The sequence below is a fragment of the Pseudomonas azerbaijanorientalis genome (assembly GCF_019139795.1).
Taxonomy (GTDB): Bacteria; Pseudomonadota; Gammaproteobacteria; order Pseudomonadales; family Pseudomonadaceae; genus Aquipseudomonas; species Aquipseudomonas laurylsulfatiphila.
In genome coordinates this window covers 5,031,020-5,256,409 of the sequence record NZ_CP077078.1, presented here as the reverse complement: position 1 = coordinate 5,256,409, position 225,390 = coordinate 5,031,020, and the positions used below count along the sequence as shown (strand labels likewise).

The window sequence follows — 225,390 nt, the reverse complement described above, 5'->3', positions numbered from 1 at the left end:
TGTCTCTTGGTGTGGGTGGTTGGAAGGGGCGACATGCCATGGGTGAAACGACTAGGCTATTGTGCGGGCTCTAAAAATTCGAACAGCGAAAATTGGACTTGCCCATGAATAAAGTGCTGATCGTGGATGATCACCCCGTCATTCGTCTTGCGGTACGTATGCTAATGGAACGTCATGGCTACGAAGTTATTGCAGAAACCGATAATGGTGTGGATGCACTGCAACTAGCCCGTGAACTTACGCCGGATATTGTCATTCTGGATATCGGGATTCCGAAGCTGGACGGATTGGAAGTCATCGCGCGTTTGTCTTCGACCTCAATGCCGATGAAAGTGCTGATCCTGACTTCCCAGGCGCCGGGGCATTTTTCCATGCGTTGCATGCAATCCGGTGCGGCCGGTTATGTCTGCAAACAACAAGACCTGACGGAGTTGCTCAGTGCAATAAAGGCCGTATTGTCAGGCTACAGTTACTTTCCCAATCAAGCCTTGCATACCGTGCGTTGCAGTTTGGGGAACGCCAGTGAGGCCGACATGGTTGATCGGTTGTCGGGGCGGGAAATGATGGTCCTGCAGCAGTTGGCCAGAGGGAAGACCAATAAGGAAATTGCCGATGGGATGTTTCTCAGCAATAAAACAGTCAGTACTTACAAGACCCGCCTGTTGCTCAAGCTCAATGCAAGGTCCTTGGTCGATTTGATCGAGCTGGCACAACGCAACGGTCTGGTGTGATGGCGTATCTTTGCGACAAGGGGCGTTTGTTGAAGTATGGCACTTAAAAAAAAGCCTCCGTTTCGGGAGGCTTTCAGGTGTCATAAGTCAAAATCGTAGTCGGCCAATTGCTTTTGCAGTCGGCGCTCCTCCAGCAGATTGTCGATGGTGCGGCGTTTGCTCAGATTAGTTTTCGCTACTTCAACCACCGGCTCGGCGTCATCGGTTTCGGCGGTGGTGAAGTCGTCTTCTACGTCCAATTGCTCTTTGCCAGTACTCATTTAGTTGCTCCAGGCTAAGAAGGCCTTTGGCGCTCCTTATATCGACAATCTCCCGGCGGGTAAAAAAGATTTTTTCAATCGACAATTCAATAATCCCAATAGCGCCTCAATCGTCGGAGGTTTTGTGCTTGTATTCGCACAAGTCCTCGATCCGGCAGCTTCCGCATCGGGGCTTGCGGGCGAGGCAGACATAGCGGCCGTGAAGGATCAGCCAGTGATGGGAGTCGAGCAGGTACTCCCTGGGCACGAATTTCATCAGTTTTTTCTCGACTTCCACCACATTTTTGCCGGGCGCAATGCCGGTACGGTTGCTGACCCTGAAAATGTGCGTGTCGACAGCCATGGTCAGCTGACGGAATGCGGTATTGAGTACCACATTGGCGGTTTTGCGGCCGACGCCGGGCAGCGCTTCCAGCTCTTCGCGAGTTTGCGGTACTTCACCGGCATGACGCTCGACCAGCAAGCGGCAGGTTTCGATCACGTTTTTCGCTTTGCTGTTGTACAGGCCGATGGTCTTGATGTACTCCGACAGTCCCTCGACACCCAGGGCATGGATCGCCGCCGGGGTATTGGCCACCGGGAACAGTTTGGCGGTGGCCTTGTTGACGCCGACGTCGGTCGACTGCGCCGAGAGAATCACGGCAATCAGCAATTCGAACGGTGAGGAATAGGCCAGTTCGGTCTTGGGTTCCGGGTTGTCTTCGTGCAGTCTGCGGAAAATTTCCAGACGTTTTGCGGCATTCATGGGCAGTGCGTTTCCTCGTAGGCAATCAATGTGTGGGATTGGGGCGCCAGGCCTGCCAGGCAGCGATCAGCAGTCCGAGCAGAATGAACCCGCCAGGGACCAATGTGGCCAGGCGCAGACCACCATCGGCCACCAGCACCCAGCCTTGCCAGTCAGTTTGCGTTGCACCGGACAGCCACGATAGTCGGTTTCCAAGGGTTGCGTTGCCGATGAGTTCGCGCAACAGTCCCATAGCGATCATCAACGTGACAAACAAGCCACTGAGTCGCAGGCGCTGGCGCCAGCCGTTCTGAAAGAACCCGGTGTGCTCCAGTACGACGCATTGCAAGGCGATCATGGCGCCATAAAACCCCAGATGCTGCTGCCATTGCAGCGACCAGACTTGTGCCGTGAGCTCCGCGCAACTGGTGAGCGTGGCGGCCAACAGAACGCTGGCCGGCAAGCGGGCAGCCGGGACCAGTCGGGATCGCAGGGCGCCCATGGCCGGACTGAACAACCAGGTCACCACCATGAACATCAGGCACAGGCCAAGTGCGGCCATCAGCGAGTGGGTGGCACCGATCAGCGGCGTCAGCATCAGTGCGTTGCGCAGAGTGGATGAGTTATCCATGGGCAGGGTTCCCGAGCAGTTGTTGCCGGTGTTCATCAAAGTAGCGCAAGGCATCGTGCACGGCATTGATCACTGCTCTTGAGGTGATGGTCGCGCCTGCGATCTGATCGAACTGCCCCTGATCCTTTTTTAGCGCCCAACCGCTGTCACCGGGCTCTGTTCGGGATTTTCCGGAAAAAATCTGCAGCCAGCCATTGGGCCAGTCGGCGATCCGTGCCCCCAGCCCAGGTGTTTCCGCCTGTTTGAGGGTTTTGACGCCCAGCAACCTGCCATTGGCATCGACAGCGATCATTAGCTCGATGGCACCGGTGTAGCCGAGGGTTTGACTGCGCAGCAACACCGCGACGGGGCGGTCGCCCCGTGTCGCCAGGTAGCCACCCAGCAAGGTGCTGTCTGCCAGGGTGGTTGTATCGATCCTGATGGGGTGGTCGAGTGGTTGATTGTCGTAGCTGTCTGAAGGTATGAGGTCCAGCAGATTCTGGCTGTCGAGCAGACGCTGTTCGGCTGCAATGCGCGGCGCGCTGCCGAGTTGCACGAAGTACGTCACGCCCATGCCCAGTGCGGCCAAAAACACCAGAAGCGTGATGCTTGATGCCCGGCTCATGACACCTCCGGCTGTTGTCTGGCTGCCACGAACCGCTCCAGCGCCGGCACACACAGGTTCATCATCAACACTGCAAAGGCGATGCCGTCCGGATAGCCGCCCCAGGTACGAATCAGATAAGTCAGGAGCCCGACGCCGACGCCGAACAGCAGTTTTGCTCCAGGGCTTCTGGCGCCAGATACCGGTTCGGTGATGATAAAGAACGCCCCGAGCATGGTTGCACCGGTCAGCAGGTGGAACAGCGGCGAGCCATGGGAGTCGGAGCCCGACCCGTTCCAGCACAACAGGCTGATGACGAACAGGCTGGCCAGCATGCCGACCGGTGCATGCCAGCTGATCACCCTTCGTTGCAGGAGAAACATTCCGCCCGCCAGAAACGCCAGGTTGACCCACTCCACACCGCGTCCACCGTAGTGGCCGAATGCCGGATTGCCGGCAAACAGTTCATCCATGGTCAGGCTTTTGTTGACCCGCAGGCTGTCCAGTGCCGTGGCCTGCACCCACGCATCCGGTGCCTGGCCGACACCGAACACTTGCTGCAAGCCACTCAACAGGTCCATGCCATGGGGCGATGGCCAATGGGTCATGGGTTGGGGAAAGGCCACCAGCACCAAAGCAAACCCGAGCATCGCCGGGTTGAAGGGATTTGAGCCGACGCCGCCATACAGGTGCTTGCCAAAGATCATCGCAAAGGCTGTAGCACTAAGGGGCAGCCACCATGGGCAGTAAGGCGGCAGCGCCAGAGCCAGCAAGGTGGCACTGACCAGCGCGCTACCGTCACTCAGGGTTGGCCTCAGCGGTTGCTTGCGCCATTGCACGATGGCAGCTTCAATGGCCAGCGCAGCAGCGGCCGCCAGAACCAGGTTGATCAACACGCCCCAGCCGTATAGCCAGAACGCTGCGAGCACTCCCGGCAGCACGGCCAGCAGCACCAGCTTCATGGCCTGCTGCAGGCGCTCATCAACGGTTTCAAGGGCTGGCATGGGCGTTCACCTGGCGTTCGGCTTCGCCGAGTGCGCGCTCCAGGGCTTCGATTTGCTCCGCCGGTGCTTCGTTGGCCTGAGCCTTCTTGAGTTCGGCACGGCGCATGGCCAACTGGATCTTGGCCCGCTTCAGATCGGCATCATTTGACGACACCGTTGCGACCGTCGGCGCAGTGGCAGGTGGCGCGGCGCTTTCCAGTTGCACCAGGTTTTGTTCGGCGTCTTCGAACTGCTGTTGCAGGACAATCAACTGCGATTGCTGTTCGTAGGTCGGTGGATGTCCGAAGGCTTTCAGCGATTTGTGCAGCTGTGCCCGACTCATCGCCACATCGATCTTCGCCTTTTTCAGCGCGGCATCGGCAGTGGCGGCTTTCTGTGCGCGGACGCGCTCGAGGGCGGCCTGTACCGGGTCGACTGCCGCTTCGCTAGGTTGCGTGGCACGTTGCCGGGCTTGGCGTTCGGCGATTTTCTGTTGCTCTTCGCGCTGCAAGCGGGCATTGCGTTGTTCGAAGCGGCGCCGCGCGTGATCGCGCTTGAGGGCACGGGCCTGCTGCGCTTGCGGTGTGAGGGCCAGCCCCCCGACAACCGGCAATACAGTGTCCAGCGGCAGTGGACGCATTTCGATGCAGTCCACCGGGCACGGTGCTACGCAGAGGTCGCAACCGGTGCATTCATCAATGATCACCGTGTGCATCAGTTTGGCCGCCCCAACGATGGCATCGACCGGGCAGGCCTGAATGCACTTGGTGCAACCGATACACTCGGCTTCGCGGATATAGGCAATCTGCGCAGGTGCCGAGCCGCGAGTGATGTCCAGCTCCAGCACCGGTACCTTCAGCAACTCGGCCAGCGCCGCGATGGTTTCGTTGCCGCCGGGCGGGCACTTGTTGATCGGCTCGCCGCTGGCAATGCCTTCGGCGTACGGTTTGCACCCGGGGTGGCCGCATTTGCCGCATTGGGTTTGCGGCAAGAGTGCGTCGATGCTTTGAATCAGACTCATGTTTTGATCAATCCGCTGAATCCGAGAAAAACCACTGCGATCAGGCCGGCACCGATCAGGTCGATCGGCAGGCCACGAAAGGGCAGGGGCACATCGTTGTCGAGTGTGCGTTGTCGCAGGTCCTGGAACAGACTCAGCACCAGCCAGAATCCCAGGCCGGCACCCAGGCTCAGGGCCGTGGCGTGAAACAATCCTTTATCTTCCTGGGCATTGAGCAGCGCCACCCCGAGCACACCAGCGTTACCCAGCAGCAATGGCCAGAGTCCCTCGAATGTCAGCGTCGAAAATAACCGTGCCAGCACGGTCAGTAACGGAGCGATCAGCAATACACTCAATGGCAGGAACACGAACAGGCGCAGCGACGTCAGTTGCAATGGGACCAGCAGCCAGTGGTAGAGCGCATAGCCGAGGATGCCGACAATCAGCATCAGGCACGTGGTCGCAATGCCCAGCGCATGGATTTGCCGACGTTCGCTGCCCAATAGCGGATCGACGCCCAGCGGCCAGTGCAACACGAGGTTGTTGATCAGGGCTGCACTGATAAGCGTCAGAAGCGTTTCAGTCATGATCGTCCATATCCGATGCTGGATAACTCTGTGGGAGTCAGTATGGGCCAGACATGAAAATCCCACAGTCGCGTCAGGCGCGACTGTGGGATCGATTTGCCGCGGATCTTACTTGATGCGCTGACCCGGCTTGGCGCCGCTGTCAGGGCTGAGCAGGTAGATCTCTTCACCGCCAGGACCGGCTGCCATCACCATGCCTTCGGAGATGCCGAACTTCATTTTCCGTGGCTTGAGGTTGGCGATCATCATGGTCAGGCGGCCATCGAGCTTGGACGGATCCGGGTAGGCACTCTTGATCCCGGAGAACACGTTGCGTTGCTCGTCACCGATATCGAGGGTCAGGCGCAACAGCTTGTCGGCGCCTTCTACGTGTTCGGCCTTGACGATCAGCGCGACGCGCAAATCGACTGCCGCGAAGGTGTCGAACTCGATTTCCGGCGACAGAGGATCCTTGGCCAGTTCGCCATTGCCGGCAGGTGCGGCTTCGCCGGTGTCGGTCTGGCTGGCGGTCAGGTCTTCTTTCGAGGCGTCGGTCATGGCTTGTACCTTGACCGGGTCGATGCGGGTCATCAACGGCTTGAACTCGTTCAACTGATGGTTGGCGAGCAAGGTCGCGTGGTCGTTCCAGGTCAGCGGTGCGACGTTGAGGAACGCCTCGGCGTCGGCGGCCAGCAGCGGCAGCACAGGCTTGAGGAAGATCACCAACTGGCGGAACAGGTTGACGCCGGTGGCGCAGATCGCCTGGACTTCATCCTGCTTGCCTTCCTGCTTGTTCAGCGACCACGGAGCCTTGTCGGCGATCCAGGCGTTGGCGCGGTCGGCCAGGCCCATGATCTCACGCATGGCGCGGGCGAAGTCGCGGGCTTCGTAGGCATCGGCAATGCCTGGCGCGGCGGCCAGGAAGGCTTCGGTCAACTCAGGCGCGGCGTTGGTGTCGACCATCACGCCGGCATTGCCTTTGTGAATGAACCCGGCGCAACGGCTGGCGATGTTGACGACCTTGCCCACCAGGTCGGAGTTGACCTTCTGCACGAAATCCTCGAGGTTCAGGTCGAGGTCATCGACGCCACGGCCGAGCTTGGACGCGTAGTAATAGCGCAGGTATTCCGGCGACAGGTGATCCAGGTAGGTACGGGCCTTGATGAAGGTGCCGCGGGACTTGGACATCTTCTGGCCGTTGACGGTCAGGTAACCGTGCACATTGATCCCGGTCGGCTTGCGGTAGCCGGCGCCTTCGAGCATGGCTGGCCAGAACAGGGCGTGGAAGTTGACGATGTCCTTGCCGATGAAGTGGTACAGCTCGGCGGTGGAGTCCTTGCCCCAGAACGCGTCGAAGTCCAGTTCCGGCGTGCGGTTGCACAGGTTCTTGAAGCTGGCCATGTAGCCGATCGGCGCATCCAGCCACACGTAGAAGTACTTGCCCGGCTCGTCGGGGATCTCGAAACCGAAGTACGGCGCATCGCGGGAGATGTCCCACTGTTGCAGGCCGGCATCCAGCCATTCGGCGATCTTGTTGGCCACGGCATCCTGCAGGGTGCCGCTGCGGGTCCAGGTTTGCAGCATGGCCTGGAAGTCCGGGAGCTTGAAGAAGAAGTGCTGGGAATCCTTGAGCACCGGGGTGGCGCCGGAGATCGCCGACTTCGGATCCTTCAGGTCGGTTGGCGCGTAGGTCGCGCCGCATTTTTCGCAGTTGTCGCCGTACTGATCTTCGGTGCCGCATTTCGGGCAGGTGCCCTTGATGAAGCGGTCGGCCAGGAACATTTTCTTTTCCGGGTCGAAATACTGGGTGATCGAGCGCGTGGCGATGTGCCCGGCGTCACGCAGTTTCAGGTAGATCTGGCTCGACAGCTCACGGTTTTCTTCGGCGTGAGTGGAGTGGAAATTGTCGAAGTCGACCAGGAACTCGGCAAAGTCGGCGCTGTGTTCAGCCTGGACGTTGGCGATCAGTTGTTCCGGGGTGATGCCTTCCTTTTCCGCGCGCAGCATGATCGCCGAACCGTGGGCGTCGTCGGCGCAGACATAGATGCATTGATTGCCGCGGTGCTTCTGGAAGCGCACCCACATATCGGTCTGGATGTATTCCAGCATGTGGCCAAGATGGATCGAACCATTGGCATAGGGCAGGGCGCTGGTGACGAGGATCTTGCGTGGCTCGGACATGGGGCTCGGCTACTTGATGAAACGGAGGTCGGCCACTATAAAGCGCCGGCGCATATTTTTCATCCTGTGCACCTGTTTCATTGGATGAGTAACAGGAGAAAGATCAAAAGATCGCAGCCTTCGGCAGCTCCTGCAGGGGGCACTTGTAGGAGCTGCCGAAGGCTGCGATCTTTTGAGGTACGATACCCATCATCTTTTCCAGTCCCGTTTTCGGAGTTGCCCATGAGCGCCGTCAATCGCGCAGCGGTGGAAGCCGTCCTTCGCCAATACACCGACCCTTACCTGAACCAGGACCCGGTCAGCGCCGGGTGCGTGCGCAACATCGACATCCAGGGCGACCGCGTCAGCGTCCAGCTCGAATTGGGTTACGCCGCCGGTCTGTTCAAGAGCGGCTGGGCGCAGATGCTGGAAATGGCCATTCAAGGTCTGGATGGCGTGTCGAGTGCCAAAGTTGATATCACCAGCGTGATTGCCGCGCACAAGGCCCAGGCGCAGATCCCGGGGCTGGCCAACGTCAAGAACGTGGTTGCCGTGGCGTCCGGCAAGGGTGGCGTGGGCAAGTCCACCACCGCGGCCAACCTGGCCCTGGCCCTGGCCCGCGAAGGCGCCAAGGTCGGGATTCTCGATGCGGACATCTACGGTCCGAGCCAGGGCATCATGTTTGGTATCCCGGAGCGCACCCGACCTGAGGTCAAGGATCAGAAATGGTTCGTTCCGCTCAAGTCCCATGGCGTCGAAGTGATGTCCATGGCCTTCCTCACCGATGACAACACACCGATGGTCTGGCGTGGACCGATGGTCTCCGGCGCCTTGCTGCAACTGGTGACCCAAACTGCGTGGGGCGACCTGGATTACCTGGTCATCGACATGCCGCCGGGTACCGGTGACATCCAGCTGACCCTGGCGCAGAAAGTGCCGGTGGCCGGTGCAGTCATCGTGACTACTCCGCAGGACCTGGCCTTGCTGGACGCGCGCAAGGGCGTGGAAATGTTCCGCAAGGTCAACATTCCGGTGCTGGGCGTGGTGGAAAACATGGCCGTGCACATCTGCTCCAACTGCGGACATGCCGAGCATCTGTTCGGTGAGGGCGGTGGCGTGAAGCTGGCCAACCAGTATGGCGTCGAGCTGCTGGCCTCGTTGCCGCTGTCGATGGTCATCCGCGAACAGGCCGATGGCGGCAAGCCGACGGTGATCGCCGAGCCTGACAGCCAGATCGCCATGGTTTACCAGGAGCTGGCGCGTCATGTCGGTGCGCGGATCGTATTGCAGGAGGCTTTGACGCCGGCGATGCCGAATATCAGCATCAGCGACGATTGATGATCTGAAATGCTTTCCCCTGTGGGAGCGGCGGTGCGACGATTCGACTTGCTCGCGAATGCGGTATGTCATTCAACAAATGGTTGACTGATCTAACGCATTCGCGAGCAAGCCCGCTCCCACATTTGTTTTGTGGTGCCTTTAGATCCGCAACCCGCCATCCATCTCCAGAATCCGACCGGTGTAATAGTCGTTCTCGAAGATGTAAGCCGCCGAATGGGCGATCTCTTCCGGCTTGCCCATGCGCTTGAGCGGAATGCCGGCGGTCATTTTTTCCAGCGCATCAGGCTTCATGCCCAGGGTCATTTCGGTTTCGATGAAGCCCGGTGCAATGCCGGCCACGCGAATGCCGTAGCGCGCCAGTTCCTTGGCCCAGGTCACGGTCGCCGCAGCGACACCGGCCTTGGCCGCCGAGTAGTTGGTCTGGCCGACGTTGCCGGCACGGGAAATCGACGAGATATTGATGATCGCGCCGCTGTTGTTCAGCTCGACCATTTTCGCTGCGACTTCACGGGTGCACAGGAACACGCCGGTCAGGTTGACGTCGATGACTGCCTGCCACTGGGCCAGGCTCATCTTGGTCATTTCGCCATCCTTGACCTTGAGCAACAGGCCGTCACGCAGGATCCCGGCATTGTTGATCAGGCCGTGGATCGCGCCGAAATCTTCGGCAACCTGGGCAACCATGTGGGTCACTTGCTCTTCGTTGGCGACGTTACACAAGTAAGCGCGGGCTTCGACACCCTTGGCCTTGCAGGCCGCGACGGCAGCGTCGAGCTTTTCCTGGTTGAGGTCGACCAGGGCGAGTTTCGCGCCCTTGCCGGCGAAATACTCGGCCATGGAACGACCTAAACCCTGGCAACCGCCAGTGATAATGATTACTTTGTCAGTGAGTTGCATTCGCATGTCCCCCGGTAGCAGGTCTGAGTGGTTTCCTTGTAGAGAGCCTCTCGATCTGCGCCTGACGTGGCCCGGCTACACATGAGAACTGCCCCCGATGGCATGCTGGGACTTTCACCAGCAGCTTGTCCGTTTTTATGACGGATTCTATCTAAGGAGTCATAAATTGAGCGTTGAAGCGGCTAAGCATGCACGAGAATTGCTCCTCAAGGAATACCGTGGAGTGCTCTCGACGCACTCCAAGTCAATGCCCGGTTTTCCGTTCGGCTCTGTGGTTCCGTACTGCCTGGACGAGCAGGGCCGGCCGCTGATCCTGATCAGCCGCATCGCCCAGCACACCCATAACCTGCAGAAAGACCCGAAATGCTCGCTGTTCGTGGGCGAGCGTGGGGCTGAGGATGTCCAGGCCGTTGGTCGCCTGACCTATCTGGCGCAAGCGCAGCAACTCGAAGACGAAGCCGCCATCGAAGCCGCTTCCGAGCGTTACTACCGCTATTTCCCGGACTCGCAGGGTTATCACAAGGCCCACGATTTCGACTTCTGGGTACTCAAGCCGGTGCGCCACCGTTACATCGGCGGTTTTGGCGCGATTCATTGGGTCAACGACCTGACCCTGGCCAACCCGTTCGCCGGCAAGGCCGAACTGAGCATGGTCGAGCACATGAACGCGGATCACGCCAAGGCCATCGCCCATTACGTCGAGCTGGCCGGTCTGCCGAACAACGTGCCGGCGCAAATGGCCGGTATCGATACCGAAGGCATGCACCTGCGTATCGGCCAGAGCCTGTACTGGTTGCCGTTTCAAGCGCCTTGTAATACGCCGACACAAGTCCGCGAAGCCTTGGTTTCTCTGGCTCACGCTGATCATTGGCCGAAAAATGAAGTGGCCGACGCTTGAATTCACGAAACGGCGACGTCATCTAAGGTGAACTGGCAAGGCATTCTTGCGTTGAGGAACCATTTGATGCGCCCTTTTTTGTTGCTCTTTCTGCTGTTCCCGGTGTTGGAGCTGTTCGTATTCGTCAAGGTGGCAGGGTCCATCGGGTTTTTCCCGGCCCTGCTGCTGATCATTCTCGGTTCGATGTTCGGTGTGTTCGTGCTGCGCATCGCCGGCCTGGCCACGGCCCTGCGTGCCCGTGAAAGCCTGAACCGCGGCGAGTTGCCGGCCCAGACCATGCTCGAAGGCCTGATGCTGGCATTGGCCGGTGGACTGCTGATTCTTCCGGGTTTCATCAGCGATGTGATCGGCCTGTTCCTGCTGCTGCCGTTCAGTCGCCGTCTGCTGGCGGGCAAGATGCGCCAGCGCGCCGAAGAGCAGGCCATGCGTCAGCGAGCGTTCGCCGACGACCTGCAGGCACGCGGCGGTCCAGCCCCCCGCGAACCGTTGGGGCGTGAACCGAATGTGATCGAAGGCGAGTTCGAACACCGCGATACCAAGTAATACGCCCATCGACACGGCACCTTCGGGTGCCGTGTTCGTTTGCGGGGCATCGACCTGAAAAATTTTCGCTACCCGCCCTTGTAATAAGCTTATGCGCCCTTATGTAACGGTCACCGCAAGGTTTCTGGCGAACACGCCAGACAGACTTCCGCGGTTCGCTTGACGAACCGCAACCGGCACCGCCGGCCTTTGTTAAACCCGCCGGGACTACACCGGCCGATGAAAACCACAATTAGGAGAGATCGACAATGAAGCTTCGTCCTCTGCATGACCGCGTCGTCATCCGTCGCAGCGAAGAAGAAAAGAAAACCGCTGGCGGTATCGTCCTGCCAGGTTCGGCTGCTGAAAAAGCCAACAGCGGCGAAATCCTCGCTGTAGGCACCGGCCGCGTACTGGAAAACGGTGAAGTGCGTGCACTGTCCGTGAAAGTGGGCGACAAGGTTGTGTTCGGTCCTTACTCCGGCAGCAACACTGTGAAAGTCGACGGCGAAGACCTGCTGGTAATGAGCGAGAACGAAATCCTCGCTGTTATCGAAGGCTGATTCCCCGCTCATTTTCCCGCTACTTCAAAGTATTTAAGGAATATCGATCATGGCTGCTAAAGAAGTTAAATTCGGCGATTCCGCCCGCAAGAAAATGCTCACCGGTGTCAACGTCCTGGCTGACGCAGTAAAAGCGACCCTGGGCCCGAAAGGCCGTAACGTGATCATCGAGAAGAGCTTCGGCGCTCCGACCATCACCAAGGACGGCGTTTCCGTAGCAAAAGAAATCGAACTGGAAGACCGTTTCGAAAACATGGGCGCGCAGCTGGTCAAAGACGTTGCCTCCCGTGCCAACGATGACGCAGGCGACGGCACCACCACCGCTACCGTTCTGGCTCAGTCGATCGTCAACGAAGGCCTGAAAGCCGTCGCTGCCGGCATGAACCCGATGGACCTCAAGCGTGGTATCGACAAAGCGACCATCGCGATCGTCAAAGAACTGAAAGCCCTGTCCAAGCCATGCGCTGACACCAAGGCTATCGCTCAGGTAGGCACCATCTCCGCCAACTCCGACAACTCCATCGGCGACATCATTGCCGAAGCCATGGAAAAAGTCGGTAAAGAAGGCGTGATCACCGTTGAAGAAGGCTCGGGCCTGGAAAACGAACTGTCGGTTGTTGAAGGCATGCAGTTCGACCGTGGCTACCTGTCCCCGTACTTCGTCAACAAGCCAGAGACCATGGTCGCTGAGCTGGACGGCCCGCTGATCCTGCTGGTCGACAAGAAGATCTCGAACATCCGCGAAATGCTGCCAGTGCTGGAAGCCGTTGCCAAAGCCGGCCGTCCACTGCTGATCGTGGCCGAAGACGTTGAAGGCGAAGCCCTGGCGACTCTGGTTGTGAACAACATGCGTGGCATCGTCAAAGTCGCAGCCGTCAAGGCGCCAGGCTTCGGCGACCGACGCAAGGCCATGCTGCAGGACATCGCCGTTCTGACCGGCGGTACCGTGATCTCCGAAGAGATCGGCCTGAGCCTGGAAAGCGCAACCCTGGAAAACCTGGGCAGCGCCAAGCGCGTGACCCTGTCCAAGGAAAACACCATCATCGTTGACGGTGCTGGCGTACACGGCGACATCGAAGCACGCATCACTCAGATCCGTGCCCAGGTTGCCGAGACTTCCTCGGACTACGACCGTGAAAAACTGCAAGAGCGCCTGGCCAAGCTGTCCGGCGGCGTTGCAGTGATCAAGGTTGGCGCTGGTTCCGAAGTTGAAATGAAAGAGAAGAAAGCCCGCGTTGAAGACGCCCTGCACGCAACCCGTGCAGCCGTTGAAGAAGGCGTGGTACCTGGCGGTGGCGTGGCACTGATCCGTGCCCTGGAAGCTATCCTGAACCTGAAAGGCGACAACGCTGACCAGGACGTAGGTATCGCTGTACTGCGTCGTGCCATTGAAGCACCGCTGCGTCAGATCGCTGCCAACAGCGGTGACGAGCCAAGCGTTGTGGTCAACGAAGTCAAGAACGGCAAAGGTAACTTCGGTTACAACGCTGCGACTGGCGAATACGGCGACATGATCGAAATGGGTATCCTGGACCCAACCAAGGTAACCCGTTCCGCTCTGCAAGCTGCATCGTCGATCGGCGGTCTGATCCTGACCACCGAAGCCGCTGTTGCTGAAGCACCGAAGAAAGACGGCGGTGCTGGCGGCGGTATGCCAGACATGGGCGGTATGGGCGGCATGGGCGGCATGATGTAAGCCAGCCTTACCCCTGTACGAAAAACCCCGCCTGCGAAAGCAGACGGGGTTTTTTATTGCCGGGAATTTGAAAGGCGCCTCGGTCTAGTGTGGGAGCGGGCTTGCTCGCGAAAGCGATGTGTCAGACTACATGTTTGTTGAATGTTGAACCGCTTTCGCGAGCAAGCCCGCTCCCACATTTTTGATCTGTGTTTCAGGCACTCACCGGTTGTGCTTTGGCAACAGCGTCGGCTCGGGAAGCAGGCCGATACAGAATCCAGTAATACGACCCCAGGCAAATCAGCCAGCAGAACACCGCCGTCCACACGTTATGTGAGAAAAAGTGTGCGCCCTGCATCATCCGGCTGATGGAAAACACCGAACCCAAGGCAAATGCAAAGACAAATGCCGCACGGGCCATGCGCGGGCGACGGTCACGCAGCACGAAGAACAATGCAAACAGGGTGAAACCGGTCGCAGCATGGCCACCGGGCCAGCAACGTCCAGGCTTATCGGTATGCGGGCGAGGGCTCAACAGTTCGCTGTACGTCTCATGGCCGCCGAACTGCTCCAGGCTCCATGGGCATTGCACCGCCGTCACTGCTTTCATTGGCGTAACAAACGACGTCGCCAGCCCCAGCGAGAGCACCAGGCAACCCAGTTCCCGCTTGAACGGTTTGAGCCTGACCATGAAAAACGAGGCGATGAAGCCGAGGATGGCAAACACCGAGAAGGCGATGACTACTTGCTTGGCGCGATCGTGCAGGATGTCCTCGAGAAAGTAACTGTGGCGTCCGATGAATTCCCCGGCGACCGGGTCGAAAAACAGCCTGGCCAGGTCCATATCCAGACTGGTCAATTCGAGCAACACCAGAATGATCGCGACAACGGCAGGGACTCCAAGGCACACCCAGAAATTGAGCGGGCGAGGAGCGGGGCGGACTAGGGTCGAAACCATGCGAGTTCCTTGGTCGGTAGAGTGTTCTGAAAGGCGCAGCCGCGCAGAGTTTGAACTCGCTTATGTCGTCAACCTGTGAGTCGATAGTGAAAAAGTCGTTAATGCCGCAAACGTTTGATTTCAACGGTTACAGCAGCATGCAATCCTAGCCCTGAGCCACACTTGGCCTTAAGCTGCGCGGGCCATGACGGTCGTTACTGTGGACGGAGAGATGCCCATGCGAATTCTATTGGTTGAAGACAACCGCGATATCCTGGCCAACCTGGCCGATTACCTGGGACTCAAAGGCTATACCGTGGATTGCGCGCAGGATGGTCTGTCTGGCCTGCATCTGGCGGCCACCGAGCATTACGACTTGATCGTGCTCGATATCATGTTGCCCGGCATCGATGGCTATACCTTGTGCAAGCGCCTGCGCGAAGATGCCCGGCGCGAAACGCCGGTGATCATGCTCACGGCCCGCGATCAACTGGACGACCGTCTGCAGGGCTTCAAGTCCGGCGCCGATGATTACCTGATCAAGCCGTTTGCCCTGTCTGAACTGGCGGCGCGTATCGAAGCGGTCATGCGCCGGACCCAGGGCGGCGGGCGGCGGACTCTGCAGGTCGGCGACCTGAGCTATGACCTCGACACCCTGGAAGTCACCCGCGAAGGCCGATTGCTGAAACTCAACCCGGTCGGCCTGAAATTGCTGGCCGTGTTGATGCAGAAAAGCCCGCATGTGTTGCGTCGTGAAATTCTTGAAGAGGCGCTGTGGGGGGACGACTGTCCGGACAGCGACAGCCTGCGCAGTCATGTCCACCAACTGCGCCAGGTGATCGACAAGCCGTTCGCCAAACCGTTGCTGCAAACCGTTCACGGCGTGGGGTATCGCCTGGCCGAGGGGCGTGATGGAGTTTAAGCAGAGCCTTTCCCAACGAATCATCATTGCCTTTGCGCTGATGAGCGCACTGGTGGCGGGTGCCTTTGCCATGGGCATCGTCGCGACGGTGCACCTGGTGGAGGAAAAACTGATTTCGGCAGGCCTGGGCGGTGATTTGCAGCGCCTGTTGCTGATGGACAATGTCACGGACTGGAGCCATCGCCCCGAGCCGGACCAATTGTTCTACTTCAGCAACGGGCCAGGCGATTTCAGGTTGCCCAAGGATTTGCGCCATCTGGAGCCGGGTTTTCACGAAGTCTTCCGTGAAAACCTGTCGTACCACGCCATGGTCGAAATCGTCGACGGCCGACGTTACGTGCTGATGCAGGACCAGAGCGACTTCGAAGAGCGCGAGCGGGTGCTGTTTGCCGTGGTGCTGGTGGGGTTCGTACTGAGCCTGGCGCTGGCGGTGTTTCTCGGCTGGGTCCTGGCACGCAAGGTCATGGCGCCGGTGGTGCGGCTGGCCCGGCAGGTACGCCATCGCGATCAACTGCTCGGCCTGGCCCCACCTTTGGCCCCGGATTATGCCGCCGACGAAGTGGGCGAATTGGCCGTGGCCTTCGACGCTACCCTCGGGCGCTTGCGTCAGGCCCTGACCCGTGAGCGCTTGTTTACCAGCGACGTCAGCCACGAATTGCGTACGCCCCTGATGATATTGGCCAGTTCCTGCGAGTTGTTGCTGGAAAACCCCGGTCTCGATCAGCGTGGCCGCGCCCAGGTCGAGCGCATCGCCCGGGCCTGTGAAGAAATGCGTGAGCTGGTGCAAACCTTCCTGATGCTGGCCCGTGCCCAGCGCGAAGACGCCGGCATGTCGCCGCAACAGCCACTGGGCCAGGTGGCCGAGGGCCTGGTCGCTCTTTGGCGCGGACCCATTGAAAGCAAAGGGTTGAAGCTGATCTTCGAACCGGGCAGCCCTGAGGCCAGGAGTTACAACGCGACGCTCCTGCACGCGGTGATGGGTAACTTGCTGCGCAACGCCTTGCATTACACCGAACGGGGCTTTATTCGCCTGAGCCTGACGGGCACGGGATTTCTGGTCGAGGACAGCGGTGTGGGCATTCCCGAGGAAAAGCGCGAGGCGATGTTCGAACCCTTCGTTCGGGGCACTGAAAAACGCGGGGAAGGCTTGGGCCTGGGGCTTTCACTGGTGCAGCGGATCTGTGAAAACCAGGGCTGGAGCGTCAGCCTGACTACGATGGAGCCCAGTGGCTGCCGTTTTCAGGTGGAGCTCTCCCGAACTTGATCTGTTGAGTCCGTCGTCCAGAAAACCCTATCAATTCAGTAAAACCCTGTAATAATTCCGGGTTTCCCATAACGATATTTTCACAAATGGATGACCAGTCACCGACACCACAAAATCTAAGGTAGTTGCATCAGAAGTTCAGGAGACCTGATGATGGACGGCCCGATCAAACTCGAGTTTTCAGAGAAGTACGACGATCAACACGCGCAACGCTATTTGCGCAAACACCAGGAAGGTCTCGGCCGTCGATTGTCTCACTGGCGTGACGAGCAAGTGGCGCGCAAGGCGCTGGCCTTGGCTGGCGAGCCTGGTCTGGTCCTCGATTTGCCTTGTGGTGCAGGGCGTTTCTGGCCCTTGTTGGCGGAAAAATCCAACCGTGTGATCATCGGTGCCGATAACTCGAAGTCCATGCTGAAGGTCGCAACCCAGGCGCAACCGGCCGATGTGGTGAAGCGGGTACAACCCTTGCACACGTCTGCATTCGACATCGCCTTGCCGGACAACGCCGTCGACAGCATTTTTTGCATGCGCTTGCTCCACCACATCGGTGAAGCCGGGCATCGCATGGCTATTTTGCGTGAATTCGAGCGGGTTTCCCGCGACAGCGTGATCCTTTCGCTGTGGGTCGATGGCAATTTCAAGGCCTGGAAACGCAAGCGTTCGGAGAATTCCCGTGGGCAGGAAGGTTACCAAAACCGGTTTGTGTTACCGGCCGCTACCGTAGAGAAGGAATTTGAGCAGGCGGGTTTCCGAATCCAGGAACAACTGGACTTTTTGCCGCTCTATGCCATGTGGCGAGTTTACGTATTACGCAAGAGGTAACAGGATGGCAGTGCAGTGTGCAGCAGAAACGGAAGTCGTTCCCCAGGACCGCTTCGATTACTTCTGGAATCAGCGCGGTGAATGGGTAGAAGAGCCCAACGTCCGTCGCGGCGGGGAAAGCGGCGTTCAACGCCTGATGGGCAGTGATGGTCAACTGCTCTACGTCAAGCGCCAGACCGGTCATATTCATCGTAGCTTGCAGCACCCTTTCGGGCGGCCTACGGTCATGCGCGAGCATGCCGCGCTCACCGGTGTGACCGCGCTTGGCGTACGGGTTCCGGAAATCGTTTTCTGTGGGGCACAGCGCGATCCTGTGCACAAGTGGCGTGCCTTGCTGGTCACCAAGTCACTGGACGGCTTCGAGGAAATCGAGCACTGGTACGCCGGTGGCGGTCGCGAGCGCCATGGTGAAACCGTACACGAACGAGTGCTCAAGGACCTGGCTGAAAACCTGGCCCGTATGCACAAGGGCCGCTGGCAGCACGGTTGCCTTTACGACAAGCACGTATTCGTTCGCGTGACCGGTGAGGGCGAGACGGCCAAGGTCGAAGTGGCCCTGATCGATCTGGAGAAATGCCGACAGCGTTTGACGGCCCGCCGCGCAGCTGTCCATGACTTGAAGCAACTGCGTCGCCACTCGTCGTTCAGCGACGCAGACTGGAAAAAGCTCGTCTACTTTTATGAGGCGGCGTTTGGCAGCGCTATCAAGGGTTTATAGCGATGAAACTCGAAATTGCACGAGGTTTGTTTCTGGTAGGAGCCTTGGCAGTTGCATCGATCGCGATGGCAACCTGGGAGCAACCACGCCCCCAGGTTCTCAGCTCGATAAACGCAGAAGAACATTGTCCGTTGCCGCGGGTTGCGAAGGCATCCGTGGCCACTCGACCCGATCATGATCTATTGCTTTTCATGTTCGGACTTTCTCAGGGACTGAGGCCGCAAAGTTGAACCGATTGAAGCCAAAATGAAAGGCCTCGCACCTGCGAGGCCTTTTTTTGCCCGGATTTTCAACCTGCACGATTCAATGTGGGAGCGGGCTTGCTCGCGAAAGCGGCTCAACATTCAACAACGATTTTGTCTGACACACCGCTTTCGCGAGCAAGCCCGCTCCCACAGGTCTTTCTGCATCAGGGTTTATCCGGTTTGGCCAGCATCGTGTAGATGCAAGGCAACACAAACAGGGTGAACAACGTGCCGATCGACATGCCGGTCGCGATGACCGTGCCGATGTCGAATCGGCTGACCGCGCCAGCACCGGTGGCGATGATCAAGGGCACCATGCCGAACACCATCGCCGCGGTGGTCATCAACACCGGACGCAGGCGGATGGCCGCCGCTTCCTCCACGGCTTCCCGCGCCGTCAGGCCCTTGTCCTTGCGCAGCTGGTTGGCGAACTCGACGATCAGAATGCCATGCTTGCTGATCAACCCGATCAACGTCACCAGACCGACCTGGGTGTAGATGTTCATGCTCGACCAACCCAGGAACAGGGGAATCAACGCGCCGCAGATAGACAGGGGCACGGTGACCAGGATCACCAGCGGGTCGCGGAAACTCTCGAACTGGGCCGCCAGCACCAGGAAAATGATTGCCAGTGCCAGGGCAAAGGTGACCCACAGGGCGCTGCCTTCCTGTATGTACTGCCTCGACGCGCCGGCGTAGTCGAAGGAAAAACCGACCGGTGCCTCTTCGCGGGCGATCTGGCGCACGAGGTCGATGGCTTCCCCCATGCTCACCAGCGGCACGCCGGACAGGATGGCGGAGTTGAGTTGTTGGAACTGGTTCAGCTGTCTCGGTCGAGCGCGGTCGGTGACCGTGATCAGGGTCGACAATGCCAACAGCTCGCCCTGGGTATTTTTCACGTAGTAATTGTTCAGCCAGCCCGGATTGTCGCGGAACGTTCGCTCGACCTGGGCAATGACCTTGTAGCTGCGACCTTCGATGGTGAATCGGTTGATCTCGCCTTCACCCAGCAGAGTTGCCAGGGTTCCCCCCAGATCCTGCATGGAAACCCCCATCTGCGCTGCCTTGGCGCGGTCGATATCCACCACCACTTCCGGCTTGTCGAAGGCCAGGTCAACGTCGACAAACGCAAACTTGCCGGATTCCATCGCCCGTTTTTTTACCCGGTCGACCACTTGCAGCAGCAGTTCGTAATCGTTGGAGGAGTTGATGACGAACTGAAACGGCAAGCCTTCACCGGTGCCCGGCAGGGACGGCAGGTTGAAGCCGAAGATCTGCAGCCCCGGGATCTTTTCCAGTTTGGCCTGCACCTCGGGCAGGATCTCCATTTGCGTGCGACTGCGATCGTCCCATGGCTTGAGCAGGAAACCGCCGATGCCCGATTGCACGCCGTTGAAACCGTTGATCTGGAACGATGAGTAGTACTCGGGAAACGCCTTGAAGATCGAGATGAACTCGTCGGTGTAGGTGTTCAGGTAGTCGAGGTTGGTCGGTTGCGGGGCGTTGGCAATCATGAAAATGATGCCCTGGTCCTCATCCGGCGCCAGTTCCGATTTGGTGAACTTGAGAAGGACCGGAATCAGGCACAACACGATCACGGCGAACACCAGCACCACCGGTCGGGTGTTGAGGGTGCCGTGAAGCATACTCTGGTAGCGGCGCTTGAGGCGTTCGAAAATCATGTCCAGGCGATGGGCCAGGCCACTGGGGTTTTCGTCGTGGCGCAGCAGAAACGCACACATCATTGGCGACAGGGTCAGGGCGACTATGCCGGAAATCACCACCGCGCCGGCCAGGGTCAGGGCAAACTCCTTGAACAGCGCCCCGGTCAGGCCGGTCAGGAAACCGATCGGCGCATACACCGCCGCCAGGGTGATGGTCATCGAGATCACCGGCATGGCGATTTCCCGGGCGCCTTCAATGGCGGCGTCGAACGGCGTCTTGCCTTCCTCGATGTGGCGATGAATGTTTTCCACCACCACAATGGCGTCGTCCACCACCAGGCCGATGGCCAACACCATCGCCAGCAGGGTGAGCAGGTTGATGGAGTACCCCATCATCTGCATGAAGAACATGACGCCGATCATCGACAACGGGATGGTCACCACCGGGATCACCACCGAGCGCAGGGCGCCAAGGAACAGGAACACCACTACGATCACGATCAGTACCGCTTCGAACAGGGTCTTCACCACTTCGTCGATCGAGGCCTGGATGAACAGGGTGGCGTCGTAGGCGATTTCACCCTTGAGGTTCGGCGGTAGCTGGGCCTCAAGTTCCGGCATGATCTTGCGCACTTCCTTGATCACATCCAGCGGGTTGGCGGCAGGTGTCGCCTTGATGCCGATGTACACCGAAGGGGTGCCACCGAAGGAGCTGATGGAGTCGTAGTTTTCCGCACCCATTTCCACGCGCGCCACATCGCGCAGCAGCACACGGCTGTCGCCATCGACCTTGAGCGGAATCGCCCCGAAGGCTTCGGCGGACTTGAGTTCGGTATTGGCGTTGATGCTGGTGACCACGTATTCGCCTTTCACCTCGCCGGCGGCCGAGAGGAAGTTGTACTGGCGCACCGCGTTGGTCACATCGCTGGCACTGAGGCCGAAACCCGCGAGCTTCACCGGATCCAGCCACAGGCGCATGGCAAATACCTGGTTGCCGAGGATTTCGGCCTCGGCCATGCCGGGCAAGGTCGCCAGCTTGGGCTGGATCACCCGCGACAGGTAATCGGTAATCTGCGGGTTGCTCAATTCCTTGCTGAAGAAACTCATGTACATCAGCACTGACGCATTGGCAGATTCTTTGCTCAGCACCGGGTCTTCTGCGTCCTGGGGCAACTGGTTCTTGACCTCGTTGGCCTTGGCCAGCAGTTCGGTAAACAGGCGGTCGCTGTTGGAGCCGATGCGCGCGTAGATCGAGATCACCGAGAAATTCTGGCGACTGACCGAGGTCATGTAGTCGATGCCCTCGGCGCTGGCCAGGCTTTGCTGCATCGGTTGGGTGATGTAGCCCTGGATGGTCTCGGCGTTGGCCCCGGGGTAGGCGGTGGTCACCGTGATCAGGGCGTTTTCCATTTGCGGGTACTGGCGCAGCGGCAGCTTGCTCCAGGCCTGGAAGCCCAGCAGCACGATCAACAGGCTGACCACGGTAGCGAGAACCGGACGGCGGATGAACGGGTCGGTAAAAGCCATGGAAATTCCTTGATCAGTCCGCGCGTGGCGGGCTGTTCTGCCCGGCCTGGGTCTTGTCGTCGCTGATGGCAATGTGCGCGCCGTTATCCAGTTTGAGCTGGCCGGCGGTCACCACTGTCTCGCCGCTCTGCACACCTTTGATGATCATCACTTGCCCATCACGGCGTTCGCCGGTCTCGACAAACCGCCGTTCGGCGATCAGCACCGGTTGGCCCTTGTCGTCCTTTAGCAGGCTGCCATCCTCGGCCTTCTTCGGTACGGCCACATACACCGAGTTGCCGTAGAGCGTGTAGGTAATCGCGCTTTCCGGCACCACGATGCGCGGTTGCGGGTCGGGCAGGAGCACCTGGAGGTTGGCGAACATGCCTGGCATCAACTTGCCATCGGGGTTGGCCAGGGTGGCGCGGACCTGCACGTTACGGGTGCTGTTCTCGACTTTGGGGTTGATTGCACTGATGGTGCCCGGGTACTCCTGGTTCGGATACGCCGCGACAATGACCTGCACTGGCTGGCCGAGTGCAATCTTCGGCACCGACTGCTCGGGCACAAAAAAGTCCACATACAGGCTACTGAGGTCTTGCAGGGTGGCGATCATGGTGCCGCTGGCAAGATAGTCGCCAACGTCTACCTGCCGAATGCCGATGGTCCCGCTGAAGGGCGCGAGGATGCTTTTTTTGCCGAGCGCAGCCTTGAGTTGATTGACCGTGGCCCTGCTCTTCTTCAGCACCGCCGAAAGTCGGTCGAACTCGCCTTTGGAAATGGCCTGGCTGCCGACCAGTTGGCTACCGCGACCGTAATCGAGCTGTGCCAGCCCGAGGTCGGCCAGAGCCGTTTCCAGCAGGGCACTTTCAACAGCGCTGTCGAGGCGCAGGAGTGGTTGACCGGCCTTGACCTTTTGCCCTGACTCGAACTGCAAGTCGATGACGGTGCCATCGGTCTCCAGGCTCAGGTCCACGCCCTGCAATGCCTTGAGCGTGCCAACGGTAGGCAGGCGGGCTTGCCACGGGCGCTCGGTGGCGGTGGCCACGGCAACGCTGATGGCCGGTTTAGGCGCAGAGAAGCCTTGAACCATCGTGTAGATCGAGAAGGCTTTGTACGCGGCCAGGACCAGCACAATCAGTAGAACCACACCCAACATGATCAGCATGCGGCGACGCAGCATATTCCAGTTCCTTGGAGAAAATCAGGTGAGACAGCAGGGCACATTACCGGGAGTGTAGAGGTAATCCAACTGCCGTTTTTACAGGTTGCGAGGTATTAGAGGGGGGAAAGCCTGAAAAGATTCGCCGTCTCGGGTCGCACTGCGGGGTGTACGTCATCCCGATGCCGGCGCGGCCCAAGGCGGCGATCTTTTCAATGATTCAGGCCATCAGATGCAGATGGTTGTCCCAGAGCCCTGCGGGTAGCTCCAGCGGCTTGGCGACCAGGTTTGTCTGGCGGCAGTCGTAATAGCGGCAGCGTCCCTGGCCCGAGGTCACGACAAAACCATCGGCCACGGCCCCGACCCCGGCGCAATCGGGCAGTGGGGCATCCAGGCGTACTTCACCGCTGTCCAGGTCCCAGATGAAAAAACGATTGCCTCGCGGCGCAGTCAACGCCACCAGGCGCAAGTCGTTGTGCACCGCGACGCTGGCGGTGTAGTGCCCCATAGCCTGCAACTGGTGCTCGGGCACCGGGAACGCCACGAAAGGCTGACCGGGACGCTTGATCGCCAACAGCTCCGACGACTCGTGGGCTGGGCCCATGAACTGTTGGCTGGCGACGATGGTGCCATCGCTGGCGACGGCCAGATGGCGCACGCTGTTCATCTGCTGGGCGAGGGTTTCCTTGCTCAGCAGGGTGCCATCACGTTGCATCAGGACCAGGCTCGGTTCCATGGCGTTGAGGTTCATTTCCACCCGGCTTTCGGCCTCGGTGCGAATCCCGCCGTTGGCCACCACCAGGGTTTCGCCATCGGGCATCCACGACACCTGGTGCGGACCCAGGCCGTGGGTGGAAATCTCACCGCTGTGCACCAGCCTTTCGCCTTCGAACTTATACACACCGAGCAGGCCGCGGCCTGGGTCGGTGGTGTCATTTTCGGTGGCGTACAGCCAGTCGCCGCTGTGGTGAATGACCGCGTGTCCGTAGAAGTGCCGGTTTGGCTGCGACACCACGGTTTGCAGGAGCGCGCCGTCGCGCAGGTCGATCAGGTAGCTCTCGGTGCCCGGACGGCGGGCGACGAACAGCGCAATCGGCTGTGTCGGGTGGTTGATGATGTCGTGGCAACGCTGGCCGACCCGGGTGGCGAACACCTGGGTACCATCGAGCCGATAACCGACGGCGTAATGCTGGCCATCGGTATCGTCCCGTGCCGAAAGCAACAACGGACTCTTGTCCTTTTGCTTGAACAGCTTCCAGCCGCCCAGCGTCACCGCGCCCAGCAGCAAACTCCCTAATGTCAGAACCTGGCGTCGCAGCATGGAACTGGCCCTCATCAGTCACCGTCGTTGGCGTTGAAGCCCAGCTGGATGCCCAATGCCTTGGCCAGATCAGCCTCGTGCAGGCGATGGACGACGTTGAGGCTGTCATACAGCTCGTTGAGTTGCTGGCGGCCGGCCTCGTCATTGAGCATGTCGGTCAGCGAGCGCTGGTTGCCGGCAAACAGTTTCAGCGAGGCGGCATAGGCGGCATCGATCTTGTCGGCCAACGGCTTCTGCTCGCTTGGCAACAGTGCGCGCAGGCCTTTGTTGTCCACACCTTCCCAGACCGTTTTGGCGGCGGCGAGGCTGGCCTCCAGGCTGGTCAGGGAAGACTGGCTGCGCCAGGCATCGGCCTGGAACGGTTGCGGTACGCCCTTGCTCTGGCGACCCATCGGCGTGCCGAGTTTTTTCTTCAGGGTGTCGATGGCGGTGACTTGAACCCGCAGCAGATCGGCGATCGCTTCGTGGGAGTCGGCGTAACGCTGATTGGGGAATTTGCTCATCTGCGCGAGCATGCCGTCGGTGTTGTTCCAGGTTTGCAGAATCTCTTCGGCCAACTGTTTCTGGCGTTCGCCGATGGCGATCAGCAGTGGGCAGTATTTGCTCTTCTGCTCAGCGTTGGCCACGTCAGGCTTGCTGTCGAACAGAATGTATTCGTAGGCCGAGAGGCCCTGCACCACGACACTGGACTTGGCCAGCGCTGCAACATCGATCTGCGGCTGGGCGCTGACCAGTTGCTCGACCTGACGGCCGACCAGGTTTTTCTTGTCCGGCCAGAACTGCACTTGCCACGAGCGGTTGCCTTCGGACAACGGCCCGATCAGCAGCGGTTGCAGCTCGGCCCAGGCTTTTTGCGCGTGCAGGAAGTCGGCACGGGCGGTTTCCAGGGTTTCCTTGCCCTCGCAGTAGGCGAGGGCGCTGACTGCCAATTGACGGTCGGCTTCAACCCAGCGGGTGTAGGTCGGCAGGATCACCGACTTGGCGATGGCCGCCGACGTGACCGCTTGCGGATCCTGGGGCGAGCAGGCGCCCAGGGCGAGGGCGGCAAGGCTGGTGAACAACAGTTTGGGACGGAACATGTCGGGCTCCCGCGAGTGGAATGCGTGTTAAAGGGAATTCAGGAACGCCAGCAACGCGGCGCGCTGCTCGGCATTGAAAGACAAAACCTGTTGCTGCGCCGCTGTCGCCTCGCCGCCATGCCAGAGCACGGCTTCGAGCAGGTTGCGGGCGCGGCCGTCGTGCAGGAACTGGGTGTGGCCGCTGACCGCCTGTGTCAGGCCGATGCCCCACAACGGCGGGGTGCGCCATTCGCGGCCACTGGCCTGGAATTCGCTACGGTTGTCGGCCAGGCCGTCGCCCATGTCATGCAGCAGCAGATCGCTGTATGGCCGAATCACTTGATTGGCCAGTTCAGGTTCGGCGGCATTGGCGGCGGTGGTGTATTTCGGTGTGTGACATGACTGGCAGCCGGCCTGATAGAACAGGGTTTTACCGGCCAGCACTTCAGGTGCGTTGACGTCACGACGGGCCGGTACGGCGAGGTTACGGCTGTAGAACAGCACCAGGCGCAGGATGTTATCGCTGACTTCCGGCTCGCCATCGGGGCCGTTGCCACTCGGTGCTTGTTTGCAGGCGGTTTGCGCGTCCGTGCAGTCATCAAAGGGCCGCAGGCTGGTCGTGAGGCCCATATCGCCCGAAAACGCGTGAACATTTTGCTGATTGAGGTTCGGTTGTCCGGCTTTCCAGCCAAATCGTCCAAGCACAGTCTTTTGCCCTGCGTCATCCCAGACCCGGTTCGGTCGTCCGCTGATGCCGTTGTTCGCCTTAGCCTGTGCCTCGGCGTTGGCCAGGATCGCCTCGCCAGGGATCGCCTCGAGCAGGCCCAGGCCAATCATCGGCGGCGCTACGCGCGCCGAGAAACGGGTATCGGGATGCATCGGACCGTAGCCCAATTGGGTGATATTCAGGCTCGGTTTGCGCAGCTCGACTTCGGTGCCGTCCTTGAAACGAACCGGCACGGCGGTGTAATCGACCCGCACTTTGCCTTCGGGGGCCACACCGGGTACGGCCATGTCCTGGAACTGACCGCCGTAGACGGGCTCCGGCACCACGCCGATCTGCTCGATGACCTTGGCATACGCCGGGGCGTCGGGAATCGACAGGCGTACCAGCATCGACACGGCGTTCACATCGTCCGCAGTCGGTGGATGGCCGCGGCCGTCCTTGATGTGACAGCCCTGGCAGGCATTGGTATTGAACAGCGGACCGAGGCCATCGCGCGCAGTCGTCGTCGAAGGGGCGATCACCCAAGGGCTGCGGAAGAAGCTGTTGCCGACGCTGAAATCCACACGCCGGGACGGCGGCAGGTTCGCCGAGGGCATGGAAAACGCGTTCTGATCGCTCTTGCGCACCGTCGCACTGCCGCCGGAGCGGGCTTCGCCGGGTTCTGCCTGGGTGAATTTCGGGGCGTCATCGCAGGCACTCAGGCCCAGGGCCAGAAACAGTGCGGACAAGCGAAGAGGCAGCGAGGGCATCAGGGATCCTGCAAGACGAGCAAAACAAGGGCGCAAAGTCTAACAGGGGATAAGAATTTGAATAAGAGGAATTATCGTTTGCTTGATGTGGGGCAGGTAATTTGGCTTACCCATTACCCCCTGTGGGAGCGGGCTTGCTCGCGAAGGCAGTGTGTCAGTCCCCATGGAGATTGCCTGACACGACGCTTTCGCGAGCAAGCCCGCTCCCACAATGGGATGTGTGTAGCAGATATGAAAAAGGCGACCCGAAGGTCGCCTCTTTCATTCAGCCAGCGTTGATCAGAATTCGTGATCAGCGTTGTCCGGGTTCAGGTCGTTGATGCCCAGTTTGCCAGCGGCGGCTTCGATCGAACCGGTCTGCTTGACCAGCGCAGCGATGGCGTCACGGACGATCTGATTGCCTGCGGTGTTGCCGGCAGCGATCAACTGGTCGTAGTGCTCGCCCTTGTTGGCGTGGTCGACCATGACTTGAAGCTTGGCTTCGGTAGCGGCCAGGTCGTCTTTGAGCGCGGTGTCGGCAGCCGGGTCGGCCTTGGCCACCAGGGACGACAGGCTGGCGCCGGTCATTTTGGTGCCGTCGACACGGGTGTATTCGCCCAGGTACACGTTACGAATGCCCTTGGCATCGTAGAAGTGCGAGTTGTGGGTGTTGTCGCTGAAGCAATCCTGTTCGTCTTCAGGGGAATTGGCTTCCAGGGAAACCTTCATGCGCTCGCCCGCCAGTTCGCCCAGGGACAGACTGCCCATGCCGAACAGCATTTTGCGCAGGCCGGTTTCAGCCGGTTCCGCTTCCAGGGTGGCGCGGTAGTTGTCGGCCACGTTCGGCTTCCAGTTGCCGACCATTTCTTCCAGGTCGCTGACCAGCAGCTGAGTCACGGACTTCAGGTAGGCACGACGACGATCGTTGTGACCGCCGGTAGCGCCTTTGCCTTCCAGGTAGTCCGAAGCAGGACGGTTGCCGGCGCCAGGGCCGGTGCCGTTCAGGTCCTGGCCCCAGAGCAGGAATTCGATGGCGTGGTAACCGGTGGCGACGTTGGCCTCGGAGCCGCCCAGCTCGTTCAGGCTGGCGAGTTTTTCCGGGGTGATGTCTTTGACGTCGACCTTGTCTTCGCCGATCTGCACTTCAGTGTTGGCGATGATGTTGGCGGTGGCGCCCGGGTTGCCCAGGGCGTGCTCGTAGGACTTGTCGACGTAGTCGATCAGGCCTTCGTCCAGCGGCCAGGCGTTCAACTGACCTTCCCAGTCGTCAACGATGGTGTTGCCGAAGCGGAACACTTCGCTCTGCAGGTAAGGCACGCGAGCGGCAACCCAGGCAGCCTTGGCGGCTTTCAGGGTGTCGGCGTTCGGTTTGGCGAGGAAGGCGTCTACCGCGGTTTGCAGGGTCTTCGCGGTGGATTCGGCATCGCTGTAAACGGCGAAAACGATGTCGGCGTAGTGAGCGACAACGGCTTTGGCGGCGGCTTCGTCGACTTTAGCGGCAGCGGCAGGCGCAGCAGCCGGGGCGGCCGCGGTGCTGGCAACTGGCGCAGGCGCGGCAGCTTTTTCTTTGTCACCTTCGCCGCAACCGGCGAGGGAAATAGCGATGGCCAACAGACTGGCGGTAGCCAGAGGCATACGAATCATGGCGAACATCCTGCTTCGATAGGGGTGGAGTGGCGCTATGCGCACGCAAAACTGCGACATAATGCAAATCTTTCGCATTATGTGTAAAGGGTTGTAGGTGGAAATATTTCTTATTCACTGTAGGAGCGAGCTTGCTCGCGATGGACGTCAACGATAACGCTGGGAACCTGATACCCCGCGGTGTTCTCAAGTCCATCGCGAGCAAGCTCGCTCCTACAGGGGGGGTTACAAAATAGCGGCGTTGCTGCGCTGGGCCTGCTTGAGGTAAACGCCCAGTTCCCGCGCCGGCAATGGCTTGCTGTAGTGATAACCCTGACCTTCGTGGCAGCCTTCGGAAATGATGTAGGCCTCTTGTTCGGCGGTTTCCACACCTTCGGCAATCACCTGCATGCCCAGACTCTTGCCCAGCTGGATGATGGCGCGAACGATGGTCGCATCGTCGTCGTCATCGAGCAGGTCCTGAACGAAGCTCTTGTCGATCTTGATCTTGTCCAGTGGCAGGCTCTTGAGATAGCTCAAGGATGAATAGCCGGTTCCAAAGTCATCGATGGCGATCAGCGCACCGGAGCGGCGCAGGCTGAGCAGATGCTGGGCCGCGGTGCTGATGTCTTCCATCAGGCCGGTTTCGGTGACTTCCAGTTCCAGGCTGCGTGGCGGCAGGCGGTACATTTGCAGCAGGTTGTTGACCACCCGTGGCAGTTCGGCGTGGTGCAATTGAACCGTGGACAGGTTGACCGCCATGCGCAGCTCACTGAAGCCCTGGTCATGCCACTCGCGTAATTGTTTGCAGGCCTGGTCCAGCACCCATTCGCCGATGGCGATGATGGTGCCGTTCTGCTCGGCCAGCGGGATGAACAGGTCCGGCGGCACCATGCCGTGCTCGGGATGCTGCCAGCGAATCAGGGCTTCGACGCCCACTACGCGGTTATCGCGGTAACTGATCTGCGGCTGGTAGACGAGATAGAACTGATTGCGGACCAGTGCATCGCGCAGATCTTTTTCCAGCTCGCGGCGGCGGCGCATTTCGGTGTCGACGCTGGCGATATAGAACTGATAGCGGTTGCGCGAGCGGGTCTTGGCCAGCGTCATGGTCTGCTCGGCCTTTTGCAGCAATTTCTCGGTGCTGTCACCGTCCTCGGGGAACAGGGTGATGCCGATGGTGGCGCGCAGGCGAATCTCCTGATGGTCGAGGGCAAACGCCGCTTCCAGATCATCGAGAATGCTTTGTGCCAGCTCGGCGGCCTCGTAGGGTTGTTCGATATCGGCCTGGACCAGGGCGAACTGGTCGCCGCCGAGGCGGGCGAGGGCACCCAGGCGACCGCTATGGCCACGCAGGCGATCGGCCAGGGCCAGCAGCAGCTGGTCGCCGGTCTGGTAGCTGAACTGCTCGTTGATGCCCTTGAAATCGTCGAGACCGACACACAACACCGCGACCCGGCGCTGCAACCTGCCGGCGTCGATGAGGATCTTGTCCAGTTGCTGCTGCAATTGCTGCCGGTTCGGCAGTCCCGTCAGGAAATCGTACTGGGACATGCGCAACAGGCTGTTTTCCGCCTCGTGGCGCAGATGGGTGTTGCGTTCGATGGACTCGAGCAACTGGTTGGCGGTGTTGATCCAGATGCCCAGTTCGTTTTTCTCGTGGCCCTTGAGCAGCGGAATCTTGTGTTCGCTGGGACGATCCGGATTGATTTCCGTGAGGTGCTCGATGATCCGCGACAGTGGCTTGGTCAGCAGCCAATGGTAGACCAGATACAACACCAGCCCCATGGCGAGCGCGCGCAGTACGCCGGAAATGAAGATGATCACCGAGTTGACAATGAACCCTTGGCCGTAGGTGGCGGTATCGAGGGTGATGCTCAGGTCGCCGTAATACTCGCTGTAAGGCCCGCGACCGACCAGCTGGGTGGTGAAGGTGCGTTCCTTGCCGAGAATCAGGTCGGTCAGCCAGCGGCTGTGGGAGTGCTGCAGTTCGCGGGTTTTTTGCGCGAGCATGGCTTCGTTGGGATGGCCGATGGAGGCCTTGCGCACGGCGGCATCCTGAAACAGACCTTCGATCACCTGCATGCCCATTTCCCGGTCCAGGCTGTAGACGGCTTGGGTCGAGGGGTCGCGAAACATGTCGAGGATGCGTTCGGCATCGCTGGCGACGGCCTGGCGTGTTTTATAGGCATCGAACACGATCTGCGCGCAGCTCAAGACCACGCCTACGATCAATGCCGACAGGAGCACGACCCGGAGCAACTTCACCGACAAGCTGTTCTTGAGTTCCAGCTTCAAAGGGTTATTCCTTGTTCCGTGCGGGTAGCATCAAGTTGCCATGAGTATTGGCAATCCCGTGATGGCAGTCAAAGGGACAATCATCCTTGGGGGATTTTGCCTGCAGCTTGGCTGATTTGCAGTTGTCTTGACGAATTAGCCTATTAGCACTGTGTCGGTTGTCGAGTCCTTCAACTTGAGGGGCGGGGTGGAGATATTTTCCTTTTGTTTGATGTTAGCCGTCTGTGGCGGTGGGGCAAGGGGCTCGAGGCTTGTTTCATTGTTGGGTTTTTAACGGAGTACATATCCATTTCTTTGGTAACGGCGACTTACGGTTCCGCTCTTACAGCGGGTCACTTTTGGCAAACGCCCCAAAAGTAACCAAAAGGTCTCGCCCCTTACGTACGGCCCCTCGCCTAGGCTCGGGGTTCCTCCGCTCCGGTATTCATCCGGGGGCATTGCCCTCCGGTCGGCTTCGCTTCGACCTACATGCAATGAGTTCGACTGCGTCGAACGGCGCTGCGCGCCCATCCCCGGATGAACACCTCCGCTCAGCCTGCCGAGGGGGCGGGTGGATCAAGATCAAGAGCTGCAGGCGAGCTAACGCTCGGCCTGATGAGTGGTGAAGAGCCTCTGTGTACGCCGCTCTGCCTTTGCTCTTCTGTGGGAGCGGGCTTGCTCGCGAAGGCGGCCTGACAGCCGACCTGTATCTGGCGGATGTACTTTGACCCTGTGGGAGCTGGCTTGCCAGCGATGACGGCCTGTCAACCGACCAATCTCCCACGCCTCCAAGCTGATCAATCCCAGACGCCCGCGTGGGAGTGATGCCAGGGACGCTCCGCGTTACGTTTCTGCGAGATGGCGCGGTGTAGGAAAGCTCCAGAACTTTCCCACGCAGTTTTCAGGTTGTCCGTCGGAAGCGGGCTGAATAACCTTTGGTGATCGCTGAAATGCTTCAGCGATCGGGTGTGAGAACCCGCAAGAGAGTGTTAATCCAGCGCCAGTACCACCATAATTGCCGCCAGCTTATCCGCTGCCAGCAATGCTTTATGGCGGCTGTGTGCGGGCAGACCTCGGTCTGGCCGGATTGCTCTCTTGCCGGTTTCTCACTCCGCACATAGCTGCCACCTCTTCGCCCGCGTGAGAAACGGCGAGAGATGGCTCCAATCGATAAGGAGCATATTTTGGATAAGTTAATCCCCGATCCCCCCAGCAGCACCAAACCCTACAGCCCCCACACCATGTTCATGATCGTTCCCGACATGGACACTGAAACCCTTCTTGCCCACGCCTGTGAATCACTGGCTTCCGCCAATGTCCTGGCGAGTGATTTCGCCACCTACCTGAATGGCCCCCAGCGCAACACAGCGTTGGCCATTTCGCAGATTGTCATGTTGGCGGAGTTGGCGGTGAGTCGCGCGCTGGATAACCTCGATCCGCAGGGATAGGTATTCATTCAGGTTGACCGCGTCATCGTTCTTCGCGAGCAAGCCCGCTCCCACACTGGATCGTGTCGTCTATGGAGCAAATGTGGGAGCGGGCTTGCTCGCGAAGAGGGCCGGATAATCGACACATTTTTCATTGATGTGGCCACTTTCCCGAACGCATAAAAAAACCCGGCAAAAGCCGGGTTTCTTGACTGGCGTCGAGCTTAAGCGGTGAAGGTTTTGCCTTCGAACTGCTCAGCCACGAATTTCCAGTTGACCAGGTTCCAGAACGCTTCGACGTACTTCGGACGCAGGTTGCGGTAGTCGATGTAGTAAGCGTGTTCCCAGACGTCGCAGGTCAACAGCGGGGTGTCGCCGTTGGTCAGCGGGTTGCCGGCGCCGATGGTGCTGGCCAGGGCCAGGGAACCGTCAGCCTTCTTCACCAGCCAGCCCCAACCGGAACCGAAGGTGCCGATGGAAGTCTTGCTGAACTCTTCCTTGAACTTGTCGAACGAACCGAAAGCTGCGTTGATGGCCTCAGCCAGTGCGCCGGTTGGTTGACCGCCGGCGTTTGGCGCCAGGCAGTTCCAGTAGAAAGTGTGGTTCCAGACCTGTGCGGCGTTGTTGAAGATACCGCCCGAGGAAGTCTTGACGATTTCTTCCAGGGTCTTGCCTTCGAACTCGGTGCCTGGCACCAGGTTGTTCAGGTTCACGACGTAGGTGTTGTGGTGCTTGTCGTGGTGGAATTCCAGAGTTTCCTTGGAAATGTGCGGCTGCAGGGCATCGTGTGCGTACGGCAGCGGCGGCAATTCGAAAGCCATGATGATTCTCCTAATCAGGTCAGTTGCGGTGAGCGCAAGGCCGATCACGGGCGGCCAGACAAGCGCCGGGGAGTTTGTACTCTTTGCGGCGCAGGGAGACGGATCATAGCACCGGGGGGGCGGCATAACCACGCAACAACTGTGTGGAATAGAGGTTCCGCCAATCAGATGGCCGCGATCAACTGCAGCGCTACGGCAAACATCATCACCGCCACCAACAGATCGAGAATTCGCCAGGTACCGGGGCGGGCGAGCCAGGGTGCCAGCCATGCCGCACCCAGCGCCAGGGTGAAGAACCACAGCAGCGAGGCACTGGCCGCGCCGACCACATAAGCGCCGGGCTCGGTTTGTTGTGCGCCCAGGGAGCCGATCAGCAAAACGGTGTCCAGGTAGACGTGCGGGTTGAGCAAGGTCACCGCCAGCGCGCTGAGCATGACCGCCCGCAGCGAGCGTACTGTCTGACCCTCGCCCTGCTCAAGGCTCTGTTTCGAAAAGGCCCGGCGCAGTGCCTGGGTGCCATACCACAACAGAAACGCTGCACCGCCCCAGCGGGCGATGGCCAGCAATGTCGGGTTCTGTGCCAATACCGTCGCCAGGCCGAACACCCCGGCTGCCACCAGCAGGGCGTCGCAGGCCACGCAGAGTGCCGCGACCGGCAGGTGATGTTCACGCCGCAGGCTTTGCGCGAGGACAAACGCATTCTGGGTGCCGATCGCCATGATCAGGCCAAAGGCCACCAACAGGCCGTTCATATAACTTTGCCACATGATTTTTTACTCCGCGTTGGCTGCCAGATCCCGCAGCACCTGCAGGGCACGGTCGGCGTCGGCCTGGCCGACAAACAAATGGTCGTGGTAGTAGCCGGCAATCACGTTGCAACTGATGCCGGCCTTGCCCAATGCCGTGGCGAATGCGGCGGTCAGGCCAACCGCTTCGAGTGCCGAATGCACGTTCAAGGTGATCCAGGCGGCGATGTAGTCGAAGCGCAGCCCGGCTTTTTCGGCGTGGGAGCGTTCGAGAATCACGGTCAGGCCTTCCTGCTCGCGGAAGCTGCCGACAATCTCCAGGCCCGCAGGCAACTGGCCGTCGCGCAGGGTGCAGAACACGTATTCGCCGGCATTGAGTTGCGGGCTCATGCTGCGCAGCAACGTTGCCAATGAAGTTTCGCCAGCCATATGGGTGATCCTTGTTCAAGAGTTCTTGCTGGTCATTGTCCCTGTGAAGGATGTATAAGAAAAACCAATCTTGCTGATCACTCATTAGGAAAACTGATGTTCGACTATAAATTGCTTTCTGCCTTGGCCGCCGTGGTCGAACAGGCCGGTTTTGAACGGGCGGCCCAGGTGCTGGGCCTTTCGCAGTCGGCGATATCGCAACGCATCAAGCTGCTGGAAGCGCGGGTTGGCCAGCCGGTGCTGGTGCGGGCCACACCGCCAACGCCAACGGAAATCGGTCGGCGGTTGCTCAACCACGTGCAACAGGTGCGCTTGCTTGAACGGGATTTGCAAAGCCTGGTGCCGGCACTGGATGAAGAGGGCCTGCCGGAACGCCTGCGGATCGCCCTGAACGCCGACAGCCTGGCCACCTGGTGGGCGCAGGCGGTGGGGGAGTTTTGCGCGCAACAGCATCTGTTGATGGATCTGGTGGTCGAAGACCAGACCGTCGGCCTCAAGCGCATGCGTGCCGGCGAGGTGGCAGCCTGTGTCTGCGCCAGCGAGCGTCCGGTGGCAGGCGCGCGCAGCGTACTGCTGGGGGCCATGCGTTACCGTGCACTGGCCAGCCCGGCCTTTATTGCCCGGCATTTTCCGCAAGGCGTACGCGCCGATCAGTTGGCCCGCACCCCGGCGCTGGTGTTTGGGCCGGACGACTTCCTGCAGCATCGGTATCTGGCGTCCCTCGGCGTCGAGGGTGGTTTCGAACACCATTTATGCCCGTCGTCCGAAGGCTTCATTCGATTGACCGAAGCCGGTCTGGGCTGGGGCCTGGTTCCGGAACTGCAGGTACGCGAGCAACTTGAAAGGGGCGTATTGCGGGAGTTGTTGCCAGATAAGCCGATCGATGTGCCGCTGTACTGGCATCATTGGCGTAATGGCGGTCAGTTGCTGGGGTTGCTCACCGATCAATTGGTCAGCGCATCGAAGCAATGGCTGGTGCCCTTGGACTGACGCGCAGCGTCAAGACCTCACGTAATACGCAAAACGAAATATTCGGAGCAATTCATGAAGATTCTGGTTACCGGCGCAAGCGGCTTCATCGGCGGACGCTTTGCGCGTTTTGCCCTGGAGCAGGGCCTGGACGTGCGGGTCAACGGTCGCCGGGCCGAGAGTGTGGAGCATCTGGTACGCCGCGGAGCCGAGTTCATCCAGGGCGACTTGAGCGACCCGGAACTGGCGCGCGAATTGTGTTCGGACGTCGAGGCCGTGGTGCATTGCGCCGGTGCCGTCGGTTTATGGGGACGTTATCAGGATTTCCATCAGGGCAACGTCCAGGTCACCGAGAACGTGGTCGAAGCCTGCCTCAAGCAACGGGTTCGGCGGCTGGTGCATTTGTCGTCGCCGTCGATCTATTTCGATGGTCGAGATCACCTGGGCCTGACCGAAGAGCAGGTGCCCAAGCGCTTCAAACACCCTTACGCCGCCACCAAGTACCTGGCCGAGCAAAAAGTCTTCGGTGCCCAGGAGTTCGGCCTCGAAACCCTGGCCCTGCGCCCGCGTTTCGTGACCGGGGCCGGCGACATGAGCATCTTCCCGCGCCTGTTGAACATGCAGCGCAAGGGGCGCCTGGCAATCATCGGCAACGGTCTGAACAAAGTTGACTTCACCAGCGTGCAAAACCTCAACGAGGCGTTGCTCAGCAGTTTGCTGGCCAGCGGTTCCGCGCTGGGCAAGGCTTACAACATCAGCAACGGCACGCCGATTCCGTTGTGGGATGTGGTCAATTACGTCATGCGCAAAATGGACGTCCCACAGGTCACCCGCTACCGCTCCTACGGCCTGGGCTACGGCGTGGCGGCGCTCAACGAGGGCGTGTGCAAGATGTGGCCGGGGCGTCCCGAACCGACACTGTCGCGCCTGGGCATGCAAGTCATGAACAAAAATTTCACCCTGGACATCAGCCGTGCCCGGCATTATCTGGATTACGATCCCAAGGTCAGCCTCTGGACGGCGCTCGATGAATTCTGTGGCTGGTGGAAGGCGCAGGATATTCGCTGAGGCTCGAACAGCGCGCCATTTCTGAACCGGATACGGGCTTGGGGGTCAATGGTTGCGGCTGTGGGGTTTATACTGCGCGGCATAAAGCCATTATGTGATTCACTAAGGTTGATTCAATGTCCATGCGAAACGATGCCAACGACGACTTCGACGATGTACCGAGCCTGCGTGCAGACGTTCTCGATGACGATTTTCCGCCCACTGCTCGCACGGTCGTGCATTCGCGCACGGCGCCGGTGGTGAAGGTCAAGGCGGCGAGTACCGGTCCCCTGTGGGCGTTGGTCGGGGCGCTGTTCTTTGCGTTCGCGGGCCTGGCCTGGTGGAGCTTTCAGCAGATCTCCCTGATGGAACAGCAACTGGTGGCGACCCAGGAAAGTTTCGCGCGGATCAGCGAGGAAGCGGCAGGGCGCCTGCAGGATATTTCCGGAAAGGTTGTGGCCAGCCAGACCAGTGTCACAACCGACAGCGAGGCCTTGAAGCTGCAAATCCGCCAGCTGGAAGGCAAGCTCCAGGACCAGAGCACCCAACAGCAAGGTGTGGCCGGCCAGGCCTCGGACCTGGACAAGCGACTGGCGCAAATGTCGGCGCAAACCACTGAAGCGGACAAGCGCCTTGCACTGCTGACTGCCCAGAACACTGAGCATCAGGCGGTCAATACGCAGTTGCAGGCCGAGGTCAAAGCCCTGAGTGCTGAAGTGGCCGCCCTGAAAAGTGCTCCGTCCGACTCGGAAAAATTCGATGCACAGTTGAAAAGCCTGGGTGCCGATATCGTCGCCCTGAAGAAGCAAGGCAACCCGAGCGCTGCCATCGAGCGTCTCGAGCAAGATATCGTCGTGCTCAAGAGCGTGCAGGACAACCGTCCGGCCTCCGCACTGGGCGCGACCAATACCGCGGAGTTCGATGCCTTCCGCAGCCAGGTCACCCGCAACATCAATACCCTTCAGGCGCAGATCCAGAACCTGCAACAGCAGTTGCGCGCCCGGCAGTAATAGCAGCACTTGTGGCGAGGGGGCTTGTCGGAATGCCGCACCACCCCGTTCGGCTGCGCAGCAGTCGTAAAACCGGTAACCGCGGTGTGTCAGGCCATCACCGGTCGCAGGTTTTAGCGCCGCTTCGCAGCGCAACGGGGGCAAGCCCCCTCGCCACAAAAGCCCCCGCTGTGTGTTTTCCTGAATATCCATGCCTCCCCCCATTGCCGTCTACGCTCTTGAAACACCATCAGGAACGAGGGATACGCAATGGGGTTTCTGCATAAGTCCGCCTTGTTATGCGGCATGTTTTTACTGTGCCTGGGCCAGGCACAAGCCGCCGGGACGGAAAAGGACGACAGCAAGGCGGCCATCGCCCTGCTGGAAAAAGCCTTGGCCTACTACCACGAGAACGGTGACAAGGCCTTTGCGGCGTTCAGTCGCCAGGGCGAGTTTGTTGACAAGGACCGTTACGTCTTTGTGCTCGACACCAAGGGCGTGATGCTTGCCAGCGGCGGACCGTCGTCGGCGTTGATTGGCCGGGACGTGTCGCAGGTGCTGGGTCCGGACTTGCAGAAAACCTTCAAGGACGCCCTGAAGGTGCCGGAGGGCAATGGCATTCAGCAGGCGGAGTATCGCTGGCAGAACTGGAGCGACGGCAAGGTCGAGCGCAAACATGTCTACTACCAGCGCATCGGCCAGAGGATTCTGGCGGTCGGTTATTACCTGCCCCGAGCCTCCGCTGAACAGGCCATGGCCTTGCTGAATAAAGCGGCAACCGATCTGGCCAGGGACGAAAAGGGCACTCTGACGGCGATCAATTCCCTCAAGGGCGGCTACCTGCAGGATGACCTGTATGTGTTTGTCGTCGACCTGGACACCCGACGTTATGTGGCCCACGGCACCAACCTGCGGCTGATCAATACCGACTTCAGCAAGATCGAAGACCCGGAAGGCAAGCCTGTGGGCGAGCCGATTCTGGCGTTGATGGCCAAACAGGATTACGGCGAATACGAATACCGCTGGAAAAATCCGGTGACCGGCAAGGTCGAGAACAAGCATGCCTACCTGAAGAAGGTCGGGCATTTTCTGGTGGCTGTGGGGTATTACAGCCCTTGAATGGTAGTGACTGTCAGATCGCCTTCGTCGGAACGCCGCCCGGAGCAAGCCCGCTCCCACATTAGACCGAGTTCTTCATCAGCACGCGGTCAACTGTGGGAGCGGGCTTGCTCGCGAATACAGACAACGCGGTCCACCTATCGAACCTTGTCCTCGCGCCCGCGCAACAACATGTTCGGCATGGCAATCGCCGCCGCCAGCCCCAGTAACGACACCACCGCACTGACCGTCAGCAAGTGCCGGAACGTCAGCAGCAATTCAGCACGCAAGGCGTTCTGCGCCTCACCCGGTGCGGCGTTCAACCCGTCGAGCAACACATTGCCCGAACTGCCTTCGGCAATCAGCGACGAGCCGGCCAGGTGCGCAAAACTTGAACCCTGCAACAAGGCCAGCAGCAGCGCCGACATCAACGCCACACCCACGGCACCCCCCAGCGAACGGAACAGGTTGGTGGTGCTGGTGGCGACGCCTATGTCTCGCTGGTCCACCGAGTTCTGCGTGCCAACCAACGATGTCGGGAACTGCATGCCCGAGGCAATCCCACACAGCAGCATGAACAAGCTGCTCACGACGAACGCCTGCGGTGGGCTGAACGCCATGCCGGTAATCGCGATGGGCATCAGCGCGGCGCCGGTGAGGATCATCGGTTTGTAGCGTCCGGTCACGGAGGTGCGGCGGCCAGCGAAATACGCGCCAATCGGCAAGCCCATGGCCAGCGGCAGCAGATGCAGGGCGGCGCTGTCGGCCCCGGCGCCGGTGACGCTCTGGAAGCGCAGCGGCATCAACACGATCAGCGAGATGGCCTGGAAACTGGTGAAGAAAATCGTGCACCAGCACAGGATCGCAGGGCGGTTGGCGAACAGATGCATAGGCAGCAATGGCTCCCGTGCCCGCCGCTCGTGAACGACAAACAGCCCCAGCACCAGTACCGCACAAGCGAGCAGCGCCAGCACCTCGGCACTGCGCCAGGAATGACCCTGACCGACCTGCGTGATGCCCAGCAACAATGCCGTCAGCCCGATGATCATCAACACGGTGCCCAGGTAATCGATGACTGGTTTGCGTTGTGGAACCGGCAGACCCACCAGCGTGCGATGGGCCACCAGCCAGGCACCCAGGCCCAGCGGCAGGTTGATCAGGAACACCCAGCGCCAGGACAGGTATTCGGTCATGTAACCGCCGAGCACCGGGCCGGCCACGCTGGCCACCGCGTACATGCTGCTGAAATAACCCTGATAACGACCGCGCTCCCGTGGCGGCACGATGTCACCGATGATCGCCTGGCTCACCGAAATCATCCCGCCGGCCCCGATGCCCTGGAAGATCCGCGCCAGAACCAGTTGCTCCATGCTCTGGGCCATGCCGCAGAACACCGACGCCAGGGTGAACAGGCCCATGCCGAACAGCATCAACTTGCGCCGCCCGTACAGGTCGCCCAGTTTGCCGTAGATCGGCACCGCCACGGTCATGGCCACCATGTAGCCGGAAATCACCCAGGCCAGCAGGCTGACGTCCTTGAACTGTGCGGAGATGGCCGGCATCGACACGGCGACGATAGTCTGGTCCAGCGCCCCGAGAAAGATCGCCAGCATCAGCGCGATCAGCACGCTGCGAATGGCGGGTTTGGGCGTTTCAGGCTGATGGAGATTGGTCACGGGAAAACCTGCGGGCATTGATTGACCCGCACGAGGCAAGGCGAGCGGGGATGCTCGCCAGTGTAAGTCGATAGCAGGCTATTCGATAGCCTCATAAGGAAGCCCGACGTAGTTTTCCGCGATGGTTTTTCGACCCGCCTCGGAACCGATGAAATACTCCAGTTCCGATTCGGCAATGCGCTGGCTAAAGGCATCGTGGTCCTCGAAACGGTGCAGCATCGAGGTCATCCACCAGGAAAATCGCTCGGCCTTCCACACGCGGCGCAGGCAGATTTGCGAGTATTTCTCCAGCAGATCAACGCGGTTTTCACGGTAAACCTTGAGCAGGATATTGAACAGCGTACTCACATCGCTGGCTGCCAGGTTCAGGCCCTTGGCGCCGGTGGGCGGAACGATGTGCGCCGCATCGCCGACCAGGAACATCCGCCCGTATTGCATCGGTTCGACCACGAAGCTGCGCAGCGGCGCGATGCTTTTTTCGATGGACGGGCCGGTCACCAGTTTATCTGCCAACGCTTGTGGCAACCGCGTCTTGAGTTCATCCCAGAAGCGTTGATCCGACCAGTTATCGACATGATCGCTGGTGGGTACTTGAAGGTAGTAACGGGTGCGTGTCGGCGAGCGCATGCTGCACAGGGCAAAACCGCGCTCATGACGGGCGTAGACCAGTTCGTCGTGGACCGGTGGGGTATCGGCCAGGATCCCGAGCCAGCCGAAGGGGTAGATCCGTTCGAAGACTTTCAGGCTGTCGGCGGGAATCGATTGCCGCGCCACGCCATGGAAGCCGTCGCAACCGGCGATGTAGTCGCAATCGAGTCGCCAGGTCTCACCATCCTTCTCAAAAGTGACAAAGGCTTCATCGGTTTTCATTCCGTGGGGAACGACGTTGGCTGCCTGGTAAATCGTTTGCGCGCCGGCCTCCCGACGGGCGGCCATCAGGTCGCGGGTGACCTCGGTCTGGCCGTAGATCATCACGGTTTTGCCACCCGTGAGGGCGTGCAGATCGATGTGCACCTGGCGCCCGTCGAGGGCCAGTTCGAAGCCGCCATGCACCAGCCCCTCGGCGTCCATGCGCTGACTCACGCCGGCCTGGCGCAACAGCTCTACCATGCCTTGTTCAAGCACGCCGGCGCGGATTCGGCCCAGTACATAGTCCGGGGTCTGACGTTCGAGAATGAGGGTGTCGATACCGGCGTTGTGCAGCAATTGGCCGAGCAACAAGCCTGAAGGGCCGGCACCAATGATGGCGACCTGGGTTTTCAGCGTTTTCATTGTTTTTATGACTCGCAAGCTTCACGCGACCAGGGTCGGTGAATGATTTTTATGGATCGAGTGCTTGCATTTTTCCCTTGCGGGTCTGTCAATTGAAGGTGAAAACTGAGCCGATAGCTGTACATTCTGCCAATCGGTGCGATTATCGCCCGCCATCAAACTCCGAGGCCTGGATTGAAGTGATGAACAAGCCTGACCTGCCTTCGATTCCGGTGTTCAAGCTCTACGGTGAAAGCCTGGATTGGCCGACCCCGGACTTGCTGCACTGTGAAACCATTTCCAAACGCAGCCGCGAACATCATTGGGAAATCAAACCCCACCGCCACGCTGATTTATGCCAACTGCTCTTCGTATTCAAAGGTCAGGCAGAGCTTGAAATCGAAGGCCAGCGTACACAACTGCTGGAACCGGCGATCCAGATCCTGCCACCGCTGTCGGTGCATGGCTTTCGCTTTTCCGAGGGCGTGGAAGGGTTTGTCGTGACCCTGGCTGCGCCGCTGATCGCCCACCTGCAGATGCAGTTGGGACACTCGGTCAATGCCCTGGCCCAGGCCGAAAGTTACCCGGCAGGCAAGGACGCCGAGTACCTCAACAGCCTGTTCAGTGCCTTGCAGAGCGAATACAACAGTCATCAACCGGCCCGGGAAATGCTCATGCATTCGCTGGTCAGTGTGATCGTGGTGTGGGTCAGCCGTCAGGTGATCCAGCGTCGCACCGCCATGGCGCGACCGCAGCGGGCCCGGGAATACCTCAACGGCTTTATTCAACTGGTGGAAGAGACCTATCGCCAGCACGTCAAGGTCGAGGATCTGGCCCACCGGCTGGGGATTTCCGTGTCGCACCTCAACGGAACCTGTCGTGAGCTGGCGGGGCAACCAGCGTTGCAGATCATGCACGAACGGCAATTGCTGGAGGCCAAGCGCTTGCTGACCTACACCAGCATGACCATTTATGAAATGTCCGACGTGTTGGGGTTTTCCGATCCGACCAACTTCACTCGCCTGTTCCGGCGTCGTGTGGGGATTTCGCCCAAGGCCTTCCGCGACCGCTTGAAGGCCGATCAGGACAACGAAGCCTGACCCCCTTCGTTACCGGAGGGCGTTGAGGGTGGCGTTGTGGGGGATGCAGCGCTCGAAGTTGCAGCTCGCGGCTTCACGGGGCAGGTTGCGCAGTTGCTCGACGCGCCAGGCGGCAGCGCCATACAGCCCGAGCGTGACCGCGCAGGTGATGAAGATCGCGAGGTATCTTCTTGTTCTGATGTTCATGGCGTTGACCTCTGAACGAATACCTTTCGGTACTACTTTGAGCATAGGTCAGCGCTGGTGGGTTGCCAGCAGTAGCGCGGTATTCAGAATACTGATGCCCCCTGTGGGAGCGGGCTTGCCCGCGAAAGCGGTATTTCATGCGCAAAATTTGCGTCGGATGTACCGACCTCTTCGCGAGCAAGCCCGCTCCCACATTTTGATTGGGTTACAGGCCGATATCCCACGTCGGTTCTTCCGGAAACCTCACAACGAGAAAATCCAGCAGGCTGCGCAGCGCCACCGGCATGTGCTTGCGTGAGGCATACACCGCATACACGTTCATTTGCCGGGGTTCGGCCGCCGGCAGCAGGCGAATCAATTCGCCGCTGTGAATGTGCACGCCGGCCTGGTAGGTGGGCAGCATCGCCACCCCGGCGCCGGCGATCGTTGCGCGCAACAGCGTGCTGGCCTCGTTGGCGCTGATGTTGCCCTGCACCGGTACTGAAACCTGCTCGCCGTCCTGCTCGAAATGCCAGAGGCTTTTGCCGAAGTAGGAGTGGGTCAGGCAATTGTGCAGGCTCAGGTCCTCGACCCGTTGCGGCGCTGGATGTTCGCGCAAGTAAGCAGGGGAAGCGCAGATCACCGAGCGGCAAACCGTCAGGCGGCGGGCGATCAGGTTCGGGTCCAGATCGTTGCTGGTGCGGATCGCCAGGTCGATGCGCTCATCCACCAGGTTCACGGTGCGGTCGAGCATCTGCATGTCGACGCTGACGCCGGGGTAGCGCTTGACATACGCGGCTATGGCATCGGCCAGTTGCGCCTGGCCGAACGAGGTGCTGACGCTGATCCGCAGCAGGCCGCGCGGTGCGTCGTCCGGTTCGCTGACGGCGGCTTGCATGTCGCTGGACAACTCGAGCATCTGCCGGCAGCGGGGCAGGATCTCGTTGCCGGCGGCGGTGAGGCTCAACTTGCGTGTGGTGCGGTGCATCAGGCGCGCGCCGACCCAATCTTCCAGTTCCGCCAGATACCGCGACACCACCGGCCGTGACAGCTCCAGGTGATCGGCGGCGGCCGACTGGCTGCCGAGGTCGACCACCGTGACGAACACACGCATTGCTTGAAGACGATCCATGATTTGCCCGCTTTCAGAAACAAACTATGTTCAAGCATCGCATTTTTTGTACCGAGTCAGGCAACTAAGCTCTGGGTTCATGTAGGAGCGAGCCTGCTCGCGATGGACTCGCAGACAACGCGAATATCCGATAAGTACGCGTCATCGTTTACGTCCATCGCGAGCAGGCTCGCTCCTACAAAAGGCATCGCCAAATATGGCATCGGGATCACGGAGCAACAGATGATCGGTTTCACCTCACTTAAGCGAGTTTTGCTGGCCACCACCTTCGGTTTTGCCGCCCACGCCAGCGCCTCGCCCCTGACGCTGGATGTCTACAACCCTGGCGAAAAAGCCATTTTCCCGGTGACCTCGGTGCTGGTCAGCGGCGAAAAGGAAGCGATTCTGGTGGATGCCCAATTCGGCAAATCCCAGGCCGAGCAGGTGGTGGAAAAAATCCGCGCCAGCGGCAAGCAATTGACCACCATCTACATCAGTCACGGCGACCCGGACTACTACTTCGGTCTCGACACCCTGACGGCCGCGTTTCCCAAGGCCAAGGTCCTGGCCTCGCAGCCGACTGTTGATCACATCAAGCAAACCGTCGACGGCAAACTGGCCTTCTGGGGGCCGAAAATGGGCGCCGATGTGCCGGCCAAAACCATCGTGCCGGACGTGCTCAAGGGCGACAGCCTGATCCTCGAAGGGCAGAAGTTGCAGGTGCTTGGACTTGAGGGGGCGCAGCCGGATCGCAGCTTTGTGTGGATTCCGTCGATCAAGGCGGTCGTCGGTGGTGTTGTGGTGGCGCAAAACATCCACGTGTGGATGGCCGACACGCAAACGCCGCAGTCCTATGCCGATTGGCTGGCTACGCTGCATTCCATTGAAACCCTGAAACCGCAGGTCGTGGTGCCGGGTCATTACCTCGGCGAGAGCGATCGCTCACTGGCAGCCGTACAGTTCACCGCCGCTTACATCAAGGCCTTCGACGAAGAAACTGCCAAGGCCAGGGATTCTGCTGAACTGATTGCGGCAATGAAAAAACGCTTTCCGGCACTGGGCGATGAAAGCTCCCTGGAGCTGAGCGCCAAAGTCGCCAAGGGCGAGATGAGGTGGGGGGAGTGAGTCTTTGACATGAGCGGGGGCTTTTGTGGCGAGGGGGCTTGCCCCCGTTGGAGTGCGAAGCACTCCCCTGCATTCCTTCAGGCACCCCATAGACACAGGTTTACGACTGCTGCGCAGCCGAACGGGGGCAGCCCCCTCGCCACAAAAGTCAGCGCTAATTGATACCGATACTTTCAAGCCAACTGGAGTACGTCATGAGCAACATCGCAATCATCGGTGCCACCGGTCGTGCCGGTAGCCAACTGCTGGAAGAAGCCCTGCGTCGCGGTCACAGCGTTACCGCCATTGCCCGCGACACATCGAAAATCGGCCAGCGTGCGGGTGTGGTCACACGCAACGTCGACGCTCTGGATGCCAGTGCATTGCAAGCAGCCATCGAGGGGCATGACGCAGTCATCAGCGCGGCACATTTCGCAACGCTGCCTGCCAGTGCCGTCATCGGGCCGGTGAAGAAAGCCGGGGTCAAATGCTTGCTGGTAGTCGGCGGTGCGGGTTCGCTCTTGTTGCCCGATGGCACTCGAGTGATCGACAGCGATGGTTTCCCTGAGGCTTACAAGGCAGAGGCCAGCGCCGGTGCCGAATTCCTCGCAAACTTGCGTGAAGAGCGGGATCTGGACTGGACTTTCCTGTCGCCCTCGGCCGAATTTGTCGAGGGCGAGCGCACCGGGAGATTCCGTCTCGGCCAGGATGATTTGCTGGTGAGCAGCGAAGGGCGTAGCTGGATCACGTTCGCCGACTATGCGATTGCAATGCTCGACGAACTCGAGGCGCCAAAGCATTCGCGGCAACGGTTTACAGTTGGGTACTGACACCGCAATCCATGTAGGAGCTGCCGCAGGCTGCGATCTTTTGATTTTGCTTTTTAAAAACAAGATCAAAAGATCGCAGCCTGCGGCAGCTCCTACAGGTGGCGGTTCAGCGAGACTGCGCCTGCTCCACCAGCCATCCCATCAATTCACGTAACTTCGGCGAAGGTCCGGGTTTTTCGGGGAATACAAGGTAATACGCCAGTCCTGTTGTGACCTTCAAATCGAATGGCATGACCAGCCGCCCGGCATTCAGGTCATCGCCGATCAGCGACCAGTCGCCAATCGCCACCCCCGTTCCCTGGGACGCCATCGACATCGCCAGGTCCAGTGTTTCGAAATGCTGCCCCTTGCCGACATTGGTCAAATTCACCTCCGCGGCCTTCAGCCAGGCTTTCCAGTCCCGTTCATCGCGGGTCGGGTGCAGCAGCAGGTGTTGTTGCAGATCGGCGGGTGTCTGCAGGGGCATGGGGCCTTCGAGCATCGGTCTGGAACACACCGGCGTGAGTTGTTCATCGAAGAGTTTTTGCGACATCAGTGAATTGTCCGGCGGTGCGCCGTACATCACCGCCGCATCGAACTGCTCGAGATGAAAATCCACGCCGTGCTTGACCGTGGTGGTCAGTTCCACCGGCACGTCCGGGCGTTCCCTTTGCCATTGCAGCAGGCGCGGCAGCAACCAGCGCATGACGCAGGTCGGTGCCTTGAGTTGCAGGGTTTCGCGCTTCTCGCCGATCTGTTCCACGGCCTCATCGATCAGGCCGAAAATCTGCTGCACCCGGGGCAACCACTCCCGTCCTTCGGCAGTCAGGTCCAGACCTCGGGCCTGGCGAATGAACAGCTCATAACCCAGGTGATCTTCCAGCCCTGCGATCTGCCGGCTGACTGCGCCCTGGGTAATGTGCAGTTGTTCGGCGGCCCGGGTGAAATTGCAGCACTGCGCGGTAATCAGAAAAGTGTGCAGCGCCGGCAGGGGAGGCAGTCGTTTCATTGGGATCCAAGGTATGACGTGAGGACATGGCTAGTATGACTTTTTATCCATTGTTGCGGCTACGTGTCGCCCGTTCCAATGAGGCCATTCCCGGGCCTGCCAATCCATCATAAACACAGCGCATGCCCGGCGTCTCAAACGAACAAAAAGGGCAAAGACATGGCGACGTGTGGCGAAGTATTGGTCAAGTTACTCGAAAACTACGGAGTCGAGCAGGTGTTCGGCATTCCGGGGGTTCATACCGTGGAGCTGTATCGCGGGCTGGCCCGTTCGAGCATCAACCACGTGACGCCGCGCCATGAACAGGGCGCCGGCTTCATGGCCGACGGCTACGCCCGCACCAGCGGCAAACCGGGTGTGTGCTTCATCATCACCGGCCCTGGCATGACCAACATCACCACCGCCATGGGCCAGGCCTACGCCGATTCGATCCCGATGCTGGTGATCTCCAGCGTGCAATCGCGCAGCCAGTTGGGCGGCGGTCGCGGCAAGCTGCATGAACTGCCGAACCAGGGCGCACTGTGTGCCGGTGTCGCGGCGTTCTCCCACACCCTGATGTCGGCGGCGGAATTGCCGGGTGTGCTGGCTCGCGCCTTTGCGCTGTTCCAGGCGGGCCGTCCGCGTCCGGTGCACATTGAAATTCCATTGGATGTGTTGGTCGAAGACGCTGACGAGCTGCTCAGCAGCCTGCCGGTCAACATCGACCGCGCCGGTGCTTCGCCGAGTGCCGTGTCGCGCATGACCGAATTGCTGGCCAACGCCAAACGTCCGCTGATTCTCGCCGGTGGCGGTGCCATCGACGCGGCGGCCGAGCTGACGGCGCTGGCCGAGTTGCTGGACGCGCCGGTCGCCCTGACCATCAATGCCAAGGGCATGCTCGCCTCCGGCCACCCGTTGCTGATCGGCTCGACCCAGAGTCTGGTCGCCACCCGGACGCTGGTCGCCGAGGCCGACGTGGTCCTGGCCATCGGCACCGAACTGGCCGAGACCGACTACGACGTGACCTTCGCCGGTGGCTTCGAGATTCCTGGCAAGTTGCTGCGCGTGGACATCGACCCGGACCAGACCGTGCGCAACTACCCGCCGCACGTGGCGCTGGTGGCCGACTCGCGCAACGCTGCCCAGGCCTTGCTCAGTGCCTTGTCGCACAAGTCCCTGGCCGAACGCCGCAACGATTGGGGCCAGGTACGGGCCGCTCGTCTGCGTGAAGACCTGGCCACCACCTGGGACGCACCGACCCTGGCCCAGACCCGTTTCCTTGAAACCGTCCTGTATGAACTGCCGGACGCGGTGTTCGTCGGTGATTCGACCCAACCGGTATACACCGGCAACCTGACGTTCAATCCGGAGCGCCCACGTCGCTGGTTCAACTCGTCCACCGGTTACGGCACCCTCGGTTACGCCTTGCCGGCGGCGATTGGCGCCTGGCTCGGCGGCAGCGCTAAAGACGGTGCTCGCCCGCCCGTGGTGTGCCTGATCGGTGACGGCGGCCTGCAGTTCACCCTGCCGGAACTGGCCAGCGCCGTTGAAGCGCGCACTCCGGTCATCGTGCTGCTGTGGAATAACCAGGGCTACGAAGAGATCAAGAAATACATGGTCAACCGTGCCATCGAGCCGGTCGGTGTGGACATCTACACCCCGGACTTCATTGGGGTGGCCAAGGCCTTGGGCTGCGCGGCCGAAGCCGTCAGCAGTGTCGAGCAATTGCGCGGCGCATTGCGTGTGGCCCACGATCGCCAGGGCCCGACCCTGATTGAAATCGACCAGGCCGAGTGGATGAAGGCGGTGTCGAAATGACTTTCCCGACTACCCTGGATGGCCTGTACATCAACGGCCAATGGTCGGCCGGCAATGAACACCTGCGCGTTATCAATCCGGCGACCGAAGCCCTGTTGACCACGGTCAATGGCGGCGATGAGCGTGCGGTTGATCAAGCGGTGAGCGCGGCGACCCGGGCGTTCGCCGGCTGGTCGAAAACTACCGGTGCCGAACGCGCTGCCATCCTGCGCAAAATCGCCGCGGGAGTGCAGGCCAACCGTGAAAAACTGATGCACTTGCAGTCGAGCAACAACGGCAAGCCGCAATTCGAAGCCGCCATCGACGTCGATGACGTGATCGCCACGTTCGAGTATTACGCCGGTCTGGCCGAAGGGCTGGACGCGAAACAGGACAGCGCCATCGAACTGCCGAGCGACGATTTCAGCGCTCGCCTGCGCCGCGAACCTTGCGGTGTAGTCGGCCTGATCGTGCCGTGGAATTTCCCGATGGTGACCACCGCCTGGAAACTCGCCCCGGCCCTGGCCGCCGGTTGCTGCGTGGTGCTCAAGCCTTCGGAAGTCACGCCGCTGCCAGAGCTGGAACTGGCAACGATCATCGCCCAAGCCGGCTTGCCGGCGGGCGTGTTCAACCTGGTGTGTGGCACCGGCCTGGCCGTTGGCGCGCCGTTGTCGGCGGATCCGCGTATCGCGAAAATTTCCTTCACCGGTAGCAATGCCGTTGGCGTGCAGGTCATGCAGCGGGCGGCGGAAACCGTCAAAGGCGTGAGCCTGGAGCTGGGCGGCAAATCATCGCTGCTGGTGCTGGCCGATGCAGATCTCGACCTGGCGGTGGAAGTGGCTTGCGGCGGTGGTTTCTTCAACGCCGGGCAGATGTGCTCCGCCACCAGTCGCGTGCTGGTGGCCGATGAACTGGCCGATGAATTCCTCAGCCGAGTGAAGGCCCGTGCCGAAGCGATTCGCGTGGCCGACCCGTTCGACCCGAACGTGGAAATGGGCGCGCTGGTCAATCAGGCGCAATACCAGCGTGTCCTGGGCCACATCGATCGTGGTTTGAGCGCCGGTGCCAAACTGGTTTGCGGTGGCAATCGCCCGGCGGACCTGCCACGCGGATATTTTTTGCAGCCGACGGTTTTCACCGACGTGCCCCTCGACAGTGCACTGTGGTGTGAAGAGATTTTCGGCCCGGTGATCTGCGTGCGCAGTTTTGCCTCTGAAGCCGAAGCGATTGCCCTGGCCAACGACAGCCAGTTCGGCCTGGTCGCCAGTGTGGTCACGCGCAATGCCGAGACCGCCGACCGCGTCGCCAACGCTTTGCAGGCGGGGCTTGTATGGATCAATGCTCCGCAGGTGATCTTCCCGCAGACCGCCTGGGGCGGCTACAAGCAGAGCAGCATCGGCCGTGAATTGGGGCCTTGGGGCTTGCAGGCTTTCCAGGAAATCAAACACGTGATCCGGGCCGTCTGACGCCGATCCCTGTAGGAGCGAGCCTGCTCGCGATGGACGTCAACGATAACGCGGGGTACCTGAATGAGCGCGGTGCCCTTGCGTCCATCGCGAGCAGGCTCGTTCCTACAGAAAAGCCATCCGCGTGCCCCGAAAGCAGGCATGCGCTGGCGTCATGGCTTCAATGAATTTTTATCGATAGTCAGGTGTTTTACGCGACCTCAGGATGAACTCACTGGTTCAGCCAAACCCCCGAAAACAGAGGGGTTAACGCTACCCAGTCGCGCGGATGCAACAGTTTCGACCTGCCTTATACCTACAAAAACAAAGGGAGTCCGTAATGGGCGAGCATGATCTGAACAGACGTCAATTCATCAAGACCGTGGGCGTAGCCTCGGTTGCAGCGGCAGCCATGAGCATGCCGTTCATCAAGGCCAATGCCAGCGACACACGTTTTGCCGGCAAGACCCTGCGTTTGCTGACCTGGTCCGATGACACCGGCCTGGCTGCACTGCGCAACATCGCCGCGACGTTCGAAGACAAGTACGGCTGCAAGGTCATCGCTGACCGCACCGGCAGTACCTCGGAAATGGTCGCCAAACTCAAGGCCGGCGGTGATCGTCCGCAGTACGACATCATCACCCTGGCAGGCGTTGGCGCCGAAGGTCTGGCCGCCGCCAACCTGCTGGAAAAACCCGACCTCAACCGCATTCCCAACCTGGTCGATGTACCGGAGAAATACCGCACCGGCGCCAATGGCCACGGTATCGGTTACCTGCTGTGGTGCAACAGTCTGGTCTACAGCACCCGCACCCAGAAAGAAGCCCCGACCAGCTACGCCTCCCTGTGGGATGCCGACGCGGCGCCGAACATCTTCCTGCCGCCGCCAAACTGGACCGAGGCCATGGACCTGATCATCATCGCCGCCAAACTGGCCGGTGGTGACGAGCACAACATCGAACCTGGCTTCAAGAAACTCGCCGAGCTGAAAGATCGTGTGGTGACCCTGGGTGAAAACCCGAACCAGATCGCCGAGCTGTTCCGCACCGGTTCCCTGGACATGGGTGGCCTGTACGCACCGGCGTTCTTCCCGAAACAGATCCGCGATCCGAACTACGGTCTGGGCGCAACCTTTGGCATGAAGGAAGGTTTCTACACCGACCTGATGCTCTCGGTGATGCCGAAGAACCGTCCGGGCGATACCGACATGGCCTATGCCTTCATCAACCACTCCCTGGACCCACTGGTGCAGGGCAAGATGGCTGAAGACATCTACAACGGCCCGGTCAACGCCAAGGCGATCATCTCCGCCGAAGCGCGCAAGAGCCCGTACATCCTCACGCCGGAGCAGATTGCCGAGAAGGCGATCATGCACGACAACGCCTTCCTGGCGACTGTGCATGACCAATGGATTCGTCGTTACACGGAAATCTTTTCTTCCTGATCGAGTGCCGCTCGCAAGCCCTTGAAGCGCCACAAATCAAATGTGGGAGCGGGCTTGCTCGCGAATGCGGTGTGACATTCAACATTGATGTCGGTTGACACGGCCCCTTCGCGAGCAAGCCCGCTCCCACATTAGTAACGCTGTGCTTTCAGGTCTTGTGTCTGTCAGCCGCTTTCCATTGACGAGACCCTTTGCTATGGAACACCAACCTCTGACCCATCCGGTGAGTGCCGCTCCCGTGCGCGCCGCTCGGGGTGTTTCGCCAACGACGCGCGCCTGGCTTTTCCTCTCGCCGTCGATGCTGTTTCTTGGCGTACTGATTGCCGCCAGCCTCTTGGTACTGCGCATGAGCGTGGGGACCAAAGGCGCGGAATGGTCCGGGTTCAGCCTGGCCAGCTACGCCCAGTTGCTGGAACCCTATTACCTCAAATCCCTGATGCTGACCCTGCGCCTGGCGCTGATCAGCGCGGTGATCGCAGTGATCCTGGCGATCCCGGTGGCCTACACCATGTCGCGCCTGACCTCGCCGTTCGTGCGACGGATCTTCCTGGCGGCGGTGTTGCTGCCGTTGCTGGTCAACCTGCTGCTGCAAAGCTACGGCTGGCTGGTGATCCTCGGTCCAGGCGGCATGCTTAACCAGGCCTTGATGGGCCTGGACCTGATCAAGCGCCCGATCATGCTGTTGTATAACCAGAACGGCGTGTTGATGGGCCTGGTGCAAACCGCCTTCCCGCTGGCCGTGTTGCCGATCGCCAGCGCCATGCGCGGCGTCGCCCGCAGCTACGAAGAAGCCGCTGCCACCCTCGGCGCCAGTCGCTTCCAGGTGTTTCGCCAGGTGGTGTTGCCGATGAGCCTGCCGGGGATCATTACCGGTGCGACCCTGGTGTTCGCCTACAACGCCAGCAGTTTCGTGGTGCCCTTGCTGCTCGGTGGCCGGCGCGTGCCGATGCTGGCGGTGATGGTGCATGACCAGATCGCCCCGTTGATGAACTGGCCCGCCGCGTCCGCCGCCGGCGTGGTGCTGATCGTCACCACCCTCGCGATCATGACCTTGTCCGAATACATCACTGGCCGTCGTCGGCGCATGCTGGAGGCTTCCCAATGAGCACCCTGACCAAGAAACGTTATGGGCTGTTGCCCGGCGAGACCGGCAAGTTCGCCGGCATCCTCTCGGGCTTCATCCTGCTGCTGGCGGTGCTGCCGATCCTGACCATGATCGTGATGTCGTTCAGCGGCGCGTCGAACCTCGACTTCCCGCCGAGCAGCTACAGCCTGCAATGGTACAAGGCCGCCTGGCACACCTTCGTGTCGCCGGACGCCAGCGATGTGCTGAGCCTCGGCCAGGCCATGAGCACCAGCCTGCTGGTGTCGTGCCTGACCATGATTTTCGCCACGATCATCGCAGTGCCTGCGGCCTACGCGCTGACCCGTTGCGAGTTCCGCGGCAAGGCCGTGGCCCTGCAACTGATGTCGTTGCCGCTGGTGTTCCCGATGGTGGTGTTGGGGCTGGCATTGCTGCTGGTGTTCGACAGCCTGCCGTTCCACATGACCACCTCGCGCCTGGTGATTGCCCACGTGATCCTGGCACTGCCGTTCGTGGTGAAGAACTGCACGGCGGCGATGCTTTCCATCGGCAGCGAAGTCGAGGAGGCCGCGCAGATGCTCGGTGCTTCACCGCTGCGGGCGATTGTCGATGTGGTGGTGCCGTTGATGAAGTCGGGGATCCTGGCGGGCATGCTGCTGGCGTTCATCGTCTCGTTCAACGAATTCACCGTGACTTACTTCCTCTACACCATCGATGTGATGACCGTGCCGATCTGGATGTACAGCCGCACCGTGTCTTCGCTCGACCCGACCGTATTTTCGTTTGCCGTGCTGATCGTGCTGATCGACTTCGTCCTGATCTGGGCGCTGGAGAAGCTGGTTGGTGAAGGTGGCGTTTCGTTCTGATTTCTTGAGGTACTTCAAATGTCTGGTCTGATTCTGGAAAACGTCGAGAAACATTACGGCTCGGCCTGCGCGGTAACCGATGTGAACCTGCATTTGCCCGAGGGCAAACTGGTGTGTTTCCTCGGCCCTTCGGGCTGTGGCAAAACCACGCTGCTGCGCATGATTGCCGGCCTTGAAACCCTGACCGGCGGCGAGATCCGCCTGGACGGTGAAGACATCGGCCACACCCCGGCGCACCTGCGCAACTTCGGCATGGTGTTCCAGTCCCTGGCGCTGTTCCCGCACATGACCGTGGGCGAGAACATCGCCTATCCGCTGAAACTGCGCGGGGTCAGCAAGGCTGACCAGCAGGCGCGGGTGGTGGAGTTGCTGGAGCTGATCCAGTTGCAGCAAATGATTGATCGTCCGGTGGCCAAGCTCTCCGGCGGACAACGCCAGCGCGTGGCGATTGCCCGGGCGATTGCCAATCACCCGAAAATCCTCCTGCTCGACGAACCGTTGTCGGCGCTGGACGCCAAGCTGCGTGAATCGATGCAGGTGGAAATCCGTCAACTGCAACAGCGCCTGAACATCACCACCATCATGGTGACCCACGACCAGCGCGAAGCCATGACCATGGCCGATATCGTGGTCGTGCTGGGTGAACACCGGGTGCAGCAAGTGGGTACGCCGATTGAAATCTACCGGCACCCGGCCAACGAGTTCGTCGCGGACTTCATCGGTTCGGGCAACATCTTCCCGGCCACGGCGCTGGGCAACGGCAAGGTCAGCCTGCCGGGTGGCGATGCGCTGCAAGTGCCGATCTGCACGAGCATTGCGGCAGGGGAAAAGGTGAAGATGCTGATTCGTCCGGAAGACCTGCAACTGTCGGCGCCGCAGGCGACGGCGGGCAACCGCTTGCTGGGCAAGGTGACCTTCGTGCGCGATATCGGCGCGACCATCGAGACCACGGTTGAGTGTTCCGGGGTGTCGTTTACCGCGCTGAGCACGCCGTGCCAGGGCTTTGGCCTGAGCGTCGGTCACCCGGTGTCGGTGACCTTGCCGGCGGAGGCTTGCCGGGTACTTGGGGCCTGATCCAGAACTTGTAGTGCCTGAGCTGGCCTCTTCGCGGGCAAGCCCGCTCCCACAGGAGATTTTTAGTGTTCACCAAATTGTGTGAACACCGACGATCCCTGTGGGAGCGGGCTTGCCCGCGAAGGCGTCGGTAGTCGCACCGAAAACTCCGGATCAGATGCTCAACCGCAACCGCGCCAGATCCCTTAACGGCGGCGCCCCGAACAACCGGCTGTATTCCCGGCTGAACTGCGAAGGGCTTTCATACCCGACGCGATACCCCGCCGCCGAAGCTTCCAGCCCTTCGGCCAGCATCAACCGCCGCGCTTCCTGAAGGCGCAACTGCTTCTGATACTGCAATGGACTCATCGCCGTCATCGCCTTGAAACGGTGATGCAGGGTCGACACGCTCAGGTTCACTTCCTTCGCCAGATCATCGATGCGCAACGGCTGTTCAAAGTTGCCATTGAGCCATTTGATCGCCTGGCTGACGCGATGGCTCTGACTGTTGGCGATGGCGATTTCGTACAGCCGATGTCCCTGTTTGCTACGCAGCAGTCGATAGAGGATCTCCCGGCGAATCAGCGGCGCGAGCATGGCGATGTCTTTCGGCGTGTCCAGTAGCCTTGCCAGGCGCAGTACGGCATCCAGCATGGCCGTGTCGAGCCGCTCGACATACAGCCCGCGCCCGGTCGGCCGGGTGGGCACGCCGAGGGGGCCGGCGTCGGCGATCAGCGCGGTGATTTCCGCCGGATCGATGTCCAGGCGCAGGGCCAGGATCGGCTCCTCGGCCGAGACATCCACCACCCGTCCACTGAGCGGCATCGAGACCGAGACCACCAGGTAGTTCAACGGGTCGTAGTTGAAGTACTCGTTGGCCAACTGAACTTCCTTGCGCCCCTGGGCCATGATGCACAGTGCCGGTTGCGCGAGCACCGGGGCAAACTCATGGGACTGGCTGTGGCGGGACATGAACAGCGAGCCGATGGCCGTGGCATAACTGCCATCTTCGGCGGTGTTGCGGCGGATGATCGCCGCCAGTTCCGCGCGCTGCTTTTCCATGTCGGTGTCCAGCGGGGCTTGAAAGTGATCGAGCGACGTCATGCGCGGCATCCTCGGCAGGCATGGAGGGAATGGAGCAGAGCATAAGTTTGTGCAAGTGGCAGCGGTAGACACATCCTGCCGGATGCTTGCCTGATTCTGCATGGGGGGACTTCTATGCCGGCGCATGACAGGCAGTGCCTGCCACCCACCAACCCCAGTAGGAGCTGCCGAAGGCTGCGATCTTTTGATCTTAAAAACAAGATCAAAAGATCGCAGCCTTCGGCAGCTCCTACAGGGCAAACCTGTGACAGGGTTTTACAGCTACTTAGTGAAGTTTCGCAGGATCGTGCAATGCACCGGCAGGAATCGACTAACGGCACCCGGGCAGAGCCCCTTAACCTTTGATCCTGTCGCAGCCCGTCCCCCGGCTGCCACGCGACTCCCCGGGAGGGTTGAACATGTCCACGCAAATCCCCGTCAGTCATATGGCCTTCGTTCGAGCGCGCGCCGGGCGCTCTGCGGAACTCGGTGTGCGTCTCAGCGCCCTGATCGAACCGTCCCGCGCAGCGCCAGGCTGCCTGAGCTTTAGCTTGCAACATTCGCAATGCGATCCGGAGTTGTGGCTGGTGTCCGGTTTCTGGAGTGATCAACAGGCCATGACCGCCTACTTCAACACGCCGGCGATGGAGATTTTTGCCGAGCTGGTGCAGGAACTGGTGGTCAACAGTCTGGATTTCCACACCTTCAAGGATGTCTCGGCGGCGCAGGCCCTCGGTCAGTCCGCACTGGAGGTACACAAACTGGCCGGTTGAGGGTTTAATGACGGCATTCTCAATCAGCCAGGATGCGCGACATGGCACGTAAAGCCTTTGATCACTTCGAAGCTGTTTCCGCTGTAGTACCGGGCGAGGGTGGTTACCACGCCGCTATCGCCGTCAAGGCGCTGGGTGGTTCCGGCGCTCCGCGTTTTCACAAAGTGCTGGAAGGCCAGATCTTCAAGACCGCCCATGACGCCGACCTGGCAGCGGCCAAAGAGCTGACCCACCTCAAGGACGTCAAAGAAGACGCCGACCTGCTCTGGTGATCACTTCACCGCCCCCGGGCGGTACATCTTGAACAACGCCTCAGGCCCCAGCTGGAAATAATCCGCCGGCCCGCCGCCGCGCAGAATCGGTTCTGCCGCGGCGGTGTCGTATACCCCATCCTTCAACAGCCATTTGGCGATATGCACGGCGACCACTTCGCCGAGGATCAGCCAGCTCGGCACCACATTGCCGTCCGCTCGCTGCAACTGAATGATCTGCGTGACCCTGCACTCGAAGGACACCGGGCTTTCGGCCACCCGTGGCACCTGAATGACTTTCGAGGCAACGGTCGTCAGGCCGGCCAGTTCGAACTCGTTGACCTCAGGCCCGACCATCGCGCAGCTCTGGTTCATCTGCTCGGCCAGCGGCCGTGTGGCCAGGTTCCAGGCGAACTCGCCGGTTTGCTCGATGTTGTTCAGGCTGTCTTTGCGTCCGACACTGGAAAAACCAATGATCGGCGGAATGTAGTTGAAGGCGTTGAAGAAGCTGTAGGGCGCCAGGTTCAAGCGGCCCTCGGCATCCTGTGAGGAGATCCAGCCTATGGGACGCGGGCCGACGATGGCGTTGAACGGATCGTGGGGCAGGCCGTGACCGTTGGCGGGTTCGTAGAAGTGGATGTCGTCGGGCATTGGGGAGAGTTTCCAGAGCTTGCGGGGAGACGTGCATGGTGCAAGCACGCGCCGCGGATTTCCAGTCCGACCTTCCCCCTGTAGGAGCAAGCTCGCTCCCACATTGGACCGCATTCCTCCAAGGGTACGCGGTCAACCTGTGGGAGCGAGCCTGCTCGCGAAGGGGCTTGGCAGTCACCCTTGCGGTAACTGCCTGACGTCTGTCAGTCAGTGACGATCCGCGAATGTTTGCGGGTGTCTTTCATGGTGATGTACACCAGCAACGACACGGCAATACAGGCGGTCACGTACCAGTAGTAACCCGTCTCCATGCCGATGCTCTTGAACCACAGTGCGATGTATTCAGCGGTGCCGCCGAAGATCGAAACGGTCAGTGCATACGGCAGGCCCACGCCCAGGGCTCGGATTTCGGTCGGGAACAGTTCGGCTTTTACCACGGCGTTGATCGAGGTGTAGCCGCTGACGATGATCAGCGCCGCCATGATCAGGAAGAACGCGCCCCACCAGGTCGTGATGGTGTGCAGGGTGGTGAGGATCGGCACGGTGAACAGGGTGCCCAGGATGCCGAAGGCAATCAGGATCGGCCGGCGACCGATTTTATCCGACAGCCCGCCGACGATCGGTTGCAGGCACATGAACAGGAACAGCGTGGCGGCGGAAATGGTGGTGGAGTCGGAAATGCTCATGCCGACGGTGTTCACCAGGTATTTCTGCATGTACGTGGTGTAGGTGTAGAACGCCAGGGTACCGCCCATGGTCAGGCCGACCACGGTCATCAGTTCCTTGGGGTGACGCATCAAGGTGCGCATCGCGCTTTCCTTGGCTTTTTCCTTCTTGGTGAAGGACTCGGTCTCTTCCATGCCGCGACGCAGGTACAACGCCACCACGGCACACAGCGCGCCGATGGCGAACGGGATGCGCCAGCCCCAGGCGTACAGCTCTTCGGTGGTCAGCAGTTGTTGCAGCACGATCAACACCGCCAGGGCGATGAGTTGGCCGGAGATCAGGGTCACGTACTGGAAGCTGGAGTAGAAGCCGCGACGTTCCTTGGTGGCCATTTCGCTGAGGTAAGTGGCGGAGGTGCCGTATTCGCCACCCACCGACAGGCCTTGCAGCAAGCGCGCGAACACCAGCAGGATCGGCGCACCGATGCCGATGACTTCATAACTCGGGCTCAGGGCGATCAGCAGCGAACCGAAGCACATCAGGTACACCGAGGCCATCAGGGCCTTTTTGCGCCCGACCTTGTCGGCATACAGCCCCATCAGCCAGCCACCGATCGGACGCATCAGGAAGCCCACGGCGAAGATCGCGGCGGTGTTGAGCAGTTGGGCGGTGGTGTCACCCTTGGGGAAGAAGGTCTTGGCGAAGTACAGGGAGAAGGCGGCGTAGACGTACCAGTCATACCACTCGACCATGTTGCCGACGGAACCGCTGAAGATCGATTTGATGCGGCTGGACGTGGTTCTTGCTTTGGCCGGCACGGCAGCCGACCCAAGCGGCAGGGAGTTGGAGTTATCCATTGAAGGATCCTTCGTTTAATTGTTTTTGTGGAGCGCGTTTAAACGCAGCCTGCAGGGGCTATAGCAGGAGCTGTGCCAAGGGGGAGAGGGCCGGTCTAGAGGGGGGAAGAAGGTTTGGTGAGCGGAAATCCGCTTATTTGTGGCGGGTGATGAGCGGAAATTTGCTTACTCGGAGGGGTATTTGTATTGCCTTTGCCGGCCTCTTCGCGAGCAAGCCCGCTCCCACAATGTTCGGCGTACACAGACCCACTGTGGGAGCGGGCTTGCCCGCGAAGAGGCCAGTTCAGACGCTACAGGAACATCTCCCTGCTCAACCCATGCCGCTGCATCTTTTCATTGAAGGTCCGCCGCGGCAGTTGCAGTTCTTCAAGCACCGCCTTGACATCACCCTTGTGCCGGGTCAACGCCGCGCGCAGGCACTGTGCTTCAAAGGCTTCCTGCTGCGCCGCCAGTGACTGACCGGGCTCGATCCCCGCCGGTACAGGCTCACCGAGCCCCAACACCTGACGCTCGGCGACATTCGCCAGTTCGCGCACATTGCCCGGCCAGTCGTGGCTCAGCAGGTGACTCAGCTGCGCACCGTTCAACGGTGGAAATTTACGTCCCAGCCGTTCGGCGGCGTTTTGGGCGAAGGATTCGAACAGCAGCGGGATGTCTTCACGGCGTTCGCGCAAGGGCGGCAGTCGTAGTTCTGCGACGTTCAAGCGATAGGCCAGGTCTTCGCGAAAACGTCCGGCCCGCGCTTCGTCGAGCAGGTCCGGTTTGGTCGCGGCAATGATGCGCAAATCCACGCGAATGCTCTGGTTCGAACCCAGTCGCTCAAGCTTCTGCTCTTGCAGCACCCGCAGCAATTTCACCTGCTGGGCCAGCGGCATGCTTTCGATTTCATCGAGAAACAGCGTGCCACCGTCGGCGTATTCGAGTTTGCCGATGCGCTTGCCAGACGCCCCGGTGAACGCACCGCTCTCGTGACCGAACAGTTCGGCCTCGAACAGTTGCTCCGGGATGGCCGCGCAATTGAGTGCGACAAAGGGCTTGTCGGCTCGCGACCCGAAGTCATGCAGGCAGCGTGCGACCAGCTCCTTGCCGCTACCGGTTTCCCCGCGAATCAGCACGTTCACCGGCAGGGCTGCCAGGTCCAGCACCTGCCGGCGCAGGGTCTGCAAGCCACGGGACACGCCGAGCAGCGTGGCATCGAGTTTGGCGCGGTTGTCCGCCTGCTCGTGCAGTGCGCGGTTTTCCAGCACCAGCCGGCGCTTGTCGAGGGCGCGGCGCAGGCTGCCGAGCAGGGTTTCCGGGCTGAAAGGCTTTTCGAGGAAATCGTAGGCGCCGTCGCGCATGGCCTCGACGGCCATCGGTACGTCGCCATGGCCGGTCAACAGGATCACCGGCAAGTCGGCATCCCGGCGTTGCACCTCGGCCAGCAGTTCCAGGCCGGTCATGCCGGGCATGCGCACATCGCTGAGAATCACCCCGGCAAAATGCTTCGGTAGCTGCGCCAGACACTCGTCGGCGCGGCTGAACAGCTGCACCTCGAAACCCGACAGGCTCAACCATTGCTCGACGGCACTGCGGATGCTGCTTTCGTCGTCCACCACCATCACTGAGTTCAGCATGGTTCATGCACCTCCTGGTCGATGGGCAAGGTCAGGGTAAACACGGCACCTTTGTCATGATTGTCGGCAGTCAGGCGCCCGCCGGATTCGTGAACGATGGCAAACGATACGGCCAAACCGATGCCCAGGCCATCGCCCACCGGTTTGGTGGTGAAGAACGGATCGAACACCTTGGACAGGTTCTCTTCGGCGATACCGCCACCGTTGTCGATCACGCTCAGGCGCCACAATTGTTCGTCGGCTTCGAGGCGGATTTCCAGGCGTTTGCAGGGTTTGTCCTGCATCGCATCGAGGGCGTTGCGCAGCAGGTTGATCAGCACCTGTTCCAGGCGAATCGCATCGCCGCGCACCCAGGCCGGACGGGTCAGGTGCAACACGGTGCTGACCTGTTCGTCGCGCAGCCGGGTGTCGAGCAGTTGCAACGACTGGTCCACCACCGTCGCCAGGTCCAGGCGTTCGCGCAAACCGCTGGGGCTTTTGCGGGCGAAGGTTTTCAGGTGGCCGGTGAGGGCGGCCATGCGCGTGAGCATTTCATCCACCGGTTTGAGCGCCTTGTAGGCGTCGTCGACCCGGCCGTGGTCGAGCAGCAGGCGCAAGGTCGCCAACTGCATGCGCTGGGCGGTGAGTGGCTGGTTGATCTCGTGGGCCAGGGCGGCGGACATCTGCCCCAGCGCCGCGAGTTTGGCCGACTGCACCAGGCCTTCCTGGGCGGTGCGCAGGTCGCGGGTACGCTCTTGCACCAGTTGTTCGAGTTCTTCTCGGCTGCGCTGGCGCAGCTTGGCCATGCGCCAGCGCTGATTGAGAAACAGCAGCAGAAACACCAGGGTCAACCACAAGCCGGCCGCAGCGAGGGCTGCATTGCGGCTGTCTTCGAAGGCGACTTGCGGGCGCCGCAGCAGATGCAGGGTCCAGCCCTCGGCTGTCAGCGGCAGGGACTCCCACAGGTAGTCCGCCTTGCCGTCCGGGCCATTGACCCGGAGGAGGTCACTGTTGTCGTCGAAGCGCCGCAATGATTGAAACTCCAGCGGCGTCAGGGGCTGCTTGTCGTATTGGCGGGTGGCCTTGAGTTCGGCGTGATCGCTGTCGCCGAGCGGCTTGAGCAGGCGATAGCGCCAGCCCGGCTGGTTGGCGATGAAGATGATCCCGCGCGCGTCGCTGACCAACAGCGTGTCGCTGCCCTGGCGCCACTCGCGTTCCAGTTCGGGAAATTCCAGTTTCACCACCATGGCGCCGAGGAACTGCCCGTCGTCATCGCTGACCGCGCTGGAGAGGAAGTAGCCGGGAATCCCGCTGGTCACGCCTACCGCGTAAAAACGCCCGGTGCCCTGGGTGCGGGTCTGGTTGAAATAGGGACGGAAACCGTAGTTATGGCCGACATAACTGCTAGGCAAACGCCAGTTGCTCGCCGCCACGGCCAGACCGGTGCGATCGAGCAATTCCAGGGTCGAGGACTCGGCGGCGCCGTTGATCTTTTCCAGTTTGCGGTTCAACGCATCCTGCTGCCCGGGGCTCACCGTCCCCTTGAGTGCCGAGCGCAACTCCGGGTCCAGCGCCAGCACGGCGGGCAGGGCGCGGTAACGTTCGATCAGGGTATGCAGCGACGTGGCATAGAGCGCCAGTTGCTGATTGGCTCGGGCGGCGTCTTCGACCATTGACTGGCGCACGGCGTGGCGCATGGCCAGGGTCGCGGCGATGGCGGCGCCGGCGATGATTAGCAAGGTGTAGAGCGCCAGGCGCAGGGATCTAGAAGTCGGGAGCATCGAACGTAAATCGGACAAAAGATAGGAGGCGCAAGATAGCATGCGGACTATCTTGCGCCAGATCTCATCTCACTGCGCCCCAGTGGATACCTTGAGCTTTCAACGATTTATGTTTCGTCTCATCTGTTCCAGTTCATCTGTCAGTTTCCCCAACGAAACTACCGAGTTCCCGGAGTTGCTCAGATCATCATTGTTCAAGTGTGCTTCATGCATTCTGTTGGCTAGCCCGGTCTGTTCAGACAGGTTGTCACCAGTATCCTGATTGGCTCCACGTGTTCGGTAGAGGGTGAGCCGGTGAAAACGCAGGAGTGTTTCACGGAGAAACGTTTCCCATGCTCAGGGGGAAACTCGACGGGCAAATGGCCGCTTATGAGTCGCCTTGTACGGCGTTATCCCGAGAATATTCCCAAGCGTTTCACTGCGAAACGCTTCGAATGACCAGCACTCACACATGGCTCCGCCCTCGAGAATGGCGCGTATCAAAACAACCCCGCTTGGATTTTCTGCTGCAGCAGCGCAGCTAGTTCACGGCAGGGGTATTGGGCTTGCAGCCCCCAGGCTTTACAGCCGAGTGCATGCCGAAAAGCTCCGGCGTCCATGAGGTCCTGAGCGCTCCCACACAACCGACAGCGCACCAGCGGGCCGTCGAGCGTCCAATGCTTATTCCAGGCTTCCAGCGGCAGGTAGGTCACGGACATTCAAACTAGGCCTTTGGCGAGGTACGACAAGGGTGTGCGTGCGCGTAAAACCATTTACTGCAAGTGATGGTAGGCCAGTCCCCGGGGGTTGGTAATCAGAAGGTACAAAAAAGCCGCGCTGTCATACAAACAGCGCGGCTTTTTTAATCAGCGGTTAAGTGCTTACTGCACTTCCACCGCCAGGCTCTCACTGATCTTTTTCTGCCAGATGGCAGGACCTGTGATGTGTACGGACTCGCCCTTGCTGTCGACGGCAACAGTCACCGGCATGTCCTTGACCTCGAACTCGTAGATCGCTTCCATGCCCAGTTCGGCAAACGCCAGCACCTTGGACTTCTTGATCGCCTGGGCGACCAGGTAAGCGGCGCCGCCGACGGCCATCAGGTACACGGCCTTGCTGTCCTTGATCGCGTCGATCGCGGTCGGGCCGCGCTCGGATTTGCCGATCATGCCCAGCAGGCCAGTCTGCTCGAGGATCTGACGGGTGAACTTGTCCATCCGCGTCGCGGTGGTAGGGCCTGCCGGGCCAACCACTTCGTCACCGACCGGATCGACCGGGCCGACGTAGTAGATGAAGCGACCTTTCAGGTCCACCGGCAGGGTTTCGCCCTTGTTCAGCATCTCGACCATGCGTTTGTGCGCAGCGTCGCGACCGGTGAGCATCTTGCCGTTGAGCAGGACGGTTTCGCCCGGCTTCCAGCTCTGCACGTCTTCCGGGGTCAGGGTGTCGAGGTTGACGCGACGGGCTGACGGGCCGGCTTCCCAGACGATTTCCGGGTAGGCGTCCAGCGGTGGCGCTTCCAGCGAGGCCGGGCCGGAACCGTCGAGCACGAAGTGCGCGTGTCGGGTGGCGGCGCAGTTCGGGATCATGCACACCGGTAGCGAAGCGGCGTGGGTCGGGTAGTCCATGATCTTCACGTCGAGCACGGTGGTCAGGCCACCGAGGCCCTGGGCACCGATGCCCAACTGGTTGACCTTCTCGAACAGCTCCAGGCGCATTTCTTCTATGCGGTTCTGTGGGCCGCGGGCTTTGAGCTCGTGGATGTCGATGGATTCCATCAACACTTCTTTGGCCATGACGGCGGCTTTCTCGGCGGTACCGCCGATGCCGATGCCGAGCATGCCCGGTGGGCACCAGCCGGCGCCCATTTCCGGGACGGTTTTCAGCACCCAGTCGACGATCGAGTCGGACGGGTTGAGCATGGCCATTTTCGACTTGTTCTCGGAACCGCCGCCCTTGGCCGCCACGTCCACTTCCACGGTGTTACCCGGAACGATGGAGTAGTGGATGACTGCCGGGGTGTTGTCCTTGGTGTTCTTGCGAGCGCCCGCCGGGTCGGCGAGGATCGAAGCGCGCAGGACGTTTTCCGGCAGGTTGTAGGCACGACGCACGCCTTCGTTGATCATGTCGTCCAGGCCCATGGTGGCGCCATCCCAGCGCACGTCCATGCCGACACGGACAAACACGGTGACGATGCCGGTGTCCTGGCAGATCGGGCGGTGGCCGGTGGCGCACATGCGCGAGTTGATCAGGATCTGCGCCATGGAGTCACGGGCCGCTGGCGATTCTTCGCGCAGGTAGGCTTCGTGCATCGCCTGGATGAAATCCACGGGGTGGTAGTAGGAAATGAACTGCAGGGCGTCGGCAACGCTCTGAATCAGGTCGTCTTGCTTGATCACGGTCATGAGTCGCGCTCCTCTAAAAGACGGGAACATTCAATAAGGTGCTTGCAGCTTGGGTGCATCGGTCGGTTGCAAGCACCTTTCAAGGCACGCCGGGCATGCTGGCGCGACGCTAAAAAGGCGCGGCAGTATACCGCGCCTCGTTGAGCGGCACACGCGCCAGTGGTCAAACCTTGGTCTCATTGTCGTACCCGGCCCCTGTAGGAGCTGCCGCAGGCTGCGATCTTTTAAGGTCAAGATCAAAAGATCGCAGCCTGCGGCAGCTCCTGCAGGGGAATCGGGTCATCCCGAAAATTGAATGGTCATTTATCGGCCACGCCACTAAAGTGACATGCGGTCTGTAGAGTAGGACGCTCTGTCAGTCTCCTTTCATTTGGTGAGTCAACGATTGACCCATAACGCCATCCAGCGCCTGTTGCTCAAACGTTTCGCCCTCGCGGCCGGCACCTATGCCCTGGTATTGCTGTTGCTGTGGCTGGCGTTTTTTACCGGTCACTACGACGCGCCGCTGGCCAGTGTCGCCATCGGCAGCGCACTGGTCGTGACCAGCCAGGCCATCCTGTTCGCGGTGTTCTACAGCGGCTGCAACCTGCGTTTCGCCGACCCCAGCCTGACCGAGGCGCAAGTGTTGTTGGGGCTTGGCTGGCAAACCTGGCTGATCGCCCATCTGGACGAAGCCCGGGGTGCGTTCCTGGTGTTTTACGTTCTTATCCTGCTGTTCGGCCTGTTCCATCTGTCACGCCGATCCTTTGTGCGATGCGCATTGCTGGTGTTCTTCAGCTTTAGCGCGATCACTCTGTGGGAGGGCTACCACTTCCAGTTGCCCGACCCGGCCATGGCGGTGTTGCAGGTGTGCGTGCTGTTCATCGTGCTGGTGTGGCTGGTGTTGTATGCCCGCTACGTCCAGGCTTCACGACAACGCATGCGTCAGCGGCGTTTTGCCTTGCAGGCGCACCAGGACACCTTGCGCGGGATGATGCGCCAGCTCGAAGATCTGGTGGCCACCGACGAACTCACAGGCCTGTTCAATCGCCGGCATTTCCTGCGCCTGGCTTCCCGCGAGTTGAACGCCATGGAAGCCGGAGTCGTGCATGGCCTGGCGCTGATCGACCTCGACCATTTCAAACGCATCAACGATCTGCACGGGCATGCCGCCGGCGATCAGGTGCTGCAAGCCTTTGCCGGCGTTGCCACCGCGTGCCTGCGTGACAGCGATGTTCTGGCTCGCTACGGCGGCGAAGAATTCGTGGTGCTGCTGCCCGATTGCGATGCCGACAGTCTGACTTCGTGCTGCGAACGGCTGCGCATCGCCTTCACCGATGTCGAGTTGATCGGTCTGAATGTGCGCAACCTCAGCCTGTCCGCCGGCATGACCCTGCTGGAGCTGGGCGACGACCTCGATGACGCGCTGCAACGGGCCGATCAGGCGCTCTATCGGGCCAAGCGTGACGGTCGTAACCGATGCGCGGCGGCGTGGGAGAACGTCGATGCCTGAATTGCGGGTTGGCGAGCGCCACTGGTCGGTAGCGGCGGGCAGCAATCTGCTCGACGCGCTGAATCAGAACGGCGTGCCGGTGCCTTACAGTTGCCGCGCCGGCAGTTGCCATGCGTGCCTGGTGCAGTGTGTACGGGGCCTGCCGAGCGACAGCCGCCCCGATGCCCTGAGTGCGCAGCAGCGAGAACAGGGTTGGCGCCTGGCGTGCCAGTGCCAGGTGGTCGAGGACTTGCAGGTGCATGCTTTCGACCCGCAGGTCGATGGCCAACCGGCCGAGGTCGCCGCGGTCGATTGGCTGAGCACCACGGTGCTGCGCTTGCGGGTGATCGCGCAGCGACCGCTGCGCTACAGCGCCGGCCAGCACCTGGTGTTGTGGGCGGGCAACGTGGCGCGGCCGTATTCCCTTGCCAGCCTGCCGCAGGAAGACCGTTTTCTGGAGTTTCATCTCGATTGCCGCAAGCCCGGGGAATTCAGCGATGCCGCCCGGCAATTGCGCATCGGCGATCCGATCCGTCTCGGTGAATTGCGCGGCGGTGCCTTGCATTACGATCCGGACTGGCATACCCGGCCATTGTGGCTGCTGGCGGCCGGCACCGGGTTGGGGCCATTGTTTGGTGTGTTGCGCGAAGCGCTGCGCCAGGATCACCAAGGCGCCATCCGTGTCATCCACCTGGCCCATGATGTCGATGAGCACTACCTGGCCAAGCCTCTACAGGCCATGGTCGCCAGCCGTCCGAACCTGAGTGTCGAACTCTGGACCCCGGCCGAGTTGCCAGCGGCTTTGGCGCAACTGCGGCTTGTTTCCCGGCAAACCCTGGCCTTACTCTGCGGAGCCCCCGACAGTGTCGATGCCTTTGCCCGGCGCCTGTACCTGGCGGGACTGCCGCGCAATCAACTGCTGGCCGATGTGTTCCTGCCCCGTGGTTGAGCGCTGACTTTTCAGACGTGAGACCTGCCATGACCGAAGCCATCCAAGTTGAACGCGAACGCGGCCTGTTGACCCTGCGCCTGAATCGCCTGGACAAGAAAAACGCCCTGACTCGCGCCATGTACAGCCAACTGGCCGAGGCGCTGAAACAGGCCGACAACGACCCGGGGATCAGTGCCGTACTGATCAGCGGCTCAGCCGAATGCTTCACCGCCGGCAACGACATCGCCGATTTCATCCAGCAACCGCCGACCAGCCTCGACAGCCCGGTGTTCCAGTTCATGCTCAACCTGCTCGAATGCCGCAAACCGGTGATCGCCGCCGTGGCCGGGGCGGCGGTGGGCATTGGCACGACGATGTTGCTGCATTGCGATCTGGTCTACGTCAGCCGCGATGCGCGCCTGCGCATGCCGTTCGTCAATCTCGGGTTATGCCCTGAGTTCGGTTCCAGCCTGATCCTGCCGCGCTTGCTCGGGCAGGCCAAAGCGGCGGAGTTGTTGCTGCTGGGTGAAGGTTTCAGCGGTGAACAGGCGGCTGCCTGGGGCATTGCCAATGAAGCCTTGGGCAGTGGCGAGGAGGCCTTGGCCAAGGGGCGGGAGATGGGCTTGCGCTTTGAGTCGCTGCCGCCGGAAGCGGTGCGGATCAGCAAGCAACTGATGAAAGCGCCGGATCGGGAGCTGTTGCGCAAGGTGATAGAAGAGGAGGGGGCGTTGTTCACCCAGCGGTTGCGGTCACCGGAGGCGTTGGCGGCGTTGACCGGGTTCATCAAGCGGCATTGAATCTTTCGCTGACTGGGCCGGCCCCATCGCGAGCAAGCTCGCTCCCACAGGGATTGGGATTCACCGCAAAAAATGTGGGAGCGAGCTTGCTCGCGATGGGGCCGGATCAGGCAACAAAAAAAATGGATCAGGCAGCAAAAAGCCCCGCCATTCACATGGCGGGGCTTTTGTTTTTCAGCAACCGGTCACTCAGACCATCGGATCGCCAACGTGCAGGATCTTCATGCCGTTGGTGCCGCCGGTGGTGTGGAAGCTGTCACCTTTGGTCAGGATGACCCAGTCGCCTTTCTGTACTACGCCGCGCTTGACCAGCTCGTCGATCGCCTTCTGGCTGACTTCGTTCGGCGCCAGCGAAGCCGGGTCGAACGGGATGGTGTACACGCCACGGAACATCGCCGCGCGAGCCTGGGCTTCGCGGTGCGGGGTGAACGCGTAGATCGGCACCGAGGAACGGATGCGCGACATGATCAGCGGGGTGTAGCCACTTTCGGTCAGGGCGATGATCGCCTTCACGCCCGGGAAGTGGTTGGCGGTGTACATGGTCGCCAGCGCAATGCTCTCGTCGCAGCGCTGGAACTCCTTGCCGATGCGGTGGCTGGAGGTCTTGCTGGTCGGGTGCTTTTCGGCACCGACACAGATACGCGCCATGGCCTGAACGGCTTCCAGCGGGTACAGGCCTGCGGCACTTTCGGCCGAGAGCATCACGGCGTCGGTGTAGTCGAGCACGGCGTTGGCAACGTCGGACACTTCGGCGCGGGTCGGCATCGGGTTCTGGATCATCGACTCCATCATCTGGGTCGCGACGATCACCGCCTTGTTGTGACGACGTGCGTGCAGAATGATCTTCTTCTGGATGCCCACCAGTTCGGCGTCGCCGATTTCCACACCCAGGTCACCACGGGCAACCATCACCGCGTCGGACGCCTTGATCAGGCCGTCGAGGGTTTCGTCATCGGCCACGGCTTCGGCGCGTTCGATCTTCGCCACCAGCCAGGCAGTGCCGCCGGCTTCGTCGCGCAGTTGACGGGCGTATTCCATGTCGGCCGCGTCACGCGGGAAGGACACGGCGAGGTAGTCGACTTCCATTTCCGCAGCGAGCTTGATGTCGGCCTTGTCTTTTTCAGTCAGGGCCGGAGCGGTCAGGCCGCCACCGCGACGGTTGATGCCTTTGTGGTCGGACAGCGGGCCGCCGATGGTCACGGTGCAGTTCAGTTCGGTGGCCGTGGCGGTATCGACGCGCATCACCACGCGACCGTCGTCGAGCAGCAGCTCGTCGCCCACACCGCAGTCCTTGACCAGGTCCGGATAATCGATGCCGACCACTTGCTGGTTGCCTTCGGTCAGAGGATGGCTAGTGGAGAAGGTGAATTGATCACCGATCTTCAGCTCGATCTTCTTGTTGGCGAATTTGGCGATACGGATTTTCGGGCCTTGCAGGTCACCCAGCAGGGCGACGAAGCGGCCGTGCTTGGCAGCGAGGTCACGCACCAGCTTCGCGCGAGCCTTGTGCTCGTCGGGGGTGCCGTGGGAGAAGTTCAGGCGGGCGACGTCCAGGCCAGCCAGAATCAGCTGTTCGAGAACTTCCGGCGAGTTACTGGCCGGGCCAAGGGTGGCGACGATTTTGGTACGACGGACGGACATGCAAAGACTCCTGAGTTCAAGCGCTGAGTGAGGCTACTATGCTCCGAAGGTGTAGTCATTGTTCGTATGCACTACTTTTTTCTTTCTTTATTGAACCTGACAACTTTGCGCCAGGCAGCCTGAAGATTTTCGCCCACGGGTCGATACAACGTTCAAGACAGGAGATCCCCATGCGATTCGTACTCATTGCTGCCCTTGCCGTCGGCGCCCTCAGTGCCACCGGCTGCACCCGTTGGGCAATGAACCATCACTTGAACAATGCCTACAGCGCCTATGACCGGGGCAATTGCGAGCAGGTGATGCTCGAACTGTCCAAGGTCGAACGCGACAGCCGCGCGCGGCCTTACGTATGGCCGGAAGTGTCGATGATGCGCGGCCAGTGCCTGGAGCGGCAGAAGATGTTTATCGACGCGGCCCAGACCTACCAGTTCATTATTGCCGCCTATCCGCAAAGCGAGTACGCCTACCGCGCCCGCGCCCGCCTGGAAACCTTGCAGAGCCTGGGCCACTACCCGCTGCGCAGTGCCGCGGCGGTAAAACCGACGCAGTTCTGATGGCAGGCGAGCATTCCATCGCTGGCTCCCCGGCGGCGCTGAGCTATAGTCCAAGAAACCGGTTTTAGAGCCTTGCCTCTGAATCGGGGCAACACCTGTGACCGGCATAAGCAGGACTCAGCGCCGTAAGGACTGGCGCACCGGGAGCGGGGAGAGCGGGCCAAGACTCAATGAGTACCCGTTCCGAAGCAGTAGTGCGGCTCTGCTTAAGAGCCTTGCATAGCGAAAACGCACATGTTCACCGACCGCCGAATCGAGCGGCATCAACTGCCGTATTTCCTGAAAGTATTCAACGGTATCACCGGCAAACCCATCGGCTACCTGGGCAATGTCTCCGAAGACGGGCTGATGCTGATCAGCCAGCTGCCAATGATGATCGGCGCGGACTTCAACCTGCGCCTGAAAATCCCGGCGACCGAAGGCGGCCAGCGGATCATCGACCTGCAGGCCTGTTGCCTGTGGTGCCACGAAGACGCGACCCCCCAACATTACGACGCCGGTTTCAGCCTGCAACGGGCACCGCCGGAGTATGGGCAATTGGTGAGGGCGTTGAAGCAGTACTTCAGCTTTCAGTCATTGCCGGCCTCGGCTTGAGATCACTCAGGCTCAAGCTCTTTTCCAGCCCAGATACCGCGTCACCAACGCCGCCCCCAACTCGCCGGGTAACGCATCCATCACCAGCACTCCATGAGCGTTCAAGCGCTCATGGAGTTCGGCGCGTGCATTGAGGTAGTCCACGGTCCCGCAATAGGCCAGCGCCTCGGACAAGGTCTGTACCGGTGACTGGCGCAAGGTGTCGAGCACGTCCTCGCGCAGGCTCGCGACCAGCACCTGGTGCTGCTGGCTCAGGCGCTTGACCGCCGGGAGCAACTCGTCGTCCTCTTCGCGCAGGTTGGTCACCAGTACCACCAGTGCCCGGCGTTTTTGCCGTGCCAGCAGTTGCGTAACGGCGGCTTGGTAGTCGGCGCTGCGTTGGCTGCTGTGCAAGTCATAGACGCGATTGAGCAGTGTGTTGAGATGGCTGCTGCCTTTTACCGGCGCAAGATAGCGCGGCTGCTCGCTGGCAAAGGTACTCAGGCCCACCGCGTCGCCCTGGCGTAGCGCGACGTAGCTGAGCAGCAAACAGGCATTAAGCGCATGGTCGAAGTGCGATAGCTCGCCGTCCTGGCTGCGCATGTGCCGGCCGCAGTCGAGCATGAAGATGATCTGCTGGTCGCGTTCGTCCTGATACTCCCGGGCAATGGGCGAGCGCTGGCGGGCGGTGGCTTTCCAGTCGATCTGACGCAGGCTGTCGCCTTCGCGAAATTCCCGTAGCTGATGAAACTCCAGTCCCAGGCCTCGACGCTGGCGTTGACGTACGCCGAGCTGGCTGAGCCAGTTATCCACAGCCAGTAACTGGCCGCCATAGATTCGGGCGAAGTCGGGATAGACGCGGATGTTGTCCGCGACATCGAGAATGCGTTTGTCGGACCACAAACCCAATGGGCTCGGCAGGTTGATTTCGCAGTGCTCAAAACTGAAGTGCCCGCGTTTGAGCGGACGTAGCCGATAGTCGATTCGGCTGTGCTGGCCCGGTTGCAACTCGACAGTCAGCGGCAGGTGTTCGAAGTCCAGGCCCGAGGGTACATGGTCGAAGATCTGTACGCTCAGCGGTTGTGAAAAGTCGTGTTCAAGGATCAGTTGCACATCGCTCCAGCGACCGAGGGCCAGACTGCCGGGTATCTCACGGCTCAGCCGGGGCGAGGGTAGTCGCTTCAGCCGAAAGGCATCGAGCAGGGCCAGGACCAGCAATGCCAGGAGCAGTCCCCAATTGATCTGCGTGACGCTCGCCGGCACCGCCAGCTCCAACGCCCGCAGACTGCCGAGCACGATGCCGATGGCCAGTAGTGACGTTAACCAGATCAATAGCAGGCGCGAGGGTTTCACTGCCGCGGTGCCGGTACTTGGTCGAGCATCTGTCGGAGCACCTGATCGACATCCAGCCCTTCGATGTCCAGCTCCGGCGCGATGCGCACACGATGACGCAGCACGGCCAAGGCGCAACCCTTGATGTCGTCCGGAATCACGAACTCCCCGCCGCGCAGCAGCGCACGGGCACGGGCACACCGCACCAGCGCGATGGACGCGCGCGGGCCGGCGCCGAGGGTCAGGCCGGGCCAGCTGCGGGTGGAGCGGGCCAGGCGCACGGCGTAATCGAGCACCTGATCGTCCAGCGCCAGGTCGCTGGCGATGCGTTGCAGGGCCAGCACATCCCTGGCCTGCAACAAGGTGCGCATCGGCTGGACATCGAGCATGTCGGCCCGGGTCGAGCGGCTGACCTGACGCACCATGTCCAACTCTTGCTCGGCGTCCGGGTAATCCATGCGCACCTTGAGCATGAAGCGATCCAGTTCGGCTTCCGGCAGCGGGTAAGTGCCTTCCTGTTCGATCGGGTTTTGCGTGGCGAGCACCATGAAGGGTTGCGGGATCGGCAATGGCTGGCCTTCGAGGGTGACTTGCCGTTCCTGCATGGCTTCGAGCAGCGCCGCCTGGGTTTTCGCCGGGGCGCGGTTGATCTCGTCGGCCAGTAGCAGGTTGGTGAACAACGGCCCTTTGCGCAGTTTGAATTGCTCGGTCTGCATGTCATACACCGCGTGCCCGGTGACGTCGCTGGGCATCAGGTCCGGGGTGAACTGGATGCGTGCGAACTCACCGCCGAAGCAACGGGCGAGGGCGCGTACCAACAGGGTCTTGCCCAACCCCGGTACGCCTTCGAGCAATACGTGGCCGCCAGCGATCAGCGCGGTCAGCACGTCGTCGATCACACTGTCCTGGCCAATCACGGCTTTTTGCAATTCTTTGCGTACGGCCTGGGCCAGATGGCCGGCACGCTGACGCTGTTGAGCGGCATGGCTCGTTGCGTCGGACTCGATCGGCTCATTCATTGGTTCCGGAGCCTTGCTAACTGCTACATTGGTTTTATCTTCCATAAATCAGTCACTTACCTAATCTAACTTTTTTCACGTGTTTTTTTACGCGTGGAAGGAGTGAGTGACTGCCAATCTGCTTCATTGCAATTCCATGGCAACCCCACATTTGAGCATTCGTCAGAGGTGGAGGTTAGTCTATCTCAGCCGTCACTCGCCCACCCTGAAGTGCAACTGCCGACATTGCCTGCCTCCATCAAGGGCTACTACCGACCTGGAGCAGTCGGCGAACAGAATAATGGCAAATTAGTAGCTAAGCTTGGTCTGCACGCTCGCCATAGGTGCAGAACGAGGTTGAGGAAATTGAAAGGAACAGAACATCTGGCAAAAGTGATTGCCGACGTTCAGTTCTACAATGGAGAGCGAGGAGAATCGTTACCTGGAACGATGATGTCAAAGACAACAAATGAAAATGATTTCGCTTTATCGCCGAAATGTTAAGAGGCTGATTCCGAGAGTAAAAAAATTCCACCATGAAATTAGCATCGCCAAATGCATTGCTTAGTGTCGGCACAAAAGGTTGATTGGTTTCCGAATACCGCTTCTATTGGTTGATTTAGAAGGATTATGTTTGGAGATTGTGAAATGGATTCTTTCAGGGATAAAAACGCCGCAAAGCAAGCCATACCCACCAGTACAAATAAGCCGCGTTCGACCAAGTGGCACCGCATGTACTTTTTTCTTGCGGGATTCGACGTGCTGGTTGTTGTGCTGAGCGTGCTATTGAATCACCTGATCGTCGATACCTATCACCGCTCCATCAAGGCAAACCAGTCGTGGGTCCAGCAGCTGTCGAGCTATTCAACGCTGGGCAGCCTGGCTTCCACAGTCAATGCGCCGGGCAATAATGTGTTCGATACACATAATGTTGAAGCCGAATCGGGGAACATGAATGAAGCCTTGCGCGTCTTCAACGAGCATTTGGCAATGGCCAAAAAACAGTTGGAAGTACGGATCGCCAATGAGGCTGAACACAGTGCAGATATACAAGCCTTTACCCTTGCATTGAAGGATGAGGTGGGTGCAGTTGATGCCGCGATGGTCGAAATGGTGAACGAGGCCTTGCTGATCTTTTCCTACTTCAGGGAGGGGCAGTCGGATAATGCCGGCAAACGCATGGCAACGATGGACAGGAAGTTTGCCCTGTTGCTCGCCTCACTCAGTACCGTGCGCGATCGCGTTGGCCTGATTCAAAGCAAGCTCCTGGAAGAGGAGCTTGAGTCGGTCGAAGAACTGCGCCGGGTCGAATACGCGATCATGGTGTTCGTGCTGTTGATGGTCAGTGCGGCCATGATCTACGGGGGCAAGATCAGGCGCGAAATGGAGTCGCAAGCAGCTGAAAGGGAGGGTTATCTGGCAGTGCTGCGCGAAAGCGAGAAGCAGGCCCGCCAGCAAGCATCGCTGCTGGACAAGGCCCAGGACGCCATTGTCGTTCACGGGATGGATAACCGCATCCTGTACTGGAACAAAAGTGCCGAGCGTCTCTACGGTCTGTCAAAGGAAGAGGCACTCGGCAAATCGGCACAGGAGTTGATCTACCAGGGTAGCGCCGCTTTCAATGCGGCCACCAACAGCCTGATCGAAACGGGTGACTGGGCGGACGAAGTGACACTTCGACGCCGGGATGGCTGCACCATCACGCTCGAAAGTCATCGAACCCTGGTGCGAGACGATGATGGCCAGCCGCAATCCGTTCTGTCGATCAATACTGACATCACCCACCGCAAGACCGCTGAGCAAGAGGTCCAGCGTTTGGCCTTCTACGATCAGTTGACCGGGCTGCCCAACAGGCGGCTCATGTTGGACCGGTTACAGCATCTGCTGGCGGGCAGCTCCCGTAGCCTGCATACGAGCGGGATAATTCTCATTGACCTGGATAACTTCAAGGCACTGAACGACACGCTGGGGCATGACAGAGGCGACATGTTGCTGCAGCAAGTTGCTCTGCGCCTTTGCGGCTGCATACGCGAGAGCGACACCGTGGCTCGCTTGGGCGGAGACGAATTTGTCGTCCTGCTGGATGGCCTTAATGAGAACCCTCCAGAAGCAGCTATCCAGGCCAAGGCTATTGGCGAAAAGATTCTCAACTCTCTGAACATTTCCTACCAGTTGGATGGATATGAGCACCACAGCACCCCCAGCCTCGGCATTGCGCTGTTCCAGGGGCAGCTGAGCACAGCGGACGATATTTTGAAGCGCGCTGACCTGGCGATGTATCGCGCCAAGGCGGCGGGCCGCAATACCATGCGCTTCTTCGATCCGGAAATGCAGGCGGTTGCCACGGCACGCGCCAGACTGGAAGTAGACTTGCGCCAAGGCTTGCAGGACAACGAATTCATTCTTCATTACCAGCCGCAGGTCAATAGTGAGGGCCGTATCATTGGCGCAGAGGCACTGATGAGATGGCAGAATCCTGAGCGCGGAGTCGTGTTTCCAGGCGAGTTCATTCCATTGGCAGAGGAAACGGGGCTGATTCTGCCGTTAGGCCGTTGGGCGCTGCAGGCAGCCTGCACTCAGCTGGTTGCCTGGGCAAGGCATTCGGAAACCGCCCGGCTGGGTATGGCTGTGAATGTCAGCGCCCGTCAGTTTCACCATCCGGACTTCGTCGAGGAGGTACTGCAAGTACTGAGATACACGGGGGCCGATCCGAAGAAATTGAAACTGGAACTGACCGAAGGCCTGCTGATTGAGGATATGGAAGGTACTGTCGCCAAAATGATCGAGTTGAAAGAGATCGGCATAGGCCTTTCGCTGGATGATTTCGGTACCGGCTACTCGTCACTGTCATACCTCAAGAGCCTTCCGCTGGATCAACTCAAGATCGACCAGTCCTTCATCAGAGATGTGCTGGTTGATTCCAACGACGCCGCCATCGCCTGCGCGATTGTGAGCCTGAGCCAGATATTGGGGCTTTCGGTGATTGCAGAAGGTGTGGAGACAGAAGCTCAGCGTACCTTTCTGGTCAAGCATGGCTGCCAGACCTACCAGGGTTTCCTGTTTTCCCCGCCACTGCCAGCCGAACAATTTGTGGAGTATGTTCACGAAAGATTCATGGCGAGCACTGATTCCCCATGGACCAAGACTGAATCGCCATAAAGATCATAAGGCGTTCCTCAGGGATTGCAGGTGGGCGACCTGACGGCTGAATTCAACGCTGGAAAGCCGTTGATTCGGACGCGGGCTCATGGCCTGGCTGATAGCGCGTGCGGGTTGGCCGGTCAGGCGTGCGAGCAGCAACCATTGTTCGGCGACGGCGAGTTGTTCAAAGCCGGGATGGCGACGTCGCACGCGCCGCAGAATGTCCTGTTGCAAGGCTTGCAGCAAGCCGGCTTGACCGTTGCGGCGCAACAGGAAGTCGGCACTGGCGCGCAGGTGCTCCTGCAGTTGCCGGCGTGCTTTCGGTGCCGGTTCCAGCAACGGCCCCTGACGCACGCCAAAGTGCCAGAAACCCAGGCCGATCAAGGCGAACAACGCGACCAGCGCCTGGGGGAAGTAACGCCGCAGCAAGGTCGGCAGGCTGTCGTGATCGGTATTGAAGATCAGCGTCACGCGGGTGTCGGCGGTCAGGTACCAGAGCAGCCAGGCGTTGTCGTATTGCTCGACGGCCGGGGTTTTCCACAGGTCGGCATCGGTGACCACGATGATCGAGCCGAGTCCGTAATCGAGTTGCATCATGTGCGTCGCCCTGGCGCTGTTGGCCCAGGCCTGGGCGAGGTTTTTCGGGTCCTCGAGATGGAAAGCGGTATCGAAACCGGCATAGGCCGGGGCGTTTTCGTCTTCCAGATAGAGCTTGGTCAGTTGTGGGTAAGGATCGTCACCGACATCCGGAGGCGGCTCCTTGAGGTCTTTGCTCAAGGACTGGCGCAGTTGTACCCGGTCAAGCAGCAGGTCATTGCTATGGCCGAGTTTTTCATCCCACAACGACTCGGCGACGAACAGCAGCCGCCCGCCGGCCCGGGTCCAGTTCATCACCTGGTCGATTTGCCGTGGCGTCATGTTGTAGCGGTCCCCGAGCAACAACAGGCTGTGCTGATGCGGATCGAGGCCGGGCAGGATGTCCAGGCCGTTGGCGTGATCGACGCTCAGGCCTTGCCGGCGCAGGAACAGCTGCGCCGCCAGATAAGGGTTGGCCCTGGCTTCGGGAGAAGGACCGTGGTCGATTTCGACCTGGTAAGGGGTTGCCTTGAGGTACAGATAAACACCCAGTGCAGCCACCAGCACAGCGAGCAGGGCAATGGCGATCGTCCCCCGGCGCCGACTCAACGGAGCGCTTCCGGGTCGAACAACACGCGCCAGCCGTCACACAATTCCTGTTGCACCTGTGCGGGGGGCAGGCGGTGACCGTAGGCCATGTCTTGCCAGTGCCCGGTCAGGTTTTTGCTGTAGGCCAGCAAGGCTGGTTGCTGTAATTGCTCGATGCGCTGCAGCACCTGCCCTTCAGTGTCGGCGGCCTCGAGCGCGATGTTGAAGTCGTGCGACAGGCGGCTGAGCAGGGCGCGATAGAGCAAGCCGAGGGCTTCGCGCGGATGGCTCTGCCAGAGGCTTTCGGCGCGGGTGGCAATGTCGGTGGGCAGGGACTCGGGCTTGAGGTCCAGGCCAAACGCCTGTTGCGGCAAGGGGCGCACGGCTTTGGCGTCGAGGGTCGGTCGCCGGCTGACGAACGCTTGCACCCAGTCGCGATAGCGCCAGATCAACAGGCCGACAGCACCGATGACGATGGCCCACAGCGCGATTTCAATCAGGTTCGCCAAGGTTCTGAAGCGCTGTCCCTCAAACAACTGCAACAGGGACTTCAACCATTGCGGTGTCTGCCCGTCGCCCGACGCTTCAGCGCCCGGAGGGTCTTCGCTGAAGCGATAGTGTGTCACCGCTTCCCGGTTCTTGAAGGGGGGCTGTTCGAGGATTGTCTTGATGTTGTCCCTGGCGACCTGGGTGTTCAGGGGCTGGCCCAGCAGGCGCGGGCTGTCGGGTGAAATGGCCGGTTCGGCGGCCCACAGGCTGTGTGCAGGTGACATCAGCAACATCACGGCGATCAACAGCACGCTGCTCGCACTGATCAGACGCTGGCGCATCCGGCGGAACACCAGTTCGATATCCCAGGCCTCCAGCACAGTGCGCCGGTTCAAATAAAGGCTGAAACCGCAGGCGACATAGATCGGTTCCCAGACCACCAGCACCAATGCATAAAACAGGTTGGTCAGGTGTTCCAGCCAGCGCCAGTCCTGGGTGGCCGCAGAGATCAGCGACTGCCAGCTCCAGTCGAGCGCGACCTGTTGTGGCAACAGCAGATAGAACAACACCATCAAGCCGATCCACAGCGCGCCTTCCAGGTGCGCGCCGATGATCGTCAGCCAGCGTGCGGCGCCGGCGTCCCGCTGCAACAGCACCTCCAAACGCTGCTGGCGCTGTTGTCCGTCGAGGCCTTCGAGTTGCGCCACCGACATCACGAAACTGCGCTGCAGACTCAGGCGTCGCCAGGTCAGGCTGGCCAGCAATTGCCCTTTGAGTAGCCGCGGCCATTGCCGCAGGGCCTGCTTGAGCGTGGGTGTTTCGCCGAACATGGCTTTGGACAGGATGTACAAGGGCAAGCGGTCGAATGCCGGTTTCAGCCACCAGAAAATCAACACGGCGAGAGAAGGCGAGTCCCAGAGCCCCCAACTGAGCAACGCGAACACCGGCAGCGTGAGCAACGCCCAACTGGTCATCAGCAGGCGTCGGTGGCGCTGGCTCAGGAGCACGCCGAGGTCCATGGCTTCCCATGTCGAGCGCGGGCGAATGACCACGCTGGCGTCATTCAGGCGCATGGCGGCGACGTCCGGCGAATACGAAATAAATCACCACCAGCAACCAGAGTGCCGCGCCGACCAGGTACTTGGTCTGGTACGAAGGGCGAGTCATCGATGACCAGTAGGCTTCGATAAACGCCGCGATCAACAGAAACAGCATGACCCCGCAGATCAGCAGCACGCTCTTGCGCGCCGCCAATCGCAAGGACTCGGCGCGGGGCAGGCGCCCCGGGGCGACCAACGCCCAGCCCAGCTTCAGACCGGCGGCGCCTGCCAGGGCGATGGCGCTGAGTTCGAAAGCGCCATGACCGACCACGAATGACCAGAAGGTCTGCCCGTAGCCGACGTAAGTCAGATGCCCGGCCACCGCACCAATCATCAGGCCGTTGTAAATCAGGAAGAACACGCTGCCCAGGCCAAACAGCAAACCGCTGGCGAAGGTCTGAAAGGCAATGCCGATGTTGTGCATGATGTAGTAGCCGAACATCACCCAGTCTTCACTGGCGGCCCGTTGCACCGAGCGCCCGAGGTGACCGGCAACGGGGTCGTACATGCTTTGCATTTCGCTGACCTGCTCGGCGGGGATCAGGTTGTAGATCAGGTCCGGGAACAGGTACACCAGCAACGCGAAACCGCCCAGGCTGACAAAGAACATCAGGCTGGCGGCGAGCACAAAACGCCACTGTTCGCGCACCAGGCGCGGGAAATCCGCGAGGATGAAAGCCAGCGCATTGGCCCCCAGGCGGCTGCGGTGACGGTAAAGCTGTTGATGCCCGCGCAGCACGTGTTGCTGCAACGAGTCGATCAGAAAACTGCTGTAGCCACGCTCCCGTGCCAGTGCCAGGTGTTGGCAGAGGCGTCGGTAGTCCTTCGGGAAACTGCCGGCGTCGGTAACCTTGCCGTCCCGTTCCAATTGCTCGAGCAGCCCGCAGAAACGTTCCCACTCGGCCTTGTGCCGACGTTCGAAAAGGCTTTGTTTCATGTCGGCCCCAACAAGCCGCGGGCGATGCCGTTGAGCTCGGTCACCGCCTGCGGGGCCGGGACTTGCAAAGGTTGGGCGAGAATGGTGGCCAGTTCATCGACCCGCGCCCGGGAGAGTTCGCCCTGGCGCTCGGCAAACCCGAGAATGGCCCGTTGCTCGCTGAGCGTCAGGGCAAATGCCGTGCGGCGGGGCTGGGCTTCGGGGAGCTCGGGGCGGGTGTGCGAGTGTTCGCGGTAGATTACCAGGGTCCCGGCGGCGATATCGCCAAGGCGCTTGAAGTGGGGGTGTTGCAGGCAGCTGATGGCCCCGAGGAAGTAGCCGAAGGGCAACAGGTCGACAACGCGCAGCAGGTTGCGCAGCAGCGAAGCGGACCAGCCGACCGGGGTGCCATCGTCGTGCACCACCCGCAGTCCCATCCATTGCTTGCCCGGCGAGCGACCCTGGTTGAGCACCTCGAACAGCACCATGTACCACCAGCTCACTACGAACAGCAGGATCGACCCGAGCCCGGCGCCCAATTTGCCGAGCATCGCCAGCGCAATGAACAGCACACCGAGGGCCAGGCCGCGCAAACCGAGATCGATGGCGAACGCCAGCGCACGAACCATCAACCCGGCCGGGCGCAGCGGCAGGTCGACGCCCTCCGGCGTTTCGACCTGGTACCGCGTATCCAGCGGTGGTGACAGCGGCGCATTCCGTGGCTGTGCTGTGGTCTCGAGCATGGGCACCTGATGATGTGGCCTGGATCGGGATTGTGTATCCATTCGATGCTAGCAGCCTATTCGAGGGGCGGGGGCGCAGGGAAACGACATAACTGTGTATTGCATGGCGAGCCGTGCAAGATGCTTGAATGACAGACTACTGGCCGGGGCGTGAGGTGAACGCCTAGACTTTGCCGATCTTCAGTTCAGGAATCGCCCGTGACCTCCATCTTCTGGTACGACTACGAAACCACTGGCATCAATCCCCGTTGCGACCGTCCGTTGCAAATGGCCGGCCTGCGCACCGACTTCGATCTCAATGAAATCGACGAGCCGGTCAATCTGTATTGCCAACCCAGCGACGACATCCTGCCGCACCCGGCCGCTTGTGCGATCACGGGAATCACGCCCGGGCAACTGCAGGCGCAGGGCTTGAGCGAAGCCGATTTCATGACACGGGTGCATGCCCAGCTTGCGGCACCGGGCACCTGTGGCGCGGGGTACAACACGCTGCGTTTCGATGACGAGATGACCCGCTACAGCCTGTACCGAAACTTTTTCGACCCTTATGCGAGGGAATGGCAGGGCGGCAATAGCCGCTGGGACCTGATCGATGTGGTGCGCGCCGCTTATGCCTTGCGCCCCGATGGCCTGCAATGGCCGACGGACGACGAAGGGCGGGTCACGCTCAAGCTTGAACGCCTGACCGCGGCCAACGGCATCGATCATGGCAATGCCCACGAGGCGCTGTCGGATGTTCGCGCGACAATTGCCCTGGCGCGCCTCATTCGGGAAAAACAGCCAAAGCTCTACGCCTGGCTGTTTCAACTGCGCAGCAAGCAAAAAGTCATGGACCAGATACGCCTGCTGCAACCGCTGGTGCATGTTTCCGGACGCTTTTCGGCGGCGCGCAGCTATGTGGGGGTGGTGTTGCCCCTGGCCTGGCACCCACGCAACAAGAACGCCCTGATTGTCTGTGACCTGCACCTGGACCCCCAGGGCCTGCTCGACCTGGATGCCGAAAGTTTGCGTCAGCGCTTGTATACCCGCCACGACGAACTGGCCGAGGGGGAGTTGCCAGTGCCGTTGAAGCTGATTCACATCAACAAGTGCCCGGTGGTGGCCCCGTTGTCGGTACTTCGCCAGGATGATCAGCAGCGCCTGGGGCTGGACATGGCGCTGTATCAACAGCGAGTGCTGCAGCTAAATGACGCGCGGGAAGTTTGGCTGGATAAAGTCTTGGCGATTTATGCCCGCGAAGATTTTTCTCAGAGCCAGGACCCGGAGCAACAGTTATACGATGGATTCATCGGTGATCGGGACCGGCGTTTGTGCGAACAAGTCAGAACCGTTGACCCGATGCAGTTGGCACAAGAGCAGTGGCCTTTCGATGACGAACGCTTGCCTGAGTTATTATTTCGATATCGCGCACGCAACTTTCCCGATACCTTGAATGCCGAGGAGCAAGAGCGCTGGCGAATATTCTGTCAGAAGCGTTTGTCAGATCCCGGATGGGGGGCGCCAAATACCCTCGAAAGTTTTGTAGAGGCTGCAGCCCAATTGAGCGTTAGTGCCACTGCGTTTCAGCAGGGGGTGCTCGGTGAGTGGCAGGATTATGTCCTGGGATTGCGTCAGCGTTTGCATCTTTGAAATCGAACCTGCCGGTGCTTAAATACCGCGCATAAAAAAACGCCAGCATTTGCTGGCGTTCCTTTTTTTGTCACGGGTCCATCTGCGACAAGCTCTGAGGCTTAGCCCAGCAGGGTAGCCCAGCCTTCTACCACGTCGCCGCCCCACTTGGCTTTCCACTCTTTCAGAGTCTTGTGGTTGCCACCTTTGGTTTCGATGACTTCGCCGTTGTGCGGGTTTTTGTATTGTTTAACTTTGCGAGCACGCTTGGTGCCGGTAGTTTTCACTGCACCGCCGCGTGGTGCCTTGGTTTTCGACTCTGGATCCAACAGCGCGATGATGTCACGCAGGGACTTGGAGTACTCACCCATCAAGGTGCGCAGTTTGCCTTCGAATTCCAGCTCGGTTTGCAGTTTGTCGTCTTGGGACAGGTTCTTCAAACGGGCTTGCAGCTCTTTGATAGCTTCTTCGGTGGCGCGATATTCGTTGATCAAGGACATGGGAACTACCTTATGTTGTACGCTGGATGGCAGGTGACAGTGCGGCAATAATAGTCACGGTGTTTCATCAAGTAAACATTTAAGCTAACTTTATTTAATTTAGTTGCTGTGTCTCGGGCGCACATTGGTAATGCCGTTATTAGTGTGATCCAGGTCCGTCAGATATACATAATTTAACAATTGCCCGGCACCGCTAGAGCATCCGGACGAACCGGCACGGGTGTTGTCGGTCCAGCCGCATCGACCTTCCGACAGGGCGAAACGTCAACAATACTGCAGTTTTGCTGCGCAATCGCTAGAATGGCGGCCTTTGCGAAGTTCTGGAGTTTCCCCCTCATGCGCACTTTTCGTCTGGTGATTTCTTGCCCGGACCGTGTTGGCATCGTTGCCAAAGTCAGTAACTTTCTGGCATCACACAACGGTTGGATCACTGAAGCGAGCCATCACTCGGACAATCTCAGTGGCTGGTTTTTCATGCGTCACGAAATCCGTGCCGACTCCCTGCCATTTGGTATCGAAGCGTTGCGCGAAGCCTTTGCCCCGATCGCCGAAGAGTTCTCGATGGACTGGCGCATCACCGATACCGAACAAAAGAAGCGTGTCGTGCTGATGGCCAGCCGCGAGTCGCACTGTCTGGCCGACTTGCTGCATCGCTGGCACAGCGATGAACTGGACTGCGAAATCTCCTGCGTGATTTCCAACCACGATGACTTGCGCAGCATGGTGGAGTGGCACGGCATTCCGTACTACCACGTCCCGGTCAATCCGCAGGACAAGCAGCCGGCTTTCGCCGAGGTATCGCGCCTGGTCAAACAGCACGACGCCGAAGTGGTGGTGCTGGCCCGTTACATGCAAATCCTGCCGCCCGAGTTGTGCAGCGAATACGCGCATAAGGTGATCAACATTCACCACAGCTTCCTGCCGTCGTTCGTCGGTGCCAAGCCGTATCACCAGGCCTCCCTGCGTGGTGTGAAGCTGATCGGCGCGACTTGCCACTATGTGACCGAAGAGCTGGATGCCGGCCCGATCATCGAGCAGGACGTGGTGCGTGTCAGCCACAGCGACAGCATCGAAGACATGGTGCGTTTCGGCCGCGATGTCGAGAAGATGGTGCTGGCCCGTGGCCTGCGTTATCACCTGGAAGACCGGGTGCTGGTGCACGGCAACAAAACCGTCGTCTTCTGATAGACGCACGGCGCGGTTGAAATTCGAAGGGCCTGGGCGTTCAATCGCTCCAGGCCCTTCGCCGTTTCTGCACCGAGGACATGACCATGGCCGATCCACTGGACAAAGCCACATCCAGGGCTCCCGCCACGCTGGGCGAGGGTTGCCTGAGCCGCTACGACCCCGATGACATGGGGCCTGAAGACGGTACGGAGTTTCCGGGGGCGGCTGAGTTGTGGGATCAGCTGCAGCAGGAGTCTGACGATGAAACCGGGAAGGATTAAAAAAGATCGCAGGCTGCGATCTTTTCAGGCCTGCCTGATTTTCATCAATTTCTTCAGCAGCGGCCGCCCCAGCATCAGCAAAAACACTGGCCCACCGACCAGCAAGTAGAAGTAATACGTTACCGCCCGCCAGATCAGAATCGCCGCGGCGGCCGTGGATTTCCCGACCATGGGTGCCAAAAGCGCCGCCGACGTCAGCTCCGCCGCCCCGGCTCCGCCCGGCAGAAGGCTGAATTGCCCGGCGCTGAGCGCCAGCATCTGGATCAGAAAACTCCAGGCCCACTGCAAATCCGCGCCGAGCCCGCGTAACGCCAGATAGAGCACGCTGTAGCGCAGGAGCCAATGCACACAGGTCAGGACGAATACCTTGATCAAGGTCTGCGCGGGCAATTTCAGCGTGTCGGTAAACGCCGCCAGAAACTGCAGGAGCTTGCGTGCCCAGCGCATTCGCGTGGCCGCCTTGACATTGACTCGGGCGAGCCATCGACCGCTCAGGCGAATCAACGAGCGGTGATAGCGGGCGACCATGGCGCAGGTGATCAAGCCGCCGAACAGCGAAACAGCGCTGACCATCAGCATCCATTCCATGCGCTGGCTGAGGTGCTGGAACAGGGCGTAAACGAGAATCCCGCTCAGGGCGCAGAGGAAAAACAGCAAGTCGCTCAGTTGGTCCATGGCAAACACGGCACTGCCCCTGGCCGGACGCACGCCATGACGCGCCAGCAACGCCATGATCGTCAGCGGCCCGCCGCTGCCGCCGGGCGTGGCGCAGTAGGCAAATTCGGCGGCCATCACCACGCCAAGGCTCCTGAGCCGGCTGACCTTGTGGCATTGATCCCCCAGCAACAGGCGCAAACGCAGGGTGTTCACACCCCAGCACAGCAGGATCATGCCGAACATGATCAACAGCCACGGCAGCGGAAAACCGCTCAGCCGGGAGCCGATTTCGCTGCCGCCCAACAGTAACGGAATCAGCACTGCCGCGAGCAGGCCGACGAGCAATAGCAGGGCGCGACTCATGCGGCGCAGCCCATTCGGTTGTTTTGCAGCGCCAGCCACTGGGACTTGGTCATCGGAACGCGTCCAATATCGAGCAGGCGCTCAAGGGTTCGCAGCCAGTATCGGTGCGAGAACTCATGACGCATGTCCACCGGGTGCAAGCCCAGGCGAATCACCGGGGCGTGTTGCCAGCGTTGTTCACGGCGGTCGCTGACGAGCTTCGATACACCCCGCCGCCAGGCACTGCGCGCACTCCAGACCAGCCCCGGCGCCTCGATCGCGGTGAATTCCGGTAAACGGTATAAATGCTGCGAGTCGCTGGTGTAACTCAACGGCAATTGGCGCAATGCCTGGCGAGTGCCCTGGCTCATCAGCCAGGCCGGGGCGACGAACCCTTCCAGCGGCCAGTCATGCCGGTGGAACATCTCGATGCCCGAGCGCAGGCGGGCGAGGGCGGCCTCTTGTGACAAACGATAAAACTCGCCTTCGTGGGTGTAGACCCGACGCATGAACCAGTCGCGGGGATTGAAGGGCATCGGCCCCTCGTCGCTATGGAAATAGCCATGCAGTGCCAGTTCGTCGCCCCGGGCGACCCTGGCACTGAGCTGGCGGCAAAACGGCAGATGGGCGTCCAGGTTGTTGTGTTTGTGGTAATCGGGAACCACCAGCCAAGTGATCGGCACGTCCCCCAAGGCGTCGACGGCTTTGACGAACGGTTGGTAATCGGCCCAGGTGGGTGGTGCCACGTCGTGCAGTACCAGCAGTAAAGCGGGCCTGTTCATGGGCTCAACCATTGGCTGTCAGCGGCCATTGGCTGCCGAGCACGGCGTGGTAGTGGCACAGCAAACTGGTGACCACCGTGTCCCAGGCGTAATGTCGTTCGACATGTAACCGCGCTTGGCGGCCCAGCGCTACGCTGCTCGAGCCGAACAGTTCTCGAACAGCGGTGGCCATTGCGGCTGGATCGTTCGGCGCGCAAAGCCGGCCGCAGTCCTCGGTGACGATTTCCTCGAAAGCCCCGGCCGCCACGGCCACCACCGGAATACCGCTGGCCATGGCTTCGAGTATCACCAGACCGAAGGTTTCCTGATCGCCGGCGTGCAGCAAGGCGTCGGCGCTGGCCATCAGGCGGGCCACCTGTGGCGCCGGGCAGAACTTGTCGATCACTGTCACATTGGACGGCACGGCTGTCGGCATCGATGAGCCAACCAGCAGCAGGTGATAGCGGCGGCCCAGGCATTTCATGCATTCGAGCAGCACTGGCAGGTTTTTTTCCTTGGAACCGCGCCCGGCGAAGATCAGCAGCCGGGTGTTGTCGTCCAGGCCCAACTCGGCCCGCAGCTCGGGGTCCCTGGCATCGGGATTGAAAGTTTGCAGGTCGACGCCCAGCGGTTGCACGAACACATTCCTGACCCCAAGCCCGGAGAGTTTGTCGGCCATGACCCGACTGGGCGCCAGGACCCGGTCGAAGTTGCCGTAGAGCTTGCTGACATAGGCCTCGACGTTGTTGGTCACCCAGTTGCCCATGCGGTTGCTGACCAGCAGCGGCAGGTCCGAGTGATAGAAGCCTATGACCGGTACATCGAGTTGCCTCCGTGCGTCCAGCGCTGCCCATGCGGTGAGGTAGGGGTCGCCGACTTCGATCAGGTCAGGTTGCAAATCCTGCAGGACATTGCGCCAGGGCGCGAGACGCAGCGGGAAGCGATAGCCTTTGCCGAAGGGCAAGGCAGGGGCTGGAACGGTGAAGATGCCATCCTGCTCGGTCAAGGACGATCCGGGGATCAGCAAACTGTGGCGAATGCCCGGCTTGATGCCCAGGCGACGGTGCTTTGCATCCAGATAAGTACGCACGCCACCGCTGGCAGGGGCGTAGAACATGGTGATGTCAGCGATATGCACGATGAACGATCCTCCGGTCCCGGTATTCCCTTGGTTGACCTTTATGAAGGATAGATGTTCGGTTGGGGTTGTGCGGGTGGGATGTCAGCGGGTTTTGTAGTGTTTGACAGGCCGCCATCGCGAGCAAGCCCGCTCCCACAGTGGATTTCGGTCGTACACAAAGTTTGTGTCCACTGAAGATCAAATGTGGGAGCGGGCTTGCTCGCGAAGGGGCCGGTGAGCGCGCCTCAGATCCTGAAACTTCCGACTAGCTGCTTCAACCGCGCCGCCTGCTGCTCAAGGTCCGAGCACGCGCGCAAGGTCGATTGCAGGTTTTCCACGCCTTCCTGGTTCAGCGTGTTGATCTCGGTGATGTCGACGTTGATCGACTCCACCACGGCGGTCTGTTCTTCGGTCGCGGTGGCCACCGACTGGTTCATGCCGTCGATTTCCCCGATACGCAAGGTCACGCTGTTCAGACGTTCGCCCGCGAGGTTGGCGATTTCCACACTGTCCTGGCTGTGGCGCTGACTGTCGCTCATGGTGCTCACCGATTCCCGGGCGCCGACTTGCAGCTCTTCGATCATGGTTTGTACCTGTTGCGCCGATTCCTGCGTGCGGTGTGCCAGGTTGCGCACCTCGTCCGCCACCACGGCAAAACCTCGACCGGCTTCACCGGCACGCGCGGCTTCGATCGCGGCATTGAGTGCGAGCAAGTTGGTTTGCTGGGAAATGCTGGTGATCACTTCGAGAATCTGCCCGATGTTCACGGTTTTGCTGTTGAGCGATTCGATATTGGTGCTCGAGGCGCTGAGCATGCTCGACAGTTGATTCATCGCCACGATGCTGCGGTCCACCACTTGCTGGCCGTCTTCGGCCAGGCTGCGGGCATCGCTGGCCTGGCTCGAAGCTTGAGCGGCGTTGCGGGCGATTTCCTGCGCGGCGGCGCCGAGCTGATTGATGGCGGCCGCGACACTGCTGGTGCGCGAGGCTTGCTGGTCGGAGTTGAACATCGACGAGTTGGAGGCCGCGACCACGCGCAACGCCACTTCGTTGACTTGCCCGGTGGCCGAGGACACTTCGCGGATCGAGCCGTGAATGCGCTCGACGAAACGGTTGAACGCAGTGCCGAGGGTGCCGAATTCGTCATTGTTCTGGATGGTCAGGCGTTTGGTCAGGTCACCTTCGCCGTCGGCGATGTCGGCCATGGCGCGGGTCATGACGTGCAACGGCTGGATCAGGATGCGAATCAACATGCCGAGCAGGGCGATGATGATGGCCACGGCAATGATGGTTGCAACCACAGCCGAGGTGCGGAACTCGCTGAGCATCGAGTAGGCTTTTTCCTTGTCGACCGACAGACCGATGTACCAGTTGACCGAAGGCAAACCCTTGATCGGAGTAAAGCTGACAATGCGGGTCTTGCCGTCGACGTCCACTTCGCTGAAGCCGTTGCCGATGCGCGGGGTGTCTTTCGGATACGCCTCGCTCAGGGACTTCATCACCAGCGCTTTGTCCGGGTGAACCAGGATCTTGCCGTCGGCACTGACCAGAAACGCGTAGCCCATGCCATTAAAGTCGCGGGCACTGAGGGTAGCGATCAGGGTTTGCAGGCTCAGGTCGCCACCCACCACACCGACGCTCTGTCCGGCTTTTTTCGAAGCAGTGGCCATCGAGATGATCAGTTGGCCGGTTGCCGCATCGATGTAGGGTTCGGTCAGGGTCGGCGTGCTGCTGTTTTCGGCGCCTTTGTACCAGGGGCGAACACGCGGATCGAAACCGTCCGGCATCTTCGCGTCCGGACGAATGGTGAAGTGCCCGGTGGCATCACCCAGGTAGGACGCCATGAAGGTCGACGTCAGGGTTTTCTGCTCAAGCAGGCTGGCGACATTGGCTTGTTCGGGGTTGATGGCGATGTTTTGCGAGAGGTTCTCGATCAGCAAAATGCGCCCGGCCAGCCAGGTCTGGATGTTGTTGGCGGTGACGTCGCCCATCTCGTTGAGATAGTTGTTAAGGTTCTCGCGGATGGCATTGCGCTGCAAATAGTCGTTGTACAGCGTGAATGAGGCGAAGGCGGCAATAACAATGAGGGCGGCGGCAAGCAGGATTTTATGGCTGAAACGCAGATTTTTGTTCATGGCTTGGGGTTCCGCTAAGGTCTTAATGTCCAGCGCGTGCTTTTATAAAGGGACGCACGACGGGCAAGGTTAAAAGCAATTGAATTTTCCGACTCTCCTTAGGGAAATTTCCTACCAGATCGTGTCTGACTGCTTTGTCGTTATCTCTATCGGCCGTGTAGGACCAAAGATTAATCATGGGTGACCAAATGCCTGACTCACTGCAACTCGTTATCGGCGCCGACCTCAAAGGGCAGCCGATTGCCCAGGCCATGCGCCTGGCCAATCGCCACGGTTTGATCGCGGGCGCGACCGGCACCGGAAAAACCGTGACGTTGCAACGAATGGCCGAAGCTTTCAGCGATGCCGGCGTGGCGGTGTTCGCCGCCGACATCAAGGGTGACCTATGCGGCCTTGGCGCCGCAGGCAACCCCCAGGGCAAGGTCGCCGAGCGGATTGCCGGGATGCCGTGGCTAAACCACAAGCCTCAGGCTTATCCGGTGACGTTGTGGGACGTGCAGGGCCAGTCCGGTCATCCTTTACGCACAACCTTGAGTGAAATGGGGCCGCTGCTGTTGGGCAGCCTGCTGGAACTGACCGACAGTCAGCAGTCGGCGCTGTACGCGGCGTTCAAGGTGGCGGACCGCGAAGGTCTGTTGTTGCTCGATCTCAAGGATCTGAAAGCGTTGCTCAATCACCTGCGGGACCACCCCGAGTTGCTGGGCGACGATGCGGCATTGATGACTACCGGCTCCAGCCAGGCGCTGCTGCGACGTCTGGCGACCCTGGAGCAACAGGGCGCCGATGCCTTGTTCGGCGAGCCGGCGCTGCAACTCGAGGACATCCTCCAACCCACTGCCGATGGCCGCGGGCGCATCCATTTGCTGGATGCCAGCCGTCTGGTGCATGAAGCGCCGAAGGTCTACGCGACGTTCCTGCTGTGGCTGCTGGCCGAACTGTTCGAGCAACTGCCGGAGCGTGGCGATGCCGACAGGCCCTTGCTGGCGCTGTTCTTCGACGAGGCCCACTTGTTGTTCAACGGCACGCCCCAGGCATTGCGTGATCGCCTGGAACAAGTGGTGAGGCTGATTCGTTCAAAAGGCGTGGGCGTGTATTTCGTCACCCAGTCGCCGGGTGACCTGCCGGATGATGTGCTGGCTCAGTTGGGCTTGCGCATCCAGCACGGACTGCGTGCGTTTACCGCCAAGGAGCAAAAGTCCCTGCGTGCAGTGGCCGAAGGTTTCCGGCCGAATCCGGCGTTCGATACGTTGTCGGTGTTGACCGAACTCGGGATCGGTGAAGCACTGGTCGGCACGCTGCAGGAAAAAGGCACCCCGGAAATGGTGCAACGGGTGCTGGTAGCGCCGCCGCAATCGCGGATCGGGCCTTTGACCGGCGCCGAGCGTACGGCGCTGATTGCCGGTTCGCCGTTGCAGGGGCGTTATGACAAGCCGATTGACCGCGAATCGGCCTATGAAGTGCTGATGGGGCGCAAGGGCCTGGCGCCCGAGCCCGAAGCGGAGCAGGGCAAACAGGAACCGAGTTTCACCGAACAGGCGGGTGAGTTCCTCGGTACAGCAGCAGGGAAGGCGCTGAAATCGGCGATGCAACAGGCGGCGAACCAGCTTGGCCGACAGTTGGTGCGCGGCTTGATGGGCTCATTGCTGGGTGGCAGCAAACGCCGCTAGCGGGCGGACTCAATCAAATGTGGGAGCGGGCTTGCTCGCGAATGCGGTGTGTCATTCAACGAAAATGTCGATTGATAAACCCATTCGCGAGCAAGCCCGCTCCCACAGGGTTTCTGTGTCAGGATTTGGTCTTGGCGTGCGCCGCCAGTCGCTCCAGCGCTGCCCGCAGATTCGGGTCGCTGATCCCGTCGGCCGTGGCCTGAATGGTGGCCGCAGCATCGTCCGACAGATCCATGGTGTGCCCGGCCGCGCCCCGCTGGACGGTAGGTGGCTGCACCTTGAACAGGATTCGCGTCAGGTTGGCAAACTCGTCGAACAGTTGCAGTTGCCGTTGCAGGCGCTTCTGCTGGTAGCGCAGGCGGGTTGCCCAATGACCGTCGGTGACAATCAGCAACAAACTGCCTTCGCGCCAGGACGCCACGTGACAATGCTCGCGAGCGGCGGGTTGCAATTGGCTTTCGAGCAAACGTTGCAAATGACCCAGGCGTTGAGCGTGGCCGAGAATGGCTTTCAGCGGCTTGGCTTCGCGTAGTAGAACGGCGGGTACTTTGGCCGTAAGTGGGCGAAATGCCATGATCAGACACCTGAAGTAACAGAGCCGCCATGGTAGCAGAAAGCACCGGATGCGCCCGCCCATTGCTTTTGTGGGCGCTTTACCCATTAAATCAACAACTAACTTCTGCCTTGAACGGCTTGAAATTGAGCAAAACGCCCCTATTTTAAGTGAGCCCCGTCAAAGCGCTGTGCCAGCATCGTGGAATATCGCCACTTTCCTCACCACCGTTTCCGGGTAGAATGCTCGTTCGCATGCGGCCATGAGGGCTGCACGGGCGACTCACGGGGCCGCCCTCCATCCCTTTAGTGTGGAAGATCCTGCCGATATGTTTGCGCCTTTGTTAAAGAAACTTTTTGGAAGCAAGAACGAGCGTGAAGTCAAACGCATGCTCAAGACGGTGCAACTCGTCAATGCCTTCGAAGAGCAAATGGTGGCCCTTTCGGACGATCAATTGCGTGCCAAGACCAGCGAGTTCAAGGCCCGTATCGCCAAAGGGGAATCCCTCGACAAGCTCCTGCCAGAAGCCTTTGCGGTCGCCCGCGAAGCCGGCAAGCGTGTCATGGGCATGCGCCACTTCGATGTCCAGCTGATCGGCGGCATGACCTTGCATGAAGGCATGATCGCGGAAATGCGTACCGGTGAAGGCAAGACCCTGGTGGCAACACTGGGCGTTTACCTCAACGCGCTGTCCGGCAAAGGCGTGCACGTTGTGACGGTGAACGACTACCTGGCCCGCCGTGACGCCAACTGGATGCGCCCGCTGTATGAATTCCTCGGCATGACGGTCGGCGTTGTCACGCCGTTCCAGCCGCCGGAAGAGAAGCGTGCTGCCTACGCCGCCGACATCACCTACGGCACCAACAACGAATTCGGGTTCGACTACCTGCGCGACAACATGGCGTTCAGCATGGAAGAAAAATTCCAGCGCGAACTCAATTTTGCCGTGATAGACGAAGTCGACTCCATCCTCATCGACGAAGCCCGTACGCCGCTGATCATCTCCGGTCAGGCCGAAGACAGCTCCAAGCTGTATATCGAGGTCAACAAGCTGATCCCGCAGCTCAAGCTGCACGTTGAAGAAGTCGAAGGCGAAGTGACCCAGGCCGGTCACTACACCGTCGACGAGAAGACCCGTCAGGTCGAACTCAACGAAGCCGGTCACCAGTACGTCGAAGAAACGCTGACCCGCATCGGCCTGCTGGCTGAAGGCGAAAGCCTGTACTCGGCGCACAACCTGAGCCTGCTGACTCACGTCTACGCCGGCCTGCGTGCGCACAAGCTGTTCCATCGCAACGTCGAATACATCGTGCAGGACGGTCAGGTCGTACTGGTCGACGAACACACCGGCCGTACCATGCCGGGTCGCCGCTTGTCCGAAGGCCTGCACCAGGCCATCGAAGCCAAGGAAAACCTGAACATCCAGGCCGAAAGCCAGACGCTGGCATCGACCACTTTCCAGAACTACTTCCGTCTGTACAACAAACTGTCCGGCATGACCGGTACGGCCGACACCGAAGCGTTCGAGTTCCACCAGATCTATGGCCTGCAGGTCATGGTGATTCCGCCGAACAAGCCGCTGGCGCGTAAAGACTACAACGACCTGGTGTTCCTGACCGCCGACGAGAAATACGCGGCAATCGTGGCCGACATCAAGGAAAGCATGGCCGCTGGTCGTCCGGTGCTGGTGGGTACCGCCACCATCGAAACCTCTGAGCACATGTCCAGCCTGCTCGTGAAGGAAGGCATCGAACACAAGGTTCTGAACGCCAAGTTCCACGAAAAGGAAGCCGAGATCATTGCCCAGGCAGGTCGCCCGGGTGCACTGACCATCGCCACCAACATGGCCGGTCGTGGTACCGACATCCTGTTGGGCGGTAACTGGGAAGTGGAAGTGGCTTCCCTGGAAAACCCGACCCCTGAGCAGATTGCCCAGATCAAGGCTGACTGGCAGAAGCGTCACCAGCAAGTGCTCGAATCGGGTGGTTTGCAGGTGATTGCATCCGAGCGTCACGAATCGCGCCGTATCGACAACCAGTTGCGTGGTCGTGCAGGTCGTCAGGGCGACGCCGGTTCCAGCCGTTTCTACCTGTCGCTGGAAGACAGCCTGATGCGCATCTTCGCCTCTGACCGGGTGAAGAACTTCATGAAGGCCCTGGGCATGCAGCCTGGCGAGGCGATCGAGCACCGCATGGTGACCAACGCCATTGAAAAGGCCCAGCGCAAGGTCGAAGGCCGCAACTTCGACATCCGCAAGCAACTGCTCGAGTTCGACGACGTCAACAACGAACAGCGTAAAGTGATTTATCACATGCGTAACACGTTGCTGGCCGCCGACAACATCGGCGAGACCATCACTGACTTCCGCCAGGACGTGCTCGACGCCACTGTCAGCGCACACATTCCTCCGCAATCGCTGCCTGAGCAGTGGGACGTTGCCGGTCTGGAAGCTGCGTTGCAGAGCGACTTCGGTGTGACGCTGCCGATCCAGCAATGGCTCGACGAAGACGATCACCTGTACGAAGAAACCCTGCGCGAGAAGCTCATGAACGAGCTCGTCGCGGCGTACAACGAGAAAGAAGACCAGGCGGGCGCCGAAGCGCTGCGCACCTTCGAGAAGCAAATCGTTCTGCGCGTTCTGGACGACCTGTGGAAAGACCACCTGTCGACCATGGACCACCTGCGTCACGGTATCCACTTGCGTGGTTATGCCCAGAAGAACCCGAAACAGGAATACAAGCGCGAGTCGTTTACCCTGTTCTCCGAGTTGCTGGACTCGATCAAGCGCGACTCGATCCGTGTGCTGTCTCACGTTCAGGTTCGCCGCGAAGACCCGATCGAAGAGGAGCAGCGCCTGCGCCAGGAAGCCGAGGCATTGGCCGCTCGCATGCAGTTCCTGCATGAAGAAGCTCCAGGTCTGGAGCAACCGGAAGTGCTGGGCGAAGAGGTCGATGTGGCTCTCGCCGCTGCCCCGGTTCGCAGCGAGCACAAGCTGGGTCGCAATGAGCTGTGCTACTGCGGTTCGGGCAAGAAGTTCAAGCATTGCCACGGGCAGATCCAGTAAAACCCGTTTCAATCGCTGAAATACCCGCGCCGCGACCGGCTTCTGCCGTCGCGGCGTTTTACCATTCGAACCACCGTCTTCCTGAAACGGTGCTGACATCATTTATAAAGGAGCGCATTCATGGCTGTTGGTCTTGGTCCTTTGCCAACGTTGCACCCGGTTGCCGGTTTTGAACTCGGTATCGCCTCGGCTGGCATCAAGCGCCCGGGGCGCAAGGATGTTGTGGTCATGCGCTGTGTTGAAGGCTCCACGGTAGCCGGCGTGTTCACCCTGAACGCCTTTTGCGCCGCCCCGGTGATCCTGGCCAAGCAACGCGTACAAGGCCCTGTGCGTTACCTGCTGACCAACACCGGCAATGCCAACGCCGGGACAGGCGAGCCAGGCTTGGCCGCCGCCGAGCGCACTTGCGCCAAACTGGCCGAGCTGACCGGCGTCGATGCCAGCCAGGTGCTGCCGTACTCCACCGGTGTGATCGGCGAACCGTTGCCTGTGGAGAAAATCGAAGGCGCGCTGCAAGCGGCCCTTGACGACCTGTCGATCCACAACTGGGAATCTGCCGCCACCGGCATCATGACCACCGACACCCTGCCCAAAGGTGCCAGCCGTCAGTTCCAGCACGACGGCGTGACCGTCACCGTGACCGGTATCAGCAAAGGCGCCGGCATGATTCGCCCGAACATGGCGACCATGCTCGGCTACATCGCGACCGACGCCAAAGTCTCCCGCGATGTGTTGCAAAACCTGATGCTCGATGGCGCCAACAAGTCGTTCAACCGCATCACCATCGATGGTGATACGTCGACCAACGACTGCTGCATGCTGATCGCCACAGGGCAGGCGGCGCTGCCGGAAATCACCCGTGCAGAGGGCGAACTGTTCGCCAAGTTGAAGCAGGCGGTGTTCGAAGTGTGCATGGACGTGGCCCAGGCCATCGTTCGCGATGGCGAAGGCGCAACCAAGTTCGTGACCGTTGAAGTCAATGGCGGCGGCAATCACCAGGAGTGCCTGGATGTCGGCTACACCGTGGCTCACTCGCCGCTGATCAAGACTGCGTTGTTTGCTTCCGACCCGAACTGGGGCCGTATCCTGGCCGCCGTTGGCCGTGCCGGTGTGCCGAACCTGGACGTCAGCAAGATCGACGTGTTCCTCGGTGACGTGTGCATTGCCAGCCGTGGCGCGCGCGCCGCGACCTACACCGAAGCCCAGGGCGCGGCGGTGATGCAGCAGGAAGAAATCACCATTCGTATCGAGCTGGGTCGTGGCGATTGCAGCGAAACCATCTGGACCACCGACCTGTCCCACGAGTACGTGAAAATCAACGCCGAGTACCGTACTTAAGACCGAGTCGCTCCATTCGCGAGCAAGCCCGCTCCCACAGGGTTCAATGGTGACACTGTGGGAGCGGGCTTGCTCGCGAAGGCTGACGACCAGACGCTAGAGATTTTGGCCTGTCCCCCTCATCAAAAGGTCCTGACTATGAGCCTGCACCTGATCATCGGCGACAAATTGCATTCCTCCTGGTCCCTGCGCGGCGCTCTGGCCCTCGATCTGGCAGGCGCCTCCTACACCGAAGAACTGATCAAGCTGAACCAGCCGGGCACCCGCGAGCGCCTGCTCAAGCATTCGCCGACCGGGAAGGTCCCGCTGCTGAAGACCGAACACGGCACCATCGCCGACTCCCTGGCGATTGCCGAATACCTGGCAGAACGGTTTCCCGACGCGAACCTGTGGCCCAAAGACACCGCCGCCCGTGCCCAGGCGCGTTCGGCGTGCGCGCAGATGCACAGCGGCTTTTTCGCCATGCGCGGCAACATGCCGTTCGACCTGAGCCATGACGCAGCGTTGTCGCCGGTCCCGGCCGATGTCCAGGCGGACATCGAACGCATGTCGGCGCTGTGGGCCGAGTGTCGTGCCGCTGCGACCGAGAGCGGTCCGTACCTGTTTGGCCGCATCACGTTGGCCGACGCGTTCTTTGCACCCATCGCCGTTCGTCTGCGTACCTATCGGGTGAAACTGTCCGCGGCTGACGAAGCCTATGTTGAAACCCTCTACCAATGGCCGGCGTTCAAGGCCTGGCAGAAGGCCGGACTGGAGGAGTTGGAAAAGTGAAGCGAGTCCATGTCGCCGCCGCCGTCATCCGCGATGGCAGTGGCCAGATCCTGATCGCCCGCCGTGCCGATTCGCAGCACCAGGGCGGCCTGTGGGAGTTTCCCGGAGGCAAGGTCGAGGCCGACGAGTCGGTCGAAACCGCACTGGCCCGTGAGCTCCATGAAGAGCTGGGCATCGTGGTCGACGCGGCGCGCCCGCTGATCAAGGTCCGGCACGATTACCCGGACAAGCAGGTGTTGCTGGATGTCTGGGAGGTCTCGGCGTTTAGCGGCGAGCCCCACGGTGCCGAAGGCCAACCGCTGGCCTGGGTGGCGCCCCGGGACCTGTCGGGTTACGAGTTCCCGGCGGCCAATCAGCCGATCGTCGCGGCGGCCCGATTGTCATCGCAGTACCTGATTACCCCGGAAGATCTGGAAACCCCGGCGTTGCTGCGTGGCATCCAGAAAGCCATTGCCGGTGGCATCAAGTTGATCCAGTTGCGCGCACCGAACGGTTACGATCCCAAGTATCGCGACCTGGCTGTCGATGCGGTGGGCCTGTGTGCCGGCAAGGCACAATTGATGCTCAAGGGGCCGTTCGAATGGTTGGGCGACTTCCCGTCCGCGGGTTGGCACATCACTTCGGCGCAGTTGCGCAAATACGCAGCGGCCGGCCGACCGCTACCGGCATCGCGCTGGCTGGCGGCCTCCTGCCATAACGCTGAAGAACTGGCGCTGGCCGAACAGATGGGGGTGGATTTCGTGACTCTGTCGCCGGTGCAACCCACCCTGACGCATCCTGGCGCCGAGCCGTTGGGTTGGGAGCAGGCGTCGAGCTTGATCGAGGGCTTCAGCAAGCCGGTGTTCCTGCTGGGTGGCGTTGGCCCGGCCGAGGTCGAGAAAGCCTGGGCGGCGGGCGCGCAGGGTGTGGCGGGGATTCGGGCGTTCTGGCCTGAGGCCTGATTTTGTAGCGTTCCTGCTGGCCTCTTCGCGGGCAAGCCCGCTCCCACAGTGGATTTGTGGCGCACACAAAACCTGTGGGAGCGGGCTTGCTCGCGAAGGGGCCCTGACAGGCGCTGGCTAAACCTCAGGCTTCGCCGCCGGCTGCCATAGAATCTCGGCCACGCCCTGACGCTTGGCAATCAGCCTTGCTGCGACAAACAACAAATCCGATAACCGATTGATGTACGCCAGACCAACCCCGGCCAACGGTTCAATCGCATTCAAATGCTGACACCGCCGTTCGGCACTGCGCGCCAGGCTACGGCAGACATGGGCTTGGGCAATCAGCGCCGAACCGCCGGGCAAGATGAAGTTTTCCAGCGGCCCCAACTCTTCATTCCACACATCGATCGCCGCTTCCAGGCGCTCGATTTCCGTTGCATTCAAGGCCTGATACACCGGCATTGCCAGCTCGCCTCCCAGATCAAACAATCGATGCTGGCAGGGCGCCAAAACCTCGATCACTTCCTGCAAGCCGGCAAAAGTATCCGTTTGCGCCGCTAACCCGGCCAGCAACACGCCCACCTGACTGTTGAGCGTATCGACTTCGCCAATGGCCTCGATCCGCGGGTGATCCTTGGGGACGCGACGGCCATCGCCCAGCCCAGTCTCGCCTTTGTCGCCAGTGCGGGTGTAAATCTTCGACAGACGAAAGCCCATGGTTACCTCGATAGCAGATTGAGTTCTTGCGCGACAGGTGGTGTGCTCGCCAGGGGCAGGCGCAAGGTGAAGCAAGTGCCTTGGCCCAGGGTCGATTGCACTTCCATCTGCCCTTTGTGGTTATTGGTGATGATGAAGTACGACACCGACAGCCCAAGTCCGGTGCCCTGACCGATTTCCTTGGTGGTGAAGAAGGGTTCGAAGGTCCGTTTGCGCACGCTTTCACTCATGCCGATGCCGTTGTCCTCGACCTGGATTTCCGCCCATGGAGGGTTCAGCCTGGTGCGCAGAATGATCCGCCCCGGCTCGCTGTCGTCCTCGCGCTGGTGAATGGCTTGCGCAGCGTTTTTCAACAGGTTGAGCAGTACTTGTTCCAGCTCGTTGGCGGTGCCGGGGACCGGGCCTAGCGCCGGGTCGAACTGACGAATGATGGCCTGACCCTTGAAGTCGAAGCCGATCGCCAGGTCGAAATCGTTGCCGGCAATTTCCACCGCCTGATCAATCAGGGCGGGCAGATCGCACGGGGCCATCTGGCGGGTGCTGCGACGGCTGAAACTGAGCATGTGGGTGACGATTTTGGCGGCCCGGGCACCGGCCTGCTGGATACCGTCGAGCAACTGTGGCACTTCGCGGATTTTCAGATACTGATTGACCGTCGCCAGTTCGATGCCGGCCTGTTCGGCCACTTCCAGGTTTTTCGGCAGGTCGGGGGACAGGCGTCGGCGAATGTTTTGCACGTTGTGCAGGATCGCACCCAGCGGGTTGTTGATCTCGTGAGCCATGCCGGCGGCAAGACCGCCTACCGACAGCATTTTCTCCGACTGCACCATCATTTCTTCCAGGGACAGGCGCTGGGTGATGTCGTCGATCCGGATCACTACGCCACGCCCGGCACCGCCCATCAGCGGATAGAAAGTCAGGGCGTAGTGGCGGGGCTCGTCGTCCTTGAGCCAGGTGACACGTTCGATTTTGGCCACCGTATGCTGCTCGACCGTTTCCTTGAGTTGCGGCAAGAACGGCTTGAGCGGTTCGAAGGCGAGGAAGATGGGTTGGTTCAGGGCTTCATCGAGGCGTGTGCCGGACAGGGCGCTGGCTTCCTGGTTCCATTGAGTCACGTAGAGCTGTTCGTCGAGGGCGATCAGCGCCGACGGCATGGAGTCGATGATGCTGTTGAGGTAGTTCTGAAAGCCCGTGAGCTTTTTCTCGATCTTGCTGCGCACCTGGACTTCGAGCTCCAGTTTGCGGTTGGTATGACGAGTTTCTTCCGCCAGGCCCTGGGCCTGGTCGTAAGCGGCCTGGGAGTCGTCCCGAGCCCGCTTGAGTTGCTGCTCCCTGGCCTCGATCCGCGAGAGCATGGTATTGAACGCCTCGGCGAGGCTGCCGATTTCATCGTGGTTTCCTCGCGAAGCACGCAGTGCGTAGTTTTCTTCACGGGTTACCTGTCGCGACAACTCTTCAAGCTGGTGGATCGGCCGGGTGATCAGGCGCTTGATCTGGCGGGCAATGATCAGCCACAGCAGCACGCTGAAGATCAGAATGCCCAGGCTGGCCGTCAGGGTCCCGGTGTAGAACGCCACTGGCAGTTCACTGCTGGCGACCAGCAGCAAATGTCCCGGTGCAGCGCCGGGGCGGGCCAAAGTGATGACTTGATTGGTGCGAAACTCGGTGACCTGCCAGTCTTCGATATGCCGGAAATGTTTGGGCAGCTCCAGATTGTCGCCATGCTGCAATTGCGCCAACCGCTCACCCTTTGCGTCATACAGGGCTGCCGCGCGCAACGGTGAATAGCTGTTGAGTTCATTCAGCAGGCGCTCGGCGCTTTGCGGTGACGCCAGGGCTTCGGAGGCCAGGCTGGGGTTGGATACAAGCCGGCCGATGGTCTGCAGGGCCTGGGGCGCCATGCTTTCCTGGGAGATGTAGTACGCGGCGCTGATAAAGGTCAGGTTGGCAACCAGCAGGACGGTGACCATCAGTACCAGCAGGGCGGCCAGCAGTTTCTGGCCGACGGGCAGGTTTTCAAGGCGCTGGCGCAATGGCATCGGATTCATCGCAGACAAGGAACAAGTGGCCAGCGTAGCCGCTGCTCAGTCGCTGGGCAATCCAAGGCTTTGCAGGCGTGCGATCAACCTTGCCTGAAGTTGATTGAGGTGAGGCAGGTTCAGTTGATGACGCCCGGCCACTTTGCAGGCGTAGCCCAGCAGGTAGCTGATTTCCGTGCGGCGCTGGCTCGTGACGTCCTGATGCATCGACGAGTAGTTGGCCGCGGTGGCGTGAATCACCCGTTCGACTTCTTGCTGCAGGTTTTCGGCGGCTGCCGGCTGACCGCAACGCTCAAGCAACTCCACCAGTTCACCGCACAGGGTGGCCACTTCGCACTGATGTTGCTGCAAACCGCCGTTGCGGCAATCGTGCAGCACCGTCAGCGGGTTGATCGCACAGTTGAGAGCCAGCTTGCGCCACAGCCTGGTCAGAATATCGGTGCTCCACTCGTGAGGGATGCCGGCAGCGCTCAAGTCATCGAGCCAGATCGGCGCGACCGGATGGCTCGCATCCCCCAGCCAGGTGAAGCCATGTCCTGCAAACACCACGCGCCAATCGCCATCGCGGAAGGCGCCTTCTGTGCTCGAGGCATAGATGCAGCGTGCCTGGGGAACCTGTGCGGCCACCGCGTCCTGGCTGCCCAGGCCATTTTGCAGCAGGATCAGTTCGGCGTCGGGGGCCAGGCGTGACGCCAGTCGGGCCACCGCGCTTTCGGTATCGTAGGCCTTGCACGCCACCAGCAGGCGGTTGATCGGCTCGCTGCTGTCCGCTGTTTCGGCGGGCACGGCGTAGTGTTGCGCCTGGCCGTGTTCCACCAGTGTCAATCCACCTGCAGCTTCATAGGCCTGCAGTCTCGCGGTGTCCCGCAGGATCAGCCTGACCGGCACGCCAGTCCGTGCCAGACGTGTTGCCCATAAAGTGCCGAGGCTGCCGGCGCCGAGTACATGCCAGGTGGTGGACATCAGCTTTTTGCTCTGTTTAAGGCGTGCATCGGCAGCTCACAGTGAATGATGGGAAAGACCCGTTATAATCAGCGCGGATTTTAACCGCAAGCCAGGCGCGCTCCATCGGTGCGCCTTTAAATTTGGAGAGATTACATGCCGTCGTTCGACGTGGTATCCGAACTGGACAAACACGAAGTCACCAACGCGGTCGAGAACGCCGTCAAGGAGCTCGATCGTCGTTATGACCTGAAAGGCAAAGGCAGCTTCGAGTTCAAGGAAAAAGACCTGACCGTCAACCTGACCGCAGAAGCGGATTTCCAGCTCGAAGCGATGATTGAGATCCTCAAGCTGGCTCTGGTCAAGCGCAAAATCGACGTGCAGTGCCTCGAAGTCAAGGATGCCTTCGCGTCGGGCAAGCTGATGAAGCAGGAAGCCGTCCTCAAGGAAGGCATCGACAAGGAGCTGGCGAAGAAAATCGTTGCTCACGTCAAAGATGCCAAGCTCAAGGTCCAGGCAGCCATTCAGGGCGAGCAGGTTCGTATTACCGGCAAGAAGCGTGATGACCTGCAAGAAGCCATTGCTGTGCTGCGGGCCAAGGAGTTCGGTATGCCGCTGCAGTTCAACAACTTCCGCGACTGACCTTGAGCGGGAACCTCTTGGCGTTTGTGACGTCGCAGACCCAAGCAACGGCAGAAACGATTGAACCCGTCGCGGTTCGATCTTTCTGCCGCTTTTTTTACGCATGCCGCATAGCCGGAAAACAGGAGAAAGTAGATGGATTTAAGCGCTGAGGTAGACAACCTGGTCAAGGTATCCCAAACCTGGATCCCGATGATCATGGAATACGGCAGTCGCGTACTGCTGGCGGTCATCACCCTGGCCATCGGCTGGTGGCTGATCAACAAAGTCACGAAAAAGCTCGGCGGTCTGATTGCATTGCGCAATGCCGACCTGGCGCTGCAGGGCTTTATCAGCAGCCTGGCGAATATCATCCTCAAGATCCTGCTGGTCGTCAGCGTAGCCTCGATGATCGGTGTGGAAACCACTTCGTTTGTGGCAGCGATTGGTGCGGCGGGCCTGGCCATTGGCCTGGCTTTGCAGGGCAGCCTGGCGAACTTCGCCGGCGGCGTGTTGATCTTGCTGTTCCGTCCGTTTCGAATCGGCGACTGGATCGAGGCTCAGGGGGTTGCCGGCACCGTCGACAGCATCCAGATTTTCCATACCGTACTGCGCACCGGTGACAACAAGACCATCATCGTACCCAACGGTAATCTGTCCAACGGCATTATCACCAACACCAATCGCCAGCCGACCCGCAAAGTCGTGTTTGATGTGGGCGTCGATTATGAAGCGGACTTGCAGAAAGCTCGGGAAGTGTTGCTGGAGTTGGCCACGGATCCGCGTGTATTGACTGACCCGGAACCTCAGGCAGTCATTTCGACATTGGGTGACAGTTCTATCACTGTTTCCCTGCGTGTCTGGGTGAAGACAGCGGATTATTGGGATGTGATGTTCATGTTCAACGAACTGTCCCGTGATCGTTTGAGAGAGGCCGGCATCGATATTCCATTTCCACAGCGGGTTATTCGCGTGGTTCAGGAGTCCGCAGTGCAGTGATTGACTTTGTCATATATGCCTGACTTTTCGGTCAGACATGTAGGGCGGTTGTTCAATAATTGAACAATTTGCACGGACAACAAAAAAGGCCCATCCGAAGATGGGCCTTTTGTTTTGTTACCGCAAACTAACTGGATGCGATTACAAAACCGACAGCGGGTAGTCGACGATGAAACGGAACTCTTTCACGTCGCCTTCACCTTCGTCAGCGTTAGCGAAGTGCCATGCTTGACGAATACGGAAGGACAGGTCTTTTGCCGGGCCAGTCTGAACAACGTACTTGGCTTCGAAGTTGGTCTCGTTGTGCTTGCCATCCGCACCGTACAGGCCAGCGTAAGCGCTGTTGGCTGGAGTGTTGGTACCGTCGATGTCCCAGCCTTTAACGTAACGGGTCATGAAGCTCAGACCTGGAACGCCGTACTCAGCCATTTTCAGGTCGTAACGAACCTGGGCAGACTTCTCGTTCGGAGCGTTGAAGTCAGAGTACTGGATGGAGTTGGCGAGGAAGATCGAGTCGCCGCCGCGGTTGTTCTTGCCCACACCGATGTAGTCGAACGGAGTGTCACCGTTGACCTTCTGGAAGCCCAGGGTAATGGTGTGTGCTTTCATGAACGAGAAAGCAGCAGCCAGGGAGTACGTGGTGTTGCTGATATCGCCGGCTTTGGCATCACCAGTGTCTTTGGTGTTGTAGATGTTACCGTCCAGGTTCAGCGATTCGTCGCCGCCCAGCGGGATGGTGTAGTTCAGGTTGGCGTAGTACTGGTTCCAGATGTCTTCCAGCTTGGCGCCGTACAGCGAAGCCGACAGGTTGTCGGTGATGCCGTACTTGCCGCCGAAGTAGTCGATCTTGTTGGCGCTAACGCCGGCGTAGGTTGCCCACAGGTCGCCGTCACGGGCGTTTCTGTCCTGGCTGCTTGCCGAGTAGAAGTGACCGGCTTCGAGGTCAAGGTCTTTGATTTCGCTGCTCTGCAGTTGGATACCGCTGGCAGTTTGCGGCAGGATGCGGGAGCCGCCCACAGCGAACACTGGGGAAGTGCTTGGCTGCATATCGCCGACTTTCAGCTCGGTTTTCGATACGCGGAATTTAACGGCGCCGCCGGCTTTGCCCTGGCTGTCGTTAACTTCGCCATCAGCGTCACGGCTCATGTTGCCGGTGCCACCGGTGCCGTCGCCACCGTCCAGCTTGATTGCCAGGTAACCGTACGCATCAACGCCGACACCGATCAGGCCTTGGGTGTAACCGGAGCTGAAGTTGCCCCAGATACCTTGGGTCCAGTCTTTCTGGTCGGTGGCGCCATCTTTGCGGTCACGGTTGAAGTAGTAGTTGCGAACCAGCAAGTTCAAGGAGCTGTCTTCAACAAAACCTTTGGCTTCAGCCTGGTCACTTACGAAAGGTGCGGCCGTAGCCAATTGGGTACTGGCTGCTGCTGCAACTGCCAGTGCGATCATGCTCCACTTCATCACGCGCATCGTGATTTGCTCCTTTGGTTTTAGAAGAGTACTGCCGTCCCACCTGTTTTATTATCTGGGCGGCTCTTTCTTTTTGTGTCGGCGCAAACTTATATCACGCCGACAATGTTGGCGATACTTGCGTATCTAACCTTTCGCCTTCTTTACGACCATGTCGCAAACAGCGAGGTAGATGTCGCAAATTTCGAGCTCCGACGCAACCGGGCTGACAACTTTAATGCTGTTTTCTGAGCCTGGGTATCGGTAAAAAGAGTCCTGGTGAAACGTTTGAATCTCCATCGGGCTACCTTGCCACTGTCTTTTTTGCCTGAATGCCCCCGCTTCCAGCGGGTGCCACTCAGGTGATGTTGGGTATGTATGCAACAAGCGTGCACAAAATCAAGTTTTGCTGCGGTTTTTTCAAATTGACTCTCTGACGCTGTAAAAACCTCATAAAATCGGGGTGTTCAAGCGCTATTACTGTGAGCTTGACGATTTGCCTCACATCATGTTGCACCCTTCTGGCCGACTGCCTGACAACCAAAAATGTTACCGGTTCACCCCGCCAGTGAGTAAATGGCGGATGTCGAAGCATCCAGCGTAGACCCGCTGTGCGGTTTTGGTGCAAAAATTTTTAATTTTGCGCTGAGTTCATTCCTGTTGATCGAGTGACTGACGCGAACTCTTCGTTGTTTATCAGTCATTTCGGCGTTTTTTTCGGCTGACCGGTTCTGTGGTGGTGCGCGGCGTCGAAAAGTGTCTCATACGGGGGCAGGCTGTCAGCTTTAAGCTGGTATTCGTGGCGTCTGTGCAAGGTTCGCCGTGAAGAGTGCGTCGTTCACAGGTATGCTGCCGTCCGGTCGCTTGGTGCGCCGCTCCTCTGGATGGGCGCTAAGCTGAAAAATGATGACCCGGCGGGAGTACGCGCAGTGTTCGCTTTAGATCCACGACTTCAACAAGACACGTTACCGATCGGGGACTTTCCGCTCTGCCGGTTACTGTTGTCGAACGACTCGAACTATCCCTGGTTCATCCTGGTACCTCGTCGTGAGGCTATCAGCGAGATATTTCAGTTGGATGTCGCAGACCAGCTGCAGCTTTGGCAGGAGACGACGGCGCTTTCGCAAGTGCTCAAGGACTCGTTCGATGCGGACAAATTGAATGTTGCGGCGCTGGGCAATGTCGTCAGCCAGTTGCACATGCACGTGATTGTGCGCAAGCACGAAGATGCCGCCTGGCCAGCGCCAGTTTGGGGCAGGCATCCGGCAAAACCCTACACTTCGGAGCAGATTGCCGCCATTCGCGAGCGTTTGCGTCTGATATTGACCGATGACTTTACGTTTCTGGAGGGCTGAACCATGAGCCTGGAAGAACGCGTTACCGACCTTGAAAGCCGCCTGGCCTTTCAGGATGACACCATCCAGGCATTGAATGATGTGCTGGTCGCGCAGCAGCGGGTGGTCGAGCGTCTTCAACTGCAAATGGCTGCGTTGCTCAAACGGCAGGAGGAAATGGTCGGCCAGTTCGAATCGTTCGAAGAGGAAGCGCCACCGCCGCACTACTAACCAACATGCAGGCATTAAAAAACCGCGTACAGCCAGGCTGTGCGCGGTTTTTTTCAGCCTTGAATCAGCGACGCGGCAGTGCGGCGATCACATCTTCGGCTTGCAGGCCCTTGTCACGATTCATGACAGAGAATTCCACGCGCTGGCCTTCTACCAGGACACGGTGGCCTTCACCGCGAATGGCCCGGAAGTGGACGAAGATATCGTCGCCGGAGTCGCGGGAAATGAAGCCGAAGCCTTTGGACGTGTTGAACCACTTGACGGTGCCGGTATCGCGGTTGCTCATGTCGTAGCTTGGCGAGGCAGCGACCGGTGACGATTTGTAGAAGCTGATACCCAGGTGCAGGGCAACAGCGATCAGGGCTGCGACCAGGCTGAACAGAACGGCAGGTTGACCGGCGATGACAGGCATCGGCGCGATCAGCGTCAGAGTCTGCAGGACTACCGCCAGAGCCAGCAGGACACTGACCAGGTTTTGCAGTTGGTGGCGCGGACCTTTGTTCCAGTAAGGGATGACAGGTGCAAGCGTGAGATTGAGCAGGCCGAAAAAGGCCAGGTACAGCGCATCAGGTTGTTGCAGGTAAGGCAAGGCTTCAGGGTGCAGGCTAGGGATGAAGGACAGCAGCAAGGCTGCTGCGCCTATCAACAGATGGACGATTTTCAACATTTTGATTAACTCACGTTAAGACAGCTCACAAGGAAGAGCTGATGGCGCACGGTTCGCTTCAAGACAATAAAGAGGCGTTGGACACGTGCCCGGTATCAGCCTATGCGCCGTGCCCGGAAAAATAGGCACTGGCGACACGTCGTCTATTTAACAGCAAAGCCGCAGGCTACTCAAATCAGGGCGTCCGGCGGCTCTTTGGCGGTGATTTGCCGCAGGTTGCCCGAAGTTCCGGGGCGGCGGTAAGGCAAGTGACTTGCTGATCCGTGTATGCAGTCGCATGGATGCTTGGCGCTCTTCTTTCCTACGCCATTCCATAGGTTGTTTCTGAAGGGGGCATCGCTTCACTGTGTGGGAAAACGTCCGGAGTAGGACGATCTCCAGGGTCTGCCATAAGTTGTTGGCTTATCCTACGTCGAGGGTCATAAAGTCGGCTGGAAAACACCTTTGCACCTGCGTTTTTATAAGTCGACAGGCAGTTGCGCTTTAAGAAACCAGGATGGCAAAGGAGTGTCAGCGTTATGGTTTATCAAAGGCAAGAAGAGGGGCGATACGGTTCGCACAGGGATGTAAGGGTTGATCCGTTTGTTCGTGAATTCGATATGGGATTGGCCCAGCCCTTGTCCCGCTCCGTACGATTGAATGGCTTCGCTACCTGTTTGCGGCTTGAGCAGGTTTATTGGGATATTTTGGGAGGGATGGCCCGGGCCAACGGTTGTTCGGTCAGTAGCCTGTTATCCCATGTGGATCGCGAAGTTCACTTGCGTCATGGCGGTGTCAGGAATTTCAGTGGATTGGTGCGGGTTGTCTGTGTCGTACACAGCCTCAAGGAAGGGGGATGCATCGTCACCGCCTAGTCAGGGCGGCGAAAACGGCAGAGTGTCGGTCTGTGCAGTCTTACGGCTGCACAGGCCGCATTTAATGGATATAATCCCGCTCTTTGCCGCGAAACCCTGCGTGTGCGGTAGCAATCTGATCGCCGAGACAACCTCCATGCCGATGTACGATTATCAATGTGCTTCCTGTGGTCATCAGTTGGAAGCCATTCAAAAGATCAGCGATGCACCGCTGGTCGACTGCCCTGCCTGTCAGGCGCCAGAGCTTAAGAAAATGCTGTCCATGCCGGGCTTTCGCCTCAGCGGCACGGGTTGGTACGAAACCGATTTCAAGACCGGTTCCAAGAAGAACCTGGCCGGCGGCGACAAAGCTGACTAAGGTCCTGCACCTGAATTGAACGACACACGCGAGTTCTTGCATCACCCGGCGACTTTTTAAAGGCAGGGCTGCTGTAGGATCTCCAACCGAATTTCGAATTACGAGAAGTGAAACCACGACCATGATGCGCAGCCATTATTGCGGCCAACTGAACGAAAGCCTGGACGGCCAGGAAATTACCCTTTGCGGATGGGTTCACCGTCGCCGTGACCACGGTGGGGTGATTTTCCTCGATATCCGTGATCGTGATGGTCTGGCCCAGGTCGTGTTCGATCCGGACCGCGCTGAAACCTTCGCCGCAGCCGATCGCGTGCGCAGCGAGTACGTCGTGAAGATCACCGGCAAGGTTCGCCTGCGTCCGGCCGGTGCGACCAACGCCAACATGGCGTCGGGCATGATCGAAGTCCTCGGCTACGAGCTGGAAGTGCTGAACGAATCGGAAACCCCGCCGTTCCCGCTGAACGAGTTCTCCGACGTCGGCGAAGAAACCCGCCTGCGCTATCGCTTCCTCGACCTGCGTCGCCCGGAAATGGCCGAGAAGCTGCGTCTGCGTTCGCGCATGACCACCAGCATCCGTCGCTTCCTGGACGAGAACGGCTTCCTCGACGTCGAGACGCCGATCCTGACCCGGGCTACCCCGGAAGGCGCGCGCGACTACCTGGTGCCGAGCCGTACTCATGCCGGTTCGTTCTTCGCCTTGCCGCAATCGCCGCAGCTGTTCAAGCAACTGTTGATGGTGGCCGGCTTCGACCGTTACTACCAGATCGCCAAGTGCTTCCGCGACGAAGACCTGCGTGCCGACCGTCAGCCGGAATTCACCCAGATCGACATCGAGACCAGCTTCCTCGATGAAAAAGAGATCATGGGCCTGACCGAGCAAATGATCCGCAACCTGTTCAAGGAAGTGCTGGGCCTGGAATTCGGCGAGTTCCCGCACATGACCTTCGAAGAAGCCATGCGCCGCTACGGTTCCGACAAGCCAGACCTGCGTAACCCGCTGGAACTGGTTGACGTGGCCGACCAGCTCAAGGAAGTCGACTTCAAGGTGTTCAGCGGCCCGGCCAACGACCCGAAATGCCGCATCGCCGCCCTGCGCGTGCCTGGCGGCGCGAGCATGCCGCGCAAGCAGATCGACGACTACACCAAGTTTGTCGGCATCTACGGTGCAAAAGGCTTGGCGTACATCAAGGTCAACGAGCGTGCGAATGGCGTTGACGGTCTGCAATCGCCGATCGTGAAGAACATCCCTGAAGCCAACCTCAACGTGATTCTGGATCGTGTTGGTGCAGTTGATGGCGACATCGTGTTCTTCGGTGCCGACAAGGCCAAGATCGTCAGCGAAGCGTTGGGCGCATTGCGCATCAAGCTCGGTCACGACCTGAGCCTGCTGACCTGCGAATGGGCTCCGATGTGGGTCGTTGACTTCCCGATGTTCGAAGAGAACGACGACGGCAGCTTCAGTGCCTTGCACCACCCGTTCACCGCGCCGAAGTGCTCCCCGGCGGAGTTGGAAGCCAACCCGGCGGGCGCTCTGTCCCGTGCCTACGACATGGTGTTGAACGGCACCGAACTGGGTGGCGGTTCGATCCGTATCCACCGCAAAGAGATGCAGCAAGCGGTCTTCCGTCTGCTGGGCATCAACGAAGTGGAACAGGAAGAGAAATTCGGCTTCCTGCTCGACGCCCTGAAATACGGCGCTCCGCCGCACGGTGGCCTGGCCTTCGGCCTGGACCGTCTGGTGATGCTGATGACCGGCGCCCAGTCGATCCGTGAAGTGATCGCCTTCCCGAAAACCCAGAGCGCGGCCGATGTCATGACCCAGGCACCGGGCCAGGTGGATGCCAAGGCATTGCGCGAGTTGCACATTCGTCTGCGTGAAACGCCTAAGGCCGAGTAAGGCTGACCCGAAGGGCGCATCTGCGGATGCGCCCTTTCTTTATAGGCAGAGCTGTTCAAGATTTTTGTTTGCCGGCCGGCGCAATACAGCGCGGCGGGCAATGTTTCAAAGAGAATTCGGAGCGAGTTATGGCAGGTCATTCCAAGTGGGCGAACATCAAGCACCGCAAAGAACGTCAGGATGCCAAGAGGGGCAAGATCTTCACCAAGTGGATTCGTGAGCTGACCGTTGCTGCCCGTCAGGGTGGTGGTGATCCAGGCTCCAATCCGCGTCTGCGCCTGGCCCTGGACAAGGCCCTGGGTGCCAACATGAGCCGCGACATCATTGATCGTGCCATCGCCCGCGGTACCGGCGCTGCCGACACCGACGACGTGGTCGAGCTGACCTACGAAGGTTATGGTCCAGGCGGCGTGGCGGTGATGGTTGAATGCATGACCGACAACCGTAACCGTACTGCGGCCGCGGTTCGCCATGCGTTCAGCAAGTGTGGCGGCAACCTCGGGACTGACGGTTCGGTGGCCTATCTGTTCGAGCGCAAGGGGCAGATCTCCTTCGCTGCCGGCGCTGACGAAGACGCGCTGATGGAAGCGGCCATGGAAGCCGACGCCGATGACGTGGTGACCAACGAAGACGGTTCGATCGACGTGTTCACCTCGTTTGCCGGATTCTATTCCGTGCGTAACGCACTGGAAGCGGCGGGCTTCAAGGGTGACGACGCGGAAATCGTCATGCTGCCGACCACCAGCGCCGAGCTCGATCTGGAAGGCGCCGAGAAAGTCCTCAAGCTGATCGACATGCTCGAAGACCTGGATGACGTGCAAAACGTCTACTCCAACGCGGAGATTCCGGAGTCGGTGGCCGCACAGCTCGGTTAAAGGGTGGCCACGATCCATGTGGGAGCGGGCTTGCTCGCGAAAGCGGTTTAATATTCAGCAACGATGTTGTCTGATAGTCCGCATTCGCGAGCAAGCCCGCTCCCACATTTATTATTCGCTGAGCTGAAGATCGTGTTCTTTCTTATCCCGCAGGCGTTATGACTTTAATTCTTGGTATCGACCCCGGTTCGCGCATCACCGGTTACGGTGTGGTTCGTGATACCGGCCGTGGCTGCGAGTACGTCGCCTCCGGTTGTATCCGCACCGGTGCCGGCGAGCTGCCTGAGCGACTGCAGATTGTCTACCGCGGGGTGCGGGAGATCATTCAGACCTACCATCCGGTGACCATGGGGATCGAAAAGGTGTTCATGGCCCGTAACGCTGATTCCGCCCTGAAACTGGGGCAGGCCCGTGGCGCGGCGATCGTGGCGGGAGCCGAGGAAAGCCTGGAAATTGCCGAATACAGCGCAACCCAGGTCAAGCAGGCAGTGGTCGGTACCGGCTCGGCCAACAAGGAGCAGGTGCAGATGATGGTCATGCACATGCTCAAGCTGACCAGCAAGCCGCAGATCGATGCTTCGGACGCCCTGGCCATTGCCATCTGTCATGCTCATACCCGCTCCAGTCTGCTGCCCCATGGTCTCGGGACGGCACGCAGTCGTGGCGGGCGCCTGCGTCTCTGATAGCATCAGCAATCATTTTCATGGGGTGAGGGCGTTTCGCCTGGGTTGTCGGCGCCACTCCCTTGCTCCATCAGTCGCTGGCCCAGAGCTGGCCAACGCTCAAGGATTTGTAACGTGATTGGACGTTTGCGCGGCACCCTGGCTGAGAAGCAGCCTCCACACCTGATTCTGGATGTAAACGGTCTGGGTTATGAACTCGAAGTGCCCATGACGACCCTCTTTCGCTTGCCGTCGGTCGGTGAGCCGCTGACGTTGCACACTCATCTGGTCGTGCGTGAAGACGCACAGTTACTCTATGGTTTCGTCGGCAAGCGTGAGCGCGATTTTTTCCGCGAGTTGATCCGCCTCAATGGTGTCGGGCCGAAACTGGCGCTGGCCTTGATGTCGAGTCTGGAAGTCGACGAACTGGTTCGTTGCGTACAGTCCCAGGACACTTCGGCGCTGACCAAGGTGCCAGGTGTGGGCAAGAAAACCGCCGAGCGTTTGCTGGTGGAACTCAAGGATCGCTTCAAGGCCTGGGAAACCGTACCGGCCATGTTTGCCCTGGTGCCGAACCAGCCGGATGGACCGGCTCCGGTGAACACTGCTGAAAATGACGCCGTCAGCGCCTTGATCTCCCTGGGCTACAAGCCGCAGGAAGCGAGCAAAGCGGTGTCTGCGATCAAGGAGAAAGGCTTGAGCAGTGAAGACATGATCCGTCGCGCCTTGAAGGGAATGATCTAAGTGATTGAAGCTGATCGTCTGATCGCCGCCACGCACAGTCCGCGTGAGCGCGAAGAAGTCCAGGACCGGGCGATCCGCCCGGTCAGCCTGGCGGAATACATTGGCCAGCCGACCGTTCGCGAGCAGATGGAGTTGTTCATTCAGGCGGCTCGCGGTCGTAACGAGTCCCTGGATCACACGCTGATCTTCGGGCCACCGGGCCTGGGCAAGACCACCCTCGCCAACATCATCGCCCAGGAAATGGGGGTGTCGATCAAGAGTACTTCGGGCCCGGTGCTGGAGCGTCCGGGTGATCTCGCAGCACTGTTGACCAACCTTGAGCCTCACGATGTGCTGTTCATCGACGAAATCCATCGCCTGTCGCCCATCGTTGAAGAAGTGCTGTACCCGGCCATGGAGGATTTCCAGCTCGACATCATGATTGGCGAAGGCCCGGCTGCGCGTTCGATCAAGCTCGATCTGCCACCGTTCACCCTGGTCGGCGCAACGACCCGGGCAGGCATGCTGACCAACCCGTTGCGCGACCGTTTCGGCATCGTTCAACGTCTTGAGTTCTACAATAACGCCGACTTGTCGACGATCGTCAGTCGTTCGGCGAGCATCCTCGGCTTGCCGCTGGACCCGGAAGGCGCCTTCGAAATCGCCCGCCGTGCCCGTGGCACGCCACGAATTGCCAACCGACTGTTGCGCCGGGTGCGTGATTTCGCCGAAGTTCGCGCCAAGGGGCATATCACCAAGCCGATTGCCGACCTGGCGCTGAACCTGCTGGACGTCGACGAGCGTGGTTTCGATCACCAGGACCGGCGCCTGTTGCTGACCATGATCGAGAAGTTCGATGGCGGGCCGGTCGGGGTCGACAGTCTGGCCGCCGCTATCAGCGAAGAGCGTCACACCATTGAAGACGTACTTGAGCCTTACCTGATCCAGCAGGGTTACATCATGCGTACGCCAAGGGGGCGAGTGGTGACGCGGCATGCCTATCTGCATTTCGGTTTAAACATTCCGTCACGATTGGGCGAAATGCCCGTGGCAGACGAGTTCCTCGGTGCCAGTGACGATTAATTAACATTGCGTGCTGATTTTTTCGGGCAATGTAGGGTCCCAGGACCGTACTTTCGCAAGAAAGCCGCAGATCAATGAAAAACAGTTGCCTGGCCGGATTGGCAACCTGAGGAGTAAGCACTAGAGTATGCGCGCGCAAAACGGGCTTGAGCCTTTCGCACATCGTTGTCGCGTTTATTACGAGGACACCGATGCGGGCGGCATCGTGTATTACGTCAATTACCTCAAGTTTATGGAACGGGCTCGAACCGAGCGGCTGCGAGATCTGGGCTTTGCCCAATCACAGCTGGCAGGGGAGGACCTGTTGTTCGTCGTGCATTCCAGCGAAGCGCGCTACCACGCGCCGGCGCGACTGGACGACGAACTGCTGGTAAGCGCTGAAGTAATCGAATTGAACCGTGCCAGCCTGCGCTTCAAGCAGCAGGTCAGGCGGGCAACGGATAATGTGCTGCTCTGCGAAGGGCAGTTTCTGGTGGCCTGTGTGCGCACTGAAAGTTTGAAACCCCGGGCCATTCCCGAAGCTCTACGAGCGGCCTTTGCCGACGTGAGCGGCGCGGGTACACACTCAAAGCAGGAGATAAAGCGTGGAAGCTAACGTCGTCGACCATTCCTCCATGTGGAGCCTGGTCAGCAATGCCAGTATCGTGGTGCAACTGGTAATGCTGACCCTGGTAGCCGCATCGGTGACCTCGTGGATCATGATCTTTCAGCGCAGCAACTTGCTGCGCGCCGGTCGACGTGCCCTGGAGAGCTTTGAAGAGCGCTTCTGGTCGGGTATCGACCTGTCCAAGCTGTACCGCCAGGCCGGCAGCAACCCGGACCCCGATTCGGGTGTCGAGCAAATCTTCCGTGCCGGTTTCAAGGAATTCTCCCGCCTGCGCCAGCAGTCAGGCGTTGATCCGGAAGCGGTCATGGAAGGCGTGGCCCGTGCCATGCGCGTTGCGATTTCCCGCGAGGAAGAAAAGCTCGAACAGAGCCTGCCCTTTCTCGCCACTGTCGGTTCCGTCAGCCCCTACATCGGTCTGTTCGGTACCGTCTGGGGGATCATGAACTCCTTCCGTGGCCTGGCCACCGCCCAGCAAGCGACCCTGGCCACTGTGGCCCCGGGTATCGCCGAAGCACTGATCGCCACGGCGATCGGTCTGTTCGCGGCCATTCCAGCCGTTATCGCTTACAACCGTTTTGCTGCTCGCAGCGAAACCCTGCTGGGCCGCTACTACACCTTCGCCGACGAGTTCCAGGCGATCCTGCACCGCAAAGTGCACACCAGCGAAGAATAAGCAGGTAATTTCCAATGGCTTTAATCGCTCGAGCTCGCAAAAAGCGCAAGCCGGTCGCCGAGATGAACGTGGTGCCCTACATCGACGTGATGTTGGTGCTGCTGGTCATCTTCATGGTGACCGCGCCGATGCTCAATCAGGGCGTGAAAGTTGATCTGCCCAAGGTTTCCAGCGAAGCCTTGCCGCAGGACAACAACACCCAGGTCCTGACCATTTCCATCAAATCCGACAAGACCTACTACTGGAACCTTGGCAGCGAAGTCGACACGGACAAGCAGCAGGACCGGGCCATGACCTTGCCGCAGATGACTGACGCGGTGACCAAGATCATTCGCGTCGGCAACGAAGGCGGCAAGCACACCCAGGTCTTCATTCGCGGCGACAAATCCGTCGATTACGGTTCCGTCATGGGGGCCATGGGCGGGTTGCAGAAAGCCGGTGTCGGTAATGTTGGCTTGATTACCGAGGCGCCCTGATGCAGCAACAGCGAGAGCCGTCCGCCTCGGAAAGCTACTTCTGGCCTAGTGTCTGGGCGATTGGCTTGCACGTGCTGGTGTTCGGCATGTTGTTCGTCAGTTTTGCCTTTACCCCGGAGCTGCCGCCGGCCAAGCCGATTGTCCAGGCGACCCTGTACCAGCTGAAATCGAAAAGTCGGGCGACCACCCAGACCAATCAGAAGATTGCCGGAGAGGCGCAGAAATCTGCTGCGCGTCAGACCGAAGTCGAGCAGATGGAGCAGAAAAAGGTCGAGCAGGAAGCGGTGAAGGCTGCGGAACAAAAGAAAGAAGAGGCGGCTCAAAAGGCCGAGGAAGCCAAGAAGGCCGACGAGGCGAAGAAAGCGGACGAGGCTCAAAAGGCTGATGAAGCCAAGAAAGCCGACGACGCGAAGAAAGCCGCGCAAGCCAAGAAGGCAGAAGAGAAACAATTGGCTGATATAGCCAAGAAGAAAGCTGAAGAAGAAGCCAAGAAGGCTGCTGAAGAAGAGGCCAAGAAAGCGGCCGCTGAAGAAGCCAAGAAAAAGATCGTCGAAGACGCGAAGAAGAAAGCCGCGGAAGACGCCAAGAAGAAAGCCGAGGCTGAAGAGGCGAAGAAGAAAGTCGCCGAAGAAGCGAAGAAGAAAGCTGCTGCCGATGCTGCGAAGAAGAAATCGCAGGAAGCGGCGCGTAAATCCGCCGAAGACAAAAAGGCCCAGGCCCTGGCAGATTTGCTTTCCGATACGCCGCAGCGTCAGCAGGCCTTGGCCGATGAGCAGGGTGACGAAGTCGCCGGCAGTTTCGATGACCTGATTCGTGCGCGAGCAGCGGAAGGCTGGGCTCGTCCACCTTCGGCACGCAAAGGCATGACGGTCGTGTTGCAAATCGGCATGTTGCCGGACGGTACGGTGACTTCGGTCAGCGTGTCCAGGTCCAGTGGCGACGGTCCGTTTGACGCATCGGCTGTTGCAGCAGTGAAGAATATTGGACGTTTGACAGAAATGCAGGGAATGAAGCCGAGTGATTTCGCTCCGTATCGTTCATTCAAGATGACATTCACACCTGAGGATCTAGCCTTGTGAGAAACCTTCTTCGAGGAATGCTGGTCGTTATCTGCTGCATGGCAGGGATGGCGATGGCAGATGAGAAAAACATTCTGGTTACCAGCGGCAGCGATCGGGCGACCCCGATCGCCGTTGTACCGTTCGGCTTCCAGGGCGGTAGCGTGCTGCCGGACGACATGGCGGAAATCATCGGTAACGACCTGCGCAACTCGGGTTACTACTCGCCGATTCCAAAGCAGAACATGATCAGCCAGCCGAGCCAGGCCGGCGAAATCATCTTCCGTGACTTCAAGGCACTCGGTGCCCAGTACGTCATGGTCGGCAGCATTGTTCCGGCGGGCGGTCGCCTGCAGGTGCAATATGCACTGTTCAACGTAGCCACCGAGCAGCAAGTGCTGACCGGCAGCGTGTCGGGCGGTGTCGATCAGTTGCGCGACATGGCGCACTACATCTCCGACCAGTCGTTCGAAAAACTCACGGGTATCAAGGGTGCCTTCTCGACTCGCCTGCTGTACGTAACGGCCGAGCGTTTCTCCGAGAACAACACTCGCTACACCCTGCAGCGTTCGGACTACGACGGTGCCCGCGCCGTGACCCTGCTGCAATCGCGTGAGCCGATCCTGTCGCCGCGTTTCGCACCGGATGGCAAGCGCATCGCTTATGTCTCCTTCGAGCAGAAGCGTCCGCGTATCTTCATGCAGAACATCGACACCGGTCGCCGTGAGCAGATCACCAACTTCGAAGGCCTGAACGGTGCGCCTGCCTGGTCGCCGGATGGCAATCGCCTGGCGTTCGTGCTGTCCAAAGACGGCAACCCGGACATCTATGTGATGAACCTGGGTTCGCGTCAGATCAGCCGCGTCACCAACGGTCCTGGCATCAACACCGAACCGTTCTGGGGCAAGGATGGATCGACCATCTACTTCACTTCCGACCGTGGCGGCAAACCGCAGATCTACAAGACCAGCGCGGGTGGCGGCGGTGCAGAACGCGTGACTTTCGTCGGCAACTACAACGCCAACCCTAAATTGTCGGCTGATGAAAAGACGCTTGTCATGATTCACCGTCAGGATGGCTTCACCAATTTCAAGGTGGCGGCCCAGGATTTGCAGCGCGGTAGTGTAAAAATCCTCACTGATAGCACTCTGGACGAGTCGCCTACTGTCGCGCCCAACGGCACCATGGTAATCTACGCCACCCGCCAGCAGGGCCGGGGAGTCTTGATGCTCGTGTCCATCAATGGACGCGTAAGGCTCCCGCTTCCTACCGCACAAGGCGAAGTCAGAGAACCTTCCTGGTCCCCTTACCTGAACTGACGCGGCGCTATACGTTTTACTTAACACACTGGGGTTCATTAGGAGTTTCACGATGGAAATGCTGAAGTTTGGTAAATTTGCTGCGCTGGCACTGGCCATGGCTGTAGCTGTAGGTTGCTCGTCCAAAGGCGGCGACAATGCCGGTGAAGGCGCGGTAGATCCAAACGCTGGTTACGGCGCAAACACTGGTGCAGTTGACGGCTCCCTGAGCGAAGAAGCTGCACTGCGCGCTATCACCACTTTCTACTTCGAATACGACAGCTCGGACCTGAAGCCAGAAGCCATGCGCGCTCTGGACGTTCACGCCAAAGACCTGAAAGCAAACGGCGCTCGCGTTGTTCTGGAAGGCAACACCGACGAACGTGGTACTCGTGAGTACAACATGGCACTGGGCGAGCGTCGTGCGAAAGCCGTTCAGCGCTACCTGGTACTGCAAGGTGTTTCCCCAGCTCAGCTGGAACTGGTTTCCTACGGCGAAGAGCGTCCAGTTGCTACCGGCAACGACGAGCAGTCCTGGGCTCAAAACCGTCGCGTCGAACTGCGTAAGTAATTCGTCATGCGAACGTGCCGTCGTGCTGTAACTGTCCTGGCTCTCAGCCTCGCGCCGCTTGCGGCGTGGGCTGCGGTTCCTGTGGTCGATAATGACTCCGGCTATAACAATAGCGGGAGCAGTTATCCGCCTGCAGGTTACGGTACGAACGGCGCCTATGCCGGGGGAGGGGTTTCGACCCCTGTCTCGGCACAGGGCCAGCTGTTCAACCAACTGCAACAAATGCAGGAGCAGATCTCGCGCCAACAGGGTGTGATCGAAGAACTGCAAAATGATGTAGCGCGCATGAAGCAGGAAAGCCTGGAGCGATACCAGGATCTTGATCGGCGCATAGGAACCGGCGTTGCACCAGCCGCGACTCCTGAAAATTCTTCCACCGGTGGTGAATTGAACGCCCCCGGTGCAGCCGCAGGTGCAGCAGCTGGCGCAGCCGCCGCTCAAGCACCTGCCGCGGGTAGCGAACCGGCAGATCCGGCGAAGGAAAAGCTCTATTACGATGCTGCCTTCGACCTGATCAAGGCCAAGGATTTCGACAAGGCCAGCCAGGCTTTCGCCGCATTCCTGCGCAAATACCCGAACAGTCAGTACGCGGGCAACGCCCAGTACTGGCTGGGCGAAGTGAACCTGGCCAAAGGCGATCTGCAAGGTGCAGGTCAGGCGTTTGCCAAGGTTTCGCAGCTGTATCCCAAGCACGCCAAGGTGCCTGATTCGCTGTACAAGCTCGCTGATGTAGAGCGCCGTCTCGGTCATACCGACCGGGTCAAGGGCATTCTGCAGCAGGTGGTGTCCCAGTATCCGGGCACTTCCGCTGCTCAGCTGGCGCAGCGTGACCTGCAGAAAATGTAAGGCGGCTTGAGCCGTTTCAAAGAAACCCGCGCTTGTCGCGGGTTTTTTCGTTAGAATTCACCCCCTTTTTCTGAAACACGCTTTTTGGGATCTGCGCATTGCCGGGGTTCCTTGAAGTGCCTGACGGAGGCGGACAGCCTGTTTAGCTGTTACGCCCGTGGCGACTATGCAATACACATTGAGAATCACCGAAGTTTTCTACTCGTTGCAGGGTGAAACTCGGACTGCCGGCCTGCCCACGGTTTTTGTGCGCCTGACCGGTTGCCCGTTGCGTTGCCAATACTGCGACAGCGCCTACGCGTTCACTGGCGGAACCATTCGCACCCTCGACGACATCCTCGAGCAGGTCGCCGGTTTCCGCCCGCGTTATGTCTGTGTTACGGGCGGCGAGCCCCTGGCGCAACCCAACGCCATTCCCTTGCTCAAGCGCTTGTGCGACGCCGGTTACGAAGTGTCACTGGAAACCAGTGGCTCTATCGATATCTCGGCAGTAGATTCCCGGGTCAGTCGCGTTGTCGACCTGAAAACCCCGGGTTCGAAGGAAGCGCACCGCAATCGCTACGAAAACATCGAGCTGCTTACGCCCAACGATCAGGTGAAGTTTGTCATCTGTTCGCGGGAGGACTATGACTGGTCCGTTTCCAAACTGATCCAGTACGGTCTGGACCAGCGCGCCGGCGAAGTCCTGTTCTCGCCAAGCCACCATGATCTCAATGCCCGGGACCTGGCGGACTGGGTGGTGGCGGACAACCTGCCAGTGCGTTTGCAATTGCAGCTGCATAAATATCTATGGAATGACGAGCCGGGGCGCTGAAATGACTGAACAACTCAACACTGCTGAAAAACGTGCAGTCATCCTGCTGTCCGGTGGCTTGGACTCGGCGACCGTGGTGGCCATGGCGCGCGCCGAAGGCTACAGCTGCTACACCATGAGTTTCGACTACGGTCAGCGCTCTCACGCCGAACTGTACGCCGCCGAGCGCGTGGCGCGGGATCTGGGGGTGGTGGAGCACAAGGTGATCGGCCTGAACCTGAACGGCATGGGCGGCTCGGCGCTGACCGACCGCAGCATCGATATACCGGAAGAGCTGGGTGAGGGCATTCCTGTCACTTACGTGCCTGCGCGAAACACGGTGTTCCTGTCCCTGGCCCTGGGCTGGGCTGAAGTGCTCGGTGCGCGGGACATCTTCATCGGCGTCAATGCGGTGGATTACTCCGGTTACCCGGACTGCCGTCCCGAGTTCATCGAATCGTTCGAGCGCATGGCCAACCTGGCAACCAAGGCCGGCGTGGAAGGCAATGGCTTCCGCATTCAGGCGCCGCTGCAAAACCTCAGCAAGGCGCAGATCGTCCAGGCGGGCGTGAAGCTTGGCGTGAACTACGGGCTGACCGTTTCCTGCTATCAGGCCGACGATGATGGCCGTGCGTGCGGCAAATGCGACAGCTGCCGACTGCGCGCGGAAGGCTTTGCAGCGGCCGGAATCAGCGATCCAACACCTTATTTTTGATTATTTTCAAAATAGGTGTTGAATAGTCCTTAAAAATCAGTATTATACGCGCCACCACACAGCGGGTCGTTAGCTCAGTTGGTAGAGCAGTTGGCTTTTAACCAATTGGTCGTAGGTTCGAATCCCACACGACCCACCATTTTTAGCAGTTTTAAAAGTCTGGAAGGCCCACGCAAGTGAGGATTTCCGGATTTTTTTTTGCCTGCGATTCAAGTCCGCCTCGCTTCGGGCTGCTGCGCAAGGCGCAGGTCAGAATCATCTTTTGCATCTGTCGGATATTCTGTAGCCTTGCGCAGCTTCAACGCTGTCCGTACCTGATGAATACCCACTTTCCCGGCGGTACCCTGAAGGGTCCGGAGCCGGGTGTATACTCGACTTTCGCGCGAATGCGCTTGCAGGTCTTGCGAACATGACGCAAATATCCGAACGCCTTCTGGTTCAAGCCCACCTCGACGCCAAACAGCCCAAACCGCTGACCGCCGATGAAGAGGCTTACTACCGTGCCGCCATCGCTGCCGAGCTCAAGGCTCAGGACGCGGTGCTGGTGGCCCACTTCTATTGTGACCCTGTCATTCAGGCGCTGGCCGAAGAGACGGGGGGCTGTGTCTCCGACTCGCTGGAGATGGCCCGCTTCGGCAATGCCCATCCGGCCAAGACCGTGGTGGTCGCCGGCGTGAAGTTCATGGGGGAGACGGCCAAGATCCTCAATCCGGAGAAACGCGTGCTGATGCCGACCCTCGAAGCGACCTGTTCGCTCGACCTGGGGTGCCCGGTGGACGAGTTTTCCGCGTTCTGCGATCAACACCCGGAGCGCACGGTCGTGGTGTACGCCAACACTTCCGCTGCGGTAAAAGCCCGCGCGGATTGGGTGGTGACTTCAAGCTGTGCGCTGGAAATCGTCGAAAGCCTGATGGACAACGGCGAGACCATCATCTGGGGCCCGGACAAGCATCTGGGTACCTACATCCAGCGTCAGACCGGTGCCGACATGCTGCTGTGGGACGGTGCCTGCATCGTTCACGAAGAGTTCAAGTCCAAGCAGCTTGAAGACATGAAGGCGCTGTACCCGGATGCGGCGATCCTGGTGCACCCGGAGTCGCCGACTTCGGTGATTGAGCTGGCCGACGCCGTGGGCTCCACCAGCCAGTTGATCGCGGCGGCACAGAGCCTGCCGAACAAGACGCTGATCGTTGCCACCGACCGCGGCATCTTCTACAAGATGCAGCAGCTGTGCCCGGACAAGGTCTTTATCGAAGCCCCTACGGCGGGTAACGGCGCGGCGTGCCGCAGTTGCGCACATTGCCCGTGGATGGCCATGAACACCCTTGAGCGCACGCTCAAGGCGTTGAAAGAAGGCGCGAACGAGATCTTTGTCGATCCGGCGCTGATCCCGCAGGCGATTCGACCGCTCAAGCGGATGCTGGACTTCACCCAGGCGGCGCGGATGAAACTGGCGGGTAACGCATAAGATCTTTCAACCAAGCACAAAAAACTGTGGGAGCGAGCTTGCTCGCGATAGCGGCGTATCAGTCACCATTGAAATTGACTGACACTACGCCATCGCGAGCAAGCTCGCTCCCACAGTGGTTTCTGCGTCGGGAAATTATTTGGTCTTCTTTGGAATCCGCACAAGCCGGGTGTTGGAATACATGTCATGCCAGCTGCGTTGCTGTTTGTCGAACAGCGACCAGAAGAACCCAAGGCCAACACACAGCAAGGAAGCGATCGACACCACAAAGCGCAACAGCGCCTGCCACAGGCTGATGGATGAGCCGTCGGCGTTCTGGACGCGAATGCACCAGACCTGCATGCCCAGGGTCTGACCCGACCAGGTCCAGAATTTGGCGAAGAAGCCAAACAGTACGAACAGCAGGACTGTGGAGAGCAGGGGATCGCCGTCCAGCGCGCCGGCTTCGGTCAGGGTGCGCATCCTTTCTTCGCCGATGATCGCCATCTGGATCATCTTGTAGATGCCGCTGGTGACGATCAGCAGGGCGGTGCACAGCAGGAAATCATAGAACATGGCTGCCAGACGACGACCCAGACCAGCGGCAGGAAAGTCGCCCTGGGGAGTAAGCAGGTGTTTCGACATGGCAGGCTCTCGGCGGAAAAAGAAGCCATTTTACGGATTTGCGCGCACAAAAAAGCCCCTGATGTCAGCATCAGGGGCTTTTTCGTTACAGAAGATTAGGCTTCTGCTTGTACTTCGTCAGCCTGCATGCCTTTCTGGCCCTGCACGGCGATGAAAGTCACTTTCTGGCCTTCTTTCAGGCTCTTGAAGCCGTTGCCCTGGATGGCGCGGAAATGCACGAACAGATCCGGACCGCTTTCAGGAGTGATAAAACCAAAACCTTTCTCGTCGTTAAACCACTTGACGGTACCGCTCTGACGTTGGGACATTTCTTATTTCCTTTGACGCAAAAAATTAATGACAGTCTCCTTCTCATGAAAGAGTACTGGGGCTGGTTGCAGGAGAGTAAGAAGACGTCGAACGGGATGTAGCTAACTTGTAGGCTACTGCCCAGGTCACGATTCCAAGCGACCCATGCAAACACAGTGAACAAACTCTACGCCAACTACGGGAGAAAAAACAAGCCCTGTGAAGGCCCCGTATTTCCTCAGGTTGATGGCAAAGTCAGTCCACTAGTGGGGCCTTATACGCTAGCGCTGTTCAAATGTTTTCGATCGTTATAAGCAAAGTTCATAATCGAAGCTTAGAGCCAAACAATGCACTATTTTATGGCGGTTGCGTTACACATTAGTGCACAGTTAACGCAACCGCGTTACTTATAGGAACATTCAATCAGCCGCGATAGTAGCGTTGTGGAACAAATGGCATTTTGCTTACAAGCAAAGGCACCTTTTTCCCACGCACAATCGCCCAGACGGGTGTGTCCAGTGCGATATAGGCGCTGTCGACATAACCCATGGCCAGCGGCCCGCCCAGGGTCGGCCCGAAACCGCCGCTGCAGACGCTACCGATGATGTCGCCGGCTTCGTTGACGATCTCGGCGCCCTCGCGCACCGGTGTGCGTTCCTGCGGTAACAGGCCGACGCGCTTGCGGCTGACACCTGCCTGTTGCTGGGCGAACACGGTTTCTGCGCCAGGGAAGCCGCCGGCCCGTGCGCCATCGGCGCGACGCGGCTTGGAGATCGCCCACAGCAGGCTCGCTTCGATCGGGCTGGTGTCGGTGTTCATGTCATGCCCGTACAGGCACAAGCCCGCCTCCAGGCGCAGGGAGTCGCGGGCGCCCAGGCCGATGGCGGCCACTTCCGGCTCGGCCAGCAGGGCGCGAGCCAGTGCTTCAGCGTTGGCGGCGGGGACGGAAATTTCGAAACCGTCTTCGCCGGTGTAACCCGAGCGGCTGACAAAACAGTCCACGCCCAGCAGCTTCACGCGGGCGAACTGCATGAAGGTCATCTTCGCCACTGTAGGGGCCAGGCGTGCCAGTACCGTCACGGCAGCCGGGCCTTGCAGGGCGAGCAGCGCACGCTCTTCGAACAAAGGCTCGATCGTGCACTGCTCACCGATGTGCTTGCGCAGGTGGGCCAGGTCCTGATCCTTGCAAGCGGCGTTGACCACCAGGAACAGTTCGTCGTTGCCCAGATTGGCGACCATCAGGTCATCGAGGATGCCGCCCGTCGCATTGGTGAACATCGCGTAACGCTGCATGCCCACCGGCAGGTCGATGATGTCAACCGGCACCAGGGTTTCCAGGGCCTTGGCGGCATCGGCGCCGGTCAGGCGGATCTGGCCCATGTGCGAGACATCGAACAGCCCGGCCTGGTCGCGGGTGTGCTGGTGTTCTTTCATCACGCCCAGCGGGTATTGCACCGGCATGTCATAGCCGGCGAACGGCACCATGCGCGCGCCGAGTTCGATGTGCAGTGCGTGCAACGGGGTTTTCAACAGTTGTTCGGTGGACATATTCAGCTCCTGAAGAAGGGTGCAGATGAGCGCGCATCAGCACTCGATAATGTTGACCGCCAAACCGCCACGGGCGGTTTCCTTGTATTTGCTTTTCATGTCGGCGCCGGTCTGGCGCATGGTGCGGATGACCTTGTCGAGGGAGACGAAGTGTTGCCCGTCGCCACGCATGGCCATGCGCACCGCATTGATGGCCTTGACCGAACCCATGGCGTTGCGCTCGATGCAAGGCACCTGCACCAGCCCGCCAATCGGGTCGCAGGTCAGCCCGAGGTTGTGTTCCATGCCGATTTCCGCGGCGTTCTCCACTTGTTGCACGCTGCCGCCAAGCACCTCGCACAAGGCGCCGGCGGCCATCGAGCAGGCGACGCCGACTTCACCCTGACAGCCCACTTCGGCGCCGGAAATCGAGGCGTTTTCCTTGTACAGAATGCCGATGGCGGCGGCAGTGAGGAGAAAACGCACTACCCCGTCGTCATTCGCGCCGGGGATAAAGCGCATGTAGTAATGCAGCACCGCTGGAATGATCCCGGCCGCACCATTGGTGGGTGCCGTGACCACGCGTCCGCCGTTGGCGTTTTCTTCGTTGACGGCCAGGGCGTACAGGTTGACCCAGTCCAGCACTGACAGCGGATCGCGCAAGGACGACTCAGGGTTGCTGCACAATTGCCGATGCAGCGCAGCCGCCCGGCGCTTGACCTTCAAGCCACCGGGCAGGATGCCTTCATTACGACAACCGGCGGCGACGCAGTCCTGCATGACCTGCCAGATCTTCAGCAGGCCGGCGCGGGTTTCCGCTTCCGGGCGCCAGGCGCTTTCGTTGGTCAGCATCACCTGGCTGATCGACAGGCCGTATTTGGCGCAATGAGCGAGCAGGTCCTTGGCGCTTTTGAAGGGGAAGGTCAGGGGTGTGGCGTCTTCGACGATGCGGTCGGCGCCTGCTGCGTCCTCATCAACGACAAACCCGCCACCCACCGAGTAGTACTCGCGGCTGCGGATCTGCAAACCCGCCGCATCGAAGGCGCGAAAAATCATGCCGTTGGGGTGATAGGGCAAGGGTTTGCGAATCATCGCCAGGTGTTCTTTCTCGTTGAACGCAATGCTGTGTTCGCCGAGCAGGTTCAAGCGTGCGTTGCTGCGAATCTCTTGCAGGCGCGCAGCGACGGTTTCGGTATCCACGGTGTCCGGGTGTTCGCCTTCCAGGCCCAGCAGCACAGCCTTGTCACTGCCGTGACCCTTGCCGGTGGCGCCGAGCGAGCCGTACAGCTCGACCTTGACGCAGGTGGTGGCCGTCAGCAGCCCTTCACGGCGCAGGCCTTCGACGAAGCGTACAGCGGCGCGCATGGGACCGACGGTGTGGGAGCTGGAGGGGCCGATGCCAATCTTGAACAGGTCGAACACGCTTAACGACATGGTGGTTCTCCGGTTTCTTGTTATAGGAATTCACGGAACATAAGACTTGGCACAGATCCCTGTGGGAGCGAGCTTGCTCGCGATAGCGGTCGTTCAGTCGACATTGATGGTGGCTGTCAGTCCGTCATCGCGAGCAAGCTCGCTCCCACAGGGTTGTGGGGTGTTCTGGAAATCGGGGGCGGATCAATCCGCCCCCTCATTGGTTTAAGCGTAGCTTTCGATCGAAGGGCAGGCGCAGACCAGGTTGCGGTCGCCAAACACGTTGTCGACGCGACCGACCGGCGGCCAGTACTTGCCTTCGATCAGCGACGCAACAGGGTAAACCGCTTGCTCGCGGCTGTACGGGTGCGACCACTCGCCCACCAGTTCCTTGGCAGTGTGCGGAGCGTTTTTCAGCGGGTTGTCGTCCTTGTCCAGGGTGCCGTTTTCCACCGCGCGGATTTCTTCGCGGATGCGGATCATGGCGTCGCAGAAGCGGTCCAGTTCTTCCTTGGATTCGCTTTCGGTCGGCTCGATCATCAGCGTGCCGGCTACCGGGAACGACATGGTCGGCGCGTGGAAACCGAAGTCGATCAGGCGCTTGGCCACGTCATCGACGCTGATGCCGCTGCTGTCTTTCAATGGACGCAGGTCGAGGATGCACTCATGCGCCACCAGGCCGTTGCTGCCGGTGTACAGCACGGGATAGTGCTCTTCGAGGCGACGGGAGATGTAGTTGGCATTGAGGATCGCCAGCTGCGAAGCACGCTTGAGGCCCGCGCCACCCATCATGCGAATGTACATCCAGGTGATCGGCAGGATGCTCGCGCTGCCGAACGGTGCCGCGCAAACGGCGCCTTCCTTGCGCTCCATGTGTGCGTGGCCCGGCAGGAACGGCGCCAGGTGCGATTTCACACCGATCGGGCCAACGCCCGGGCCGCCACCACCGTGGGGGATGCAGAAGGTCTTGTGCAGGTTCAGGTGCGACACGTCGCCGCCGAACTTGCCCGGCGCGCAGAGGCCGACCATGGCGTTCATGTTGGCGCCGTCGATGTACACCTGGCCGCCGTTGTCATGAATGATGCCGCAGATTTCGCGGATGCCTTCTTCGAACACGCCGTGGGTCGACGGGTAGGTGATCATCAGCGCGGCGAGGTGCTCGCGGTGCTCGATGGCCTTGGCGCGCAGGTCTTCGATGTCGACGTTGCCACGGGCATCGCACGCGGTCACGACCACACGCATACCGGCCATCTGAGCGGTGGCCGGGTTGGTGCCGTGGGCCGACGACGGGATCAGGCAGATGTCGCGGCGGTCTTCGCCACGGCTCTGGTGGTAGGCACGGATCGCCAAGAGACCTGCGTATTCACCCTGGGAGCCGGCGTTCGGTTGCAAGGATACCGAGTCGTAGCCGGTCGCAGCGCACAGCATGGCTTCCAGTTCGTCGGTCAATTGCTGATAACCCGCGCTTTGCTCGGCCGGGGCGAACGGATGCAGGGCACCGAACTCGGCCCAGGTCACCGGGATCATTTCGCTGGCGGCGTTGAGTTTCATGGTGCACGAACCCAGCGGGATCATGGTGCGGTCCAGCGCCAGGTCCTTGTCCGCCAGTTTGCGCAGGTAGCGCATCAGCTCGGTTTCCGAGTGATAACGGTTGAACACCGGGTGGCTGAGGATCGGCGACTGACGTACCAGCGCGGCCGGGATGGCGCTCTGCACCGAGGCGGCGAGGGCGGCGAAGTCCGGCAGGGTCTTGCCGTCGGACAGCAGGCTCCACAGGGTTTCAACGTCGGCTTGAGTGGTGGTTTCGTCCAGGGACAGGCCCAGGCGTTCGCCATCGACCACGCGCAGGTTGATGCGCTGGGCGTGCGCCTTGTCGTGCAGGGCGGCGGTTTGAGCGCCGGTCTTCACGGTCAGGGTGTCGAAGAAGTTCGCTTGCTCGACGTTCAGACCCAATGCGCTCAAGCCTTTGGCCAGGATCGCAGTCAGGTGATGCACGCGATTGGCGATCTGCGTCAGGCCTTTCGGACCGTGGTACACGGCGTACATGCTGGCGATGTTGGCCAGCAGCACTTGCGCGGTGCAGATGTTCGATGTGGCTTTCTCGCGACGGATATGTTGCTCGCGGGTCTGCATGGCCAGGCGCAGGGCCGGGTTGCCGAAACGGTCTACGGAAACACCGACCAGGCGACCCGGCATGTCACGTTTGAAGGCATCCTTGGTGGAGAAGTACGCCGCGTGCGGGCCACCGAAGCCCAGCGGCACGCCGAAGCGCTGTGCGCTGCCGATGGCCACGTCGGCACCGAACTCGCCCGGTGCGGTCAGCACGGTCAGGGCCAGCAGGTCGGCTGCCACGGCGACGAGGGCGTTGGCGGCGTGGAAACGTTCGGTCAGCTCGCGGTAATCGAACAGGTCACCGTTGCTTGCCGGGTATTGCAGCAGGGCGCCGAAGAACGGCGTTACGTCGCTCAGTTCACGCTCGTCGCCAACCACCACGTCGATGCCCAGAGGCTCGGCACGGGTGCGCAGTACGTCGAGGGTCTGCGGGTGGCAATGCACGGAGGCGAAGAATTGATGGCTGCCTTTGTTCTTGCTCAGGCGTTTGCAGAAGGTCATGGCTTCGGCAGCGGCGGTGGCTTCGTCAAGCAGCGAGGCGTTGGCGATCGGCAGGCCGGTGAGGTCGCTGATCAGGGTCTGGAAGTTCAGCAGCGCTTCGAGACGACCCTGGGAGATTTCTGGCTGGTACGGGGTGTAGGCGGTGTACCAGGCCGGGTTTTCCAGCAGGTTGCGCAGGATCGGCGACGGCGTGTGGGTGCCGTAGTAACCCTGGCCGATGAAGGTCTTGAACAGCTGGTTTTTGCTCGCGATGGACTTGATCAGGGCCAGGGCATCTGCTTCGCTCAAGCCGTCTTCCAGGCCGAGGACGCTGGTGCCCTTGATGCTGTCGGGAATCACGCTGGCGCTCAGGGCTTCCAGGGAGTCGAAGCCGAGGCTGTTGAGCATGGCTTGCTCGTCACCGGCGCGCGGGCCGATGTGACGGGCGATGAATTCGTTGGCAGTGGTCAGATTGATCTGGGTCATGTCAGTGCTCCTCAGGCTTCGGCTTGGGCTTTGATCAGGCGGTCGTAGGCGTCCTGGTCCAGCAGTTGGCCGACAGCGGAGGCATCGGCAGGTTTGAAACGGAAGAACCAGCCTTCACCCAGCGGATCTTCGTTGACCAGCTCAGGGCTGCTGTCCAGCGCCGGGTTCACTTCCAGCACTTCGCCGTCCAGCGGCATGTACACGCCGCTGGCAGCCTTTACCGATTCCACGGTGGCGGCTTCGGCGCCTTTGTCGTAGGACTGCAGCTCAGGCAGTTGAACGAAAACCACGTCGCCCAGGGCGTTCTGTGCGAAAGCGGTGATGCCGACCGTGACGCTGCCGTCAGCTTCGGTGCGCAGCCATTCGTGATCTTCAGTAAAACGCAACTCGCTCATGGAAACTCCTAAGGGGCCAGACTCGTCTGGTGGACGCGATTGAATGCTTGGGCGATGCCCTGGTTATGGAGAACTACATAGCAAGAACGCGGCCAATGTTGTTTTTATTGTTATTGATCAATGATTTAGGCGGTTGTGACAAAGATAGAAATTCATTCGCTGTAGCGAAATCGATACGGCGTATGTCAATGATAAAAGCCGAGGTGGATCAAAGCCTTGCACAGCCGTGATCGGAGAGGGATGTAGCGATATCGTTCCGCTGTAGCGCTTTCAGTACAGGTGGAGGTCGTTTTTGGCGCGATTTTCAGATCAGCTGCTAACCCTGTGGGAGCGAGCCTGCTCGCGAAGGCGTAGTGTCAGGCAATATTGAAGTGACAGATCCACCATATTCGCGAGCAGGCTCGCTCCCACAATTGTTCGGTGTCAGGTCTCAGGCTTTGCCGGGAATGCCGTACTTGCGCAGCCGATGGGCAATCGCGGTGTGGGAGGTTTGCAGGCGGGTCGCCAGTTGCCGGGTCGAGGGATAGCTGACGTAGAGTTTTTCCAGCAGGGTCTTCTCGAATTCGTCCATGGCCTGTTCCAGGCTGTCGACGTCATGGTCGCCCTGGCGGGCCACCGAGGTGCCGGCGATGTCGAGGTCACCAATGTCCACCAGGCTGCTTTCGCAAATCGCCGCGGCGCGGAAGATCACGTTCTGCAATTGCCGCACGTTGCCCGGCCAGCGGTTGCCCAGCAGCGCCGGGTAAGTGCCTGGCGCCAGGCGACAGATCGGGCGCTGGATCTGCGCACAGGCCTGCTGCATGAAGTAGCGGGCCAGCAGCAGGATGTCCTGGCCGCGCTCGCGCAGGGGCGGGACTTCGACGTTGAGGACGTTGAGGCGATAGAACAGGTCTTCGCGGAACAGGCCTTCGCTCACCATTTTTTCCAGGTCGCGGTGGGTCGCGCTAAGGATCCGCACGTTGACCTTGACCTCACGGTCACCGCCGACCCGGCGAAAACTGCCGTCGTTGAGGAACCGCAACAGCTTGGCTTGCAAATACGGCGACATCTCGCCGATTTCATCGAGAAACACCGTGCCCTGGTTGGCCAGCTCCATCAGCCCTGGCTTGCCGCCGCGTTGCGCGCCGGTGAAAGCGCCGGGGGCGTAGCCGAACAGTTCACTTTCGGCGAGGTTCTCCGGTAATGCCGCGCAGTTCAACGCCAGAAAGGGTGAGCTGTGCCGGGCGCTGATGGCGTGACAGGCACGGGCCACCAGTTCCTTGCCGGTGCCGGTTTCACCCTGGATCAGCAGCGGTGCATCGAGGGCGGCCACCCGCTGGGCGCGCGCCTTGAGGGTGCGGATCACCGGGGACTCGCCGAGCAGGGCATCGAAACCTTCGGCGTGGTCATGGTGCAGTGCGGACAGGCGTTCGCCGATGCGGTTCGGTTGGTACAGGGTCAGCAGGGCGCCGGCGTCGGTGATCGGTGTGGCGTCGAGCAGGAAGGTCTGGCCATTGATGATGATTTCCCGCAGCGGCAGGCGAAAGCCGTGTTCGAGCAGGGCGTCGAGCAAGGCCGGGTCGGCAAACAGCTCGGCCACACTTTCACCATTCGGTTCGCGGCCGTACAGGGCGATCAACGCCGGGTTGGCCAGTAGCACCTTGCCGTCGCTGTCCAGTGCCAGCACCGGGTCGGTCATGGCGGCCAGCAATGCGTCGAGCTGCAAGTGCCGACGCTGGCCGGGCAGGATGTCGACCACCGTCACCGCTTGCACACCACGCACGCTGAACAGGGCATCGCGCAGTTCTTCGAGGACTTGCGGGCTCAGGGTCGGGGCGTCGATGTAAACATTGGGCGGGACCATTTCCACCGCATCCAGGTTCAGATTGCGCCCGCCAAGCAGGGCCAGGACTTCCTGGGTGATACCGACGCGGTCGATGAAGCTGACGTGGATACGCATGGGGCGGTTTTGGTTCTGCAGTGCGGAGGGTGGCAAGTATGCCTTGGGGCGGGCTAATGGTGAAATTTTGCGGGGATTTCAATAGGTCGATGATCCCCCTGTGGGAGCGGGCTTGCTCGCGAAAGCGTCGTGTCAGGCACCATCGTTGGCGACTGGTACACCGCTTTCGCGAGCAAGCCCGCTCCCACAGGGAAATGTGGGCTACTCGAATTTCTCGAGATCTATCGGGTCGCCGGATTTCATATTCAGTTGCTTGCGGATGTCTTCGAACATCAAATCGTAATGCTTGTGCACCGAGCCGATCTGGCTATGTGTCTTTGGGATACCGTACTTCTCTGCGATTTTCGTCACGTTGTTGGCAAAGTTGTAGGCCTCCTCCTTTGGCAGGAAGAAGGTCTCTGTCATCTCCTTTCCCTGCATGCTGCCATGCATGGTGAACTCGATCCCTTTGCCTTTCTTGGGATCCTGCGCGACCTTATAGTCGAGGTGCACGTTGTAGCTGACATCATCATTGGTCAGCGCGTGACGCTCGATGTGCAAGTGGCCTGGCTCAAACATTGCCATGGACGTCTCTCCTTACAAGTAAATAATGCCCGGTGTCGCCGTGCTGATGCGCGTACCGGCCTTGCCCTGGACGATCGCCTCGATGTCCGCGAGCGAGCCGATCACCGCCACTTTTCCAGTATGGCGCGCGAATTCGCAGGCTGCCTGCACCTTCGGTCCCATGGAACCGGCGGCGAAGCCGAGTTTTTCCATCTCGTCGGGGTGCGCCTGGGCGATGGCTTTTTGCGTGGGTTTGCCAAAGTCGATGAAAGCGGCGTTGACGTCGGTGGCGATCACCAGTAGATCGGCTTCAAGTTGTTCGGCCAGCAGCGCCGAGCACAGGTCCTTGTCGATGACCGCTTCGACGCCCTCGAGTTTGCCGGGCGAGGTATACATGGTTGGAATGCCGCCGCCGCCGGCGCAGATCACGATGCTGCTTTTTTCCAGCAGCCATTTGATCGGACGGATTTCGAAGATGCGCTTGGGTTTCGGGCTGGCGACCACGCGACGGTACTTGTCGCCGTCCGGGGCGATTGCCCAGCCTTTTTCAGCGGCGAGTTGTTCCGCCTCGGCCTTGCTGTAGACCGGGCCGATGGGCTTGGTCGGGTTCTTGAAGGCCGGGTCATTGGCATCGACTTCGACCTGGGTCAGCAGGGTCGCGAAGGGCACTTCGAAGTCCAGCAGGTTGCCCAGTTCCTGTTCGATGATGTAACCGATCATGCCTTCGGTCTCGGCACCGAGCACGTCCAGCGGATAGGGCGAAACCGAGGTGTAGGCCGCCGCCTGCAATGACAGCAGGCCGACCTGGGGGCCATTGCCGTGGGCGATGACCAGTTGGTTGCCGGGATGGATCTTGGCGATCTGTTCGGTGGCGATCCGGATGTTGGCGCGCTGGTTGTCAGCGGTCATCGGTTCGCCGCGGCGGAGCAGGGCATTACCGCCCAGAGCAACGACGATACGCATGGTGTCAGTCCTTCTAAGCAAAGAGGTTGCAAGCAACGCGGTCTTTCTGTGGAACCCGGACCAGTGTGGGAGCGGGCTTGCTCGCGAATACGGCGTGTCAGTCGACATCATTGTTGTCTGATACACCGCTTTCGCGAGCAAGCCCGCTCCCACAGGGGGGCGTGTTCCGTCAGAGGGAGCCGAGTCAGCCGTTAAAGATCAGCCAGCGTCGACACCAGAATCGCCTTGATGGTGTGCATGCGGTTTTCCGCTTGCTCGAAGGCGATGCAGGCCGGCGACTCGAACACGTCATCGGTCACTTCGATGCCGTTGCTCAGGTGCGGGTACTGCTCGGCAATCTGCTTGCCGACCTTGGTATCACAGTTGTGGAACGCCGGCAGGCAGTGCATGAACTTGGTGCGCGGGTTGCCGGTGGCTTTCATCAGTTCGGCGTTGACCTGATACGGCAGCAGTTGCTGGATGCGTTCGGCCCAGGCTTCAACCGGTTCGCCCATCGACACCCAGACATCGGTGTGGATGAAGTCGACGCCCTTGACCGCCGCTTTCGGGTCTTCGGTGAGGGTGATGCGCGCGCCGCTTTCTTCACCGTACTGTTTGCAGCGGGCGACCAGGTCGTCTGCCGGCCACAGGGCTTTTGGCGCGCAGATGCGCACGTCCATGCCGAGCTTGGCGCCGATCAGCAACAGCGAGTTACCCATGTTGTTGCGCGCGTCGCCGAGGTAGGCGTAGCTGATTTCGTGGATCGGTTTGTCGGCGTGTTCACGCATGGTCAGCACGTCGGCGATCATTTGTGTCGGGTGATACTCGTCGGTCAGGCCGTTGAACACCGGTACGCCGGCGAACTTGGCCAGCTCCTCGACGATTTCCTGCTTGAAGCCACGGTACTCGATGGCGTCGTACATGCGCCCGAGCACGCGGGCGGTGTCCTTCATGCTTTCCTTGTGGCCGATCTGCGAAGAGTTCGGGTCGATGTAGGTGACGTTGGCGCCCTGGTCATAGGCGGCGACTTCAAACGCGCAGCGGGTGCGGGTCGAGGTTTTTTCGAAGATCAGCGCGATGTTGTTGCCCTTGAGATGCTGCTGTTCGGTGCCGGTGTACTTGGCACGCTTGAGGTCGCGGGACAGGTCGAGCAGGTAGCGCAATTCGCGAGGGGTGTGGTGTTCCAGGCTCAGCAGATTGCGGTTATGGATGTTGAACGCCATTTTGGATCTCCTAAGGTGTCGGTTATCCCCTTGGCCCGAACTCGGTAAGTGCGGGCCAAGGTAATAGGTTAGTAGTCGATCGGATCGCGGATGATCGGGCAGGTCATGCAGTGGCCGCCGCCCCGTCCCCGGCCGAGTTCGCCGGCGCTGATGGTGATGACCTCCACCCCGGCCTTGCGCATCAGGGTATTGGTGTAGGTATTGCGGTCGTAGCCGATGACCACGCCCGGCTCCACGGCCACCACGTTGTTGCCGTCGTCCCATTGCTCGCGTTCGGCGGCGAAGCTGTTGCCGCCGGTTTCCACCACGCGCAACGCTTTGAGGTTGAGGGCCTGGGCGACGGTGTCGAGGAAGTTGGTTTCTTCGCGTCGGATGTCGATGCCGCCTGCCTTGCTTTCATCGGGACGCAGGGTGAAGGCGACAATCTGGTTCACCACTTCCGGGAAAATCGTGACGAGGTCGCGATCGCAGAAGCTGAACACGGTGTCCAGGTGCATCGCCGCGCGGGATTTCGGCAGGCCGGCGACTATCACTTTCTCCACGGCCTTGTTCTTGAACAGGTTCACCGCCAGTTGGGCAATGGCCTGGCGCGAGGAGCGTTCGCCCATGCCGATCAACACCACGCCGTTACCGATGGGCATCACATCACCGCCCTCAAGGGTGGCGTTGCCGTGGTCCTTGTCCGGGTCGCCGTACCAGATCTGGAAGTCGGCGTTGGTGAACTCGGGGTGGAATTTGTAGATGGCGGTGGTCAGCAGGGTCTCCTGACGGCGCGCCGGCCAGTACATCGGGTTGAGGGTGACCCCACCGTAGATCCAGCAGGTGGTATCGCGGGTGAACTGGGTGTTGGGCAGCGGCGGCAGGATGAAGCTTGAGTGGCCGAGGAAATCGCGGAACATCTCGATGGCCTTGCCGCCGAAACTGGTCGGTAAGTCGTCGCCCGATACGCCGCCGATCAGGAACTCGGCGATGTGACGTGGCTCCAGGCTGCGCAGCCACGACGCGGTTTCGTTGATCAGGCCCAGACCCACCGAGTTGGCGGTGATCTTGCGTTCCAGAATCCAGTCCAGGGCTTCGGGGATGGCGACGATGTCGGTCAGCAGGTTGTGCATTTCCAGCACATCGACGTTACGTTCGCGCATCTTGGTGACGAAGTCGAAATGGTCGCGCTTGGCCTGGGCCACCCACAGCACATCATCGAACAGCAGTTCATCGCAGTTGTTCGGGGTCAGCCGCTGATGGGCAAGGCCTGGGGAGCAAACCATGACTTTGCGCAGTTTGCCGGCTTCGGAATGGACGCCGTACTTAACTTTTTCCGTGGTCATTACAGTGATCCTCCAGATGACAAAACAATTGCATTACAGGGTCAGGAAGCCGTCGTAGAGACCGTAGGCCGCCACCACGGCGCCGACGACCACCGCAGCGAAAATCAGCTTCTCGACGTTGGTGAAAACCGGTTTGTCGATTTCCAGCTTGGCCTTGGCGAACAGGATCACGCCGGGGGCGTAGAGCAGGGCGGACAGCAGCAGGTATTTGGTGCCGCCGGCGTACAGCAGCCAGATCGCGTAGACCAGGGCCACGGCGCCGATGATGAGATCTTTCTGCCGACCGCCTGAGGCGCCCTCGTAGGTTTCGCCCCGCACGGCCAGCAGCAGTGCGTAGGCAGCCGACCACAGGTACGGCACCAGGATCATCGAGGTGGCGAGGTAGATCAGCGACAGGTAAGTGCTGGCCGAGAACAAGGTGATGATCAGGAAGATCTGCACCATGGCGTTGGTCAGCCACAGGGCATTGACCGGTACATGGTTGGCGTTTTCCTTGCGCAGGAATGCCGGCATGGTGTGGTCCTTGGCAGCGGCGAACATGATCTCCGCACACAGCAGCACCCACGAGAGCAACGCCCCCAACAGCGAGATGATCAGGCCGACGCTGATCAGCACTGCGCCCCAGTGGCCGACCACATGCTCCAGCACCGCCGCCATCGACGGGTTCTGCAATTTGGCCAGTTCCGGCTGGGTCATGATCCCCAGCGACAGCACGTTCACCAGCACCAGGAACAGCAATACGGTGACAAAGCCGATCACGGTGGCTTTACCCACGTCGCTGCGTTTTTCCGCCCGGGCCGAAAAGATGCTCGCGCCTTCGATGCCGATGAACACCCACACGGTGACCAGCATCATCTTGCGCACCTGATCCATCACGCTGCCCAGGTCCGGGTTCTTGAGGCCCCAGATGTCAGCGGTGAAGATGTCCAGTTTGAAGGCGAACAACGCGATCAACATGAACAGCACCAGCGGCACGATCTTGGCGACGGTGGTCACCAGGTTGATGAACGCTGCTTCCTTGATGCCTCGCAATACGAGGAAGTGCACGGCCCACAGCAACACCGACGCACCGATTACCGCGGCGACGGTATTGCCTTCACCGAAAATCGGGAAAAAGTAGCCGAGGGTGCTGAACAGCAAGACGAAGTAACCAACGTTGCCCAGCCAGGCACTGATCCAGTATCCCCAGGCGGACGAGAAGCCCATGTAGTCGCCAAAACCGGCCTTGGCGTAGGCGTAGACCCCGCCGTCCAGGTCGGGTTTGCGATTGGCCAGGGTCTGGAACACGAACGCCAGGGTGAGCATGCCGACGGCGGTGATTGCCCAACCGATCAGAATGGCGCCGACATCGGCACTGGCGGCCATGTTTTGCGGCAAGGAAAAGATCCCGCCACCAATCATCGAACCGACGACTAATGCAACCAGTGCGCCGAGTTTGAGTTTTCCGGGAGCTTCAGACATTGCATGACTCCAATGCAGGAGAAGAGAGGCCAGCAGATTAATTCCGTTGGTTATCCAATCAGCTGACTTGGATCACTAAATGAGAGCGTTCCCAGTTTGTTGGCGGAGTGCTATCACTTCAAGGCGGCTGCTTGTAATGCTTGATTTAGAGCCTTCGAGTGAATTATTTCAGTTAATTTGTATTCTGTTTCGAATTATGACGCTAGTTGGTTTTTCAGAATTCGCCAATCTTCTTCGAGGGTTTTTTGTACAAAATTGATGTATTGGAAAAGCGTATACAACAAATGATTATATCGGCGCCTCTAATAGCCGTTTTGTGCAAGTAAAAAGACTTAGGTTGGCGTTATCCAATAAACGTTATTACGCTTCAAGAGTTTAGTTGACTCTCGATATGTGACGATCTCGCGGCAGATGTCGCCCCCCGGAAAAATGGAGATGCAACGATGTCGCAATCACCGAACAAGCTTCGCCTGAGCGCATTGATCGCCTTGGTGGTGGGTTCGATGATCGGCGGCGGGATCTTTTCCCTGCCGCAAAACATGGCAGCCAGAGCCGATGCCGGGGCGATCCTGATCGGTTGGGCGATTACCGCCGTCGGCATGCTGACCCTGGCGTTCGTGTTCCAGACCCTGGCCAATCGCAAGCCGGAACTGGAGTCCGGCGTGTATGCCTATGCCAAGGCCGGGTTCGGCGACTACATGGGCTTCTCGTCCGCCTGGGGGTACTGGATCAGCGCCTGGCTGGGCAACGTCGGCTATTTCGTGCTGCTGTTCAGCACCCTTGGTTATTTCGTTCCGGTCTTTGGCGAAGGCAACACGCCGATCGCCATCGCCTGCGCTTCGGTGCTGCTCTGGACCGTGCATTTTGTGGTGATGCGCGGGATCAAGGAGGCGGCGTTCATCAACCAGGTGACCACCATAGCCAAGATCGTGCCGTTGATCATGTTCATCGTGATTGCCGCCGTAGCGTTCCAGGCGGACATCTTTACCCTCGATATCTGGGGGCGTAACAACCCGGAATTCGGCAGTGTGATGGATCAGGTTCGGCACATGATGCTGGTCACCGTGTTCGTGTTCATCGGTATCGAGGGGGCCAGTGTCTATTCGGCTCGGGCGGAGAAACGTTCCGACGTGGGCCGGGCGACGGTGATCGGGTTCATTGGGGTATTGGCACTGCTGGTGCTGGTGAACGTGCTGTCGCTGGGGATCATGACCCAGCCGGAGCTGGCGAAACTGCAGAACCCCTCGTTGGCGGCGGTGCTTGAGCATATCGTCGGCCCCTGGGGGGCACTGCTGATCAGCATCGGCCTGGCGATCTCGTTGTTGGGGGCGTTGCTGTCCTGGGCGCTGCTGTGCGCCGAAATCCTGTTCGCCACGGCGAAAGACAAGACCATGCCGGCATTCCTGACCAGGGAAAACGCCAACCGTGTGCCGGTCAATGCAATGTGGCTGACCAACTCGATGATCCAGTTGTTCCTGCTGATCACGCTGTTTTCCGCCGGCACCTACACCAGTCTGATTTACCTGGCGTCATCGATGATTCTGGTGCCGTACCTGTGGTCGGCGGCCTATGCGGTGTTGTTGTGCGTGCGCGGGGAAACCTACCAGCAGGCAAGCGCCGAGCGCAGCAAGGATTTGCTGGTTGGCGTCATCGCCTTGAGTTACGCGGTGTGGTTGCTGTACGCCGGTGGCCTGAAGTATTTGCTGCTGTCGGCGTTGCTGTATGCGCCGGGTGTGATCCTGTTTGCCAAGGCCCGCCATGAACAGGGCATGCCATTGTTCACGACGCTCGAGAAAGGCATTTTCACCGCGGTCATCGGCGGCGCCGGGCTGGCGGCTTATGGGTTGTATAGCGGGTTGCTGAGTCTGTGAAGCTGTTGCTGGCGTATCAACCACCCTATGACTGGCCGGCCATGCTGGGATTTTTGTCGGCACGGGCGATTGCAGGACTGGAAACGGTTGCCGACGGCGTCTACTCGCGCAGCATCGATCTGAAGGGGATGCACGGCAGCTTTTCTATCCGGCCTGCCAAGTCTGACGCCCTTGAGCTGACGCTGGACTTTCCCGAGCCGAGCGCCGTGCCCGACATCGTCGCAAGCGTGCGGCGGATGTTCGATCTCGATGCCGACCTCGCCACGATCCATCGGCATTTAACGCTTGATCCGTTGATGGCCTGGCTGATTACCGGGCGTCCCGGGTTGCGTGTACCGGGGGCGTGGGACGGGCTGGAACTGGCGATCCGCGCGGTGCTGGGGCAGCAGATTACGGTGGTCGCGGCGATTCGCCTGGCGGGGAAACTGGTGGCGCAATATGGCGTGCCACTGGGTAAGCCGTTAGCGGGTTTGAGTCATGTGTTCCCCACGGCGCAGGTGTTGGCGCAGGCCGATCTGGCTGCGTTGGGCATGCCGAAAAGCCGAGGCCGGACCTTGTCGGGTGTGGCTCAGGCATTGCTCGATGACCCGCGATTGTTCGAGCCCGGTCGGGAGGGGGGCGTAGCGCGGTTGCTGGCGTTGCACGGGATTGGTGACTGGACGGCGCAATACATTGCGTTGCGCCAGTTGCGGGAGATGGATGGATTTCCCAATGGCGATGTAGGGCTGGTCAATGCGTTGGCGGCACTGGAGGGTGGGCCGGTGACGGCCAGGCAGTTGCTGTTGCGGGCTGAAGGGTGGCGGCCTTATCGCGGGTATGCGGCGCAGGTGCTGTGGACTTCATTGAGTCGGGTGGACTGAGTTGATCCGGGTTTTTTGTTGCCTCTTCTGGCGTCATCGCGAGCAGGCTCGCTCCCACAGGGGGCCGCGATCACATGTGGGAGCGAGCCTGCTCGCGAAGGCGATCTGACAGTCACCACTGCGCGGGATGTGAACCCAGTTCCGTTGCCGGCAGCGCCCATTGCAACGGCGTCGCCGTGATCTTCAGCGGCACCTGCAACCGATGCGCCGGCCCCCAGGACGTTTGCTCCACCAGCGTCCCCAGATCCTGTTGATCTTCGCCACGCAACGACTCGTCCGGGCCGGGCCCATGCTCGATCAACAACTTCGCCGTGCGCGCCAACGACAATCGCGCCGAGCCACCTGTACCGTCGCTCAACCGTTGCGCCAACAACCTGATCGCACTGGCCGCCATCAAATACCCGGTGGCGTGATCGAGGGCTTGCACGGGGAGCGGTGTCGGCTTGTCGCTACTTTTCCAACGCATGCCGGCTTCGGCAATGCCACTGCTCATCTGTACCAGGCTGTCGAAGCCCCGGCGATTTTGCCAGGGGCCACTCCAGCCATAGGCGTTGAGGCAAACATCAATCAAGTCCGGGTTCAGTGACCGGCGTTGATTCGTGCCCAAGCCAAGTCGCTCCAGCGCATCGGCACGATAGCCGTGGAGCAGAATGTCGGTGTCCTTGAGCAGGGATTCGAATACGCCGCGGTCGGACTTGTCGCTCAGATCAAGACGCGCACAACGTTTTCCCAACGTGACTTCCGGCACCACCCCCGGCTCGCTCCAGGTCGGCGGATCGATGCGCAGGACATCGGCGCCCAGGCCTGCCAGAAAGCGGCTGGCGATGGGGCCTGCCAGTACCCGGGTCAAGTCCAGCACCTTGATGCCGGCCAGTGGTCGAGCCACTGAACCTGTCCACGGTTTGCTGCCTTGGCCGGGGTGGCTGGTGAGTTGAATCAAGGGCTCGGCATTGACCGCCTGGCCTTGAGGATGGACCTGCCATTGATCCCAGATGCGCATTTCGGCGGCACAACCACCGGCATCGACCACCGCCCGTTCCAGCTCGCTTTTCGCCCATTGCGCCACTTTGCCGGCCATCGCCGGGCGGTCGGCACAGGCACCGAGCACGCGTTCGGCAGCGGCGCGGTGATGGGGGGCGTTGGTGTGCAGGCGAATCCAGCCGTCGCGGGTGGCGTAGTCACCGGCCACCGCGTCCCACAGCGGCGGAACGGTCCAGCCTATGGGGCGAATCGAGGTCGCGAACCAGAAGGACGCCAGACGTCGGTCAACTTCAAGGTTTGGCAGGCGTCCGGTCTGTTGGTGCAGCAGTTCGCTGGCGGCCTGGCCGGCGGCGGCGATGCTCGCGCAAGCCAGTTCGGTGACGGCAAATGCCGAGGGCAGGGCGCCGCTGGACGTGAATGGAATCGGGGTGTGAGGCAAACCGAGTGCGGCTTGAATGGACGTGAGCAGACCAGTCATCGAAGGCCCTCCGGAGCGAGAGCGAGATCTTAGATCAAATCAGGTGACAAGCCAGGTGAAACCTGTGGGAGCGGGCTTGCTCGCGAAGACGGAGTGTCAGTCGACATCATTGTTGTCAGACACAACGCATTCGCGAGCAAGCCCGCTCCCACAGTTTCCGGTGGTGCTGCTTATACGCGGAACTGATCCATCAACTTCATCTGGTGGGTGGTCAGGGTGTTGAGCTGGCTGCTGATCTGCGCCGACTCGGTGGCCTGGCCGGTCAGGGTTTCGGTGACGGTGCGGATCGCCGAGACATTGCGGTTGACCTCTTCGGCGACGGCGCTTTGCTGCTCGGCGGCGCTGGCGATTTGCAGGTTCATGTCGCTGATCACGGTGACCGCGTCGCTGATTTTGCTCAGGGCCTGGACCGCCTGCTGGATCTGCCCGGCGTTGCTGTGGGCCTGGGTCTGGCTCGAGTGCATGGTGGCGACCACACCGCGGGTACCGGACTGGATGCGTTCGATCACCAGGCGAATTTCCTCCACCGAATCCTGGGTGCGTTTGGCCAGGTTGCGCACTTCATCGGCGACCACCGCAAAGCCGCGACCGCTTTCGCCGGCACGGGCCGCTTCAATCGCCGCGTTGAGGGCTAGCAGGTTGGTTTGCTCGGCGATGCTGCGGATCACTTCCAGCACCGAGCCGATCTGTTCGCTGTTCACCGCCAGGGCTTCGACTTCGGTCACGGCCTTGCTCACTTCGTCGGCCAGTTGATTGATGTCGCGGGTGCTGCGCTCGATGATGGACATGCCGTCGCGGGCCGACTGGTCGGCACCCTTGGCGGCGTTGGCCGCGTTCGAGGCGCTGTTGGCGACATCGTGGGCAGTGGCGCTCATTTCGTTGGACGCGGTGGCGACCTGGTCGATTTCGCGGAACTGCACCTGCATGCCTTCACTGGTCTGGCGGGCGATTTCCGAAGACTGATCGGCCGTGCCGCGGGCATCGGTGATGCTTTGCTTGATTTGCGCGATGGTCGGTTGCAGCTTGTCGAGGAAGCGGTTGAACCAGCTCACCAGTTCGCCCAGTTCGTCCTGCTTGCTGTAGTGCAGGCGCTGGGTCAGGTCACCGTCGCCACTGGCAATCGCCTTGAGCATTTGCGCCACGCTGTTGATCGGTCGGGTCACGCCGGACGCGGTGAGCCACATCAGCAGCAGGCCGATCACACCGGCAATCACCGCCACCGACAAGGCCTTGATCGTGCCGCTTTGCTGGGCATCGTCGAGTACCGCTTGCAGCTTCACCGAGTCGGCCAGCAGCACTTGTTTGGGCAAGTCGATCACCACGGCCCAGGCCTTGGCATCGGCAATCGGGCTGACCGGGTACACCGCACGGATCAGGTCGCCTTGCTGGAGAATCTTCGGCGCACCGCTGCCAAGCAGTTGCAGGATGTCCTTGCCGTCGGCACCCAGGGTGTCGCCGATGCTCTTGCCGACCTTACCGGCATCGACACTGTAGGCGGCCAGCACGCCAGTACCGGAAACGATGAGCATGTGCCCGGCGCTGTTGAACAGTTCACGCTGAGAGTCGACCGCCGCCGCTTGCAGGGCGTCGAGGGCGATGTCGATACCGACCACACCGATGGACTTGCCGTCCACCAGCAGCGGTACGGAAATGGTGGTCATCAACACCTCCTTGCCGCCGACAGTATCGGCGTAGGGGTCGAGCAGGCAGATGCGCTTGCTGTCCCGAGGGCAGGTGTACCAGACGTTGTACGGCGTGCCGCTGAGGTTCAGGGTGGTTTTGGTCATGTCCTCTTCGACCATGATCGTGTTCAGCGACTCACCCCCGGCACGGCTCCAGTAGGTGGCGAAACGCCCTATCTCGTTGGATTGACGGGCGGCGTCGTTGGCGAATTCGCTGTCCTTGCCGTCCAGGCCGTTGGGTTCGAATGCCAGCCAGATGCCCAGCACTTTGCCGTTGCGTTCGAAGGCGGTTTTCAGGCTCTGGTTCAACTCTTCACGCAAGGCGCCGGGCTCAAGGGAACGCTTGGCGGCCAGGTTGCGCATGTCCTGGATCTGGTCCGCCAGGGCGCTCACCACCGTCAGGGTTTCACCGAACGTCTTCTGCACCCGCACCGCCTGCTCGGCGGCCTTGGCCTGCAGCAGGTCCTGCACACTGGCGGTGAGCATTCTGCTGCTGGAATCGCTGACCAGATCATCGTTCTGATTGGTCTGGTAGATGTTCATGCCCACTATCAGGGCGACTACCCCCAGCAGGCACAGACCGGACAGCAGGACGATTTTCAGGCGGATGGACAGTGAGTCGAACATAGGGCGAACTCGCGAATGGATGAAGTGTTGGCTGTGAGCCGTTGCGGCTCACTCGCTAAATCCATTTAGCGCCGATCAATGCACATCGGCGTGAAGGCCAGGTTACATGAATGGGCAGCCGACGAACGGTAGTGGTTGAACGTTTGCGCAGAAAAATGTGCCGAAAACGGGTGTAAAAAGAGGAAAAAACGCGGGGCGAGTTCAGGAGGGTTGCGGCAGCGATTCCGGTCGTGACCAGATCCACAGGTTGCCCAGCCCCATCCCGGCAATCGCCAGGTAGATCGGCCAGCCGTGATCGAGCATCACCAACATGAGACCGGCGCATAACAGCATGCTGACGGTGGCGCTGACCTTGGCGCGGCGTGCGATGACTTTGCCGTTGCGCCAGTTATGGAGGATGGGGCCGAACAGCCGGTGGTTTTCCAGCCAGGCACTCAGGCGCGGCGAACTGCGGGTCGCGGCCCAGGCGGCCAGCAGGATGAACTCGGTGGTCGGCAGGCCGGGAATGACGATCGCGATCAGGCCGATGCCCAGGCTGACATAGGCCAGCAGGCCGAAGAGGAGGCGGGAGAGTTTTGAAGAGGTGGGCATGGGCTCAAGGCAGCATGTGAGGCGAATCGAAATCTTGCAGACTTGCTTCGTCCAATGTGGGAGCGAGCCTGCTCGCTCCCACAGGGGGTATCAGGCGACTTCTGGGGCGGTGGCGTAAGCCTGCTCCAGCAACACGGTGAAGCGGTTGAACGCGTCGAGGGCGCCTTTTTCTACTTCGGCTTCTTCCTGGGCGCTGAACTCAAGGCCGTCCAGGGTTTTGACGAAGCGCTTCCAGCCTTCCGCGCGGCCGCCGGCCGGTTCGCCGAGGTGACGGGCACCGAAGGTTTCGCTCAGGCCAAGGCCCACGGCACGCTTGATCAGGAACGCTGCGCCGAGCTTCGAACCTTCGGAGACGAAGATCCAGCCCAGGGCCTCGGCCTTGGTCGGGTTCTTCAGGGCACCGGCGACAGGTGCCGGTACGTCGGTGTCCAGGTCCGCCAGATCCGCCTTGGCCGCATCGGCGCGGCAGCGGGCCGGCAGGTCCGGGACGATGGCGGTCAGTTCGGCATCGTTGTACAGCGACACCAGTTCTGACTGGAACAGGTACTGCGCCACCACGAAGCGGGCGAAGCTGGTCTGGGTTTCAAACGGGGAGTGGGCCTTGACCAGGGCATCGAGCTTGCTGTGCGGCTCGTGGGTGATCTGGTTCAAACGCTGCGAACGCAGGTTGGGGCGTTGTTCGGTGGCCTGGGGAGTCATGGCAATTCCTTGAAAAAGAAGAGGCGCTTGGTAACGAGACGAACAGGAGGGCGCCTGACAGTAAAAAATCCTCGCCGGGCGGCTTGTTGAAAGCGCCCGGCGGGATGAGCGGATCAGATATCCCAGATCAGGTTGACCGCGAAGTTGCGACCCGGCTGAGTCAGGCGGTCGAGGTTGGCCGGTTGGGTAACCGAGGCTTCGCCGACACTGTCGTAACCGCGCACGTCATCCCACAGCCAGTACTTCTTGTCGGTCAGGTTGTAGACGCCGCCGCTGACGGTCACGTCGTCGGTCACCTTGTAGAACGCGCTCAGGTCCAGAATGCCGAAGCCCGGGGTCTTGAACTGGGAGCTGGTGCCGTCCGGGGTCTTGAAGGTGCTGCTGTCGACGCGGTCCTTCTTCTTCACCAGTGTCCAGTTGAGCACACCGCCGTAGGTGTCCTGCTCGTAGCCGAGGCCGAACACACCGGTCAGCGGGTTGACGCTGTTGAGCGGCTCGCCGCTGTCGTCGTTGCGACCGTAGGCATAGGCCACCGAGCCCTGGGTGTACAGGCCTTGCGGCGCGCCGAAGGCGTCGAGGTTCAGGCGTCCCTTGACCTCGGCACCCTTGATGGTGGCGTGCTTGATGTTGTTACTCTGGAACGTGGTCTCGGTGTAGCCGGGAGTGATGGCGTTCTCGTCGATGAAGTCGCGGTATTTGTTGTAGAACACGGCTACGTCAAACGAACCCTGTTCGAAGTTGCCGCGCAAACCCGTCTCGTAGCTTTTGCTCTTTTCCGGTTCGAGGTCCGGATTAGGCGCGACCCGATAGCCGCCGGCGAGGTTTTCGAAACGGCCATACAATGCCTTGGCGGTCGGGGTGCGGAAGCCTTCGGCGTATTGGCCGTACCAGGTGTAGTTATCGTTGAAGCTGTAGGTGGTGCCGAACTTCGGCGACAGGCGATGCCAGGTCTTGGTCTCGTCGCTCACCGTGCCGTTGCCGCTCTGGTCGGCGGTAGCCAGGAACTCTTCGGTGATGTGCGGCTTGAGTTGGGTGTAGTCGTAGCGTGCACCGGGTACGAAGGTCCAGTTGCCCCAACCGATCTGATCCTGGGCGAACAGGCTATAGCTGTTGACGGTCGGGTCCGGGAAGTCACTGGCCGGTGTCAGCGTGTCGGTGGCGCTAGGGGCACCGATGACCCGGCAGGCGCCGGCCACGGTCAGGCAAGTGCCGGTACCGGTACGCAGGCCGGTGATTTTGTCCTGCTTGATGGTGGTGCCATAGGTGACGAGGTGTTCGGTGTCGGCAATGGCAAACGACTTGTCGACCTGGGCATCGAATACCCATTGGCGATCCTTGTAAGTGGTATCGCGGTTACGCAGTACGGTCCGCGACGGCGCATAGATTTCTTCGGTGCTCTGGTCAGTCTTGGCGATCTGGTAGTTCAGCGTCCACTTGATGTTGTCAGCCAGTGCACTGTCCAGGCCGAAGCTGTGTTCCAGGCCAAAGCGTTCGCGGGTGATCGTGTCGTTGCCGGTGCGGGACTTGTAGAAGCCGAAACCGCGTCCGGCATTGAACGGGCCGCCCACCGCGCTCAATTGATTGGTGTCGCGGTCGTCCTTGTAGTGCTCGTAGGTCAGGCCCAGGCGCGCGTCGTCGGCGTAATCCCAGCCCAGTTTTGCCAGCACGCTGGTGGTGCGAGCGTCCTGGGGGTTGGCTTCAGTACGGTTCAGGCCAGTGCCGCCGGTTTCGCCATAGGACTCTGTTTCATGACCGTTGCGTTGACTGAAGTGCAACAGGCCATCGAACTCGCCGCTGCGGCCGGCGACGGTGCCGGACGTCAGCCAGCTTTCATCGGCGGAGCTGTAGCCGGTTTTCAGGCGTGCACCGACATCCTTGCCCGGTTTGATGATGTCGTCCGGGTCCAGCGTGTAGTAGCTGACCGCACCGCCAATGGCGTTGCTGCCATACAGCACCGACGCCGGGCCCCGGAGGATTTCCACGCGCTTGACGATTTCCGGGTCGACATAATTGCGGTTGGTCTGGGCATAGGGGCCGTTGAAGAAACCGTCGGGTACCTGCACCCCGTCGACCTGGGTCAGCACGCGATCGCCATCAATGCCGCGAATGTTGTAGCCGGTGATGCCGGCGCGCTGGCCTGCGCCGCCTACCGAAACACCGGGTTCGTAGCGCACCAGTTCCTTGATGGTATTGACGTTGTTGCGGTCCAGATCCTCGCGCGTGTAGACAGAGACCGTGCTCGGTACGCTGTTCACATCCTGCTCGTTACGGGTGGCGCTGATGGTGACCTGATCCAGATTGAGGGCACTGCTGCCACTGCGCTTTTCCAGCACGATGCTGTTATTCCCCAGTTTGCGATAGCTCAGGTTGGTCCCCACCAACAGGCGATCCAGGGCTTTCTCCGCCGACAGCGAACCACGGACGCCCGGCGAAGCCACACCTTGCGCCAACTCCGACGACACGCCGACCTGCCAGCCGGTCACTGCGGTAAAGGCATTGAGTGCCGATACCAGAGACTGTTGGGGAATGGCGAAGGCGTAGTCGCCCATTTTGCGAGTCGACGGCTCGGTGGCGGTGGCGGCCATGAGCGGTGCGGCACCGGCCATCAGGATGGCAGCGGTCAGCAGCGACAGCATGCGCGAAGGTGAAGTGGCTGGGCGGGTGAGGCGAGAGGACATCGATAGCGCTCCGTGTCGCACGAATCTTTATAGGTGCTGATTGGCATGGTTAGATGCGAATCAATTGCATTGGCTATAACGAGACGTACAGGGTTTGGCTATCGAGTAAAAATAATTCTCATTCAGTTCAAGATGACCAGCGCCGGGAATTCCTGGAGCCGTGCCGAGGTGATGTGGGCCAGGGAGCGAACCACATCCAGTGGCTGATCGAGGCGGAAGTTGCCGGTCACGGTGACATCGGCCAACTGTTCGTTGTTGTTGATGATCCAGCCCGGGTAGTAGCGGCGAAGTTCCGCCAGCACCTGGTTCAACGGGCAGTTTTCAAACACCAGTCGCCCCTGGACCCACGCCAGCTCGGTGGCGGCATCCAGCTTGGCCGGGCGGTCGAAGCCGTTGGGGCCGATGCGAATGCTCTCCCCGGCGGACAAGCGCACCCGCGCATCGTCACGGGTGGCGCGCAAGTCGACATCCCCGCGCTGCACCCGCACCTGTGCCACGCCGTCGAGGTAGCGCACGGCAAACGCGGTATCGCGAACGCTGGCCGTGACCGGGCCGGCGTCGATTTCCAGTGGCTGGTTGCGGTTGGCCTGCACTTCGAAAAACGCTTCACCCTGATACAGGCGGGCAACGCGTCGTTGGTCGTTGATGGTGCTTGAGAACGCCGAATTGGTATTGAGCAGGACTTTGGAGCCGTCCTCCAGTTGCAGACGCTGGCGCTCGCCGACCACGGTCAGGTGATCGGCCTGCAGGCGCATCGGCAAATTGCTGAAATTGAATAGGCCGAGCAGCAGCACGGCGGCGGTGGCCAGCGGTTTCCAGTGCGGACGCAGGCGGGCGAGGACCGTGACTTTCGCGGGACGGTCGGCCAGGCTTTGCGCGCATTGCGCCACGTGCGGGCCGTCCCAGATCGCCTGGGCCTTGGCGAACGCCTGGGCATTCAAAGGATCGGCGTCAAGCCACGCCTGGAATTGGCGGGTCTGCTCCGCGTCGGGACTGCCGAGCACGATCAGCCAGTCCAGGGCCTGGTCCATCGCACTTGCGGGATCCTGCGCCAGATAAGGCTCAGGGGAGCGGTGGTTGTCCGTCACGGTGTTTCCTCGGCAGTGTCTGTGCACGGCTGTTTTTTTAGTGAAGCGTAAAAGTGGGCCAAGGGTAGCAAAGCCCGATGATCAGCGCAGTCGGCCCAGGTAAGCGGGAGGTCCTGATGCTCAGTTGGCGCCCATGCGATCGGCGACACCGATGCAGATCGACATGATCAATTTGAGTTCTTTCTGCACGGTACTGAGGGATACGTTCAGCTCGTCGGCGATCTCCTGGTAGCTATGCCCGTGCAGGCGGCTGAGGATGAAAATCCGCTGTTGGCGGGCGCTGAGTTCACTGAGGCTCACGTTCAGGCGCTCCAGCAATTGTTCGGCGTGGGCGGCGTCTTCGGCACTGCTGGTGGGGGCGGCGACGCTTTGCACCACCTCCTGCGGTACGTCGTCGACCATGGTGCGCGAATGGATGCGCCGCGCGCGCAAATGGTCCAGCGCCAGGTTGCGCGCCGTCTGGAAGACAAAGGGCTCAAGATGATCGATGGCCCGTTCGCTCAATGCACGGGTCACCCGCAGGTAGGTTTCCTGCAAGAGGTCTTCAGCGGTGCTGTGATTGTTGACCATCCGCTCCAGCGTGCGCAGCAGGGAGGTGCGCTGGGCGAGGAAAACGTGGTTGAAGCGCGACTGACTCACGGGAGAACCTGATCCATTTCGAGCTAATGATAATGCTTATCATTAGCTCGAGTGGTCAAGTACTGATTTGTGAAGCTTTACGCGCGCCCCTGCAAATAGCTCGCGTAATCGGGAATCCGATGGGTATGCGCCTGATCCATCAACGGGCTGCCGAGCAGGTAGTCGGCGCTGCATTCGTTGCACGCCACCGGGATGTTCCACACGGCTGCGACCCGCAGCAATGCCTTGATATCCGGGTCGTGGGGTTGTGGCTCGAACGGGTCCCAGAAGAACACCAGCATGTCGACCCGCTGCTCGGCGATTTGCGCACCGAGCTGTTGATCGCCACCCAGCGGACCACTGATCATGCTCTCCACGGGCAGGTCGAGGCGTTGTTGCAACAACAACCCCGTGGTGCCGGTGGCGACCAGATCATGCCGGGCCAGTCCGTCTTTCTGCCGTTCGGCCCAGTCCAGCAAGAAAGCCTTGCAGTGGTCATGGGCGACCAGGGCAATACGTTTGCGCGCTGCCATGGTCTTTTGCGTAAAAGTAATGCCGATCATTGCATGCTGCTCCAGACGCCTGTGAGATGTTGCAAATCCCCGTGTAGGAGCTGCCGAAGGCTGCGATCTTTTGATCTTGATCTGCTGAAAATCAAGATCAAAAGATAGCAGCCTTCGGCAGCTCCTACAGGTGAATAGGCAGCGCTTTACTCAGCGTTGCACAGCGCCAGGCAGTTATCGAGCATGCGGTTGGAGAAGCCCCATTCGTTGTCGTACCAGGCCAACACCTTGAGCAACTTGCCGCTGGACTTGGTGTGGTTGGCGTCGAAGATCGACGACAGGGGATTGTGGTTGAAGTCGCTGGAGACCAGCGGCAGGGTGTTGTACCCAAGGATTTTCGAGTGCTGGCTGGCCTCTTTCATCAGCGCATTGACCTCATCGGCCGACGCTTCACGCTTGAGCTGCACGGTCAGGTCCACCAGCGACACATTGATCACCGGGACGCGCACCGACATGCCGGTCAATTTGCCCGCCAGTTCCGGCAGCACCAGGCCCACCGCTTCAGCAGCACCGGTCTTGCTCGGGATCATGTTCTGGGTGGCCGAACGGGCGCGGTACGGATCGACGTGATAGACGTCGGTCAGGTGCTGGTCGTTGGTGTAGGCATGAATGGTGGTCATCAGACCGCTTTCGATGCCCAGCTCGCGGTGCAGTACCTGGGCCACCGGGGCCAGGCAGTTGGTGGTGCACGATGCATTGGAGATGATCTGGTGCGATTGGCGCAGAATGTCGTGGTTGACCCCGTAAACGACGGTGGCATCGGCGCCTTTGGCCGGGGCCGAGATAATCACTTTGCGCGCGCCGGCCGTAATATGCGCGGCGGCTTTGGCCCGGTCGGTGAACAGGCCGGTGCATTCGAACACCACATCAATCTTTTCCGCAGCCCAGGGCAGATCGGCCGGGTTGCGGATGGCACTGACCGAAATGCGGTCGCCATTGACCGTCAGGCTCTCCTGGTCGTGCTGGATATCGGCATCGAACGTGCCGTGAACGGTGTCGTACTTGAGCAGGTGAGCATTGATCGCGCTGTCGCCCAGATCGTTGATGGCGACGATCTGCAGATCCTGACGGTAGCCCTGGGTATAGAGTGCGCGAAGGACATTACGGCCGATGCGGCCAAAACCATTGATTGCGATTCGAAGAGTCATAGTGCGGCGCTACCGTCGTTTTGTTGTTGGAATTACAAGATTATTCGCAAAAAAATAGAAAACAAGCCTTTTTGATGGCAATATTTTGTTCAATCTACAACGAGTGACCTGAATCAACTGGTCCAACCGATCAAGAAAACCGTCTGTCATCCCATCGACACCGGCCTTTGATCAGCATAGACAATCAGGTCGCCACATCCGTTAGCCTGGAGTTCTACACATGCATCCCCGCGTCCTTGAGGTCACCGAACGGCTTATCGCCCGCAGTCGCGCCACGCGTGAGGCTTACCTTGCATTGATTCGCGGTGCGGCCAGCGACGGGCCGATGCGCGGCAAGCTGCAATGCGCCAACTTCGCCCATGGCGTGGCCGGTTGCGGCAGCGACGACAAGCACAGCCTGCGGATGATGAACGCCGCGAACATCGCGATTGTTTCGTCATATAACGACATGCTCTCGGCGCACCAGCCGTACGAGGTCTTTCCCGAACTGATCAAGAAAGCCCTGCGCGAAATCGGCTCCGTCGGCCAGTTCGCCGGTGGCACACCGGCCATGTGCGATGGCGTGACCCAGGGCGAGCCGGGCATGGAGCTGAGCCTGCCGAGCCGCGAAGTGATCGCGCTGTCCACCGCCGTGGCGCTGTCCCACAACATGTTCGACGGCGCGCTGCTGCTCGGCATCTGCGACAAGATCGTGCCGGGCCTGATGATGGGCGCGCTGCGCTTCGGCCATCTGCCGATGATCTTCGTGCCGGGCGGGCCGATGGTCTCGGGCATTTCCAACAAGCAGAAAGCCGACGTGCGGCAGAAATACGCCGAAGGCAAGGCGACCCGCGAGGAGCTGCTGGAATCGGAGATGAAGTCCTACCACAGCCCTGGCACCTGCACCTTCTACGGCACCGCCAACACCAACCAGTTGCTGATGGAAGTCATGGGCCTGCACTTGCCGGGCGCATCCTTCGTCAACCCGAACACGCCGCTGCGTGACGCCCTGACCCGCGAAGCCGCGCATCAGGTCACGCGCCTGACCAAGCAGAACGGCGACTTCATGCCGATCGGCGAAATCGTCGACGAGCGTTCGCTGGTCAACTCGATTGTCGCGTTGCACGCCACCGGTGGCTCGACCAACCACACCCTGCACATGCCGGCCATCGCCATGGCGGCGGGCATTCAACTGACCTGGCAGGACATGGCCGACCTCTCCGAAGTCGTGCCGACCCTGAGCCACGTCTACCCGAACGGCAAAGCCGACATCAACCACTTCCAGGCCGCGGGCGGCATGTCGTTCCTGATCCGCGAACTGCTGGAAGCCGGGTTGCTCCACGAAAACGTCAACACCGTGATGGGCCACGGCCTGAGCCGCTATACCCAGGAGCCGTTCCTCGACAACGGCGAGCTGGTGTGGCGCGAAGGCGTGACCGACAGCCTCGACGAAAGCATCCTGCGGCCGGTGGCCCGCGCGTTCTCGGCCGAAGGTGGCCTGCGGGTGATGGAAGGCAACCTCGGTCGCGGGGTGATGAAAGTCTCCGCCGTCGCCGTGGAAAACCAGATCGTCGAAGCGCCGGCCATGGTGTTTCAGGATCAGCAGGACCTGGCCGATGCGTTCAAGGCCGGCTTGCTGGAGAAGGATTTTGTCGCGGTGATGCGCTTCCAGGGGCCGCGCTCCAACGGCATGCCCGAGCTGCACAAGATGACGCCGTTCCTCGGCGTGTTGCAGGACCGCGGCTTCAAAGTGGCGCTGGTGACTGACGGACGCATGTCCGGCGCGTCGGGGAAAATTCCGGCGGCCATTCACGTCAGCCCCGAAGCTTATGTCGGCGGTGCTTTGGCGCGGGTGCAAGAGGGCGATATCATCCGCGTCGATGGCGTCAAAGGCACCCTGGAGCTTAAGGTGGACGCCGAAGAATTCGCAGCGCGCACGCCGGCCAAGGGCCTGTTGGGCAACAACATCGGCACCGGTCGCGAACTGTTTGGTTTCATGCGCATGGCCTTCAGCTCGGCGGAGCAGGGCGCCAGCGCCTTTACTTCTGCCCTGGAGACGCTTAATTGAAACTGGCTTTGGTCGGTGACATCGGTGGGACCAACGCACGTTTCGCGTTGTGGAAAAACCAGCAGCTGGAATCGGTCCAGGTGCTGGCAACGGCGGATTTCACCAGCCCGGAAGAGGCGATCAGCCTCTACCTCAACGGTCTGGGGCTGGCGCGGGGTTCGATCGGTTCGGTGTGCCTGTCGGTGGCCGGTCCCGTCAGCGGCGATGAGTTCAAGTTCACCAACAATCACTGGCGTCTGAGCCGCAAGGGTTTCTGCCAGACCTTGCAGGTGGATCAACTTTTGCTGGTCAACGACTTCTCGGCCATGGCCCTGGGCATGACCCGTTTGCAGCCCGGCGAATTCCGCGTGGTCTGCGAAGGCACGCCGGAGCCATTGCGCCCGGCCGTGGTGATTGGCCCGGGCACAGGCCTGGGCGTCGGCACCTTGCTGGATCTGGGCGAGGGCCGGTTTGCTGCGTTGCCAGGGGAGGGCGGTCACGTCGACCTGCCTTTGAGCAGCCCGCGTGAAACCCAACTCTGGCAGCACATTTTCAACGAGATCGGCCACGTCAGTGCTGAAACCGCGTTGAGCGGCGGCGGCTTGCCCCGCGTCTACCGGGCGATCTGTGCAGTGGATGGGCACACACCGGTGCTCGACACGCCGGAAGCCATCACCGCCGCCGGGCTGGCGGGCGACCCGATTGCCGTGGAAGTGCTTGAGCAGTTCTGCTGCTGGCTCGGTCGCGTGGCGGGCAACAACGTGCTGACCACTGGTGGACGCGGTGGCGTGTACATCGTTGGCGGAGTGATTCCACGGTTTGCCGATTTCTTCCTCGAAAGCGGTTTCGCCCGCTGCTTCGCCGACAAGGGTTGCATGAGCGATTACTTCAAGGGGATTCCGGTGTGGCTGGTGACTGCGCCGTATTCGGGCCTCGTCGGTGCCGGTGTAGCGCTGGAGCAATCAACCCCCGCTTGAAATGCGATCAAAATGTGGGAGCGGGCTTGCTCGCGAATGCGGACTGACATTCAACATTGATGTCGACTGATATGCCGCCTTCGCGAGCAAGCCCGCTCCCACATTGTTTCTGTGGTGTTTGCAGTTTCGGTGCTTAAGGCATAATCCGCCCAATTCAAACAACAAGGACGCCGCCCCGTGAGCTCAGTCAACAAGTCGATTTTGTTGGTCGATGACGATCAAGAGATACGCGAGTTGCTGGACACCTACCTGACTCGCGCCGGGTTCCAGGTGCGTGCCACTGCCGATGGCGCCGGTTTTCGCCAGGCGCTGAACGAGGCGCCGGCCGACCTGGTGATCCTTGACGTGATGCTGCCCGACGAAGACGGCTTCAGCCTGTGTCGCTGGATTCGCCAGCATCCGCGCCAGGCACAGGTGCCGATCATCATGCTCACCGCCAGCTCCGACGAAGCCGACCGTGTCATCGGCCTGGAGCTGGGCGCCGACGATTACCTCGGCAAGCCGTTCAGCCCGCGGGAATTGCAGGCACGGATCAAGGCGTTGCTGCGCCGCGCGCAATTCGGTCAGGAACGGAGCGGCGGTGAGGTACTGGCCTTCGATGACTGGCGCCTGGACATGGTCAGCCATCGGTTGTTTCACATCGATGGCGAAGAGGTAATTCTCTCGGGTGCCGACTTCGCGCTGCTGAAACTGTTCCTCGACCATCCGCAGGAAATCCTCGACCGCGACACCATCGGCAACGCGACCCGTGGCCGTGAACTGATGCCGCTGGATCGTATCGTCGACATGGCGGTCAGCCGGTTGCGCCAGCGCTTGCGCGACACGGAAAAGCCGCCACGGTTGATCCGCACCGTGCGCGGCAGCGGCTATCAACTGGCGGCCAATGTGGTTGCCGGCAATGGCCACTGAGATGTTGCGCAAGCTCGCCGCCAGGGTGCCGATGCCGCGTTCGCTGCTCGGGCGGATGTTGCTGTTGACCTTGCTGGCCGTGCTGTTTGCCCAAGCGCTGTCGAGCGTGATTTGGGTGTCGCAACTGCGCGCCACGCAGCTCGAGGGCCTGGTCACCAGCGCCCGCAGCCTGGCCCATTCGATGACGGCCAGTGTCAGTTATTTCCGTTCGTTGCCGGTGGCGTTTCGGCCTCTGGTGCTCGATCAGTTGCGCAGCATGGGCGGCACCCGTTTCGTGGTCACGCTCAACGACAAACCCCTGGGCATGGAAGTGCTGCCCATCACCCCGCGCAAAGAGGCGGTGCTCAAGGCGGTGGACGAGGTGTTGCGCCAGTCCCTCGGCCAGGACACGGACATCTCGGTGACCTTCGTCAGTCCGGAAGACCTGCGCATCTTCAATGGCGGCCTGAAACTCGATGAGTTGCCACGCTCCTGGGCGCACTACGCGTTGACTCTGGAACCGGTGAACCCACCAGTACTGGTCACGCAGATCCAGATGGCACCGGGCGAATGGCTGTACATCGCCTCGTTGCTGCCCGAGCCCTACACCAGTCTTGAAGAGCAGGGCCTGCCGGCGCAGCAGGTGTGGTTCATCGTCCTGACCAGCGGCTTTCTGCTGTTGTTCATCGGTCTGCTGGTGCACTGGCAGAGTCGTCCGCTCAAGCGCCTGGCGCGGGCCGCGCGCGATCTGTCGCTGGGTGCCGACGTGGAACCGGTGGCCGAGGGCGGTGGCAGCGAAGTGGTCGAGGTCGGGCGCGCCTTCAACACCATGCGCGAGCGCATCAGCCGTTACCTGACCGAGCGCAGCCAGTTGTTCAGCGCGATTTCCCACGACCTGCGCACACCGATCACCCGTTTGCGCCTGCGCGTTGAATTGCTTGAAGACGAAACGCTGCAAGCCAAGTTCGGGCGCGATCTGGACGAGCTCGAATTGCTGGTCAAGGGCGCGCTGCAATGCGTGAAGGACACCGACATCCACGAGAACATCGAGCCGGTGGACCTCAACCATGTGCTCGACTGTCTGGTGGAACCGTACCTGGCGCCCAACGGCAATGGTCGCGTGACCCAGCAGGGGCGGGCGCTGGCGGCGTATCCGGGCAAACCCCTGGCGCTCAAGCGCTGCATCGGCAACCTGATCGACAATGCGTTGAAGTACGGGCAGAACGCGCACCTGCACATCGATGACGATGACCGCGCGTTCATCCTGCATGTCGATGATGAAGGGCCCGGCGTGCCGGAGCAGCGGCTGGAGCAGGTGTTCGAACCGCATTTCCGTCTGGCCGGGCAGCAGCAGGGGTATGGGTTGGGGCTGGGGATTGCCCGCAACATTGCCCATAGCCATGGCGGCGAGGTCAGCTTGCAGAACCTGCGTGAAGGCGGGTTGCGGGTGACCCTGCAATTGCCACGCAGCGTTGACTAGTCAGACCGCGTTATCGTTCTTCGCGAGCAAGCCCGCTCCCACATTTGACCGAGTTCATCCAGATGGAATGCGATCAAGTGTGGGAGCGGGCTTGCTCGCGAAGGCGTTAGAAGATTCAACACATCCCTCAAGATAAATGTCACAACCTTGTGACATAACCCACCCCCTTCGTTACAAGCCGGCTGCCTTCCGTTGTTTATGCTGCCCCTCAGTCATAACAACAAAAAAGGTACGCCATGGACACCCTCCAACCCGCCTTCAGCAGTTGGCTGAACGCTCCTGCCCACCAGCAATGGCTCGCCGCCGAAGGCCTGCGCCTGTTGAGCTTTGCCAAGGCTTCCAGGCTCCCTGAAGGCTTCGGCAACCTCGATGAAAAGGGCCGCCTCCCGGCCGATGCGCAAGCCCAGACCATGAATACCGCTCGCATGACCCACAGCTTCGCCATGGCCCATATCCAGGGCTTGCCGGGCTTTGCCGAGCTGGTCGATCACGGTGTTGCGGCCCTACGTGGTCCGTTGCGCGATGCGGTTCACGGCGGCTGGTTCGCCACTGCCGAACATCGCGACGGCAACACCGGCAAGAACGCCTACCTGCATGCCTTCGTCGCACTGGCCGCCAGTTCTGCGGTGGTCGCACGGCGTCCCGGTGCGCAAGCCTTGCTCGATGATGCCATCGACATCATCGACACCTGGTTCTGGAGTGAAGAAGAAGGCGCGATGCGTGAATCCTTCAATCGCGACTGGAGTGAAGAGGAGGCGTACCGGGGCGCCAACAGCAACATGCACGCCACCGAAGCCTTCCTCGCCCTGGCCGATGTCACGCAAGACAAGCGTTGGCTTTGCCGTGCCCAGCGCATCGTCGAGCGGGTGATTCATGGTCACGCCGCCGCTAATGACTACTTGGTGATCGAGCATTTCGACCGCGACTGGCAGCCACTGCGGGACTACAACAGTGACAATCCGGCGGACGGTTTTCGCCCCTACGGCACCACCCCCGGCCACGGTTTCGAGTGGGCGCGGCTGTTGCTGCACCTCGAAGCTGCGCGGGTGAGCGCCGGGATGCTCACGCCGGGCTGGCTGGTCACCGACGCGCAAAAACTCTTCGAGCACAACTGTCGTCACGGCTGGAACATCGATGGCGCGCCGGGGATTGTCTACACCCTGGACTGGAACAACAAAGCGGTGGTCCGCCATCGCCTGCACTGGACCCATTGCGAAGCCAGTGCCGCCGCCAGCGCACTGATCAAACGCACGGGTGAAGTGCAGTACGAGCAGTGGTACCGCCTGTTCTGGGAATTCTGTGACAGCCATTTCATCGACCGCTGTGATGGCAGCTGGTATCACGAACTCGATCCGCAAAACCGCCCGAGTGCCGACATCTGGCCCGGCAAGCCTGACCTTTACCATGCCTGGCAAGCCGTGCTGATTCCGCGCCTGCCGCTGTCACCGAGCATGGCCACGGCGCTGGCGCAGTTGTCCCAGAGCGGTTCTATGTAACCATGCGGTGACATTCGCGCATCCCTTCGTTACCTGCGAGGGGATATCCCCTGTTTAGAATCTTATGCAGCGCAAGCAACAGACTTGCATGCATAACAACAAGAAAGGTGCTCCTAGATGAATGCGATTTCTCGCCTCGCTACTGTCATTTCTCTCGCTTCCCTGTCTGCGCTCCCCCTCAGTGTCCTGGCCGCCGAATCCAAAGGTTCCGTTGAAGTCGTTCACTGGTGGACCTCCGGTGGTGAAAAAGCAGCGGTCGATGTCCTGAAGGCTCAAGTCGAAAAAGACGGCTTCATCTGGAAGGACGGCGCAGTCGCCGGTGGCGGCGGTTCCACGGCCATGACCGTACTCAAGAGTCGCGCCGTAGCCGGCAACCCGCCAGGCGTGGCGCAGATCAAGGGTCCGGACATCCAGGAGTGGGGCAGCACCGGCCTGCTCAGCACCGATGCGTTGAAAGACGTTTCCAAAGCGGAAAACTGGGACGGCCTGCTGTCGAAGAAAGTCTCCGACACCGTGAAGTACGAAGGTGATTACGTTGCCGTGCCGGTGAACATCCATCGCGTCAACTGGCTGTGGATCAACCCGCAAGTGTTCAAGAAAGCCGGGATCGAAAAAGCCCCGACCACCCTCGAAGAATTCTATGCCGCCGGTGACAAGCTCAAGGCCGCAGGCTTCATCGCGCTCGCCCACGGCGGTCAGCCTTGGCAGGACAGCACCGTGTTTGAAGACGTGGTGCTCTCGGTCATGGGCGTCGACGGCTACAAGAAAGCCCTGGTCGACCTGGACCAGAAAACCCTGTCCGGACCGGAAATGACCCAGTCGTTCGCCGAGCTGAAAAAGATCACCACCTACATGGACCCGAACCGCGCCGGTCGTGACTGGAACATCGCCGCCGCTGAAGTCATCAACGGCAAGGCCGGCATGCAGATGATGGGCGACTGGGCGAAAAGCGAGTGGACGGCAGCCGGGAAAGTCGCGGGCAAGGACTACCTGTGCGTAGCGTTCCCGGGCACTGAAAAAGCCTTCACCTACAACATCGACTCCCTGGCGGTGTTCAAGCTCAAGGCCGATCGCAAGGGCGACATCGCCGCCCAGCAAGACCTGGCCAAAGTGGCGTTGGGCACCGACTTCCAGAAAGTCTTCAGCATGAACAAGGGGTCGATCCCGGTGCGTAACGACATGCTGGGCGAAATGGACAAACTCGGTTTCGACGAGTGCGCCCAGAAGTCGGCGAAGGACTTCATCGCGGACGACAAGACCGGCGGCCTGCAGCCGAGCATGGCGCACAACATGGCCACCTCCCTGGCCGTGCAGGGCGCGATCTTCGACGTGGTCACCAACTTCATGAACGACAAGAACGCTGACCCGGCCAAGGCCAGCGCCCAACTGGCCTCGGCTGTCAAAGCCGCCCAGTAATCCCTGACACAGCCTGACCCAATGTGGGAGCGGGCTTGCTCGCGAATGCCGTCTGACATTCAACATTAATGTCGACTGACACACCGCTTTCGCGAGCAAGCCCGCTCCCACAAGGGATCACCGTGTCGATTCATTTCTCTAAACCTGGATTATCCCGATGAGCTCTGTGGCGGTTTTCAGCAAAGCCTCACCGTTCGATGCGCTGCAACGCTGGCTACCCAAACTGGTACTCGCGCCGAGCATGCTGATCGTGTTGGTTGGCTTCTACGGTTACATCATCTGGACGTTCATTCTGTCCTTCACCAATTCCAGCTTCATGCCGAGCTACAAGTGGGTCGGTCTGCAGCAATACATGCGCCTGATGGACAACGACCGCTGGTGGGTCGCGAGCAAGAACCTCGCGGTGTTCGGCGGCATGTTCATCGGCATCAGCCTGGTGCTGGGCGTGTTCCTCGCCGTGCTGCTGGACCAGCGCATTCGCAAGGAAGGCTTCATCCGCACCGTCTACCTGTACCCGATGGCGCTGTCGATGATCGTCACCGGTACCGCCTGGAAATGGCTGCTCAACCCTGGACTGGGCCTGGACAAGATGCTGCGTGACTGGGGTTGGGAAGGCTTCCGTCTCGACTGGCTGGTGGATCAGGATCGCGTCGTCTACTGCCTGGTGATCGCCGCTGTATGGCAAGCCTCCGGGTTTGTCATGGCGATGTTCCTGGCCGGCCTGCGCGGTGTCGATCAGTCGATCATCCGCGCCGCGCAAGTCGACGGGGCGAGTCTGCCGACCATCTACCTGAAGATCGTCCTGCCGAGCCTGCGTCCGGTGTTCTTCAGTGCCTTCATGATCCTGGCGCACATCGCGATCAAGAGCTTCGACCTGGTCGCAGCGATGACCGCGGGCGGCCCGGGTTATTCATCCGACCTGCCGGCTATGTTCATGTATTCCTTCACCTTCAGCCGTGGCCAGATGGGCATCGGTTCGGCCAGCGCCATGCTGATGCTCGGCGCCGTACTGACCATCCTTGTGCCGTACCTGTACTCCGAGCTGCGAGGCAAACGCCATGACTAATCAACTCGGAAAATCGGGCATCAGTTTCAGCCGTATCGCGATCTACGCCACCCTGCTGTTGGCAGCGGCGGTGTACCTGATCCCGCTGGTGGTGATGCTGCTGACCAGCTTCAAATCCCCGGAAGACATCCGCACCGGCAACCTGCTGAGCTGGCCGACCGTGATCGACGGCATCGGCTGGATCAAGGCCTGGGACGTGGTCGGCGGCTACTTCTGGAACTCGGTGAAAATCACCGTGCCGGCGGTGCTGATCTCGACCTTCATCGGCGCGATGAACGGCTACGTGCTGTCGATGTGGCGCTTCCGTGGCTCGCAGTTGTTCTTTGGCCTGTTGCTGTTCGGCTGCTTCCTGCCGTTCCAGACCGTGCTGCTGCCGGCCTCGTTCACCCTCGGCAAATTCGGCCTGGCCAACACCACCACCGGCCTGGTGCTGGTGCACGTGGTCTACGGCCTGGCGTTCACCACGCTGTTCTTCCGCAACTACTACGTGAGCATTCCGGATGCGCTGGTCAAGGCCGCAAGGCTCGATGGCGCGGGCTTCTTCACGATCTTCCTGAAAATCCTGCTGCCGATGTCGATCCCGATCGTGATGGTCTGCCTGATCTGGCAGTTCACCCAGATCTGGAACGACTTCCTGTTCGGCGTGGTCTTCGCCAGCGGCGATGCCCAGCCAATTACCGTGGCCCTGAACAACCTGGTCAACACCAGCACCGGGGCCAAGGAATACAACGTTGATATGGCCGCCGCGATGATCGCCGGGCTGCCGACACTGCTGGTCTACATATTCGCTGGCAAGTATTTCCTGCGTGGGCTGACGTCCGGCGCGGTCAAGGGGTAGAAAGATGGCAACTCTCGAATTACGCAACGTCAACAAGACCTACGGCCCCGGCTTGCCGGACACCCTGAAAAACATCGAACTGAAAATCGATGACGGTGAGTTCCTGATCCTGGTCGGCCCGTCGGGCTGCGGTAAATCCACGCTGATGAACTGCATCGCCGGCCTGGAAACCATCAGCGGCGGCGCGATCCTGGTAGACGACGCCGACATCAGCGGCATGAGTCCCAAGGATCGTGACATTGCCATGGTGTTCCAGTCCTACGCGCTGTACCCGACCATGAGCGTGCGCGACAACATCGCCTTCGGCCTGAAGATCCGCAAAATGCCGACCGCGGAAATCGACGAGGAAGTCGCTCGCGTATCCAAGCTGTTGCAGATCGAACACCTGCTCAGCCGCAAGCCCGGCCAGCTCTCCGGTGGCCAGCAACAGCGCGTGGCAATGGGCCGTGCCCTGGCGCGGCGGCCGAAGATTTACCTGTTCGACGAGCCGCTGTCCAACCTCGACGCCAAGCTGCGGGTCGAGATGCGCACCGAAATGAAACTGATGCACCAGCGCCTGAAAACCACCACGGTCTATGTGACCCACGACCAGATCGAAGCCATGACCCTGGGCGACAAAGTGGCGGTGATGAAGGACGGGATCATCCAGCAGTTCGGTACGCCGAAGGACATCTACAACAACCCGGCCAACCTCTTTGTGGCGAGCTTCATCGGTTCGCCGCCGATGAACTTCATCCCGCTGCGCCTGCAGCGCAAGGACGGTCGCCTGCTGGCGCTGCTCGACAGCGGCCAGGCCCGTTGCGAGCTGCCGCTGGGCATGCAGGACGCAGGTCTCGAAGACCGCGAAGTGATCCTCGGCATGCGCCCTGAACAGATCATCCTGGCCAACGGTGAAGCGAACGGTTTGCCGACCATTCGTGCCGAAGTCCAGGTCACCGAACCGACCGGGCCGGACACCCTGGTCTTCGTCAACCTCAATGACACCAAGGTCTGCTGCCGTCTGGCGCCGGATGTGGCGCCTGCGGTGGGCGAGACCCTGACCCTGCAATTCGATCCGGCGAAAGTGCTGCTGTTCGATGCCAAGACAGGGGAGCGCCTGGGGGTGGCCGGCGTGCCGAAAACCGAAGCGCACAGCGCCAACGTCGCCCAATTCAAAGGCCGCTGAAGAACAAGAAATGTGGGAGCGGGCTTGCTCGCGAAGGCGTACTGACATTCAACAACTATTTCGACTGATACACCGCTTTCGCGAGCAAGCCCGCTCCCACAGGGGGGATTCGCAATGCACGGCCTGTCGCGCATTGCACCGGATGTAACCGCGTTAAAGAAGAAAAGTTAATAACAATAAAACGAGGATGTAGGGATGAAGATGAAGAACAAGGCCCGGTTGATCTGCCAGGTTTCAGCAGCGGCAGCACTGGTTCTGGCCGGCAATGCAATGGCCGATGAAGCGTTCAGCTCCGACTCCAGGTGGATGACGGGCGATTGGGGTGGCGAGCGTACCAGGCTGATCGAGCAAGGCATCGACATCAAGATGGACTACGTTGGTGAAGTCGGCGGCAACCTGCATGGCGGCTTCAACGATGACAAGACCGCGCGCTACGCCGACCAGTTTGGCCTGGGCGCGGCGCTGGACCTGGAAAAACTGTTCGGCTGGGACAACACCCAGGCCAAGATCCAGCTCACCAACCGTAACGGCGAGAACATCTCCAACGACCGTATCGGCGACCCGCGTGCCGGCACCTTGAGCTCCTCCCAGGAAGTCTACGGTCGTGGCCACATGGTGCGTTTGACCCAGTTGTGGATTCAGCATCAGTTCTTCGACAACAAACTGGACGTCAAGGCCGGTTACTTCGGTGAAGGTGAAGACTTCAACACCTTCCCGTGCGAATTCCAGAACCTGGCGTTCTGCGGATCCCAGGTCGGTAACTGGGCCACCAACATCTGGTACAACTGGCCGGTCAGCCAGGCGGCGATCCGTGTGAAGTACCACATCAATGACGAGCTCTATGCCCAGATTGGTGCGTACAACCAGAACCCGACGCAACTGGAACACGGTAACGGCTTCAAGCTCAGCGGCAGTGGCACTGAGGGCACCGTGTTGCCGGTCGAGCTGGTCTGGTCGCCGAAGGTCAACAACCTGCCGGGCGAATACCGTGTCGGTTACTACAAAAGCACAGCCAATGCCGACGACGTTCTCAAGGACGACAACGGCCAGGACGCAGCGACCACCGGCAACCCTTATCGCGTCCACGATAGCAAGCACGGCTACTGGTTCGTCGCGCAGCAGCAACTCACCAGCCACAACGGTGATGCTTCCCGTGGTCTGAACATTGCGGCCAACGCCACCTTCCACGACAAGGACACCAACTTCATCGACAACTACCAGTCGCTGATGTTCGTGTACAAGGGCCCGTTCGACGCACGTCCCAAGGATGACGTAGGCATCGGTTTCGCCCGTATCCATGTCAACGATGACGTGAAGAAAAACGCTGAACTGACCAACGTGGCCAACGGTGTTTCGGAATACGACAATCCGCTGTTCTCGCCCATTCGTGAAACCGAATACAACTACGAGATCAACTACGGCTTCCACGTGACCAACTGGCTGACCGTACGTCCCAACCTGCAATACGTCACTCACCCCGGTGGTGTGGATGAAGTCGACAACGCTCTGGTGGCCGGCCTGAAAATTCAGTCGGTGTTCTAACGCGTCTGCGATAAGCTTCTCTCCATGTGCGCATATTTGCGGACAGCCATGGCTGTCCGCTTTTTTTTGCGGGCCGCGCACCCCGGTGACAGATGATTTTCAGGACCGTGGCACATGCTTGAGCATCCGCTACAACGCTTCTTCAAATCCTTGCGCGAACGTCCGGTGTTCGCGTGGGAGCGCTATCAGATGCGCGACGTGCTGGTGATCGATCATCCGCTGTGTCAGGCGGTGTTCAGTCGGCAGGGCGCGCAGTTGCTGCACTTCCAGCCCAAGGGGCAAAAGCCCTGGCTGTGGTGCGCGGCAAAGTGGCCGCAGGTCGGCGCCATTCGCGGTGGTGTGCCGGTGTGTTGGCCCTGGTATGGCCGGCATCCGAGCGAAAACGCCTGGCCGTCCCATGGCTGGGCGCGGCTGCTCGACTGGAAGCTGCTCGACAGCAACAGTGACTACGAAGGCGTGCGGTTGCACTGGCAGCTGAAGTTGTGCGACTGGCAGGTGGACCTGCACGCGCACCTGGGTGAGCGCATGGACTTGCGCCTGAGCACCGAGCATCAGGACGACATGCCGTGCCAGATGAGCCAGGCTTTGCATGCTTACTGGCGTATTGGCGATGTCAGTGAGATAGCGCTGTCTGGACTCGAAGGAGCACAGGGTTACGACCAGTTGAGCCGACAGGTGTGTCAGCAGGAAGGCGAGTTGCGCGTGGACGGCGGTTGTCAGCGGGTGTTCCAGCATGACGGCGAATTGCAGCTCAACGACCACGCCTGGCAGCGGGCGTTGTGCATCGACACTGGCGAAACGGCCGACACGGTGGTGTGGCATCCCGGTTCGCGGCCGTTGCTTGGCGTGACCTGGAACGAGATATCCGAATTCGTTTGCGTAGAGGCAGCAAGCGGCGGCACCGACAGTCTGTGCCTGAAGCCTGGGGAGCGGGCGCATTTGAGTTTGCAGGCGCGGGTGGGGGGTTAGTTCAGCATATGTGGTGCTCCGTATACCGCCATCGCGAGCAAGCTCGCTCCCACATTTGGAATGCATTCCCTTGTGGGAGCGAGCTTGCTCGCGATGAGGCCATTCAGGGCGATGGAGATGCTGGATTAATTAAACTCATCCCCAACGGGATACCGACTGGCATTCAGGCTCTCTTTGATCTTGCGCAAATGCGGCTGGAAATCCACGCCCCGGCGCAAGGTCATGCCCGTGGCGAGTACGTCCAGCACGGTCAGCTGGATGATCCGCGACGTCATCGGCATGTAGATGTCGGTGTCTTCCGGCAGCGGAATGTTCAGGCTCAGGGTGCTGGCCTTGGCCAGCGGCGAGTTCTCGGCGGTCAGGCCCAGCACCGAGGCGCCGTTTTCCCGGGCGATCCGCGCCACTTCCACCAGTTCGCGGGTGCGACCGGTGTAGGAAATGATCACGAACAGCTCGCCGGTATGGGCCACCGAGGCAATCATGCGCTGCATCAGCACGTCGGCGTGGGCGGTGACGGCGAGGTTGAAGCGAAAGAACTTGTGCTGCGCATCCAGTGCCACCGGGGCCGAGGCGCCGAGGCCGAAGAAGTGGATCTGCCGGGCCTGGATCAGCAGGTCGACGGCGCGGCTGATCAGGTTCGGGTCCAGTGCCTGGCAGGCGCTGTCCAGCGAGGCGATGGCGCTGCCGAAGATCTTCTGGGTATAGGCCTCCGGATTGTCATCGGCCTCCACCGCGCGGCTGACGTACGCGGCGCCACTGGCCAGGCTTTGGGCCAGTTGCAGCTTGAGTTCGGGGTAGCCGCTGACGCCGAACGAACGGCAGAAACGGTTGACCGTCGGTTCGCTGACCGAGGCGGCCTGGGCGAGGGCGGCGATGCTGAAGCGGGTGGCCTGCTGCGGGTTGAGCAGGATCACCTCGGCGACTTTGCGTTCGGCCTTGTTCAGCTCTTCAAGGCGATTCTGGATCTGCTCCAGTAAATTTCGCACGCGGTCCATATAAGTATCCTTTACAGCTGCGCCAACAAGCGCGCGGCTAATGCAAAAAGGGCCTTTGGTGAGGCCCATAACGGTGGCCTATCCTACTGATGGCTCAGACCGACCACCACTCGGAATCTGTATTTTGCGAAAATGTTGTGGTTATTACTACATTTTCCCTTGAGTGATGCCTTGAAAAAAGGTATTTGTAGCTTAACTTGATAAAAGAACAAACATCATGCTCTCGATTACGGTTGAACCGTGCACCTTTGCCTTGTTCGGCGCCCTTGGCGATCTGGCCTTGCGCAAGCTGTTTCCTGCCCTTTATCAACTCGACGGCGCTGGCCTGTTGCACGAGGACACGCGGATCATCGCGCTGGCCCGTGAGCCGGGCAGCGAGCAGGAACACCTGACGTTCATTGCCTCCGAGCTGCGCCGCTATGTCGGTGCCAAAGAGCTGGACGAAGCCGTGGTCGAGCGTTTTCTGGCGCGCCTGAGCTACCTGCACGTCGACTTCCTCAAGTCCGAAGATTATGTGGCCCTGGCCGAAGTGGCCGGCACCACGCAACGGGTCATTGCCTACTTCGCCACGCCGGCTGCCGTCTACGGCGCGATCTGCGAGAACCTGGCCAAGGTCGGCCTGGTGCAAAACACTCGTGTGGTGCTGGAAAAGCCCATCGGTTCGGACCTGGAATCCTCGCGCAAGGTCAACGACGCCGTGGCGCAGTTCTTCCCGGAGAACCGCACCTACCGCATCGACCACTACCTGGGCAAAGAGACCGTCCAGAACCTGATCGCCCTGCGTTTCGCCAACAGCCTGTTCGAAACCCAGTGGAACCAGAATTACATCTCCCACGTGGAAATCACCGTGGCCGAGAAGGTCGGCATCGAAGGCCGCTGGGGTTACTTCGACAAGGCCGGCCAGCTGCGCGACATGATCCAGAACCACCTGCTGCAACTGCTCTGCCTGATCGCCATGGACCCGCCGGCCGACCTGTCCGCCGACAGTATTCGTGACGAGAAGGTCAAGGTACTCAAGGCCCTGGCGCCGATCAGCCCGGAAGGCCTGACCACCCAGGTGGTGCGCGGCCAGTACATCGCCGGCTACAGCGAAGGCAAAGCGGTGCCGGGGTACCTGGAAGAACCCAATTCCAACACCCAGAGCGATACCGAAACCTTCGTCGCCCTGCGTGCCGACATCCGCAACTGGCGCTGGGCTGGCGTGCCGTTTTACCTGCGTACCGGCAAGCGCATGCCGCAGAAGCTGTCGCAGATCGTCATCCACTTCAAGGAACCGTCGCACTACATCTTCGCTCCCGAGCAGCGCCTGCAAATCAGCAACAAGCTGATTATCCGCCTGCAACCGGACGAAGGCATTTCCTTGCGTGTGATGACCAAAGACCAAGGCCTGGACAAAGGCATGCAGCTGCGCAGCGGTCCGTTGCAGCTGAATTTTTCCGACACCTGGAGCAGCGCACGGATTCCCGATGCCTACGAGCGGTTGTTGCTGGAAGTGATGCGCGGCAATCAGAACCTGTTTGTCCGTAAAGATGAAATCGAAGCCGCGTGGAAGTGGTGTGACCAGTTGATCGCCGGGTGGAAAAAATCCGGAGATGCGCCCAAGCCGTACGCGGCCGGGTCCTGGGGGCCGATGAGCTCCATTGCTCTGATCACGCGGGACGGGAGGTCGTGGTATGGCGATATCTGATTTGAAACTGCCGCAGGGCGTCAGCGCCCATGGGTTCAAGAGCCCGGTGCTGCTGGCTGAAAGCCTGGCACTGAGTGTGGCGAAAAAGCTGAGCGACGCGATCGACGCCCAGGGCACTGCGACCCTGGTGGTCTCCGGTGGCCGTAGTCCGGTGGCGTTTTTCCAGCACCTGGCCAGGCAGTCGCTGGACTGGTCGAACGTGGTGGTGAGCCTGGCCGACGAGCGCTGGGTGCCGGTGGAGCACGCCGACAGCAACGCGGGCCTGATCAAGCGTTATCTGTTGCAAGGTCCTGCGGCCAAGGCGCAGTTCCTGAGCCTGTACAGCGCCAGCGCCAACCTTGAACAGGCGGCGGAACAGGCCGACCGCTTGCTGTCCGAACTGCCGGCGATCGACGTGCTGATCCTCGGCATGGGTGATGACGGCCACACCGCGTCGCTGTTCCCCAACAGCCCGAATCTTGCCGAGGCATTGCAGGCCGATGGCGTCCGTCGTTGCTGGCCGATGCTGGCGCCGACTGTGCCGCATCAGCGCCTGACCATGAGTCGCGCGCTGCTGGCCTCGGCCAAACACAAGGTTCTATCGATTTCCGGTCAGTCCAAGCTGACAACCCTGAGTACCGCACTGGCCGGCGACGATGTCGCCGCAATGCCGGTGCGCGCATTTCTGCAACCCACGTTAGAGATTTTCTGGTGCCCATGAGCCAAGGAACAGCCGCTATGACAAACCCATCCCCGACCGTTTCCATGGCGGACAAAGTTGCCCTGATCGACAGCCTCTGCGCGAAAGCGCGGATCCTGCCGGTGATCACCATCGCCCGCGAGCAGGACGTCCTGCCACTGGCCGACGCGCTCGCGGCCGGTGGCCTGACAGCCCTGGAAGTGACCCTGCGTTCGCAATTCGGCCTCAAGGCCATCCAGATTCTGCGCGAGCAGCGTCCGGAGCTGGTGACCGGTGCCGGCACCGTACTGGATCGCCAGATGCTGGCGGCGGCGGAAGCGGCAGGCTCGCAGTTCATCGTCACGCCGGGCATCACCCGCGACTTGCTGGAAGCCAGCGTCGCCAGCCCGATTCCACTGTTGCCAGGCATCAGCAATGCCTCGGGCATCATGGAAGGCTACGGTCTGGGTTACCGCCGCTTCAAGCTGTTCCCGGCTGAAGTCAGCGGTGGCGTTGCGGCCATCAAGGCGTTGGGCGGCCCGTTCGGCGAAGTGAAATTCTGCCCGACCGGCGGCGTGGGACCTGCCAACATCAAGAGCTACATGGCGCTGAAAAACGTCATGTGCGTGGGCGGTAGCTGGATGCTTGATCCGGAGTGGATCAGGAACGGCGACTGGTCCCGCATTCAGGAATGCACCGCCGAGGCCCTGGCGCTGCTGGACTGATCGCTTCACCCTACACTTCGTTGTGTGTTCTACGGCTTTACGGTGCGCTTGGTCGGTGCACCGTTTTTTTTTGCCTGAAAAAAATGGCCTGGATCGGCTCATACCCCCTGTGGGAGCGAGCTTGCTCGCGATGACGGTGACGAGTGGCGGGGGGAAGACAGTTGCTCCCACAGGTTCGGCGCTAACCCTTGTAGGAGCGAGCCTGCTCGCGAAAAAACCGAGGGCGACACTGGGCATCAGGTTTCACCCGATATCGTTCACGACCATCGCGAGCAAGCTCGCTCCCACAATGGTGAGTGTTCAGCGCAGTTCTTTCAGCGCGATGATCAACTGCTGCATATCGTCGGCAGTGCTGGTCAATCCCGGTGTCACGCGGATGCACGGCCCGCAAGCCGCGCCACTGCGCACCACGGTGAACAGGTTGTAGTCGTTGAGCAGCCTTTCGACCATCACCTGTTGATCGGCCTGTTGGGTAAAGCGCATCGAGGTGATGCCGCAATACAGCCGTGGATCATCCGGGGTCAACACCTCGATGCCCGGAAGTTCGCGAACTTCGCGCACCCACAGGTTGCGCAGATAATTGAGCCGCGCGCCCTTGGCCGCGGCCCCTCCCATCGCCCAATGTTCTTCGAGCACCAGCGGCAGGGTCAGCAGCGCCGGGATGTTGGGGGTGCTGTACGAGGTTCGGGCACGGATGTCAGTGGGCGGGAAATGCATTTCGCCCATGTCCGGGTCGATGTCGGCCAGGCGTTCGGGGGCGATGTAGATATAACCGAGCGTCAGCGGTGCACCGATCCACTTGTGCAGGTTGTAGCCGGCGAAGGCGATACCCAGTTCGGTCAGGTCAAATTCGAGTTGGCCGAGGGCATGGGCACCGTCGAGGATGACGTCGATGCCATGTTCCTTTGCAGCGGCCGCAATCGCCTGCACCGGCATCACCAGGCCCGTGCGATGGGTGACGTGGGTCAGGGCCATCAACTTCAGCCGTGGGTGCCGTGCGAAGGTTTCGCGGTAGGTGTTCAGCAGACTGTCGAAGGTTGCCGGGTGTGCGTGTTCGATTTCGATCACTTCAACGCCGCGATTACGCGCCAGCCAGCGCATGGCGCCTTTGACCGTGTCGTATTCAAGATCGCAAACCAGTACCTGATCGCCGGGCTGCAGCCGGTTGTAGTTGCGGATCAGCGTCTGCAAACCTTCCGACGCGTTGCGGGTCAGGGCGATGCTGTCGCCGGGGACGCCTGTCAACCTGGCCAGTTGTGCGCGGATCTTCAGGCTGTCGCCCTGTTCGAAGCGCTGGCGTACGTACACCGAATTGCTGCGATTGATCAGCTCGATGTTGCGTTGGTACTCCTCGACGACCGTGCGCGACATGCGACCGAAGTAACCGTTCTCCAGGTTGATCGGGCCGGGTTCGACATCGTAGCGGTCGGCAAAGGTTTGCCAGAAGGCTTTATCACGGGCGCGGCGGGTGTTGTCAGGCATGAGGGTGCTCGGTAGGTGATTCAGTGACGCGGGGCCGGTTTGCCGTGTTTGGCGCGCAGCGGTTCGAGCAAGTCCGACAAACCGTTGTGATCGATTTCCTGCATCAGGGCCAGCAAGCCGCCCAATTCGCCGTGCGGGAAACCCTCCCGGGCGAACCAGTTCAGGTAAGGGCCGGGCAGGTCGGCAATGATTCGACCCTTGTATTTGCCGAAGGGCATTTCACGGGTGATCAGCAGTTCGAGCTTTTCAGGATTCATCGATCGGTCGTCTTGATTCAGTCAGTCTGGAAAATACAGGCATTCTGCATGCAGGCCAATTGACAGATCATGCAAATAAAGCGGATACAGATTTTTTGTTAATGGATAACTGTTTGAAAAATAACGATTAGTTAAGCAATTCCGAGCTGGCATGCAGGGTGCAGTACTCATTGCATCTTTCATCAACCGAAGGAATTGAAAAATGACTGACATGAATAAAGAAGCGATTTCTGTACTCAATGACCTGATTGAAACCAGCAAGGACGGTCAGGCCGGGTTCAAGACTTGCGCTGAAGACATCAAGCACCCTGAACTCAAAACCCTGTTTATCAATCGTTCGACCGATTGTGCTACGGCTGCTGCGGAGTTGCAGTCCGCGGTGCGTTCGATGGGTGGCGATCCGGAAACCTCCACCAGTGTCAGCGGTGACCTGCACCGCCGCTGGGTCGACGTGAAGTCGATGTTCACCGGCAAGGACGAGGAGGCCGTGCTCAATGAAGCCGAGCGCGGTGAAGACCATGCATTGAAGGCTTATCGGGATGCCATGGAGAAGATCAACAAGCACAACCTGGTGGGCATTCGTGACCTGGTTGAGCGCCAGTACCATGGTGCGCAACGCAATCACGATCAGGTCAAGGCCCTGCGTAACCAGGCACGTGCACGTTCATAAGCCTGGCCGAAACCACTGTGGGAGCGAGCTTGCTCGCGATGAGGGCCTGACATTCAACATTGATGTTGACTGATCTGGCGCTATCGCGAGCAAGCTCGCTCCCACATTGTTTTTTAACTGGTCAATCAGCCGATGCTGATCGCCGGCAGTTCCGTCAGCGTCACGCTCTGTTGCTTGCGTGGCGCGAGGATTTCCGCTTCGCCATCCACCACCAGTTCATCACGCTGATTGAACACACGAGTGGCAATGCGTACGCGAAACTTCGGCAGCTTTTCCAGAATTTCCAGGCGCACGGTCAGGGTGTCGCCGATCTTCACCGGTTTCTGAAAGCTCATGGTCTGGCCGATATAGATGGTCCCCGGCCCAGGCAATTCGCATGCGACCGCCGCGCTGATCAACGCACCGCTGAACATGCCGTGGGCGATGCGCTCCTTGAACATGGTGCTGGCGGCGTATTCGGCGTCCAGGTGCACCGGGTTGTGATCGCCGGACATCGCGGCGAACAACTGGATGTCACGCTCTTCGACCGTCTTGCTGAAGCTGGCGGTCTGGCCCACTTCGAGGGCTTCGTAAGGGGTGTTGGTAACCTGGGTCATCTGTCTCAATTCCTGTGACGAATTAAAAAATCCACAAAAAACTATTCGGATCGGTGCGGCCGAGGGGTGCTCAAGGCCTGGGCGATCCAGTTCAGCACATCGGCGACGATTTCATCGCGGTTGCTCTCGTTGAACAGTTCGTGCCGGGCCTGCGGGTAAACGGTCAGTTGCAGGTGCTGGCTGCCGGCCGCCCGCAACGCGTCGGCCAGATCCTTGAGACGTTTGCCTTCGCTCACCGGATCACATTCACCGCCAATCACCAGCAGCGGCAGGCCCGGGTCGATCTGGGCGAGATTGGACGCTTTGCTGATTTGCTGCAAGCCACCGAGCAAATCGATCCACAGTTGATTGGTGCAGCGGAAACCGCAGAGCGGGTCGTTGACGTACAGGTCGACCTGCGCCGGATCACGGCTGAGCCAGTCGAACGGCGTGCGTGCCGGTTTGAATTTGTTGTTGAACGAACCGAACGACAGCCATTCGATCAATGCGCTGCGGCCTTTACCGCCCTGGCGCAGGCGTTCGAAACGGGCGATTTGCCGTGCCGCGCGATAAAGCGCCACGGGCTGGAAGTTCGAGCCGCTGAGGATTGCCCCGTGCAGGCTGGCACTGTGGTGCAGCAGATAGGCCTGGGCTATGTAACTGCCCATGCTGTGACCGAGCAGCACGATCGGTGTGCCAGGGTGCTGCTGGCCGATGTGCTGGTTGAGGCACGCCAGGTCGCTGACGACCTTGCACCAGCCATCGTCATCGGCGAAATGCCCCAGGGTCCCGTTTTCGGCAGTTTTGCCATGTCCACGCAGGTCCGGCGCACACACGCCGTAGCCCTGATCACAGAGTTTTTCCGCTAGGGCTCCATAACGGCCGCTGTGTTCGGCCATGCCATGGGCCAGCAGAATCATTGCCTTGAGGCTGCCGTCGGGTAGCCACTGGTTGACGAAGAGGCGGCTGTGGTCGCTCGTGGTCAGCCAGAAAGTGTCATGGATCATGGCGGTTCCTTTGCACTGAGTCGTTGCATTGTATAGCGCATCCCGTTGCATGCGTCTGATCAGCCCACAGCAAGGCTGGAAGATTCACACGATCAATGACGGCTTCGGGCATATTTGCCTGAATCGCCATAGCTGCTAGTGTCCGTGAAGCTCCGCTTTTCGCTTTCTGCCTTTGAGGGATCAGGGAGAAATGACAGAAAAGCGGCCCCGGATAGATTCAGGTAAAGAGGACAAGAACAATGCAACCTGATTTCTGGAATGACAAACGCCCGGCCGGCGTCCCCCTGGATATCGATCTGGGAGCCTACAAGTCGGTGATCGAGGTGTTCGAGCGTTCCTGCAAGAAGTTTGCTGACCGCCCTGCGTTCAGCAACATGGGCGTGACCCTGACCTACGCCGAACTGGAACGCCAGAGCGCTGCCTTCGCCGGCTACCTGCAAGCCCACACCGACCTGGTGCCGGGTGACCGCATCGCGGTGCAGATGCCCAACGTCCTGCATTACCCCATTGCCGTGTTCGGCGCTTTGCGCGCCGGGTTGATCGTGGTCAACACCAACCCGTTGTACACCGCGCGGGAAATGCGTCACCAGTTCAAGGATTCCGGTGCCCGGGCGCTGGTGTACTTGAATATGTTCGGCCAGAAAGTCCAGGAAGTGCTCCCCGACACCGATATCCAGTACCTGATCGAAGCGAAGATGGGCGACCTGATGCCCACCGCCAAGGGTTGGCTGGTCAACACTGTGGTGAGCAAGGTCAAGAAGATGGTCCCGGACTATTCCTTGCCCCAGGCCGTCTCTTTCAAGAGCGCATTGCGCATGGGCCGTGGCCTGGGCATCAAGCCGCTGAAGGTCGGCCTCGACGACATCGCCGTGCTGCAATACACCGGTGGCACCACCGGCCTGGCCAAGGGTGCGATGCTGACCCACGGCAACCTGGTGGCGAACATGCAGCAGGCACGGGCCTGCCTCAGTCAGTCGGCCAGCGACGGTCAGCCGCTGCTGCGTGAAGGCCAGGAGGTGATGATCGCACCGCTGCCGCTGTACCACATCTATGCCTTCACAGCGAACTGCATGTGCATGATGGTGACGGGCAACCACAACGTGCTGATCACCAACCCACGGGACATCGCCGGCTTCATCAAGGAACTGAAGAACTGGCGGTTCTCGGCGCTGCTGGGGCTCAACACACTGTTCGTTGCGTTGATGGATCACCCGGATTTCAAGACCCTGGACTTCTCCAGCCTCAAGCTCACCAACTCCGGCGGCACCGCACTGGTCAAGGCCACCGCCGAGCGTTGGGAACAACTGACCGGTTGCCGCATCACCGAAGGTTACGGCCTGACCGAAACCTCGCCGGTGGCTTGTACCAACCCGTATGGCGAGCAGTCCCGGATCGGCACGGTCGGTCTGCCGGTGCCAGGCACCACGCTGAAAGTCATCAGCGATGACGGCGTCGAACAACCTTTGGGTGAGCGCGGCGAGTTGTGCATCAAGGGTCCGCAGATCATGAAGGGCTACTGGCAGAAACCTGAAGCCACGGCCGAAGTGCTGGATGCCGACGGCTGGTTCAAGTCCGGTGACATTGCGGTGATCGACCCGGACGGTTTCGTGCGCATCGTTGACCGCAAGAAGGACATGATCATTGTCTCGGGTTTCAACGTATACCCGAACGAAATCGAAGACGTGGTGATGGCTCACCCGAACGTCGCCAACTGTGCGGTCATCGGTGTGCCTGACGAACGGTCGGGGGAGGCGGTGAAGCTGTTCGTGGTGGCCCGTGAAGCGGGCGTCAGCCTTGAAGAGCTGAAGGCTTACTGCAAGGAAAACTTCACGGCGTATAAAGTACCGAAGCACATCGTGCTGCGCGAATCGCTGCCGATGACGCCGGTGGGTAAAATTTTGCGGCGGGAGTTGCGTGATATCGCCTGATCGGTGAATGGCCGCGCTTCGCGCGGATCGCGGGCAAGCCACGCTCCCACAGATTCACTGTTGTGCACACACTTTGTGTACGACGCGAACCTTGTGGGAGCGGGCTTGCCCGCGATGCTTTTCGGCGTACGCTAGAGCCCACGAATTCCGTGGCTTTCAGGGCTTTATAGGTTTTTTGCTCTAAAATGACTGCCTGTAAGTCTTGAGTCACAAATGTGACCGTAGAGGCCGCTTTTGGCTCTAGTCGACCCTTGGCAAAGCTGCTACTCTCGGCGCGCTTTGTGACTTCTCGGCCTTCTGTCAGCCAGATTCACCAATGACCAAACACCAATAATAATCGCATCAAATGCGGTGCTGAATTCGCGTTGCTGAGGAGTGGGCTTCCATGATCGAAGACTTTTGGAAGGATAAGTACCCAGCTGGGATTGCTGCTGAGATCAATCCAGACGAGTATCCGAATATTCAGGCAGTGTTGAAGCAATCCTGCCAACGCTTCGCCAACAAGCCGGCATTCAGCAACCTGGGCAAGACACTCACCTACGGTGAACTGTACGAATTGTCCGGTGCGTTTGCCGCTTACCTGCAACAGCATACCGATTTGCAGCCTGGCGATCGAATCGCCGTGCAACTGCCCAACGTGTTGCAGTACCCGGTTGCCGTCTTCGGCGCCATCCGCGCCGGGCTGATCGTGGTCAACACCAACCCGCTGTACACCGCGCGGGAGATGGAACACCAATTCAACGACTCCGGTGCCAAGGCCCTGGTCTGCCTGGCCAACATGGCGCACCTGGCTGAAGCCGTGGTGCCGAAAACCGGCGTCAAGCACGTGATCGTCACCGAAGTCGCCGACCTGCTGCCGCCGCTCAAGCGCCTGCTGATCAACAGCGTCATCAAGTACGTGAAGAAGATGGTGCCGGCCTATCACTTGCCAAAAGCCGTCAAGTTCAACGACGTGCTGAGCAAAGGCCAGGGCCAGCCAGTGGCGGAAGCCAATCCGGCCAGCAGCGATGTCGCGGTGCTGCAATACACCGGCGGCACCACCGGTGTGGCCAAGGGCGCGATGCTGACCCACCGCAACCTGGTGGCGAACATGCTGCAGTGCAAGGCGCTGATGGGTTCCAACCTCAATGAAGGTTGCGAGATCCTGATCACGCCGCTGCCGCTGTACCACATCTATGCCTTCACTTTTCACTGCATGGCGATGATGCTGATCGGCAACCACAACATCCTGATCAGTAACCCGCGTGACCTGCCGGCTATGGTCAAGGAACTGTCGAAGTGGAAGTTCAGCGGCTTCGTCGGTTTGAACACACTGTTCGTGGCCCTGTGCAATAACGAAGGCTTCCGCAAGCTGGACTTCTCCGCGCTGAAAGTCACCTTGTCGGGCGGCATGGCCCTGCAACTGGCCGCGGCCGAACGCTGGAAGGCGGTCACCGGTTGCGCCATCTGCGAAGGCTACGGCATGACCGAAACCAGCCCGGTGGCCACGGTCAACCCGATCCAGAACATCCAGATCGGCACCATCGGCATTCCGGTGCCGTCGACCCTGTGCAAAATCATCAACGATGCCGGTGTCGAACAACCGATGGGCGAAATCGGCGAACTGTGCGTGAAGGGGCCGCAGGTCATGAAGGGTTACTGGCAGCGCCAGGAAGCCACCGATGAAATCCTCGACAGCGAAGGCTGGTTGAAGACCGGTGACATCGCGCTGATCCAGCCTGATGGCTACATGCGCATTGTCGATCGCAAGAAAGACATGATCCTGGTGTCCGGTTTCAACGTGTACCCGAACGAGCTCGAAGACGTGCTGGCGACCCTGCCGGGCGTGCTGCAATGCGCGGCCATCGGTGTGCCGGACGAGAAGTCGGGCGAAGCGATCAAGATTTTCATCGTCGCCAAGCCAGGCGTGACCCTGACCAAGGAGCAGGTGATGGAGCACATGCGCGCCAACGTCACCGGCTACAAGGTCCCGCGCTCCGTGGAGTTCCGCGATGCACTGCCGACCACCAACGTCGGCAAGATCCTGCGTCGTGAATTGCGCGATGAAGAGCTGAAGAAGATCAACGCGAAAAAAGCCACCGCGTAACCGACAAAAAGCCCCGCAGATGCGGGGCTTTTTGTTGAAGGTCAATAGATCGCAGCCTTCGGCAGCTCCTACAGGTGACCGCGATCCCATGTAGGAGCTGCCGAAGGCTGCGATCTTTTCTTTATTATTGGCGAAACGGCGCGAAGTTGACGTTGGTGCCCGCCGGGCGCATGTCTTGCAGGAAGGAGTCCTTGTCGGCGCTCAGTTCCAGGCTCAATGCAGCCTTGCGCTTGCCTTCATTGCGCACCACCAGCCCTTCGAGCTTCTCGCGCAGGAACACGGTCGGCACTTTCAGGTGCAACAGCTCGTCGGTGGCCGGCGTGTGCATCAGCAGGTGGATCCACTCGTATTGACCGATTGCCAGGCGCGTCACCGGGAGGTCGAACCACCAGATGTTGCGATTACGGTTCAATTCGGCGAAGTGGCAGTTGTTGACGCCAAGCACAGCACCGCCAAGTTCCTGGTTTCTGCGGGCAATGGCCTGCTTTTTATCGAGTTTCATAACATTCCTACGGGATTGGATCTTCAGCGCCATGGCCTGAACGTGTTGCGCATTCTCGGGGGTTGGCCCGCAAACATAAAGCGCAACCTGCACTCAACGATGAAATGTCGTGATGAAAATAAATGAAACTCCCTGCAAAAGCCTCCGGTCAACCATGTGTAACGACTTTTCCTCCGATTGAAACGTTCACAGGAGAATCACCATGAGCAGCACAACCGATAAAGTCAAAGGCATGGCCAATGAAGCCGCTGGCAACGTCAAGCAAGGGGTGGGCAAGGCCACCGGTAACGACAAAATGCGCGCCGAAGGCGTGATGCAGGAAAAGAAAGGCGAAGCCCAGCAGGCGGTTGGTAAAGCCAAGGATGCACTGAAAAAAGGCATCGACAAGGCGTGATCCAGCCTTTAATAAAGTTAAGAAGCGGCCATCCTCAGATGGCCGTTTTTGTGTCAGCCTGAACTTGAGGGAGGAAAATGTTTCAAAGTCGCGAAACAGGCTGATTTGATGTAGAAAAAGGCCCCTGAGTCGCCACGACTTCAACCCAATTCCGTATGCGGCGAATGGAGACGCGAATGATTTTTCCGGACATGAGAGGCATGCCCCTGCACCGTGTGATGATGCGCACGGTCACCGAGTTCATCGCCGACGAGATGTCGACCTATGCCTCGGCGCTGGCCTATCAAATGCTGTTTTCGCTGTTTCCGTTCATCCTGTTCCTGATTGCCCTGATCGGCTTCCTGCACCTGCCGGACTTCTTCTCCTGGCTACGCCTGCAATCGGAGCTGGTGCTACCGCCCCAGGCGCTGGAACAGGTCAATCCGGTGATCGACCAGCTTCAGCAGGCCAAGGGTGGTTTGCTCTCGGTGGGTATCGTGATTGCGCTGTATACCGCCTCCGCCGGTGTGCGGCTGATGATGAGCGCGATGAACGCAGCCTACGACGTGGTTGAAGGGCGCCCGCTGTGGAAACGCTTCCCGTTGTCGATCATCTACACCGTCGGCATTGCCGGCATGCTGCTGATCGCCGCCGCGCTGATGGTGCTCGGGCCGCAGGTGATGGGCTGGATCGCTGCGCAAGTCGGCCTTGAGTACTTTATCGTCACGCTCTGGACCCTCTTGCGCTGGCCGGTGATCGTGATTCTGCTGATGGTCGCGGTGGCGCTGATCTACTACGTCATGCCCGACGTCAAACAGGAATTCCGCTTCATCACGCCGGGCTCGGTGCTGGCGGTGGTGGTGTGGATCATTGCCTCCCTGGGCTTTGGTTTGTACGTCAAGGAGTTCGCCAACTACAACGCCATGTATGGCAGTATCGGTGCGATCATCGTGCTGTTGCTGTACTTCTACATTTCCGCCGCGGTGCTGCTGCTGGGCGCGGAGATGAACGCGGTGATCGAACACATGTCGCGAGAGGGCAAGGACCCTGGGGAAAAAGTGGCTGGCGAGCATGGTCCCGTCCATGAGGAAAAACACCACGTCTCGGGCCTGGGCCGCGATCACTCAATCAAACCGACCATCGATGAAACCTGATCATGATTCGTGAAATTCTGAAAATGGGCGACGAGCGCCTGCTGCGCATTGCCCCGCCAGTGCCGGCCGAGATGTTCGACAGCCCCGAGCTGTGGCAACTGATCGATGACATGTTCCAGACCATGGAGAGTGTGGGGGGCGTTGGCCTGGCGGCGCCGCAGATCGGCGTCGACCTGCAACTGGTGATCTTCGGTTTCGAGCACAGCGAACGTTATCCGGATGCCGAGGCGGTGCCGCAGACGATCCTGATCAACCCCTTGATCACACCGCTGAGCCCGATCATGGAGGAGGGCTTCGAAGGCTGTTTGTCCGTACCCGGCCTGCGCGGCGCGGTGCAGCGTTACCAGCAGATTCGCTACGAAGGCGTCGACCCCAAGGGCGAGCCTATCGTGCGCGTTGCTTCGGGGTTCCACGCGCGGGTGGTGCAACATGAGTGCGACCACCTGATCGGCCGCCTGTACCCGTCGCGCATCACCGACTTCAGCAAGTTCGGCTTCACCGAAGTGATGTTCCCGGACCTGGACCCCAACGCCGACGATTAATCGCCGCAAAACCCTGTGGGAGCGGGCTTGCTCGCGAATGCGGTGTGTCATTCAGCATTGATGTTGGCAGAGACGACGCCTTCGCGAGCAAGTCGAATCGTCGCACCGCCGCTCCCACATTCGATCTTCATCAGGCTTGAGAAGGCGCCAACCCCATCGCAATCATCGGCTTGCTGCGCGCATACCGGCTCAACCGTTCAACCATCGCATAAGGCATCGGCGGATCGAACGTAAACCCTAGTCGCTCATAAAACCCGCGCAAGTCCGGATGACAGAACAACCACACCGGCATTTCGCAATCCTTCACCGCGGCCGCAATCAACCCGGCGGCTATCCCTTGTTCCCGGCACTGCGGATCGACAAACAACCCGGTCAGCCAATGCCCGCCGGACACCGGGCGCAAACACAGTGCGGCCACAATCCCGTCACGCCGGGCCACCCAGAGCTGCGCGTCGCGCACGGCTTTCATTGACGATTGGTGAGCGCGATAGAACTTGTTCATCAATGGCCATAACGGCTCGTCGAGCAGGGTGTAGTGGGTGTCGGGCATGGTCTCGGACTGTCGGTGTGCAAAGCGGCGATTATAAAAGAACACGCACGCCGGGATAGGTGTATACCTGAACTCACATCCCCACGAGTGGAGTACGCATCATGTCCAAAGGTATGGATTCAAAGAAAGCAGACAAGAAAAAGCCGGCGAAAACCGCTATCGAAAAGCGCGCCGACAAGAAAGCCAAAAAGGTCAATGTGTTCGGGCATTGAGCCTGCGCTGACCGATCGCTCCCGCGCAATGCGGGAGCGATCTTCCTGAAAATAATCTGCAAGATTTCCCATCGCCATTGCACAGAAGGGGACTGGTCCCCGATCCGAGCAATGCCATGCCTCATTATTTCGATGCAGCCCACCGAGAAGAAATCGAAACCCTGCGCCAACGCCTCACCGCCCGCACGGAGTGGCCGACCTGGTTGCTGTTGATCGGCGTGTACAGCGCGTGGTTCACCCTTGTTCTGGCCAGTGATTCATTGGGCCTGTGGTTGAGCACGTTGTTGCTGATTCCCGTGGTGGTGCTGTGGCTGTCGGTGCAGCACGAACTGCTGCACGGTCATCCGACCCGCTGGCCGCTGCTGAACAAAACCCTCGGCTACGCACCGTTTGCCATCTGGTATCCCTACACCTTGTATCGCGACAGCCATTTGCTGCATCACCGCGATGAAGACCTGACCATCCCCGGTCGCGATCCGGAAAGCCGTTACCTGAATGCCGAGCAGTGGCAGGGCAGTTCGTTGTTCGAACAAGGCCTGCACTGGTTGAACAAAACCGTGCTCGGGCGTTTTCTGCTCGGTGCGCCAATCGCCTTGCTGACGCTGGCCCGGGAAGAACTGCAACGCCTGAAAAGCGGTGAGCGCCATGCCTGGTTGATGTGGCTCAGCCACGGCGCCTTGACCCTGTTGATGCTGCTGTTCATCGCGCGCTACAGCGTGTTGCCGGTGTGGCATTACCTGTTCTTGATCAGCGTGCCGGCGCTGTCGATCGCCATGATTCGCTCCTACTATGAACATCGACCTCACGCGGCGCCGGAGCAACGTACCGTGCTCAATGAAGCGGCGTGGCCGTGGCGCTGGCTGTTCCTGAACCTCAATTTCCACCTGGTGCACCACGACTTGCCGGGGTTGCCCTGGTACGACTTGCCCCGCGCCTATTGGGCCCGCCGCGAGCAATGGCTGGCGCGCAGTGGTGGATTCCTGGTGCAGGGGTATGGGCAGCTGTGGCGTGAATACGGCGTAAAGGCCATCGACAGCCCGAGGCATCCGTTTTACTGATGCATAGATCACCTCCAAACCCTGTGGGAGCGGGCTTGCTCGCGAATGCGTCGTCTCTGCCAACATCAATGTTGAATGACACACCGCATTCGCGAGCAAGCCCGCTCCCACATTGGATTCACGTTGCTCTGGAACACCTCGATGACCCAACACATCGCCGAACTGCTGATGTACACCGCCCCCGAACCCATCCACCAGGCCAACGAACGCTGGCTGGCGCGAATCCTCGAGCACCTGGGTGAAACCTGCGGCGATGCCGAAGGCCTGTCACTGATGGAGATGTGGTTGTCGCCGCAGTTGCTGCTCACCCAAACCTGCGGCTATCCGCTGATGACAGCCTTGCGCGGCAAGGTCCGGGTGTTGGGGCGCCCTCGTTATGAACTGCCGGACAGCAGCGGCGGCAATCACTGCAGCCTGATCCTGGGACGGGTCGATGATCCGCGACAGACCCTGGCGGATTTTCGCGGCAGTCGAGGCGTGATCAATGGCCATGACTCCAACAGCGGCATGAATCTACTGCGCCACCGGTTGGCGCCGTTGCAGCGTGACGGGCGTTTTTTTGCTGAGGTCGGCATCAGCGGCAGTCATCGCGAAAGCCTGCGCTGGTTACGCGAGGACCTTGCCGATCTGGCGGCCATCGACAGCGTGACATTTGCCTGTCTGGCCCGATACGCCAAGGAGGAAGTGACTGGTTTGCGCGTGATTGATCGCAGTGCATTGAGTCCGACGTTGCCCTACATCACGGCAGCCACCGTCAGCGATCAGCAGGCGGAAGGGCTATTGCAGGCGATGAATCAGGCGTTGTGCGAATTGCCTGACGTCGCCGAAATCCTCGGGTTGCCGCAGGTGGTGCCGGCTAGCGAAAGCGACTATCAGGTTGTGCTCGATTATCAGCGTGAGGCCGGGATGCTGGGGTATGGAGATTTGCGATAGGGCGCAAATCTTGGGTCGACAGGTCCATTTTTCGCGGGCAAGCCACGCTCCCACAGGGTTTCGGTGTACCTGTGGGAGCGGGCTTGCCCGCGATGACGGACGGTCAGGCGCAAGAGATTTTTAATTCCATAAATGAATATAAAAATAAGTTTTAAATATTATTAATGAATAAGGCTCCTTGCTAGGATTCGCCTCACCGGACCACCGGACATTCAGCGACCCCTAACCCAGGAGCCCCTATGTCCGGCGCCGATATTCTTCACCGCAAACACGTTGACGGACTGTTCCGTGCCCACTACCACTGGCTCTGCACACGCCTGCGTCAGTCCCTGAACGATGCCGCCGCTGTCGAAGACATTGCCTGCGAAACCTTCCTGCAGCTGCTCCAGGCGCCTGGCCTGACGGCCATCCGTGAACCCCGTGCCTTGCTCACCACCATCGCCCGGCGCCTGCTCTATCAGCGTTGGCGTCGAGGTGACCTGGAGCGCCAGTACCTTCAGCAACTGCAACAGGCCGAGCCGATCCACGCCGAATCGCCGGAGGAACTGGCTCAACGGTCCCAGACCCTGACCCGTGTGGAGCGCAGTCTTCAGCGGCTACCCGGCAAAGTGCGCTCGACCTTCCTGCTGTCGCGGATCGACGGCCTGACCTATCCGCAAATTGCCGCTGCGCTGGGCATCTCGCTGCGTTCGGTCAGCGACTACATGACCCGTTCCCAGGCCCTGTGCGACCGGCACAGCGCCAACCAATCCCTGAACCGCCCACTCCAGAACAAGAGGTCCGCATGAGATCGATCAAAACCCTGCTCGGCAGTTCGTTGCTGGCCCTGAGCCTGTTGTCCCACCCGGCATCGGCCACGGAAAAAGCGGCGCCTATCCATTTTGGCGACATCACTTGGGAAAGCGGCAGCCTCATCACCGAAATCCTGCGCCTGATCGTTGAGAAAGGTTACGGCTACCCGACCGACACGCTGCCGGGCAGCACCGTCAGCCTGGAAGCGGCGCTGGCCAAAAACGATATCCAGGTCATCGGTGAAGAGTGGGCAGGACGCAGCCCGGCCTGGGTCAAGGCCGCCGCCGAGGGCAAGGTCTTCGGCCTCGGCGATACGGTCAAAGGCGCCACCGAGGGTTGGTGGGTGCCGGAGTACGTGATCAAGGGCGATCCCGAGCGCGGCATCAAGCCCTTGGCCCCGGAGCTGAAGTCCGTTGCCGATCTGGCGAAGTACAAGGATGTATTCCGCGACCCCGAAGACCCGAGTCGTGGACGCTTCCTCAACAGCCCCACCGGCTGGACCTCGGAAATCGTCAACAGCCAGAAACTCAAGGCTTATGACCTGACCGCCAGCTATGTCAACTTCCGCACCGGTTCCGGCGCAGCGCTGGACGCAGAAGTGGCGTCGTCGATCCGCCGTGGCAAACCGGTGCTGTTCTACTACTGGTCGCCGACACCGCTGTTGGGGCGATTCAAACTGGTGAAGCTCGACGAACCGCCGTTCGACGCCGAAGCCTGGAAAACCCTGGCCGACGCCAACAACCCGAACCCCAAAGGCACGCGCTCGATGCCGGCGAGCCTGGCCATCGGCGTGTCGGCACCGTTCAAGGCGCAATACCCGGACCTGGTGACGTTCTTCGAAAAAGTCGACCTGCCGATTGATCTGTTGAACCAGACCCTGGGCCAGATGAGTGAAAAGCGGCAGAAACCCCGCGAAGTCGCCGAAGCGTTCTTGCGTGAGCAGCCGCAGGTGTGGAAGGGCTGGGTGCCGGGGGAGGTGGCTAGCAAGGTGAGTGCGAGCTTGTAGTACTGCCTGAAGTTTCTGCTGTGCTTGAACCGCCGTCTTCGCGAGCAAGCCCGCTCCCACAGGGGGTCTTTGTTGACCACAGGATTTGTGGACACAACAGATCCAATGTGGGAGCGGGCTTGCTCGCGAATGGTCTCAAGTCTTACGCCAATTGAGTGGTCAGTGCCGCTTTCACCGCCGGTCGCTGATCCCCCCAACAAGCCGCTGAACCGTTTTTGTCCTCAATGCTGGCCGACTAGTGGCCTTGCAAGCCCAAGGTTGCTGTCTATGATCAGCTGTAACTGGTTATGCCGACCGTGATGAGGCGGCCGACTGGCCACCAGAGTGCGCAATCAAAGGCACCGACACTTGAACACAGGGAGCCGTGCGCTAAATGGAATTTGATTCGAATCTGTTAGGGCTGGCCCGCATGCGGGCTATCAAGAGAAGGATGTCTTGATGAGCGTGTCGCTATAAGGACCCTCCGATTGATCATCGTTTATCACCTGACTAGTCCTTCTTTTTGGAGGGATGCGTGTGCCTGTTCCACGGAACGTAGTGGTGGATGTGAAAGACCTGCAACTTTCATTAATCAAAAAATTGCGCGCAAGGTGATACAACAATGTTCAACCTACATCACAAGGCTGACCTGCTGGAAATCGAACGTTTCAGCTGTGCGCTGACCGAGGCCAACGCCAAGCTGGCGGCGGTCAGTCGTTCGATGGCGATGATTGAATTCACCCCGGACGGCATCATCATCGATGCCAACGAAAACTTTTGCAGTGCCATGGGTTACAGCGCCGAAGACGTGCGTGGCAAGCATCACCGGATCTTTTGTGAAGAGCAGTACTACCGCAGCGACGACTACACCAGACTGTGGCGCGACCTGGCGCGGGGCGAGCCGCTGAGCGGGACATTTTTGCGCTTGCACAAAAGCGGCCGTGAAATCTGGCTCGAAGCCAGCTACATGCCGGTGCTGGGCCCCGACCGGCAGGTCAAGAGTGTGATCAAGGTCGCTACCGACATCACCGCCCGGGTCAACAAGGAGCACGAAAACGAAAGCCGACTCGCCGCGATCGGCCGCTCCATGGCCGTGATCGAATTCACGCCTGAAGGCAAGGTCATCAGCGCCAACGACAACTTCCTGAAAACCATGCAGTACTCGCTCAACGAAGTGGTGGGGCAGCATCACAGCCTGTTCTGCCACCGTGCCGAAGCCGAGTCCCAGGGGTACCGCAATTTCTGGGCTTCGCTCAACCGCGGCGAATATCACTCCCATCGTTTCGAGCGCAGGAACAAGCAAGGTCAGACGGTATTCCTCGAAGCGTCCTACAACCCTTTGTTCGACGCCAAGGGGCGTTTGTACAAAGTGGTCAAGTTTGCCAGCGACATCACTGCCCAGATGACCACCCTGCAAACCGCCGCCGAATCGGCCCACAGCACCTCGGTGCAAAATGACGTCTGTGCGCGCAAGGGCTCCGAAGTGGTGCAGCAGACGGTGCAGATCATCCAGGACATTTCCCGCGACCTGAACGAAGCGGCACTGAGTATCGATGCCGTGAGCAAACAGTCGGACATCATCGGCACCATCGTGCAGACCATCCGCGGCATTGCCGATCAGACCAACCTGCTGGCACTCAACGCGGCCATTGAAGCGGCGCGGGCGGGTGAGCACGGGCGCGGGTTTGCGGTAGTGGCCGATGAAGTGCGCAGCCTCGCGGCGCGTACCAGCCAGGCGACGCTGGAGATCGTCGAGGTGGTGCGCAAGAACCACGACTTGTCGCTCAGCGCCGTGTCGAGCATGCAATCGAGCCTGAGCCGAACCGGCTTGGGCGTGGAACTGGCGCACGAGGCGGGGGAGGTGATCCTGGAAATCCAGCAGGGCTCACGGCATGTGGTGGATGCGATCAGTCAGTTCAACTCGACGTTGCAACTGAACTAGTCGCGGTAACTACAACTGTAGGAGCCAGCTTGCTGGCGATGGACTCCAGTGCGCCGCGTTTATCCAGGTCACACGCGTTATCGTTGACGACCATCGCGAGCAAGCTCGCTCCTACAGGGGACCGCAATTGTAGGAGCCAGCCTGCTGGCGATGGACTCAAGCGCGCCGCGTTTATCCAAGTCTCACGCGTAACATCGGCAACCTGCGGCCATTCAAGGCAAGCCGTTGCAGCAATGCTTCAGGAAGCCGGGATGTTGCGCCAGGCGTTTGAAATACTCATCGACGGCGGGGTAGTCCGGGCGCTCGATCGGGGTCATCAGCCAGCGATTGACGGAGAGGCCGATGACGATGTCGGCCAGGGTAAACCGTAGCCCGGCGACATAGGCCTTGGTGGTCGCGAGTTGATGTTCGAGGATGGCCATCTTCTGGTTCCAGCCACGAATGCCGACCTCGAGGCTATGCGGGTCCTGGAACTCCGGGTCCTTGCGCACCAATGCCATGAACGGGTATCTCCAGGATGGATTGAGCTCGGTGGCTTGCCAATCCATCCACTGCTCCACACGAGCGCGGGCGGCCGGTTCGGCAGGCAGCAGCTCGGCATGATGGTGATGGTGTTTGCCCACCAGGTAGCGACAGATGGTATTGGACTCCCATAACACCCCGGCTTCATCGATGATCACCGGCACCTGCGCGTTGGGATTGAACCGGAGGAACTCGGGGCTGTGGGTAGAAGCAAAACCGCTGCCCCAGTCCTCGCGTTCGTAGGTGATGCCCAGTTCCTCGCAGGTCCACAGGACTTTTCTGACGTTGATGGACGACGCTTTGCCGAGAATCTTCAGTACATGTTCCATGTTCTGCTCCAGCGAGAATGACGTACAGGCAATTGTAGGTGGTGGTATGTAGGAAGGCGCTGTAGGAGAGCGGCTTCAGATGAGTTGTGCAGGTTACGCTTTCTTGCACCCTTGCCTACAACTACGCCAGAATCCGCCGACTTGTGCGCCTGGTATCCGGACTCTATCGTTCCGTGTCGCTGCAAATTCAGCGATCGGGTCTAGCAGCCTGGATACTTTAGACGCATGACGTCCACCCATCGTGATCTGCCCGCCAGTTCACGTTATGGCGGCTGTGCGTGGGAAGACCTTCGGGTCTACCGGGTTCTAGAGTCCTGGTCTGCTAGCCCGCGCACGGCTGCCACCTTATTTTCGTCTAGCAGCGAATCGTGGCAGCTCCATCACTCTAGGAGTATTGCCATGTTCAAACCCACGCCCAACCCCCCACGCAATCCCAGCCCGATGTTTTCCATCTCACCCGGCATCAATAACGAAACGCTGTTGGCGCACGCCTGCGAATCACTGGCCTCGGCGAGTGTGATGACCAATGACTTTGCTACGTTTCTGGAAGGCAGCCAGCGCAACACGACACTGGCGATCGCACAGATCATCATGCTGGCGGAACTGGCGGTGAATCGCGTGCTGGATAACCTCGATCCGCAGGATTGAACACTGAGCGAAGGTGAGGGGGCTTTTCTGTGGCGAGGGGGCTTGCCCCCGTTGGGTTGCGAAGCGACCCCAAAAACAGACACTGCGGTCATACAGTTAAACCAAGTGAACTGGATTACGACTGCTCCGCAGCCGAACGGGGGCGAGCCCCCTCGCCACAATGTCCCTTGCCTGACCACATTGATGCAGGGGCTTAAGTACTCTCGCGCACCTTCAACTCAAACCCCATGTCCTGCACCGGCCTGGCCACGGTGTTGCCGGCCATCAGTGTCAGCATCTGCTCAGCCGCGCGGCGGCCGATGGCCTCGCGGGGGGTGTTGATGCTGCTCAGGCGCGGGACCATGTGTTCGGACATGGGCAGGTCGTTGAAGCCGAGGATCGCCACTTGCTCGGGGATCTTGATCCCGTGTCGCATCGCTTCGAGCAGCGCGCCCTGGGCCAGGTCGTCGTTGCCGAAGAAGATCGCATCGACATCCGGGTGGCTGGCGATCATCTGCAAGAACAATTCGCCGCCCAGGCCGACCGAGGACGGGCGGGGCGTCAGCACTTCCAGCGCCGGGTCGTACAAACCGGCCTTTTGCAGGGCTTTGCGGAAACCTTCGCCGCGTAGCAAGGTGCGCTGGTCCAGTTGCGCGCCGATGTAGGCCAGGCGCTTGCGGCCGCGAGACAGCAAGTGTTCGGCCGCCGTTTCGCCGGCCGCCAGTTGCGAGAAACCCACGCAATTGAGCCCGGCGGCGCTGTCCAGCTCCATCATGTACACACAGGGGATGTTGCTGGCTTCGATCATCCGCCGCGAGCTTTCGGTGCGGTCGAACCCGGTCAGCAGCAAGCCGCGTGGCTGATAGGCCATGTAGTTGCGCAGCAGGTTTTCTTCTTCATCACGTGAGTAGTGGAAGTTGCCGATCAGCACTTCGAAGCCCTTGGGGCGCAAAACCTGATGAATGGCTTCCAGGGTGTCGATGAACAGCAGGTTGGACAGCGACGGCACCAACACCACGACTGAATGGCTCTGGGCCGAGGCCAGGGCGCGGGCGGCAGGGTTGACGACATAGTTGAGTTCCAGTGCCGCTTTCTGCACCTTTTCCACCAGTTCGGTGGCCACGGTGCTGACGCCACGCAGGGCGCGGGAGGCGGTGATCGGGCTGACGCCGGCCAGTCGGGCAACTTCGTTCAGGGTAGGGCGGCCAGTGGTGCGGGTATTTTTATCGTTCTTGGTTGTGTTCATCGACGGCTTGCCAAACAAAATTCAAGGCACTAAGGTAGCGCTGTCTCGATGCAGCTGCAAATGCGTGAGCGAGGGTTCGCCTGATCCTCGCTTTTTGGTGTTGGGACCTAACCTGCTGCAACCCATAAAATGACAAGAAAGGCGTCGGCAACTTCTGCTTTTGATCTAGTGTCATAACTGGCAAAGGTAGCGCTGTCTGCGCGCTGAGGTGTTACATGAACCATCCCATCACCGCCCTGGTCATCATGGGCGTTGCCGGTTGCGGCAAGACGTGCGTCAGCGAGGCCCTGTGCCAACTGAGCGGCGCTACGGCCATTGAAGGCGACTCTTTCCATCCTGCCGCCAATATCGAAAAGATGAGCGCGGGGATCCCCCTGAACGATGAAGACCGCGCCGGCTGGCTCGACAGCCTGTGCGATGAACTGCGCCGTGTCGACGCCAAGGGCGAGCGCCCGGTGCTGACCTGTTCGGCGCTCAAACACATCTATCGCGAACGTCTGCGCAGCGCCTTGCCGGGCCTGGGCTTCGTGTTCCTTGAGTTGACCCCCGAGGTGGCCGCCGACCGTGTGTCCCATCGACCGGGCCACTTCATGCCGTCGACCCTGATCGACAGCCAGTTCGCCACCCTCGAATCGCCCGTCGGCGAGCCGTTGACCCTGGCGCTGGATGCTTCGACCCATAGCGTCGAGCAACTGGCTGCGCAGGCTCATGCCTGGTGGCAGGCGAACGGCCTGAAACAGGCGGTTTGACTGTGCTTGCAAAGACAGCGCTGTCCTCGCGGCTTCTGACTAACCCGCTTTAATAACAACAACAACCAGGAGACACCCCTAATGTTTGGCATGTCCCACGAGACGTTCCTGCTGCTCGATGCAGTGGTCACGGTGATCGGGCTTATCGTCCTGATCACCAAGTTCAAATTGCACCCCTTCCTTGCCCTGATCATCGCCGCAGCCTTCCTCGGGCTGACCTCCGGCATGCCGATCGGCACCATCATCAAGGCGTTCCAGGACGGCTTCGGTGGCGTGCTTGGCTTTGTCGGCATCATCCTCGCGCTGGGCACGATGCTCGGCAAGATGATGGCCGAGTCGGGCGGTGCGGATCAGATCGCGCAGACGTTGATCCGCGCCTTCGGCAAGGACAAGGTGCAGTGGGCGATGATGTTCGCGGCGTTCCTGGTCGGTATTCCGCTGTTCTTCGAAATCGGCTTCGTGCTGCTGATCCCGCTGGTGTTCATCGTTGCTCGCCGCACTGGCGTGTCGATCATCAAGATCGGTATCCCGTTGCTGGCGGGTCTGTCCGCGGTACACGGCCTGGTGCCGCCGCACCCGGGGCCGCTGCTGGCCATCGGTGTGTTCGGTGCCGACATCGGCAAGACTATTCTGTACGGCCTGATCGTTGCGCTGCCAACCGCCATCATCGCCGGCCCGATCTTTGGTACGTTCATTGCCAAGCACATCCCTGGTCATCCTAATCAGGAGCTGGTGGATCAACTGGCCCGCGAATCGGATTCTGCCGATCTGCCGAGCTTTGGCATCACGCTGGTGACCGTGCTGCTGCCGGTGTTCCTGATGCTGCTCAAGACCTTTGCCGACGTGGTGCTGCCCGATGGCAACATCTTCCGCGCCTTCATGGACCTGATCGGCCACCCGATTTCGGCGCTGCTGCTGGCCTTGCTGCTGTCGCTGTATACCTTCGGCTACAAGCAGGGCATCGGTTCCAGCCAAATGATGAAATGGCTCGATGCCAGCCTCGCGCCGACCGCCGCGATCATCCTGATCATCGGTGCCGGCGGTGGCTTCAAGCAGATGCTGGTGACCAGCGGTGTGGGTGACGTGATCGGCCATATGGCGGTGAACGCACAGATCTCGCCGATCCTGCTGGCCTGGCTGGTGGCGGCGGTGATTCGTATCGCCACCGGTTCGGCGACTGTGGCGACCATTACTGGCGCGGGCATCGTGGTGCCGGTGGTGGGGATGATTCCGGGCGTGAACCGTGAGCTGCTGGTGCTGGCCACCGGTGCCGGTTCCCTGATCCTGTCCCACGTCAACGACGCCGGTTTCTGGCTGGTGAAGCAGTACTTCAACATGACCGTGGCTGAAACCTTCAAGACCTGGACAGCGATGGAAACCATCCTGTCGGTGGTGGGCCTGGGCTTTATCCTGTTGTTGTCGCTGTTCGTCTAAGCGATTCGACAGACACAAAAACCGCTGCGATGCGGTTTTTGTGGGTGCTCGATTTCAAGGACCTATACAAGACCCTGTGGGAGCGAGCTTGCTCGCGATAGCGGTGTATCAGTCGCCATTATTATTGACCGATAAGACGCCATCGCGAGCAAGCTCGCTCCCACAGGAGATATGGGTCAGGTGTTGGATTTGGTGACTAGCCCATCCGCCCGAAACATCCCGCGAATCCCGCGTACGGCCTGGCGAATCCGGTCCTGGTTTTCGATCAGGGCAAAGCGCACGTGATCATCGCCGTACTCGCCAAACCCGACGCCCGGCGAGACACACACCTTGGCCTCGGCCAGCAGTTTCTTGGCGAACTCCAGCGAACCCAGATGGGCGTAAGCCTCAGGGATTTTGGCCCAGACGTACATCGAGGCTTTCGGGTTTTCCACCATCCAGCCCAGTTCATGCAAGCCCTTGACCAGTACGTTGCGGCGCTGCCGATACTGCTCGGCGATGTCGCGCACGCATTGCTGATCGCCTTCCAGGGCAGCAATCGCCGCCACTTGCAGCGGGGTGAAGGTGCCGTAGTCGTGGTAGCTCTTGATCCGCGCCAGGGCGTTGACCAGTTCCGGGTTGCCGACCATGAAGCCAATGCGCCAGCCGGCCATGTTGTAGCTCTTGGACAGGGTGAAGAACTCCACCGCAATGTCCTTGGCCCCCGGCACCTGCATGATCGACGGAGCTTTCCAGCCGTCGTAGACGATGTCGGCGTAGGCCAGGTCGTGCACCACCAGCACGTCGTACTGCTTGGCGAGGGCGATGACGCGCTCGAAGAAGTCCAGCTCCACGCACTGGGCGGTCGGGTTGGACGGGAAACCGAGGATCATCATCTTCGGTTTCGGGATCGAGCCGCGAATGGCCCGCTCCAGCTCCGCGAAGAAATCCACGCCCGGCACCAGCGGCACCGACCGTACCTGGGCGCCGGCAATCACGGCACCGTAGATGTGAATCGGGTAGCTCGGGTTGGGCACCAGCACGGTGTCGCCCTGATCCAGGGTGGCCAGCATCAGGTGTGCCAGGCCTTCCTTGGAGCCGATGGTGACAATGGCTTCGCTTTCCGGGTCGATGTCGACCTCGTAGCGGTCCTTGTACCAGTTGGAAATCGCCCGGCGCAGGCGCGGAATGCCCTTGGAGGTGGAGTAGCCGTGGGTGTCTTCGCGCTGGGCCACCGTGACGAGTTTTTCGACGATGTGCGGCGGCGTGGCGCCGTCGGGGTTGCCCATGCTCAAGTCGATGATGTCTTCGCCACGACGACGGGCGGCCATCTTCAGCTCGGCGGTGATGTTGAAAACGTAAGGGGGGAGTCGATCGATGCGCGCAAAGCGGCGCGGCGAACCTTGTTCGGCCATTGTTGCCTCGGATAACGTAAGCGCCCGGAACCGTCCGAGCGACGCAGGTCAGCGGTGACCTGTGGCGGAATGTAAGGGCAGCTGTGGCAGACTGTCCAGCCTCAAAGTAAACAAATTTTTCCGAAGGATAGGGTTCGATGGAATTTACCAGCGGCTTCTTGCTGAGCCTTTCGCTGTGCCTGGATATCGGCGTGGCCAACATCGCGATGATCACCCTGGCCATGCAGCGCGGCTATTTCCAGGGCTTTGCCCTGGGCCTGGGGACCTGCGTGGGCGATCTGATCTACGCGGTACTGGCGCTGGCCGGCATGACCGTGTTGCTGCAGTACGAAACCGTGCGCTGGGTGTTGTGGATCGGTGGCTCGGCGCTGCTGGTGTATTTCGCGGCGAAGATGATCTATTCGGCGATTCACCACGAAGCGGTGCTGGCGCAATCGGCCGAGGTGGGGCACAACTCCCATCGCAAGGAGTTCTTTCGCGGGATCTTCCTGGCCATGTCGTCGCCTAGCGCGATTCTCTGGTTCGCTGCGGTGGGTGGCACGCTGATCGCCCGTTCCGGCGGCGGTGGCGCCCTCAGCTCCGCGCTGTTTCTCGGCGGTTTTCTCTGCGCGGGGATTCTCTGGTGTGTCGGGCTGTGCTTTGCCGCGAGCCACGGCGGCAAGTTGCTCGGCGACAAGTTGCTGCGTTATTCCTACATGGCATCGGCGGCGATCTTCTGCTATTTCGCGGTCTACGTGATCCTATCGGGTTACAACGAGTTCGTTGGCGCCGGTGCGGTCGAGCCGTTGCACGCCCTGTAGCTGGGCGAATCGGGTTTGGCTTCTATACTCCCAGCCGAACCCATTTTTATGCGTCAGGAGTCGAGTCATGGATGAGTTAGCACGCGTCGAACTGACGCAACCGCGCTTCGAACACGGGCACTTCCTGCTGATTGCAGGGCTGGGCGGAACATTCACCCAGCAAACCACCCAGGGCATTCCAGCACTCTGGGAGACATTCATCCCGCATCTGGGCCAAATTCCGGGCCAGAAAGGCGAAGTCACCTTCGGCGTCTGCTGCAATTTCGACGGCAAGGGCGGCTTCGATTACATCGCCGGGGTCGAGATCAGCAAGCTCGACGACTTGCCGGAAACCTACCGCTGGGTGGAAGTTCAGCCGCAGCTGTACGCGGTGTTCGAGCACAAGGGGCCGCTGGACACCTTGCCGCAACTGTTTCAGTACATCTTCGGCACCTGGCAGCCGCAGTCGGGGCATGAGGTGTTGGATACGCCGGAGCTGGAGCGCTACAGCGAAGACTTCAACCCGAAGCTCAATACCGGCAAGCTGGAGATCTGGATACCGATCAAAGCGTGAGAGGTGTGTCGGGAGGCGGAACAGCCGATTCGTCTCTCGATGTCACACGGCGGCTGATTTATCATCCCCAGCCTTTCCCATGCTGATCCCGAGCCGCCATGAACACCGTCATCCGCAACGTCACCCCCGCCGATCTGGACCGCTGCTTTGCCATCGAAACCCTTGCCTATGAAGGTGACGAAGCCGCGACTCGCGAGAAAATCGCCACCCGCATCGCCACCTGGCCCGAGGGGTTTATCGTTGCTGAAGTGGACGGCGTCGTCGCCGGTTTCATCAACTCCGGTGCGGCGTTTCAGGTGGAAATGTCGGACGAGGCGTTCAAGGAGCTGATCGGCCACGATCCGGCTGGCCCGCATGTGGTGATCATGTCGGTGGTGGTGCACCCGGATTATCAGGGCCAGGGCCTGGCCAAGCTTTTGATGGGCGAATTCATCGAGCGTATGCGGGCGATGGGCAAGGTCAGCATCAACCTGATGTGCAAGGAGCGGCACATTCCGTTGTATGCAGGGTTCGGCTTTGCCTACGTCAAGCCATCGGCGTCGGACCATGGCGGCATGGCGTGGCATGAGATGGTGCTCAAACTGTAAGCCACACTGAGGTCCCCTGTGGGAGCGGGCTTGCTCGCGAAGGCGGTGTGTCAGTCGACATCATCGTTGGCTGACACTCCGCCTTCGCGAGCAAGCCCGCTCCCACATTTGAATGGGGTTACCTCAAAAGGTCAGGCCCATCCGCCGCTCATAGCCGATCCTGCCCTTGTACGCCTCGCCACTGTCGACAAAGCCAAACCTTGCATACAGGGCGATGGCAGCTTCGTTATCGGCATCCACCGACAGCTCCAGCCCCCGGATTTCCGGCCAGGCCAGGCGCGCCGCCTCGGGCAGTGCCTGCAGGCAGGCCTTGCCGTAGCCTTTGCCCTGGGCGCGTTGATCGACTTGCAGGGCATGCAGGGTGGCGCTGTGTTCATTGGCCCAGGCCGGCAACACCGGCGGACGCTTGAGCAGCAGGAAGGCCACGGGAATGTCTTCGGCCAGCAGGGCAAATCCTTTGACCCCCGGACCGGGCCTGGACAACAAGGTGTGCAATGCACCGTGGATATCACCGGAGAACTTTATCTGCTCCGGATGAACTTCAATGGCCTCGATCTGCTGGCGCTGCAGCGCATTCAGGCTTTCGTAAGGCACGAGTCGGGCTGTCACGGGAGTGTCCTTTTTCCAACATGAATAGAACCTCGGATTCTAGCGATTCTGGCCGTTTGGATTATTTTTATTTCTTCTGTCGATTCGCCGGATCGCCAGACGACTAAGGGTGTCTTCCAATAAAACCACGGAGAACCACCATGAACTCGCAAACCCAGATCCAGAACCTCATCGAGAACTATCGTCAGGCGGTCATGGCCAAGGACATTGAAAAAGTCATGGCCCTGTATGCCGATGACATCGTCTCCTTCGACGCGGTCAAGGCCCTGCAATTCAAGGGCAAGCCGGCGTATCGCGCGCATTGGCAGGCCTGCATGGAAATGTGCCCCGGCCCGCACATCTTCGAATTCGACGAAATCACCATCGAGCCGTCCCAGGAGATTGCGTTCGCTCACTGGCTGGCCCATTGCGGTGGCACCAACGAGAAGGGCGAAACCCAGGCCTGCTGGATGCGTGTCTCGCAGTGCTATCGACAGGAGGCGGGGCTGTGGCAGATCGTCCACGAACATTGGTCGGCGCCGTTCGACATGACCAGTGGCGCGACGCTGTTCGACCTCAAGCCCTGATCGTCGGGAAGCCGAGCCAGAATGCCAGTCAGCGACCATAGTTGATCGTTCGATAAGGAGAGCGTGATGAAGTACTTATGCCTGGTCTACAGCGATGAGCACCTGCTGCATTCGCTGCCGGAAAGCCCGAAGGACGAAGAGTGCATGGCCTATGCCGAGTCGATCCAGGGCAGTGGCCGGATGGTCGCCGCCGAGGCGCTGGAGTCGGTGCAGACCGCCACCACCGTGCGCATGCGCAACGACAAGATGTCGATCACCGATGGTCCATTCGCTGAAACCAAGGAGCAGCTGGCCGGTTTTTATCTGATCGATGCCAAGGACCTCAACGAAGCCATCCAGGTCGCCGGGAACATTCCGGCGGCCCGGGTCGGCAGTGTCGAAGTGCGCCCCGTTCGGCAGCTGAATCCTTAAGATGCCAGGGCTGCCGGTTCAGGCGCAGGTGGAGCGGGTCTATCGCGAAGAGTCGCGGCGCATTCTTGCGACTTTGATTCGTTTGCTCGGTGATTTCGACCTCGCCGAAGAAGCCTTGCACGAGGCGTTTTTCATCGCGGTCGAACGCTGGCAGCGTGACGGCGTGCCGGACAATCCGCGGGCCTGGCTGGTGTCCGCCGGGCGCTTCAAGGCCATCGATGCCTTGCGCCGGCGTGCCCGTTTTACCGCGTCGCAGCCCTTGCTGATCGCGCAGCTGGAGGAGCTGGAACAGGCAGACTGGAGTGATGAAGACGTGGAAGACGATCGCCTGCGGCTGATCTTCACTTGCTGCCACCCGGCCCTGGCGGCGGACGCGCAAGTTCCACTGACGCTGCGGGAAGTCTGCGACCTGACCACGGAAGAAATCGCCCGGGCCTTTCTCTCGGCCCCGGCCACCATCGCCCAGCGCATCGTGCGCGCCAAGGCGAAAATCCGCGACGCGAAAATCCCTTATCAAGTGCCGACGCTGGCGGAGTTGCCCGAGCGCCTGGACAGCGTATTGCGGGTGATCTACCTGGTGTTCAACGAGGGGTACTCGGCGTCCATCGGCGCCGAACTGGTCCGCGAAGAATTGACCCGCGAGGCGATCCGTCTCGGCCGGTTGCTGGTGGAGTTGTTGCCGGAACCGGAAGTGATGGGCTTGCTGGCGTTGATGCTGCTGCACGAGTCGCGGCGCCCGGCCAGGACTTCGGCGAGCGGCGAGTTGATTGTGCTCGACGAGCAGGACCGTTCGCTGTGGGACGCCGGGTTGATCGCTGAAGGCTGCGCGCTGATCGAGCACGCGCTGGGCACGGGGCGATTCGGGCCCTATTGCCTGCAAGCGGCCATCGCGGCAGTGCATGCCGAAGCCTCGACGGCGGGGGAAACCGATTGGCCGCAGATTGTCGGCCTGTATGACGTGCTGCTGCGAGCGGTGCCGTCGCCGGTGATCGAGTTGAATCGTGCGGCGGCGATTTCCCAACGCGATGGACCACAGGCGGGGCTGACGCTGGTCGACGCCATTCTGGCGCGGGGCGAACTGCTGGATTACCACCTGGCGCATTCGGCGCGGGCGGAGTTTTGTCGGCAATTGGGTCGCAAGCCAGAGGCGCGGGTGGCGTGGGAACGGGCACTGGAGTTGACCCGGCAGGAGCCGGAGCGGCGGTTTATTGAAGACAGGCTCAAGGCGCTGGATTGATGTGATGTTGGCTGGCCTCTTCGCGAGCAGGCTCGCTCCCACAGGGGGCTGCGTTGTTAATCCCTGTGGGAGCGAGCCTGCTCGCGAAGGCCACACCGCTATTCCAGCATCTTGCCCAGCAACCAGCTCCCCGCCGGCCCCGGCGGATTGAGCCGCGACCACAACGCATCCACCGACACCGTTTTCGGCCAGCCGCGCACCACCAGTTCCTGCAGGGTGCCGGGCCCGAAGCGCTCCACCAGCCAACGGGGCAACGGCGCCCAGCCGAATCCGCCCTGGGCCATTTCCAGCAGCATCAGATAACTCGGTGCCGACCAGACGCGGCCCTTCGCCCGACTTTCATAGGGATTGACGATGGTCGCCAGGCGCAGTTCGCGGTGTTGCTGCAGTACGTCCTGATCGACGTAGTCCAGCCTTGCCAGCGGGTGGGTAGGGGACACGAACAGGGCGATTTCCGTGCGCTCGTCCACGGTCGAACTGACCAGGTCCGGCGGGTAACTGTCTTGCATTTCGGCGAAGGCAATCTGCGCCCGGCCGCTTTGCACCAGCGACACCAGGTCATCGCATTCGGCGATCAGGCATTCGAGTTCAAGGTCCGGGTAACGCTGTTCAAAGGCACTGAGTGACGCCTCGAAACGGTCCGACTGATAGGTATCGGACAGCGCCACCGTCAGCTTCGCTTCCACCCCTTGGGACAGTTGGCGGGCGCTCATCTCCAGGCGACTGCTGGCGGCCAGGATGTCTTCGGCCCGTTGCAGCATGACGCGTCCGGCCGGGGTCAGCCCGGGCTTGCGGCTGCTGCGGTCGAACAGCGTCAGGTTGAGGTCGATTTCCAGGCTGGCCACCGCCGCGCTGATGGTCGACTGACTGCGGCCCAGCTTGCGCGCCGCGGCGGAAAACGAGCCTTGGGTCGCGGCTTCGACAAACGCCAGCAACACTTCGTGAGAGGCCATGAACTATCGCCTTGATCGATGGTTATTGGTTATGAAGTATCGGTGTGATGACAGATCATGGCAACCACAGTCACTCAAGGGAATTCGGCCATGAGCGCCAACAAATCCATTACTGAACGTATTTTCCAGGCCATCGGCTTCGAACTGCTGGCCATCCTGATCTGTACCCCGCTGCTGGCCTGGATCATGAAGAAGCCGATGCTGGAAATGGGCATGGTCACCGTCCTCATCGCCGCCCTGGCCCTGGCCTGGAACGTGGTCTTCAACGGGATGTTCGACCGGGTGCTCAAGCGCCTCGCCATCGCCCACAACGCCTGGGTCCGCGTGGTGCATGCGCTGTTGTTCGAAGGCGGTCTGGTCGCGCTTGGCGTGCCGCTGATTGCCTGGTGGCTGAATGTCAGCCTGTGGCAGGCGTTCCTGCTGGATATCGGTGTGTTGCTGTTCTTCCTGCCGTACACCTACGTGTACCACTGGGTGTATGACGTGGTTCGGGAGCGGGTGGTCGTGCGCCAGTCTTGCGCGCAGTAACGAAAAAAAGATCGCAGCCTGCGGCAGCTCCTACACCCAATCGATGTAGGAGCTGCCGCAGGCTGCGATCTTTTGATCTTACAAAAACATCCCCCCCGACGCCTCGATGCGCTGGCCATTGATCCACTGGCTGCCCGGCGCCAGCAGCAGCGCAATCGCAGCGCCGATGTCATCCGGCAAACCGGCGCGACCCAAGGCGGTGTTGTTCGCCACCAGGGTGTTCAACCCGGGGTTGTCGCGCACGGCGCCACCGCCGAAATCGGTTTCAATCGCGCCGGGTGCGAGGATATTCACCGCGATGTTGCGCGCCCCGAGTTCCTTGGCCTGGTAGCGGGTCAACACTTCCATCGCGCCTTTCATCGCCGCGTAGGCGCTGTGGCCCGGCAGGCTGAAACGGGTCAGGCCACTGGAAATGTTGATGATGCGCCCGCCGTCATTGAGCAATGGCAACAAGCTCTGCGTGAGGAAAAACGGCCCCTTGAATTGGATGTTCACCAACTGGTCGAACTGTTCGACGGTGGTGTCGACGAAGTTGGCGTGCAGGCCGATCCCGGCGTTGTTCACCAGAAAATCGAAACGCTCGCGCTCGAAGTGGCTGTGCAGGACCTTCGCGACTTCGCTGGCGAAGGCGCTGAAGCTTTCACTCCGGGCAACGTCCAGTTGCAGCATGACGGCGCGACCGCCCAGGCTTTCGATCTCGGCCACCAGTGCCTGGGCCTCATCGGCGCGACTGTTGTAGGTGCCGATGATGTCGATGCCTTGGGCGACCAGATGCAGGGCTGCGTTTTTGCCGAGGCCGCGGCTGGCGCCGGTGATCAGTGCGATTTTACGGTTCATGGGACTTCCTCAAGTGCAGTGGGCGGTTGATGTGAGGAAGTTTATTTATCCGCACAGGGGTGATAAACAGAGCGAAACCGGAATCACTGGTCGGATAAGCCGAACAATTAAAGAGCAGGCTGATGAACAAACTGGAACTGTTGCGCACCTTTGTCCGTGTCAGCGAGATGTCGAGTTTCACCCAGGCCGGCGAAAGCCTCGGGCTGCCTCGATCAACGGTGTCCGAGCATGTGCAGGCGCTGGAGGCATTGCTCGGCACCCGGCTGTTGCAACGCACCACGCGCAAGGTCCAGGCGACCCAGGATGGCCTGGTGTTGTATGAGCGCAGCAAGGACCTGCTGTCACACATGGACGAGATCGAGGGCTTGTTTCGCCAGGACGAGGCGTCGCTGGTGGGGCGCATTCGCATCGACCTGCCGAACATTCTCGCCCGTCGCGTGGTCATGCCGCGCCTGCCGGCGTTCATGGCACAGCACCCGCTGCTTGAGCTGGAAATCAGCAGCACCGACCGCCGGGTCGATCTGCTCGCCGAAGGTTTCGATTGCGTGCTGCGCATCGGCGCCCAGCCGGACCAATCGGTGGTGGCGCGACATCTGTGTGACTTCAGTATGGTCAATTGCGCCAGCCCTGCGTATCTGCAGCGCTATGGCGTGCCCGAGCGGCTGGAGGATCTGGCACGGCATCGGCTGGTGCATTACGTCGGTGTGCTGGGCGCGCGTTCGGAAGGCTTTGTGTACGTCGACAAGGGGCAGGTGCAGCGACTGCCGATGGCCGGCAGTGTCACGGTCAACAGCACCGATGCCTATGAGGCCGCCTGCCTGGGTGGTTTCGGCCTGATTCAGGCGCCGCGAATGGGCATGCAGCAATACCTGCAAAGCGGTGAACTGGTCGAGGTGTTGTCGCCGTTCAATGCGCCGTCCATGGAGGCGTCGCTGCTCTATGCCCGGCAGCGGCATTTGCCGTTGCGGGTGAGGGTGTTCATGGACTGGCTGGGGGAAGTGATCCGCTCAGAAGTCTGAAACTGGCCCATTTGTGGGAGCGGGCTTGCTCCGGGCGGCGTTCCGACGAAGGCGGCGTGGCAGTCAACATCATTGCTGTTTGACACACCGCTTTCGCGAGCAAGCCCGCTCCCACAGGTTTTTGCACCAGTTTCCAGGTCTTTCGATCAGACGTGGAAGTAACCCACGCACGAATCGAACGGCAGGCGCTTGAGTTCGATCTTGTTCAGGTCGAGCACTTCACGCAGGGCCTTGGTTTCGCCCGGGAAGTTGCGGTAGGCGACTTCGTCGAGCACCACGATCGCGCCTTTGGGCATGTACGGCAGGAAGGTTTCCAGCGCGACTTTGGTCGACTCGTACAGGTCGGTGTCGAGGATCAGCATGGCCACGACCAGGTCCGGGCGGGTCTTGACCCACTCCGGTACGGTCTTGACGATGTCGCCCTTGACCAGCTCGCAACGCGGGATTCGATTGACCGGGCGCAACAGGTCGTTGGCGTCGATCATGTCCTGGATCAGCGACTGGTCGGTGTCGGCGAACATGGTCTCGTTGACGTCGGCCGGGTCTTCTTTCTTGTCGATGCTCTGGAAGCCTTCAAAGGTGTCGAAGCCCACGATCGAACGGTTGATCGCGTAGGGCTCGAGAATCATCGACAGGTGCATGTAGAGCATCAACGAGTTGCCCTTGTACACGCCGCATTCAATGATCGCGCCCGGTACTTCGGCGACCTTCTTGAACAGTTCCATGCGCGACAGCGCGGCGGTTACGCCAATGCGGTTGGCGAAGACGAACGGAGCCTCGGCCACGTATTCGGCATCGACCCGTTTCAGGACGTTGGTACGGGTTTCGTTGTACTGGGCCTCGGCGGGCGTGATGCGACGCTTGGTCATTGCGGGATTCCTCGGAAATTCGAAAAGTCGTGGACGTGGAAGTAGTCTTTGAAACCGGCGCCGACATCCGGGCAGGCGCTGTCGACGTTAATCGCGCCGCGCTTGTGCCTGATGTCGTCGAGGTGCATCAGGCGAAAGTCCACGCTGAAGCGGGTCTGTTGCGTGTAATTGGGCACGGTGCCGTGCAGGTGCGAGCCTGAAAACACCAACATCTCACCCGTGTTGCCGGCGACGCGCAGTTCGGAGGCCGTGTTGATGGCTTCGGTGGGCACCGGGTGTTGGCGCGCCTCTTCCTTGATGTTGTCCTGGGCGCGTTGGCGTTGTACGCCAATCCAGTCGGCCAGGCTCCACTGCGCCGAGGTGTTTTGCACCGGGGCGTCGAAGTAGGCCGGGTTGATCATCATGGTCTGGTCAGGCTGGATCGTGTAGACCGGCATCCAGGTATTGATCTGGCAGTCGACTCCGCCGTACCAGGTATCGCGATGAGGCTTGTAGGCATAGCTGACGCCGGCGTGCAGGTAGTCGTAGTTGGGCACGACACGGATGCGCGGTACGTCGAATATGAATTCCTCGGGAGTGGCACCGATTTCGTCGGTGAAACTGCGGATCAGCTCCTTGGCCCGCAGGCTGTTGGTGAACTGCCCCTTGAGGCGAGTCACCAGCACCACGAACTCTTGCACCGGCATCAGCGTGTGCAGCGCCTGGTGGTTGGTTTCGCCATCGAAGGCGGCCGTGATGCTTTCCTGGGCGAACGCACACAGCTCTTTGGCGGCGCGCAGCTGAGTGTTCAGGAAGATATCGCCGGCGTAGATGGCTTCTTTGAAGTCAGCTTTGTGTTGAAGCTGATTGATGTACAGATTCACGATTCCACTCCTGAATACATCGAGTCTCTTAAGAGTCGGCCACACGTTAGCAAACTGAAGTGCAATCTGACGGGTGACGGATCAATAACAGCGCAAACCCCTGAATTTGCGATGAAATGCGTTTGCCACACAAAGAAATCCCGGCTCAGACACTGGCCGGGATGAGGTTGTGCGCCCTGTAGGAGCTGCCGCAGGCTGCGATCTTTTGATCCTAATAATCCTGCTGCTTGCGAAACGCCCAGCGTCCGGCAATCACGGTAAAGGTCGCGACCAGTGCCACCAGGATCCAGAATCCTTGCGGGTCATCGGCCAGCGGAATGCCGCCGACGTTCATGCCGAAGAAACCGGCGATGATGTTGATCGGCAGCGCCAGCACCGTCACCACTGTCAGGGTGAACAGCGTGCGGTTGGTCTGTTCGTTGATGTTGGCGGCGATCTCTTCCTGCAACAGCTTGATCCGCTCACCCAGCGCCGTGAGGTCGTTGATGATCAGCGCAAACTCCTCGGTGGATTTGCGCAGCTCCTTCACGTCTTCCTTTTGCAGCCATTGCGGCGGCCGGTTGAGCAGGCGCAGCAATGAGCCTGGCTCCAGCGCCAGCAGCCGTTGCAAGCGCACCAGCACCCGGCGATTGGCGCCCAGCTCGGCGCGGTTGGTCGACAGGCGCGAGGAGAGCAACTCGTCTTCGATCTGGTCCACGCTCTGGCTGGTCTTGCGCACGATCTGGGTCAGCACTTCACCCTGGTCGCGCAGCAGATGCACCAGCAGCTCCAGCGGGGAGCGAAAGCATTCCCGGGCCTTCACCGACGAGCGCAACTTGTCCACCGAGTGCAGCGGCTGCAGACGGGCGCTGATGATCAGCCGGCTGCGGGCGCACACCCACAAGGTCGAGACATCCGAGGAGACCATGTTGCTGAGGTTGAACACCACGTCGTTGACCACCGCCAGCAACGCGGAGTCGACATGCTCGATGCGCGTCGAGCGCGAACCTTCGTGCAGCGCCTCGAAAAATTCCTCGGGCAATTGCAGATGGCTTTTCATCCAGCGCTCGCACGCGGCGTGCGCGAGGTTCAGGTGCAGCCAGAGAAACTGTTCGTCGCTTTGCGGTTGTTGCAGGTACTGCAAGGCTTGGGCGGAGTTGATTTCCCGACCGGCCTCACCGGGGCGAAAACTGAAACCGTAAAGCAGGCCGAACAGATCCGTATCGCGATGACTGTGATCGATGCTGTGGTTCATTAGGACTCGCAAGGGAGGCGCCTGTCGCGTGTTTTACAGGTTCACTTGAGCGGCATCATCGCAAGCCTGGATGACGTTTTTGTGACGGGAAAATAACGCAAACGAATGCTCTACCGGTGGTCGGTTTTTTCTAAAGAATCGCTCTGGCACGCCGATCACGCTTGGGTTAAGTTGCGCGCCGCAGGCCTCGGCCGAGACCGCAGACAGGGATGTCCGGACACCTTTCACGCCTTTTTTGGGCGTGCCTCATTCCTGTCATGAGTACCCATCGATGCTTTTGCAAAAGTCCTTGAGAGCACAAATTCTCGCCCTGCTGAGTGGCAGCCTGCTGGCGATGCTGTTGATCGCCCTGGCGTGCTTTCACTTCTTGTCCAGTGGCGTGCAGAGTTACGCCAATCTGATCGAGGGCCCGCTGCATACCTCGCAATTGATCGATGAAGCCAACCTGCAATTCAAGGTGCAGGTGCAAGAGTGGAAAAACGTCCTGTTGCGCGGCAAGCAACCGGCGGACCTGAGCAAGTACTGGGGGCAATTCGAAGACCGTCAGCGTGATGTGCAAAACATCCTCGGCGAACTGGCCGCGCAGAAGGGCATCGAGCCGTCACTCAAGAGCCGCATCGAGCGCTTGCGTGACGAACATCGCCAGTTGGGCGCGGCGTATCAGAAGGGGCGGGACGCGTTCGTGGCCGCCGGTGGTGATCCGACGGTGGGCGATACCGCGGTCAAAGGCGTAGATCGTGCGACCAGCGATCAGATGAGCGCACTGGTCAGCGAGTTGCGCAAGCAAGGCGCCGAACAGTCGACCTTGATCAGCGCCGCCGCCGATCGCACGGTGCTGCTGGGGCTTGTCGTGATGCTGGTTTCGGGGTTGTTGATCGGCCTGCTGAGCCTCTGGCTGGTCAACCGCAACCTGGTCGAACCGATCCGCAAACTGATCGAATACGTGGCGCAACTCAGCCAGGGTCGTCTTGCCGAGCGCGTGGCCAGCACCCGTCAGGATGAGTTGGGCAAACTGGCGATCGCCGCCAACACCCTGCGCGATTTCCTCGCCGAAACCTTCAGCCGTTTGCAGCGCAGCGCGTCGGACCTGGACAGCGCCAGCGGTGAGTTGAACTCGATCGCCACCGTGATGGCCGGCGGCACCAACGAGCAGTTCAACCGCACCGATCAGGTGGCCACGGCGATGAACGAAATGTCCGCCACGGCGCAGGAAGTGGCGCGTCATGCCGCGCAAGCGGCGCGGGCCGCCGACGATGCCGACCAGTCCGCCCAGCAGGGCGAAAAAGTCATGCAGTGCACCATCCACACCATCACCCAAATGCGTGGCGAAATCGCCAACACCGCCACGGTCATCCGCCAACTGGAAACCGACAGCGGGCGCATCGGCAAGGTCCTGGAAGTGATTCGCGGCATCGCCGAACAGACCAACCTGCTGGCGCTCAACGCGGCCATCGAGGCGGCCCGCGCCGGTGAGGCCGGGCGCGGTTTTGCCGTGGTGGCCGATGAAGTCCGCAGCCTGGCCCAGCGCACGGCTGCGTCGATCATCGAGATCAACCAGATCATTCAAACCGTGCAGACCGGTGCTATCGAAGCAGCCCAGGCGATTGAAAGCGGTCAGTCGCGCAGCGAAGAAAGCGTGCAGCAGGTGACCGAGGCCGGCGCCATGCTCGAACGCATCACCCTGGCCGTGGAAGCCATCCGCGACATGAACCGGCAGATCGCCACCGCAGCCGAAGAACAGACGTCGGTGGCCGAAGACATCTCGCGCAACCTCACCGAGATCACCAGCATCGCCAGCACTAACCTTGACAACGTGCAGCGCACCGAAGCGGCGAGCAACAACCTGCACGGCTTGTCGGGGCAGTTGAACGAGGTGACGGCGCGCCTGAGCGCTTAAACGCAAAAAGCCGCACGATCGTCAGAGCGTGCGGCTTTTGTGTGGGTTGTGATTACTTGTCTTGCTTGTTTTCCAGGACCTTGCCGTTAGAGGCATCGATGTCCACATCCCACTCGACGTTCTTGGCGTCGCGCAACTCGATCTCATACTCGTAACCGTTGAAATGGTTATCCAGCTCGGTTTTGGTGATCGTGGCGCCCGGGTGCAGATCCAGAGCGATCTTGTTCAGATCTTCCAGGGGCTTGATCTTGCCGTCCTTGACCAGTTGCGGGATCTGATCCACGCGCACGTCGGCCTGGGCCAGACCGGCAGTGAGGGTCAGGGTTGCAGCGGTAAACAAAGCAGTCAGAGTCTTCATGGGCTTCTTTCCTTGGGTGATCTGTTTAAGTGAGATCAGGTTAGCTTTTGTAACTTAAGCCACCCTTAAAACCTCCATCATGTCCTGCATCAATCCCTGTGGGATCGTGGCTTGCCCGCGATAGCGGAGTGTCAGTCAGCGTTGATGTTGAAGCTGATGGCCTCTTCGCGGGCAAGCCACGCTCCCGAAGGGTTTTGCGTGATTGCGGATCAGTAGCCGTTGTTCTGTAGTACCTGCGCCACACTCGCCGCCGGACGTTTATAGAACTTCAACAACTCACTGGCGCGGTTGGTGAAAATGCCGTCGACGCCGGCGTCCATGACTTTCTGGTAGTCCACTGCATCGTCGATGGTGTAGACGTGCACCAGCAGGCCCTGATCGTGGGTGTACTGGTTCATCCAGGGTTGCACCAGGTCCGAGTAACTCTGGTCGCCGCCCTGGGTCAGTGCGGCGGACGGGCCGGTGCCGATGGTGCCCTGGGCCTTGGCGTAGTCGACCCAACGCTGGAATTCGGCTTTGTCCTTCGGTTGTTGTGCGGCGTAGTAAGCGGCCTTGTCCTTGGCGCCGGACTCGGCAAAGGTCACCCTGGACTTGGGCTCGATGCTGCCTTCACCGACCCACAACAGCAGGATCTTCGGCACCTTCGGCATTTCCTTTTGCAGCAGTTCGAGACTGCTCTTCTCGAAGGTCTGCAGAACCACCTTGCCGTTGCCCTGGCCAACCGCCAGCGTGCTGTTGGCCGGTTTCGATTCGCTGGGGTTCAGCCAGCCACGGGCCTGGAGTTTTTCCTTGAGGTCGTGTTCGATGCCGGGAAACTGCTTGGGTTCCTTGGTTTCGATGTACAGCCCGGGCTTGTGCAGGGCGTTGCCCTCGGCGATGTCGATGATTTCATCAAGGGTCAGAATCTTCAGGCCGGCGAAGGCAGGGCGCGCGCGATCCGGGTAGGCGGCATTGAACCAGCTGCCCGCATCCAGGGTTTTCAGTTCGGCCATGGTGAATGCATTGGCTGGGCTGTCCTTGCGCTCGGGGAATTTGCTGGCGACGTCGGTCGTGCGTTGCAGGTTGTTGTCGTGCAGTACAAACAGCACGCCGTCCTTGCTGCGCTGCAGATCCATTTCCAGGTAATCGGCGCCCAGGTCGCGGGCCGTCTTGTAGGCCGCAGCGGTGGATTCCGGCGCATCGAAAGACGCGCCACGGTGGGCGATCACCGCCGGGTGCGGAATGCCCAAACGGGTCGCCAGTTCCGTGGGACCAGGTTCGCTGGCGGCCTGTGCCTGGCCGAGGCCTAGCAGCAGGCTCAACAACAGGGCGTTTTTAGTAAAGGTGGCGGGCATGGTCGAGATCCTTTCGCAATGAGTGAGCGCTCCCTTTTAGCAACTCATCTTTGCAGGCGCTATCACGAGACCGACATAAATCTGCCTGAAGCTGATTTTCGTCAGCACTTTTGTGCGCCCGTTTGCAGTACGCTGGACCTTGCAATTTCCCCGGCAGAGGGAAACGCAGGCCCTGCGTGTAAACCAACGATCACCATTGCGGGGTTTACCATGCGCATCACTTCCCAACTGATCTGCCAGGCGGCCGACCAACTCAAAGGCTTCGTCGGCCTCAACCGTAAGACCGGCCATTACCTCGTGCGCTTCAGCGAAGACTCGTTCGGCATGGACGTGGCGGATGACGGCATCATCCCGACCAGCGAATTCGTCTGGGGGGCTGGGCCCGGGCAGGCGATGACGCTCAAGCGCGAATTGATCCAGTTGTTGCTGGACCAGAACATCGATGACCGGATCAACATCACCGAGCCATTGCGGGTGTACATGAACCGGGGGGAAGTGCCGGAGATATCGGCGGTTCGCAGTCTGGTTCGGGGTTGAGTTTTTGTGGTGACTGTTCTGGCCTCTTCGCGGGCAAGCCCGCTCCCACAGGTTTTTGCGTTGGGAACATATCTTGTGTACACCCGCGTCCCCTGTGGGAGCGGGCTTGCCCGCGAAAACGGCCTCAAAAACACCGCATCATTTACAGACTGAACCCGTAGGCCCGCTCAACCCGACACACCCGCGTATGACACCGCGCATACCAGGTCGAACGCCCACGCTCGCGAATCGCCGTATGCTCTGGATGCTGCTTCCACGCCAGAATCGCCGCCTCGCTGGCCCAGTACGACACCGTAATTCCAAGCCCATCCTCACCCCGCGCCGACTCCACACCAAGAAACCCCGGCTGTTCACGGGCCAGTTCCAGCATCCTTGCGGCCGCTTCGGCATAACCCTGATCGTCCCCGGTGCGCAGCGAAGTGAAGATCACCGCGTAATAAGGCGCCGTTGGGGTATTGGCGCTCATGACGAGCGCCCCGCACAGGCTTTGACAAAGGCGCCAACCAGCGGCGGCAAGACGCCCCCGAGTGCCGCCCGCTCGGGCTGAAACAAGGTCGCGACAAAGAACGGATGGCCGCTGAGTTCGACCGCGCGCAGTCCCTGTTGTGAATCGTGGCCGACGGCGTGCAGCTCGCGCTTGAGCAGCTCTCCTTCGAACTGCGGATTCACCCCATAGCGACAGCGATAGCCTTCACGAATCTCGGCGCTTTCGTACGCCTGTGCGATCAATGAGCCTTCAGCCAGATGTATGGAATCGACGGCCTCGACCAGCGCACACGACAGTGGCGTCAGCAGCGCCCGTGCTGCATCGGGCGCCGTCTCGCCGTGTTCGGCATCCGACCAGCCCAGCACATTGCGCGCATATTCCAGCACCGCGTGTTGAAAACCGCCGCAGGTGCCGAGGAAAGGTCGCCGTTGTTCGCGGGCAAAACGGATCGCCAGCAATGCACCGTCCATGTTGCGATACGGGCTGGCCGGCACACACCAAAAACCATCGAATGGGTGCAGCGGTGTCTCGCTGTGGATTTCATCGGTGGCCAACCATTGCCATTGCACCTTCAGGCCGCTGTGTTCAGCGGCCATTTCAAGGGCTACGGGAATGGCCTGGTGGGCGGTGACTTGCGGGTCGTAGTCGCCGATCAGAGCGATGCGAATCGTACGGTTTTCCATGAGGGGCCTCTGCACTTGTTGATTCCTGAGGCCCACTATAGATTGGCGTTCACGCACTCAATATTGGCGTTTTCCCAAGTGATCAATGCAGCCACGCACTATCGACTGGACTACCCGGACCTGGCCCTGATCCTCGCATTGGTACGCGGCGGCTCTCTGGCCCGCGCCGCACAGCTGTTGAAGGTGGACGTCTCGACGGTGTTTCGAGCGGTGCGCCGGCTGGAGGCTGCGTTGGGTCAGCAATTGTTCGAAAAAAGCCGCGCCGGTTACCTGCCCACCACCCTGGCGCAGTCACTGGCCGAGCAGGCCGAGCGCGCTGAACAGGCGCTGGAGGCGGCGCGCATCGGTGTGGAGCAGGGCGGTGAAGTGATCAGCGGCATCGTGCGCCTGACCTGTACCGATTCGGTCCTGCAAGGTTTGCTGTTGCCGGCGCTGGCGCAGTTCATGCCGAACTATCCGGCCCTGACGCTCGAGCTCAGCACGTCCAATGATTTTGCCAACCTCAGCCGCCGGGATGCCGATATCGCCCTGCGCCTGACCCGCACGCCACCGGAGCACCTGGTAGGACGGCGACTGGCGGATATTACCTACCGCGTGTGCGCCAGCGAGCGATACCTGCAATCGGTCAACACCACAGACCTGGCCTCATTGACCTGGATCGCCCCGGATGACTTCCTGCCGGATCACCCGACCGTTACCTGGCGTCGCCAGGCCTTGCCGGGCGTAACGCCGGGTTACCGTTGCAACAGCATGCTGTCGGTTACCGAGCTGGTCAGGGCGGGGCTGGGTGTCGCGGCGTTGCCGGACTTCTTGATCGGCGAGGGATTACGGCCGCTGGGCGAGCCATTGCACGGATACGACACCGCGCTGTGGCTGCTGACCCGTCCCGACTGCCGCGCCTTGCGCTCGGTGGTCACCTTGTTCGATGAGCTGGGGCGTGCGCTGAAACTGCTGTGAAACCGTTCAGGCCTGTGGTTCATCCTTGCGCACGAAGTGTTGATGCATTTGCGACGTCAGGTTTTCGATGCGCTCGGTGAGGGCCTTGGTCATCTCCGTGAGGCGGGTGTTCTGCTCGAGCAGCTCCAGCAGTTGCGCGGAGTTTTTCGCGGCTTCTGCCTGCCGCTCACTGTTGGCGGTCGCCAGCGCTTCGCGGTGCTGCGCATCGGCATCGGATTGGGCCTTGTCCCGCGCGGCCTGGCGCGTCTGGGCCAATAGGATCAGTGGCGCGGCATAGGCCGATTGCAGGCTGAACGCCAGGTTGAGCAGGATGAACGGGTACGCATCGAAGTGGGTGACACCGAACAGGTTGAGGCACACCCAGATCACCACGATCAGCGTTTGGGCGCCGAGAAAGGTCGGGGTACCGAAGAACCGCGCAAAGGCTTCGGCGCGCAGGGCAAACTTGTCATTGCCAAAGGTCGGCGCCAGATGGGCGTGATGGCGATGGAAACGCAGGTGATCGACGGGGGCGGCGGTGGCGTTGTCTGTTGGCGTGGTGTTCATGGTGCTCTCTGCCTGGCGCTGGGACTGAGGCTCACTATAGCCCTGGCGTCATTCGAGCAGCGTAATCGCCAAGCTATCGCATCATGCGTTCGACGTTTCCAGGCTGGTGTTGTTTGTGTTGACACTGACCTTGTTGCGTCCGGTGTTTTTCGCGGTGTACAGGGCTTTGTCCGCGTCATCGAGCCAGGCCGTTGCATCGGCAAACGACGGTTGGTAGGCAGCCAGACCGATACTCAGGCTGACTCGCAGTCCGGGCACTTCCCCATGCCGATAGTCTTGCAGCACGCTGCGCAAACGTTCCATCACTTCCATGGCCTGATTCAGTGGCATGTTGGGCAGAATCACGCAAAATTCATCACCGCCATAGCGACCGGCCAGGTCGCTTTCGCGCAGGTTGCATTTGAGCTCGACGCTCAACTGGCGCAGCACCGAGTCACCGATGAGATGACCGTAGGTGTCATTGATGGCCTTGAAATGGTCGATGTCGATCAGTGCGATGACGGCCTGCTCATGACGCTTGCTGCACTCGCGAAACTTCAGTTGCAGCAAGTCCTTCCAGGCACCGTGGTTGAGCAATCCGGTCAAGCTGTCGGTGCGGCTCAGGGCGCTCAGGGTACGTTTATGTTCTGAAAGCTTGATCGCCAACCGGTAGCAGACCATGCCCAGCGCCAAGGGGTAGAGCGACAGCATCGGCAAGCAGGCCCACACCTGCAATTGCGTGGTCGACAGGGTGAATGCCGCGCCGAACAGCGACCAGGCAATCAGCACGCCCGCCGCTTGGCTCAGACTGCCCAACAGAAACATCCGTTGGCCGCCGGCGGCGACATTATTCATCGCCATCATCGCCAGAATGGTCACGGTGCAAAGCGGATTGAACTGGAACGTCGCGACCCAAAAACCACCGCACAACGAATCGTAAAGCAGATTGCGGCGTTCGGCCTTGTAGGGAAAGGCCGAGCGGCTCGACAGTTGATAAGCGAGATGCGGCCAGACAAAACCATTGAGCGCCAACAAAACCCATACCCACACCGGCAAGTGCAACGGATACAGGGCAGCGGCCACACTGAAACTGCCGATGCCCAAGCCAATGGTTCGAGGCATGTAGATGCGTCTGGCAAATGACAAACCCTTGCCGTGTTGTTTATCCATGATTTCCTGCGCCAGATTCATTCTGAAACACTTTACCGCATGGGGTTCAGTATTACCGTTCATCGGTAAAAGCTGCGCACATTGTCATTTATTCCAGCCGGAATAATCAGTGTCCTTCGAAGCCATTTAATGTCGAAAAGTGCTGCAAACGGCTGAACTAGAGCTGGTAATAGCCCAGGAACATGTCCAGCGCGGAATCCGCCACCGTGTTTTGCTCCACGGCTGACAAGCCGGGTTGGCCCATGGAAATCTGCGGCCAGAATGCAAAAGACTTGAGCAGGCCATGAATCTGTTGCGCGGCGAACTCGGGAGCCACGGCTTTCAATCGGCCATCCGCCTGAGCGGCACGAATCCACACCGTCAGCCCCTCTTCGCGTTCGCCCATTCGCGCCACCATATCCTGCGCCCGCTCCGGGGAATGAATGGTCGCCGCTATCGCCACCCGGGCCAGATCGAGAAAATTGTCATCGCCCAACATTTGCAGCTTGGCCATCAGCAATACGCGCAATTGGTCGCGCAACGGCAGGTCGGGGCGGTAGGCCATTTCCTGTTCGGCCGTCACCCGGATCCATAACTGATTGAGGATCTCGGCGAACAACTCTTCCTTGCTGGGAAAGTGGTTGTACACAGTGCGCTTCGACACACCGGCAGTGGCCGCAATCTTGTCCATGCTGGTGATCTCGAAACCGTTGTTACGGAACTCGATGATCGCGGCTTGAATGATCGCTTGGCGTTTTCGGTCGGTGAGGCGCTGTGGAGCTGTCATAAGTACGCTTCGGCAGGAAGAAAAGGGAAAGTACACTCGGCAGTTTACTTGTCATCGACTTTGATGCAACCTAGAAACTACACTGTGCAGTGTAATGTTTTGTTAATCCTGCCCGGTAATAAATAGAAAGTCCGGCTGATGCGTGCGTGCCTTGGCCATTTATCGTCCCAAAACGGAGAATCGCGTCAAACGCGGTTTTTCTGGAGTCATTCAGTCATGGCCAATTCAAACTCCCCGGCGGACAACGCCTCCACACCTGAAGCGTCCCGACAGGCTCAAGGCCAGTACCAGAACTTCACGCCGGTTCAACCTTTAAGCTTTGGCAAAACCATGGGCATCCTGTGGAACGCGCTGTTCCACAAACCGCAAAACACCCGCCCGAGCGCCCCCGTCCCGGTGCAAGCCCTGACGCAAGCCGCGCTGATTGCAGCGCCCAACCACAGCGTCTATCGCCTGGGCCACTCCACGGTGCTGCTCAAGCTGCGCGACAAGTTCTGGATCACCGACCCGGTCTTCGCCGAGCGCGCCTCGCCCGTGCAATGGGCCGGCCCCAAGCGCTTCCACCAGCCACCGATCAGCCTGGAGGCATTGCCGCCGATCGAAGCGGTGATCCTGTCCCACGACCACTACGACCACCTGGATCATGCGGCTGTGTTGAAACTCGCGGACAAGACCAAACATTTCCTGGCCCCGCTGGGCGTAGGCGACACCCTGATCAAGTGGGGCATCGACCCCAGCAAAGTCCGCCAACTGGATTGGTGGCAAGGCACGGAAGTCGATGGCATCCGGTTCATCGCCACCCCATCGCAACACTTCTCCGGCCGTGGCCTGTTCGACAGCAACAGCACCCTCTGGGCCTCGTGGGTGATGATCGACGGTGACACACGCATTTTCTTCAGCGGCGACAGCGGCTACTTCGACGGCTTCAAACGCATCGGCGAACAGTACGGCCCATTCGACCTGACCCTGATGGAAACCGGCGCCTACAACGTCGACTGGCCGCACGTGCACATGCAACCCGAACAAACCCTGCAAGCCCACCTCGACCTCAAGGGCCGCTGGCTACTGCCGATCCACAACGGCACCTTCGACCTGTCGATGCACGCCTGGTACGAACCCTTCGACCGCATCCTGGCCCTGGCCTGGGAACGCAACGTATCGATCACCACTCCGCAGATGGGAGAGGCGTTCAACCTGATGCATCCGCAGCGTGGTGGCGCGTGGTGGCTGGCGGTGGAAGGGGAGAGTGAGCAAGTGGTGGTGCAGAACGCCCTGTAGGAGCGAGCCTGCTCGCGATGGACTCAAGGACACCGCGTTTATCCAGGATTTGCGCGTTATCGTTAACGTCCATCGCGAGCAGGCTCGCTCCTACAGGGGGCCATTTATCGTCAATCGATGAATTGGCTCACTCCACCATCGCAAAATCCGCCCGCCCGACCGGATTCGGCGTCGACCCTTTCACATTCATCCCCCGACCCGGTGCAAACCCGGGGAAGAACACCAACCCTTCCGATTCGAACCGATAGGCCAGCACCAGGCGCGTGACATCCAGTACTTCCTGGCGCGCCTCGAAGCGTTGAATGGCCTCCACCGAGACTCGGGACTCGCGCGACAGCTCTTCCACACTCCAGCCCAGCATCGCTCGGGCCTGGGCGCAGTGGGCCGGGGTGAATTGGAAGAGGGCGATACGTTCCAGGGTGATTTTCATCGCTTGAGAGGCCATGGTGTTCTCCGGGCTCGAGAGTGTTGGTCAAAATATACTGTGTTTTTGTACAGTTGTTTTGAGCCTGGATCAAACGCATTTTTTGATTTGTCTTTTCAGGCAGACGAACGGCACTGCAATTACTTGTCCATCAACCCCGGCGCTTCCCGCACGATAAAGTGATCCAGATTCTCGATGTTGGCGCTGAACACCCCGAACGTCTGCTCGGGGTTTTTCTTGCTCGGCACCTGCTTCAGCTCTGGCGTCACGCCATAAAAGAAGCAGTACAATTCCCGCCCGCTCTCGATGGCGTGCTTGATCTCCTCCAGGAACGCCTTGCGCTTGCGGTAGCTGTCGATGAGCTTTTTGCTCAGGTAGACGTTGACCGAGTAAGGCCTCTTTTCGAACCAGACCTTCTTCTCGAAATCGATGCGAAAGCTCTGGGTGTAGTCCTTGATCTCCTTGACCTTGCCCCAGTAAATCAGCCCCTTGTTGTCCTGCAGGTATTCGATCTTCTTGAAAAACGAGCCATAAGGCGCGGTGTGCTCGCCGATCTTCAGCGGCACGCGCTTGAGCAAATCCTTGTCGTCGAAGTTCGATACGAAACACTCCACCGGGTGGGCGAAGACGCTGGTCTTGTCCGGGGCCGACTCTTTGCCCGGTTGCTCGACGTTATGGGGCACCGAAGGTGTTGGCGACTCATCCCGCCCCCCGTCCGTCACAACCTTCGGGCTGGACGGCTTGCGCACATACTCACGCCGAGTCAGTAACAATTCCGACGGGAAATGTTCCTCGCGGCTGTCATCCGTTTCCGCCTCTTCCACTCCCGACGCCGGCGCCTTCAAGCTGACATAAGGGCAGCCCTCGACATGCCGCGTACTCGGCAAGTTCTTGAAGTGCGGCGTGCGCACGTAATTCACATTCTTGGCGTTGAACGTGCCCAGCTCATTGGCCGCATCGAACGCCAGGCGACAGGCATCGTTGGGGCACTGGAAGTGTTCCCTGGCGGAGTCGAAATCCATCGTCTCGTCGAAATTCAGATCCCGAACGTCGTAGATCGACAACTTGTCGTTGAGGCTGAGGCAGTAGGCGAGGTCGAATTTCATGTCGGTTTCCAGGTCCTTTAGGTGAACAGCTTCCAGTGATGGCGCATTCGAAGCAATAGCTACACTGAGATCACTTCGATATCGCCGAGTCTGTCCATTAACGAGGGCGATTCATGAGCCATCCAGATGCTTCGCCCCCTCTCCCGGAACCGGGCCGCATAGCCCGCCGGGACGAACAGACCGGTTGGCGCCGCTGGCTGCCGGGATTGGGCGTGCTGCGCGAATACCAATGGGCGTGGTTGCGTTACGACATCGTGGCCGGCCTGGTGCTGACCACGATGCTGGTGCCCGTCGGTATCGCCTACGCGGTGGCATCGGGCGTGCCCGGCATTTATGGCCTCTACGCGACCATCGTTCCGCTGCTGTTCTATGCCCTGTTCGGCCCCAGCCGGATTCTGGTGATGGGGCCGGACTCCTCCCTGGTGGCCGTCATCCTGGCCGTCATCATTCCACTCTCCGGCGGCGACCCGCAGCGTGCCGTTGCCCTGGCGGGGATGATGGCGATCGTCTCGGGAGCGGTGTGCATCCTGGCCGGTATGGCGCGCCTGGGGTTTATCACCGAGCTGCTGTCCAAACCGATCCGCTACGGCTACATGAACGGCATCGCACTGACCGTATTGATCAGCCAGTTGCCCAAGCTGTTCGGTTTTTCCATTGAGTCCGACGGCCCATTGAGAAACATAGGGGCCATCGCCTCGGCGCTGATGGAGGGAAAGGTCAACTGGGCCGCCTTCACGGTAGGCGGGCTCACCCTGGCAGTGATCCTGCTGCTCAAAAAATGGCCGCGACTGCCGGGCATCCTGATCGCCGTGGTCGGCGCGACGGTCGCCGTGGGAGTCCTCGACCTGGCGACACGCGCCGGTGTGTCGGTCCTCGGTTCGCTCCCCCAAGGCTTGCCCGGATTCGCCATCCCCTGGATCACCACCGCCGACATCGTCCCGGTGGTGATCGGCGGGTGCGCCGTCGCACTGGTCTCGTTCGCCGACACCAGCGTGCTCTCCCGTGTCTATGCGGCGCGGACCCGAACCTACGTCAACCCGAACCAGGAAATGGTCGGCCTCGGCATCGCCAACCTGGCGGCCGGTTTTTTCCAGGGCTTCCCGATCAGCAGCAGCTCGTCACGCACGCCCGTGGCCGAAGCCGCCGGCGCCAAAACCCAAATGACCGGCGTCGTCGGCGCTCTCGCGGTTGCCTTGCTGCTGGTGGTGGCCCCGGACCTGCTGCAACATCTACCGTCCAGCGCCCTGGCGGCGGTCGTGATCGCCTCGGCCATCGGCCTGATCGAAATCACGGACCTGCGCCGGATCTATCGCATTCAGCGCTGGGAATGCTGGCTCTCGATTGTCTGCACCGTCGGCGTGGCCGTGTTCGGCGCGATCGAGGGCATCGGCCTGGCCATCGTGATCGCGATCATCGAATTCCTCTGGGACGCCTGGCGCCCGTACTCCGCCGTATTGGGCCGCGCCGACGGGGTCAAGGGCTACCACGACATCAAACGCTACCCCGACGCACACCTGACCCCCGGCCTGGTCCTGTTTCGCTGGGATGCCCCCTTGTTCTTCGCCAACGCCGAACTATTCAGCGACCGCGTGCTGGACGCCGTCGCGGCATCGCCCACACCCGTGCGCTGGCTGGTGGTCGCGGCAGAACCGGTCACCAGCGTCGACGTGACCTCCGCCGACATGCTCGCCGAACTGGACGACACCCTGCACGCGGCGGGAATCGAGTTGTGCTTTGCCGAGATGAAGGATCCGGTGAAGGACAAGCTGAAGCGGTTTGGGTTGTTTGCGAGGTTGGGGGAGACGGCGTTTTTTCCTACGATTGGGACGGCGGTGGATAGTTATGTGGCGAATTATCGGGTGGATTATGTGGAGGGGGATGAAGGAGGGGAGGTTGGGCGTTGAGTGGGGAATGGCTGCGGTGTGTACCGTTATTTCCCTGTGGGAGCGAGCCTGCTCGCGATCCCCAATATCAGCGCAGCAACCAAGCCAGGCACCCACCTTGTGGCGAGGGAGCTTGCCCCCGTTGGGCTGCGAAGCGGCCCCAAAACCAGCTAGCGCGGAGCATCAGACAAAACCAATTGTTCGATTTTAACCGAACATTGACTGGCTCATGCCACCACTGCCGGTATTGAACAATAGCGCTTAGAAATAGTGGCTTTTCGCCCTATAACAAACGGAAACCTTTTGATACTTTGGTTAAGGTAGGAATTTTCCTACAGCCATCGTCGATAAAGGGCAGCACTCGTGGTGATCAAATCTGTTTCGAAGGAACGAATAGACAAAGCGTTGCTGGAATTTGATCGTAAGTTTCGGAGTAAGCACGAGTGGCAGGGCTGGGAAAAAAACCTAGCTCACCGCTACGCCGTTCACGCGGGTGGTGAATTGTATCCGGCGAAGAAAATCGTCTCTCTGGCAACTGGTATTGCCGTAGGCGAATTTTCCGGTGGGCACCCGACCAACAGCTACCTAAAAAAGCGGGGTTTCACTGTTGTGGAGTTACCGCGCGGGGAGGGCAAGCCTATTTTGCAGTTCAGACCGGGAGTTGTTTACGACCGAAAAACTGAAATCAACGGACCGTTCGGTGGAAGCCTGCAAAGCGGCATTGCAGCGTCCGCTACCTACCCTGCGATTTTTCTGTTCACTGGCGATAGCGGTGAACAATACGGGTATGCCGACCACTGGGAAGACGGCGCCTACTTTTATACCGGTGAAGGACAACGTGGGTCGATGACATTGATCCGTGGCAACCGAGCACTTGCTGAGCATGCCGTGGATGGCCGAGCGCTTCACTTGTTTAAGTCCCTAGGCAAAGGTAAAGGTAACGCTTACATGGGTGAGTTTTCTTGCGCCGACATGTTTGAGCGGACCCAGCCGGATGTGAGCGGCCAGGATCGGACGGCAATTGTTTTTCGGTTAGTCCCTGTGGGTATTCCTGGTGAAATAATTGAAGCTGAAGAACAGGATGAAGATGAGGCTGACCTTTCCGGGTCTCTGGATGCTGCACGGTTGGCTGCGCTGGCTGCATGTAAGCCCAGCAGCGATGATTTAGGGCTATCCGCTCCGCGTAAGATTTATCAACGCAGCCGAAGGGTTGCGCACTATGTGTTGATGCGCGCCAAGGGGGAGTGTGAGAGCTGTGAGAAGCCGGCTCCTTTTACGAAAAAGGATGGTACCCCCTACTTAGAGCCGCATCACGTAAACCGGCTCTCAGATGGTGGGTTAGATCACCCGCGCTATGTGGGAGCCGTGTGTCCAAGTTGCCATCGGGAAATTCATTCTGGAGTACATGGAACGTTGGTGAATGAGAAGCTGAAGCAGCGGTTGGAAGCAATTGAAGGTTGATTGAACTGTGTGTCGAGGCAGTGATGGCTGTTGCCTGCAAATATTGAGAGGCTGCGAGTTGCTGGTTATGGAAATGAGGGCAGTTAGTGAAGTGCTCGTTGTAGGAAATGCGTATTCGTTCCTACAGGCTGTCCTTAGTTCCTCGAATGCGTCGACGACTGAAATACCTGGGCTACCTTCCGCCACCAAGGCTTAGATACCAACACCCGCCGCTGCGTTTGATCGTCTAACAGGTAAGGCATGTCTCGTAGCCGAATCCAACTTTCACCCCGCCAGTGCAGCAGATTTAACGACATTTCCGGCCAGTCCAACGAACTCAACATCGGTCGATCCGCAGCATTCGGCTGCACGGCGTCGCGTAAGACCTGCACAACCTGATGGGTCAGCCATTCGCGTAACAATCGATTTGCGGGAACATAGTGATACACCAATAGTGCATACACACCGGACTCGCTGAGCATTAGCTGTTTCCGTGGTTGTCGGAAATACTCAATCCACAAGAAGCAGCGCTGATCTTTATCCAATTTGCTGACCATGCGATCACTCAGATGGACACCCATCAAGCGGCCAATGTCACGGGCACAGAACCATGGTTGATTTTCCAGCAGGAGGGCATGGAGCGGTAGGTTATGGAGGGTAAAGATCATTGGATGGAAAGGATCAGAGATTACTGATCGGTGTGAAGTATTTGCAGGCATATCCGTTACCTCTACGTATAAAGTTAAAAAGGGCCAGAGCCCGACGTAGAGGATCTAAGAAATCCCAACAAGCGGTTCCTCCCACCCACAGAATTGCGCATGTATGGCGGATGCCAGCATGCATTCTGTGTGATGAAGTCGCTTCTACGTTGGGCGTTTCTTAGGCGCTTGCAATAAAGTTTAAAGCTGCTTGGAGTGACCCTCAATACAGAGTGTGCTGGATTTTCTGTAGGAGGTTTAACTACTACTGAGATTGCGATTAAGAGTTTTCCTACCCCACAAAAAAGCCCCGATCAGATCGGGGCTTTCAGATGTTCGATTTGTCGATTCAAGTCGTCAAATCGCGGCTAGTTTGGGAATCAATCCCAGCTCAAAGCCCCACCAGTCTGATACTCAATAACCCGAGTCTCAAAGAAGTTCTTCTCTTTCTTCAAGTCCATGATCTCGCTCATCCAAGGGAACGGGTTAGTCGTCCCTGGATACTCTTCCTTCAAACCAATCTGGCTCAAACGACGGTTAGCGATGAACTTCAGGTAGTCCTCCATCATCGCCGCATTCATGCCCAATACCCCACGAGGCATGGTGTCACGAGCGTATTCGATCTCCAGCTGAGTGCCTTGCAGAATCATCTGCGAAGCTTCTTCCTTCATTTCAGCATCCCACAAGTGTGGGTTTTCGATTTTGATCTGGTTGATCACGTCGATGCCGAAGTTCAGGTGCATGGATTCGTCGCGCAGGATGTATTGGAACTGCTCGGCGACGCCGGTCATTTTGTTGCGGCGGCCCATGGAGAGGATCTGGGTGAAGCCGCAGTAGAAGAAGATGCCTTCCAGGACGCAGTAGTAGGCGATCAGGTTGCGCAGCAGTTCTTTGTCGGTTTCGACGGTGCCGGTTTCGAACTTCGGATCGGAGATCGAGCGGGTGTATTTCAGGCCCCAGGTGGCTTTTTTCGCGACCGATGGGATCTCGTGGTACATGTTGAAGATTTCGCCTTCATCCATGGCCAGCGATTCGATGCAGTACTGGTAGGCGTGGGTGTGGATCGCCTCTTCGAAAGCCTGGCGCAGGATGTACTGGCGGCATTCCGGGTTGGTGATCAGGCGGTACACGGCCAGGACCAGGTTGTTGGCAACCAGGGAGTCGGCGGTGGAGAAGAAGCCGAGGTTGCGCATCACGATGCGGCGCTCGTCGTCGGTCAGGCCTTCCGGGTTTTTCCAGAGGGCGATGTCGGCGGTCATGTTGACTTCTTGCGGCATCCAGTGGTTTGCGCAGCCGTCCAGGTACTTCTGCCAGGCCCAGTCGTACTTGAAGGGTACGAGTTGGTTGAGGTCGGCGCGGCAGTTGATCATGCGCTTTTCGTCAACGGCGACACGGGCGGAGGCGCCTTCGAGTTCGGCGAGGCCTTCGGCGACGTCGAGCGAATCCAGGGCGGCTTTGGCGCGGGCAACGGCGGCGGAGTCAGCGGCGGTCACGGCACGGGCTTCCAGGGCGGCGGCACCGCCGGCGCTGTCGAGACGGTCCATGTTGGCTTCGGTGGCGTGGCCAGCGTTGGCGCTCTTGACTGCTACTTCCGTGTCTTCTTTGTCGAATTCGTCCCAGCTCAGCATGACGTGTCGTCTCCTGCGTGAGGGCCAGAGTGCCCGTGTGAAAATGGATAGGTTGGTTTTCACACGGCCTTACTGGCCGCGTTGGATCTAAAGGAATCGTTTTTTGCAGCAGCTATACGCAGGCATCAAACAGAATTTTGTACGGGGTTCCGAGAGCCACTGATGGGCGCAGCAAGCGGCTAGCGCCTGTGCGGGGCTTCAGACTGGCTTTTCATCCCTGTAAGGGGATATTGCAGGCCCGTTTAAGGCCGCATTATAGGGAAGTTTTGCGTGCTGTGGTGCGGCGAAATGGCTCACGGATCGGTCGACGGGGGCCGTATTTCGGTCGGAGCGAGGGTTTACAGGGCTTTGAACGGTTTTGGTGGGGGAAGATTTTTTTTCTTAATTTTTTGCCCCGGGAATTTTTTGTTCAAGAAATGACCAAAAAAGGCTTTTTTCACTACATCTTGTGTTTCTGTGGGGTTTTCTCAGGCTCCAGACACAACTAAGCCCGACCGGAGTCGGGCTGTGAAGTCACGCGGGTAGATCAGCTCAGGCGGCCTGCACCGACGTGGTCGGCACCATCGGCGGCGAGGCGGGCTGAACCGGTGTGGTCGTAACCGTCGGAAGCGACAGCCGCCTCAGTGGTGTAAGCGGCCGAGCCGGTGCGGTCGTAACCATCGGCGGCGAAGGTGTTGGCAGCCAGGACGGAGAGGGTCAGGGCGAGGATCAGTTGGGTTTTCATGGTCAGTGCTCCGGATTCGTGGGCGTTGTTTGTCTTGGGTTGAATTTGATACTACGCCGATTAATTCGATTAAAAAGCGCAAATAAATGCTTAAAACAATCGATTTAATCGATTATTAAGGTTCGGCGCTTTATCTGCCTGATCGTGGCGGGTGGGTCGAACCTTATTGGGGGAGGGGTGAAGTAGGGATCAGCCGTTAGAGCAACCGTTGCCCATCGCACTGTAACGCAGGATATGTCGTTGACCGTTGGAATCTTCGTATTCCATTTTCATGGGGACAACTTCACAAACATTCGGTGCTTCGCTCATGGAGATGACTTTGGCGATGTCCAGATTCATCGAGTAAGTGTATTCCTCAACGGGCGGTTGTTGCTGCGCGACATCAGTCGGCACCTCGCTTGCCATGGCGGTTACGCACACGCTGCCGAGGGCCAGAACCAATAAAGCTTTCATTTGAGTTTTACCTTTCTAGGGTCGAGTGGGGGCACGCAATCCTTTTGAGATTGCGTGTGGAGCTTCAGTACCTGGGTGTTTGATTAACTGCCTTCGTGGGGGCTGTAACTTGGTTAATCAGGTTGCCTTGTCGGCGTGGCAGATTTTAGGGGGGCTGGATACGTTCATATAGACGTGGTTTTGATAAACACCTTTGACAGATCCTGTAACAATCCCTGAATAGCCTGTTCTTTTGTAGGAGCGAGCCTGCTCGCGATGAGCCAGAGAGCACCGCGGGGTGTCAGATTGGGCGCGTTATCGTTGACGACCATCGCGAGCGAGCTCGCTCCTACAGGTACCGCTTTTGTAGGAGCGAGCCTGCTCGCGATGAGCCAGAGAGCACCGCGGGGTGTCAGATTGGGCGCGTTATCGTTGACGACCATCGCGAGCGAGCTCGCTCCCACAGGTGCCGCGGTGGTATTGGGTTTGACGGGTATTCACGACATTTTGTGTGGGCTTGTTACTACCATCGTCGAATGGTTCTATAGGCCCGGCCCGGCTACAACAGGGTCATACAAAAACAACTATTCCACCGAGGTAAGAAAGATGAGTGCGGCTTCCCTGTATCCCGTTCGTCCCGAGGTTCTGGCCAATACCCTGACCGACGAGGCGACCTACAAGGCCATGTACCAGCAGTCGGTCGTCAACCCGGACGGCTTCTGGCGCGAGCAAGCCAAGCGCCTCGACTGGATCAAGCCTTTCACCACGGTGAAGCAGACCTCCTTCGACGATCACCATGTCGACATCAAGTGGTTCGCCGACGGCACCCTGAACGTTTCCTACAACTGCCTCGACCGTCATCTGGCCGAGCGCGGCGACCAGGTCGCGATCATCTGGGAAGGCGATGACCCTGCCGAAAGCCGCAACATCACCTACCGCGAGTTGCACGAACAAGTCTGCAAGTTCGCCAACGCCCTGCGCGGCCAGGACGTGCACCGCGGCGACGTGGTGACGATCTACATGCCGATGATCCCCGAAGCCGTGGTCGCCATGTTGGCCTGCACCCGGATCGGCGCGATTCACTCGGTGGTGTTCGGCGGCTTCTCGCCGGAAGCCCTGGCCGGTCGCATCATCGACTGCCGCTCGAAAGTGGTGATCACCGCCGACGAAGGTATTCGTGCCGGCAAGAAGATCCCGCTCAAGGCCAACGTCGACGACGCCCTGACCAACCCGGAAACCAGCAGCATCCAGAAAGTCATCGTGTGCAAGCGCACCGGTGGCGAGATCAAGTGGAACCAGCACCGCGACATCTGGTTCGAGGACCTGATGAAAGTGGCCGGCACCGTGTGCGCGCCGAAAGAGATGGGCGCCGAAGAGGCGCTGTTCATCCTCTACACCTCGGGCTCCACCGGCAAGCCGAAGGGCGTGCAGCACACCACCGGCGGCTACCTGCTGTACGCCGCCATGACCCACGAGCGCGTGTTCGACTACCGCCCGGGCGAGATCTACTGGTGCACCGCCGACGTCGGCTGGGTCACCGGCCACAGCTACATCGTCTACGGCCCGCTGGCCAACGGCGCGACTACCCTGCTGTTCGAAGGCGTGCCGAACTACCCGGACATCACCCGGGTGGCGAAGATCGTCGACAAGCACAAGGTCAACATCCTTTACACGGCACCGACCGCGATCCGCGCCATGATGGCCTCGGGCACCGCCGCGGTTGAAGGTGCCGATGGCAGCAGCCTGCGCCTGTTGGGCTCGGTGGGCGAGCCGATCAACCCGGAAGCCTGGGACTGGTACTACAAGAACGTCGGCAAGTCCCGCTGCCCGATCGTCGACACCTGGTGGCAGACCGAAACCGGCGGCAACATGATGAGCCCGCTGCCGGGCGCTCATGCCCTCAAGCCGGGCTCGGCGGCGCGTCCGTTCTTCGGCGTGGTGCCGGCCCTGGTGGACAACCTGGGCAACATCATCGAAGGCGAGGCCGAGGGCAACCTGGTGATTCTCGATTCGTGGCCAGGCCAGGCGCGTACGCTGTTTGGCGATCACGACCGCTTCGTCGACACCTACTTCAAGACCTTCCGCGGCATGTACTTCACCGGTGACGGCGCCCGTCGCGATGCCGATGGCTACTACTGGATCACCGGGCGCGTGGACGACGTGCTCAACGTCTCCGGCCACCGCATGGGCACCGCCGAGATCGAAAGCGCGATGGTCGCGCACCCGAAAGTCGCCGAAGCGGCGGTGGTCGGTGTTCCGCACGACATCAAGGGACAGGGCATTTATGTCTATGTCACCCTGAAAAACGGCGAGGAGCCGAACGAGCAGCTGCGTCTGGAACTGAAAAACTGGGTGCGCAAGGAGATCGGGCCGATTGCCTCGCCGGATGTGATCCAGTGGGCACCGGGGCTGCCGAAGACTCGCTCGGGCAAGATCATGCGGCGGATTCTGCGCAAGATTGCTACGGCTGAATATGATGGGTTGGGGGATATCTCCACCCTGGCGGATCCGAGTGTGGTGCAGCATTTGATTGATACGCACAAGACCATGAATGTCGCGTAAGCGGCGGTTCTGAGTTATCGAAGCCCCGTCAGGTGTTGAGCCTGGTGGGGCTTTTTTGTGTCTGAAGTTTTTGTGTCGAATTTGCTGGCCTCTTCGCGAGCAAGCCCGCTCCCACATTAAATCTGTGCGGACACAAATTCTGTGTCCACTCGAGATCAAATGTGGGAGCGGGCTTGCTCGCGAAGGCAGTTTGTCAGGCAATACAGCAACACCAGCCAATAATTATCGGGTTTCTCTGTCGGCATTTTCCTGCTGTTACCCGAGATCTTTCAGGTTACTGAATGTGTAACCGCATCGCGCCAATGCGGGGCATTGGGAAACGCTCAGCCCCATAGCAGGGGCTAAAAACCACCGCTGAAAAATAAGACTCCACGCTGCGCTTGCCGGATTAGAAGGGTTTGCCAATAATAGGCCCGCAATTTGCAACATAGATCGGTTCCATGTCTTTTGCTCTTGCATGATTTCGCAGGGCTGTCAACGCGCTAAAACGACTTTCTCGGTGCTTCTGTAATTAGTTGTCGCATTGAAGAAATATCGGCCTCGGGCCTCTCGTTAGAATGCCGATCACTCGCTCGTCGTTGCCCGTGTTGAATTTAAACACCGGCTTCCCAGGACGCAGCACTGCTTTCTGGTTCCACTCATTCGCATATTGGGCTGTTGCTCACTCTGCCGTTTTTGCCCTTTACCGATGGAGTCCCAAGATGAAGAAACTCGTGCTGCTTGGCGCCCTGGCACTGTCCGTGCTGTCGCTGCCATCCTTCGCCGATGAAAAGCCTCTGAAAATTGGTATCGAAGCGGCTTACCCTCCGTTCGCTTCCAAAGCACCGGACGGCAGCATCGTTGGTTTCGACTACGACATCGGCAACGCCCTGTGCGAAGAGATGAAGGTCAAGTGCGTGTGGGTCGAGCAAGAGTTCGACGGCCTGATCCCGGCACTGAAAGTGCGCAAGATCGACGCGATCCTGTCGTCCATGTCGATCACTGAAGATCGCAAGAAGTCCGTGGACTTCACCAACAAGTACTACAACACCCCGGCTCGCCTGGTCATGAAGGCCGGCACCCAGGTCAGCGAAGGCCTGACCGAGCTCAAGGGCAAGAACATCGGCGTACAGCGTGGTTCGATCCACGAGCGTTTCGCCCGCGAAGTCCTGGCCCCGCTGGGTGCCGAGATCAAGCCATACGGCTCGCAGAACGAAATTTACCTCGACGTGGCCGCCGGCCGCCTCGACGGCACCGTGGCAGACGCTACGCTTCTGGATGACGGTTTCCTGAAAACCGACGCAGGTAAAGGCTTCGCCTTCGTCGGCCCTGCATTCACCGACGTCAAATACTTCGGCGACGGTGTAGGCATCGCGGTGCGCAAGGGCGACAAGGCTGAGCTGGACAAGCTCAACGCCGCCATCGCCGCCATTCGCGAGAACGGCAAGTACAAGCAAATCCAGGACAAGTACTTCGCCTTCGATATCTACGGCAAGTAACACGCCCCGGCGACAAGTCCGAAATGGCGCAAGCAGCAGGATCTCTGAGGTTTGCGCCATTTTTTCATCCCAACTTTCGAGGACCTGAATCATGTTGAAAGGCTACGGGGCTGTCATCCTCGATGGCGCTTGGCTGACGCTTCAGCTCGCCTTGTCGTCCATGGCCATGGCCATCGTTCTGGGCCTGATCGGCGTGGCACTGCGTCTGTCGCCGGTGCGCTGGCTGGCCTGGCTGGGCGACCTGTATTCCACGGTGATCCGCGGTATTCCCGACCTGGTGCTGATCCTGCTGATTTTCTACGGCGGCCAGGACTTGCTCAACCGCGTCGCACCGCTGCTCGGCTTTGACGAGTACATTGACCTGAATCCGTTGGCTGCCGGTATCGGCACCCTGGGTTTCATCTTCGGTGCGTACCTGTCTGAAACCTTCCGGGGCGCGTTCATGGCGATCCCAAAAGGTCAGGCCGAAGCCGGCATGGCGTACGGCATGAGCAGTTTCCAGGTGTTCTTCCGGGTGTTGGTGCCACAGATGATTCGCCTGGCGATTCCGGGTTTCACCAACAACTGGCTGGTATTGACCAAGGCGACCGCGCTGATTTCGGTGGTCGGCCTGCAGGACATGATGTTCAAGGCCAAGCAGGCGGCCGATGCCACCCGCGAGCCTTTCACCTACTTCCTCGCAGTGGCGGCGATGTACCTGGTGATCACCAGTGTGTCGTTGCTGGCATTGCGTCACCTTGAGAAGCGCTACTCGGTAGGCGTAAGGGCGGCTGATCTATGATCTTCGACTACAACGTCATTTGGGAGGCCTTGCCGCTGTACTTCGGCGGCCTGGTGACCACCCTAAAACTGCTTGCGCTGTCGCTGTTCTTCGGCTTGCTGTGCGCATTGCCGCTGGGCCTGATGCGCGTCTCGAAGAACCCGGTGGTCAACATGTCCGCCTGGCTCTATACCTACGTGATCCGCGGCACACCGATGCTGGTGCAGCTGTTTTTGATCTACTACGGTCTGGCGCAGTTCGAAGCGGTGCGTGAGAGCTTCCTCTGGCCGTGGCTGTCCAGCGCAACCTTCTGTGCGTGCCTGGCATTCGCGATCAACACCAGCGCCTACACCGCCGAGATCATCGCCGGCAGCCTGCGCGCCACGCCGAACGGCGAGATCGAAGCGGCCAAGGCCATGGGCATGTCGCGCTTCAAGATGTACAAGCGCATCCTGCTGCCGTCGGCCCTGCGCCGGGCGCTGCCGCAGTACAGCAACGAAGTGATCATGATGCTGCAGACCACCAGTCTGGCGTCCATCGTGACCCTGATCGACATCACCGGTGCCGCGCGCACGGTCAACGCCCAGTTCTACCTGCCGTTCGAGGCCTACATCACC

The 225,390-nt window shown here is 60.1% G+C and carries 209 protein-coding genes, 1 tRNA gene and 4 pseudogenes (1 of these 214 running past the window's edge); 112 read left to right on the top strand and 102 right to left on the bottom strand.

The window, feature by feature from the left end; all coding sequences use genetic code 11:
- Positions 1–104 precede the first annotated feature (104 nt).
- A complete protein-coding gene (locus tag KSS91_RS23505) occupies positions 105–731 on the top strand; it encodes a response regulator transcription factor (protein WP_007972324.1) in 627 nt (208 codons plus the stop codon).
- Positions 732–811: 80 nt separating this feature from the next.
- Here KSS91_RS23505 and KSS91_RS23500 read toward each other — a convergent pair whose 3' ends face one another.
- The 8 genes from KSS91_RS23500 to metG all read right to left on the bottom strand — a co-directional run bounded on the left by KSS91_RS23500 (position 812) and on the right by metG (position 7,659).
- The gene (locus KSS91_RS23500) at positions 812–991 is read right to left on the bottom strand and encodes a PA3496 family putative envelope integrity protein (RefSeq protein WP_007972325.1); all 180 of its coding nucleotides are present in this window, start codon (positions 989–991) and stop codon (positions 812–814) included.
- Positions 992–1,097: 106 nt separating this feature from the next.
- Positions 1,098–1,736: an endonuclease III gene (gene nth, locus KSS91_RS23495; RefSeq protein ID WP_007972326.1), complete on the bottom strand. Its 639-nt coding sequence runs from the start codon at positions 1,734–1,736 to the stop codon at positions 1,098–1,100.
- Between the two features lie 25 nt (positions 1,737–1,761).
- On the bottom strand, positions 1,762–2,346 hold the full coding sequence (locus KSS91_RS23490; RefSeq protein WP_217836274.1) for an Rnf-Nqr domain containing protein: 585 nt from the start codon (positions 2,344–2,346) through the stop codon (positions 1,762–1,764).
- Positions 2,339–2,950 carry an RnfABCDGE type electron transport complex subunit G gene (locus tag KSS91_RS23485; RefSeq protein ID WP_217836273.1) on the bottom strand — a complete coding sequence of 204 codons (612 nt, stop codon included), beginning with the start codon at positions 2,948–2,950 and terminating at the stop codon, positions 2,339–2,341. Before KSS91_RS23485 ends, KSS91_RS23490 begins: the two co-directional genes overlap by 8 nt.
- Positions 2,947–3,933 carry an RnfABCDGE type electron transport complex subunit D gene (locus KSS91_RS23480; protein ID WP_217836272.1) on the bottom strand — a complete coding sequence of 329 codons (987 nt, stop codon included), beginning with the start codon at positions 3,931–3,933 and terminating at the stop codon, positions 2,947–2,949. Before KSS91_RS23480 ends, KSS91_RS23485 begins: the two co-directional genes overlap by 4 nt.
- A complete protein-coding gene (gene rsxB, locus KSS91_RS23475; RefSeq protein ID WP_217836271.1) occupies positions 3,920–4,933 on the bottom strand; it encodes an electron transport complex subunit RsxB in 1,014 nt (337 codons plus the stop codon). The genes KSS91_RS23480 and rsxB overlap by 14 nt, the downstream gene beginning before the upstream one ends.
- Complete coding sequence (locus tag KSS91_RS23470) at positions 4,930–5,499, bottom strand: electron transport complex protein RnfA (RefSeq protein ID WP_217836270.1); 570 nt, start codon at positions 5,497–5,499, stop codon at positions 4,930–4,932. Before KSS91_RS23470 ends, rsxB begins: the two co-directional genes overlap by 4 nt.
- Positions 5,500–5,607: 108 nt before the next feature.
- Positions 5,608–7,659 (bottom strand): methionine--tRNA ligase, encoded by a 2,052-nt coding sequence (metG, locus tag KSS91_RS23465; protein WP_095965459.1) that lies wholly within the window; start codon positions 7,657–7,659, stop codon positions 5,608–5,610.
- A gap of 222 nt (positions 7,660–7,881) precedes the next feature.
- On the opposite strand from metG, the gene apbC reads away from it, so the two are divergent.
- Positions 7,882–8,976, top strand: coding sequence for an iron-sulfur cluster carrier protein ApbC (gene apbC / locus KSS91_RS23460; RefSeq protein ID WP_015096679.1), 1,095 nt, complete (start codon positions 7,882–7,884; stop codon positions 8,974–8,976).
- A gap of 141 nt (positions 8,977–9,117) precedes the next feature.
- Here apbC and KSS91_RS23455 read toward each other — a convergent pair whose 3' ends face one another.
- A complete protein-coding gene (locus KSS91_RS23455) occupies positions 9,118–9,876 on the bottom strand; it encodes an SDR family oxidoreductase (RefSeq protein ID WP_217836269.1) in 759 nt (252 codons plus the stop codon).
- Positions 9,877–10,042: 166 nt separating this feature from the next.
- On the opposite strand from KSS91_RS23455, the gene KSS91_RS23450 reads away from it, so the two are divergent.
- The 4 genes from KSS91_RS23450 to groL all read left to right on the top strand — a co-directional run bounded on the left by KSS91_RS23450 (position 10,043) and on the right by groL (position 13,555).
- Positions 10,043–10,774 carry a HugZ family pyridoxamine 5'-phosphate oxidase gene (locus KSS91_RS23450; RefSeq protein WP_217836268.1) on the top strand — a complete coding sequence of 244 codons (732 nt, stop codon included), beginning with the start codon at positions 10,043–10,045 and terminating at the stop codon, positions 10,772–10,774.
- Between the two features lie 66 nt (positions 10,775–10,840).
- Positions 10,841–11,317, top strand: coding sequence for an FxsA family protein (locus tag KSS91_RS23445; protein ID WP_015096676.1), 477 nt, complete (start codon positions 10,841–10,843; stop codon positions 11,315–11,317).
- 248 nt (positions 11,318–11,565) lie between these two features.
- Entirely contained in the window at positions 11,566–11,859 is a 294-nt protein-coding gene (locus KSS91_RS23440) for a co-chaperone GroES (RefSeq protein WP_007985847.1), read from the top strand.
- 49 nt (positions 11,860–11,908) lie between these two features.
- Positions 11,909–13,555, top strand: coding sequence for a chaperonin GroEL (groL, locus tag KSS91_RS23435; RefSeq protein ID WP_015096675.1), 1,647 nt, complete (start codon positions 11,909–11,911; stop codon positions 13,553–13,555).
- A gap of 193 nt (positions 13,556–13,748) precedes the next feature.
- Here the strand turns inward: groL and KSS91_RS23430 are convergent, their stop codons facing one another.
- The gene (locus KSS91_RS23430) at positions 13,749–14,492 is read right to left on the bottom strand and encodes a phosphatase PAP2 family protein (RefSeq protein ID WP_217836267.1); all 744 of its coding nucleotides are present in this window, start codon (positions 14,490–14,492) and stop codon (positions 13,749–13,751) included.
- Positions 14,493–14,709: 217 nt separating this feature from the next.
- Between KSS91_RS23430 and colR the strand changes: the two genes are divergently transcribed.
- The 5 genes from colR to KSS91_RS23405 all read left to right on the top strand — a co-directional run bounded on the left by colR (position 14,710) and on the right by KSS91_RS23405 (position 18,427).
- Positions 14,710–15,393: a two-component system response regulator ColR gene (colR, locus tag KSS91_RS23425; protein WP_007985839.1), complete on the top strand. Its 684-nt coding sequence runs from the start codon at positions 14,710–14,712 to the stop codon at positions 15,391–15,393.
- Positions 15,383–16,657 (top strand): sensor histidine kinase, encoded by a 1,275-nt coding sequence (locus KSS91_RS23420; RefSeq protein ID WP_217836266.1) that lies wholly within the window; start codon positions 15,383–15,385, stop codon positions 16,655–16,657. Before colR ends, KSS91_RS23420 begins: the two co-directional genes overlap by 11 nt.
- Positions 16,658–16,810: 153 nt before the next feature.
- On the top strand, positions 16,811–17,479 hold the full coding sequence (locus tag KSS91_RS23415; protein ID WP_217838467.1) for a class I SAM-dependent methyltransferase: 669 nt from the start codon (positions 16,811–16,813) through the stop codon (positions 17,477–17,479).
- 4 nt (positions 17,480–17,483) lie between these two features.
- On the top strand, positions 17,484–18,197 hold the full coding sequence (locus KSS91_RS23410; RefSeq protein WP_217836265.1) for a lipopolysaccharide kinase InaA family protein: 714 nt from the start codon (positions 17,484–17,486) through the stop codon (positions 18,195–18,197).
- Between the two features lie 2 nt (positions 18,198–18,199).
- Positions 18,200–18,427: a hypothetical protein gene (locus tag KSS91_RS23405; protein WP_080925402.1), complete on the top strand. Its 228-nt coding sequence runs from the start codon at positions 18,200–18,202 to the stop codon at positions 18,425–18,427.
- Between the two features lie 179 nt (positions 18,428–18,606).
- Here the strand turns inward: KSS91_RS23405 and KSS91_RS23400 are convergent, their stop codons facing one another.
- The 7 genes from KSS91_RS23400 to KSS91_RS23370 form a co-directional block, all read right to left on the bottom strand.
- A complete protein-coding gene (locus tag KSS91_RS23400) occupies positions 18,607–21,633 on the bottom strand; it encodes a multidrug efflux RND transporter permease subunit (RefSeq protein WP_217836264.1) in 3,027 nt (1,008 codons plus the stop codon).
- A gap of 13 nt (positions 21,634–21,646) precedes the next feature.
- Positions 21,647–22,795: an efflux RND transporter periplasmic adaptor subunit gene (locus KSS91_RS23395; protein WP_217836263.1), complete on the bottom strand. Its 1,149-nt coding sequence runs from the start codon at positions 22,793–22,795 to the stop codon at positions 21,647–21,649.
- A 199-nt stretch (positions 22,796–22,994) separates the two neighbouring features.
- Positions 22,995–24,095 (bottom strand): DUF1513 domain-containing protein, encoded by a 1,101-nt coding sequence (locus KSS91_RS23390; RefSeq protein WP_217836262.1) that lies wholly within the window; start codon positions 24,093–24,095, stop codon positions 22,995–22,997.
- Between the two features lie 14 nt (positions 24,096–24,109).
- Positions 24,110–25,174 carry an imelysin family protein gene (locus KSS91_RS23385; protein ID WP_217836261.1) on the bottom strand — a complete coding sequence of 355 codons (1,065 nt, stop codon included), beginning with the start codon at positions 25,172–25,174 and terminating at the stop codon, positions 24,110–24,112.
- Positions 25,175–25,201: 27 nt separating this feature from the next.
- Positions 25,202–26,629 carry a di-heme oxidoreductase family protein gene (locus KSS91_RS23380; RefSeq protein WP_217836260.1) on the bottom strand — a complete coding sequence of 476 codons (1,428 nt, stop codon included), beginning with the start codon at positions 26,627–26,629 and terminating at the stop codon, positions 25,202–25,204.
- Between the two features lie 279 nt (positions 26,630–26,908).
- On the bottom strand, positions 26,909–28,252 hold the full coding sequence (locus KSS91_RS23375; protein ID WP_217836259.1) for an imelysin family protein: 1,344 nt from the start codon (positions 28,250–28,252) through the stop codon (positions 26,909–26,911).
- A 225-nt stretch (positions 28,253–28,477) separates the two neighbouring features.
- Complete coding sequence (locus KSS91_RS23370; RefSeq protein WP_217836258.1) at positions 28,478–30,529, bottom strand: putative bifunctional diguanylate cyclase/phosphodiesterase; 2,052 nt, start codon at positions 30,527–30,529, stop codon at positions 28,478–28,480.
- 1,163 nt (positions 30,530–31,692) lie between these two features.
- Between KSS91_RS23370 and KSS91_RS23365 the strand changes: the two genes are divergently transcribed.
- On the top strand, positions 31,693–31,956 hold the full coding sequence (locus KSS91_RS23365; protein ID WP_041474947.1) for a DUF6124 family protein: 264 nt from the start codon (positions 31,693–31,695) through the stop codon (positions 31,954–31,956).
- A gap of 203 nt (positions 31,957–32,159) precedes the next feature.
- Here the strand turns inward: KSS91_RS23365 and KSS91_RS23360 are convergent, their stop codons facing one another.
- The 3 genes from KSS91_RS23360 to KSS91_RS23350 all read right to left on the bottom strand — a co-directional run bounded on the left by KSS91_RS23360 (position 32,160) and on the right by KSS91_RS23350 (position 33,931).
- On the bottom strand, positions 32,160–32,756 hold the full coding sequence (locus KSS91_RS23360) for a superoxide dismutase (protein WP_008022038.1): 597 nt from the start codon (positions 32,754–32,756) through the stop codon (positions 32,160–32,162).
- Positions 32,757–32,920: 164 nt separating this feature from the next.
- Positions 32,921–33,523, bottom strand: a complete 603-nt coding sequence (locus KSS91_RS23355; protein ID WP_015096661.1) for a LysE/ArgO family amino acid transporter — start codon at positions 33,521–33,523, stop codon at positions 32,921–32,923.
- 6 nt (positions 33,524–33,529) lie between these two features.
- The gene (locus tag KSS91_RS23350; RefSeq protein ID WP_015096660.1) at positions 33,530–33,931 is read right to left on the bottom strand and encodes an ACT domain-containing protein; all 402 of its coding nucleotides are present in this window, start codon (positions 33,929–33,931) and stop codon (positions 33,530–33,532) included.
- Positions 33,932–34,027: 96 nt separating this feature from the next.
- Between KSS91_RS23350 and KSS91_RS23345 the strand changes: the two genes are divergently transcribed.
- The 4 genes from KSS91_RS23345 (at position 34,028) to KSS91_RS23330 (ending at position 38,055) form a co-directional block, all read left to right on the top strand.
- The gene (locus KSS91_RS23345) at positions 34,028–34,921 is read left to right on the top strand and encodes a LysR family transcriptional regulator ArgP (protein ID WP_007978530.1); all 894 of its coding nucleotides are present in this window, start codon (positions 34,028–34,030) and stop codon (positions 34,919–34,921) included.
- 54 nt (positions 34,922–34,975) lie between these two features.
- Positions 34,976–35,968: an NAD-dependent epimerase/dehydratase family protein gene (locus KSS91_RS23340; RefSeq protein WP_217836257.1), complete on the top strand. Its 993-nt coding sequence runs from the start codon at positions 34,976–34,978 to the stop codon at positions 35,966–35,968.
- 116 nt (positions 35,969–36,084) lie between these two features.
- The gene (locus tag KSS91_RS23335) at positions 36,085–36,957 is read left to right on the top strand and encodes an ATPase (protein ID WP_217836256.1); all 873 of its coding nucleotides are present in this window, start codon (positions 36,085–36,087) and stop codon (positions 36,955–36,957) included.
- A 249-nt stretch (positions 36,958–37,206) separates the two neighbouring features.
- A complete protein-coding gene (locus KSS91_RS23330; RefSeq protein ID WP_217836255.1) occupies positions 37,207–38,055 on the top strand; it encodes a cache domain-containing protein in 849 nt (282 codons plus the stop codon).
- Between the two features lie 137 nt (positions 38,056–38,192).
- Here KSS91_RS23330 and KSS91_RS23325 read toward each other — a convergent pair whose 3' ends face one another.
- Positions 38,193–39,710 (bottom strand): MDR family MFS transporter, encoded by a 1,518-nt coding sequence (locus KSS91_RS23325; RefSeq protein WP_217836254.1) that lies wholly within the window; start codon positions 39,708–39,710, stop codon positions 38,193–38,195.
- A gap of 78 nt (positions 39,711–39,788) precedes the next feature.
- Positions 39,789–40,973, bottom strand: a complete 1,185-nt coding sequence (gene pobA / locus KSS91_RS23320) for a 4-hydroxybenzoate 3-monooxygenase (protein ID WP_217838466.1) — start codon at positions 40,971–40,973, stop codon at positions 39,789–39,791.
- A gap of 191 nt (positions 40,974–41,164) precedes the next feature.
- On the opposite strand from pobA, the gene KSS91_RS23315 reads away from it, so the two are divergent.
- Entirely contained in the window at positions 41,165–42,061 is an 897-nt protein-coding gene (locus KSS91_RS23315) for a helix-turn-helix domain-containing protein (RefSeq protein WP_217836253.1), read from the top strand.
- Positions 42,062–42,070: 9 nt separating this feature from the next.
- Here KSS91_RS23315 and KSS91_RS23310 read toward each other — a convergent pair whose 3' ends face one another.
- Both KSS91_RS23310 and KSS91_RS23305 read right to left on the bottom strand, forming a co-directional pair.
- Positions 42,071–42,247: a hypothetical protein gene (locus KSS91_RS23310; RefSeq protein ID WP_007978514.1), complete on the bottom strand. Its 177-nt coding sequence runs from the start codon at positions 42,245–42,247 to the stop codon at positions 42,071–42,073.
- A 205-nt stretch (positions 42,248–42,452) separates the two neighbouring features.
- Positions 42,453–43,358, bottom strand: coding sequence for a LysR family transcriptional regulator (locus tag KSS91_RS23305; protein ID WP_217836252.1), 906 nt, complete (start codon positions 43,356–43,358; stop codon positions 42,453–42,455).
- Between the two features lie 222 nt (positions 43,359–43,580).
- On the opposite strand from KSS91_RS23305, the gene KSS91_RS23300 reads away from it, so the two are divergent.
- The gene (locus KSS91_RS23300; RefSeq protein ID WP_217836251.1) at positions 43,581–44,462 is read left to right on the top strand and encodes an MBL fold metallo-hydrolase; all 882 of its coding nucleotides are present in this window, start codon (positions 43,581–43,583) and stop codon (positions 44,460–44,462) included.
- A 194-nt stretch (positions 44,463–44,656) separates the two neighbouring features.
- A complete protein-coding gene (locus KSS91_RS23295; protein ID WP_217836250.1) occupies positions 44,657–45,271 on the top strand; it encodes an NAD(P)-dependent oxidoreductase in 615 nt (204 codons plus the stop codon).
- A gap of 106 nt (positions 45,272–45,377) precedes the next feature.
- Here KSS91_RS23295 and KSS91_RS23290 read toward each other — a convergent pair whose 3' ends face one another.
- Positions 45,378–46,259: a LysR substrate-binding domain-containing protein gene (locus KSS91_RS23290; protein WP_217836249.1), complete on the bottom strand. Its 882-nt coding sequence runs from the start codon at positions 46,257–46,259 to the stop codon at positions 45,378–45,380.
- Between the two features lie 159 nt (positions 46,260–46,418).
- Here KSS91_RS23290 and KSS91_RS23285 point away from each other — a divergent pair, with 159 nt between their 5' ends.
- The 6 genes from KSS91_RS23285 to KSS91_RS23260 all read left to right on the top strand — a co-directional run bounded on the left by KSS91_RS23285 (position 46,419) and on the right by KSS91_RS23260 (position 53,948).
- Positions 46,419–48,056, top strand: coding sequence for a 5-guanidino-2-oxopentanoate decarboxylase (locus KSS91_RS23285; RefSeq protein WP_217836248.1), 1,638 nt, complete (start codon positions 46,419–46,421; stop codon positions 48,054–48,056).
- Positions 48,053–49,501, top strand: a complete 1,449-nt coding sequence (locus KSS91_RS23280; protein ID WP_217836247.1) for an aldehyde dehydrogenase family protein — start codon at positions 48,053–48,055, stop codon at positions 49,499–49,501. The genes KSS91_RS23285 and KSS91_RS23280 overlap by 4 nt, the downstream gene beginning before the upstream one ends.
- 319 nt (positions 49,502–49,820) lie before the next feature.
- Entirely contained in the window at positions 49,821–50,924 is a 1,104-nt protein-coding gene (locus KSS91_RS23275) for an extracellular solute-binding protein (protein ID WP_007978499.1), read from the top strand.
- A 196-nt stretch (positions 50,925–51,120) separates the two neighbouring features.
- A complete protein-coding gene (locus KSS91_RS23270) occupies positions 51,121–52,029 on the top strand; it encodes an ABC transporter permease (RefSeq protein WP_217836246.1) in 909 nt (302 codons plus the stop codon).
- Entirely contained in the window at positions 52,026–52,874 is an 849-nt protein-coding gene (locus KSS91_RS23265) for an ABC transporter permease (protein ID WP_007978496.1), read from the top strand. The genes KSS91_RS23270 and KSS91_RS23265 overlap by 4 nt, the downstream gene beginning before the upstream one ends.
- Before the next feature lie 18 nt (positions 52,875–52,892).
- Positions 52,893–53,948, top strand: a complete 1,056-nt coding sequence (locus KSS91_RS23260; RefSeq protein ID WP_217836245.1) for an ABC transporter ATP-binding protein — start codon at positions 52,893–52,895, stop codon at positions 53,946–53,948.
- 153 nt (positions 53,949–54,101) lie between these two features.
- Here KSS91_RS23260 and KSS91_RS23255 read toward each other — a convergent pair whose 3' ends face one another.
- The gene (locus KSS91_RS23255; protein WP_217836244.1) at positions 54,102–55,031 is read right to left on the bottom strand and encodes an AraC family transcriptional regulator; all 930 of its coding nucleotides are present in this window, start codon (positions 55,029–55,031) and stop codon (positions 54,102–54,104) included.
- A 398-nt stretch (positions 55,032–55,429) separates the two neighbouring features.
- On the opposite strand from KSS91_RS23255, the gene KSS91_RS23250 reads away from it, so the two are divergent.
- Entirely contained in the window at positions 55,430–55,783 is a 354-nt protein-coding gene (locus KSS91_RS23250; protein ID WP_015096641.1) for a putative quinol monooxygenase, read from the top strand.
- A 41-nt stretch (positions 55,784–55,824) separates the two neighbouring features.
- The gene (locus KSS91_RS23245) at positions 55,825–56,055 is read left to right on the top strand and encodes a hypothetical protein (RefSeq protein WP_015096640.1); all 231 of its coding nucleotides are present in this window, start codon (positions 55,825–55,827) and stop codon (positions 56,053–56,055) included.
- On the opposite strand, the gene KSS91_RS23240 is transcribed toward KSS91_RS23245, so the two are convergent.
- The 6 genes from KSS91_RS23240 to KSS91_RS23215 form a co-directional block, all read right to left on the bottom strand.
- Positions 56,056–56,685: a flavin reductase family protein gene (locus KSS91_RS23240; RefSeq protein ID WP_217836243.1), complete on the bottom strand. Its 630-nt coding sequence runs from the start codon at positions 56,683–56,685 to the stop codon at positions 56,056–56,058.
- Between the two features lie 203 nt (positions 56,686–56,888).
- Positions 56,889–58,208, bottom strand: coding sequence for an MFS transporter (locus tag KSS91_RS23235; RefSeq protein ID WP_217836242.1), 1,320 nt, complete (start codon positions 58,206–58,208; stop codon positions 56,889–56,891).
- A gap of 290 nt (positions 58,209–58,498) precedes the next feature.
- Entirely contained in the window at positions 58,499–59,824 is a 1,326-nt protein-coding gene (locus tag KSS91_RS23230) for a sigma-54-dependent transcriptional regulator (protein WP_217836241.1), read from the bottom strand.
- Complete coding sequence (locus tag KSS91_RS23225) at positions 59,818–61,584, bottom strand: sensor histidine kinase (RefSeq protein WP_217836240.1); 1,767 nt, start codon at positions 61,582–61,584, stop codon at positions 59,818–59,820. The genes KSS91_RS23230 and KSS91_RS23225 overlap by 7 nt, the downstream gene beginning before the upstream one ends.
- 479 nt (positions 61,585–62,063) lie before the next feature.
- The gene (locus KSS91_RS23220; protein WP_217836239.1) at positions 62,064–62,282 is read right to left on the bottom strand and encodes a hypothetical protein; all 219 of its coding nucleotides are present in this window, start codon (positions 62,280–62,282) and stop codon (positions 62,064–62,066) included.
- 162 nt (positions 62,283–62,444) lie between these two features.
- The gene (locus KSS91_RS23215; RefSeq protein WP_015096634.1) at positions 62,445–63,968 is read right to left on the bottom strand and encodes a fumarate hydratase; all 1,524 of its coding nucleotides are present in this window, start codon (positions 63,966–63,968) and stop codon (positions 62,445–62,447) included.
- Positions 63,969–64,353: 385 nt separating this feature from the next.
- Here KSS91_RS23215 and KSS91_RS23210 point away from each other — a divergent pair, with 385 nt between their 5' ends.
- The 3 genes from KSS91_RS23210 to KSS91_RS23200 are packed head-to-tail and all read left to right on the top strand — an operon-like array spanning position 64,354 to position 67,167.
- Positions 64,354–65,460 carry a GGDEF domain-containing protein gene (locus tag KSS91_RS23210; protein ID WP_217836238.1) on the top strand — a complete coding sequence of 369 codons (1,107 nt, stop codon included), beginning with the start codon at positions 64,354–64,356 and terminating at the stop codon, positions 65,458–65,460.
- Complete coding sequence (locus KSS91_RS23205) at positions 65,453–66,388, top strand: iron-sulfur-binding ferredoxin reductase (RefSeq protein WP_217836237.1); 936 nt, start codon at positions 65,453–65,455, stop codon at positions 66,386–66,388. The genes KSS91_RS23210 and KSS91_RS23205 overlap by 8 nt, the downstream gene beginning before the upstream one ends.
- A 29-nt stretch (positions 66,389–66,417) precedes the next feature.
- On the top strand, positions 66,418–67,167 hold the full coding sequence (locus KSS91_RS23200) for an enoyl-CoA hydratase-related protein (RefSeq protein ID WP_217836236.1): 750 nt from the start codon (positions 66,418–66,420) through the stop codon (positions 67,165–67,167).
- 189 nt (positions 67,168–67,356) lie between these two features.
- On the opposite strand, the gene pyk is transcribed toward KSS91_RS23200, so the two are convergent.
- Positions 67,357–68,808 (bottom strand): pyruvate kinase, encoded by a 1,452-nt coding sequence (gene pyk, locus KSS91_RS23195; protein WP_217836235.1) that lies wholly within the window; start codon positions 68,806–68,808, stop codon positions 67,357–67,359.
- 170 nt (positions 68,809–68,978) lie between these two features.
- On the opposite strand from pyk, the gene KSS91_RS23190 reads away from it, so the two are divergent.
- Together KSS91_RS23190 and KSS91_RS23185 are read left to right on the top strand one after the other, a co-directional pair.
- On the top strand, positions 68,979–69,362 hold the full coding sequence (locus KSS91_RS23190; RefSeq protein ID WP_015096630.1) for a tetratricopeptide repeat protein: 384 nt from the start codon (positions 68,979–68,981) through the stop codon (positions 69,360–69,362).
- 234 nt (positions 69,363–69,596) lie between these two features.
- Positions 69,597–69,956 (top strand): PilZ domain-containing protein, encoded by a 360-nt coding sequence (locus KSS91_RS23185; RefSeq protein ID WP_095965416.1) that lies wholly within the window; start codon positions 69,597–69,599, stop codon positions 69,954–69,956.
- 12 nt (positions 69,957–69,968) lie between these two features.
- On the opposite strand, the gene KSS91_RS23180 is transcribed toward KSS91_RS23185, so the two are convergent.
- Entirely contained in the window at positions 69,969–71,288 is a 1,320-nt protein-coding gene (locus KSS91_RS23180; protein WP_217836234.1) for a DUF58 domain-containing protein, read from the bottom strand.
- Positions 71,285–72,286, bottom strand: a complete 1,002-nt coding sequence (locus KSS91_RS23175; protein ID WP_015096627.1) for an AAA family ATPase — start codon at positions 72,284–72,286, stop codon at positions 71,285–71,287. The genes KSS91_RS23180 and KSS91_RS23175 overlap by 4 nt, the downstream gene beginning before the upstream one ends.
- Positions 72,287–72,913: 627 nt before the next feature.
- On the opposite strand from KSS91_RS23175, the gene KSS91_RS23170 reads away from it, so the two are divergent.
- Positions 72,914–75,424 carry a putative bifunctional diguanylate cyclase/phosphodiesterase gene (locus tag KSS91_RS23170; RefSeq protein WP_217836233.1) on the top strand — a complete coding sequence of 837 codons (2,511 nt, stop codon included), beginning with the start codon at positions 72,914–72,916 and terminating at the stop codon, positions 75,422–75,424.
- Positions 75,425–75,427: 3 nt separating this feature from the next.
- On the opposite strand, the gene KSS91_RS23165 is transcribed toward KSS91_RS23170, so the two are convergent.
- Genes KSS91_RS23165 through KSS91_RS23150 form a run of 4 tightly spaced genes read right to left on the bottom strand, consistent with a single transcriptional unit; the run spans position 75,428 to position 79,818 of the window.
- Positions 75,428–76,591, bottom strand: a complete 1,164-nt coding sequence (locus KSS91_RS23165) for a DUF4350 domain-containing protein (RefSeq protein WP_217836232.1) — start codon at positions 76,589–76,591, stop codon at positions 75,428–75,430.
- Positions 76,588–78,132: a DUF4129 domain-containing protein gene (locus KSS91_RS23160; RefSeq protein ID WP_217836231.1), complete on the bottom strand. Its 1,545-nt coding sequence runs from the start codon at positions 78,130–78,132 to the stop codon at positions 76,588–76,590. The genes KSS91_RS23165 and KSS91_RS23160 overlap by 4 nt, the downstream gene beginning before the upstream one ends.
- The gene (locus KSS91_RS23155; protein WP_217836230.1) at positions 78,119–79,096 is read right to left on the bottom strand and encodes a stage II sporulation protein M; all 978 of its coding nucleotides are present in this window, start codon (positions 79,094–79,096) and stop codon (positions 78,119–78,121) included. Before KSS91_RS23155 ends, KSS91_RS23160 begins: the two co-directional genes overlap by 14 nt.
- Positions 79,093–79,818 (bottom strand): RDD family protein, encoded by a 726-nt coding sequence (locus KSS91_RS23150; RefSeq protein ID WP_217836229.1) that lies wholly within the window; start codon positions 79,816–79,818, stop codon positions 79,093–79,095. Before KSS91_RS23150 ends, KSS91_RS23155 begins: the two co-directional genes overlap by 4 nt.
- Positions 79,819–80,016: 198 nt before the next feature.
- On the opposite strand from KSS91_RS23150, the gene sbcB reads away from it, so the two are divergent.
- Positions 80,017–81,447: an exodeoxyribonuclease I gene (gene sbcB / locus KSS91_RS23145; protein ID WP_217836228.1), complete on the top strand. Its 1,431-nt coding sequence runs from the start codon at positions 80,017–80,019 to the stop codon at positions 81,445–81,447.
- Between the two features lie 101 nt (positions 81,448–81,548).
- Here the strand turns inward: sbcB and mvaT are convergent, their stop codons facing one another.
- Complete coding sequence (gene mvaT / locus KSS91_RS23140) at positions 81,549–81,926, bottom strand: histone-like nucleoid-structuring protein MvaT (RefSeq protein WP_007933316.1); 378 nt, start codon at positions 81,924–81,926, stop codon at positions 81,549–81,551.
- 336 nt (positions 81,927–82,262) lie between these two features.
- Here mvaT and purU point away from each other — a divergent pair, with 336 nt between their 5' ends.
- Positions 82,263–83,111 carry a formyltetrahydrofolate deformylase gene (purU, locus tag KSS91_RS23135; protein ID WP_007977367.1) on the top strand — a complete coding sequence of 283 codons (849 nt, stop codon included), beginning with the start codon at positions 82,263–82,265 and terminating at the stop codon, positions 83,109–83,111.
- 86 nt (positions 83,112–83,197) lie between these two features.
- Positions 83,198–83,374: a hypothetical protein gene (locus tag KSS91_RS23130; protein WP_217836227.1), complete on the top strand. Its 177-nt coding sequence runs from the start codon at positions 83,198–83,200 to the stop codon at positions 83,372–83,374.
- Between the two features lie 24 nt (positions 83,375–83,398).
- Here the strand turns inward: KSS91_RS23130 and gpgF are convergent, their stop codons facing one another.
- From gpgF to KSS91_RS28875, 5 genes and pseudogenes are all read right to left on the bottom strand, one after another.
- A complete protein-coding gene (gene gpgF, locus KSS91_RS23125; protein WP_217836226.1) occupies positions 83,399–84,394 on the bottom strand; it encodes a glucosaminyl phosphatidylglycerol flippase in 996 nt (331 codons plus the stop codon).
- The gene (gpgD, locus tag KSS91_RS23120; RefSeq protein ID WP_217836225.1) at positions 84,391–85,167 is read right to left on the bottom strand and encodes an N-acetylglucosaminyl phosphatidylglycerol deacetylase; all 777 of its coding nucleotides are present in this window, start codon (positions 85,165–85,167) and stop codon (positions 84,391–84,393) included. The genes gpgF and gpgD overlap by 4 nt, the downstream gene beginning before the upstream one ends.
- Complete coding sequence (gene gpgS / locus KSS91_RS23115; protein WP_217836224.1) at positions 85,160–86,272, bottom strand: N-acetylglucosaminyl phosphatidylglycerol synthase; 1,113 nt, start codon at positions 86,270–86,272, stop codon at positions 85,160–85,162. Before gpgS ends, gpgD begins: the two co-directional genes overlap by 8 nt.
- A gap of 227 nt (positions 86,273–86,499) precedes the next feature.
- A complete protein-coding gene (locus KSS91_RS28880) occupies positions 86,500–87,264 on the bottom strand; it encodes a methyl-accepting chemotaxis protein (protein WP_428608872.1) in 765 nt (254 codons plus the stop codon).
- Positions 87,265–87,357: 93 nt separating this feature from the next.
- A pseudogene (locus KSS91_RS28875) lies at positions 87,358–88,389 on the bottom strand (HAMP domain-containing protein); the annotation flags it as partial.
- Positions 88,390–88,577: 188 nt separating this feature from the next.
- Here KSS91_RS28875 and KSS91_RS23105 point away from each other — a divergent pair.
- Entirely contained in the window at positions 88,578–90,056 is a 1,479-nt protein-coding gene (locus KSS91_RS23105; RefSeq protein WP_217836222.1) for a helicase HerA-like domain-containing protein, read from the top strand.
- Positions 90,057–90,174: 118 nt separating this feature from the next.
- On the opposite strand, the gene KSS91_RS23100 is transcribed toward KSS91_RS23105, so the two are convergent.
- Positions 90,175–90,630, bottom strand: a complete 456-nt coding sequence (locus KSS91_RS23100) for a DUF721 domain-containing protein (RefSeq protein ID WP_095965404.1) — start codon at positions 90,628–90,630, stop codon at positions 90,175–90,177.
- A 307-nt stretch (positions 90,631–90,937) separates the two neighbouring features.
- On the opposite strand from KSS91_RS23100, the gene secA reads away from it, so the two are divergent.
- The 4 genes from secA (at position 90,938) to KSS91_RS23080 (ending at position 96,723) form a co-directional block, all read left to right on the top strand.
- Positions 90,938–93,673, top strand: coding sequence for a preprotein translocase subunit SecA (gene secA, locus KSS91_RS23095; RefSeq protein ID WP_015096613.1), 2,736 nt, complete (start codon positions 90,938–90,940; stop codon positions 93,671–93,673).
- Between the two features lie 120 nt (positions 93,674–93,793).
- Positions 93,794–95,011, top strand: a complete 1,218-nt coding sequence (gene argJ / locus KSS91_RS23090) for a bifunctional glutamate N-acetyltransferase/amino-acid acetyltransferase ArgJ (RefSeq protein WP_217836221.1) — start codon at positions 93,794–93,796, stop codon at positions 95,009–95,011.
- A 138-nt stretch (positions 95,012–95,149) separates the two neighbouring features.
- On the top strand, positions 95,150–95,782 hold the full coding sequence (locus KSS91_RS23085) for a glutathione S-transferase family protein (protein WP_217836220.1): 633 nt from the start codon (positions 95,150–95,152) through the stop codon (positions 95,780–95,782).
- Complete coding sequence (locus KSS91_RS23080; protein ID WP_217836219.1) at positions 95,779–96,723, top strand: Nudix family hydrolase; 945 nt, start codon at positions 95,779–95,781, stop codon at positions 96,721–96,723. Before KSS91_RS23085 ends, KSS91_RS23080 begins: the two co-directional genes overlap by 4 nt.
- Positions 96,724–96,840: 117 nt before the next feature.
- Here KSS91_RS23080 and KSS91_RS23075 read toward each other — a convergent pair whose 3' ends face one another.
- Genes KSS91_RS23075 through KSS91_RS23065 form a run of 3 tightly spaced genes read right to left on the bottom strand, consistent with a single transcriptional unit; the run spans position 96,841 to position 100,424 of the window.
- Positions 96,841–97,422: a cob(I)yrinic acid a,c-diamide adenosyltransferase gene (locus tag KSS91_RS23075; protein ID WP_217836218.1), complete on the bottom strand. Its 582-nt coding sequence runs from the start codon at positions 97,420–97,422 to the stop codon at positions 96,841–96,843.
- A gap of 2 nt (positions 97,423–97,424) precedes the next feature.
- The gene (locus tag KSS91_RS23070) at positions 97,425–99,461 is read right to left on the bottom strand and encodes a sensor histidine kinase (RefSeq protein WP_015096609.1); all 2,037 of its coding nucleotides are present in this window, start codon (positions 99,459–99,461) and stop codon (positions 97,425–97,427) included.
- A gap of 45 nt (positions 99,462–99,506) precedes the next feature.
- Positions 99,507–100,424, bottom strand: a complete 918-nt coding sequence (locus KSS91_RS23065) for a putative 2-dehydropantoate 2-reductase (protein WP_217836217.1) — start codon at positions 100,422–100,424, stop codon at positions 99,507–99,509.
- A 135-nt stretch (positions 100,425–100,559) separates the two neighbouring features.
- Here KSS91_RS23065 and KSS91_RS23060 point away from each other — a divergent pair, with 135 nt between their 5' ends.
- Together KSS91_RS23060 and KSS91_RS23055 are read left to right on the top strand one after the other, a co-directional pair.
- Positions 100,560–101,045 carry a YajQ family cyclic di-GMP-binding protein gene (locus KSS91_RS23060; RefSeq protein ID WP_007977344.1) on the top strand — a complete coding sequence of 162 codons (486 nt, stop codon included), beginning with the start codon at positions 100,560–100,562 and terminating at the stop codon, positions 101,043–101,045.
- Positions 101,046–101,180: 135 nt separating this feature from the next.
- Positions 101,181–102,023: a mechanosensitive ion channel family protein gene (locus tag KSS91_RS23055; protein ID WP_015096607.1), complete on the top strand. Its 843-nt coding sequence runs from the start codon at positions 101,181–101,183 to the stop codon at positions 102,021–102,023.
- Positions 102,024–102,164: 141 nt separating this feature from the next.
- Here KSS91_RS23055 and KSS91_RS23050 read toward each other — a convergent pair whose 3' ends face one another.
- Positions 102,165–103,493 carry an OprD family porin gene (locus KSS91_RS23050; RefSeq protein ID WP_015096606.1) on the bottom strand — a complete coding sequence of 443 codons (1,329 nt, stop codon included), beginning with the start codon at positions 103,491–103,493 and terminating at the stop codon, positions 102,165–102,167.
- A 908-nt stretch (positions 103,494–104,401) separates the two neighbouring features.
- Between KSS91_RS23050 and KSS91_RS23045 the strand changes: the two genes are divergently transcribed.
- Together KSS91_RS23045 and KSS91_RS23040 are read left to right on the top strand one after the other, a co-directional pair.
- Positions 104,402–104,827, top strand: a complete 426-nt coding sequence (locus tag KSS91_RS23045) for an HIT domain-containing protein (RefSeq protein WP_217836216.1) — start codon at positions 104,402–104,404, stop codon at positions 104,825–104,827.
- A gap of 3 nt (positions 104,828–104,830) precedes the next feature.
- Positions 104,831–105,037, top strand: coding sequence for a SlyX family protein (locus KSS91_RS23040; protein ID WP_007977339.1), 207 nt, complete (start codon positions 104,831–104,833; stop codon positions 105,035–105,037).
- 64 nt (positions 105,038–105,101) lie between these two features.
- Here the strand turns inward: KSS91_RS23040 and KSS91_RS28595 are convergent, their stop codons facing one another.
- Positions 105,102–105,704: a cold-shock protein gene (locus KSS91_RS28595; protein ID WP_095965394.1), complete on the bottom strand. Its 603-nt coding sequence runs from the start codon at positions 105,702–105,704 to the stop codon at positions 105,102–105,104.
- Positions 105,705–106,222: 518 nt separating this feature from the next.
- Here KSS91_RS28595 and KSS91_RS23030 point away from each other — a divergent pair.
- From KSS91_RS23030 to nadA, 18 genes are all read left to right on the top strand, one after another.
- Complete coding sequence (locus KSS91_RS23030) at positions 106,223–106,558, top strand: ribbon-helix-helix domain-containing protein (RefSeq protein ID WP_217836215.1); 336 nt, start codon at positions 106,223–106,225, stop codon at positions 106,556–106,558.
- 136 nt (positions 106,559–106,694) lie between these two features.
- Positions 106,695–106,916 carry an FmdB family zinc ribbon protein gene (locus KSS91_RS23025; RefSeq protein ID WP_007977333.1) on the top strand — a complete coding sequence of 74 codons (222 nt, stop codon included), beginning with the start codon at positions 106,695–106,697 and terminating at the stop codon, positions 106,914–106,916.
- A 121-nt stretch (positions 106,917–107,037) separates the two neighbouring features.
- Positions 107,038–108,813: an aspartate--tRNA ligase gene (gene aspS / locus KSS91_RS23020; protein WP_007977331.1), complete on the top strand. Its 1,776-nt coding sequence runs from the start codon at positions 107,038–107,040 to the stop codon at positions 108,811–108,813.
- A 128-nt stretch (positions 108,814–108,941) separates the two neighbouring features.
- The gene (locus KSS91_RS23015; protein WP_217836214.1) at positions 108,942–109,688 is read left to right on the top strand and encodes a YebC/PmpR family DNA-binding transcriptional regulator; all 747 of its coding nucleotides are present in this window, start codon (positions 108,942–108,944) and stop codon (positions 109,686–109,688) included.
- Between the two features lie 158 nt (positions 109,689–109,846).
- The gene (gene ruvC / locus KSS91_RS23010; RefSeq protein ID WP_217836213.1) at positions 109,847–110,371 is read left to right on the top strand and encodes a crossover junction endodeoxyribonuclease RuvC; all 525 of its coding nucleotides are present in this window, start codon (positions 109,847–109,849) and stop codon (positions 110,369–110,371) included.
- A gap of 114 nt (positions 110,372–110,485) precedes the next feature.
- Positions 110,486–111,094: a Holliday junction branch migration protein RuvA gene (gene ruvA, locus KSS91_RS23005; protein ID WP_217836212.1), complete on the top strand. Its 609-nt coding sequence runs from the start codon at positions 110,486–110,488 to the stop codon at positions 111,092–111,094.
- A complete protein-coding gene (gene ruvB, locus KSS91_RS23000) occupies positions 111,095–112,156 on the top strand; it encodes a Holliday junction branch migration DNA helicase RuvB (protein WP_015096600.1) in 1,062 nt (353 codons plus the stop codon).
- A gap of 127 nt (positions 112,157–112,283) precedes the next feature.
- A complete protein-coding gene (ybgC, locus tag KSS91_RS22995) occupies positions 112,284–112,751 on the top strand; it encodes a tol-pal system-associated acyl-CoA thioesterase (RefSeq protein ID WP_007990726.1) in 468 nt (155 codons plus the stop codon).
- Positions 112,741–113,436: a protein TolQ gene (gene tolQ, locus KSS91_RS22990; RefSeq protein ID WP_007977321.1), complete on the top strand. Its 696-nt coding sequence runs from the start codon at positions 112,741–112,743 to the stop codon at positions 113,434–113,436. The genes ybgC and tolQ overlap by 11 nt, the downstream gene beginning before the upstream one ends.
- A 23-nt stretch (positions 113,437–113,459) precedes the next feature.
- Positions 113,460–113,912 carry a protein TolR gene (gene tolR / locus KSS91_RS22985; RefSeq protein ID WP_172435709.1) on the top strand — a complete coding sequence of 151 codons (453 nt, stop codon included), beginning with the start codon at positions 113,460–113,462 and terminating at the stop codon, positions 113,910–113,912.
- A complete protein-coding gene (gene tolA, locus KSS91_RS22980; protein WP_217836211.1) occupies positions 113,912–114,991 on the top strand; it encodes a cell envelope integrity protein TolA in 1,080 nt (359 codons plus the stop codon). Before tolR ends, tolA begins: the two co-directional genes overlap by 1 nt.
- 17 nt (positions 114,992–115,008) lie before the next feature.
- Positions 115,009–116,289, top strand: coding sequence for a Tol-Pal system beta propeller repeat protein TolB (gene tolB / locus KSS91_RS22975; RefSeq protein WP_162831820.1), 1,281 nt, complete (start codon positions 115,009–115,011; stop codon positions 116,287–116,289).
- 52 nt (positions 116,290–116,341) lie between these two features.
- A complete protein-coding gene (gene pal, locus KSS91_RS22970; RefSeq protein WP_003178634.1) occupies positions 116,342–116,839 on the top strand; it encodes a peptidoglycan-associated lipoprotein Pal in 498 nt (165 codons plus the stop codon).
- A 6-nt stretch (positions 116,840–116,845) separates the two neighbouring features.
- Positions 116,846–117,685: a tol-pal system protein YbgF gene (ybgF, locus tag KSS91_RS22965; protein WP_015096597.1), complete on the top strand. Its 840-nt coding sequence runs from the start codon at positions 116,846–116,848 to the stop codon at positions 117,683–117,685.
- Positions 117,686–117,851: 166 nt separating this feature from the next.
- Positions 117,852–118,499: a 7-carboxy-7-deazaguanine synthase QueE gene (queE, locus tag KSS91_RS22960; RefSeq protein WP_217836210.1), complete on the top strand. Its 648-nt coding sequence runs from the start codon at positions 117,852–117,854 to the stop codon at positions 118,497–118,499.
- 1 nt (position 118,500) lies between these two features.
- Positions 118,501–119,193: a 7-cyano-7-deazaguanine synthase QueC gene (gene queC, locus KSS91_RS22955; RefSeq protein ID WP_095965386.1), complete on the top strand. Its 693-nt coding sequence runs from the start codon at positions 118,501–118,503 to the stop codon at positions 119,191–119,193.
- A gap of 63 nt (positions 119,194–119,256) precedes the next feature.
- Positions 119,257–119,332, top strand: a tRNA-Lys gene (locus KSS91_RS22950).
- A gap of 270 nt (positions 119,333–119,602) precedes the next feature.
- Positions 119,603–120,661 (top strand): quinolinate synthase NadA, encoded by a 1,059-nt coding sequence (nadA, locus tag KSS91_RS22945; protein WP_007995624.1) that lies wholly within the window; start codon positions 119,603–119,605, stop codon positions 120,659–120,661.
- 135 nt (positions 120,662–120,796) lie between these two features.
- Here nadA and KSS91_RS22940 read toward each other — a convergent pair whose 3' ends face one another.
- The 12 genes from KSS91_RS22940 to arcD (KSS91_RS22885) form a co-directional block, all read right to left on the bottom strand.
- Positions 120,797–121,285, bottom strand: a complete 489-nt coding sequence (locus KSS91_RS22940) for an RDD family protein (protein WP_015096594.1) — start codon at positions 121,283–121,285, stop codon at positions 120,797–120,799.
- 95 nt (positions 121,286–121,380) lie between these two features.
- Positions 121,381–121,593 carry a cold-shock protein gene (locus KSS91_RS22935; RefSeq protein WP_007977299.1) on the bottom strand — a complete coding sequence of 71 codons (213 nt, stop codon included), beginning with the start codon at positions 121,591–121,593 and terminating at the stop codon, positions 121,381–121,383.
- 403 nt (positions 121,594–121,996) lie between these two features.
- Positions 121,997–123,121, bottom strand: a complete 1,125-nt coding sequence (gene gcvT / locus KSS91_RS22930; RefSeq protein WP_217836209.1) for a glycine cleavage system aminomethyltransferase GcvT — start codon at positions 123,119–123,121, stop codon at positions 121,997–121,999.
- Between the two features lie 36 nt (positions 123,122–123,157).
- Positions 123,158–124,534 (bottom strand): L-serine ammonia-lyase, encoded by a 1,377-nt coding sequence (locus KSS91_RS22925; protein ID WP_015096592.1) that lies wholly within the window; start codon positions 124,532–124,534, stop codon positions 123,158–123,160.
- Positions 124,535–124,738: 204 nt separating this feature from the next.
- Positions 124,739–127,591, bottom strand: a complete 2,853-nt coding sequence (gcvP, locus tag KSS91_RS22920) for an aminomethyl-transferring glycine dehydrogenase (protein WP_217836208.1) — start codon at positions 127,589–127,591, stop codon at positions 124,739–124,741.
- A gap of 11 nt (positions 127,592–127,602) precedes the next feature.
- Entirely contained in the window at positions 127,603–127,986 is a 384-nt protein-coding gene (gcvH, locus tag KSS91_RS22915) for a glycine cleavage system protein GcvH (RefSeq protein ID WP_007977291.1), read from the bottom strand.
- 430 nt (positions 127,987–128,416) lie between these two features.
- The gene (gcsR, locus tag KSS91_RS22910; protein WP_217836207.1) at positions 128,417–129,925 is read right to left on the bottom strand and encodes a transcriptional regulator GcsR; all 1,509 of its coding nucleotides are present in this window, start codon (positions 129,923–129,925) and stop codon (positions 128,417–128,419) included.
- 201 nt (positions 129,926–130,126) lie between these two features.
- Complete coding sequence (locus KSS91_RS22905; RefSeq protein ID WP_217836206.1) at positions 130,127–130,489, bottom strand: DUF5064 family protein; 363 nt, start codon at positions 130,487–130,489, stop codon at positions 130,127–130,129.
- Positions 130,490–130,501: 12 nt separating this feature from the next.
- Complete coding sequence (gene arcC / locus KSS91_RS22900) at positions 130,502–131,431, bottom strand: carbamate kinase (RefSeq protein WP_007977288.1); 930 nt, start codon at positions 131,429–131,431, stop codon at positions 130,502–130,504.
- 191 nt (positions 131,432–131,622) lie between these two features.
- On the bottom strand, positions 131,623–132,633 hold the full coding sequence (locus tag KSS91_RS22895; RefSeq protein ID WP_007974406.1) for an ornithine carbamoyltransferase: 1,011 nt from the start codon (positions 132,631–132,633) through the stop codon (positions 131,623–131,625).
- A 68-nt stretch (positions 132,634–132,701) separates the two neighbouring features.
- Complete coding sequence (arcA, locus tag KSS91_RS22890) at positions 132,702–133,958, bottom strand: arginine deiminase (RefSeq protein WP_126047255.1); 1,257 nt, start codon at positions 133,956–133,958, stop codon at positions 132,702–132,704.
- A gap of 33 nt (positions 133,959–133,991) precedes the next feature.
- On the bottom strand, positions 133,992–135,419 hold the full coding sequence (arcD, locus tag KSS91_RS22885; RefSeq protein WP_217836205.1) for an arginine-ornithine antiporter: 1,428 nt from the start codon (positions 135,417–135,419) through the stop codon (positions 133,992–133,994).
- 443 nt (positions 135,420–135,862) lie between these two features.
- On the opposite strand from arcD (KSS91_RS22885), the gene arcD (KSS91_RS22880) reads away from it, so the two are divergent.
- Both arcD (KSS91_RS22880) and KSS91_RS22875 read left to right on the top strand, forming a co-directional pair.
- On the top strand, positions 135,863–137,290 hold the full coding sequence (gene arcD / locus KSS91_RS22880; protein WP_217836204.1) for an arginine-ornithine antiporter: 1,428 nt from the start codon (positions 135,863–135,865) through the stop codon (positions 137,288–137,290).
- Positions 137,287–138,150, top strand: coding sequence for a DNA-3-methyladenine glycosylase family protein (locus KSS91_RS22875; RefSeq protein ID WP_217836203.1), 864 nt, complete (start codon positions 137,287–137,289; stop codon positions 138,148–138,150). The genes arcD (KSS91_RS22880) and KSS91_RS22875 overlap by 4 nt, the downstream gene beginning before the upstream one ends.
- A gap of 112 nt (positions 138,151–138,262) precedes the next feature.
- Here the strand turns inward: KSS91_RS22875 and KSS91_RS22870 are convergent, their stop codons facing one another.
- The 10 genes and pseudogenes from KSS91_RS22870 to gap form a co-directional block, all read right to left on the bottom strand.
- Complete coding sequence (locus KSS91_RS22870) at positions 138,263–139,609, bottom strand: CoA transferase (protein WP_217836202.1); 1,347 nt, start codon at positions 139,607–139,609, stop codon at positions 138,263–138,265.
- Between the two features lie 170 nt (positions 139,610–139,779).
- Entirely contained in the window at positions 139,780–140,535 is a 756-nt protein-coding gene (locus KSS91_RS28870; protein WP_376739137.1) for a methyl-accepting chemotaxis protein, read from the bottom strand.
- A 102-nt stretch (positions 140,536–140,637) separates the two neighbouring features.
- A pseudogene (locus KSS91_RS28865) lies at positions 140,638–141,654 on the bottom strand (methyl-accepting chemotaxis protein); the annotation flags it as partial.
- 465 nt (positions 141,655–142,119) lie between these two features.
- On the bottom strand, positions 142,120–142,509 hold the full coding sequence (locus tag KSS91_RS22860; protein ID WP_015096582.1) for a YbaN family protein: 390 nt from the start codon (positions 142,507–142,509) through the stop codon (positions 142,120–142,122).
- A gap of 90 nt (positions 142,510–142,599) precedes the next feature.
- Positions 142,600–143,208, bottom strand: coding sequence for a biliverdin-producing heme oxygenase (locus tag KSS91_RS22855; RefSeq protein WP_217836200.1), 609 nt, complete (start codon positions 143,206–143,208; stop codon positions 142,600–142,602).
- A 113-nt stretch (positions 143,209–143,321) separates the two neighbouring features.
- On the bottom strand, positions 143,322–145,886 hold the full coding sequence (locus KSS91_RS22850; protein ID WP_217836199.1) for a TonB-dependent receptor: 2,565 nt from the start codon (positions 145,884–145,886) through the stop codon (positions 143,322–143,324).
- A gap of 122 nt (positions 145,887–146,008) precedes the next feature.
- Positions 146,009–146,974 (bottom strand): FecR family protein, encoded by a 966-nt coding sequence (locus tag KSS91_RS22845; RefSeq protein WP_217836198.1) that lies wholly within the window; start codon positions 146,972–146,974, stop codon positions 146,009–146,011.
- 120 nt (positions 146,975–147,094) lie between these two features.
- A complete protein-coding gene (locus KSS91_RS22840) occupies positions 147,095–147,613 on the bottom strand; it encodes an RNA polymerase sigma factor (protein WP_015096578.1) in 519 nt (172 codons plus the stop codon).
- Positions 147,614–147,690: 77 nt separating this feature from the next.
- Positions 147,691–148,155, bottom strand: coding sequence for a methylglyoxal synthase (locus KSS91_RS22835; protein WP_217836197.1), 465 nt, complete (start codon positions 148,153–148,155; stop codon positions 147,691–147,693).
- A gap of 146 nt (positions 148,156–148,301) precedes the next feature.
- Entirely contained in the window at positions 148,302–149,303 is a 1,002-nt protein-coding gene (gap, locus tag KSS91_RS22830) for a type I glyceraldehyde-3-phosphate dehydrogenase (RefSeq protein WP_126047235.1), read from the bottom strand.
- A gap of 220 nt (positions 149,304–149,523) precedes the next feature.
- On the opposite strand from gap, the gene edd reads away from it, so the two are divergent.
- From edd to KSS91_RS22775, 11 genes are all read left to right on the top strand, one after another.
- A complete protein-coding gene (gene edd / locus KSS91_RS22825; RefSeq protein WP_007974426.1) occupies positions 149,524–151,350 on the top strand; it encodes a phosphogluconate dehydratase in 1,827 nt (608 codons plus the stop codon).
- Positions 151,347–152,306: a glucokinase gene (locus KSS91_RS22820; protein WP_217836196.1), complete on the top strand. Its 960-nt coding sequence runs from the start codon at positions 151,347–151,349 to the stop codon at positions 152,304–152,306. Before edd ends, KSS91_RS22820 begins: the two co-directional genes overlap by 4 nt.
- Before the next feature lie 177 nt (positions 152,307–152,483).
- Positions 152,484–153,215 (top strand): response regulator, encoded by a 732-nt coding sequence (locus KSS91_RS22815; RefSeq protein WP_015096574.1) that lies wholly within the window; start codon positions 152,484–152,486, stop codon positions 153,213–153,215.
- Between the two features lie 31 nt (positions 153,216–153,246).
- Positions 153,247–154,674, top strand: coding sequence for an ATP-binding protein (locus KSS91_RS22810; RefSeq protein WP_015096573.1), 1,428 nt, complete (start codon positions 153,247–153,249; stop codon positions 154,672–154,674).
- Between the two features lie 236 nt (positions 154,675–154,910).
- Entirely contained in the window at positions 154,911–156,170 is a 1,260-nt protein-coding gene (locus tag KSS91_RS22805; protein WP_217836195.1) for a D-mannose isomerase, read from the top strand.
- 117 nt (positions 156,171–156,287) lie between these two features.
- Positions 156,288–157,586, top strand: a complete 1,299-nt coding sequence (locus KSS91_RS22800; protein ID WP_217836194.1) for an ABC transporter substrate-binding protein — start codon at positions 156,288–156,290, stop codon at positions 157,584–157,586.
- 157 nt (positions 157,587–157,743) lie between these two features.
- Entirely contained in the window at positions 157,744–158,652 is a 909-nt protein-coding gene (locus KSS91_RS22795; RefSeq protein ID WP_007974433.1) for a carbohydrate ABC transporter permease, read from the top strand.
- On the top strand, positions 158,645–159,490 hold the full coding sequence (locus tag KSS91_RS22790) for a carbohydrate ABC transporter permease (protein WP_007974434.1): 846 nt from the start codon (positions 158,645–158,647) through the stop codon (positions 159,488–159,490). The genes KSS91_RS22795 and KSS91_RS22790 overlap by 8 nt, the downstream gene beginning before the upstream one ends.
- Positions 159,491–159,494: 4 nt before the next feature.
- Positions 159,495–160,655, top strand: a complete 1,161-nt coding sequence (locus KSS91_RS22785) for an ABC transporter ATP-binding protein (RefSeq protein WP_095967934.1) — start codon at positions 159,495–159,497, stop codon at positions 160,653–160,655.
- Between the two features lie 195 nt (positions 160,656–160,850).
- Entirely contained in the window at positions 160,851–162,197 is a 1,347-nt protein-coding gene (locus KSS91_RS22780; RefSeq protein WP_015096569.1) for a carbohydrate porin, read from the top strand.
- A gap of 114 nt (positions 162,198–162,311) precedes the next feature.
- On the top strand, positions 162,312–163,166 hold the full coding sequence (locus tag KSS91_RS22775) for a D-hexose-6-phosphate mutarotase (protein ID WP_217836193.1): 855 nt from the start codon (positions 162,312–162,314) through the stop codon (positions 163,164–163,166).
- Positions 163,167–163,291: 125 nt separating this feature from the next.
- Here the strand turns inward: KSS91_RS22775 and KSS91_RS22770 are convergent, their stop codons facing one another.
- On the bottom strand, positions 163,292–164,152 hold the full coding sequence (locus KSS91_RS22770; protein ID WP_170948639.1) for a MurR/RpiR family transcriptional regulator: 861 nt from the start codon (positions 164,150–164,152) through the stop codon (positions 163,292–163,294).
- 226 nt (positions 164,153–164,378) lie between these two features.
- Here KSS91_RS22770 and zwf point away from each other — a divergent pair, with 226 nt between their 5' ends.
- The 3 genes from zwf to KSS91_RS22755 are packed head-to-tail and all read left to right on the top strand — an operon-like array spanning position 164,379 to position 167,231.
- Positions 164,379–165,848 (top strand): glucose-6-phosphate dehydrogenase, encoded by a 1,470-nt coding sequence (zwf, locus tag KSS91_RS22765; RefSeq protein WP_015096567.1) that lies wholly within the window; start codon positions 164,379–164,381, stop codon positions 165,846–165,848.
- Positions 165,835–166,548 carry a 6-phosphogluconolactonase gene (pgl, locus tag KSS91_RS22760; RefSeq protein ID WP_015096566.1) on the top strand — a complete coding sequence of 238 codons (714 nt, stop codon included), beginning with the start codon at positions 165,835–165,837 and terminating at the stop codon, positions 166,546–166,548. The genes zwf and pgl overlap by 14 nt, the downstream gene beginning before the upstream one ends.
- A gap of 17 nt (positions 166,549–166,565) precedes the next feature.
- A complete protein-coding gene (locus tag KSS91_RS22755; protein WP_217836192.1) occupies positions 166,566–167,231 on the top strand; it encodes a bifunctional 4-hydroxy-2-oxoglutarate aldolase/2-dehydro-3-deoxy-phosphogluconate aldolase in 666 nt (221 codons plus the stop codon).
- 300 nt (positions 167,232–167,531) lie between these two features.
- Here the strand turns inward: KSS91_RS22755 and KSS91_RS22750 are convergent, their stop codons facing one another.
- Together KSS91_RS22750 and KSS91_RS22745 are read right to left on the bottom strand one after the other, a co-directional pair.
- Positions 167,532–168,713 carry an aminotransferase class V-fold PLP-dependent enzyme gene (locus tag KSS91_RS22750; RefSeq protein ID WP_217836191.1) on the bottom strand — a complete coding sequence of 394 codons (1,182 nt, stop codon included), beginning with the start codon at positions 168,711–168,713 and terminating at the stop codon, positions 167,532–167,534.
- Between the two features lie 20 nt (positions 168,714–168,733).
- Entirely contained in the window at positions 168,734–168,970 is a 237-nt protein-coding gene (locus tag KSS91_RS22745; RefSeq protein WP_003227425.1) for a DUF3820 family protein, read from the bottom strand.
- A 202-nt stretch (positions 168,971–169,172) separates the two neighbouring features.
- Here KSS91_RS22745 and KSS91_RS22740 point away from each other — a divergent pair, with 202 nt between their 5' ends.
- Entirely contained in the window at positions 169,173–169,640 is a 468-nt protein-coding gene (locus tag KSS91_RS22740) for a ferritin-like domain-containing protein (RefSeq protein ID WP_015096563.1), read from the top strand.
- Between the two features lie 125 nt (positions 169,641–169,765).
- On the opposite strand, the gene KSS91_RS22735 is transcribed toward KSS91_RS22740, so the two are convergent.
- Positions 169,766–170,236, bottom strand: coding sequence for a MaoC family dehydratase (locus KSS91_RS22735; RefSeq protein WP_095967928.1), 471 nt, complete (start codon positions 170,234–170,236; stop codon positions 169,766–169,768).
- 41 nt (positions 170,237–170,277) lie between these two features.
- Entirely contained in the window at positions 170,278–171,222 is a 945-nt protein-coding gene (locus tag KSS91_RS22730) for an alpha/beta hydrolase (RefSeq protein WP_217836190.1), read from the bottom strand.
- Between the two features lie 239 nt (positions 171,223–171,461).
- Between KSS91_RS22730 and fadD2 the strand changes: the two genes are divergently transcribed.
- Together fadD2 and fadD1 are read left to right on the top strand one after the other, a co-directional pair.
- Complete coding sequence (gene fadD2, locus KSS91_RS22725) at positions 171,462–173,150, top strand: long-chain-fatty-acid--CoA ligase FadD2 (protein ID WP_126047215.1); 1,689 nt, start codon at positions 171,462–171,464, stop codon at positions 173,148–173,150.
- A 385-nt stretch (positions 173,151–173,535) separates the two neighbouring features.
- Positions 173,536–175,236 carry a long-chain-fatty-acid--CoA ligase FadD1 gene (gene fadD1, locus KSS91_RS22720; protein ID WP_102675616.1) on the top strand — a complete coding sequence of 567 codons (1,701 nt, stop codon included), beginning with the start codon at positions 173,536–173,538 and terminating at the stop codon, positions 175,234–175,236.
- A 124-nt stretch (positions 175,237–175,360) separates the two neighbouring features.
- On the opposite strand, the gene KSS91_RS22715 is transcribed toward fadD1, so the two are convergent.
- Positions 175,361–175,738: a hypothetical protein gene (locus tag KSS91_RS22715; RefSeq protein WP_008054262.1), complete on the bottom strand. Its 378-nt coding sequence runs from the start codon at positions 175,736–175,738 to the stop codon at positions 175,361–175,363.
- A 202-nt stretch (positions 175,739–175,940) separates the two neighbouring features.
- Between KSS91_RS22715 and KSS91_RS22710 the strand changes: the two genes are divergently transcribed.
- The 3 genes from KSS91_RS22710 to def all read left to right on the top strand — a co-directional run bounded on the left by KSS91_RS22710 (position 175,941) and on the right by def (position 177,807).
- Entirely contained in the window at positions 175,941–176,132 is a 192-nt protein-coding gene (locus KSS91_RS22710; RefSeq protein ID WP_015096558.1) for a CsbD family protein, read from the top strand.
- A gap of 176 nt (positions 176,133–176,308) precedes the next feature.
- Positions 176,309–177,265 (top strand): YihY/virulence factor BrkB family protein, encoded by a 957-nt coding sequence (locus KSS91_RS22705; protein WP_217836189.1) that lies wholly within the window; start codon positions 176,309–176,311, stop codon positions 177,263–177,265.
- A 2-nt stretch (positions 177,266–177,267) separates the two neighbouring features.
- Positions 177,268–177,807: a peptide deformylase gene (def, locus tag KSS91_RS22700; protein ID WP_015096556.1), complete on the top strand. Its 540-nt coding sequence runs from the start codon at positions 177,268–177,270 to the stop codon at positions 177,805–177,807.
- A gap of 130 nt (positions 177,808–177,937) precedes the next feature.
- On the opposite strand, the gene KSS91_RS22695 is transcribed toward def, so the two are convergent.
- The gene (locus KSS91_RS22695) at positions 177,938–178,357 is read right to left on the bottom strand and encodes a GNAT family N-acetyltransferase (RefSeq protein ID WP_217836188.1); all 420 of its coding nucleotides are present in this window, start codon (positions 178,355–178,357) and stop codon (positions 177,938–177,940) included.
- 328 nt (positions 178,358–178,685) lie between these two features.
- Here KSS91_RS22695 and KSS91_RS22690 point away from each other — a divergent pair, with 328 nt between their 5' ends.
- From KSS91_RS22690 to KSS91_RS28855, 6 genes and pseudogenes are all read left to right on the top strand, one after another.
- Positions 178,686–179,627 (top strand): fatty acid desaturase, encoded by a 942-nt coding sequence (locus KSS91_RS22690; RefSeq protein ID WP_217836187.1) that lies wholly within the window; start codon positions 178,686–178,688, stop codon positions 179,625–179,627.
- A gap of 141 nt (positions 179,628–179,768) precedes the next feature.
- Entirely contained in the window at positions 179,769–180,560 is a 792-nt protein-coding gene (locus KSS91_RS22685) for a phosphate/phosphite/phosphonate ABC transporter substrate-binding protein (protein WP_217836186.1), read from the top strand.
- A gap of 239 nt (positions 180,561–180,799) precedes the next feature.
- Positions 180,800–181,348 carry a sigma-70 family RNA polymerase sigma factor gene (locus tag KSS91_RS22680; protein ID WP_217836185.1) on the top strand — a complete coding sequence of 183 codons (549 nt, stop codon included), beginning with the start codon at positions 180,800–180,802 and terminating at the stop codon, positions 181,346–181,348.
- Positions 181,345–182,358, top strand: coding sequence for an ABC transporter substrate-binding protein (locus tag KSS91_RS22675; protein WP_007974473.1), 1,014 nt, complete (start codon positions 181,345–181,347; stop codon positions 182,356–182,358). The genes KSS91_RS22680 and KSS91_RS22675 overlap by 4 nt, the downstream gene beginning before the upstream one ends.
- Positions 182,359–182,959: 601 nt before the next feature.
- Positions 182,960–183,733: pseudogene (locus KSS91_RS28860) on the top strand (PAS domain-containing protein); the annotation flags it as partial.
- Positions 183,734–183,739: 6 nt separating this feature from the next.
- Positions 183,740–184,279, top strand: a complete 540-nt coding sequence (locus KSS91_RS28855; RefSeq protein WP_225923774.1) for a methyl-accepting chemotaxis protein — start codon at positions 183,740–183,742, stop codon at positions 184,277–184,279.
- 212 nt (positions 184,280–184,491) lie between these two features.
- Here the strand turns inward: KSS91_RS28855 and KSS91_RS22665 are convergent, their stop codons facing one another.
- Positions 184,492–185,130: a glutathione S-transferase family protein gene (locus KSS91_RS22665; protein ID WP_217836183.1), complete on the bottom strand. Its 639-nt coding sequence runs from the start codon at positions 185,128–185,130 to the stop codon at positions 184,492–184,494.
- Between the two features lie 399 nt (positions 185,131–185,529).
- On the opposite strand from KSS91_RS22665, the gene KSS91_RS22660 reads away from it, so the two are divergent.
- A complete protein-coding gene (locus tag KSS91_RS22660) occupies positions 185,530–185,778 on the top strand; it encodes a DUF6124 family protein (RefSeq protein ID WP_217836182.1) in 249 nt (82 codons plus the stop codon).
- A 193-nt stretch (positions 185,779–185,971) separates the two neighbouring features.
- Here KSS91_RS22660 and gntR read toward each other — a convergent pair whose 3' ends face one another.
- A complete protein-coding gene (gene gntR / locus KSS91_RS22655) occupies positions 185,972–187,003 on the bottom strand; it encodes an HTH-type transcriptional regulator GntR (RefSeq protein ID WP_015096546.1) in 1,032 nt (343 codons plus the stop codon).
- 215 nt (positions 187,004–187,218) lie between these two features.
- Between gntR and KSS91_RS22650 the strand changes: the two genes are divergently transcribed.
- Together KSS91_RS22650 and KSS91_RS22645 are read left to right on the top strand one after the other, a co-directional pair.
- Complete coding sequence (locus KSS91_RS22650; protein ID WP_015096545.1) at positions 187,219–187,752, top strand: gluconokinase; 534 nt, start codon at positions 187,219–187,221, stop codon at positions 187,750–187,752.
- 81 nt (positions 187,753–187,833) lie between these two features.
- Positions 187,834–189,186, top strand: a complete 1,353-nt coding sequence (locus KSS91_RS22645) for a GntP family permease (RefSeq protein ID WP_015096544.1) — start codon at positions 187,834–187,836, stop codon at positions 189,184–189,186.
- A 176-nt stretch (positions 189,187–189,362) separates the two neighbouring features.
- On the opposite strand, the gene alaC is transcribed toward KSS91_RS22645, so the two are convergent.
- Positions 189,363–190,580 (bottom strand): alanine transaminase, encoded by a 1,218-nt coding sequence (gene alaC, locus KSS91_RS22640; RefSeq protein WP_007974487.1) that lies wholly within the window; start codon positions 190,578–190,580, stop codon positions 189,363–189,365.
- A gap of 137 nt (positions 190,581–190,717) precedes the next feature.
- Here alaC and KSS91_RS22635 point away from each other — a divergent pair, with 137 nt between their 5' ends.
- From KSS91_RS22635 to KSS91_RS22625, 3 genes are all read left to right on the top strand, one after another.
- The gene (locus tag KSS91_RS22635; protein WP_102700528.1) at positions 190,718–191,380 is read left to right on the top strand and encodes a LysE family translocator; all 663 of its coding nucleotides are present in this window, start codon (positions 190,718–190,720) and stop codon (positions 191,378–191,380) included.
- Positions 191,381–191,447: 67 nt separating this feature from the next.
- Complete coding sequence (locus KSS91_RS22630; RefSeq protein WP_217836181.1) at positions 191,448–191,933, top strand: GyrI-like domain-containing protein; 486 nt, start codon at positions 191,448–191,450, stop codon at positions 191,931–191,933.
- Positions 191,934–192,031: 98 nt separating this feature from the next.
- Positions 192,032–192,520 carry a GNAT family N-acetyltransferase gene (locus KSS91_RS22625; protein WP_217836180.1) on the top strand — a complete coding sequence of 163 codons (489 nt, stop codon included), beginning with the start codon at positions 192,032–192,034 and terminating at the stop codon, positions 192,518–192,520.
- A gap of 123 nt (positions 192,521–192,643) precedes the next feature.
- Here KSS91_RS22625 and KSS91_RS22620 read toward each other — a convergent pair whose 3' ends face one another.
- Positions 192,644–193,129: a GNAT family N-acetyltransferase gene (locus tag KSS91_RS22620; RefSeq protein ID WP_217836179.1), complete on the bottom strand. Its 486-nt coding sequence runs from the start codon at positions 193,127–193,129 to the stop codon at positions 192,644–192,646.
- Positions 193,130–193,269: 140 nt separating this feature from the next.
- Between KSS91_RS22620 and KSS91_RS22615 the strand changes: the two genes are divergently transcribed.
- From KSS91_RS22615 to KSS91_RS22605, 3 genes are all read left to right on the top strand, one after another.
- A complete protein-coding gene (locus tag KSS91_RS22615; RefSeq protein WP_217836178.1) occupies positions 193,270–193,695 on the top strand; it encodes a YybH family protein in 426 nt (141 codons plus the stop codon).
- A 66-nt stretch (positions 193,696–193,761) separates the two neighbouring features.
- Positions 193,762–194,106 carry a YciI family protein gene (locus tag KSS91_RS22610; protein ID WP_217836177.1) on the top strand — a complete coding sequence of 115 codons (345 nt, stop codon included), beginning with the start codon at positions 193,762–193,764 and terminating at the stop codon, positions 194,104–194,106.
- Between the two features lies 1 nt (position 194,107).
- A complete protein-coding gene (locus KSS91_RS22605) occupies positions 194,108–195,343 on the top strand; it encodes an RNA polymerase sigma factor (protein ID WP_217836176.1) in 1,236 nt (411 codons plus the stop codon).
- Between the two features lie 98 nt (positions 195,344–195,441).
- Here KSS91_RS22605 and KSS91_RS22600 read toward each other — a convergent pair whose 3' ends face one another.
- Complete coding sequence (locus KSS91_RS22600; protein ID WP_015096536.1) at positions 195,442–196,296, bottom strand: LysR family transcriptional regulator; 855 nt, start codon at positions 196,294–196,296, stop codon at positions 195,442–195,444.
- 90 nt (positions 196,297–196,386) lie between these two features.
- Here KSS91_RS22600 and KSS91_RS22595 point away from each other — a divergent pair, with 90 nt between their 5' ends.
- The gene (locus tag KSS91_RS22595) at positions 196,387–196,824 is read left to right on the top strand and encodes a multidrug/biocide efflux PACE transporter (protein WP_015096535.1); all 438 of its coding nucleotides are present in this window, start codon (positions 196,387–196,389) and stop codon (positions 196,822–196,824) included.
- Between the two features lie 78 nt (positions 196,825–196,902).
- Here KSS91_RS22595 and KSS91_RS22590 read toward each other — a convergent pair whose 3' ends face one another.
- Positions 196,903–197,661, bottom strand: coding sequence for an SDR family NAD(P)-dependent oxidoreductase (locus tag KSS91_RS22590; RefSeq protein WP_217836175.1), 759 nt, complete (start codon positions 197,659–197,661; stop codon positions 196,903–196,905).
- Between the two features lie 122 nt (positions 197,662–197,783).
- Between KSS91_RS22590 and KSS91_RS22585 the strand changes: the two genes are divergently transcribed.
- On the top strand, positions 197,784–198,680 hold the full coding sequence (locus KSS91_RS22585) for a LysR family transcriptional regulator (RefSeq protein ID WP_217836174.1): 897 nt from the start codon (positions 197,784–197,786) through the stop codon (positions 198,678–198,680).
- Positions 198,681–198,826: 146 nt separating this feature from the next.
- Here KSS91_RS22585 and KSS91_RS22580 read toward each other — a convergent pair whose 3' ends face one another.
- From KSS91_RS22580 to KSS91_RS22570, 3 genes are all read right to left on the bottom strand, one after another.
- Positions 198,827–199,549, bottom strand: a complete 723-nt coding sequence (locus KSS91_RS22580; protein WP_217836173.1) for a TylF/MycF/NovP-related O-methyltransferase — start codon at positions 199,547–199,549, stop codon at positions 198,827–198,829.
- A complete protein-coding gene (locus KSS91_RS22575) occupies positions 199,546–200,412 on the bottom strand; it encodes a hypothetical protein (protein WP_217836172.1) in 867 nt (288 codons plus the stop codon). Before KSS91_RS22575 ends, KSS91_RS22580 begins: the two co-directional genes overlap by 4 nt.
- A gap of 211 nt (positions 200,413–200,623) precedes the next feature.
- Positions 200,624–201,646 carry a transporter gene (locus KSS91_RS22570; protein ID WP_217836171.1) on the bottom strand — a complete coding sequence of 341 codons (1,023 nt, stop codon included), beginning with the start codon at positions 201,644–201,646 and terminating at the stop codon, positions 200,624–200,626.
- 271 nt (positions 201,647–201,917) lie between these two features.
- Here KSS91_RS22570 and KSS91_RS22565 point away from each other — a divergent pair, with 271 nt between their 5' ends.
- On the top strand, positions 201,918–203,543 hold the full coding sequence (locus KSS91_RS22565; protein ID WP_217836170.1) for a methyl-accepting chemotaxis protein: 1,626 nt from the start codon (positions 201,918–201,920) through the stop codon (positions 203,541–203,543).
- Between the two features lie 52 nt (positions 203,544–203,595).
- Here KSS91_RS22565 and KSS91_RS22560 read toward each other — a convergent pair whose 3' ends face one another.
- Positions 203,596–203,901, bottom strand: coding sequence for a PepSY domain-containing protein (locus KSS91_RS22560; RefSeq protein ID WP_015096528.1), 306 nt, complete (start codon positions 203,899–203,901; stop codon positions 203,596–203,598).
- A gap of 209 nt (positions 203,902–204,110) precedes the next feature.
- Complete coding sequence (locus KSS91_RS22555; protein ID WP_217836169.1) at positions 204,111–205,235, bottom strand: glycerophosphodiester phosphodiesterase; 1,125 nt, start codon at positions 205,233–205,235, stop codon at positions 204,111–204,113.
- A 210-nt stretch (positions 205,236–205,445) separates the two neighbouring features.
- On the opposite strand from KSS91_RS22555, the gene KSS91_RS22550 reads away from it, so the two are divergent.
- Positions 205,446–205,772: a DUF2025 family protein gene (locus KSS91_RS22550; RefSeq protein ID WP_015096526.1), complete on the top strand. Its 327-nt coding sequence runs from the start codon at positions 205,446–205,448 to the stop codon at positions 205,770–205,772.
- 142 nt (positions 205,773–205,914) lie between these two features.
- Here KSS91_RS22550 and KSS91_RS22545 read toward each other — a convergent pair whose 3' ends face one another.
- Both KSS91_RS22545 and KSS91_RS22540 read right to left on the bottom strand, forming a co-directional pair.
- Positions 205,915–206,238 carry an antibiotic biosynthesis monooxygenase family protein gene (locus KSS91_RS22545; RefSeq protein WP_217836168.1) on the bottom strand — a complete coding sequence of 108 codons (324 nt, stop codon included), beginning with the start codon at positions 206,236–206,238 and terminating at the stop codon, positions 205,915–205,917.
- A complete protein-coding gene (locus KSS91_RS22540; RefSeq protein ID WP_217836167.1) occupies positions 206,235–206,942 on the bottom strand; it encodes a CTP synthase C-terminal region-related (seleno)protein in 708 nt (235 codons plus the stop codon). Before KSS91_RS22540 ends, KSS91_RS22545 begins: the two co-directional genes overlap by 4 nt.
- A 15-nt stretch (positions 206,943–206,957) precedes the next feature.
- Here KSS91_RS22540 and KSS91_RS22535 point away from each other — a divergent pair, with 15 nt between their 5' ends.
- Complete coding sequence (locus KSS91_RS22535) at positions 206,958–207,899, top strand: LysR family transcriptional regulator (RefSeq protein ID WP_217836166.1); 942 nt, start codon at positions 206,958–206,960, stop codon at positions 207,897–207,899.
- A 6-nt stretch (positions 207,900–207,905) separates the two neighbouring features.
- On the opposite strand, the gene KSS91_RS22530 is transcribed toward KSS91_RS22535, so the two are convergent.
- The 3 genes from KSS91_RS22530 to KSS91_RS22520 all read right to left on the bottom strand — a co-directional run bounded on the left by KSS91_RS22530 (position 207,906) and on the right by KSS91_RS22520 (position 210,360).
- The gene (locus KSS91_RS22530) at positions 207,906–208,445 is read right to left on the bottom strand and encodes a DUF1003 domain-containing protein (RefSeq protein ID WP_217836165.1); all 540 of its coding nucleotides are present in this window, start codon (positions 208,443–208,445) and stop codon (positions 207,906–207,908) included.
- A gap of 81 nt (positions 208,446–208,526) precedes the next feature.
- Positions 208,527–209,594, bottom strand: a complete 1,068-nt coding sequence (locus KSS91_RS22525) for a diguanylate cyclase (RefSeq protein WP_217838465.1) — start codon at positions 209,592–209,594, stop codon at positions 208,527–208,529.
- Positions 209,595–209,751: 157 nt separating this feature from the next.
- A complete protein-coding gene (locus KSS91_RS22520) occupies positions 209,752–210,360 on the bottom strand; it encodes a TetR/AcrR family transcriptional regulator (RefSeq protein ID WP_217836164.1) in 609 nt (202 codons plus the stop codon).
- A 216-nt stretch (positions 210,361–210,576) separates the two neighbouring features.
- Here KSS91_RS22520 and KSS91_RS22515 point away from each other — a divergent pair, with 216 nt between their 5' ends.
- Entirely contained in the window at positions 210,577–211,638 is a 1,062-nt protein-coding gene (locus KSS91_RS22515; RefSeq protein WP_217836163.1) for an MBL fold metallo-hydrolase, read from the top strand.
- Between the two features lie 127 nt (positions 211,639–211,765).
- On the opposite strand, the gene KSS91_RS22510 is transcribed toward KSS91_RS22515, so the two are convergent.
- Complete coding sequence (locus KSS91_RS22510) at positions 211,766–212,083, bottom strand: helix-turn-helix domain-containing protein (RefSeq protein ID WP_217836162.1); 318 nt, start codon at positions 212,081–212,083, stop codon at positions 211,766–211,768.
- Between the two features lie 119 nt (positions 212,084–212,202).
- Entirely contained in the window at positions 212,203–213,168 is a 966-nt protein-coding gene (locus tag KSS91_RS22505; protein ID WP_217836161.1) for a hypothetical protein, read from the bottom strand.
- 113 nt (positions 213,169–213,281) lie between these two features.
- On the opposite strand from KSS91_RS22505, the gene KSS91_RS22500 reads away from it, so the two are divergent.
- Together KSS91_RS22500 and KSS91_RS22495 are read left to right on the top strand one after the other, a co-directional pair.
- Entirely contained in the window at positions 213,282–215,072 is a 1,791-nt protein-coding gene (locus KSS91_RS22500) for a SulP family inorganic anion transporter (protein WP_217836160.1), read from the top strand.
- Between the two features lie 342 nt (positions 215,073–215,414).
- Positions 215,415–216,512 carry an HNH endonuclease gene (locus tag KSS91_RS22495; protein WP_217836159.1) on the top strand — a complete coding sequence of 366 codons (1,098 nt, stop codon included), beginning with the start codon at positions 215,415–215,417 and terminating at the stop codon, positions 216,510–216,512.
- 134 nt (positions 216,513–216,646) lie between these two features.
- Here the strand turns inward: KSS91_RS22495 and KSS91_RS22490 are convergent, their stop codons facing one another.
- The 4 genes and pseudogenes from KSS91_RS22490 to KSS91_RS22475 form a co-directional block, all read right to left on the bottom strand.
- Positions 216,647–217,210 carry a BRO-N domain-containing protein gene (locus KSS91_RS22490; RefSeq protein ID WP_225923712.1) on the bottom strand — a complete coding sequence of 188 codons (564 nt, stop codon included), beginning with the start codon at positions 217,208–217,210 and terminating at the stop codon, positions 216,647–216,649.
- Positions 217,211–217,569: 359 nt separating this feature from the next.
- Complete coding sequence (locus tag KSS91_RS22485; RefSeq protein WP_007978181.1) at positions 217,570–218,817, bottom strand: ribonucleotide-diphosphate reductase subunit beta; 1,248 nt, start codon at positions 218,815–218,817, stop codon at positions 217,570–217,572.
- A gap of 529 nt (positions 218,818–219,346) precedes the next feature.
- Positions 219,347–219,541: pseudogene (locus tag KSS91_RS22480) on the bottom strand (hypothetical protein); the annotation flags it as partial.
- Positions 219,542–219,730: 189 nt separating this feature from the next.
- Positions 219,731–219,994: a DUF2790 domain-containing protein gene (locus KSS91_RS22475; RefSeq protein ID WP_217836157.1), complete on the bottom strand. Its 264-nt coding sequence runs from the start codon at positions 219,992–219,994 to the stop codon at positions 219,731–219,733.
- Positions 219,995–220,579: 585 nt separating this feature from the next.
- Between KSS91_RS22475 and acs the strand changes: the two genes are divergently transcribed.
- The 4 genes from acs to KSS91_RS22455 all read left to right on the top strand — a co-directional run.
- Complete coding sequence (gene acs, locus KSS91_RS22470) at positions 220,580–222,535, top strand: acetate--CoA ligase (protein WP_217836156.1); 1,956 nt, start codon at positions 220,580–220,582, stop codon at positions 222,533–222,535.
- Positions 222,536–223,236: 701 nt separating this feature from the next.
- Positions 223,237–224,013: an ABC transporter substrate-binding protein gene (locus tag KSS91_RS22465; protein WP_008049550.1), complete on the top strand. Its 777-nt coding sequence runs from the start codon at positions 223,237–223,239 to the stop codon at positions 224,011–224,013.
- A 91-nt stretch (positions 224,014–224,104) separates the two neighbouring features.
- The gene (locus tag KSS91_RS22460) at positions 224,105–224,794 is read left to right on the top strand and encodes an ABC transporter permease (protein WP_217836155.1); all 690 of its coding nucleotides are present in this window, start codon (positions 224,105–224,107) and stop codon (positions 224,792–224,794) included.
- Positions 224,791–225,390 carry the 5' portion of an ABC transporter permease gene (locus KSS91_RS22455; RefSeq protein ID WP_015096505.1) on the top strand. Its footprint extends 99 nt past the window's final position, so only the first 600 of its 699 coding nucleotides appear in the window; the start codon lies at positions 224,791–224,793; the stop codon falls past the right edge of the window. Before KSS91_RS22460 ends, KSS91_RS22455 begins: the two co-directional genes overlap by 4 nt.

What these genes read in the sequence shown, in the direction of transcription:
- KSS91_RS22870 (WP_217836202.1), bottom strand. Translation starts at nt 139,609, where the DNA reads ATGACTGGTCTGCTCACGTCCATTCAAGCCGCACTCGGTTTGCCTCAC.
- gpgF (WP_217836226.1), bottom strand. Translation starts at nt 84,394, where the DNA reads ATGAGTCGCGCCCTGCTATTGCTCGTCGGCCTGCTCGCGGCAGTGCTG.
- KSS91_RS22490 (WP_225923712.1), bottom strand. Translation starts at nt 217,210, where the DNA reads ATGCCTGCAAATACTTCACACCGATCAGTAATCTCTGATCCTTTCCAT.
- KSS91_RS23160 (WP_217836231.1), bottom strand. Translation starts at nt 78,132, where the DNA reads ATGCGCCTGAATGACGCCAGCGTGGTCATTCGCCCGCGCTCGACATGG.
- KSS91_RS22520 (WP_217836164.1), bottom strand. Translation starts at nt 210,360, where the DNA reads ATGACAGCTCCACAGCGCCTCACCGACCGAAAACGCCAAGCGATCATT.
- KSS91_RS22940 (WP_015096594.1), bottom strand. Translation starts at nt 121,285, where the DNA reads ATGTCGAAACACCTGCTTACTCCCCAGGGCGACTTTCCTGCCGCTGGT.
- KSS91_RS23030 (WP_217836215.1), top strand. Translation starts at nt 106,223, where the DNA reads ATGGTTTATCAAAGGCAAGAAGAGGGGCGATACGGTTCGCACAGGGAT.
- KSS91_RS23315 (WP_217836253.1), top strand. Translation starts at nt 41,165, where the DNA reads ATGAACAAGCCTGACCTGCCTTCGATTCCGGTGTTCAAGCTCTACGGT.
- KSS91_RS22650 (WP_015096545.1), top strand. Translation starts at nt 187,219, where the DNA reads ATGAACCATCCCATCACCGCCCTGGTCATCATGGGCGTTGCCGGTTGC.
- KSS91_RS22810 (WP_015096573.1), top strand. Translation starts at nt 153,247, where the DNA reads ATGCCGCGTTCGCTGCTCGGGCGGATGTTGCTGTTGACCTTGCTGGCC.
- KSS91_RS23300 (WP_217836251.1), top strand. Translation starts at nt 43,581, where the DNA reads ATGATCGGTTTCACCTCACTTAAGCGAGTTTTGCTGGCCACCACCTTC.
- KSS91_RS23230 (WP_217836241.1), bottom strand. Translation starts at nt 59,824, where the DNA reads ATGCTGAACTCAGTGATGGTGGTGGACGACGAAAGCAGCATCCGCAGT.
- tolA (WP_217836211.1), top strand. Translation starts at nt 113,912, where the DNA reads ATGCAGCAACAGCGAGAGCCGTCCGCCTCGGAAAGCTACTTCTGGCCT.
- KSS91_RS23060 (WP_007977344.1), top strand. Translation starts at nt 100,560, where the DNA reads ATGCCGTCGTTCGACGTGGTATCCGAACTGGACAAACACGAAGTCACC.
- def (WP_015096556.1), top strand. Translation starts at nt 177,268, where the DNA reads ATGATTCGTGAAATTCTGAAAATGGGCGACGAGCGCCTGCTGCGCATT.
- KSS91_RS22800 (WP_217836194.1), top strand. Translation starts at nt 156,288, where the DNA reads ATGAATGCGATTTCTCGCCTCGCTACTGTCATTTCTCTCGCTTCCCTG.
- purU (WP_007977367.1), top strand. Translation starts at nt 82,263, where the DNA reads ATGCGCACTTTTCGTCTGGTGATTTCTTGCCCGGACCGTGTTGGCATC.
- KSS91_RS23360 (WP_008022038.1), bottom strand. Translation starts at nt 32,756, where the DNA reads ATGGCTTTCGAATTGCCGCCGCTGCCGTACGCACACGATGCCCTGCAG.
- KSS91_RS23105 (WP_217836222.1), top strand. Translation starts at nt 88,578, where the DNA reads ATGCCTGACTCACTGCAACTCGTTATCGGCGCCGACCTCAAAGGGCAG.
- KSS91_RS22600 (WP_015096536.1), bottom strand. Translation starts at nt 196,296, where the DNA reads ATGGCCTCTCACGAAGTGTTGCTGGCGTTTGTCGAAGCCGCGACCCAA.
- KSS91_RS22745 (WP_003227425.1), bottom strand. Translation starts at nt 168,970, where the DNA reads ATGAATCCTGAAAAGCTCGAACTGCTGATCACCCGTGAAATGCCCTTC.
- KSS91_RS23340 (WP_217836257.1), top strand. Translation starts at nt 34,976, where the DNA reads ATGAAGATTCTGGTTACCGGCGCAAGCGGCTTCATCGGCGGACGCTTT.
- KSS91_RS23500 (WP_007972325.1), bottom strand. Translation starts at nt 991, where the DNA reads ATGAGTACTGGCAAAGAGCAATTGGACGTAGAAGACGACTTCACCACC.
- KSS91_RS23130 (WP_217836227.1), top strand. Translation starts at nt 83,198, where the DNA reads ATGGCCGATCCACTGGACAAAGCCACATCCAGGGCTCCCGCCACGCTG.
- KSS91_RS28855 (WP_225923774.1), top strand. Translation starts at nt 183,740, where the DNA reads ATGACCACCCTGCAAACCGCCGCCGAATCGGCCCACAGCACCTCGGTG.
- KSS91_RS23445 (WP_015096676.1), top strand. Translation starts at nt 10,841, where the DNA reads ATGCGCCCTTTTTTGTTGCTCTTTCTGCTGTTCCCGGTGTTGGAGCTG.
- KSS91_RS23240 (WP_217836243.1), bottom strand. Translation starts at nt 56,685, where the DNA reads ATGCCCGACGACATCCACTTCTACGAACCCGCCAACGGTCACGGCCTG.
- KSS91_RS22790 (WP_007974434.1), top strand. Translation starts at nt 158,645, where the DNA reads ATGACTAATCAACTCGGAAAATCGGGCATCAGTTTCAGCCGTATCGCG.
- KSS91_RS22615 (WP_217836178.1), top strand. Translation starts at nt 193,270, where the DNA reads ATGAACTCGCAAACCCAGATCCAGAACCTCATCGAGAACTATCGTCAG.
- KSS91_RS23355 (WP_015096661.1), bottom strand. Translation starts at nt 33,523, where the DNA reads ATGTGGCAAAGTTATATGAACGGCCTGTTGGTGGCCTTTGGCCTGATC.
- queC (WP_095965386.1), top strand. Translation starts at nt 118,501, where the DNA reads ATGACTGAACAACTCAACACTGCTGAAAAACGTGCAGTCATCCTGCTG.
- gap (WP_126047235.1), bottom strand. Translation starts at nt 149,303, where the DNA reads ATGACTCTTCGAATCGCAATCAATGGTTTTGGCCGCATCGGCCGTAAT.
- KSS91_RS23085 (WP_217836220.1), top strand. Translation starts at nt 95,150, where the DNA reads ATGAGCCTGCACCTGATCATCGGCGACAAATTGCATTCCTCCTGGTCC.
- pyk (WP_217836235.1), bottom strand. Translation starts at nt 68,808, where the DNA reads ATGTCCGTCCGTCGTACCAAAATCGTCGCCACCCTTGGCCCGGCCAGT.
- KSS91_RS22460 (WP_217836155.1), top strand. Translation starts at nt 224,105, where the DNA reads ATGTTGAAAGGCTACGGGGCTGTCATCCTCGATGGCGCTTGGCTGACG.
- secA (WP_015096613.1), top strand. Translation starts at nt 90,938, where the DNA reads ATGTTTGCGCCTTTGTTAAAGAAACTTTTTGGAAGCAAGAACGAGCGT.
- edd (WP_007974426.1), top strand. Translation starts at nt 149,524, where the DNA reads ATGCATCCCCGCGTCCTTGAGGTCACCGAACGGCTTATCGCCCGCAGT.
- KSS91_RS23390 (WP_217836262.1), bottom strand. Translation starts at nt 24,095, where the DNA reads ATGCTGCGACGCCAGGTTCTGACATTAGGGAGTTTGCTGCTGGGCGCG.
- KSS91_RS23055 (WP_015096607.1), top strand. Translation starts at nt 101,181, where the DNA reads ATGGATTTAAGCGCTGAGGTAGACAACCTGGTCAAGGTATCCCAAACC.
- KSS91_RS22580 (WP_217836173.1), bottom strand. Translation starts at nt 199,549, where the DNA reads ATGACCAAGCGTCGCATCACGCCCGCCGAGGCCCAGTACAACGAAACC.
- KSS91_RS22630 (WP_217836181.1), top strand. Translation starts at nt 191,448, where the DNA reads ATGGATGAGTTAGCACGCGTCGAACTGACGCAACCGCGCTTCGAACAC.
- KSS91_RS23155 (WP_217836230.1), bottom strand. Translation starts at nt 79,096, where the DNA reads ATGAAACAAAGCCTTTTCGAACGTCGGCACAAGGCCGAGTGGGAACGT.
- gcvT (WP_217836209.1), bottom strand. Translation starts at nt 123,121, where the DNA reads ATGTCCACCGAACAACTGTTGAAAACCCCGTTGCACGCACTGCACATC.
- KSS91_RS23335 (WP_217836256.1), top strand. Translation starts at nt 36,085, where the DNA reads ATGTCCATGCGAAACGATGCCAACGACGACTTCGACGATGTACCGAGC.
- KSS91_RS23225 (WP_217836240.1), bottom strand. Translation starts at nt 61,584, where the DNA reads ATGCTCCCGACTTCTAGATCCCTGCGCCTGGCGCTCTACACCTTGCTA.
- arcA (WP_126047255.1), bottom strand. Translation starts at nt 133,958, where the DNA reads ATGACCACGGAAAAAGTTAAGTACGGCGTCCATTCCGAAGCCGGCAAA.
- KSS91_RS23185 (WP_095965416.1), top strand. Translation starts at nt 69,597, where the DNA reads ATGTTCACCGACCGCCGAATCGAGCGGCATCAACTGCCGTATTTCCTG.
- KSS91_RS23330 (WP_217836255.1), top strand. Translation starts at nt 37,207, where the DNA reads ATGGGGTTTCTGCATAAGTCCGCCTTGTTATGCGGCATGTTTTTACTG.
- ruvC (WP_217836213.1), top strand. Translation starts at nt 109,847, where the DNA reads ATGACTTTAATTCTTGGTATCGACCCCGGTTCGCGCATCACCGGTTAC.
- KSS91_RS22715 (WP_008054262.1), bottom strand. Translation starts at nt 175,738, where the DNA reads ATGAAACTCGATAAAAAGCAGGCCATTGCCCGCAGAAACCAGGAACTT.
- acs (WP_217836156.1), top strand. Translation starts at nt 220,580, where the DNA reads ATGAGTGCGGCTTCCCTGTATCCCGTTCGTCCCGAGGTTCTGGCCAAT.
- KSS91_RS23250 (WP_015096641.1), top strand. Translation starts at nt 55,430, where the DNA reads ATGTCCACGCAAATCCCCGTCAGTCATATGGCCTTCGTTCGAGCGCGC.
- KSS91_RS22675 (WP_007974473.1), top strand. Translation starts at nt 181,345, where the DNA reads ATGAGATCGATCAAAACCCTGCTCGGCAGTTCGTTGCTGGCCCTGAGC.
- zwf (WP_015096567.1), top strand. Translation starts at nt 164,379, where the DNA reads ATGCTCTCGATTACGGTTGAACCGTGCACCTTTGCCTTGTTCGGCGCC.
- KSS91_RS22585 (WP_217836174.1), top strand. Translation starts at nt 197,784, where the DNA reads ATGAACAAACTGGAACTGTTGCGCACCTTTGTCCGTGTCAGCGAGATG.
- apbC (WP_015096679.1), top strand. Translation starts at nt 7,882, where the DNA reads ATGAGCGCCGTCAATCGCGCAGCGGTGGAAGCCGTCCTTCGCCAATAC.
- KSS91_RS22560 (WP_015096528.1), bottom strand. Translation starts at nt 203,901, where the DNA reads ATGAAGACTCTGACTGCTTTGTTTACCGCTGCAACCCTGACCCTCACT.
- KSS91_RS22785 (WP_095967934.1), top strand. Translation starts at nt 159,495, where the DNA reads ATGGCAACTCTCGAATTACGCAACGTCAACAAGACCTACGGCCCCGGC.
- KSS91_RS22625 (WP_217836180.1), top strand. Translation starts at nt 192,032, where the DNA reads ATGAACACCGTCATCCGCAACGTCACCCCCGCCGATCTGGACCGCTGC.
- KSS91_RS23490 (WP_217836274.1), bottom strand. Translation starts at nt 2,346, where the DNA reads ATGGATAACTCATCCACTCTGCGCAACGCACTGATGCTGACGCCGCTG.
- KSS91_RS22465 (WP_008049550.1), top strand. Translation starts at nt 223,237, where the DNA reads ATGAAGAAACTCGTGCTGCTTGGCGCCCTGGCACTGTCCGTGCTGTCG.
- KSS91_RS22540 (WP_217836167.1), bottom strand. Translation starts at nt 206,942, where the DNA reads ATGGAAAACCGTACGATTCGCATCGCTCTGATCGGCGACTACGACCCG.
- ybgF (WP_015096597.1), top strand. Translation starts at nt 116,846, where the DNA reads ATGCGAACGTGCCGTCGTGCTGTAACTGTCCTGGCTCTCAGCCTCGCG.
- KSS91_RS23480 (WP_217836272.1), bottom strand. Translation starts at nt 3,933, where the DNA reads ATGCCAGCCCTTGAAACCGTTGATGAGCGCCTGCAGCAGGCCATGAAG.
- KSS91_RS23070 (WP_015096609.1), bottom strand. Translation starts at nt 99,461, where the DNA reads ATGCCATTGCGCCAGCGCCTTGAAAACCTGCCCGTCGGCCAGAAACTG.
- KSS91_RS22735 (WP_095967928.1), bottom strand. Translation starts at nt 170,236, where the DNA reads ATGACCCAGGTTACCAACACCCCTTACGAAGCCCTCGAAGTGGGCCAG.
- KSS91_RS23025 (WP_007977333.1), top strand. Translation starts at nt 106,695, where the DNA reads ATGCCGATGTACGATTATCAATGTGCTTCCTGTGGTCATCAGTTGGAA.
- fadD1 (WP_102675616.1), top strand. Translation starts at nt 173,536, where the DNA reads ATGATCGAAGACTTTTGGAAGGATAAGTACCCAGCTGGGATTGCTGCT.
- KSS91_RS23380 (WP_217836260.1), bottom strand. Translation starts at nt 26,629, where the DNA reads ATGCCCTCGCTGCCTCTTCGCTTGTCCGCACTGTTTCTGGCCCTGGGC.
- fadD2 (WP_126047215.1), top strand. Translation starts at nt 171,462, where the DNA reads ATGCAACCTGATTTCTGGAATGACAAACGCCCGGCCGGCGTCCCCCTG.
- KSS91_RS22485 (WP_007978181.1), bottom strand. Translation starts at nt 218,817, where the DNA reads ATGCTGAGCTGGGACGAATTCGACAAAGAAGACACGGAAGTAGCAGTC.
- KSS91_RS22805 (WP_217836195.1), top strand. Translation starts at nt 154,911, where the DNA reads ATGGACACCCTCCAACCCGCCTTCAGCAGTTGGCTGAACGCTCCTGCC.
- KSS91_RS23415 (WP_217838467.1), top strand. Translation starts at nt 16,811, where the DNA reads ATGGACGGCCCGATCAAACTCGAGTTTTCAGAGAAGTACGACGATCAA.
- KSS91_RS22510 (WP_217836162.1), bottom strand. Translation starts at nt 212,083, where the DNA reads ATGGCCTCTCAAGCGATGAAAATCACCCTGGAACGTATCGCCCTCTTC.
- KSS91_RS22505 (WP_217836161.1), bottom strand. Translation starts at nt 213,168, where the DNA reads ATGAAATTCGACCTCGCCTACTGCCTCAGCCTCAACGACAAGTTGTCG.
- KSS91_RS22660 (WP_217836182.1), top strand. Translation starts at nt 185,530, where the DNA reads ATGTTCAAACCCACGCCCAACCCCCCACGCAATCCCAGCCCGATGTTT.
- KSS91_RS23440 (WP_007985847.1), top strand. Translation starts at nt 11,566, where the DNA reads ATGAAGCTTCGTCCTCTGCATGACCGCGTCGTCATCCGTCGCAGCGAA.
- KSS91_RS22550 (WP_015096526.1), top strand. Translation starts at nt 205,446, where the DNA reads ATGCGCATCACTTCCCAACTGATCTGCCAGGCGGCCGACCAACTCAAA.
- KSS91_RS28870 (WP_376739137.1), bottom strand. Translation starts at nt 140,535, where the DNA reads ATGCAGGTGCAGTTCCGCGAAATCGACCAGGTCGCCACCGCGTCCAAC.
- KSS91_RS23235 (WP_217836242.1), bottom strand. Translation starts at nt 58,208, where the DNA reads ATGGATAACTCCAACTCCCTGCCGCTTGGGTCGGCTGCCGTGCCGGCC.
- mvaT (WP_007933316.1), bottom strand. Translation starts at nt 81,926, where the DNA reads ATGTCCTTGATCAACGAATATCGCGCCACCGAAGAAGCTATCAAAGAG.
- KSS91_RS23065 (WP_217836217.1), bottom strand. Translation starts at nt 100,424, where the DNA reads ATGTCCACCACCTGGCATGTACTCGGCGCCGGCAGCCTCGGCACTTTA.
- KSS91_RS22545 (WP_217836168.1), bottom strand. Translation starts at nt 206,238, where the DNA reads ATGAGCGCCAATACCCCAACGGCGCCTTATTACGCGGTGATCTTCACT.
- KSS91_RS22740 (WP_015096563.1), top strand. Translation starts at nt 169,173, where the DNA reads ATGACTGACATGAATAAAGAAGCGATTTCTGTACTCAATGACCTGATT.
- alaC (WP_007974487.1), bottom strand. Translation starts at nt 190,580, where the DNA reads ATGGCCGAACAAGGTTCGCCGCGCCGCTTTGCGCGCATCGATCGACTC.
- queE (WP_217836210.1), top strand. Translation starts at nt 117,852, where the DNA reads ATGCAATACACATTGAGAATCACCGAAGTTTTCTACTCGTTGCAGGGT.
- arcC (WP_007977288.1), bottom strand. Translation starts at nt 131,431, where the DNA reads ATGCGTATCGTCGTTGCTCTGGGCGGTAATGCCCTGCTCCGCCGCGGC.
- colR (WP_007985839.1), top strand. Translation starts at nt 14,710, where the DNA reads ATGCGAATTCTATTGGTTGAAGACAACCGCGATATCCTGGCCAACCTG.
- KSS91_RS22590 (WP_217836175.1), bottom strand. Translation starts at nt 197,661, where the DNA reads ATGAACCGTAAAATCGCACTGATCACCGGCGCCAGCCGCGGCCTCGGC.
- KSS91_RS23200 (WP_217836236.1), top strand. Translation starts at nt 66,418, where the DNA reads ATGACCGAAGCCATCCAAGTTGAACGCGAACGCGGCCTGTTGACCCTG.
- metG (WP_095965459.1), bottom strand. Translation starts at nt 7,659, where the DNA reads ATGTCCGAGCCACGCAAGATCCTCGTCACCAGCGCCCTGCCCTATGCC.
- KSS91_RS28595 (WP_095965394.1), bottom strand. Translation starts at nt 105,704, where the DNA reads ATGTTGAAAATCGTCCATCTGTTGATAGGCGCAGCAGCCTTGCTGCTG.
- KSS91_RS23170 (WP_217836233.1), top strand. Translation starts at nt 72,914, where the DNA reads ATGGATTCTTTCAGGGATAAAAACGCCGCAAAGCAAGCCATACCCACC.
- KSS91_RS22925 (WP_015096592.1), bottom strand. Translation starts at nt 124,534, where the DNA reads ATGTCGTTAAGCGTGTTCGACCTGTTCAAGATTGGCATCGGCCCCTCC.
- arcD (WP_217836205.1), bottom strand. Translation starts at nt 135,419, where the DNA reads ATGTCTGAAGCTCCCGGAAAACTCAAACTCGGCGCACTGGTTGCATTA.
- KSS91_RS22850 (WP_217836199.1), bottom strand. Translation starts at nt 145,886, where the DNA reads ATGTCCTCTCGCCTCACCCGCCCAGCCACTTCACCTTCGCGCATGCTG.
- KSS91_RS22780 (WP_015096569.1), top strand. Translation starts at nt 160,851, where the DNA reads ATGAAGATGAAGAACAAGGCCCGGTTGATCTGCCAGGTTTCAGCAGCG.
- KSS91_RS23215 (WP_015096634.1), bottom strand. Translation starts at nt 63,968, where the DNA reads ATGACCGTGATCAAGCAAGACGACCTGATTCAGAGCGTTGCCGACGCC.
- KSS91_RS23100 (WP_095965404.1), bottom strand. Translation starts at nt 90,630, where the DNA reads ATGGCATTTCGCCCACTTACGGCCAAAGTACCCGCCGTTCTACTACGC.
- KSS91_RS22515 (WP_217836163.1), top strand. Translation starts at nt 210,577, where the DNA reads ATGGCCAATTCAAACTCCCCGGCGGACAACGCCTCCACACCTGAAGCG.
- KSS91_RS23395 (WP_217836263.1), bottom strand. Translation starts at nt 22,795, where the DNA reads ATGCTGCGTCGCCGCATGCTGATCATGTTGGGTGTGGTTCTACTGATT.
- KSS91_RS23265 (WP_007978496.1), top strand. Translation starts at nt 52,026, where the DNA reads ATGAGCACCCTGACCAAGAAACGTTATGGGCTGTTGCCCGGCGAGACC.
- KSS91_RS22705 (WP_217836189.1), top strand. Translation starts at nt 176,309, where the DNA reads ATGATTTTTCCGGACATGAGAGGCATGCCCCTGCACCGTGTGATGATG.
- KSS91_RS22860 (WP_015096582.1), bottom strand. Translation starts at nt 142,509, where the DNA reads ATGCCCACCTCTTCAAAACTCTCCCGCCTCCTCTTCGGCCTGCTGGCC.
- argJ (WP_217836221.1), top strand. Translation starts at nt 93,794, where the DNA reads ATGGCTGTTGGTCTTGGTCCTTTGCCAACGTTGCACCCGGTTGCCGGT.
- KSS91_RS22835 (WP_217836197.1), bottom strand. Translation starts at nt 148,155, where the DNA reads ATGATCGGCATTACTTTTACGCAAAAGACCATGGCAGCGCGCAAACGT.
- KSS91_RS23295 (WP_217836250.1), top strand. Translation starts at nt 44,657, where the DNA reads ATGAGCAACATCGCAATCATCGGTGCCACCGGTCGTGCCGGTAGCCAA.
- KSS91_RS22610 (WP_217836177.1), top strand. Translation starts at nt 193,762, where the DNA reads ATGAAGTACTTATGCCTGGTCTACAGCGATGAGCACCTGCTGCATTCG.
- KSS91_RS22905 (WP_217836206.1), bottom strand. Translation starts at nt 130,489, where the DNA reads ATGGCAATGTTTGAGCCAGGCCACTTGCACATCGAGCGTCACGCGCTG.
- KSS91_RS23310 (WP_007978514.1), bottom strand. Translation starts at nt 42,247, where the DNA reads ATGAACATCAGAACAAGAAGATACCTCGCGATCTTCATCACCTGCGCG.
- KSS91_RS23350 (WP_015096660.1), bottom strand. Translation starts at nt 33,931, where the DNA reads ATGGCTGGCGAAACTTCATTGGCAACGTTGCTGCGCAGCATGAGCCCG.
- KSS91_RS22690 (WP_217836187.1), top strand. Translation starts at nt 178,686, where the DNA reads ATGCCTCATTATTTCGATGCAGCCCACCGAGAAGAAATCGAAACCCTG.
- KSS91_RS23305 (WP_217836252.1), bottom strand. Translation starts at nt 43,358, where the DNA reads ATGGATCGTCTTCAAGCAATGCGTGTGTTCGTCACGGTGGTCGACCTC.
- KSS91_RS23175 (WP_015096627.1), bottom strand. Translation starts at nt 72,286, where the DNA reads ATGAATGAGCCGATCGAGTCCGACGCAACGAGCCATGCCGCTCAACAG.
- KSS91_RS22665 (WP_217836183.1), bottom strand. Translation starts at nt 185,130, where the DNA reads ATGGAACATGTACTGAAGATTCTCGGCAAAGCGTCGTCCATCAACGTC.
- KSS91_RS23405 (WP_080925402.1), top strand. Translation starts at nt 18,200, where the DNA reads ATGAAACTCGAAATTGCACGAGGTTTGTTTCTGGTAGGAGCCTTGGCA.
- groL (WP_015096675.1), top strand. Translation starts at nt 11,909, where the DNA reads ATGGCTGCTAAAGAAGTTAAATTCGGCGATTCCGCCCGCAAGAAAATG.
- gcvP (WP_217836208.1), bottom strand. Translation starts at nt 127,591, where the DNA reads ATGACCCAGATCAATCTGACCACTGCCAACGAATTCATCGCCCGTCAC.
- KSS91_RS22710 (WP_015096558.1), top strand. Translation starts at nt 175,941, where the DNA reads ATGAGCAGCACAACCGATAAAGTCAAAGGCATGGCCAATGAAGCCGCT.
- KSS91_RS28880 (WP_428608872.1), bottom strand. Translation starts at nt 87,264, where the DNA reads ATGTTCAACTCCGACCAGCAAGCCTCGCGCACCAGCAGTGTCGCGGCC.
- KSS91_RS23050 (WP_015096606.1), bottom strand. Translation starts at nt 103,493, where the DNA reads ATGCGCGTGATGAAGTGGAGCATGATCGCACTGGCAGTTGCAGCAGCA.
- KSS91_RS23075 (WP_217836218.1), bottom strand. Translation starts at nt 97,422, where the DNA reads ATGGGCTTTCGTCTGTCGAAGATTTACACCCGCACTGGCGACAAAGGC.
- KSS91_RS23400 (WP_217836264.1), bottom strand. Translation starts at nt 21,633, where the DNA reads ATGGCTTTTACCGACCCGTTCATCCGCCGTCCGGTTCTCGCTACCGTG.
- KSS91_RS22525 (WP_217838465.1), bottom strand. Translation starts at nt 209,594, where the DNA reads ATGGATAAACAACACGGCAAGGGTTTGTCATTTGCCAGACGCATCTAC.
- KSS91_RS23260 (WP_217836245.1), top strand. Translation starts at nt 52,893, where the DNA reads ATGTCTGGTCTGATTCTGGAAAACGTCGAGAAACATTACGGCTCGGCC.
- KSS91_RS22475 (WP_217836157.1), bottom strand. Translation starts at nt 219,994, where the DNA reads ATGAAAGCTTTATTGGTTCTGGCCCTCGGCAGCGTGTGCGTAACCGCC.
- nth (WP_007972326.1), bottom strand. Translation starts at nt 1,736, where the DNA reads ATGAATGCCGCAAAACGTCTGGAAATTTTCCGCAGACTGCACGAAGAC.
- KSS91_RS23410 (WP_217836265.1), top strand. Translation starts at nt 17,484, where the DNA reads ATGGCAGTGCAGTGTGCAGCAGAAACGGAAGTCGTTCCCCAGGACCGC.
- ybgC (WP_007990726.1), top strand. Translation starts at nt 112,284, where the DNA reads ATGCGCGCGCAAAACGGGCTTGAGCCTTTCGCACATCGTTGTCGCGTT.
- arcD (WP_217836204.1), top strand. Translation starts at nt 135,863, where the DNA reads ATGTCGCAATCACCGAACAAGCTTCGCCTGAGCGCATTGATCGCCTTG.
- KSS91_RS22565 (WP_217836170.1), top strand. Translation starts at nt 201,918, where the DNA reads ATGCTTTTGCAAAAGTCCTTGAGAGCACAAATTCTCGCCCTGCTGAGT.
- KSS91_RS23245 (WP_015096640.1), top strand. Translation starts at nt 55,825, where the DNA reads ATGGCACGTAAAGCCTTTGATCACTTCGAAGCTGTTTCCGCTGTAGTA.
- KSS91_RS23375 (WP_217836259.1), bottom strand. Translation starts at nt 28,252, where the DNA reads ATGATTCGTATGCCTCTGGCTACCGCCAGTCTGTTGGCCATCGCTATT.
- KSS91_RS23150 (WP_217836229.1), bottom strand. Translation starts at nt 79,818, where the DNA reads ATGCTCGAGACCACAGCACAGCCACGGAATGCGCCGCTGTCACCACCG.
- gpgD (WP_217836225.1), bottom strand. Translation starts at nt 85,167, where the DNA reads ATGGTTGAGCCCATGAACAGGCCCGCTTTACTGCTGGTACTGCACGAC.
- KSS91_RS23015 (WP_217836214.1), top strand. Translation starts at nt 108,942, where the DNA reads ATGGCAGGTCATTCCAAGTGGGCGAACATCAAGCACCGCAAAGAACGT.
- KSS91_RS23205 (WP_217836237.1), top strand. Translation starts at nt 65,453, where the DNA reads ATGCCTGAATTGCGGGTTGGCGAGCGCCACTGGTCGGTAGCGGCGGGC.
- aspS (WP_007977331.1), top strand. Translation starts at nt 107,038, where the DNA reads ATGATGCGCAGCCATTATTGCGGCCAACTGAACGAAAGCCTGGACGGC.
- rsxB (WP_217836271.1), bottom strand. Translation starts at nt 4,933, where the DNA reads ATGAGTCTGATTCAAAGCATCGACGCACTCTTGCCGCAAACCCAATGC.
- KSS91_RS23505 (WP_007972324.1), top strand. Translation starts at nt 105, where the DNA reads ATGAATAAAGTGCTGATCGTGGATGATCACCCCGTCATTCGTCTTGCG.
- KSS91_RS23220 (WP_217836239.1), bottom strand. Translation starts at nt 62,282, where the DNA reads ATGTCCGTGACCTACCTGCCGCTGGAAGCCTGGAATAAGCATTGGACG.
- KSS91_RS22750 (WP_217836191.1), bottom strand. Translation starts at nt 168,713, where the DNA reads ATGCCTGACAACACCCGCCGCGCCCGTGATAAAGCCTTCTGGCAAACC.
- KSS91_RS23275 (WP_007978499.1), top strand. Translation starts at nt 49,821, where the DNA reads ATGGGCGAGCATGATCTGAACAGACGTCAATTCATCAAGACCGTGGGC.
- KSS91_RS23040 (WP_007977339.1), top strand. Translation starts at nt 104,831, where the DNA reads ATGAGCCTGGAAGAACGCGTTACCGACCTTGAAAGCCGCCTGGCCTTT.
- KSS91_RS23470 (WP_217836270.1), bottom strand. Translation starts at nt 5,499, where the DNA reads ATGACTGAAACGCTTCTGACGCTTATCAGTGCAGCCCTGATCAACAAC.
- gcsR (WP_217836207.1), bottom strand. Translation starts at nt 129,925, where the DNA reads ATGCGTATCCACGTCAGCTTCATCGACCGCGTCGGTATCACCCAGGAA.
- gcvH (WP_007977291.1), bottom strand. Translation starts at nt 127,986, where the DNA reads ATGAGCGAGTTGCGTTTTACTGAAGATCACGAATGGCTGCGCACCGAA.
- KSS91_RS22775 (WP_217836193.1), top strand. Translation starts at nt 162,312, where the DNA reads ATGCTTGAGCATCCGCTACAACGCTTCTTCAAATCCTTGCGCGAACGT.
- gntR (WP_015096546.1), bottom strand. Translation starts at nt 187,003, where the DNA reads ATGAACACAACCAAGAACGATAAAAATACCCGCACCACTGGCCGCCCT.
- KSS91_RS22795 (WP_007974433.1), top strand. Translation starts at nt 157,744, where the DNA reads ATGAGCTCTGTGGCGGTTTTCAGCAAAGCCTCACCGTTCGATGCGCTG.
- KSS91_RS22855 (WP_217836200.1), bottom strand. Translation starts at nt 143,208, where the DNA reads ATGACTCCCCAGGCCACCGAACAACGCCCCAACCTGCGTTCGCAGCGT.
- KSS91_RS23455 (WP_217836269.1), bottom strand. Translation starts at nt 9,876, where the DNA reads ATGCAACTCACTGACAAAGTAATCATTATCACTGGCGGTTGCCAGGGT.
- KSS91_RS23290 (WP_217836249.1), bottom strand. Translation starts at nt 46,259, where the DNA reads ATGAAACGACTGCCTCCCCTGCCGGCGCTGCACACTTTTCTGATTACC.
- KSS91_RS22730 (WP_217836190.1), bottom strand. Translation starts at nt 171,222, where the DNA reads ATGATCCATGACACTTTCTGGCTGACCACGAGCGACCACAGCCGCCTC.
- KSS91_RS22500 (WP_217836160.1), top strand. Translation starts at nt 213,282, where the DNA reads ATGAGCCATCCAGATGCTTCGCCCCCTCTCCCGGAACCGGGCCGCATA.
- KSS91_RS23345 (WP_007978530.1), top strand. Translation starts at nt 34,028, where the DNA reads ATGTTCGACTATAAATTGCTTTCTGCCTTGGCCGCCGTGGTCGAACAG.
- KSS91_RS23270 (WP_217836246.1), top strand. Translation starts at nt 51,121, where the DNA reads ATGGAACACCAACCTCTGACCCATCCGGTGAGTGCCGCTCCCGTGCGC.
- KSS91_RS22680 (WP_217836185.1), top strand. Translation starts at nt 180,800, where the DNA reads ATGTCCGGCGCCGATATTCTTCACCGCAAACACGTTGACGGACTGTTC.
- KSS91_RS22895 (WP_007974406.1), bottom strand. Translation starts at nt 132,633, where the DNA reads ATGGCGTTCAACATCCATAACCGCAATCTGCTGAGCCTGGAACACCAC.
- KSS91_RS22685 (WP_217836186.1), top strand. Translation starts at nt 179,769, where the DNA reads ATGACCCAACACATCGCCGAACTGCTGATGTACACCGCCCCCGAACCC.
- KSS91_RS22530 (WP_217836165.1), bottom strand. Translation starts at nt 208,445, where the DNA reads ATGAACACCACGCCAACAGACAACGCCACCGCCGCCCCCGTCGATCAC.
- KSS91_RS23485 (WP_217836273.1), bottom strand. Translation starts at nt 2,950, where the DNA reads ATGAGCCGGGCATCAAGCATCACGCTTCTGGTGTTTTTGGCCGCACTG.
- nadA (WP_007995624.1), top strand. Translation starts at nt 119,603, where the DNA reads ATGACGCAAATATCCGAACGCCTTCTGGTTCAAGCCCACCTCGACGCC.
- KSS91_RS22635 (WP_102700528.1), top strand. Translation starts at nt 190,718, where the DNA reads ATGGAATTTACCAGCGGCTTCTTGCTGAGCCTTTCGCTGTGCCTGGAT.
- pgl (WP_015096566.1), top strand. Translation starts at nt 165,835, where the DNA reads ATGGCGATATCTGATTTGAAACTGCCGCAGGGCGTCAGCGCCCATGGG.
- KSS91_RS22570 (WP_217836171.1), bottom strand. Translation starts at nt 201,646, where the DNA reads ATGAACCACAGCATCGATCACAGTCATCGCGATACGGATCTGTTCGGC.
- KSS91_RS23430 (WP_217836267.1), bottom strand. Translation starts at nt 14,492, where the DNA reads ATGGTTTCGACCCTAGTCCGCCCCGCTCCTCGCCCGCTCAATTTCTGG.
- KSS91_RS22645 (WP_015096544.1), top strand. Translation starts at nt 187,834, where the DNA reads ATGTTTGGCATGTCCCACGAGACGTTCCTGCTGCTCGATGCAGTGGTC.
- KSS91_RS23255 (WP_217836244.1), bottom strand. Translation starts at nt 55,031, where the DNA reads ATGACGTCGCTCGATCACTTTCAAGCCCCGCTGGACACCGACATGGAA.
- KSS91_RS22755 (WP_217836192.1), top strand. Translation starts at nt 166,566, where the DNA reads ATGACAAACCCATCCCCGACCGTTTCCATGGCGGACAAAGTTGCCCTG.
- KSS91_RS22695 (WP_217836188.1), bottom strand. Translation starts at nt 178,357, where the DNA reads ATGCCCGACACCCACTACACCCTGCTCGACGAGCCGTTATGGCCATTG.
- KSS91_RS22595 (WP_015096535.1), top strand. Translation starts at nt 196,387, where the DNA reads ATGAGCGCCAACAAATCCATTACTGAACGTATTTTCCAGGCCATCGGC.
- KSS91_RS23280 (WP_217836247.1), top strand. Translation starts at nt 48,053, where the DNA reads ATGACTTTCCCGACTACCCTGGATGGCCTGTACATCAACGGCCAATGG.
- KSS91_RS23420 (WP_217836266.1), top strand. Translation starts at nt 15,383, where the DNA reads ATGGAGTTTAAGCAGAGCCTTTCCCAACGAATCATCATTGCCTTTGCG.
- tolB (WP_162831820.1), top strand. Translation starts at nt 115,009, where the DNA reads ATGCTGGTCGTTATCTGCTGCATGGCAGGGATGGCGATGGCAGATGAG.
- KSS91_RS22935 (WP_007977299.1), bottom strand. Translation starts at nt 121,593, where the DNA reads ATGTCCCAACGTCAGAGCGGTACCGTCAAGTGGTTTAACGACGAGAAA.
- KSS91_RS22555 (WP_217836169.1), bottom strand. Translation starts at nt 205,235, where the DNA reads ATGCCCGCCACCTTTACTAAAAACGCCCTGTTGTTGAGCCTGCTGCTA.
- KSS91_RS23285 (WP_217836248.1), top strand. Translation starts at nt 46,419, where the DNA reads ATGGCGACGTGTGGCGAAGTATTGGTCAAGTTACTCGAAAACTACGGA.
- KSS91_RS23385 (WP_217836261.1), bottom strand. Translation starts at nt 25,174, where the DNA reads ATGTTCCGTCCCAAACTGTTGTTCACCAGCCTTGCCGCCCTCGCCCTG.
- KSS91_RS22605 (WP_217836176.1), top strand. Translation starts at nt 194,108, where the DNA reads ATGCCAGGGCTGCCGGTTCAGGCGCAGGTGGAGCGGGTCTATCGCGAA.
- pal (WP_003178634.1), top strand. Translation starts at nt 116,342, where the DNA reads ATGGAAATGCTGAAGTTTGGTAAATTTGCTGCGCTGGCACTGGCCATG.
- KSS91_RS23190 (WP_015096630.1), top strand. Translation starts at nt 68,979, where the DNA reads ATGCGATTCGTACTCATTGCTGCCCTTGCCGTCGGCGCCCTCAGTGCC.